Raw genomic sequence first — 230,686 nt, forward strand, 5'->3', positions numbered from 1 at the left:
TCGTTCACCACAAAGGCGTGAACCAGAATGATAAAGGCCAGCGTGATGGTGGCGAACATGCCGTAAGAGAGCGGGCGCGCCATCGCCATCATGCGGTTATCTTGCCGCGCCGCGCCCCATTGCGGGTAAATACTCAGGAGTATCGCCAGACCTAAAGCCAGACAGAGGGAAAACGTTCCTATTTCCGGCATCATGAGCGAACACTTCCTTTATCGTTACCCGCGTAGGCCGCAGCCGGGGCTTTTTTATCATCTTTCATTGCATCTTCCACTTCTGGCGGAACGTATTTCTCATCATGCTTCGCCAACACTTGCTGAGCATTGACCACGTTACCGGCTTCCATCACACCCTGCGCCACGACGCCCTGCCCTTCGCGGAACAGGTCCGGCAGGATGCCGTTGTAGGTCACGCTAATCGCGCCACGGGCGTCATAAATTTTAAAACTGACCTGCAAACTCTTGGCATCGCGCTTCACCGAGCCGGGCATCACCATGCCGCCAATGCGCAGGCGCTGGCCGACAAACGGCATCTCGTGGTTTTCACCTTTACCTTGCAGAATCTCGGTCGGCGTATAGAACAGGTCAATGTTGGATCTCAGGGCGTACATCACCAGAGAGATGCTCAGGCCAAGGCCGACCAGCACCACCAGCGCCAGCGAAAGGCGCTTTTTACGACGTGGATTCACAATAACTTCTCCCCGGACGCGTCCGGTTTCAACCGAGGTACAGCCGGCTTCGTCGCGGCTGGCGATTCATTAGTAGGGTTTCGTTTGGATTGCACAATGCGCTTTTCCCGCGCCTGACGACGGCGAACGTCAGCCAGAATTTGCCGACGCTGCACCATGGTGTGCGCCACTAAGGCAATCAGAGAAATCAGCGTGGCTGCGACAGAGAGCCAGACATAAAAGGCGTAGCCGCCCATGTCGAAGAATGCCTGCCAGCTTGAGAATGCGGCGTTCATCAGCGGCGCTCCTTATTAACGAGTTCCGCCACCCACGGGCGCAGGCGTTCCTGAATAAGAATAAGGTTACGCAGGCGCATTAGCGTCAGCGTAATAAAGAAGAACAGATAGCCGAAGATGGCCCAGCGCAGCGGGTAGCGCATACTCGGGTCGATGGTTTGCTGCATGTTGGTCGAGCCTTGATGCAGGGTGTTCCACCACTCCACCGAGTAATGAATGATGGGAATATTGACCACCCCGACCAGCACCAAAATGCCCGCAGCACGCCCCGCAAGGCGGCGATCTTCAAAGGAGTGATATAAGGCAATAGCCCCCAGATAGAGGAACAGCAGCACCAACTCGGAGGTCAGACGTGCGTCCCACACCCACCAGGTTCCCCACATAGGTTTGCCCCAGGCGGAGCCTGTGACCAGTGCAATAAAGGTGAAGACTGCACCTACGGGTGCCATGGCGGCCAGAGCTAAGTCAGACATTTTCATCTGCCACACCAGCCCGATAAAGGCTGCAATCGCCATCGCGCTGTAAATCCCCATCGACCAGATAGCCGCCGGGACGTGAATGTACATGATGCGATAGCTGTTACCCTGCTGGTAATCAGGCGGCGCGTAGCCAAAGCCCCAGACCCAGCCAATTAGCAAACAGGCTAATCCCAGAATGCCGAGCCACGGAATAAACCGGCCGCAGACCGAGTAAAGACGCTCGGGTCGCGCGAGTTGATGTAACCATTTCCACATTGTTATCGTTGCTCACTCTAAAAAGACTTTCACTGGGGCGCGTGGACCGTTATTGGCCTATTGCGCGGTAAGAGATGGAACCGGTTTCTATCCGCACTTATTTATTCGCACTGAATACCCCTTCCCTATATTGTTCCCTATAGAGAAGTGTGATGTTAGTCAAAGGTTGCGCTTTTTCTGCCAATTTGTAACTACAGGTAAATTTAGCCAAATTGATCGGAATAATATTGGCCCGAAATAATTCGAGTTCAGCAAGACTGTTCGAAATATAACCGGTCAGTGAATGCTGACTCGCAAAGCTGCCGCCGTGGCGAACGGTGCGAGTGTCGCACTTCCCGCCAGCATCGCGCCAAGAATTGCCAGATATCCGCCGAGCGGCATGCCCATAGAGGCGGCGTCGATGGCACCTGTGGCAAAAATCAGCACCGGAATATACAGCGGCAATACCAGCAAACTCAGCAGCACCCCGCCTTTGCGCAGGCCCACGGTCAGCGCCACGCCAATGGCACCAATAAAACTCAGGGTCGGCGTTCCCAGCAAAATGGTCAGCGCGACGGCTTTCCACGTGTTGAAATCCAGCGACAGCAGCAATGCAATCACCGGAGATAAAATCAATAACGGCAGCCCGGTGACCACCCAGTGAGCACATACTTTGCCTAGAACCGTTAGCGCTAGCGGGGATGGTAACAATAGTAGCTGCTCCAGCGTGCCGTCGAGGAAGTCATCACGGAACAACCTCTCCAGTGACAGTAGCGAGGCGAGCAGTGCCGCGACCCAGACGATGCCCGGCGCAATGCGCGCCAGCAGTTGTGGTTCCGGTCCCAGCCCCAGTGGAAACAGGGTGATCACGATGATGAAGAACCACAGCGGGTTGATGATTTCCGCACTTTTACGAAAAGCGATTTTCAGTTCGCGGCGCAGGACTTTAATAAACATTAGACCAACTTCCCTAATCGAGTCATAGCAGTTCTGCGTTAGTCAGGCGGAGCTTGCGCACGTCGCGGCTCACGCCCTGTAGGTCTTGGTGGGTAGTAAGCACTACCATACCGCCTCGTCCGGCGTGCATTTCGAACAGGTCGATCAGTGTCGCCACGCCCTGCTTGTCGATAGCCGTCAGAGGTTCATCAAGGATCCACAGCGGCGCACGCGTCAGCCATAGTCTCGCCAATGCAACGCGGCGCTGTTGCCCGGCGGACATCTGCGCCACGGTGAGATCTTCATAGCCCAGCAGGCCGACATTTTCTAATGCCTGATACAGAGCATCGCCATCAACTTTGCCGTCAACCGACTGATAAAATGCCAGATTTTCATATGCAGTGAGTACTGACTTTATCCCCGGCTGATGGCCGAGAAAGAGTAAATCCTGATGGAACAGGTCGCGCTGGCGGCGAGTATTCTCACCCTTCCAGCGCACTTCGCCGGAGTCCGGTGAAGAAAGCCCGGCCAAAATCCGCAGCAGGCTGGTTTTCCCGGCGCCGTTCTGGCCTTCAATTTGCACCATATCACCGGGCTCGATGGTGAAACTCAGGTCGCTAAACAGGGGGCGCTCGTCGCGCACGCAGCTCAGGTTAACGGCTTCAAACATCGGAATATCCCGTAAAATTCACAAGGGTACATCATATCATAAGCATCCTATGCGTCGCAGCCAGAGGTTGCAGTGGTTCCTGCCACTACCCGTCTGTCTTGCAGCATAACTACCATCCCTGTCCTATGCTTAAAACGGTTTTATTTTTCCGCGATGCCTCGCAAAACTTCTGGGGAAACACCATGAATCAAGCCACAAAACAGCAGAATAAAGAGAACGATGTCGATAGCGAGGAGCATGCGCAAGGCACTGAGATTGAAGTTGATGAAGAGAATCTGCCCTCGCGCGCGGCGGCGGTTCACGAGCAGATTCGGCAAGAGGGGGAGAAGGAGCTGGAGCGCGACGGATTGGCGCTGTTCTGGTCGGCGGTAGCCGCCGGGCTGTCGATTAGCGCCTCCATGATGGCCAAAGGCATTTTGCACGCCCGCCTGCCGGAGTCGCCAGAACGCTTTTTCATCGAGAATATCGGTTACACAGCGGGCTTCATTATTGTCATCATGGCTCGCCAGCAGCTGTTCACCGAGAACACCGTCACCGCCGTGCTGCCGGTGATGCATAAGCTGACGCTAAAAAACAGCGCCCTGCTGCTGCGCCTGTGGAGCTGGGTGCTCGGCGGCAATCTGATTGGCTGCGCCTGCGCCGCGCTGGCCTTCCACCTGGTGCCGTTTTTCGACGCCGATACCGACGCGGCCTTTCGCAGCATCAGCCTGGAGATCATGAAGAAAGATCCGACGGCGATGTTTGTCAGCGGCATTATTTCCGGCTGGCTGATTGCCACCATGGTGTGGATGCTGCCCTCGGCAGGCGCGGCCAAAGTGTGGGTGATCATGCTGATGACCTATCTGGTGGCCATCGCCGACCTGACGCACATTGTGGTCGGCTCGGTGGAAATCCTCTATCTGGTGTTCACCGGCGCAATCCCTTGGCACCAGTTCATCTGGCCCTTCGCCCTGCCGACCCTCGCCGGGAATATCATCGGCGGCACCTTTATCTTCGCGCTCATCAGCCATGCCCAAATCCGCAATGACATGAGCAACCAGAACAAGGCCAAGCAGCAGAAGAGAGCCAAGAACAAGCAGGAAAACCAACAGAAAGCCCAATAACTGGCGACGAAACAACCAAACGACCGCCTAACGCCTTATTATTGTGGCAAAAACGAGTATACTACGCGGGCGCTTTCCCAAGCCGCCCGTGTCTCCTTAGTTAAACGGATATAACAAGCCCCTCCTAAGGGCTAGTTACAGGTTCGATTCCTGTAGGGGACACCATTACTACTTCATTTCACAATACATTCAACGCATAAACTCAGTATAACTCCATAATATACATATATTAATTTTAAGGTTATGCATCTTTGACTGTGATTCATTTCCAATGATTTTAGAGACCTGAGATACGCGGTAAATCCCATAAGTCTTACTCTTGTCTTCCTATCTTAGGATTACTAGCTTACTGTCAATAAAATCCATTAAAAACAATCGTTAAACACCAATTTACATAAAATTGATAGAGTGCATAATTACTAAGTGATTTTTCGATTCGGCCCTATTTCTTAACCGCAGAACCGTTGGGACTGACGCAGACTAAAGCTTTGAGGTATAGATTTTAAAACCGATATGTGAAGCGGACAGGCGTAGCGTGGAAAGAGTTTGGGCGAACGAAATATTAGCTACACCAATTTATCTATATGAATTTTTTAGATTTTTTCCCAACTTTTCAACAAAAATAGAGTTTTAAGTTTCTCTCACATATATGGAATCATATGTTGAGATTCAAGAATTAAATGAGCTACTATTAAGTATGGATACATTCGAGATCATGGTATTATTATGTTTTCAGTAGAGAAAAACCAAACTGATAGTCGAGTTCTGGCGCAACTATTCACCAGCCAAGCTATAAATAAAATAGCGAGTGGTGACCTTTCGTTTCTCTATCGTGTCTTGAACGATTTTTTAACACCCCGAACTCCTAACCTTCTCGTTGCTCAGGTATTTGAACTAGCATTCAGCAAGCTATTGATTGATTATAAAACAGAATATTTTTTTAAAAATGCAATAGCTAATAAACTCTATTTGGGGCGGCATTCTGTTCGAGAAGCCACAATGCTTTCTGAGTTCAGAGTCGGCAACAATAAAGCTGATTGTGTGATTGTTAACGGCCACACTACATGCTATGAAATAAAAACTAAATTTGATAGTTTAAAAAGATTGCAAGATCAGCTTTCGGCATATATTAAAATCTTTGATAAAGTATATGTTGTTTGTGATGGTTGCCACATTAATAACGTTTTGTCTAGTGTCCCCGATGAGGTCGGTGTTTTAGAGTTTACTGTAAGGGGAGCTCTGAAAGAAATCAAGAAAGCTAAGATCAATAATCACGAAATAGATCGAGAAGTTTTAATTGGCTCGTTAAGAAAACCTGAGTATGTTTTTATGGCCGAGAGTTTAACAAATAAACCCATAACCACATCCAATATGAACACGTATTCTCTATGTCTTGACATTTTCAACCAAGCTTGCTCAGATGAACTTAGAGCATTATTTAAGCATGTGCTCAAGATGAACAGGAAGGCAGACTCTATTTTTGTTAGTAAATTACCGCCTTCACTAATTAACACAGCAATTAGCTTCAAATTATCAAAATCAAAAAAATTGGCATTCGGAGAAATACTCACTCAAGCCATTAATAAGGACATAAAATGTACTTTCCATTCATAAGAGGTAAGCAGTTTGAATTGGTAGCGATAAGAGAATTAGCTCCAAAGCTGCCTAATAATTTATTTAAACCTATAGTTGAACCGGTAAGAGAAAATCTTTTACCTTTAGTAAAAACAATAAAATCCATAAATGAATTTAATATTAAACCAATAATCATCATCAACCCTTTGCTCGGAGATTTTAAATCTAAAAATATCAATCTCTATCCAAGACTTATATCTTTAGATAACTCATTAAATTTCACTCCTTGCATTCAAATTCAAGATGGAGTCGATGACTACTCAGTGATTTTGCGGGAATTACCTAAAAATGATAAAGCTGTATTCGTTCCAGATATGGTAGAAGATGTAAATCTTGCAATTTTCTCATCATCAAATTTTAATATCGTCCCTGCAGATAGTTCCGATAGTGAAATAGAAAAAATAAATAACATTGTTCTTCTAGATGATCCTTTTCAGAAGAAAAGTAGAAATGCTGACTACAGAGACAGGTCAAAATTTTCATCGTTGCATACTAATTATAATTCTCGACCTAATACTATCGGTTTCAGTGACTATAATATAGTTGGCTCTGAATATTCTGAATCTGGAGGTCCAGCATATGTTGTAACTATCCATTTATCTTATATCGACAAAGATAACCAGCAAATGTACGTACGACATTTTTCCTCATCACCAAGCAATAGCCCCGCTAACCCCGGTGGAAAATTTGAAGAAGCATTAAATAATGCTATCCATTTTATCAATAGAAACCCTTTGGTATTCGATGATACTTTTGGTATTGAGGAATTGAGAAGACTGCACGCTACTGAACATTTTCCCGGGTTAGGTTTAGTAAAAAAAATCACAGTACAGCATCATATTGAGACTATTTGTAATTATTTAAAATAAGTGAGATAGCTTATGCCATACTGTTGCTCTGAATGTTTTCATGATAAAGAAATACTTGAGTTCATTGGTAAGGCCCATCATAGTGGAAGGTGTGGCCATTGCCGTAAAGAAGATACTTTCATCATTGAACCTAAGGAATTATCTCATTTTTTTGAACCATTTCTAGGTTTAGTAACCGAGTCTGATGATGGTCTACCCTTAAGTGAAATATTAAATGATCTATTTTATATTTTTAATAAAGATGTTAGGTCTATCCAGCGTCTGACATCAGAGATATTAGGAGAGGATTACGAAGATAAAAGATATACTTTAAAGCAGGATTTTCAGGAACACATCAGTGAGTGGGAGAATTTCAAAGAAGAACTTAAACATCAAAATAGATTTTTCCCCAAGAATACTCTTTACTCATCTTTATTTGATCCTACTATTAGCAACGCAGAGAGTGATTTATTCCAAATAATTGAACAGTTAAAAGTTGAATATGATGAAGGAGAGGATTTTTTTCGTGCCAGAATACATGAAACTCCATTATCCCAACAAGAGATGGGGATGCCACCAAAGGAAAAGGCTACAGCTGGCAGGGCAAATCCTATCGGAATATCCTATCTGTATCTAGCTAATCAAAAAAACACATGCATTGCAGAAGTTAGACCTAATAATACAAGTACAATATACATATCGAGTTTTATTTCGAATAGGAAACTATCGATTATTGACCTGACTCAACCAAGAAAAAAACTATCAGTTTGTGCATTTGATGAATCTCGTTTCATGACTATTATAGGGATAATCAAGTTACTAGAGACATTATCTAATGAACTATCAAAACCGGTTAAACCAGAAAGTTCAAGTATAGATTATATACCGACACAGTTTCTTTGCGAATTCCTCAAGAGTTTCAGTAGTTGTGATGGTATTGCTTTTGAAAGTTCGTTTGGTTTAGGGAAGAATTTTGTTTTCTTCAGTGATGAAGGATTTAGAATTGAAGAGCCGATCCCACATACTATCATTAGTATTGTCCATGATTTCAACCCTAAATAGGAGTGCACATCAAACCGTCGAGACTGATACCCCTACTAACTTATTGAGGTAACATTGATGGGTATAAATAGGGGTATAAAAAACAACATTTCAAAAAACATTTAATTTTTAATCAGTTGATTTTAAATTCGATTCCTGTAGGAGACAACATTTTTGTACTTCCTCAACATCTCCCAAACCCATTCCCCAACATAAATTGATTATAGAAATCCCAAAACTCTCTCAGATTCTGAATGTCAGATGAAAATGACTGATAATTGGCATATTGTCGTCACCACCATAAATAGTGTCTTAACTAAAATCATAAAGGAACTCCTGCCTCATGGATCCATTAACTGAACAGTTAAAAGGGTTTTTTAAATGCCCTTGGTTGCATGAATAATGATACAGATCGTTCTTCTGATTACTTTATTGAAAAATTATCTACTACCCATTCGATTGTTGAATCCCTATCTGGTTACTATCAAAGCCGCGCTCCTCAGCACCCAGTCGAATACTGGCATCCAAAACTGCAGGCTATTGATTTTAAGAACCTATTAGAAGAAGTGGACAGATGGTTTTTTGAAGCAAAAGCCATGAGCGACCTACCGGATAAAATTAAGAACCAAATAATGTCCGAGTTTGAAGATCATATTATCTCGATGACTATCAGGCCAAAATTTTATGAACTCATTTCCAGCCCGCCAATCTGGTATGGAAATCTTCATACAGAATTCATAATCGAGAGTGAATGCGGGATTTATTTGCTACATTTTAGCTGTCACGACTAAATTCTATAAACAAGCCAAAGCCTAACTCGCTACTTTAAACCCTACATTTAAAATTAAGGCCACCAACATGCCCAACCTAACCCCCTTCTCCTACGTCCTTGCCGTCCCCAACCTCACCAAAACTTCGGCTTATTTCCGGGATGCGTTAGGGTTTTACCTTGCCTGGCCGGAGGGAGGTGGCTGGCAGCTGGCGGTGCGGGGGGGAGTGCGGATAATGTTGGGGGATTGCCCGGATGCGATTGCGCCTTCGGCGTTGGGCGACCATAGTTACTTTGGTTATTGGCATGTTGATGATGCTACTGCCCTTTATGATGAATTTACCGCCTCGGGCGCGATTATTATTCAGCCTATTGCCGACACGCCACACGGCATGCGCGAATTCACTATTGCGACGCCGGACGGGCATCGGATGGCGATTGGTGAAGACTTGGGCTGATAATCTAGACACTTAGCGAGGGAAGCGCGTGTTTTACCGATTTTTAGAGATTTTGGTGTTTTTACTGTTACTGCTGTGGATTGCTCTGCTGTTTAACGTCGGCGGGATGTCGGTAAAACTCAGCGAATTCATGACCTATCTTGATTCACTTCTATGACCTTTGCGTAAGCCACAAAAAAGCCACTTACCCAGTAAGTGGCTGATTACGTTGATGACTTAAGGCCTGTCTATCTTAGTGTTTAACGCCCAGCGTATCGGCCAGCGTTCTGGCTAACTGGTTGTTATCATCGGCACCAAACTCCCAGAACATGGCCCCGGCCAACCCTTTGCTTTTGATGTATTCCCCTTTGATAGCCACCGAGCGCGGGTTTTCGTAAGAGATAGCAAACAGCGGATCGCCCTTGGCAGACTTGATCGACAACCACGGCACTTTCGCCTCATCATCCCAGTGCTGGGTGAAGCGTTTTTGCGGGTCGTTAAGCAGTTTACTGACGATGTCGTTGTACTTCACATAGGTATCTTTGGTCAGGTCATAGCCCAGCGACTTGAACAAGGCAATCTCGGTCGGGCTAAACGACGGCTGAGTAACCGGATTTTTCTGCGCGTCTGGCTTGGTCCAGTCAATGCCAGGCTCCATGGTGCGTTTTGGTACCCGCCCGTAGAAACCTATGCCGAGGTTCATCTGGCTGGCCTTCAGCCCCGCCGCGAGGTAGTTATTCACCACGAAATCTGCGCTGTATTTATCCGCCGCCGCGACGGTTGGCCACTCTTTGGAGTCATACAGGTTGGAGTTGAAGTACTGCGTGCCGTAGGCCATGTCGTAGGTCATCAGGTTGATGTAATCCAACGACGGGGCGATGGCTTTGACGTCAATCCAGCTTTTCGGGCTTTCAGCGCTGGCGGCGACGGCGATGGTCACCAGCTTCTGTTTGCCAAATCTTTCACGCAGCTCTTTCAAGATGGCGGTGAAGTTATCTTTGTCGGCAGGCGTGCTGTCCACCAGTCCCCACGCGCCGTTGACCGGATATTCCCAGTCGAGGTCGATGCCATCAAGGCCATATTTTTTTACGATCTGTTCTGCGGAATCAATGAAGATTTTGCGCGTTTCCGGGGTAGCTGCGGCCGAGGAGAAACCGCGCGCGCCCCAGCCGCCGACGGAAAGCAGCACTTTCAGGTTCGGGTTCTGTTTACGCAAAGCGGGGATTTTTGCCAGATCGGCTTCAACTTTGGGTGACAGCCAAATCTGGTGCAACTTGGCAGGGTCTTTCAGCGCGGCGTTGGTTTCGCCCGCCTCATTGTTGTAAACCAAACCAAATGAGTAGTTGAGATGGGTTATAAGGCGAACGTCGAGTTTATCGATGTCGCCCCCCGGGCCGGCAGTGACGTCACCGCCGCCGTTGAAATAGCCCACTGACATGAGAGAGTTGGCTGAGGCAACTGACGCGCACAGCAAGGGTAATACCGCGAGAAGGGGTAAAAGTTTCATAAATAAGCCTCTTTGACATTTTAAAAACAAATACCGCGACCTAAAGTGAGGTGGCGAATAAACAACCACCTAACCTTAGCATCGCTGGCCTGTCAAAGCAGATATTCATGACAGAATTGTGACCGATATTATGGACTTAATAAGTCATGGTTAGAACGTCCAGCGCACCCCGCCGGTGTAGCCCCAGCCCTTGGCACCATTGCTGTTTATCTCTTTGCGATAATCTACTTCTGCATAGAGCGACACGTCTTTTTTGAAGGTCGCCGTGCCGCACACGCTGTCTTTGCCGCCGTCGAGGCGCAGCAGAGAAGAGGAAAATTGTTCGTTATTGAGCTGTTAAATAACGATGGTTTTATTCGCTATTTCTCTTGCTTTTACTTACCATTCCTTACAAATGTGGTGAGCCCTCCTGCCAGCCCGATAGCCTGAGCTTTTTAATCGCCTTGGCCTGTCGCCGCGCGCAGTGATACCGATCCTTAGCTTGTGGAAAAAAGGTTCAAATAATGGATTTATTACGGTTTTTACTCCGTCTGCCCTTCACTTTACTTAAAGGTGTTTGCTGGCTATTGGCCAAAATTGTTTGGCTGGTGGGGCTGGTGCTGCGCCCGCTGATTGGCAATATTCAGTGGCGCTCCCCTGCATGGGTGGCGGGCGTGAAGAAAGGTTTTCTCGCCACGGAAAAGGGGGTGGATAGCCATCCAAAATCAGTCGCCGCCGGAGTTTTGCTGCTGGTGTTGCTGGCTGTCGGAGGTTTTTACGGTTATCACGCCTGGCTCAATCGCCCTCAGCCCATTGATCCTGCGCCGATGGTTTATCAACAAACCACGGTGCGCGTCGCCGGGCCGGAGCGGGTGAACTACAACGCGCAGAACCGTCCGCCGCAGGAGATCATTCTCTATTTCAGCCATGCCGCTGCGCCTATCACATTGGTGGGGAAAGCCGTCGAGCAAGGCGTAAGCCTGTCGCCAGCCGTTGCAGGCCAATGGGTATGGCGCAATGCCGCAACGCTGGTCTTCACCCCGAAAGCCGCGCTGCCTATGGGTTCGGCGTATAAAATCAAGCTCGACGCCGACAAGTTGCTGGCGCCGCAAATCAAAATTAAACAGACCGAGTACAGCGCCAACGCGCCCTCATTCGACTATCAGCTAGGTCAGGCCGAGTACTACCAAGATCCGCAGGATGCCCAGAAGCGCAGCGCGATTTTCCGCGTGCAGTTCAACGCGCCGGTGGACGTGGCGAGTTTCGAAAAACGCATCTCATTGGGTTTGATTGAAGGCAAAGGGACGCCGGAGAAAAAGCTCAACTTCTCACTGGTGTATGACGAGAAAAAGCTCAATGCCTGGGTCCACTCTGAACCGTTGAAAGCCTTAGAGCACGGCGGATCGGTGCACGTGGCCATTGATAGCGGCGTGAAGGCCAGCGTGGCCTCGCAGCCGACGGCGGGCAAGAAGGATGACTGGGTTACTGTGCCGAGCCTGTATAGCCTCAGCGTGGCCGACGTGGCCGCCACCGTGGTGAACTCCGACGACAACCAAGGCAGCCGCGCGCTGGTGGTCGCTCTCAGCGATGGCGTTAAAGACAAAGAGATCGGTGCCGCGGTCAAAGCCTGGCTGCTGCCGCAAAAGAACCCGAAATACGGCGATGATGACCAGGACGCTATCTACCCGTGGTCGATGTCCGACATCGATACTGGCATCATCAACCAATCTGCGCCGGTCAAGCTGGCGTTAAACGACGCCGAGCAGGAGTATCAGCCGCAGTTCAGCTTCACTTTTGACGCCCCGGCCCATCGCTACTTGCTGGTGGAAATCAATAACGCGCTGACCTCATTCGGCGGCTACAAGATGCCGGAGAAGCAGTATCGCGTGGTGGCGGTGCCGGACTACCCGACCTCGCTGAGTTTTATGTCGCAAGGCTCGCTGCTGTCGATGAACGGCGAGAAGCAAATCAGCGTGGCGGCTCGCAACGTGCCGGGCCTCAAGCTGGATATCAAACGGGTTATTCCAAGCCAGTTGCAGCACATCGTCTCCTTCAAAAGCAGTCAATACTCCTCGGCGGAGTTCAACCGTCTGGGCGATGAATACTTTACCGAGCACTTTGAATACACCCACGCGGTGGACAACCAGAAGCCGGGCGAAGTGAGCTATCAAGGCATCGACCTGTCGCGCTATCTGTCAGACAACCCGAACGCCCGTCGCGGCGTGTTCTTGCTGACCCTCACCCCGTGGGATCCGGCGAAAAAGGCCGAGCAGCCAGAAGAAGGCCAGCCGGAAGAAGAGTACAGCGAAGACGGCGAGAGTAGCGACGCGCAGGTGGGCGACTCCCGCTTCGTGGTGATCACCGATTTGGGCATCATCAGCAAACGCTCGCAGGACAAAACCCGCGACGTGTTTGTGCAGTCAGTGCAATCCGGCCTGCCGGTCAGCGACGCCAAGGTGTCGGTCATTGGTAAGAACGGCGTGGCACTGCTCACCCAAACCACTGACGCAGAAGGCCACGCTCGCTTCCCGGCGCTGGATGTCTACAAAAATGAGCGCCAGCCGGTAATGTTCCTGGTCGAGAAGCAGGGAGACGTCTCCTTCCTGCCGACCAGCGACTACAACGATCGCGGTTTAGACCTGTCGCGCTTTGACGTCAGCGGCGAGCAAACGCCGTCTGACCCGCGCACGCTGAGCAGCTATCTGTTCTCTGACCGTGGCGTGTATCGCCCCGGCGACACCTTCAACATTGGCCTGATCACCCGCACCGCCCAGTGGGGCAATAATCTGGCGGGGGTGCCGGTTCGTGCCGAAATCCGCGACCCGCGCGACACGCTGATGAGCACTCAGCCGCTCAAACTCACCGCCAGCGGCTTCAACGAGCTGAGCTACACCACCAGCGAAAGTTCGCCAACCGGCGAGTGGAATGTCTATCTCTACCTGATTGGCAAAAATAACGACGCCACCACCCTACTCGGCCACGTGGCGGTCAATGTCAAAGAGTTCGAGCCGGACCAGCTGAAGGTCAAACTGCAATTGACGCCGGACCGCAAACAGGGCTGGGTCAAGCCGTCGGAGCTGCAAGCCAATATTGATGTGCAAAACCTGTTTGGCACCCCGGCGCAGAACCGCCGTGTGACCTCCAAACTGACTCTGCGCCCTATGTATCCGAGCTTTGACCAATACCCGGACTACCTGTTCTACGAGAATCGTACCAACAACGACGGTTTCGACACCGAGTTGCAGGAGCAGACCACCGATCTCGAGGGTAAGGCCGCGATCCCGCTGGATCTCAAAGCCTATGCTGATGCTACCTATCAGCTACAACTGCTGTCCGAAGCTTTCACCGCCGGCAGTGGTCGCTCGGTGGCCGCCACCGCCCGCGTGCTGGTGTCGCCTTATGATTATTTAGTCGGCGTGAAGGCCGACGGCGACTTGGGTTACATCAATAAGGACGCCGAGCGCCATCTCAATCTGATTGCGATTAATCCGTCGCTGGCGAAGATTGCCCTGCCGGACCTCAGCCTGTCGCTGATTGAGCAAAAAACCGTGTCAGTGCTGACCAAGCAGGATTCGGGCGTCTATAAATATCAGTCGAAAATGCGCGAAGTGCAGCTCTCCGAGCAGCCGCTGGCGATTGCCGCCGAAGGCAGGGATTTCCGCCTGCCGACCCAGCAGCCCGGCGACTTCGTGCTGGTGGTGAAAACCGCGCAGGGTCAGGTGCTTAACCGCGTTTCTTACAGCGTGGCGGGCAATGCCAACCTCAGCCGCTCTTTGGACCGCAACGCAGAGCTAAAACTGAAACTTAATCAGGCCGAATACCAGCCGGGCGAAGAGATTGAAATCGCCATCAACGCGCCTTACACCGGCAGTGGCCTAATCACCATCGAAAAAGATAAAGTCTATAGCTGGCAGTGGTTTAAAAGCTCCACCACCAGTTCAGTACAGAAGATTCGCGTGCCAGCAGGCATGGAGGGGAATGGCTACATCAACGTGCAGTTCGTGCGCGATGTGAATTCCGATGAAATCTTTATGAGCCCGCTGAGCTACGGCGTGATGCCATTCAAAATCAGCACCAGCGCGCGCAAAGCAGGTTTACAACTCAGCACGCCTGAAGTGATTAAACCGGGAGAAAAACTGCCGATCACCGTCAACACCGACTCGCCGCAAAACGTGGTGGTGTTCGCGGTGGATGAAGGGATTTTGCAGGTCGCGCGCTACAAGCTGAAAGACCCGCTGGAGTTCTTCTTCCGCAAGCGCGAGCTGAGCGTCGACAGCGCGCAGATCCTCGACCTGATCCTGCCGGAGTTCAGCAAAATTATGTCGCTGACCTCCGCGCCGGGTGGCGACGCCGGTGAAGGGCTGGATCTGCACCTCAACCCGTTCAAACGCAAACGCGATAAGCCGGTGGCCTACTGGTCTGGCATCGTTCCGGTCAATGGTCAGGCGCGCTTTGACTACCCGGTGCCGGACTACTTTAACGGCAAAATCCGCGTGATGGCGATTTCCGTCACCCCGGACAAAATCGGCATGGCGCAGACCAGCGCCACGGTGCGCGATAACTTCATCATGACGCCAAATGTGCCTTCTATGGTGGCACCGGGCGATGAGTTTGACGTCAGCGTCGGGGTGAGCAATAACCTTGAAGGCGCGGGCGACCAGCCGGTGGATATCGCCGTTAAGCTGACCACGCCGCCACAGCTCGAGGTGGTGGGCGATGCCCAGCAGTCGCTGTCGCTGGCCGCCAAGCGCGAAGGCAATCTGACCTTCCGCCTGCGCGCCAAGGCCGAGCTGGGGGATGCGCCACTGGTCTTCGACGCTCATTACGCCGACAAGAGCAGCCGCCGCACCATCAGCACCTCCGTGCGTCCGGCGATGCCGTTCCGCACCCAGTCGGTGATGGGCCGCATGAGTGGCAAAACCCAGAGTGTCGACAATCTGCGCAGCATGTTCGATGCCTATGCCCAGCGCGAGGCGGTAGTGTCGAACTCGCCGTTGGTGCTGACCAGCGGGCTGGCGCAGTATCTGGCGGATTATCCTTATTACTGCTCTGAGCAGATTGTCAGTCGTTCGATCCCATTGGTGCTGCAAAGCAAGTACCCGCAGCTCAAGGGCAAGCTGAGTCAGGCCGAGGTGAACAGCCAGTTGAACAACATGCTGCGCACCCTGCGTTCGCGGCAGAACGACAGCGGCGCGATTGGTCTGTGGCAGGCCTCGCCGGTCGCCGATCCGTTTATCACGCCATATGTCGTGCAGTATATGCTGCTGGCAAAATCGTCCGGCTACGCCATCCCTGCCGGCATGCTGGAAGAGGCCAATAGCGCACTGCGCGAACAGGCCGCCAGCGGCTATGAGGACTTGTACCATCTGCGCCTGCGCGCCTTCGCGGTTTACTTACTGACGCTGCAAGGGGAAGTCACCACCAACGCGCTGGCATCGGTACAGGACAGTCTGCAAAAAGGTTACGCCAACAATTGGCAAACCGACCTGAGCGCGCTCTATTTGGCCTCGTCATATCGCCTGCTGAAAATGGATGACGAAGCCAATAAGCTGTTGCAGCCGAGCTGGAATGAGCTGGGCAAGGCGTACAACAGCGCATGGTGGTCGCAGAACTACTTCGACCCGCTGGTGCAGGACGCCACTCGCCTGTACCTGATCACTCGCCACTTCCCGGAAAAGGCCGCGTCGATTCCGCCGCAGGTGCTGGAGAATATGGTGAAAGCGCTGAAAGAGGAGCGTTACACCACTTACTCCTCCGCCATGAGCATTTTGGCGCTGGACAGTTACTCAAGCCAAATCGCCCAGCAGTCTAGCGTCGATGGCCTGAGCATCAGCGCCATCAGTAAAGAGAAACAGGCGCAGCCGGAGGTGATTTCAACCTTGCAAGGGCTGTTCGCCAAAGGTGATTTTAGCGCCTCGGCGCGCTCGATTGAGTTCAGCAACCAGAACGACGCACCGGCCTGGTACGTGGTGACGCAGTCGGGCTACGACGTGGCCGCGCCGCAGAAAGCCATCTCTCGCGGGCTGGAAATTACTCGCGATTACACCGACGAGCACGGCAAGCCGGTTACTCAGGTGACGTTGGGCGAAAAGATTAATGTTCATCTGAAAATCCGCGCCAATGCTAAAGAAGGCCAAAGTAATCTGGCGATTGTCGATTTGCTGCCGGGCGGCTTTGAAGTGGTGCAGCAAGCCGCGCCAGAGCCGGAAAACGAAGCCGAGAATGGCGACGGCGAGGCGCAGGCCGACAACGTTTGGCGCTCGCCAATCGCCGCCGACGGCTCAACCTGGCAGCCGGACTACAGCGACGTGCGCGATGATCGGGTGATTATCTATGGCAGCGCCAGCACCGAGGTGCAGGAGTTTGTCTATCAGATTAAATCGACCAATACCGGTAGCTTCGTCATTCCTCCCGCCTTCGGCGAAGCCATGTACGACCGCGAAGTTCAGGCGCTGTCGGTAGGTTCGGGGAATATCGTGGTGGTTCCGGCGGATGCTAAAAAGTAACGCATGACTCAGACTTTTAGCCTAAAACGTCTCCTACAAAACGGCCTTATGGCCGTTTTTTTGCTGGCTATCTTCTTCATCGGCTTTCGCATATGGCCTCACCCGCCGCTGTCGCACGGCTTGCCTTTTTCCAGCACTTACTACGACCGCAACGGCACCCTGCTGCGTATCACGCTCGCCAATGACGAGCGATATCGCACTTGGACGCCGCTGGAGCAGATTTCCCCGCGCGTGATTCAGGGCATTCAATTGCATGAAGACCGTTGGTTCTACTTTCATCCCGGCTTCAACCCTGCCAGCCTGCTGCGCGGCTTCTGGCGTAGTTATATTCTTGGCGGCAAGCAGCAAGGCGGCTCGACGCTGACCATGCAGTTGGCGCGCATGCGCTGGCATCTCAACACCCGCACGCCGTCCGGCAAGCTTTGGCAAATTGTCCGCGCGGTTCAGCTCGAACTGAGTTATTCCAAGCACGATATCCTCGAGGCTTATCTCAACTACGCGCCTTATGGACGGAACATTGAGAGTATTGGCGCGGCCAGCCTGATTTACTTCAACAAGCCGGCGGCCGATCTTAACCTGCCGGAAGCCCTGACGCTGGCGGTTTTGCCGCAGTCGCCGAGTTATCGCATTGATACCAAAACCGGCGTGCTCGGCGAGGCGCTGAATCAGGCGCGCAATCGCCTGTTTGCCCGCTGGCAGCGGCGTTATGACACTGACAGCAGCCAGAGCGCGCTGTTTCAACTGCCGCTGAGCCTGCGCCAGCCGGAGCAGATGCCTTATATCGCGCCGCACTTCATCGAGCAGATTCGCCAAGAGCATCCGCCACTGCAAGGCACCCAAAGCCGGGTTGATACCGAGCTGGACGCCGGGCTGCAAAAGCTGGTCGAGCGGCAGGTGGACGCCTTCATCACCCGCAACGCCAGCCGTGGGATCCACAACGCCGCCGCGCTGCTGGTCGATACGCGCGATATGGGCGTGCGGGCGCTGGTTGGCTCCGCCGACTACTACAATCGGGATATTCAGGGGCAGGTTAACGGCACCAATGCCAAACGCTCGCCCGGCTCGACACTCAAACCCTTTATCTACGCGCTGGGGCTGGAGCAGGGCGTGCTGCACCCGATGACCATTCTCAAAGACGTGCCCTCCTCCTTCGGTGCTTATGCGCCGGAGAACTTCGACCGACGCTTTCTCGGTCCGGTTACCGCCACCGATGCCTTAAACTTCAGCCGCAATATTCCGGCGGTGTACATCGCCTCCCAGCTCAAAAACCCGACGCTGTATCAGTTTCTGCGGCTGTCCGGCGTCGCTAATATGGCGAGTGAAAGCCACTATGGTTTGTCGTTGGTGCTCGGCGGCGGCGAAGTCACGGTGCAAGAGCTGGCGCGGCTTTACGCGCTGCTGGCTAACCGTGGGGAACTCAAACCGCTGCGGCTGCAAAAGCAGGACGCCTCCCCTGCCCCGATTCGCCTGCTGAGCAATGAAGCCAGTTTTATTACGCTGGATATGCTGCGCCAGCACCGCAGGCCGGGCGACACGCTGGCGCAAAGGCCGACCTCTCTGCCGGTATATTGGAAAACCGGCACCTCATGGGGATTTCGCGATGCGTGGACGGCGGGGATTTTCGGCCCCTACGTGCTGGTGGTCTGGGAAGGGAATTTCGACAGTAAAGGCAACGGCGCTTTCATTGGTGCAGATGCCGCCGCCCCCCTTTTCTTCAATATTATCGACAGCGTTCAAGCCAACTACCCGACCCTACGCGAGCCAAAACATCCGTGGCCGAAACAGCTAAAACGGGTGGATATCTGCCTCGCCAGCGGCGATCTGCCGACCCCTTGGTGCCAGCAGCAGCAGGGTAAAACTTGGTTTATTCCGGGCAAATCGCCAATTAAGGTCGATACCATTTACCGCCCGGTAGTGCTGGATATTCAGACCGGCGAAGTCGCCTGCCCGCCTTATGACCCGCAGCAGACGCGCACCGAAGTGTTTGAGTTCTGGCCGTCGGACTTAGCGAACGTTTTCGCACAGGCCGGTTTACCCAAACGCACGCCGCCGAACAACAGCCGCTGCAAGAGTGACACCAATACGGTCAGCGGCTCGCCGCCGCGCATCACTTCTCCACTGCGTAACACCACCTACACCCTGCGCCAGTCGCAGCAAGGCCGCGATGCGATTGTCTTCAACGCCACCACGGACGCGGATAGCAAAACGATATATTGGTTTGTGGATGATATTTATCTCGGCAGCAGCGCCAGCAAAACCGCGCTGCAGTGGCGACCGGAAAATAACGGTCAATATCGCATCCGGGCCGTCGACGATCACGGGCGCGGCGATTCAAGGCTGATAAAAATTGAGATTGTGAATTAGTTGGCGAGGAAATCGTCGGGGTTTATTCCTCCCCTTTCGGGGAGGTTTGACTGAAATCTTTTTCCGAGAGAAGTGCAGGCTGTTTACATTCTCCGGCTATTCAGTCGGACAGTCCGTTTTGTCATAAGATAAGGTCTTCTCACTCAAACCTTGGTTATAAACATAGTCAACCGTCAGACCATATTGTTGTACCATCGGCGTAGCGCAAAAGCCTTTAATAAAAATGGCTCTGTTATTTTTATCCAGCACTGAAAAATCCACCTCATTGAAATCTATATTTTCGATGCCGTGGGTATAAATAAGCTTCTTATTATTAATCTCAACACTTTTTAAAACCGTGTAATAATCCATTCTGACTGGCAGTGATAATTTAGAGATTTCAGCCTGACTCTGCGCCTCAAACGTCGCCCAAGCCTGATCGGCACTTTTGGTTAATAAGGCCCCCATTCCAAACATCACCCCAAGAGAGACTAAAACACAAACTACGGTAGCAAGAGTCATGTGTTTGCTGACAATGTTTTTAGACTTTATGTTCTGATGATGGAAGAAAGTCCCCACCACCCCGCCACAAAACATAAGAATAAACATCGTCACAATAATTGTGCTACCCGTGTTATTGGCCGATATATTTAAGGCTTTCACGAAAAGGAAAAGTAGGAGCATAGCCACCGCGCAAATACGGCTTCTACGATAAATCCCATAAGCCAAAGCAACAGCAGCAAGGGTGTAACCAATACTATAAATATTGGCTAACAACCCATGCCCTAGCCCCGACCAAAAGTAAAGCGTAAATCCCAGGTTAATAGCCGCCGACAGTATCGCCGCCCCCCAAGCATTTTTAACGAAACGATTAATGTCCTTTTCAACCTTTGCTATATCAGTCATTGTTTAGGCCTGTGATTTTTCGTGCAAGAACCTGTGAGCGCCCCATTACCAGTTACCCCATTATGCGGCGTTAACCCTGAATAAAGCACTTCACATCCTATCTATTTCCATGGTCATTTATTTTAACCTATAGTTTTAGAGCCAAACAATCCTGGGCAAACATTTTTTATATTCCAGCTATTAATTTGGCTAGGCTCAACCTTTGTTTTATAAAAATCTTCCGGGGTGACATTATTAATATTTTTAGTAGCCGATAGCTCAATCACATACCCAGAATAAATCCCATATATTTTGTTTGATTTTGGAATAAAAGTCCTATAATGGAAATAACCTGGACTCTGAACACCAATGATATAGTATTGGTCTGCTTTTATTTTGTACTGGTAAATATCCTTCCCCGTACCTTTTAAAGCAAGGTTGCGAGTGAGTAGTCGGCGTTGTTTCTGGTCAAAGCACCCCTCTTTAGTTAATTCATAGGTATAAATTGATTGATTATAGCTATCATCCATAACAAACAATATCGCAGAATCATCCCCTTGATAACTTGAATATTTTGGATAAAGTGAATTATAACCAGTGCAAGCTGATAGCACTGAGACTAGAAAAGCACATCCCATTAATTTCAAAAAACCATCCATAGCATTCTTACTGATAAACATTACAACCTCATACATTAAATTATTATTTTTTAAGGATAATATCAATTGTTATTGCAGCAAATAGAATATATAAGGAGCAATATTAAGCTACTCCTTTTAATATTCAACATTATTGATTAAAAACGGTAGCCAATACCTACGTTAAACCCATTGTTCTTAGCATCTACGATTTTACTGCCTTCATAACCCACATCAATTGCGATACTTTCTGTTGGGTTAATTTGGACACCGGCACCATATGCGAAAGCAGTTTTGCTATTATTGGAATTTTCCGTGTAAGTATGGTCAATGTGGTGGTAATTCTGGCTTAAGTCAATTTTGTTTTTAGAAACACCACCCAACGCATAAAACGATACATATTCATTAATGCGATAAGCCGGTCCAACAAGCAGAGAGTAGTATTTTACTTTTATATGATCATCATAGTTAGTATATTCATTATATTCACTATCAAATAAATTACCGCTCGTTGACATATAAGTAAATGAACCGAGAATACTTACCCGCGAGTCCCATTCATAACGATATTTAGCATTCACACCGCGAATATTCTTAAAGTCTTGCACCTTACTTTGTGCATAGCCCATACTGATGGTTTGTGAATCGGCCTTTGCGACGCTTGACACGCCGACAGAGGCTAAAACTACCAGAGATAAAATGCCATACTTCATGTGTTATCCTTAACTAAAAATATTATAAAAAAGTAATGATTCATACCCGACATGGATTAGCAACATAGATTGGTAGTTAGTCGGAATTATAAATAAAATTGCATAATTGGATATACAATCGGTGTGAATAGTACCGGATGGACTTTTTAATTAAAACACCGATTCAACTAATTAAGGCCAATTATAAGAAATAATTTAAGCATGGATAGAATTATCCTAGCCGCAAACGAACGGCTTATTATCAATTTTATATATGAATGCCATCAATTTGTGCGGTTAGCTGGATAACATGGGTATCTGCTAAGCTTGGCTTGTGGATGTTGCGCCGCGGTTGCTGCCTGAATAGCTCGCTGTACTTTCCCTACGGTACCAAAATGAGGGCAGACCGAACCCCAGCCCGCAGCTGACGATTAAAGGGAAGCGGCTGGAACAGCTGGAATTTAGTACCGGCCAGCCGGTGAGTATTACGGCTGAGAATAGCTGTTTGATTATCCGCACCGCAACGAACCAGTAAGGGAGTGCCACGGATGGAACTGACATTCAGCAAAGAGCCTTTCCCGGCGCTGACCTTAACCGGCAGCACTTTAGCCCGCCACGGTTTTACCCCGGGTACAAGGATAGCCGTCCAGCACCAACACTCAGCTTTATTTATCTCGGTGGCTTACAACAACGCTTTATAGGAGGCCGTCTTCGAAGCCAGCGAGCATAACCCCAACCTGAGCGCCGACTGGGGGCGGGATGATGGACAGCTGGTGATTGGCGGCGACTGACTGACGGCGATGGGGATCACCGAAGCACAGCATGTGGATGTCGTTACCGCGCCCAACATCATCATTATCCGGCGACGGATGGAGGGGATTTTAAGGGCTTAAAACGATAACCCCGGCCAAAAGGCCGGGGTTTGTGTACTAATTCCATTCCACATTAAAATCAGCTAACTGATTATCTAGGAACTGTCTTTTCTCGAACCAATAATCAAAAATCTCAGTCTCCTTACTACTTAAAATCAGGTAGAACCCTCCTGTTTCACCCTCTGTATCATCAACGATTTGGATTTCCCATCCAGCATATTCGCCATCATTAACGATGCCTTTCTTTAAAAGCATTTTGCTTCCTCAGTCTTTATAAGGAACATGGTTGTTCGAAATATACTTGCCTGTTGTAGGATTTTTTACACCAAAATGTACGTGTGGTACACCCGGCGCATGGGCACCACCAATTGAACCTGAGTCAATCCTAAATTCTTTTGTCCCATCAGTACTATGGTAAACACCAGATCCTGGTTTTCCGATCTCTTTATATCCCGTTCCTAAGAATTTTAAACCAGCAGCTAACGCTTCATCTGAACTTAAAGTGGTTGAACTAGTAAAGTTTTTCTTACCAGATAAGGTCTCGTTAATGACAGTATCTATCTTGCTGTTTGAATTCTCTGAAAGATAAACTACATCTTTCTTCGTGAGAGGATCGGCTCCCGGATTTACTAAGATATTCTCACCAGTATCAGGTTTTCCTTCCGTATTACCGGTATTAGTCGCTCCCTGTCCTGAAGCCTGATTATTGCCAGTATTGGTTGGCGTATCATTTGGATCTAACTGCTGATTTCCACCCGTGTTCGTCGGAGATTGCTCTGCGATCTGATCACCACCGGTATTACCCGGTGCTTTAGGCTGATTTTGCGCCGCAACTACCGCCATCAAAAGACAGCTTGGATTGGCTAAACACGCCGCATCCAGCCCTTCTTTCACTTTCTTCGTCAACGCCAGCGCGGCCGCGTCATTTGCATTGCCTTTACCGCTTTCGGCTATCGCCGCTGCGTTCAGCGTTTCCTGCGCCATCATTTGCGAGATGAAGCCAGCACCAACCATATTATTACTGATTTCGTTCTGTCCCGCCTGCGCTCCTGCCATGGCATTGGCTAAACTTTCGCCGGTCAGACCGCCTGCCAGTCCTGCCGCTGCGGTTCCCAAAGCAACCAAAGTCTGTTTTTGTTCTTCGCTCAGTTGGCTGACCGGTATATCGCCATACAGCGCATTTTTTATCGCTTCACCCATTAAGGCTGTCGTCGCAGCGCCTGCCGCACCCGCTGCGGCTGAGTTGCCCTGTACCGCTGCCAGCGCTCCGGCAACGACGGCATGGGCCATTACACGGCTGGATTCATCCGGCGCAACCTGTTTAATCACCTCCGCCAGATACGGCGCACTCCCGCCCGCAATGGCCTTCGCCATATCACCACCCGCCAGCCCCTGGATTGCCGCCGTGGCCGCCTGTAATCCTTGCTGAATAGCGCTGCCCGTCCCGTATTTCGCCATTTCGGCTTTGTAGACGTCGGTCTTGCGCAGCTCTTCAGCGCTTTTTTCGGGGTATTTCTTTTTCGCCTCGCTCAGCCCGTTCAGGTCACCCTGAGTCCGCGCGATATCACTAACCTGACTCCCTATCTCCCCAATCTTGTGCGCTTCCTGCAGGCGGCGCTGCTCTTTCTCTTTGTCGAAGATTGGCGAGAGGGTCTGGTTGGCGTGCTCGACGTCGCGGCTCAGGTCGGCGACGTTTTGCGTCTGTTTGTCCTTATCGCGGATGACAATGCTGCCATCGCTGACTGCCGATTGGGTGGTCGAGCTGTCGCTGCCTTTACCATTCACCCCCACCAGCAGGCTGTTCGCCATGTTGCCGACGAACTGGCCGCCGGTGTTGCCGCCGGTGCTCATCCCCACGCTCTGGTGCTCGACCTCATACTCCGCGCGGTTTTCAATGTCGCCAAAGCCCAGCGTGCCCGTATCGAGCCGGTTTTTGCCGGCATCGGCGGTGGAGCCAATGACCGAGCCGTTGAGCTGGGTATGCTCGCCGACGGTGATGTCGAAGCCGCCCTTGCCTGCGAAGATGCCGGTCTGCTCTTTCACCGAGTCGTAGGTGCTGTGCATTTTGTCGCGGCTGAGGTTGGCCGAGGCGCTGAACGAGCCCAGCCCGCCGCTAACGCCGCCGCTGACGTTCTGCTGCTTAGAGTCGTAGTTATCGCTGTCCTGCTCGCTGGTCAGCGTCAGGTTGCGGCCGACGTCCATCGTGACTTTGTCGCCGGTGAGCTGCGCGCCGGTCAGCGTGGTGTCGCGGCCGCTGACGATGTTCAGATTGTTACCGGCATTGAGGGTGGTCTCGGTGTGGGTCACGCCGTTGCCGCTCTCCGAGCCTTTGCCCTTATTGGCGCTGGCGTTCACCGTAAAGCCGCTGTTACTGCCGCCGAAGTTTAAGCCGACGCCCACCGAGCCGCCGTGGCTCTCATTTTTACCGTCCAGCACCGAGGTGTTGGTGGCCGAAACCAGGTTCACGTCGCGGTTGGCCATCAGGCCCATATCTTTGCCCGCCTGCAGCTGGCCGCCCTGCACGTTAATGTCGGTATCCGTGGCGCGGATGTTGAGGTTGTTCCCCGCCGTCAGGGTGCTGCCCTGACTCTGACTGTTGGTCTGGGTCTGCTCCGACTTGGACGACTGGCTGCCATAGGAGAGGTTGACGCCAAACAGGCTCTGCTGGTCCTGGCCCTGCGCCTCGCCGAGCTGCGAGGCCTGATACGCCTGCACGCCACCGAGGGCTGACTTGATGCCATCCAACGCGGCCAGACGCCCGCTGCTGGCGGTGCTGGCATCGTTGGCGCTGGACACCGCGCTGTTGATGGCGCTGCCTACCGCGCCGGACAGTGCTAGCGTCAGCCCGCTCTGTTTTTGCTCAACGGTGTGGGTCTGCACGCTCTGGTTATCCGCCGCCAGAATGTTGACCTCTTTGCCCGTCAGATTGAGGTCTTTGCCCCCCAAGACATCCGAGCCTTTTACCGTCAGGCCGTTGCCCGCGCTGAGGTTGACGTTGCCATGCGTACTGCCGACGGTGCTGCCCGCGCTGGTCTGGGTTCTGCCGTCATCGGTAATTTTGGTGCTCTGCTTGCCATAGCTCACCCCAACGCCGCCCGTGCCGGCCAGGCCGGTTTTCTTCTCTTCGCGCAGGTGCGTTTCCTGACGCGACTGGTCGGCGGCGGTGATGTTGAGGTCGTTGCCCGCCAGCAGGTTCACGTCGCGAGTACCCGCCAGTTTGCTGCCCTGCACCAGCAGGTTATTCCCCGCCTGCAGGGTGACGCTGTCGCCACTGATGTTGCTGCCCAGCGCACTCTGGTTACGCACTTCGTCGTGCGTCTCCAGCGACATGCTGGAAAGCATGCCTTTGCTGCTCTGCTTGCTGTGCTCGGTCAGATGATAGGAGTCATTACCGGCGGTCAGGTTGATGTCGTTACCCGCCACCGCCGTGATGCTGTCTTTGGCGGTCACCGACGCGGCTTTGGCATTCAGGTCATGCCCCGCGCTCAGGCCAAGGCTACCGCCGACGTTGATCTGCGTACCCACGTCTTGGTTCTGAGTCAGGTGACGATAGTTATCTTTGCCCCAGTCGCTGTTCTCAGTATGCGTCGTATTGAGAGTCGCAAGGTTGAGGTCATTGCCCGCAATGATGTTGGTCTGACTGTCCGCGCCGGTGTTGCTGATTTGCGCCGCCGTCAGGTTGATATTATTCAAGGCCTGCAGGCCAAGTTTACCTCCGTCGTTCTGCACATAGATACCCGCCGCGCGGTCGAGATATCGATTCGCGTCGTTGCCCGCGAGGGTGCTGCTGACATTAATGTCGCGCCCGGCAATCGCCACCAGACGGTCGCCACCTTGCAGGGTGCCGCCGAGGTTGTTGATGTCGGTGCGAGCATTGAGATTGACCTGATTCCCGCCGATAAAACCACCGTTGTTGAGCGTATCGGCATTAATCTGCGTCACTTCCCGGCCAAGAATTTTGCCGCTGTTGGTTAAGTCATTCTGGCTATTTAGCACTAGATTGTTGCCTGAGAGCAGCGCCCCGCTGCCATCAAGATCGCCTTTTTTCACTCGCGCATAAACCTGCGGTACCAGCACGCTTTGCACGGAGCCGTTCGGCAGCGTCACATCCTGCTTGACCAGCCACACCATATCGCTGGTCAGTAAGGCCATCTGTGCCGGAGTGAGCGCCACGCCTAGCGTCAGGTTGTACTGCTTCCCAAAAGCGATACCCGCGTCCATCAAGGCTTTGTACTGATCCGTATCGTTGTTGTATCCCGCCAGATAACGCTGGCCGGTAAGGTCGGCAATTTGCTGGCGGATCAGCCGCTGCTCGTAGAAGCCGTCACCCAAACGCTTCAACATATGATCGGGATCTTGGCCAAGGGCATTCTGCATATAGTCACTGGCGAGCCACTGCTTCTGGTTAGTGAAGCGCGGGTCAGTCTCGATCAGGTAATGGCTGGTCACGTCGCCGTGCAGCTGGAACAGGCTGTTGTCCGGCAGCGTGAGGTTCGGGCTGGTGATGCGCACCACCGTGTCCAGATTATTCTTCGGCTGGATCTCAAATATCTGCCCGGCGGGAGGGTTGATGGGCTGAAGCGTCGACCCATTTTGCACCGCGCCCGCGCTGCCCGCCTGCTGATTAAGCGTCGATGTATCCCGCCCGGCAATGGTGGTGCCGCTGCCCGTTATCTGGGTATGCTCGGCATAGACCATTGCTTTTAAATCAACAGCTTGAATGATGACATCAGGGCTGTAGTTATTGCTGTCCTTGCCTTGTGAGGTCTTGGTGCCACCAAAACGGCGTTTGGTTTTTTTCGCGTACCAGCGGGTCTGGGTTCCGACATCCGTAATGGTGCGCTCACCTGGCGTGCTGACGTTATTAGGAACGTCGATTTGTCCACCCAAGGTGCCACCAGCCATCACGCGGCTATTAATGTTATTAAGCTGGTTGCTGTAAATAGTCAGATCACCCCCGGCGATGATTTGCCCCGGATCGCTCTGTTTTACCTGTGTTTCCTTGATGGTGCGCTGGTACTGGTATTCATAAAACTCATTGCTGCGCGAGCCATCGGGCATGATCGCATCATGAACGCCGTACTTGTTTTTCCAAGATGTATCAACGTCACTCCAGTCATAGCGTTGAGTCGAACCTTTTAACACCGCCTCGTGATGTGGCGAATCCTCTGTCACCACCACTTCCGTTTCGAAGTGATCGTTGAGATTGTTTATTTCGCCGATGTTCAACACCATGTTGCCCACCGACTCCAGCGTCGAACTGTTGTTGTTGAACACTGACGCCTGACCGGTTGCCCGCCACTGGGCGTTTAGCTGCCCGCCCACGGCCACGTCGCCAGCGCTGAAAATCAGGCCATGGTCGCGGTTGTTGATGGTCTGCGCGCCGATATCCAGACGGTCGCGGGCGGCAATCGTCGCCGCGGTGCCGTTTTCCGCCAAATTATTGAGGGTGTCGGCCTGCAAGGCGATATGGTCGCCATAGATGCGCCCGCTGCCGATATTGTTCAGCGTCGCCGATTGAATATGGGTCAGGTTGCCGTCGATAAGCCCACGGTTAGTGACGTCGCCCGAGGTCAGAATATGATTCTGCGCGGCACTGATCTCCCCGGCTGCGCCATTGTTTACACTGGCGGCGTTGAGGTTGAGCGTGCCACCGGCTTTGATCAGCGCGCTGTTTTCCAGCCCCTGGCCGATATTGAAATTCAGGTCGCCGTTGGCAATCACGTCGCCTTGGTTGTTGAACCCCTGAGCCAGATTCAGCGTCATCGCCCCTTGCGACAGCAGGCTGCCGTCGCCGGTTACTGACGAGGCCGATAATTGCAGGTTTTTACCGGCAATCAGCGTGCCGCCGGTGTTGCTCAGCGCCAGCTCATTGCCAGCCAGCGTTAAGGTATCGGCGGAAGAGAGTAGGCCTTGGGCATTGTTTAGCGAGCCGGTATGGATATCCAGCAGGTCATTGGCGCGCAGCGCGCCTTGGGTGTTGTCGAGGGAGTCGCTGCTCAGGCGAACCGATTGGCCTTCAAGCCCGGTGTCCTGAGCTTTGGTATCACGGTTGGCGATCTGCGCGGCGTTTACGGTAGCCGTCGCGCCGCTGCGAATCAAACCGGCGGTATTATCCACCAGGCCGTTAAAGGCATTGATCAAGGCATTGCCCGCCGCCTGAAGTTTCCCGCCCCGGTTGTTCAGCCCGGCAATATCAAGTTGAGCATTTCTGCCTGCGGCAATATTACCCTGCGCGTTATTCAGCGCCTGCCCCTGCGTATTGATGCTGGCATCACCGCCGGTGCGGATCTGTCCGGCCTGATTAAGCAACGCGCCGGTCAATAAATTCAGGTTTTTACCGGCGCTCAGGACGCCGTTGGTGTTATCAACTGCCTGATTCCGGCTATTGAAACTTAAGTTATGGGCGGCCTGCACCAGCCCCTGCTGGTTAGTGAATTGCCCGGTCGTCAGGTTCAGTTCACCGTCGCTTGCCAGCGTGCCGTTGAGATTGTTGAAATCAGCGGAGGTCAGCCGTAAATCGCCCGTTGCTGCGATAAACCCTTGCTGGTTGTCGAGTGAACCGCTGTTGATCGACATCGGCCCACGGCTAACAATCCCGCGATTATCGCCACTATTGCGGTTACTTAAGGCTCCCCCCTGTAGCTCAAGAGCCATACCGCCGCCCGACTGCACCAGCCCACCGTCATTGTTTAGCCCGACGCTGGTCAACTGCATATCGCCAAGTGCTGCAATGTTCCCCTGCTGGTTACTCAGCGTGCCAGTGTTTAGGGTAAGCGTTTGCCCCGCGCCGAGCTGCCCTTGCTGGTTATTCAGGCTGGCGGCTTTCAGGTCGAGATTGCCATTGCCCGCAATTTGCCCAGCCTGATTATCCACGCCGTCAAATACCTTGAGCGTCATCGCGCCGCTGCCGGTCTGCAAGATTTTGCCTTCGCGGTTAGAGAGTCGATTAGCCGTCAGAGTGAATTGATCGGCAGAGGTGGTGCCGCCATCCAGCAGGACATCGCCGCCGTTAATGGTCAAATGACCGTTGGAGAGCATCTGGCCCTGCTCCCCTTGCAGACTGGCGCTTTCCAGTGACAGGTCGCCGTCGGCGGCGTGCAAGATTTTGCCGCCCTGATTGTTGATCTGCGAGGCTTTGATTTTGAGATCTTTGCCGTTGCTGGCAATGCTGCCGCCACGGTTGTTAAGGGAGCCTTGATGGGAGAGTTGCAGGGAATCACTGCCCAATTGCGTAATAGCGCCTTGCTGGTTAGAAAGGGAGCCCGCGCTGATATTTAGCTTATCACCGAGCAGCTTTCCGCCGTCGTTATTGAGCATTTTGCCACTGCGCGCGGTCAACTGCTGTTGCGCCGCAACCTGCGCGCTGCCGGTCTGCAGATCGTCCTGCCCGGCGTCCAGAGTGACGTTATTGCCGCTGGTCGAGCTATGGCGAACATCGACGCCCTGCCCGCGAGCCGTCAGATCGCCGGAGGCCAAGTTTTGCCCCTGAGCTCGTAACTGCCCCGAGGCATCGAGGGTGAGATTGCTACTTCCTGCCAGCTTACCGTCCTGGTTAACACCCGCCGCCAGCACGCTGCCCTGCTCGCTATTTAACGTCGCGCTTTTTGTTTGCAGATGGTTATTGGCGGTGATTGCGCCGCTATTGTGCAGGTCGCCCGTCGCAATCAGGTTGGCATCGGCGCCGGAACGCACCGCGCCGCTGTTTTCCATCGCGCCGTTAGCCGCAATAGTGACGCCCGCCTGGCCGCTCATCTGCCCGCTGTTTTCAATACGGCCATCGGCAGTGACCACCAGAGTGCCCGCCTGCGCGCCGATATTACCGGCGTTATGCACCCCGACGCCGTCTTCGGTGCCGAGCAGGCGAATTTTATTGGCGTACATGCCGCCGAGCTGGGCGACGTCTACCGCCATCATCGGCCGTGGTGAACCGTCCGCGGCTTTTTTATCGATTTGCTGATGATCAACATCCACCTTGTTGCGGCCTGCCGTCACCTTGAGATCTTTCGCCACTAAGTTGGCGTTAATTTTCACCGAGCGGGCGATGATGTCCGTGTAATCCTGACGGCTGCTGTCCATTCCCGCGCCCTGGATCACGATTTCGCCCCGTTCAACATCAAACCCGGTGAGCTGGCCATTGTTGAGCTGCGCCTGCCCGGTGGTCATGGTGGCGCGATTAGCATTGATGAAGCCGCAGCCGTTACAGGTGATCCCCGCCGGGTTGGCGATCACGACCTGTGCCTGATGGCCTGCGACTTCGACATAGCCGTTAAGCTGGCTCGGGTCGCGCGAGTTGACCTCATTGAGGATCACTTTCGCCTCGCCGCGCGCCAGCCAAGGGTTCCCCTGCACCATTCCGCCCTGCTGCGTCGCCACGTTATTTCGCGAGTTATTAAGGATCACCCCTTTTTGATCGACGTCGAACTGGCTGTAGGTGTTGCGGGAAACGCCCCCTTCGCTTGGAGTTTGAATATTGACCTGCGGGGTGCCGTTGGCGGTGCTGACGATATTCGGCTGCTGGTTACTCGGCGCCTGACTGTCGGCCACGATCCCCGCCTGAGCACTATTGACCAGCACCACCGATCCAAAGAGCGCCAGCATGGCGCAGGACAGGCTGCTCAAGCGACATTGGCGTATAGCCGTCTTGCTGCGGCGCACGCGGCGTCCACCCTCTCGGCCTGCCGAAGCAATTTCCGCCACCACCATTAACAGGCCACGGGCTTTATTAAAAATGATGCGATAGAGATGTTTGTTCATGGCAGAGTGTCCTTACCCTAATACGACCAGTTGAGGTTGAAGCCCAGCGAGACGGGATCCGTTGAGAAACCGTCAGGTTTGGAGAAAGGCACCGAGGCGAACAGGTCATAACCGACCCTGAAAGCTCGGCCACGCACCCCAACTGCGCCGCCCGCTAAGTGATTGCCCACCAAATATTGCGTGCCATTGCCGCCCACTTCGCCATAGTCCACCCCAAGATAAAGCTCCTGGGAAGGCAGCGGCGTCGCCCATGCCAGGTCGTTACGCACAAACCAGCCGCGATCGGCATTCAGGGTGAGTTCACCGTCGAAGCCGCGTACCGTCCAGCGGTTACCGATAGCAAATTGATCCTGAGGCGTCAGGTGAGTGTCGGTGTACTGGCGCTGATACTGCACGTTGTAGCGAAATTTCTGATTGGCGATGGCAAAAGGCACATCAAGCTGGGCGGAAACCTGGACGATTTTGCTTAGCGCCGTCGCGTAGCCGCCATACTCTTCCGGCGCAGGCGTAGCGCCAAACCATCGGGTACCGCGCTGATAGCTAATGCCCGTGTCAAGGGTGGCTTGCGAAATATAGTGACGATGTTGTAAGCCCAAGCGCCACGCCGCCGTTTGCCTGCGCTGCACTTCGATTTCAGTATCATTGACGTAGTTTCTGGACTCGCGCGCCAGCACGTCATAGGTCATCGTGGTCTTCTGGCTACCGTTGCGATGCAATATGCGGCTAACCTGAAAATCGAGATTTTTACTTTTACCGCGATACCGGTAATCGCCATTAAGCCCGGCGGTGGTCTGGTTGTATTCGTAACTGTTGGCCGTCAGGCCAAACATCCAGTAGCCGAAAGGCACTGAATAGTGCCCGGTGACGTTACCCGTGCTCTTGCCACTTTTGTGAGGCAGGCTGCTGGTACCGGAAATGTAAAACAGGTCGCTGAGTGAGAATGGGTTATCCAGCGATAAGGTCGCGGTGCCCTGATAGCGGCCGGTGCTGCGCGTGCCTGAGTCATCAAGGCCCGCAGCGACGCGCCACATTTTTTCCTGCTTCCAGCGCAGCGCAATATCACTTTCTCCTGGCTGCTCGCCGGGCACGATTTCCATGTCGGCCTGCACCGTCGGCAGGCGCTGCAGATTCTCTAAACCCTGCTCGATATCGCGTAAATCTAATAGCTGATCTTCATGGGCAGGAAATGCGCTGTAGAGCGTGACGTAATGGTCGCTGTCTGGCGTTAATTTCACCTGACGGGTCTTGCCGGGCACCACCACCAGCTGCAGCACGCCGCTTTTCAGATCCTGCGACGGAGCCAGCACTCGGGTAGTGATATACCCGTGATCCACTAACCTGTTCTGCAAAGTGCTCATCAACAGGTTGATGCCTTTCCCCCCTAAGCATTTGCCTACGGCTTGATTGCTGATGTGCTGTAGCGGCAGCCAATGCGGCAAGGCCTCGGTACCACTCAGCCGGACTTGGGAGAGGGTAAAACACGGGGTTTCCTGCGGAAAATTGATGCGGCCAAAACTGCTGGCAGGGGGAGAAAGGCGCACGTCCGGCGCATCAGGTGCCAGGCGCTGCTGCAATGCACGCTGCTGTTCCTGTTGGTGAATAAACTGCTGGTCCCCCGCCGCGCGTAAATTGCTCGGAGGCGCCATCGCCTGTTGGCTGGCCGCGTCTGTTAAAGGCTGATCGCGAAAAGGAGAAGGCCCGGTAATAGGTGCAGCATGGCTGTTGCTAATAAACAGGCTGAGAGAAATAACCAGTGACTGGCAGGCAGTATTAATAGCGGGGCGGCGCACGGAAATATCCTTATTATTATTAATCCAAAGGTCAAGCATCCTTAATCCATCGCATTATGCCAATGTAAATTTGGTTTACAATAAATTTCCTTTTCTTTACGAAGCGAAATAACCTACCTAAGTAAAATTAACAACTTATGGATTAGGATTATTCTTATAAAGCAGCCATTTGTGCTACAAACCCTTGCAGAACGGGCCATCTGGTCGGCAAAAGGCCAAAATCCAATTAGAAAAAAACAACTGTTTTCGTCACGAGTTCCTCATGGTAAATCGTCATTTATCCTTAGAGATATATAAGGTTAAATAATATTTTGCAGTGAAATCATTCGATGAATGTGTGAATGAAAAGAATTTCTGCTCTGGGCGCGCCTATTATTAGTCGGGGATTAACTATTATTTGGCACAATGATTTGCCTCTCCAGCCTTAAGCCTTGACCATCGGTTAACGTGACCGTCACCTGGGTCCAATCCCCTTTTTGCATCGCGATGCGCATCTGCCCGAGAGAGAGGGTTTTGTTCGCGGCGAGGTTGATACTGCCCTGCTGGCGGCTGGTGCTCTGCCCCTGCTCGGCGCGATGTGAGACGGCAATGGAAACCTGACAGGTGCAATTTTGGCTCAGGGTCGCCATGGGCCGGACAATATAGACATCGGCTTCAGTTTGGGTGTCGAACCACAGTTGGTTCGACATGACGGCGGCAATCAACAATAGCTGCATCGTTCCTCCTTATATAAAGCAAAACAGGGCATAGGCCCTGTTTTGCGACGAACAAACTGCATGACAATAACGTCAGGGGAATCAGTGCTGGCTAGCGTAAGCCTGATTGCCGGTACCGTACTGTTGGATATTCGCAAGACTGCCGTTGGCGTATTGATTCGACTGCGCGTAGTTACCCGTACCGTTTTGGCTGATTTGGGTAATGCTGCTGCTGGCGGCCTGCAACACGTTGGCGTTGTTCCAGTCACCGGCCTGGGAGACTTTTACCAGACTGTTGTTGCCCGTTTGGTTGCTGCCAACTTTGTTTTGTGAGCCGCGCTGGTCAATCGACGTCAGCGATTTAGAGACGCCGCTTTGGTTAGCCTGAGCACGGTTAGCCGTACCAGCCTGATAAATTTGAATTTCAGCGTTCCAGTTGGTGGTCTGGAATACTGGCAGAGAAGAGGTTGGAGGCGTTGTTGCCAATGCACTGCCACTGATCACTAACGCAGATACTGCCACAATTTTCAAAAGATTCATGATGCTACCCCATTGGTTAAAGTTGGATGATCTTCATTTGAGACAAAGTGATTAACGCTGTGTGACTCTGATCGCCATTCCTGACGAATTTTGTACGACACCGGCTGACCGGTCCGTACCACTTTGGCTAATTTGCGTCACGCTCCGGCTACCTCGCTGGAGAATAACGGCGGTATTGCCAAAATCTTTTTGTTCAATAGATGCAGAACTGCTATTTCCAAGCTGGGCAATCACGGCGGTATTTTCACTGCCGCTTTGCATAATATCGGCCGCGTTGCCATTCCCTCGCTGATTAACAATCGCATTATTATCATTGTTAAATTGCGTAATATTCGCCCTATTGCTGTTCCCATTTTGTTGGGTAATAGCCGTATTGCCATTGCCTTTTTGCAAAATAAAAGCGGCATTGCCCGAGGATGAATAGCCCCCCACTACGGCGTTATCAAACGAATTACTGTAATAGTAAATATCACTGGTGTTGGCGCTAAAGCCCAATTCACTGTGGGCGAGATCGTTCGGTTGCGCCATGATAATAAGAGGTAATGAAAGCAGCGCAACGGTAAAAATCATTTTTTTCATATTTCAGCCCTGATTGACTTTCTTCTGCATTATGAAAATGACAATCGACAAATACATCGAGAAAGCCAGAATTGTTTACTGGACGAATTGAGTATGGATAGTCGTAAAAATAAAAAACTCACTTGTAAGTCGTATTTTTAATTTAAGACTCATCAGAAAGCATGAGGAAAAGAGTAAAAAAACCCGTAATTCCATCAGTCTGGAGTTTCGAAAATATTTAATCAAGGTGCGTAACCAACCTAGAATCCGCTCAACCTAATTTGTCATACAATTTATTAAATCTGTCATTGCCTGGATCAAATACTTAGCCTGCGAAGACGAAAAATTTCTCTCTGTCTATGAGGGTTACAGGTGATATTGCGTATCCTGTCACCTTTTTTTAGAGGGTGAAGACTGCGAAGTAGCGTCAGATCACGAGGTCAAACCAGTTATGGAAATACTAAACCAAGACCAATATTTGAGATAAAGCAGAAGAAAAACTCACCTCATTAGCTTAAGTAGTACATCAAACTGCCCGCTAGGCGAATGAATTAGCAGTAGTTAGTTGCCAGTTTGAGGTAAACGTGCAGGAGGATAGGTTAAGGGCGTTTAACAGATTGGCTGCTTCTAATCACAACAGTGCGAAGTAAAATTTGCACATTTTCAGTTACATTTTGAAACACAAATAAGCCTTGATTTAGAGTGTCCAATGGATAGATTGATGATGTAGGAAAAATCCTATTTCTAATAATGACAAACTTGCGTGTGTAGTGGTTATTCAACTTTTCCGATTTATTTACTTTTTTGGTTAATACGCCACGGGCTTGCACATGCTACATCCAGCAGCAAAGCAACCTATTTAATGCCTTCATTTATAAGGCATCTGTAGGCTGTCAAAAAAATTAGGTGGGGTTTCATTATGACTAATGAAGCAATATTAAATAACAATCTTTTATTGTTAATTACTAAGCCGTCACTTCAGGCCAGTGCTTTATTGCAGCAGTTAAAACATCAGTTAAGTGTAAACACTAAACTGCATAACATTAATAAGACACTAGAAGATGATTCATTAAACCAGGCACTCATATTGTTTGACATGATGGAAGCAGACCAGCGACAGGTTGTCTTATGGCAATCCGTCATTCGTCGCTATGACGATAATGTGAAGCTTTTATTATTTAATACTCCGAGTGATTATCAGTTTAGAGAAATAGAAGCCTGGCCGCGCATTAGCGCCGTATTCTATAACTCTACCGAGGAAAATAAACTGGTTGAAGGTATTAATAACGTACTCAATGGAGAATGTTATTTCACGCAAGGTTTTGCCAGCTACCTCATTAGTCAATCAGGGCAATATCGCTATCTCGATCATAGTGAAACCGGCCTGACCCATAGGGAACAAGAGATCTTGAATAAGCTGCGCGTGGGCGCTTCGAATACTGAAATTGCCCGGCTGCTCTTTATTAGTGAGAACACGGTCAAAACGCATTTATACAATTTGTTCCGCAAGCTTTCCGTCAAAAACCGGACTCAGGCCGTCTCTTGGGCTAACGACAATTTAAAGCGCTGACATGATGAAATCCGTCATCTGTCTGCTTTTCGGCCTGACATTAGTGTTAGGCCAGACTGCCAATGCGGCAGAAATTAAAGACCCTGGCTTGGTAACTGACCACACGGTGACCTCCGTGGGTCACGACTTCTACCGCGGTTTTGCTGATCGCTGGGATATTAATTATGCCGAGACAATCACCATCAGCGAACGGCCAAGCGCCCGCTGGGGAAGCTGGATAAGCATCAAGGTTGGGCAAGACACGCTGTATCAAATATTGCTGTTTCCCAACCGCCGCAATTTTAGCAAAGAGGTCGATACCGCCGTGGCCAGTGTGCATGAAGCCCTGTCACGCCGCCAAATCGACAAAGCCTTATTGGGCACCGGTGATCTCACCGGCGATGAATTCTAGGAGCTTACCGTGAAAATATCTGTCGCGCTTTTATCGCTGTTCCTTTTCTCCTCTCTCTCATGGGCGGGAAATATGGTGCACCAGTTTGTGAATCCCAACTTTGGCGGCAACCCGAACAATGGTGCTTTTTTGCTGAATTCGGCCAATGCGCAGAACTCATACAAAGATCCCAACGGCTATAACTTCGATGCTTATAACCCGTCGGCGCTGGACAACTTCACCTCTGCCTTACAGTCGCAGCTGCTGGGAACCCTGATGGGCAATGTGAATCAGGGCAAGCCGGGGCGGATGGTGACTCAAGATTTTATTGTCGATGTGCAAAACACCGACGGTCAGCTGGTGATGAACGTCACCGATCGTAAAACAGGAAAGATTTCGACTATTCAGGTTCAGGGCATCAGTGGCTCTAATTAAAACCAAAAAATTCACCTAAACATCGCCAATCACAGCAGCGGGAAGGCCACTATGCGCAGTTTGTTTCTATTTCTGATGATTTTTGCCCTCACAGGGTGTTTGACTGCACCACCAGATCAAGCAGCAAAACCCACCTTGCTGCCGCGAGCCCAGAGCTATCAGGACCTGACTAACTTGCCACCGGCGCGCGGCAAGATTTTTGTCTCGGTTTACAACATTCAGGATGAAACGGGACAGTTTAAACCTTACCCGGCGAGTAACTTCTCCACCGCCGTGCCGCAAAGTGCCACCGCCATGCTGGTGTCGGCACTTAAGGATTCAAAATGGTTTATCCCTCTTGAACGTCAGGGGCTACAGAACCTGTTGAATGAACGCAAAATTATCCGCGCCGCGCAGGAAAACGGCAGCGTGGCAGAGAATAATGCCCGCGCCCTCTCCTCACTGGTGGCGGCGAATATTTTGATTGAAGGGTCAATCATTGGCTACGAAAGCAATGTGAAATCCGGCGGGGTTGGTGCCAGATATTTCGGTATCGGGGCCAGCACGCAGTACCAGTTAGACCAGATAGCCGTGAACCTGCGCGCCGTCGACGTCAATACCGGGGAAGTTCTGTCATCGGTAAATACCAGCAAAACCATTTTGTCTTATGAGGTGCAGGCCGGTGTCTTCCGATTTGTCGATTATCAACGATTACTGGAAGGAGAATTAGGCTACACCACCAATGAACCTGTGATGCTTTGCCTGATGTCGGCGATTGAAACCGGCGTGATTTATCTGGTGAATGACGGTATCAGCCGCAACCTGTGGCAGCTACAAAATCCGCAGGACGCCAAGGCACCGGTGCTCGAAAAGTATAAGAACCTGATTGTCCCTATTGCCTCTTAATCTGGAGAAATTGATTCACGTTATCCCAGAAAATCGGATCCCCTGTAGCGTGATGACGCCGGGTTTTGGCAGTAGTTGGCGAAAGGAAACCCAACGATTGAGGCGGGTTTCCTTTCATTTTTTTGCTCAGTATTGGTTCGAAATGTTATTCAGACTGCTGGTAATTATTGACCCGTTTTTTATCTTCCAGATTGAAATCCGGATCGAGATAAATACTCAGGCGCTGAATCAACAGCTCATGAAATTCAAATACCGCGCAGAAGTGGTGACTTCCCGCCTCGGCCGTGGGCCAGCGTTCGCCGCTTTGCATCACGCCGCGCATTTGTCCCTCAACCACCAGCGTATCGCCATCGGTGATAAAGCGAAATTTATCCTGCATGTGCTGAATTTTATCGATTTCCAACGCGAAGCATTTGCCCAGTTCGCCCAGCGATGACTTTCCCTTTGCTGTACCAAATTTTGGGAAAAACACCTCAGTGTCCTCGGTAAACAGATCCAACAGTGTCGCATCTGCCTGATCCAGCTTGCTATAAAACTGTTTCACAATCTCTATACGACTTTTTTTTAGCGCGTCCTGTGTCATTTTTCCCCTCTTATCACTCAATGAGTGAAATCTAAGACCACCTGACTAAGACTAGTGAAACGCTTCAATTTTGCTGCTTTCCCCTAAGATTTAAGATAACTCTCAGCAAATCGGCCCCTGCTGCCTTCAATTCATGGTCTACAGTTAATGAGGTATGACACTTTTATTCATTGAAGTGCGTTGGGCTGGCATGTTGCTCGCCCTCCAGACAAAAGGAACTGCTTATGTTTGATAAAGCGAAAGATAAAGCTGAAGAGCTGGTTGGCAAAGGTCAGGAACAGTTTGGTCGCGCAACGGAAGATCATGGTCTGCAAGCAGAAGGCGTAGTCCGCAAAAATCTTTCTCAGGCATCCTATGCGGTGAACGACGCCGTGGATACCGTGAAGCGCCAAACCTCAGACAACCCAGTACCGGCCCTGCTTATTGCCGCCGGTGTAGGTTTCCTGCTGGCGAAACTGACAGGCCGTAAATAATCAGCCTGTTTGCTCGATAAGCATGAGCAAGGCATGAATGTATGCCATAAAAAAACCCGGCCAATGCCGGGTTTTTTGTTGTTCTTTTGGGGCTAACTGCTGGGTTTAATGAGGCTTTCTGCCGGAATGCCAAACAACGTATGCAACTTCCAAATCATCGCCAAGGTGAGTTTTCGTTTACCATTTAGCACCTCGTAAACCCGGTTTGTACGCCCGATGGCCGGCTGTAGATCCTTGGCGGTTAGGCCAGACTGCTCCATCCTAAATTTGATTGCTTCAATAGGATCGGGCAGATCGACAGGAAAATGCTTAAGTTCATAAGCTTCAATCAAGGTGATCATCACCTCAAAGAAGTCCCCTTCAGGCGTGCCGGGCTCAGGCTCATTATCAAATAAAGGTGAGACGATTTTTAGCGCCGCGCGGTAGTCCTGCTCGTTCCGAATCGGATGAATGTCCAAGGTTTCACTCCATCTCAATAGTATTGGCATCAACGCGGTCATATTGCCTATGCGTACCCATAAACTTGATGTAAATGGCACCAAATCGATAAGCAATGGCTGCGACCAATCGATAGTCATTACCCTTGATATTAAAAACGACTCGCCGGCTTTTTAAGATACTGGCGCTGCGGAATTGCTCCTTAATATGGTTGGGGGTAGTCCATTCAGCGTTTCTGACCTCATCAATCCATGCTTTCAACGGCTGTTCAGAGTCTGGATACGCAGTCCAAAAAGTTTTTAGCGTGCTGACTGAAATTATTTTCATGCCCGCAAACTACTCCCAATATGGGACTACGATAAGCGTTTTGAGAGGATTTTGGAAGCCGCATTCCAGAAATAAAAAAGGCGCAGCATGATTGCGGCGCCTTATTCTAAAAGAAGGTTTTATTAAGCTTTAGCCGGGAGCACGCCATCCGCGCGGAACATGGCTTTAATGCCGCGCACGGCCTGGCGGATACGGTCCTGGTTTTCAATCAGGGCGAAACGCACGTGGGTATCACCGTAATCACCGAAACCAATGCCCGGCGAGACGCAAACCTTGGCGTCGGCCAGCAGGCGCTTGGCGAATTCCAACGAACCTAAGTGCTCGTAAGCCGGTGGGATTTTGGCCCAAACGTACATTGAGGCTTTCGGGTTATCGACCATCCAGCCCGCCTCGTGCAGACCGCGAACCAGCACGTTGCGGCGCTGGCGATACTGCTCGGCGATATCTTTGACGCACTGCTGATCCCCTTCCAGCGCGGCGATGGCTGCCACCTGTAGCGGGGTAAAGGTGCCGTAGTCATGATAGCTTTTGATACGCGCCAGCGCGCTGACCAGCTCTGGATTACCGACCATAAAGCCGATTCGCCAGCCCGCCATATTGTAGCTTTTCGACAGCGTGAAGAACTCGACCGCGATGTCCTTCGCGCCCGGCACCTGCATGATAGAAGGCGCTTTCCAGCCGTCATACACAATATCGGCATAGGCCAAATCATGGATAACCAGCACATTGTACTGCTTCGCCAGTGCGACCACGCGCTCGAAGAAATCCAGCTCAACGCACTGCGCCGTCGGGTTAGACGGGAAGCCGAGGATCATCATTTTTGGACGCGGAATGGTTTCGCGAATTGCGCGTTCCAGTTCAGCAAAGAAATCCACGCCGTCGGTTAATGGCACCGAGCGCACCTGCGCACCGGCAATCACCGCGCCGTAGATATGAATCGGATAACTTGGGTTTGGCACCAACACAGTATCACCGTGATCCAAGGTTGCCAGCATCAGGTGCGCCAGCCCCTCTTTCGAGCCAATGGTGACAATGGCTTCGCTTTCTGGATCGATTTCAACCTGATAGCGATCGGCATACCAGCGGGAAATCGCACGGCGCAGGCGTGGAATACCGCGTGACGTGGAGTAACCGTGGGTGTCTTCGCGCTGAGCCACCTGCACCATTTTCTCAACAATGTGCGGCGGGGTTGCGCCATCAGGGTTCCCCATACTGAAATCAATAATGTCTTCGCCGCGACGTCGCGCAGCCATTTTCAATTCAGCGGTAATGTTAAAAACATAAGGGGGAAGACGATCGATACGCGTAAAACGACGTGGAGAACTGGAGTCAGCCATAAATTCCTCAAGGATACGTGAGCGCCCGGACCGTCCGAGCGACGCTTGCCGCGATGCAGCCTTCCAAGAACATATCTCAGGCAGAAAAAACTGTCGATACCCCAGACGACCTATTTTTAACCAACGAGAGATTAACCTCGCGGATCGTCGGCAAGGATCCCCAGCAGCCAGTCGTTATGCCACACCTCGCCAATGCGGTAGCTGTCGCGCAGGCAGCCTTCGAGCTGGAATCCACACTTCTCCAGCACCCTGCGCGAGGGGAAATTGCCCTCCAGCACGTTGGCCTGCAGGCGATGAAAACCGCAGGTATCAAAAGCAAAATCCAGCACGGCTTTCAGTGATTCAACGGCATACCCTTTCCCCTGATGCTCGGGAGAAATGATAAAACCCACCTCACCCTGCTGATAAGGCCGCCAGTCGGGGAAGAAGCCGGTCAGGCCCACCGCCGCGCCGGTTTCGCGTTCGCGGATCACCAGACAGAGCCAAAAATCAGCATAGCGATCCCAGTGCCCAAGGCGCTGTTCGAAGCGATTGCGAATTTGCGCGGGCGAGTCGATATCACCAATAAAGCGCATCACCTCTGGCGTTTGGTACAGCTTCTGGAACAACCACCAGTCTTCATTTTCAATGGGTTGCATCACCAGCCGTGGAGTGGTGAGTTGCAAAGGTGTCAGAGTTTTCATCATTATTTTCCTCTGGGTAGGTACCGCGTCAGCTTACAATTGAATCATTGGTTATTCATGCGTTTTATGGCTTTAGTGCATTTCATTCCCTAAGACAATTCCCTGTTATAATGGGCCTTAGCCGAAAACAGGGAGCCTGCCGTGCCGCAAGTGTTTGAAATGTTGCTGGCGGTCTTTGACCGCGCAGCGCTGATGTTAATCTGCCTATTCTTCCTCACTCGTACCCGCCTGTTTCGCAAGCTGCTACAGAAAGAGAGCCATAACCACACGGCACTGGAACTCGCTGCCGCCACGGCGATTTTCTCGCTGTTTGCCATTTTCGGTACCCTGTCGGGGATTAATGTCGAAGGCTCGCTGATTAACGTGCGCACCATCGCCATTATGTCCGGCGGAATACTGTTTGGCCCTTGGGTGGGGATTATTACTGGCCTGATTTCCGGCTCGCACCGTTATCTCATCGACATTCACGGCGTCACCTCGCTGCCCTGTCTGATAACCAGCATCGTGGCCGGTTTTACCTCGGGCTATATCAACCTGAAAGTGAAGAAAGCTAACCATTGGAAAGTGGGGATTGCCGCCGGAATGCTGTGCGAAGCCCTGACTATGGTGCTGATTTTGCTGATGGCGAAGCCGTTTTCGCTGGGGGTGGATATCGTCATGAGCATCGCCGCGCCGCTGATCCTCGGGGCCAGCTCCATCGGCCTGATTATCCTGCTGGTGCAAAGCGTGGCCGACGAAAAAGAGGTGATTGCCGCCCGCCAGGCGCGACTCGCCTTGGACATCGCCAATAAAACCCTGCCCTATTTCCGTCACATTGAAGGGCCGAATATTAACGCCCGGTCGCTGGAAAAGATTTGCAGTATTATCCGCGAAGATATCAACGCCGACGCCGTGGCCATTACCGATACCAAAAACATCTTGGCCTACGTTGGCGTGGGCGCCGAGCAGTACAACATCGGCCACGAGATAATCAGTGATATCACCAAGGCGACGCTGGAGTCCGGTCAAATCACCATTAAAAACAATGATGAAGTGGACCGCACGCCGGAGATCCACTCGCTGATCATTATCCCTTTATGGGAGAGCGGCGTAGTAACCGGCTCGCTGAAAATCTATTACTGCCACGCCCACCGCATCACCTATTCGCTGAAAGTGATGGCGGTCGGCCTGTCGCAAATTATCTCCACCCAGATGGAAGTGTCGCGAGCAGAGCAACTGCGCGAAATGGCCAATAAAGCCGAAATGCGCGCCCTGCAAAGTAAAATCAACCCACACTTTCTGTTTAACGCGCTGAATGCTATTTCATCGTCTATCCGCGCCCGGCCTGACACTGCGCGCCAGCTAATCATCAATCTGTCGCGCTATCTGCGTTACAATCTGGAGCTGAATGACGAGCTGATTGACCTGCGTAAAGAGCTGCATCAGGTGCAGGATTACATCGCCATTGAGCAGGCGCGCTTTGGCAGCAAGCTGACGGTTATCTATGATATTGATGACGATATCTCGGTGCAGATCCCCAGCCTGTTGATTCAACCTCTGGTTGAAAACGCCATCGTCCACGGCATTCAGCCGTGCAGCGGTAAAGGGGTGGTGGTGATTGCGGTGAAGCGTCAGGGCAGTAACGTGAGAGTGTCGATTAAAGACACCGGACACGGCATAAATCAGGAAACCATTGACCGGGTGGCGAGAAATGAAATGCCCGGCAATAAAATCGGCCTGCTCAACGTGCACCATCGCGTTTCACTGCTGTATGGCCATGGGTTAACTATCCGCCGCCTTGAGCCAGGCACGGAAATTTCATTTTTGATCACCTCGGAAAATGCCAATGAAAGCCATCATCGTTGAAGACGAAGTCCTCGCACAGGAGGAGCTGAGTTATCTGATTAATGCGCATAGCGAAATCAAAATCGAAGCCAGCTTTGACGACGGACTGGACGTGCTGAAGTATCTGCAAGCCCATGAAGTGGATGCGATTTTCCTCGATATCAACATTCCGTCGCTCGACGGCGTATTGCTGGCGCAGAACATCAGCAAGTTCGCGCACAAGCCCTACATTATCTTTATCACTGCCTATAAAGAGCATGCCGCCGAGGCTTATGAAATCGAGGCATTCGACTACATTCTCAAGCCTTATCACGAGTCGCGCATTGTCACCATGCTGCAAAAGCTGGAGATGCATTTTAAACGCGACAAACAGGCGCTAACCCAGCCTGCACCCAGCAGCAACCGCGCCAGCCACAGCATCAATTTGATTAAAGATGAGCGGATTATTGTTACTGATATCAATGATATCTATTACGCCGCGGCGCAGGAGAAAGTGACACAGGTCTACACCCGCAAAGAAGAATTCACCATGCCGATGAATATCACCGAGCTGTGCAATCGCCTGCCGGAAGAGCATTTCTTCCGCTGCCATCGCTCCTACTGTGTGAATTTGTCGAAAATCCGCGAAATCGTGCCGTGGTTTAACAACACCTATATTTTGCGCTTAAGCGATTTGGACTTCGAAGTGCCGGTGAGTCGCAGCAAAGTGAAGGAATTCAGAAGTTTAATGCGGTTTTAGCGAGAGTATTCTCCCCCGCAGCCGGGGGAGAAAAGAGAGGCAAGATTACAGCGTCATGCCCATCGACTGGCGCAGATAAGCCCCCGATCCCAGCAGCCCCGGCTGATCGTGAGTGATCAGGTAGACCGGAATGTCGTGCAGGTAGTCTTTAAAACGGCCTTTATCTTCAAAGGCGGCGCGGAAACCCGAGGCCTTAAAGAACTCGAGGAAGCGCGGCACGATGCCACCGGCGATATACACGCCGCCGAAGGTACCCATGTTCAGAGCCAGATTGCCGCCAAAGCGCCCCATAATTACGCAAAATAGGGAGAGTGCGCGGCGGCAGTCGAGATTTTCATCACTTAGCGCCAGCTCGGTCACATCTTTCGGCGCGAAATTCTCCGGCACGCGGCCATCGGCTTTTACAATCGCACGGTACAAATTCACCAGCCCCGGACCAGACAGAATACGCTCCGCGGAGACGTGGCCCATCTCGGCACGCAGCTGCTCGAGGATGATGTCCTCCTCTTCGCTGTTTGGCGCGAAATCAACATGCCCGCCCTCGCCCGGCAGGCTCAGCCAGCGTTTGTCAGCGTGGATCAAGTGGGCGACGCCCAAGCCGGTGCCCGCGCCGAAAATCACCGCCGGTTTACCGTCTAACGGTTTTTTGCCGCCGAACTGCAACAGGTCTTGCTCCTGCAGCATCGGGATAGCCATGGAGACGGCGGTGAAGTCATTGATCACTTCCAGATGATCCAACTTCAGATTGGCTTTCATCTCGGCAATTGAAAATGCCCACGTGTGGTTGGTCATCGCTACCCAGTCGCCGGTGATCGGGCAGGCAATGGCGATACAGGCGTCTTTAACTTCGTGCTCTTGCTGCTCAAGGTAAACGCGCACCACGTCTTCTAAACTTGGGTAATCCAAGCCAGAAAAGGTTTTGGAAGCCGAGATCTCTCCGCTGTCGAGCGCGCACAGTGCAAGACGACAGTTAGTACCGCCGACGTCCCCCACCAAGGAGTATTTGGTCATTTTCTTCTCCGAAAAAGTAGATTCTTAATCCTGTCTGGTCTGGAGGCCGGGTAAAAACGATAAATACCGTTATTATCAATCGTTGAGGCTGGTTAAAACCCGCTTGCAGGACTATAAAAGTTTACAGAATAATTGTGGGCAAAATAGCGGTAATTGCTATAGCCTGCAACGCCCATTTGAGGCAACGCGTATTTATGCGGCGCGGCATCCAAAATAATGTCGCTAATGCCCAATTTCTTAGCCATCATTGCGATACAAAGCCTGTGCTGAAGCCTCGAGCGAGTGCAGTTCATCATAAAAGGATATGTGCATGCTGCATCCCCGTGCGAAAACGATGTTGGTCTTTACTTTGCCCGCGTTGGTCATCGGCATCTTATCCAGCCTGATTCTGGTCGCCATTATGCTGCTGGCGGGCGCGCTGCAAACCCTGCTCTGGCAGCACATTCCTTCTGCCCTGCATATTGATACCAGCTCGGCCAGTTGGACCTTATTCATGCTGACGCTAACCGGTTTGGGCGTCGGCGCGCTAATTAAGTATATGCCGGGCCACGCTGGGCCAGACCCCGCCACCGAATCGCTGATAGGCCCGCCCGTCGCGCTCAATGCCCTTCCCGGTTTGGCATTAGCCTTGATGCTGGGCCTGGCCGGAGGGGTGAGCCTCGGGCCGGAATACCCCATTACCGTGATTAACATTGCCCTCGCCGCCGCCGTGGGCCGCTTTTTGCTGCCAAAAGTCCCGACCATGGACTGGGTGATTTTAGCCGCCGCGGGCACCATCGGCGCGCTGTTCGGCACGCCTATCGCCGCCGCGCTGATTTTCTCGCAAATGCTCGGCGGAGATAAAGATATTCCGCTATGGGACCGCCTTTTTGCGCCGCTGGTCGCCGCAGGCGCGGGGGCGCTGACCACCGATCAGTTCTTCGAGCCTGATTTCTCTTTGAATATCGACCCTTATGACGCTTCGCGCCTGGTGGATGTGTTCAGCGGCTCGGTGGTGGTGCTGATTGCGATTGCGATTGGCATGGTTGCCGTCTGGCTGTTCCCGCACGTCCACCGCCTGTTCCACAGCATCAAAAATCCCATTCTTATGCTGGGGGTTGGCGGCTTTGTGTTAGGACTGCTGGCACTGATTGGCGGGGAAATCACCCTGTTTAAAGGGCTGGATGAGATGAAACAGCTGGCGGAGTCGGACCAGTTATTTGAAATTAGCTCGATGCTGGCGATAACCCTGACCAAGCTCGCCGCGCTAGTGGTGGCCGCCGCCTGTGGCTTTAGGGGCGGGCGCATCTTCCCTGCGGTGTTTGTCGGCGTTTCCCTTGGGCTGATGCTGCATCAATACGCGCCGGACGTGCCTGCTGCCGTCACCGTTTCTTGCGCCGTAATGGGCATGGTACTGGTGGTCACCCGCGACGGTTGGCTGAGCCTGTTTATGGCCGCTGCCGTGGTGCCGGGCCTGAAACTGCTGCCGCTGCTGTGCATTGTGATGCTGCCAGCCTGGCTGCTGCTGGCGGGCAAACCGCTGATGCTGGTCAGCAAATATCCGCCTGCCCGCCAAGAGAATAAAGAAGCCGAGTAAAAGATTAACGGTCAGAAAGGGCGAACTCCGCCGCCGCCAGTGCATGGATGGCGGTGGTGTCAAACACCGGCACGCCGGCATCCTGCTGGCCGACCAGCAGCGTAATTTCCGTACAACCGAGAATAATTCCCTCCGCCCCCTGCTGCTCTAGCTCGCCCATGATGCGGCGATACTCTTCGCGAGAGGCGTCGCTGATTTCTCCCAGACAAAGCTCTTCATAGATGATGCGATGCACAATATTGCGGTCAGCCTCGTTCGGGGTCAGCACCTCAATGTGATGTTTATTCTGCAGGCGGCCGCGATAGAAATCCTGCTCCATGGTGAATTTGGTGCCGAGCAGCCCAATGCGCTTCAGCCCCTGAGCTTTAATCTTTTCCGCCGTCGCGTCGGCAATATGCAGCAGCGGCAGGCCGCCAATGCGTTCGATGTCATCCGCCACTTTATGCATGGTGTTGGTACAGACCACAATCATCTCGGCCCCGGCGCGCGCCAGCGCCTGTGCGGCATCACCGAGAATTTGCCCGGCCTGCTGCCAATCCCCTTGGGCCTGAAGTTTTTCAATATCGTAGAAGTCGACGCTGTGCAGGAACAGCCGCGCGGAGTGCAATCCGCCGAGCTGTCGTTTGACGTGTTCATTGATGGTGCGGTAGTACGGCACGGTGGATTCCCAACTCATGCCGCCAATTAATCCTAAGGTTTTCATCTGCTGTCACCCTGCCGACTCGATTTTGCGTGAGGGTAAAACATAACCGAGCGCGCCCCTGCTGACAAACAGTGACGCGCCCGGCGAGCAGAAAATTACTGTTTTGCTGAACAGGCTTTCTGAGCCGACTCATCGGCCAGACGCGCAGCGCGGCGCTCGACAATGCGCTGGCGCAAGGTGTCATACAGCCAGTTGTAGAACATGGTGTATGGCAGGAAGAACAGGAAGAAGCCAATTTCCAGCATAAAGGCGTTAAGCAGTGAAATGCCCAACCAGCCTGCGGCAATCGGCAGCCCTATCAATATAAATCCGCCCTCGAAGCCCAGTGCGTGGCAGACGCGTACTTTCAGGGTTCGCGCCACGCGGCTGACTGGCCAGAGACGATCGAAAATCGAGTTGTAAACGATGTTCCACAGCATCGCCGTGGTAGAGAGCAAAATCGCCAGGGTGCCCATTTCAAACATCGACTTGTTCAACAGCCATGCTGCAATCGGCGCGGAAATCATTACCGCTAAGGCTTCAAAACCGACCGCATGCAGGATGCGCTCGCCTAAAGATTTTTTACTCGCGAGTTGAGTATTTGTTTTTAACTTTGACATAAAGACCTGCCGTTATTCCTCAATAGGGTGAGTGACTTGGGTCACAGGTCGGCATTATCATCGCTAAATAAGATAGGTTAAAGATAGTTAATATCGATAAAATAGATGGATAAACCCTTAATCGCCAACCTGGAGATTGCCATGCGTTACTCGCCAGAAGCCTTAGTCGCCTTTGTGGAAGCTGCGGATACCGGCTCTTTCTCCGCCGCCGCACGCAAACTGCGCAAAAGCCAGTCCACGGTCAGCACCGCCATCGCCAATCTTGAAGTGGATTTGGGCCTGACGCTGTTTGACCGCAACAGCCGCCAGCCGGTGTTAACGCCGCAGGGCAAGCGGGTGCTCAATCACGTTCAGGCGATTTTGGCCGCCAGCGAGCGCCTTGATGAGCTGGCTATCCGCCTCTCTACGCAGGTGGAAACCCGGCTGACCTTCGTGCTTTCAGACACTTACCAGCCGACTCACCATGAGAATCTGCTTAAACGCTTTGAGCGGCGCTATCCCGATATTGAGTTTGAATGCCTGATTGCTGAGGATCAGGATGTGATTGATCTGCTACAGGCTGGGCGGGCGCACATTGGCATGCTGGAAGTGCAGGACTCCTACCCGCCGGACATCGGCGTGGCGCGCCTGCCGGAGCAAACTGACATGGACATTTTTGTCAGTCGCGACCATCCGCTGGCTCAGCTTTCCAACATTCAGCCTGAGCAGTTGCACACTTTCCGCCAGTTAAGCCTCCAGCCCTATCGCCGCACCGAGACGCGGGCGCAGGGGCAGACTTGGTCCGCACCGAGCTATTTGATGCTGCTGGAAATGGCCGAGCAGGGCTTTGGCTGGTCGGTGCTGCCGCACTGGCTGGTGCGCCAGTTTGGGCATAACAAGCTGGTGACGCTGCCGATGCGAGGCTGGCCGAAGCTGATTTCAGTGGACGCGGTGTGGAGTAAAAACAATCAGCCCGGCCCGGCGGGAAGTTGGTTCATCGACCAGCTAATTGATCCTTTGCTGGCCGATGAACCCTGAGCAGTCAGTCGGGTTAATCCCCCGAGTTTCTCTTCGAGATAGACTTGCTGACAGCGTCCAATAGCTCGGGGATATCCATTTTCGGCACCACCACTTCCACCCAGGCCATTTGCGGTTTATCGCGCAGGGTGGACATCACCTGACTTAGCTGGTCGCGGCTTTCGACTCGCTGGCTGAGCACGTCCGGCCCGCCAAAGGCGGCGGGGAATAGGGTCCAATTCCAGCGCGCAATATCGTTGTAGCGCTGCGTCTCGCCATGGATAGCTCTTTCCACCGTATAGCCGTCATTGTTGATGAGGAAAATGTGGGTTTTTAAGCCGTAACGGATCGCCGCGCCCAGCCCTTGCAGGGTGAGCTGCGCCGAGCCGTCGCCAATAATCAGCACCACCCGACGCTCAGGCTCGGCAGTTTGCGCGCCAAAGGCGGCTGGCAGGGTAAAGCCAATCGAACCCCAAAGTGGTTGGACGATAACATCACACCCCTCGGGCAACGTGAGCGCCGCCGCGCCGAAGCTGGAGGTCCCCTGCTCCACCACCAGCAGATCGTTGGGTTGCAAGAATTCCTGCATTAATTGCCAGAAGACCTGCTGATCCAGCTCGCTGTTATCCGACGATGGCAGCGGCGTGCGGCTAAAGTCAGGCTTTTCCCACTGGTCGCGAAGTTCAGCCGTCAGCCGGTGCAGGGCTTCCACGGCTTTCACCATAGGGAGCTGATGGAACACCTGTTTACCAATGCGCGCGCTGAAAGGTTCGAGTTCGATACAACCCTCTTCAGGCAGCTTTTGGGTGAATCCGGCGGTAATGGTATCGCCAAAACGCACCCCGACATTAATGACCACCTCGGCCTGCTCCACCACCTTCTTCACCACCGGGCAGCTCGCCGCGCCGGAGTAAGTGCCGGCAAAATGCGGATTCTGCTCGTTGAACAGCCCCTTGCCCATCAACAGCGTCGAGTGTGCCAACGGAACATCATCAACCCACTGCTGAAGTGCCTGTTTGGCTTTAAAACGGTCGGCCAGAAAATCCCCCAATACCGTCACCCGGCGCTTGTCGCGCAGCAGCTCGCGGGCGGTATCAGTGAAGGCGCTAAGGGAATCTTGGGAAAAGGCGGGTTGGAGAAGAGGCTGTTTGGTGGCACGGCTGGTGACAGGGAGCTTGGCGACGTCGCTTGGTAGGAGAAGGTAGCCGGGCCGCGAGTGGTAAATCGCCTCGGCCACCACGCGGTCAATTTCCGCCAGCGCGTTTTCCGGGGTTAGCAACCCCTGCGCCACGCTGACCTGCCGCGACATCTCGGCAAAGCGAGCAAAGTTGCCATCGCCCATGGAGTGATGCAGCAATTCGCCTTTTTTCTGCGAGGAAAGCGGAGGCGCGCCGACAATATGAATCACCGGCAAGTATTCGGCATAACTTCCCGCTACCCCATTGAGCGCGCTGAGTTCTCCCACGCCGAAGGTGGTCAGCAGAGCCGCCGCCCCCTTGCGTCGCGCATAGCCGTCGGCACCATAGGCGGCATTCAATTCATTGGTACAGCCCACCCAGGTTATTTGCTGGTGGCTAATCACGTGGTCGAGGAATTGCAGGTTGTAGTCGCCTGGCACGCCAAACAGGTGGGAAATATTGCTAAGTGATAGTCGGTCGAGGAGATAGTCACCTACGGTATAAGCATTACTCATCATGATCCCCTAATATTTTTAGCTTCTATAGTTGATAACTCTAGAAAGTATTGACGCAGATCGCCGATTAGGAAACGTGCGCCAAAAATTAGGGTTGGAAATTTTGCCTTACACCCCTGCCCGATTTAAGCGCAGGTTCCGTTATTCATCACAATGACTGATAGGCCGAAGAGTCATATCCCAAGGTTGTTAACCCGCTCGCTGGAAAAATCTGTGGAAACGCATACACTAAAACGGCTTTTTATCTTTCCTACGACTAAAAATAATAAGGTTAACTCTATGGCTTATCAGGCGAAACCTACGCGATATGAACAGATGCAGTACCGACGCTGCGGCCACAGCGGGCTGAAGCTGCCCGCCATCTCCCTTGGCCTGTGGCACAACTTTGGCGACAACGCGCACTTTGATAACGCGCGCCATTTGATTCGTCACGCCTTCGATAATGGCATCACCCATTTTGATTTAGCCAACAACTACGGCCCGCCGCCCGGCTCGGCTGAAACGCACTTTGGCCGCATTTTGCAGGAAGATTTACTGCCCTATCGCGATGAGCTGATTATCTCCTCCAAGGCCGGTTACACCATGTGGGACGGCCCTTATGGCGATTGGGGCTCGAAGAAATATCTGGTCGCCAGCCTCAATCAGAGCCTAAAACGCATGGGTCTGGAGTATGTGGATATTTTCTACCACCACCGCCCGGATCCCGACACGCCATTGGAAGAAACCATGGCGGCGCTGGATCTCATCGTCCGCCAGGGGAAAGCGCTGTACGTCGGTTTGTCCAACTATCCGGCCGAGCGCGCCAAACAGGCTTTCGCCATTCTGCAACGCCTCGGCACGCCGTGCCTGATCCATCAGCCGAAATACTCGATGTTCGAACGCTGGGTAGAGGCTGATTTGCTCGACACGCTGGCGCAAAACGGGGTTGGGTCGATTGCCTTCTCCCCTCTGGCCGGTGGCGTGCTGACCGATCGCTATCTGGCGGGCATTCCGCAGGATTCGCGCGCGGCGAGCAGCAGCCAGTTCCTCACCACCGACCAACTCACCGCCGAGAAGCTGGAAAAAGTGCGTAAGCTGAATGCCATTGCCGAAGCGCGCGGCCAGAAGCTGTCGCAAATGGCGTTAGCCTGGGTGCTGCGCGGCGACAGAGTGACCTCGGTGCTGATTGGTGCCAGTAAAACCAGCCAGATTGATGATGCCATCGGCATGCTCGGCAACCGCCAGTTTAGTGAGCAGGAGCTGGCTGAAATCGAAGGGATTTTGGTGTAAACGCTTTCCTATAAGGCGAATAAAGGAGAAAACGTTAGCTTTGTGTTAAGCGGCGTAAAACAATCAAAACAGGATTGTAAGCAATAGAATAGGTGTTGCCTTCCTCTTATAACTGTTAGCAGAAATTATAAGAGAGAGGAGGCGACATGATTAAGCCTTTATTATTCGGAAGTTTATTGTTTGCCCTGCTGCCTGCCGCGGCCCCCGCCGTGCAGGCCAGCAGCTTTAGCCTGAATACCCCTGGCCTTTCAATCAATATCGGTGACCGCGACCGTCGCGGTTACTATTGGGATGGTTATGATTGGCGTGATAGCCGTTGGTGGAACAGCCACCGTGGGCGCTATTACGGCGAGCGCAGCCATCGCGGCTACTACTGGGACGGCGGACGCTGGCGAGATCGCGGCTGGTGGAACAACCATCAGTCGCGGCACCGCCCCCCTCCACATGGTCACGCCTATGGCCACGATCGCGGCCATCACGGCAATCACGGGCGTGGGCATGGCGATCACGGTGGGCATGGCGGGCATCATCACTAATTTTCTCGCGACCAACGAAAACGGGACAGTTTAGGCTGTCCCGTTTTATATCCTTTTATCTATTTCCGTTTTACTTAAGCATGCCAATCAGCAAATAGAGGTTAAGGCTGACCACCAGCAGCACGATCACTCGCCCCGCCCACTGTATCCCTTTCGAATTGACCATTTCGCCCATCAGTTCGCGGTTGCCGGTAAATGCCAGCAGAGGCAGCAGCGCCAGCGCAATGCCGAAACTCAGCAGTACCTGACTCATCACCAGAATCCGCGTGGCGTCCAGCCCCATCATGATGACAATAAAAGATGGCGCCATGGTCACCGTGCGGCGCACCCACAGCGGAATATAGAATTTCACAAAGCCCTGCATCACCACCTGCCCGGCCAAGGTTCCGACCACGGTAGAGGAGAGGCCAGCCGCAACCAGACTCAGGCCAAAGGTGATGGCCGCCGCCTGCCCCAGCAAGGGTTCTAGCGTGAGATAAGCCTGATCCAACTCGCTAATGCCCTGATGCCCGCTAAAGTGGAAAGCCGCCGCGGCGGTGGCCATCATCGCCAGATTCACAAAACCGGCGATGGTCATGGCAATGCCGACATCCAACTTGGTCGCTGAATAGCGCTGCGCCTTTGACGCGTCGCCCGCGCGCTGGGTTAAGGACGAGTGCAGGTAAATCACGTGCGGCATAATGGTCGCGCCCAGCACGCCAGCAGCCAGATACACGGCGTCGCTCGACGGTAAGTTAGGGATCAACATCCCCTTGCCCAGCGCCGCCATGCTTGGCTGAGAGAAGAACAGTTCGACGATATAGGCCGCCGCCACGAACAGCAGTAGGCCAGCAATCACCAGTTCGAGTGGCTTCTGCCCGCGTTTTTGCAGGGCGAGGATAATAAAGGTGGCGATCCCGGTCAGCACCGCGCCTTGCAGCAGTGAGACGCCGAGCAGCAATTTAAAACCAATGGCCGCGCCGATAAACTCGGCCAGATCGGTCGCCATGGCAATAATTTCAGCCTGAACCCAATAGGCCCAGACCGCGGGACGCGGGAAGCGATCGCGGATATGCTCGGCCAGATTTTTGCCAGTGGCGATACCCAGTTTGGCGGAGAGCAGTTGGATAAGCATCGCCATAATATTGGCCCACACCACCACCCACAGCAGTTGATAGCCATAGGAAGCACCGGCCTGAATATTGGTGGCGAAGTTACCCGGATCGATATAGCCAATCGCGGCGATAAACGCTGGCCCCATTAGGGAAAGCTTTAATTTGCGGGAGGCGCGGCCGGAGGATTCGGCACGGCTGTTAAACATAGTCGTATTAACCTTACTATTGTTGCGCTTACATCAATCATATCTAATTGATAATGATTATCAAGTGCATTTAGATTGATCCAGCTGATTTCTCCGATAGGCACCAGAGACTCAGGGGCGAAATAGAGACGGTCGACCATATTTAGAAAACTATTACGGCTAATAATAAAGCTAGCACAACAATTCAACTTATGACTGATTTTATTAACATCTTGATTTTTTGTGTGGTCTGTTCAGAAATGTTGCAATCAGTGTCCGCAATTTCTATATTTGCAAGCCACTTCACGTTTTAAATGTACGCGTTACATAGAATGTCCGTCGAAATATAGCCTGCCTCTAATTTGGAGCACCCATGTCCCGAATACTGCACTTTGTATTAGCGTTGGCCGTTGTCGCTGTACTGGCCTTGCTGGTAAGTCGTGATCGTAAAAATATCCGTTTACGTTTCATCGCACAGCTGTTGGTCCTTGAAGTTTTATTAGCCTATTTCTTCCTCAACTCAGAGTTTGGATTAGGTTTCGTAAAAGGCTTCTCTGATCTGTTTGAGAAATTGTTAGCCTTTGCCGCAGAAGGGACCGGCTTCGTATTTGGAGGCATGAGCGATAAAGGATTAGCGTTCTTCTTCCTGAAAGTCTTGTGCCCAATCGTGTTCATTTCTGCACTGATTGGTATTTTGCAATACATCCGTATCCTGCCAATTATTATTCGCGCGATCGGTACGGTATTGTCAAAAGTCAACGGTATGGGGAAACTGGAATCCTTCAACGCCGTTAGCTCCCTGATCCTTGGTCAGTCTGAAAACTTTATCGCGTATAAAGACATTCTGGGCAAAATGTCAGAAAAACGTATGTACACCATGGCTGCTACCGCGATGTCGACGGTTTCTATGTCAATCGTGGGTGCTTACATGACCATGCTTGAGCCGCGTTATGTGGTTGCTGCGCTGGTTCTCAACATGTTCAGTACCTTTATCGTACTGTCACTGATCAACCCATATAAAGTTGATTCAGAAGAAGACCTGCAAATCGGCAACACCCATCAGGGTCAGAGCTTCTTTGAAATGCTGGGTGAATACATCCTGGCGGGCTTCAAAGTGGCGATCATCGTTGCAGCTATGTTGATTGGCTTCATCGCTCTGATTTCCTGCTTGAACGCGCTGTTCGACGTTGTTTTCGGTATCACCTTCCAAGGCGTGCTAGGTTATGTCTTCTACCCATTCGCATGGATCATGGGCGTACCGAGCCACGAAGCGCTGCAAGTGGGCAGTATCATGGCAACCAAGCTGGTTTCTAACGAATTCGTGGCCATGCTGGACCTGCAGAAAGTCGCAGGCGAGCTCTCCCCACGCGGCGTAGGCATCCTGTCTGTGTTCCTGGTTTCTTTCGCCAACTTCTCTTCAATTGGTATCGTTGCGGGTGCAATCAAAGGCCTGAACGAGAAGCAAGGTAATGTGGTTTCACGCTTTGGCCTGAAACTGCTGTACGGCTCAACGCTGGTGAGCGTGCTGTCTGCATCTATCGCCGGTCTGGTACTGGCGTAAGCGACAAACCTGCTAAACAGTTTCTAAAGGCGCTTCGGCGCCTTTTTTTGTGTCTGCTATTTGACGAAGGAACTAGCTGGAAGAGCTGGATTGAAGTCGGGACAGGGAATGCCAAATGGCAGAAAGCAAAAAACCGGCCAGAGGCCGGTTTCTTAAATTTTGGTGGAGATAAGCGGGATCGAACCGCTGACCTCTTGCATGCCATGCAAGCGCTCTCCCAGCTGAGCTATACCCCCACACGAGGTTGTTCACGTTTTAAGTCTTCTACTCAATTCCGCTCAGAGGAATCAAGTACCAACTTACCCTGAGAAGGAAGTTGGTGGAGATAAGCGGGATCGAACCGCTGACCTCTTGCATGCCATGCAAGCGCTCTCCCAGCTGAGCTATACCCCCATTTCCGACTCGTAAAAACGAGTGAACGGGGCGCATCATATGAAACCGAGCCAACCCTGTCAACGGCTAAATCTGAATATGGAATCAAGCGCTGAAAAAGCCGCCAACCCGGCCATAACTATCAAGTTTTTCCGCCGTCCAGATACAATTTTGTAGCTAAATACGTCTAAATTGCTTCGCCCTATTTTGGCTTTATTTATCCAGCCTTATGATCTTATTAAGCATTTTATTAACATGTGTGACTCAATGATTAATGGTTTGTTAGCAGGCTATGATAATCGTCTTGTTTTCAGATAAATCTGCGTCTAGACTGCCCGCGCAATAATCATAACCAACTATCGTCGAGTCTTCTTATGTCCTTGTATTCACCAAAAGAAATTGCATCAATCGCTGTAACGGCGGGAACAAATAAAAGCCGTGCAACCGTGTTGAATTTGTTAATTTTAGGATTCCTGGCCGGTGCTTTCATCGCAACAGGTTTTCTACTGGATTTGCATGTAATAGGGACGTTGCCTGCATCCTGGGGTTCTTTCAGTAACTTGCTGGGCGCGGCTGTTTTCCCAGTGGGGATCATTTTGACGGTGCTTGCAGGCGGTGAGCTGCTAACCGGCAACATGATGACGCTGCCAATCGCCTGGTTCGCTCGTCAAATCAGCCTGTACGCCGTTTTGCGTAACTGGTTCTGGGTGACGCTGGCAAACCTGCTGGGCAGTCTGGCCGTTGCTTACTTCTTTGGTCACGTACTTGGCCTGACCGAAGGCGCGTTCTTGGCTAAAACCGTGGCTACCGCTACTGCAAAAGTTAATGCAGACTTCACTCAGGCATTTATTTCAGGCATCGGCTGTAACTGGCTGGTTTGTCTGGCTATCTGGCTGGCATTCGCCAGTAAAGAAGTTGGCGGGAAAGTGATTGGCATGTGGTTCCCGGTCATGGCGTTCGTGGCTATCGGCTTCCAGCACGTGGTTGCCAACATGTTCATCATCCCGGCGGCTATCTTTGCCGGTGCGCTGAGCTGGTCACAGTACCTGCCAAACTTCGTTGCCGTATTCTTGGGTAACGCAGTGGGCGGTGCTGGTTTCGTAGGTTTGATGTACTTCCTGGCTTACCGCCCGAATGCAGAATCTATCGCGGAACAACGTTAATTCGTTCTGATTTGCTAGTCGCATAAAAAAGCCAGTGAGGGAAACCCGCTGGCTTTTTCTTTATCTCAACGCTGACGATTACTGTTGAGCTTCGCGCTCAGCAATAAAGGCCAGAGCCTGATCGATACGCGCCAGAGTGCGGCGTTGACCAATCGCGTGAACCGTGACGTCCATACCCGGAGACATACCGGCACCCGTCACAGCAACGCGTAATGGCATACCGACTTTACCCATACCGACGCCCAGCTCATCAGCAGTACCCTGAATCGCGTTGTGAACGTTCTCGGCAGTCCAGTCAGTGATCGCAGCCAGCTTGGCACGCACGGCTTCTAATGGCTGACGAGCAACCGGGCGCAGGTGTTTTTTCGCCGCGTCAGCATCAAACTCGCTGAAATCTTCATAGAAGTAACGGCAGGATTCAGCCATCTCTTTCAGAGTCTTACAACGCTCACCCAATAATTGGACGATTTCGAACAGCTGCGGACCATTGCGCGTTTCGATACCCAGTTGCTCAACGTGCCACAGCAGGTGAGTCGCCACATAATGTGGATCCATGGTGGTGATGTAATGATGGTTCAGCCATTGCAGCTTTTCAGTGTTGAAGGCGCTGGCAGATTTGCTGACATTCTCCAGAGAGAACAGCGCTTTCATTTCATCAATGCTGAAGATCTCTTGGTCGCCGTGGGACCAGCCCAGACGCACCAAATAGTTGAGCAGCGCTTCTGGCAGGTAGCCGTCATCGCGATACTGCATTACGCCGACCGCGCCGTGGCGTTTAGAAAGCTTTTTGCCGTCGTCACCCAAAATCATGGATACGTGTGCGTAAACCGGCACTGGCGCGCCCAGCGCTTTCAGAATGTTAATCTGGCGCGGGGTGTTGTTGATATGGTCTTCGCCACGGATGACGTGAGTGATTTCCATATCCCAGTCATCCACCACCACGCAGAAGTTATAGGTTGGTGAACCATCGGTGCGGCGAATGATTAAGTCATCCAGCTCGTCATTGCTAAATTCGATCGGGCCACGGATCTGGTCATCAAAGATAACAGAACCTTCCTGCGGGTTGCGGAAACGCACCACACAAGGCTCATCGGCACTGTGATGCTCATGGCTGTCGCGGCAACGGCCGTCATAACGAGGCTTCTCATTATTTGCCATTTGCTCTTCGCGCAGGGCTTCCAGACGCTCTTTGGAGCAATAGCACTTGTATGCCGTGCCATTTTCCAACATCTGGTCAATCACCGCGTTATAACGGTCAAAGCGTTTGGTCTGGAAGTATGGACCTTCATCCCATTGCAGATTCAACCAGTTCATGCCGTCCATAATCGCGTCAATGGCAGCCTGAGTGGAGCGCTCAAGATCGGTGTCTTCTATACGCAACACAAACTCACCGCCCAAATTACGGGCAAAAAGCCAGGAGTAAAGCGCGGTACGGGCGCCACCGACGTGCAAATAGCCGGTTGGGCTCGGAGCAAAACGGGTTTTGATTTTCATCTGGAATGCAGCCTTAATAGCGCAACGCCAAAAAACGTTGCTATCAATTAACAAAAAGTGGGCGTCATTCTACCACTCTGCCCTGAATCCTCAACGCCGATAGGGAGTTCACAAGGGCTATTCACACCATGAATGCGTAAAGAATCAACTACGCGGGCGAGAAATCCGTCATCTTGTCTACTTTTCGGGCGAACGATGTTTTTTGTTTTTAAAAACCGTTGACGTAAGTTTAAGTATCCCTATAATGCGACTCCATCACGACGGGGGCGATTAGCTCAGTTGGTAGAGCATCTCCTTTACACGGAGGGGGTCGGCGGTTCGAGCCCGTCATCGCCCACCACTCATTAGAGTGACCGCGTTGTGATAAGTAAGAAGAAATGAGAAATGGGCGATTAGCTCAGTTGGTAGAGCATCTCCTTTACACGGAGGGGGTCGGCGGTTCGAGCCCGTCATCGCCCACCATTTCTCAACAAGCTTCTTCTTACATTGTGGAGTACCCAGAAGTGGGCGATTAGCTCAGTTGGTAGAGCATCTCCTTTACACGGAGGGGGTCGGCGGTTCGAGCCCGTCATCGCCCACCACTTCTGCGGGCCGTTAGCTCAGTTGGTAGAGCAGTTGACTTTTAATCAATTGGTCGCTGGTTCGAATCCAGCACGGCCCACCAATTCAGAGAAAAGCGCCTTTAGGCGCTTTTTTCGTTTCTAGACCTGCTCAAAAATTTCAATCTAAAACATCCCTCTGCCATTCCTACTTTTATCTATACTGTCCATCATTTCGATACGGTAAAAGATAATGACTGAACAACAGCGACAGCAACACATTATCCAGTGGATTGAAGAGGATGAGATGCGCATGCTGGCCCTGCGCGCGGCTAAACAGCTGGCGCTGGCTGATTGGTGTCTGGCCGCTGGCTTTGTGCGCAATATGGTGTGGGACCGGCTGCACGACTTCAGCCAAAGCACGCAGCTCAACGATATCGATGTGATTTACTTCAATTCTCAAGATACGTCGGCCGACGTCGAAAAAAAGTATGAACAGCAACTCTGCGCCATCGCGGATCTGCCTTGGTCGGTGAAGAATCAGGCGCGGATGCACCTTCTGCATGACCATGCCCCCTACTCGTCCAGCAGCGAAGCCATGAGTTATTGGGTCGAGACGGAGACGGTGATTGGCGCAAAGCTAAATGATCTGAATCAGGTGGAGCTGGTCGCGCCGGTCGGCACCGCCGAGCTGTTTGAGTTCAGCATCACGCCCAATCCGCGCCATGGGAATACCTTAGTGCTGCTTGATCGCGTGCAGAGCAAAGGCTGGCTAGCGCGCTGGCCCAAGCTGCGCCTGCAATTACCGCAATCTTAAAGATCCCCGCTGCCTTGCCGATACCTGTTAAGTACCCGCGTATGCAATAACAGGCAATAAATAAGCGAGGCAGTAATGAGTACGATCAGTACCACAACCAATATCTCTATGGGATCGGCATCTGGCGGCGGCGGTGGGCAAATTGCCCAATTGAATAAGCAGATTGATAAACTTACGCAGCAGCTGAAAAATCTGTCGAAAAAAAGCGACCAGTCTCAGGAAGAAGTGCAGAAGCAAATCGCATCAATTCGCCAACAAATCATCATGTTGCAGCAGCAGATCCAACAAATTCAGCACCAACAGGCGCAGAAAGCTGAACAACAAGCTGAGAAAGCCATGCTCGACGCTGAAAAAGCCAATCCTAAAAAAGATGACGATAAAAAGGCTGCGGGTCAGGTCGATATTTACGTCTAACCCTTTAGCTTTATAGCAAACCCCGCAGGCTGCGTTTTTTGGTCAATTGCGCCGCCTGCCATTTCACCTCTTGCCAAATGGCTTGTGCGGCGGGTGACAGCGAACGATTTTTACGCCGCACCAGCATCAAGGCGCGGTTTATTTCCGGCTCCAGCGTTCTTACCACCAGTTGGCTGCCCTGCGGCAAAGGCAGTGCCAGCGCGGGAAGCACGCTGACGCCCAGCCCGGCTTCGACCATCGGGTAGAGCGTCGCCGGATGCCCCACCTCCTGCACCACATTGGCGGCAATCCCCTGCTTCGCCAGCGCGTTGTCGATCAATATGCGGCTTCCCGACTCATAATCTTGCAGAACCAGCGGCTGCTCCCCTAGCTGCTGCCACTTCACCGCGCTTTGATGAGCGAAAGCATGGTGATGCGCCGCGCGATAAATGCGCCCATTTCCGTGAGATAAATGGCATCGCTGCGGCGTTTCAATATTTGCAAAAGAATTACATTCCTACTGCGTTATCCTTCCTCTGACCATCCACCGGAAAGTATCGGTAAAGCGTCGATAACCCTACACCGTAGATAATGGCCAACTGGTGGCGGGTGTGCCCCTTAGCCAATAGCCGCCCAATCTGCTCTCGCTCATGCGCTTTTAATGCGTTGGGCCTTCCACCTACGCGTCCCTGTGCCCTGGCTGCTGCCAGCCCGGCCAGTGTTCGTTCGACGATCAGCTCGCGTTCCATCTCCGCCAGTGCCGACATCACATGGAAAAAGAAACGCCCCATGGCCGTGCTGGTATCAATACTGTCTGTTAAAGAGCGGAAGTGGGCACCGCGTTCATGCAACTCTGATATCAGTGCGATCAGGTTCTTAACGCTGCGTCCCAGCCTGTCCAGTTTCCACACGACAAGGGTGTCTCCGCTATTAACGCACTTTAAAGCGCGTTTCAGACCGGGGCGGCTGGCAACTTTTCCGCTCATACGGTCTTCAAAAATGCGGTCACAGTTTGCGCTTGTGAGTGCATTACGTTGTAAATCGCTGTTCTGGTCGATTGTTGATACGCGGATATAACCAATGACGGCCATCAATTTTCCTCCTCTATGTCGCAGTGGGAGGATTTTTACAGATTTCGCTATGTGTAACTGCTTTTCCAAAAACCTTCATTTGGGAGAAGCGGCGAAACGGGATGTTGGCACAGGAGTGGGTCAAATCCCTGATATGAGTAGTTTTCAGTCTGGTGGTGGGTGGTTTAAGTTGCCAAGCGGATATGTTATTCAGGCTTTCGAGGCATCGTTTGATTCTAACGGGCTATATATCAATTTCCCTATACCATTTCCGAGTAGCGTTATTGCTATTGTGCCAGGCGTTTTAATGTCAACACCTGCCTCTCCATCACAACAATTTCCATCAATACAACGTGACGTCAATGACCTGACCCGATTTTTTGCTAAATACAATATTGGTGGAATGAATTCTTCATACTTTATTGTCATAGGGAAATAACCATGTATTTATTTTCGCCAAGTACCTTGGGTTTTTATCCCATCGAGATGAAAGAAGAATACCTTACCAATGGTTCATTACCATCTGATGTTATAGAGGTTTCCGATAGCGTCAGAAATGAATATAACTTTGCGCCACCTGAAGGCAAACAGCTAAGTTCCAGCCAAAATATGCCTGTCTGGATTGATATTCCTGCTCCTACTCATGACGAGCTTATTGCTGAAGCTGAACGAGAAAAGCAACAACGTATTGATGCCGCCAACGAGTTCATGAATAGCAAACAATGGCCTGGCAAAGCGGCGATCGGCAGGCTTAAGGGTGACGAACTGGCGCAATACATCTTGTGGCTGGATTATCTGGATGCACTGGAGGCAGTGGATACTTCCAGCGCACCAGATATAAAATGGCCTACACCACCGGGGGAACAGGCCAGATAACATTCTCAGGATCGGTTTTGATATCCCACGTCTTAACCTCATTTTTATAGGCCAACCACGCCGACAGTTTCGCTCTGTTGGCGTCACTGATTTCACCGAGCATTAATTCAGTGCGCCAGTCGAGCATAACAGCATCTGCATGGTTCAGTAGTTTCTGGCGTTCTTGTTCAGCAGCAGCAATCAACTCTTCACGTGTCGCCGGTGGAATATCAGCCCATGATGGAAAACCGTTTTCTCCGGTAATTCTTATTTTTCCTGGTGGAGGATTCTGGAATTCAGAAAACACAGTATCATCGACCTCCACACCATCAACAGGCCATTCTCCAGCATCTTCATAAGATTCCTTCAAAGTCAGAGGGTAAAAAGAATTACTGGCAGCGCTATATACATATTTCATTATTAAATTCCCACAGCTATCCATGAAATGTTTGTCGCTGTTCGGTTAAATACCGAGTTCGCAGCAACTAACCATGCTGAAAGATTAAAGCCTGCTTTATCGATGACCTGGCAACCTGCAATATTTGCTGCATTGGCATCCGTTCCAGCCCCTGTCACCCCATAACATTGTGTTGGGAATGGGATGGGAAAGTTAACAATGATTGCACCGCTGGCACTGGATGTCTGATAACCATACTGGATAATTTTACCAGATGGAAATTTCATCCAACCCGGACCAGCAGCAAACGAAGCCATGTCTGGTAACTGATTTGCCCCTGTGCCAACATCCCGTTTCGCCGCTTCTCCCAAATGAAGGTTTTTGACAAAGAGCGCCGGGTCAGGAATATCTGCGCCGTTCTGGTCTTTGGCCAGCTTCTCCGCCAGCTTGTTCAGCACCGTGGTCGCAAAGTTCGGATCGTTGCCGAGGGCGTCCGCCAGCTCCTTCAGCGTATCCAGTGTCTCTGGTGCTGTACCAGCAAGAGCCGCAATCGCTCTTGCCACAAACTCTGTCGTCACCAGTTTTTTACTGTTGTCGTTAGCAGCTGGCGTGGGGGCTGTCGGCGTGCCGGTGAATGTCGGGCTGGCCTTCGGCGCGTACTGGGTATGCGGGTCAGCTGCCGCGATATGTGCAGCAAGGTCTGTTCCGCCTTTTTCGACCTTCTGCTTGAGGTATGAAGTGCGGCTGGCCAGCTGTTTAGCCTGACGATTAGATATCCCGTCAGGCCCGCCCAGAACCGGGTCAGAGACCTCAATCTGGTAGACGCCTTCTTCCCACTGAGGGGTTTCGGGTAGGTTTGCCATAGTTAACTGCTCCCGTGGTTATAGCTGCCGTCATAGTTGACGGTGTCGTTGTAGCGAATAGCGACAGACTGATACTCCAGGCTCGCCAGATGGCAGCGGGCCGGAGCAAAAGCTGCCAGCGTCTGGCGTAACAGCGCCGCCTGATCGTTAGTAATGGGCTGCTGAAGGATGACGCGATAAACCGCCCATGCTTCAGCATCGCCGTGGACAAAAAGCCCGTTGTAAGTATGTTTGCCGTCGTAGCCGATCTGACCAGTGCCTTCGATCAGATCCACTTCACCGAAGCCGAAACGGCGGATGATTTCCCGGATTGACCACGGCGTCCCTTTATAGCGGTGCAGTTCGATGGCGGATTTGATAAGCGTGCGACGCACATCGTCCGATTCCGCCAGCTCCCAGCCATCGCCGAACAACGAGAACTGCTCGCCCAGCCATGGCAGCGCGGAGCTGTCGACAATATCGACCAGATAGACCATCAGTACGCTCAGGTCGATGTTGTCCAGCCGCCCGGCCAGTCTGCCCAGTGCTCTGAGGCTGATATCACCCTCAAGTGGTGGCGGGAGTTGTAGCGGCTCAGCCATCGGACACCCCGGTCATGTTGAGAATGATCGCCGTACAGTTTGCCCACTCGCTTTCAGCAACGACCTTCAGCGCGGGTGTCACCAGTTCGACCTGGTAGACCCCGGCAACGGACAGCACGCTGATAATCTGACTGGGGACAATATCGCGGCCCAGAGCTGCAGTACGGGACGCCACCCAGTTCTGTATGGCGCTGTTAGCGGCGTCTTTTATCGAGCTGGCATCCTGGTCACGGTAGATCGTGATATTGGCTTCGATGGTGTAATCCACCTGGACAGGCGTTTTAGCCCGCACGGTATCAGTGAGCGGCCTGACTTTCTCATCTGAGCAAAAACTCTCAACCAGCGTGAGGATGCTGTCGTCAGGCAGGCCGGTACTGAGCAGCGGATACAGCTCCACGGTGCCCGGAACCGGTGAGAGCACTGCAACATCGACGATATTGGGATGGGCCTGCATGGCATGAAAACGGTATGCCTTACGGCTTCCGGCATTCGTGAACGATTCCGGGGCCAGTTTGATGCGCTCGCGCAGCCTGTCGTTGTCTTCCTGCTCTGAGCCGCCAGAACTGGCCGCCAGATTGGTCACCTGCAGGTCAACGTTATCAATCTCATCGAGCAACTGACTGACCTGCGCAGGTTGCCATCCGTTGCCAGCGACGCCCGGTTCGGTACAGGTGGCCGTGGTGTTGACCAGCAGTAACCCGGCCTTCAGAACCACATCCGTATCGGTGGAAAAAATAATGCTGTCGGAGGCACTGATGCGGGTACCAGCCGGGATCAGAACATCAATGGCCAGTTCCTCCTCCACGGAGAACTGGAGTGGGATGGAGGCAGGCTGCGCGGCCAGACGGTACACACCGACCAGTTCACCGAGGTAATCAATCATTGGCTCACGGGCAAAGGCAACCAGATTCTGTTTGGCCGCTTCCTGCGCCGCCACCCTGACCAGCATTTCGCGGTATGCCCACAGGTCAATCAGCAGGCGCTCGGCCTGAGCGGGATACAGCGTTTTACCGGTTGCGGCTTCGTACTGCGCAATCATCTCAGCCGTGATTTTATCGGCGTCGCGTTCAATAAAGTCGGGTTCTGTCAGCGCCATAGCAACTCCTGAGTCCGGGTCTGTCCGTCAGAGCCTTTCCAGCTCACCCGGAGCGTAAGATGTTCGCCGTCAACGGCGGGTTTAACCGACATAAGCTGGCAGCGAGGTTCCCAGCGCCGAATGGCATCGACGGACTCGCGCACCACATGTGGGATAGCACGGTCGATAGGCCAGTCGATATAAAGGTGCAGATTGCTGCCGAACTCGGGGCGATGCGGGTCGCTGCCGCGAGGAGTTCGCAGGATGATTTGGATGGCCTGCCAGATATCATCCAGCCCCTGGACGATTTCGCCGGGGGCCTGCAGGGCCGGTTGCCAGAATACGGAGGTTGTTTTCATAGGGGCAGTATTGCCCCTGCGCGGGAACGCCGATATTAAAGGATTTTAATAAGCGATTATTAAGGTTTAGCCCATGCTAGAGCACGAACACTTTGACAATTAATTCTCCATCCTTAGAGGCTCTTTTGCCCTCAAGGTCTGTTTTAAGTCCTTCCGCATTTGTAATGAACTGGTTCGGATCATAAATGACACACCAGAGGTCTTTGCAGTCCATATGTCGCCGATAATGCTCAATATCGATAATGAGTTCGTCGCCTATTTTCTTTGCATGACTACGATCTCGGACAATTTTTGTCTCCAAAACTAATTTATGCGCAGGTAACAAAAAATCCATACGGGTGCTCGAACCAGCATAACTTGGCGTAAATTCTTCGGGACGAATGTCCTGAACCCACGGTCTGAGCAACGCATGAAGGAGGTCTTGCACATCATATTCGTTACTAAAAGATAGTGATTGGCTCCCTTTTCTCCTGTGAGTGAGGGGATGCATTGCGCGTTGTAGCCCTTTTACTAACCTTTCTAGCAAGCTCTCGACTTTTTCTGGCATCACTGGATGTTGATAAGTCGTTATTGTATCGGCGTAATCCATACTATTTGGTAGTGTTTGACCTTGGGGGAGCACGCGACCAAAGCGGTAATACCTCAGGCCATTCTCTTCAAGTACTGCTTCAATTTTTTCCCGCTTTTCCTTCCATTCCAGATATTCGGGGCTTCCTTCTTTTGGAGGAAGATCCATAAACTCCTCAATGACCCCGCCGAGTACAGACAAACTATCCGTCTCTGGATCTTGACCCGCTAGGTATAACCAGTCCTTCCATTTTGTACTATGAGAGCCTGCAGGTGGCTCTCCCGGAGCCCCTGAAGATAGAAATAATGAATCTAAAGCTGCATGAGACCCGGTGTTCGCGATGACATCGCCAACAACTTTGCATAAGGATCTTGATAACCGCATGTAAGTCCCCGTTAAATTGGTGATAGTGCAAAATCCTATCATATTAACGGGGTTTAAAATGGTGTTCGATATTTGCGTAATCAGTGGGAGTGATGGTTGGAGTTCGATCCATCTGACAGCATGCTGCCGGTTGAGTGGGCGTTCCCTTTAATCTCGACGTTGCCCTGAATTGTCGCGGCAGCACCTTCGCCGCCAGAGCCTGCCATGCCGCCTTCATAGGTCAGTTTACCTCCGACGAGAAGGTTGCCGGTGATTTCGGTCTCAGGGGCATCAATCGTGGCTTTTTGCGTTTTCACCATCACGTCAGCGTTACACTCGATAACCATGTGTTCGATCCCCCCCCGGATAGTGAGCGTGTGCGAATCGCGGTTATAGCTGAACTCAGCCCCGTCGCTAAATGTTGTACCGCGAACGTTCTTGTCGCTGAACGGCGGCTTATCGACGTCTGAATAGACTGCGCCGAGAATAACGCCATCCTCACCATTTTCGTCCAGCAGCACTTTGACCTGTTCCCCCACATCTGGGAGCCAGTAGTCTTTGTTGTTCTGGGTATTGCGCTGCAGGACGTCAAGCCAGTTGGTGCGCATATTGTCGCACTCCGGCAACCGGACGCGGGCTTTCACTCCATCAGCATCGACAGCGCTGACTGTTCCGGTCTGCAGAGTTACACCTGTCATTTTTTCTTCTCCTTTATTACCGTTGAGGTGCTGCCGTCCGGTTTGTAGACGGTCAGCGTCTGGGTCTTGCCGGTCTTGTTGCCTTTTTTCGCCTTGCCCTGAGTCACCGGCCCCCGCGCCACGTCCAGTTCCGTCACATAACCGCTATTGCGGTCAAAAGCGTGTCGGGCAGTAGTTATCAGCCATTGCCCGGATAACTGACCAAAACCCACCAGTTCAATTTTGTTGCCCGCTGTCAGCTGTGGCGTGCCCATTAACGTCAGGGAGCCGTTCTGCTGGTATTCGTTATGGCTGGCCAGCGCGGAGTCCGCCTTGATTTTTGCGCTGTCAGGGTCGCTAACGCGGCTGTTGACCTTCAGTGAGTCGGCGCTCGTGACCTTGCCACCTTTGGTCTGTTTATCGCTTTCACTGGTGCCACCATCAGCCTCGTAGACGATCAACTTTTTACTGCTGCTCTTCTGGTGTTTCACCTTTGCGGACTTGTAGACCCGGTTGATGGTGTCGCGCAGGGAAAAGCGGGCGACATCCTGCGGTTTCAGTTGCTTAACCGGCTCCTGTTCACGAAGCGTGGCCAGATGGGAGAAAATCAGCTGGTCACTGACGACCTTCACCGCATAGCCATACTCGCTGGCCAGTCGACGCAGGAAACTGACGTCCGTTTCGGCATACTGCGTCACTCGGTCAATTTTGATGGATTCAATGCTGCCAACCAGCTTCAGCTGATGCTTTTTGGCGATACGTCCGGCAATAGCGGCCAGCGTGGTGCTCTCAAAGCCGCGACTGGATTTAGTCCGTAAGGCGTTGTTAACCGATGTGGCCACGCCCCGGATAGCGACAACGGACGCGGGCGAACTCACTTCGATCTCGTCTATCGAGAACGTACCGCAGGACAGCAGTTTTTCGCCCTGATAGCCCATCTTTAGCGTCAGCGTATCACCCTTGCCCGGATACCACTTATCCAGCCACCGACCATCGGTGTCGTCCAGCTCTACCTCAATGGTGTCGGACTCGCTTTTGATGTTGTCGCTGTAGGTCACGCGGGTGACATAAGGTGCGATATCGTTAGTGATGTTCTTCTGCAGGTACCACAGGGTGAACACCGGACTCAGAACGTCGCTGATGCCGGTCAACGCTGATGCGGCCTGTGTGGTGCTGTTTACCTCAGCCATGGGGCAATATCCTCTTCTGTACTGGCATCGGTAGCCTCGATAACCGGGATCAATAGCAACAACCCGGAGGGCAGCACTGGCGTGATGGCCACGTGCGGGTTAGCGGCGATAATTCGGGGATAACCCAGCGGGTCGCCATAGTACTGCCATGCGAGAGCGTCCCAGCGCTCTCCGTCACGGGTGACATGTTCAAGAAACATCACACACTCCTCGCCAGAATTTTGGCGGCCATGGTGCTTAATCCCGGCGACATGCGGGTGAAGGTGGTGCTGGCTGAATTCAGCTGACCAGAGACGGCATCAAGCGCCGCTGCGATATTGCTGCCGTCAACGCTGCTCAGCGAAGACTGCGCCTGTTGCACATACGTGGCCGCATCACTGGTGGCTCTGGCCAGACTGACGGCATCAGGCATGGATTCGGAGAGCGCATTAAATGCCGGAACGCTTTGACCTAACGCCCCGGACACGTTGCCCAGTCCGCTCATCAGCCCCGGCACGCGGGTCAGCGCGGCGGCGGGGTTATCCTTCATTTTCTGCGCCACCCGAACGGCACTGATGGTGGTCTGGAGAACGGACTGCGCCTGTTTGGCATAATTGACACCGTCGCGGACGTACTGCGCCACCCCGGACGGTGAAGGAATGGCACCGGAGACCGCCCCGACGCCGGGAACCTGCGTGCGTATTGCAGGCGGCTGCAGCGGGTTCTTCGGGTCGCCGATATACTCCCGTAGCGATGCAGTGGCGTTAACGGCCAGCACGTTGCCGGTGCTGTCGGTCTGTTCGCTGGTCGCGGTCACGTCGGTAATGACGAACCAGCCGCGATAGTCACCATTCCCGAAGACCAGCGCCAGCGCCTGATGGGCCTTCATGGCCGTTCGCAGCCGTGCCAGCTCCACGTCGGGCACACAATAATGCTGATGGAAGACCAGGCTTATCTGGATTTCGTCCAGCTTATCGCCGACGAACTGCAGGCCGGGCTTTCCTTCGATGCGGGCATGTTCGGCATAATCGACGCCGAATGTGGCCTCAAAGCCGTCCCAGTAGGTAATCAGCTCAAACTCAATATCACCCAGTACCGCAAACATTATTCGTACCCCCGACGTTGTTTCTGAGCCAGCAGACGCTCCAGCATTTTCTCCAGCTCATGCAGGCTCATATTGAGTGCGCCGGTCAGCCCGGCAGGCGCTGCGGTCTCTTTGCCATTGAGGAAAAACTGGGGATTAAAACTGACCTGAAAACCGCCAGATGTTCCGCCACTGGCAGCAGCTGCGCCACGGCCTGAATAGCCCGCTGCCATGATTTCCGGCGACGGGATGCGGGGAACATCCGGTGTCATTTCGGTGGCCAGACGCTGACCCGCGAGTGCGGCCAGTGGTGTGGTACGCTGCAGGCCGATAGCGGCCCCCTGGCCAATATTGTCGCCAAAGCCCATAAATACGCGGCTCGGAGAGTGAATACCCAGGGTTTCTTTAAACCAGCCCGAAATGGAGTTGCCGAAGTTAACGATGGTGTCTTTCGCTGCAGACAGTTTATTACCGATACCGCTAACGAGGCCGCTAATCAGATTGGCTCCGAAGTCAGTAAAGTTTTTCGGCATATCGACGCCAAACCAACTCATCACCCCCGCAAAGGCTTTATAGAACAAGCCTAGTGGAGACCAGTTAACAATAAGTTTGCTGACCCCAATGATCCCACCGTTAAAAGCTGCTTTAACATTCCCCCACAAACCAGTAAACCAGCCTGATACGCCATTCCATGCCGACTTGATACCACTCCAGGCGTTACTGAAAGCAGATGTTACCTGCGCCCACATTCGCTTAAAGAAAGCAGAAATTGGCCCCCAGTAGCGGTAGATCAGATAAGCGGCCATGGCTACGCCAGTGATGATTAGTCCAATGGGATTCATCAGCAGCGCCCGACCTATGAAGAGAACGGCACGACCCGCGAGCATTAGTCCACGAACCAGACCACCACCGAGCACGCGGGCCAGTGTTCCGGCTCCTTTGGCGACCGTGCTGAAGCCGGTCACCAGCCAGCGGAGTTTGCCGCCTTCACCCAGCGCGAGCGATAGCCGCAGCCAGTTGGCCCGCAGGAGCACGGCGTTTTTCCAGACATTGACGAAAGGTGAAATAAGAAGATTTAGCCCAAGCTTGAGGCCGATGGTGGCCATCTTGAACGCAAGTAATGCACCGATTACCTGGATCGTACCGCTCACGAGTTGCGGATTAGCCGCGATCCATTTTCCAACACTGTTCATTATTGGGATGAACGTTTCCCCTAACTGGATCAACGCCGGGCGTAATGATTCACCGATGCTGATAGCCGAGTCGTTAAAGCCAATCTGTGTTCTGCGCCAGCGCCCTTCGAGCGTATCATTCTGTTTCGCTGCATCCTTGTCCAGGGTAGCCATTGCCGAAGGCGTATTCATTTCCTGCTTGTTAGACTGGTATTTATCCCAGCCCTGACGCATCGACAGCAGATGGTTGACTGTCTGAATATCAGTAAAGACTTCCGCCAGCCCGAAGGACTCCATCAGCTTTTGCTGGCCTTCCTGATCACCTCTTGAGCCTGCAGCTTTCCATTGCTGTACGAATGCCTTGCCTTTACCGTCGATAAATCGATTGGCAATCATCAGAGAGGCTTCATATTGAGAGAGACCCTGGGCTACATAATTTTGCATTGACCCCTGGTAATCCACGCCAGCCTTAGCGTATTTCTGCGTGGTATCTCCGCGTCCCATTGCCGCCAGCCAGTTGGACATATTGGTGACGGCTTCTTCCGCTGAGCCGCTACCTTTACCCACTTCCAGACTGGCGACGATCTGGGTTATGGCGTCTTTACCGTAAATACCACGTGCAGCGAAGGCTTTGGCCATACCGGGTAACGCTTTCGCCATATCCTTCAGCTCAAACGAACCGAGCTTGGCCCCGGTTGCCGCAATCCCAAACGCCTGCTCCAGCTCTTTGGCATCGGTAATTTTCAGCGCATCACTAAAGGCATAGGTCATTTTGGCGAGGTCAGTCATATCCGCTTTGGTGGCCGTGGCCGCTTTACCGAGCATCCCGGCAAAGGTCGCTGCCTGCTGCGGATTCATGCCATCGGCAACCAGTTGGCCAACGCCACCCAACAGAGATTCCTGGAGCTGATTGACCTGCAGGGATGCCCGACGAATGGCAGTACCGATGGCCTGTTCCTGCCTTGAATCCAGATCGCCGGTGACACTGATATCGCGTAGCTGAGATTCAAACGATGAATATTGTTTGACTGAGGCCATGACCGGTGCGCCCAGCGTTCGGGCGATACCGTAAGTCTCTGCCCCCTGACCATAGAGCGCCATACGGTTGGATTTAAGCGCATCACTGGTGGCCGATACCGCCGACAGACGGCGCTGCTGGCGTTCAATCTGCTCCATTGTGCGACTCACGCGCAGCAGATCGCTGTTGAGGCGTTGCATCCGGGAAGAACCCAGCTGACCATAGCGTTCTGTTGCACGGGTTAAAGCGTTCTGACGCTCCTGAAGGCGGCGTGACGTATCGCCGAGAGAGTCAAGGGCGCGTCGGGTACCGCTGACGGCAGAGCGAAAGCTGCTTCCGACAATGCCGCCAATGATGACGCCGACTGAAAATTCACTGGCCAAGGTGGTTATCCTCTGAAAGCAAAAAGACAGGAGGTAAATGGTGGGGAACCATAAAGAACAGCCGCGAAGTGCGGCTGCTTGGGGCTGGAGAACTACTGATTGTCGCCGTACTCGCTTTTGATTTGCTCTTCAGCCTGATCCAGCCACATTTCCAGATCGTCAGTATCGAGGGCATCAATCTCCCCCGGCTGAAACCTAAACCACCTCGCCAGTAGCCCCTGCGCCTGCATCAGCGTCTTCGTTGCTCTTGCCCAGCCCAGTGATTTGCTGAAATCGTTTCTGTAGATCCAAATAATCCGCTAAATCCATATTATCCAGGTCTTCCGGAAGCAGACCGGTGCTGCGAGAAATCAGTGGTTCATCCCAGTCATTCGGGTCTTTGTGGATTTTTTTAACCTGTTTGAGGTCTTTAACCGTCAGGCGTTTAAGGGTGAGCTGGGGGATTGATTCACCAGCCGCTGTGGTGAAAGGGTATTTCAGAATAAAGAGTTCGGCTTCAGATTTGGTTTGTGACATGTTCGTGCTCCTGTGTAAGTTCAGAGCAGTATGTCCGGTAAGGAGGGCGACAGATATTAAAGGGGATTAAGAAGAAAGGGGCCGAAGCCCCTCTTATATCAGTGAGTGCGAAACCCCTTGCAGTTGCGCAGGAACGCAATGAGTAGCGCTTTTCCTTCGGCTTTACCGATGCCAGTGAACCAGTGGTCGGGTGGCGTCCAGGCTTCAATCAAATCAGCCAGCTTACGGGCCTTTGAACGGGTACAGTCAATCGGATCATTGGTTTTGCGGATATTAAAAAGGTTTTCCACCCCCGGAATATCCAGAATGGTGAACCAGGTACCATTTCCCATGCCAATAGAACTGCAGTTCCCGCCTTTGTCCTCAATCTCGACGGTCACCGTCAGCCCCCGATATTGATGCGGTAGTCAGTCAACTGGTCAACGCCGCCGACGCGGAAGATGTTGGCCAGATAGTCCAGCTCCAGCAGTTCTTCACCGTCCAGCACCTGCTTGATGTACGTGCAGGTGAAGCTACTGGAGAACTCAGCATTCTCGTGCTGCTTGAACGTCCCCAGCGGGTTCTTCTTGAACATGATCGTCAGGAAGGTGACCAGTGGGATTTCATCAATCAGTCCCTGTGAGCTGTAGCGCTGCACGCTGGAGCGGCACTGCAGGGCCAGCGATTTATACGGGTTAGCAGCAGACAACATGGCGTCGCGATAGAAGCTGTTCCACTTGATCTCGCCTTCCATTTTGTCGAAGCCTGCCGGGAGTTCCACCTTGCCCACCATCCCCAGCGCTTTGTGCTCCTGCATGGTCATGGACACGTCAGGGAGTTTGACCTCCTCGGCCCGGCCCAGCAGGTTAGCGCCATCGAGGTAGATGTTGGCATTGGTGATGCGGTTGATTTCAATCTTTGCCATCAGCTATTCCCCTTCAGGGTTAACAGGTATTCCGAGGTGATCTCGGTCTCAAACGTCAGTCGCTCCAGCGGCGGTGGCGGCGTGTATTTGTAGCTCAGTAACAGGTGACCGGCAGCCAGTTCCGTCTTTTCGTTGCGGGCCGGATCAAACCAGCATTTAAAGCCCAGCAGCGCACCGTCGCCAATCAGCTTACGACCATAGGCGTTGACCGATTCCGTCAGCGCATCAATTAGCGCCTGGGTGATCGGCATATCGATGTACTGCTGGCTGAAATAGCGCAGGGACTCGTTGATCACATCACCTGTGCGGCGAACGTTCTCAAAGTTGCGCATATGCGTCACCGTTGGCCATGCTGCCATACGGTTGCCCCACAGACGCAGGCCGCTGCCATAGCTGCTGAAGACCGTGGTGATACCCTGTTCGTTAAGCAGGTTCACCTCGCTTTGCGGGTCGTCAATCATCGCCGACAGCTGACGCTCCACGCCGGTGATGCCCATGATTTCCTGGTTGGATGACGACCACCAGTAGCCTTTATCCAGGTCAACTTTGGCACGCAGCCCGGCAGCACGCTGGCTCAGTGGCTCCAGTCGTTCGCTGTTGGTGGCCGCGTCATAGACCTTAACGTGTGGATAACAGAGACGGACGCGATCGGAACTGGTGTTGAAGTTGATGGTGCCTTCCGGGCCACGCCCCGTCAGTGCCTGCGCAAAGGTGGTGCCAATCGGCGCATCAATATAGGTCACCGCCCCCAGCTTCTCAGCCATGGCGATAAGCTCAACAGAGACACTGTTCTGGGTGCAGAACACCGGGGCAATCAGGATTTTGGCGAAGTAGCCAAACAGGTTAAAGCTGTCGTTGAGCAGCTTCATGCCGGTACGGTTGCCCGCTGCGTTAACAGCACCGATGATATCAGCCGGGGTGACTTTGGTCGGGTCAGCATGGTTATAGCTGGCCGTCGCGGTTGCGCCCGCCGCAATGCTTTTCCCGAGGCTGGTAATCACGCCGGTCTGCGCATCAAGCGAGTAGTCTTCACCCTCGACATAGGGCTGACCATCGCTGGCCGGTTTCAGTACCAGCTGCGCGACCACTGGATTAGCCAGCCGGGCCTTGCCCGTCGCTTTATCGAACGTTACATCTTCATCGGCTACAGCGGTTTTATGCACAGCCGGATCAAGCACGTTAATCACCAGAACGGTGCCTGCGCCGTGGTCGTAGATGGCATCCAGCGCCTGCGGAATAGTGAAGCCGGTCAACTGGCTGCCAAAGACGGAAGCATCTTTCTCAGACAGGCACTGCACCAGCGTATTGACGTCACCCATCGGGGCGGTGCCAATCAGGCCAATGACGGCGGACTTCACCGTTTTAACCGGACGAGCACCATTTTCCACTTCAATGGTTTCAACACCATGCAGATAGTTAGCTGCCATGGGAGTCCTCCGTTTTCACATCGTTGTCGCCGCCGTTCCTGCGCTTTGGTAACTGAGGCGCGGGTGTGCTGGCGGGTTTGGTTTCTTCAAGCACCGGCGTCAGGTGCTTCAGCGCCACCAGAACCGTCACATACTCATGGTTCTCCGGCAGGGAGACGTTCTTCCCCGGCCAGAGCAGGATTTCGGTTCCGTCCGACAGCGTGACGCCGCTGGCCGGGCCGGAATAGCGGTATTCTTTCATCACTCGCTTTCCTCATAATTCACTTCGGTTAACAGCGGGCCGGACGGTAAGTCGCTGTCTTCGATAAAGACGCTTTCAGTGGCAAAGTCGAGGGCGTACTGCCACAGCCCCTTGACCTCACCGATAAACACCTCGCGGGTCAGCCAGATACGACGGCGGCAGTTCGGCGGGGTGTAGCCGCCGAGAATGCGGCGCACCACGTCGAGCACATCCACCGCGCCCTGTTTACCGTTGAGCTGGCGGAAGACCACCGTGACGCACAGCTGGATGGTCTGAGGCTGGATCACCGCACCGATATCATTGGGCTTGTCGAAGCGCGACCCGGCATAACTCACCAACAGCGCTCCCTTCGGATGGTTGAGGCGGTATTCCGCTGGTTTTTCCGGGAAGTATTCCACCGCAAGCGTCGGGAGTTTTTCCCTAAGGCGGGCGACAACCGCATCAATAACGGGCAGAACGTTCATCAGTATTTCTCCAGTAAGCCATCGCGCCCGCCAAAGGTGGGACGGCGTGCCCGTGCCCGGATTTCACCGGACTCAGGCACATCTTTCTGGGTCGACTGCAGCCCCAGCGTGAGTTTCCCGTCGCGAATGGCCTCCAGTTGCCGTCGTGCTTCCTTGTTATCGTCCTTGACGGTGTCAGGCAGGTCACCTTCAGGACGGCGGACGTACAGACGGTATCGGGTCAACGTGATGGCAATGTCCCGCAGAACGGTCGGCACTTCCGTCAGCGGCAGGGTATAGCGCCCACGCAGGTGGGCATCTATCAGTTCACCGGCGTAGCGGATGCAACTCTCAACCACGGTAGCATTGACCGGAGGCTGCTCATCAAAGCCAACCGACTCGTTAGTCAGCTCAATGAGCGTCCTTTCCGGTACCTGCTCAAGCAAATCCGCCAGGGTGCAGTACATGTCACACCCCGCGCAGGATGCGGATAACGTCGCCTTCTGCCAGCGCCTCATCCAGCGCAATCCCGGCAGAAATACCCGCTGGGGTGTCGCCCGATGCGGCAGTCTGGGGAACTGCGCAGGCGTTGGCATCGGACTGGACATTCTGGCCTTTTGTGACAGCCGCGCCGACTTCGACGGCGACGATACCCAGAACGTTGACCGGGGTTAAATCACCGGCAGCGGCATCAACTTCTGCCACACCGAGTGCCACAGCACCGGCCTGACAGGGGGCATTATCGGCACCGACAAAACGCTGCTGGGTTAGCGCCGCACTGGCCGTAACGGTGGTGGTCAGAATGACCTGCTGAGTGGTACCCATGACGCTCTCCTTATTTCACAATGTTGGTGACGAGATACCCAGCATCACCGCCGACCACGGCGACTTTGTAGATATCGGTATAACGGCAGTACTTCACCTTGCCGCCGACGCCGTCGTATTTGTCCGCCACCGGCATGCCCTTACGACGCAGGGTATAACCGAACGATGGTTCGTTTTCGTCGGCACTGTCGGTGCCCGGCTGGGGTTTACCGACGTAATGCAGCATCAGGTTATCGGCCCAGACATCGGTCGGGGTCTTGTCCTTATTCTGTGCGTCTTTCATTGAGGCCATGGATACCGGCTCACCGATCACCACGTCTTCCAGCTGGAAAAGGTCTTTCAAAATCTCGATGGTGATGCGTTTGCGCTCGTTGGCTCCGATCGCGGCCTGGATCGCCGGATGGAACTTCAGCAGTGACATGACGCTGGCACCCATGGTCATCAGGTTCGGGCGTAGGCCTGTTTTGTTACGTACAGCCTCGATACCGGCTTCGATGACGGTGATTGGATTACCCTTGCCATCCACCCAGCGTTCAGCGGCAGCCAGTGCTTTAACGGACGATGCTGGGTAGACGTTTTTATCCTGGGCCAGGCGGGCTGCGTACAGTTCACGCTTCAGGTTGACGCCGCTGGTGACGCGACGAATGGCTTTGGCTTCTTCGTTGAACATTGACTCCGCCTGCTCGCGATAGTCCACCGGCGCGGCCAGATCGTGCTCATTAAGAACCAGATCCAGTTTGCCGGTTTTCTCACGTACCAGGACGTTGCTGTCAGCTCCCACGGCACGCTCGGTGTCGTACTCCACAAAAGCCGATTTGCCGAAGGTCGGCACGGTCACGCCTTCCTTGTCGGTCTGGACAATCGGGAAGATGTGCTCACCGATGAACGCGGCATTTTTATAGCCGCGTGCGATGCTGGTCAGCACCGGATCAACGACGCGCTTACCCTTTAAATAATCAGACATGCTCTCTCCTTAATTACAGGCAGCGTGAGACAGCAGCGTCGTAGCTGATGCCTTCTTTTTTCGACAAATCCAGCGCTTTCTGATGCAGCGCCAGACGCTCTGGGTCGGCTTCAGCAAACTCTGCTGAAGACGTTGAAACACCGGTATCCACACGGTCTTTGGTTGCATGCTCGCTAAAGTTCAGCACCGGTGCCGAGCCATCCAGCAATGTCTTGAACGCCGTGGCAAGCGGCGTGCGGGTGTCGCCTTCGGCAAATTCCACCGGCTTATCGCCAGCAGAGACCGCATCCAGAATGGCGACAACAACGGACTTCGCTGCCGGGGCCAGTTGACCGCCGCTTACCAGTTTCTCAGCGTAGGAAACGTTGTCAGCGTGCAGCTTCTCCTGCTGACTCTTCGCATCCAGCTCGGCTCGCTGGGTGGCCTCAGCCTTCAGGCGGGTGTTTTCCGCCTGAAGGGCTTCAATTTCTTCTTTGGTCATCGTGTCGTTCTCTTGTTGAGGGTTAGGGTTTGATTCGCTGAAGTCCGGCACGGCCTGCACCGGCTCGCGGTACGCTTCTTCTCGCAGGGAATCAACCTGCCATGACGGAAGTACCTTATCGGTTTCATCCAGCCCGAACTGGCCGATCAGAAAGTCACGCAGCCGTCCCCAGAGAGAGGCATTGGTGATATCGCCCCAGTCGGCAAACTCGACGACGCCTTCTTCTGACTCGCCAAATGACACCTGCTTCAGCCCCTTAATAGAGGGAGGCTGCGCCCCCAGAAAACCGACGTGGCGAAGGTAAAGCGTGCCGGGTTTCGGGTTATTGGGTGAGTCAGGGAGATAGAACGAGGCGGAAACTTTCTTGAAACGCCCGTTGCCTACCAGCTCGGCAAACTGCGGGTCGAGCTGTTCAGGCTCGGCCAGCAGGTCAGCGCCGCTGAGTGACAGGGATTTCACCCAGCCCCACGCCGGGTCTTCCGTTTTAGGGTGACCAATAACGAGCGGCGCTTCATGGACGGACGGGTCATAGGCTTTTACGCAGGCGGCAAGATCGCTTTGCGTGAACGGCAGTTTCGTGCCGTGCATGTCGGTATGAGTACCGGCTTTAAAAATATGAATGGCTGACATTTTGCTGTCCCGCGTGATGTTGTCGGAGACAGTTTGTGGAAAAGCCGCGAAGAGCGCTTTTAATCTGCTTTAGAAAAAATAAGGGGGGATACGACAGAGAGAGGGAAGCAGGAGCGATTAAAGCCGTAAACGAGGGGGCTGTAAACCTTTATAAAGGCTCCGGGGCGGGTAACGCGGTAAATCGCCCGCCCCGGAGGGTTAAAATCAACGACGGGCCGCAGATTCAAGATGACGCACAATCGTATCAAGAATGGGAACGACCACATCAGACTGCAGCTCACCGTCCCCTGTCATCGGCAGGAACGGACGCGCCGGAAGCTCAACGGACTCATTGCGCCCCGTTTTACCACCGAACTGGTGAATCGGACCATAAACGACGTTAGTACCAACCGCTGCCTGCCTGTCGTCATGGTCTGTAGATACTGACCCCATCAGCCGTCCGGTGAGTTGCAGCGTCTGACCATCACGATCCTGCGCGGCGAGCGACGGCGTCCAGCCCGGACGGCCCTCATCCAGAAAGTTAAACTGCGTTTCCGCCAGCAGGGTTCCGGCGATTTTGCGCATCGCAGGCTCCAGGTCTGTGGCAGCTAAATCCAGCGCCCGCAGACTCCGGCGCAGGGACTCATCGTTAATGGTGATATTGACCAGATTATTGGAAGCCATCGTATCCTCTCAGTTCCCGCTGTGCCAGCGGTTGTAGCGTGCCCTGATAACGGGCAAGGTCAGGACGGTAAGCCGCACCCGGCGCATAAGACCAGCCGACGTCGGTGGCCACCTTCGTGGTACCGGTGTTGAAGGTGGCGACGTTCTGCATCTCGCCGGTTTTCTCCGACACCAGCTTCAGCTCCCAGCCCATAGCAGAACCTGAATTCACCACCTTCAAACCACGGGCGCGCACATCTGCCGCGCTCAGGGCAATCACCCCACAGCGACAGCGCCAGCCGTTCGGCGGGTAGAACGCCTGCCAGAACGGGTCATCATAACGCAGCACCAGATTGTGAAGCAGCAGATGCGCCTTGCGGGTATGGCTGTCGTTGATGCCGGTATACATCCAGTACGGCCTGTCGTCGACGTTCTCCATCTGTTCGGCCCAGCGCCCGGCGCTGTAGAGCACGGACATATTGGTGCGAAAGATGGTGTCGAGACGCCACGGGCTACCCTGCTGGATAGTCACCGGCTCACCCGTTACCGGGTCGGTGGTGTCACGCGGCCCCCACCATCCCTTACGCTGCAGCTCCGGCTCCAGCTCCTTTCTGAACCAGCGGTCTGTCTTCCCCTCGTCCAGCGCTTTCTGCAGGGCGCTTCGGATATCCTCCAGAATATCGAGGCGGGTCACTTTGGCGACGGTAAAAGCGCGGGCATGCGCATCCTGCCACATCTCCTCCCAGTCCCAGGTGATTTTATACCCTTTGGATTTCAGGTAACTGATAGCCCGCTTCGGGGGAAGCGTCATGCAGTACGCCAGCTCAGCCGTGGTCACGCTCATGCAGACGCCCCCAGAGTGTTGAGACAAACAGGATACGGGCCAGCCGCTCCTGCAGGTCATCCGCGTTCATCTGCGGGTACAGTTCGGCCAGCGAACCCAGCAGCGCCGAGGGGTTAACACCGCCTTCAACCTGCTTAAACAGCGGTGCCAGCACAGGCTCAAGCACGCCGTTTAACGAGCCGCCGTTCATCAGAATATCCAGCGCATCATCCAGATCCTGCTGAGCCTGAATATCGGCATCAATCGCCTCGGCGAACGACAGCGGCAGTATGTTGTTCTTCTGGCGTTCTGACGGCGGTGTCTCGTCAATATCACCGTCCAGCAGCTGGTACTCGCGTTTGAAGTATTGCGACGTGAAGACCACACCGGCGCGGCTGAGTTTCTCATCGCGGGTGGCCTGCGTATCGTCGACCGTTCCCTGTTCCCACATCTTCCAGACGGGGCTGGCCACATCGCCAAAGTTCAGCGAGACGGCCTGACGGATAACCTGATTCACTGCACTCACTACAATCTCGGCGTCGGCATCGCGGATATCACTGGTGACTTCCAGCCCGGCCTGCGCAGAGGCGCGGTTGCTGTTCGCCTCGGTGGTCTGGTTCTGCCCCAGCAGGGCAATAGAGATTTCACTGCGGGCGAGCGTAATCAGATTCTGGTAAATATCGCTGCTGTCGGCTTTGCCTGCGGCCTCTTTGATTTCGATAGAGGAATCATCAGGAATAGCCGCCACGGCGTCCTCGACCATCGCCTCCATGGAATCCAGCAGCAGGTCAATCTCGCCCTGAGCCGTACCGCGTGGATGCTTACCGATAACCCACGGCGAGCCAAATTTCTCGGCAAAGCGCACCCAGAACTTCATCCCGCCTTTCTTGAACGTCACAGGCCAGAAGCACATCGACAAATCAGGGAAGCCATACGGGTTGTCGTAGGTCGCATCCTGACGCGGTACCACGAATTTATTCAGTGGTACGGGTTCGCCCTCCAGCCCGGCGTCTTTAGCCCGGAATCGCAGCAGGTTGTCGTTGTCGAACTGGAACCACTCGGGTGGTTTGCCCACGATGTCGGTGATGGCCCAGGACTTAACGGAACGGCCCCACATGATTTCACAGGGCTGGTATCCGTAGAGCACGGCGTCGGTCATCTCGCCGATGATGCGGGAGATATCGAGGTCGTCGAGCATGTCATTAATAAAGCTGAATACCCGCTCCGGGGCATGACCACGCTCAAGCCCACGCTCCAGCGACTTAACCGCAGCTTTACGTCGGCGGATACAGCCACCAACCAGCGGGTCGGTACGCAGCTCGCGATAGATGCGGATATCCCGGCCCTGTGATTTGAGAATAGGATCGGGATTGGGCAGGTACATACCCAGACCGAAGAAGTCGATGGAGCGGCTGCGTGATGCAATCTGCTCCGTCAGCGTCTTGTTCGGCTCGGCAAAGCTGACAAATTCATTGGGTGAAACCCAGAGTCCACGCGGCATCAATAACCCTCCAGCATACGGGCCGACTGGCGACGACGGCGTGAGCTTGCCTTCACCGGCCCTTTGTTAATTTCACGGCTGGCAAAGTACGCCAGCGCCAGCGAGATAGCCGAGTCCCCGTGGCGCTTGCCACTGTCCGACTTCGCTTTTGACCGCTGTTCAGGCACGCGGGGAACGCCGTTAACCACCTGAACGGCCCGCAGGTCATCCAGCGTGTCTTCATCCTTCGGCAAATCAATCAGGTTGCCATCCTCCAGCGCCGCCTTAACCGGCGGCATATGCTCGCGGTACCAGCTCTCGGTAGGCATAACCTGCTTCACCCGGCTGGAGCCGTAGCGCTGCATGGCGTATTCAGCGAGGTAAGAGCCGTTACCACGGGCATCAAGTGCCGCGCCCATCAGGTTTGGCAGACCGTCCATCAGGTACCAGGTGATTTGTTCCTGCTGCTTGAACGGCACATTACGCAGCTCCATCACGAACGGTACGCGGCGTACCAGGTTCTTCTCCTGCAGCAGTGGATAGTCCACCGACAGGTCACCGCTGCGGCCAAAGTCACGCCCTAAAAATGAGCGGGCATCAGCGGGGAGCGCCTCCAGCAGCGGCTTCAGATTCTCATCCAGCCAGTCCTGTGTATCACTGAAGCGCTCAGCGTCGGGCTTCAGCTCGTAGCCCTCAGGGCAGGTCAGACGCAGCACCGGCGTATCGGGTGACATACGGGACTCAATCAGAGCGCGGGACAGCCAGGCACCGCCGCCATTGGCCGGGATACAGTCAAGCTCTTCGGATGCGCCGGTGCCGTAGAACTTGTACACCGACGCCATCCACGCCTGTTCAGCGTCCTGCGTCCATTCCTTCCCGGTTCGCAGGCAGACACGGTGAAACAAACCCTGCGCAACGGCTTCTTTGAAGGCAATTCGCTGTACGCTGCCCCCCTGACGTCCGGCACGGATATCGCCAATAAGCGTATTGAACGGGTTGTCGTCACCGTCATGGGTAGAGATAACGCGCACCTTACCGCCCCAGATAAGCATCGCCAGCGCCGCTTTCAGCAGTTCATCCAGTTGCTCATGGAACGCGGCCTCATCAATAACGATAATGCCCTGACGGCCACGCAGGTTAGACGGGCGACTGGACAGCGCGACAACGCGGAAGCCGGAGTCGGGAAACTTGATGGTGTAGGTCTTGATATGCTTATCGTCTTCGTCCTCTTCCCAGAAACCTTCTTCAATCTCGCTGGCGGCGTAGTTGAATGCCCGCGCCCACATGGCACAGGCCTGGATATACTCAACGGTCATGTCCTGGTTATAGGCAATGTAATAGACGTTCATGCCACCCGCAGGTGCCGAAGAGGCAGCGGTCAGCACGTTATCGGATGCTTCAGCCCAGGTAATACCGGTACGGCGACTCTTTTCAATCACCTTGAGCGGAGAGGTATCTGCCACCCAGCGCTGCTGGTAAGGCATCAGAACAGCGGGCACATCCAGCGCCGAGGTATCAGGCAAAACGGGAGCAAGCTGACTCATGTGGCAATCCCCAGAATTTCACGTCGCAGCGCCTGTACGGCATCAGCAGACAGGCCACCCTTGCGGGCAATCTTCTCGGCATTACCCGCCGCCAGTCGGGCGCGGTCACGGACTTCGCTCTGAAATTTCTTCAGGTTGACGGAGGCGCGGGACAGCGTGGCCACGTTTTTAGCGACCTTGGACAGCAGCGCCACGCGCTCTTTGGGGTCGACTTCGCCTTCTTCTGCTTCCTGCAGCTGGACGATACTCTCGAACAGCTCGGTCTGGATCAGGGCGATGACGGCTTCCGAACGCGCATCCTGATCGTCAGCCGCCCCCTCGGTCAGCATACGGGCCGCTTCGGTGGCCGCACGGATGGCACCATAGCGGCGCTCAATCTTCTGGCCATAGCGATGAATAGCTGATTTGCTGATGACGTAACCCTGCTCACGCAGCAGCGATTCCAGTTCGGAATAGCCGCTGAAGCCGGATTCATTCAGCGCCCGCTCAAGCCAGCGCCGCACGTTTTCCGGCAGCTTATCTATCGTGCTGCGTCTGGCCATCATTCACTCCAGTACTTTCCCGGGCGGGCAATGCCGGGGCCGCATTCAACGGTATATTCCACCAGGTCAACACCGAGGCGGGTCAGATCGGCAAACCAGTCGCCGGACGGCTTCTTCTCCAGATCAACCATCTTGCGGTCAGCCAGATAGTCCAGCTCCCGACGCAGCTCAAGATGCGTGGTGTCCGGGTAGATGGCGCGGGACACATCCAGCAGCAGCGTTTCGCTGGCGGTATACGGGCGGGTTTTGTTCAGAGCGACCAGCAGACTCCAGCGCAGGGATTCCCGGCGCACGCGGGCGATATCAACCATGGTGACCTCCTGTATGACGGTACTGTTGTACCACTTCCAGTTTGTTGTAAAGTGCGTCCAGCTTGGCCTCGATGACCGTCTGACCCCGGATATAATCCTCGCGACGGACATAGTTGAGGGGCAGTTCAGCCCGGAAGCGCATAAATTCTTTTTCCAGCTCACCCCAGTTGGAGGCGGACTGCTGCAGCGACTGCTCAAGCGAGGCGAATCGCGCCGCCTGACGCTCCTCAGCCTTGCCAAATAACCATTTGGCGATGCCGCCGACAAAACTCATAAAGGTGATGAGAAAGCCCACCACCGTCCAGAATTCAACCTGCAACGTCATTTCTGTAATCCTTCTCGTTCATCCAGCAGACCGTTTATCTGGCCTCGCCAGACGCGGCACTGTCTGGCGTTGTCGATGATGTTGGCGAGGACGTCACGCTGTGAGACGCCTGAGTTGCGTAGCCCGGCGTCAGGGGCTTCAGGAGGCCGGGGCGCTGTGCCAGCACCGGGGATAGCGGTGGTAGTGCTGCCTGTATGACCGCTGTCGACGGTTGCGTCGTCATATCCGAGGGCTGCGTTGTACTGGCGCACGAAACCGCGAGTAAACACGCACTCAATGGGATGGCTCTTACCTTTTTCATCAATCCAGCGCTGTGTGACATCATCAATTTTCTCTTTTAGTTGTTGGTTCTGGTTTTCAAGCAGCGATACCTGCTCAAGGTAATCGGCCTCTGCCTGATGGCCTGCGGCTACCTGCTCCTGATAGCGTTTTGCCCAGGCCCGCAGCGCGGTGTTCTCCATCTCCGTCTGCTCACGGCGGTAGGTATCGAACTGCGACTGCAGCTGACTGAGTGAGGCATTCCCGTCGCGCTCAGCGCTGTCGTGTCCCTCGCTGTAGCCCCAGCGGTAGAGGCCATACACTACGCCCGCAACCGCAACGGCCAGCAGCATGCCTCGCCATGGGAGTTTTTTTATCAGGCTAGTCCACACAGCTGCCGCCTCCCCAGGTGAGATAGCGCGGGGCCAGTTCGTGCAGGATGCGCTGCGGATAGTGACGGTTCTCCCGCCAGTTGGCAGCGCTGCGCCCGGCATTCACCGTGGCGACATGCTCAAACCAGCGGGTACCGTCCAGCCCGTTCTGCACGGCCAGACGCTTATCACGCTGTACCCAGCCCAGTCCGCCGTTGTATCCCGACAGCGTCATGGCCATCCGCTCACAGTTATTGGCGGCACTGACGCGCTGCCACAGCCAGCGGTCATAGCTGACCAGCGCCCGGATGGCCCATGCAGGATTAAACGGCTCGCGGCTGTTCAGCCCCGGTACCATCTGGCTGATCCAGTCGGCAGTGGCAGGCATAAACTGTGCCATCCCCTGAGCACCCACCGGCGATACGGCATCGGGTCGCCATCCACTCTCCTGATGCAGCTGCGCGGCAAAGTCTGCCACCGGCGCTGACATCCCCCATTCAAGCCGGGCATTACGGATCACATCGGCGCGGTACTGCAGGGCTGCGTGCGGAGGCTGTGCCGCTCTGGCCTGGCTGAAGAAACCACCGCACCAGAGCAGCCAGGCGATCACCAGGTTGCCAGCAAGCTGCCACCAGAAGCTATGCCTGTCGTTGCGTGGTTCACCATGCTTGATGGCGGTCACGCCCAGACCAAAGGCCAGCAGGATGATGAGTGTGATTTGAGGCCAGCTCATGGTTACAGTCCCGTCGCCACGGCCAGACAGACCGCTGCAACAATCAGCGCTCGGCGGATCAATGCGGCAGAAAAGACCAGGTGGAGACCTGTCTGTACCGGGTAACGACCAGACGCCATCAGCGTTTCATCATGCTTCAGGTACTGGCCGGGGCGGGCTTTGGGGAACAACGAACGATCGAGCCAGTAGCCGAGTACCGCGGCGAGCGTGATGAGCGACAGCTTGTAGACCACCACCGGCAGCTGCTGCGGCGATACCAGACCGATGGTACCGAGCAGCAGCACAGCGGTCAGCAGCCAGCCGCTGAGTCGGGGCTTTTTAACGGTGGGAATAATTTTCTTCAGGTTTTTCATGGTGCGTCTCCTTGTTGTGTGGGAGACAGCATCACAAATGTCGGGGGAAAGGGATTTTAAACAGCGTTAATAGTGAAGCGATGGGGCAAAACGCATGATTACTTTGAAAGAACGACAAGCCGGGTGCACCAATACCTGACTAGCCAACAAACACAGATATTTTTCTGAAGGGGAAACGTATGACTTCGGCAACGGCTAAATCAAGCTCACTCTGCCTGATGGGGATCACCTGCGATGAGTATGAAACTGCGGCAAAAATTTACACCCTCAGCGTCAATGCTGACAATCTTGCAGAGGCAATAAGAGAGATGCAAACCGCGCTTGAGCAGGTGGAGAAAACGCCACGAATGCTCCCTGAAAATAAGCTGAAAGGAATACTCATTGGACAGATAAGACTGACCATCAGCGCCAATCCAAAAAGCAGATCGGCTTGCTAACTATCTGGCCGTCATATTGCTCATTCCGTTACCCGCCTGCCTGTTGATGCCGGAAGTGGGATCAGTATCTCCCAGAATGGATCTTCACCATTTGCATAGGTAAGACTTTCACCTGACCAGTACAGATGCGCCCGACGATATATATCCAGAAGCGGACCATCGCTGTTAAGCAGTCTCATATCACCACGGTGAACAGGGTTCTGGTTCCTTACTTCATATATCGGCGCTGTCCGTATTCCATCATCACCACGCTCGTTGGCCAGCAATTCCCTGAATTGTTTAACCTCACTGATTTCCTGACAGGCAAACAGCGACTGATATCGGGACGGTTTATCAGGAAAGTCGCTACGCCGTACAAGTTCAAGGATGAGACCAATCAGTAAGGCGCTGTCCCTTTGATGGTCTTCATCGAAAAGCGCAGGGTTGTAGAGGTAGTTATGGCCGTGCTTTGACAACCCTTCTGGATACATTTGATTCAGGAAATCAGCCAGCTCTGGCTGTTTTGGGGTGTAGTGACGCAGCGGTATCTCATGGAGTGAACGCAGGCTATTAGCGGAATCAAGCGTGTAATACTTTTCCAACGGAAGGTACATCCTTATCAAATCAGCTAAATGACGTGCTCTTATGCCGCCATCCAGTAAACCGCATTAATAGCATGCGGGTATCCCTAAGCCTCATCCTGACAGTGAAAGAACGACCAGCCCGGTGCGTCAACACCGGGCTGGCCATCAACCCACAGATATGCGCTGTGAGCCAACCAGGGTTCAGTCAGTCTCGCGAGACCGGACTAGCCTGCCATATTTTCACTGACTGTAAAAGGCTTACGGATAATGAAAGAACAATCTTTGCCCATCGTTCCATGGATCGGCGGTAAACGCCGTCTGGCCAAACATATTTTGCCGCTTTTCCCAGCTCATACCTGTTATGTAGAGCCATTCAGCGGCGCAGCTGCTCTGTATTTTCTCAAGACCCCCAGCAAGACCGAAGTAATCAACGATATCAATGGGGAACTCGTGAACTTATACCGGGTAGTGAAACACCATCTGGAAGAGTTTGTCCGGCAGTTTAAATGGGCGCTGGTGAGTCGCCAGATCTACAAATGGTTGCAGGATACGCCAGAAGAAACACTGACTGATATACAGCGTGCAGCCCGGTTCTACTACCTCCAGAAGCAGGCATTTGGCGGCAAGGTTGCAGATCACACCTTTGGTACCTCCACCACCAGTGCGCCACGCTTTAACCTGCTGCGCATCGAGGAGGAGTTGTCGATGGCGCACCTACGCCTGTCGAGAACATTGATAGAACATCTGGACTGGCAACAATGCATAAAGCGCTATGACCGCCCCCATACGCTGTTTTACTGCGACCCACCATACTGGGGAACGGAAGGCTACGGCGTGGAGTTTGGGCTGGAAAACTATGACCACATGGCGGAACTGGCGCGTAGTATCAAAGGGAAGATGATTATTTCGGTGAACGATATCCCAGAAATGCGGCAGGCATTCGACGGCCTGAATATCCAGACGGTGGATATCAGTTACAACCTTAAAGTCACCGGGAAAGCCTCACGACGGAAAGAGTTAGTGATTTGTAATTTTTGACGGTTAGGCGAGCAAAGGAGGTGAAGTTTCTACACCACCTCCTTCATCTCGAAGTGAGTGCGACTAACGGGATTTTTCTTTATCGAGTTTTATGACCATATCACCACCGGGTACATCCATTCTGTCGAGACAAACGGACTGGCAGGCTGATTTAGATATTTTCACTTCATGGGCATTATTCGATATAAATAAGAAGCAGTTATTCCCAGAGGCAGCGTAATCATTCGGGATATTATTATCGTCTTTGATATGGAATTGCACTGTTGTTATTGGCCGCATGCTGTCATCAGACACCTCAAACTTATCGAAATTAACAGCATATTTGTCCAGACCTGGGCACTGTTGGCGAATAAAAGGCAGCTCGCGCTTTACAATCGGATTATCGGTCTCAACACTAAAGACAGCGTGATCTGCTGCTGAGCTTTGTACGTCAGTAGGGTCAGCATTATCTCCACACCCAGCCAGAAGAAAAATCGTTGGTAATAGAAATTTTCGTATAGTCATATTATTAGCTCTTCAATGTTCTTAATAGGAACAAATTAACCCACATTTTTTAAATTTTTAAGCTTTGAGGACAACTCCTGAAGTTGCTTTTCCATCTCAATTACACGCTGTTTTTCTTCAGCGCCTCGCATGAGATCTCGTCGAACCTCAGGGTCGAGCTGATTTAATAGCTCAAGCATTTTAAGGTCTGCTTGACTGAAGCTTTGCGTTGCTGGTTCAGCCTTTGGCACCTCACTCTCATCCTCCCCCTTGCCGGTTAGTAACCAGTCAAGGGAGATTCCCCTTTCCTCAGCAATGTTTATGCAAATTGAATAAGGCACAGAGTCTCGCTTTCTCCAGCTAGCTAAAGTCTGTCTGTTAACGTTCAGCGCCCGAGCCAGCTCACTGTCGTTATCGACATTAAACAGTGACATGAGTCGCAGAAGCACTGCATCAACGGCCTTTTTATTCATTTCAAATAAATCCCACTTGAGTTATTCATTTTGAATAAGTACACTTATTCATATTGAGTACATCATAACCCAACAGGAACACGGTGCATATGAACAAACAACAGGTTCGAGCACGACTGGTTGAACGGGGCAGCAGCCTGCGCCAGTTCGCGCTTAACGCAGGCTATGAGCCGCGAACTGTCACCCAAGCGGTAAGCCGCTGGGCTGGCAAAAATGAGCTTCCTCGTGGACGTCTGACGTATCGCATTCTGCGCGATCTGTCTGTCGTGATCGGCAAAGAAGTTACACCGGGCATCCTTCAGGAGGCCTCATGAGCAAAACAAATATTTCCAGCTCTGGCTCTCGCATCTTGCGAGTTCTTAAAGCGCTTCGCGGTCATGCCCTGAACGGTGTTTCAAACGGTGAGTTGGCCTCAGCCCTCGGAGAATCACCGGCCAATATCAACCGGGCGTTGAATACCCTTATTGAAGAAGGTCTTGCACTGAAACTCGACAACGGCCGCTTTGCACCTGGCGTCCAGCTTTTGCAAATCGCCATGGCGCACAGCAGCGAGATGGCTCGGGCACAAGATCGCATCAATGAAATTAACCAGCGCGTCATGGCTGGCAGCCGCTAAGGAGAAATTATGGGACGTACAAAATCACAATCAGTTGAATTAGTTGAAGATGCACCACTAGGCGGCGACCTTAACATCAGCCTCAATGCAATGACTGAACATCGCCTTGAAATCATGCAGCAGTTTGGTGATGGCCTGCCGTATGAACGAGATCGTATCGTACATGAGACGCGTTTTTACATGGCGCAGAGTGCGGAAGCCATGCTTGAAGCGGGTAAGAGGCTGGTTATTCTTAAAGAGAATGAACCGCATGGTGACTTTATTGAAATAGTTGAATCTCAGTTATCTCTACCAAAGCGGACTGCACAGGTAATGATGCAGGCATCACTCAAATATCTTTCCCCAAAACTTGAATCAAAAGCGCAAGCGCTTGCGCTTTTGGGAAAAACAAAACTCTTCGAGTTGATGACCGAAGATGATGACGATCTGGTCGAATTGGCTGATGGTGGCACTGTTGCCGGTATGACACTTGACGATATCGATCGCATGACCAGCCGTGAACTGAAAGCTGCATTGCGCGAAGCCCGCGAAACCAACTCAGCACAGCAGCGTGTTCTCGCTGACAAGAATGAGAAGATTGACGCGCTCTCCACCAAACTAGAGAAAAAATCCCGTATCCAGCCACCCAAGCCTGACGAAGAGGTGAAGAAACTGCGGGCTGAGGTAACAGCATTATCCACTGAAGCGGAATCAGCCATCACCGTTCGCCTTTTCAGTGCGTTTGAAACTCTGTGCGCATATTGCGCAGAAAATCAGATTGATACGCCCAAAGATTTTATGGCAGGGCTTGTTTGTGAGCTGGAATATGCCGCCCGCAGCCTTCGTTCGACCTTTGACCTTCCAGATACACCGACAGGCAACGCTGCTCCAGCCTGGCTGACTGAGCCAGAACCTGAGATTAACCGGCAGGAGGCGTAACCGATGAGCGCCGCCCTGACTGAACGACTGGTTTCTGTTGCCCGCGCGGCACGTGACGCGGGGCATGGAAAGCGCGGTGCGGTATATGACGCAGCCTGCGCTGAACTGGGCTTCTCCCGCGCCACACTACTGCGCAAGCTGAAGGAGGTATCTGTGACTGATAAACGTAAAAAACGCGTTGATGCCGGACGCAGCGCCCTGAGTCGCGAAGAAGCCGCGCTGATATCCGCCACGCTGCGCGAGGCCACCCGTAAGAACGGTAAGCGGCTGTATTCCATCGCTGATGCGGTGGAAACCCTGCGCACTAACGGCTTTATCTCCGCAGGCAGAGCGGATGAAGAAACCGGCGAGTTCTTCCCGTTGTCTGAGGACACCATCAGCCGCGCCCTGCGTAACTACGGCCTGCACCCGGAACAGCTGGACGCACCGGCACCATCCTCCGAGATGGCCAGCCTGCATCCTAACCACGTCTGGGAGATTGATGCGTCGCTTTGTACGCTTTACTACCTGAGCAACGGCCATAAGGGATTGCAGGTGATGGACAGCGCGAAGTTCTACAAGAACAAGCCTGCCAACATCGCACGTATCGCCAGTGATCGCGTGTGGAGCTATGAGATTACCGACCATACCAGCGGCTGGATTTACGTTGAGTACGTGATGGGCGCTGAGTCCGGTGAGAACCTCTGCTCCGTTCTTATCAATGCGATGCAGGAACGCGGTGGCGCGGATGTGCTGCACGGTGTGCCGAAAATACTCTACCTCGACCCCGGCTCGGCGAACACTGCCGGTATGACGAAAAACATGTGCCGCTCGCTGGGCATCAACCTGATAGCGCACAAACCGCATAACGCCCGTGCGACTGGCCAGGTGGAAAAAGCCCGCGACATTATCGAACGCAAGCTGGAGCCGGGGTTGAAATTCCAGCCGGTCAACAGCCTGGAAGAGCTGAACACACTGGCTGTGAAATGGCGCAGCCACTTTAACGCTACAGCAGTTCACAGCCGCCACCGTAAAACCCGCACAGATATCTGGCTGAAAATTACCGCCGAACAACTTCTTAAAGCACCATCTGTTGAGGTCTGTCGCGAACTTGCCGTCGCCGCGCCGGAAAGCCGTAAGGTGACGTCAAAACTGCGCGTACCGTTCAGGGGTATCGAATACGACGTCTCTGCAGTGCCAGGCGTGATGGTAGGCGAGAAACTGATGATTACCCGTAATCCATGGCGCACCGACGCCGCACAGGTTGTTCTGACTGGCGAAGACGGCCACGAGATGTTCTTCCTGGTCGATGAAGTGAAAAAGAATGAATTCGGTTTTGCCGAGAAAGCGGCTGTCTTTGGCGAAAGCCATAAGGCAGTAGCGGACACCCCGGCGCAGACAGCGGCAAAAGAGATTGAACAGCTTGTCACCGGCACAGAAAACGCCACTGATGCCGCAGCGGCGCGTAAAGCGAAAGCGCTGCCGTTCGGCGGCAGGCTTGACCCTTACAAGCATATTGACGACACCACGTTGCCGACTTATATGCCGCGCCGTGGGCAGGCTTCTGAAGTGCGTAGCCCCCGTGTTGAGCAGCGCCCTTTGACTCACGTTGAAGCCGCGAAGGTACTGCGTGAGAAGTTCACAGCAAGTGGGCACAAGTGGACGCCGGAGCACTACCGCCAGTTAGCGGCACAGTACCCGGATGGCGTACCGGAAGTTGCGCTGGATGAGGTGATGGTCACCCTGACCACTCCGGCCCGCAGCAGCGTTATCAGCATCGTTAACGGCAACTGAGGAGGAAGACATGCTGGTACTGAAGCAACAACTGAAAGAGGCCCGCATCCCGCAGGCGGTGGTGGCGAGAGCCGTTGCCGTTTCCGAGGCCACGCTGGCCCAGATTGTGAACCATAACGAGTGGCCCCGCACCAGCCCGGAGGAGGTGCGCCAGCGTCTGGCGTCTTATCTGGAAAGTCAGGGAATTGATACAGCGAAAAGTTTTGATGCTGCACAGGGCGCTGTCACGCCCCGTACAGCGGGCACTACCGATAAAACCAACCTCAGTGAGGAAGAGAACATGTTACTCAAAAAGCAGGTGTTATTTCCAGCAACTAAAAAAGCGTTTGGCCTATTCCGTGACCCGTTTGCCGATGATGCCATGCAGGGCGCGGAGGATGTGTTCACCACGCCCGATATCCGCTATGTGCGTGAAGCGCTTTACCAGACCGCCCGCCACGGTGGCTTTATGGCGGTTATCGGTGAGTCCGGTGCGGGTAAATCCACGCTGCGCCGCGACCTGATTGAACGCATCAACCGTGAGAATGCGCCAGTGGTGGTCATTGAACCCTACATCATCGCCATGGAAGACAATGACGTGAAAGGGAAGACCCTGAAGGCGGCGGCTATCGCCGAGGCCATCGTCAGCACCATCGCGCCGCTGGAGAATATCAAGCGCAGTCAGGACGCCCGTTTTCGCCAGTTGCACCGCGTACTGAAAGACAGCTGCTCAGCGGGTTTCAACCACGTACTGGTGATTGAGGAAGCCCACAGCCTACCGATCCCAACTTTAAAGCATCTCAAACGTTTCTTTGAGCTGGAGTCCGGGTTTAAACGGTTGCTGTCCATCGTGCTGATTGGCCAGCCGGAGCTGGCAGACAAACTTTCCGAACGCAACATGGAGGTACGTGAAGTCGTACAGCGCTGCGAGGTGGTTGAACTGTTGCCACTGGACAACAGCCTCGAAGAGTTTCTGGCGTTCAAGCTGCAACGCGCCGGTAAGCAGCTGGCCGACGTTATGGACGCCAGCGCGGTGGACGCCATTCGCGCCCGCCTGAGCAATCTGGGCAGCAACCGTAAAAGCATGGTCAGCCTGCTGTATCCGCTGGCCGTCAGTAACCTGGTGATAGCCGCCATGAATCTGGCTGCTGAAATCGGGGTTCCACAGGTTAACGCGGACGTCGTCAAAGGGGTGTAACAATGAAATGCATCACCGATATCAACCAGCAGCTGCACCATTTGCAGTCTGCCATCGCAGCGCTGAACGCCATGAACAGCACCGTTCAGAGCATCATGATTGTAGGCAGTAAGCCGGTCATCCGCATCGCCAGAAACGGCCACTGTGCCCGCCTGCTGGCGCAGGGGAAAGCAAGTTATATCCATGTTGGCCATGACGGTTCAGGCCGCTTTCGTCAGGGCGTCTTTGAGTTGCATGGCTGCCGGATTACCTGGTCAGAATCATTACATTAACCACAAGGTGAACAAAAATGAGCGAAATAAACAAAGACGAATATATGAAAGACCGCAAAGGCCGTCTGGTGCCGGTTGCGCAGGTGTCCGATTACGATCTGGCGATGGATTCCTTTGTCAAAGAGCAGGTCGCGGCAGCTAAGGTCAAAAGTGCTGACCTCAGCGACTTCAAGCAGCGTGCTTTTGATGAGTGCTATGCCTGGCTTGACCTCGTGGCCGAGAAGTACGGCAGAACACGTGGCGGGGTTAAGGGTAACGTAACCTTCAGCAGCTTTGACGGCAGTGAACAAATCACTATCCGTGTGCAGGAAACCCTGACTTTCGGGCCTGAGTTGCAGATTGCCAAAGACCTGATTGACGAGTGCGTTACCGAGTGGTCTGAAGGCGCGAACGCCAACCTGCGGGCCATCATTGGTGACGCCTTCCAGGTTGATAAAGAGGGCCAGCTTAATACCGGGCGTATTCTTTCCCTGCGCCGGGTCAAAATTCAGGACGAACGCTGGAACCGGGCGATGGAGGCCATATCGGAATCACTGCAGGTAGCCATGTCCAAAACCTATATTAATTTCCGGGAGAAAGACAAACACGGGAAGCTAATTAATATCCCGTTAGATATCGCTGCCATTTAATTTTAATTCAATTTTTTTTATTTCGGCGTCAGCGCCGTGGGTTTCTGCACGCCGAAAACAGCTTTAAGGAATTAAACATGTCCATCAAATGTACCAACTGCCAGAAAGGTATTACCACCATGAAGTTCAGCGAGGCCAGCGTCATTACCTCCGGTAAATACCGTGTCCCTGCGGTTCTCGTCACGCTGGTATGCCCGCACTGCAGCCAGCACTACTACACAGAAGTCCCAGCAATGGAATTCATCCCCTGCGAGGCGAAACAATGAAAGGCATGAAATTATATAACCGCTCCACTATATACGGTCTGGCCCTTAAAACCTTTGGCCCTGAAGCACAGGCGCTGAAGCTGATGGAAGAAGCCGCCGAACTGGCCGCTGCTGCCGCCCGCAACATGAACGGACTGGGCAGTGAAGTTGACCTGGCTGGCGAACTGGCCGACGTTGAAATCATGATTGAACAGTTCCGCCTCAACGGGATGGGCCTGATGATTGACTTTCATAAGCAGAAAAAGCTGGAACGCCTTGCTGAACGTCTGGGGGTGACTTATGCCACAGAATAATGAAAAGCAGCTGGAGAAATTAAAAAAACTGCTGGCGCTGGCCAAATCTGACAATCCCCATGAGGCTGCGCTGGCCCTACAACGCGCACAGAAGCTGATGCAGGCCTATAACATCACCCAGGCTGACCTCGCACTCAGTGATATTGATGAAAGCGTCAGTAACTACTGGGCTGCCGGTAGCGTTAATCCGCCGCGTTATATGCTGGGCCTGCTGGATATTATCCAGGTGGCATTTGGGGTTAAGTCTATTATTCACTCTGGTTTTAAACCCAGCGTTGGCTTTTACGGTAATAAAGACCGCGTGGAACTGGCCTCATACACATGGGAGGTACTGGCCAGACAATTAATAGCAGCACGTAAAAGCTATATCGGGCAGCAGAATAAAAGGATCAAGAACAAAACCAAAACCAGCCGTGGTGACAAATTTGCCGAAGGCTGGGTTCTGGCCGTGCGCAGCGAAGTCCATTTATTTGCTATGTCCCGCGAGGAACGGGAGCTGGCTAAACTCTGGCTTGAGCAGAAATACCCGGAATCAGGTACAACCATGGGCCGTGAGGCCGGGAAATCCCGTGACGCAGACATGTCCCGCCACCTTGGCTACAGAGAAGGCGAGAACATCAGGCTGCACCAGCCAGTCCACGGACAGGAACAGCGGAAACTGGGGGCACAATAATGGCCGAATTCATTGTATCGGGTGTGTTCTGGTATGGATTTGTGGGCTGGTGTACCGCTCAGCTGCACCTTTATATGGGCTTTTATGCGCGTTATCAGGGGGCGAAACGTTGGATTAGCTGGTCAGTTATCTGCCTGCTCTGGCCATTAACCCTGCCGCTTTTTGTCGACTTTGTTAGCCAACAGGATGCTGGGGGCGACAGCCATGACTAAACAACAGTTAATCCAACTTATTCACATTGCCCGTAATGACCTGAAGATGGATGAAGATACCTACCGCCAGATGTTGCAGGGGCTAACCGGTAGGGCTTCAACCAAAGGGATGGATTTTCCGCAGCTAACTAAAGTGCTGGAGTCCATGAAAAAGAAAGGATTCAGGGTTAAGCCTGCCGGAAACGCTAAAACCGGTATTGCGCTGGATGACCATCCACAGTCCCGCAAAATACGTGCTCTCTGGCTAGATATGGCTGCGGAAGGCTTTATCCGCGACAGTTCTGAACTCTCGCTGGCACGTTGGGTGAAACGGGAAACCGGTGTTGACGGGTTACGCTGGCTGAACTCGGAACAGGCCAGCAGTGTTATTGAGAAGCTCAAAAAGTGGCATTACCGGACAACGGGGAAACGAACATGAGCGACCATAGCCAGTTTCGCAGTAAAGGGCCTGAATTGCTGGTTGAACTTGCCCAGCATACCGCTACAACGGTGCGTGAAATCATCGAGATTGACATCGCAGTGGCTGACCAAATCGGCGAGGCAGTAGCCAACCGCATGATGCAGGTCTGGGGCGGGCAGAACGTGTATTTCCCGATGGGCATGGTCTGGAAGGTAAGCCAGCGCGACAGGGAAATCTTCCTGGAGTTCGACGGACGCAACCATCACGAGCTGGCCCGCAAGTTTGGCGTTTCGCTACAGTGGATCTACAGCGTGGTGAAACGGGTTAAAAGAGAAGAACTGGATCGGATGCAGGGTAAGCTGTTTGATGGTGAACCTGATGACGATGCCGGAACACGGGAGTAAAATCACTGTTCAGGCTGGTTCGAACTTGTTTTTTTTCGGGCCGGTCTGATTTTCACATACTGTAAGGTTATTGCACATTCCATCCAGTCTCTTCCCATGTTGACCCAGCTCATCCCATAATTATCTCACTAATTCCCTGTCATTTATCTCAAGTCTAATCAGCATGGTCTTGATGGCACAGCAATAAGAACGGCTCGTGCAAAATAATCTCGCCCTCAAGGTCTGGGCTAATCCCCGGTTCGATCACAATGCCAAAATCCACTTCGGCATTGCGCACGCTGTTCAACACCAGCCGCTGTGCCTGGTCGCGCAACAAGATGGTGATATCGGGGTAATTCTTTTGGCTACGGGCGATGCAGCTCGGCATAAGCTGGGCGGAAATAGTTTGGCTGGCGGCTATGCGCACGCGACCATTGTGCTGCGTGCCAAAGCTGCGGGTATCGAGCAGCATCGCGTGCAGCTCATCGAGCAGTGGCTCAACGCGACTTGCCAGCCGCTGGCCGGCATTGGTGAGAATCACCTCGCGCGTGGTTCTGTCCAGCAAACGCACGCCCACCTCGGCCTCCAGCTCTTTCATACTGTGGCTTATGGCAGACTGACTCAGCCCAATGGCGTCCCCTGCCCGGCTGAAACTTTGGTAGCGCGCCACGGCGACAAACACCCGCAACTGCTTGAGAGAGTAGTTCATGAATAAATTTCATCAATGCATTAAATAAATCAATTTTTTAATTGTATATCAGCGATTCAAAATAGCGGCATGGCTTTATTCCTTTTCATGCAGAGAAACTCATGCGCTTTTTACCCGACCGCTTTACTCAAACGCTGATTGGCACCGTGCTGCTGGCAACCTTCCTACCCGCCAGCGGCGTGTTTGTCGCCTTCTTCAATAACCTGACTATCTTCGCCATCGGCCTGCTGTTCTTTATGCACGGCGCGAAGCTGTCGCGCGAAGCCATCTTCGCCGGCAGTAATAACTGGCGGCTGCACCTGTGGGTGATGTGCAGCACCTTTATCATCTTCCCGGTGCTCGGGCTGCTGTTCCAGTGGTGGCACCCGATTGATGTCAGCCCGCAAATCTACAGTGGCTTTGTCTATCTGTGCATTCTGCCCGCCACCGTGCAGTCGGCGATTGCCTTTACTTCCATGGCCGGGGGCAACGTGGCGGCGGCGGTGTGTAGCGCTTCTGCATCCAGCCTGTTGGGTATTTTTGTCTCGCCGCTGCTGGTTGGTCTGTTGATGCACGTGCAGGGCACTACCGGCGACAGCTTGCAGCAGGTGTGGCACATTATGCTGCAACTGCTGGTGCCGTTTGTGGCCGGGCACCTGCTGCGCCCGCTGATTGGCGGCTTTGTCGAGCGTCACCGTAAAATGATTGGTAAGACGGACCAGACTTCCATCCTGCTGGTGGTCTACACCGCGTTTAGCGAGGCGGTAACTCAGGGGATTTGGCATCAGGTGGGGCTGGGTTCGCTGCTGTTTATCGTGGTCTTCAGCTTGGTATTGCTGGCCTTTATTCTGGTTATCAATACCTATATGGCGCGCTGGATGGGCTTTAGCAAGGCTGACGAGATAACCATCGTATTTTGTGGCTCGAAGAAGAGTCTGGCGAACGGCATTCCGATGGCGAATATTTTGTTCCCGGTCAGCGCAATTGGCATGATGGTGCTGCCGCTGATGATTTTCCATCAGGTGCAGCTAATGACCTGCGCCGTGCTGGCGAAACGCTACCAGCGTAAACAGCTGGCGAAGCAGCAGTCAGAGCCAGAAGCACAGGTTCAGGCAAGAATGAACTGAGTTGATTTAGCTTGAAACAGAAAGCAGAAGGCGCTGAAATCAGCGCCTTCTTTTATTTTACTCGTCAGTGCCGGAAAGCCCCGGCCCGCCTCGGCGCAGTGGGTTAATCAGGCTCTGCAAGCCTTCACTTTTGATCGCCAGCGTAAGCTGCATCAGCTCACCAAGCTTGCCCGCCGGGAATTCATCTTTGCGCGCAAACCACAGCAAATACTCTTCGGGTAAATCAATCAGCACGCGCCCGGCGTACTTGCCGAAGGGCATTTTCATGTTGGCGATTTCGATTAAATCTTCCTTTTCCATGGCCATTAATCACCCAGCAGGCGGATCATTTCCGCTTCGTCGATAACCTCGATGCCCAGCTCCTGCGCCTTGGCTAGTTTCGAGCCAGCCGCTTCGCCCGCAATCACTAAATCGGTCTTCTTCGACACGCTGCCAGACACTTTAGCGCCCAGCGCGGTGAGGCGATCTTTGGCTTCGTCTCGGGAGAGAATCGACAGCGAGCCGGTCAGCACCACGGTTTTCCCGGCGAACGGGCTATCAATCTCTTCGGCAATCACCACTACCGGAGCAGGCCAGTGAATGTTGATTTCCGGGCTGAGTAGCTCCTCAATCACCTGCTGGTTGTGCTCTTCGGAGAGGAAGTTGACCACGTGCTTGGCCACCACGTCGCCGACGTCCTGCACGCCTTTCAGCGATTCCACGTCGGCCGCGCGCAGTGCCTCGATAGAGCCATAGTGCGCCGCCAGATTCGCCGCCGTCGCCTCGCCCACCTCGCGAATACCCAGCGCATAGAGGAAGCGAGCCAGCGTAGTTTCTTTGGCTTTTTCCAGCGCGTTCACCACGTTTTGCGCTGATTTCGGCCCCATTCGGTCCAAACCGGTGAGCTTGCCCGCGCTCAGGCGGAACAGGTCTGCCGGGTTTTTGACATACTCTTTTTCCACCAGTTGGTCGATTATCTTGTCGCCCATGCCGTCGACGTCCAAGGCGCGGCGCGAGACGAAATGCTTCAAGGCTTCTTTACGCTGCGCCCCGCAAATCAGTCCGCCGGTACAGCGCGCCACGGCCTCGCCTTCCACGCGTTCGACGTCGGAATTACACACCGGGCAGTGGGTTGGGAAGACCACTTCGCGGGCGTTTTCAGGGCGCTCGGCCAGCACCACGCCGACGACCTGCGGGATAACGTCACCGGCGCGGCGAATGATCACCGTGTCGCCAATGCGCAGGCCCAGACGCTCGATTTCATCCGCATTGTGCAGCGTGGCGTTACTCACCATCACCCCAGCAACCTGAACCGGCTCAAGGCGCGCAACGGGGGTAATCGCCCCGGTGCGCCCGACTTGAAACTCAACATCCTTCACCAAAGTGATCTGCTCTTGGGCCGGGAATTTAAAAGCGGTGGCCCAGCGCGGCGCGCGCGCCACAAAGCCCAGAGTCTCTTGGATATCTAAGGAATCAATCTTGACCACCACGCCGTCGATATCAAAACCGAGCGTAGCGCGGTCTGCCTCTACTTGGCGATAGAAGGCCAGAACCTCATCTCGACCGGTACACAGCTGGGTGCGATCGCTAACCGGCAGGCCCCAGGCTTTGAACTGCTGCAATCGGGCGATATGGCTGCGCGGCAGCTCGCCGCCTTCCAGCAGGCCCACGCCGTAGCAGAAGAAGGTCAGCGGGCGCTTTGCCGTGATGCGCGGATCAAGCTGGCGCAAAGAACCAGCGGCGGCGTTACGCGGGTTAGCGAACACTTTCCCGCCTGTCCGGCGCGCCTCTTCATTTAAGGCTTCAAAACCGGGCTGGGGCATAAAGACTTCGCCTCGCACTTCGAGCCGGGCGGGGATATTCTCTCCCTGCAAGCGCAGAGGAATGGCGCGGATGGTGCGCACGTTGGCGGTAATGTTCTCGCCGGTGGTGCCGTCGCCGCGGGTGGCGGCCTGCACTAGCTCACCGTTTTCATACAGCAGGCTGACCGCCAGACCATCGAGCTTTAGCTCGCAGCAGAAGGTCAACGGCTCGGTGGTTTTCAGACGGTCCTGAACGCGTTTATAGAAAGCCAGATAGCTCTCTTCATCAAACACGTTATCCAGCGACAGCATCGGCACCTGATGCTTGACCTGCTCGAAAGCTGAAATGGGTGCCGCGCCGACGCGCTGAGTCGGGGAATCGGCGGTGATCAGCTGCGGATTGGCCTCTTCTAATGCGCGCAGTTCGCGCATCAGGCGGTCATATTCGGCATCGGGTATTTCAGGGGCGTCCAGCACGTGATACTGGTATTCATGATGGCGTAACTGGGTGCGTAATTGATTGATTTGATTTTCGATTGTGGCCATGAGTCACCATGAAGATAAAAAACCCCCGACAAGCGGGGGTCATTGGAAGGACTGAATATCTGGATACGCCCGGCGCTTTATTTGGCCGTCGCGTCAAGAACCTCGCGAATACGCGCTTTATAGGTTTCCAGTTTTTGTGGTGTGATCATGCGTCGCTCATCATCGAGAACCATGCCACCCACGTCGTCAGCAATACGCTGAGCCGACTGTAACAACAGTTTGAAGTTCTGATGCGCATCGCCATAGCAAGGCACCATCATGAACAGCGTGATCCCAGGAGTTGAGAAGTCGGACATGGTATCTGGGTCAAAGGAGCCAGGTTTCACCATATTCGCCAAACTAAACAGCACGGGGCCACTGCCCGCCGGGCTAACATGGCGGTGGAAAATGTTCATCGCGCCAAACTGGAAGCCAGCCTGCAATACGCTATTGAGCAACACTTCACCGCCAATTACGCCACCCTGATGTGCGGCAACATGCAGCACCAGAACGGTCTCTTTCAGCTTCTCTTTCACCGGCGCTTCTTCTGCCAAAGAGAAAGGTGAATCATTGTGCGGCTCAGCTTTGGCCGCTGGTGCAGCATCAGGATGGATCTCTTCCGGTGGAACCGGGGCCTGTGGCTTCTCGATTTCGCGCGCTGGCTGAGGTGCAGCCTCACGCTGAGGAGCGGCATGCTGCGGCGCAAAACTGGTTTCACGACGCGGAGCATCAGCAGGATCAGCCGCTGAGTAACCACTCAACAACGGATCATCCTGAGCCGCAACGGGCTGAGGAGCCGGCTGACGCGGCGCAGTAGGCTGTTGGACGGGAGGAGCCTGCGGTGGGCGCTGTGGCTGAGTGCGAACAGGAGCAACTTGCTCAGGTTCATCATACTCGCCAAAAGAAGGTTCATCCTGAGGATAGGATGGACGCACGCGCACTTCACCCACCCCGTCGACGAAATCGTCGGCCGGAGATTGCTCTCGTTCTTTTTTCACACGTTTAGTTGGACGATCGCGAAAAAGCGAAGAGCGTTCTTTACGGCTGGTCCACAAACCGTGCAATAACAACGCTATTATGGCGATCGCGCCAACAACGATTAATATCAGACGCAAATCCTGCATCATTGCTATCTCTAGGTTGTTCTAATTCATTGCCACCACGGCAAACATTCACATTTCTAACTCTATTTGCCTGAGTTGATAAGTGCAAGTCTGGACACTACTTTCTAGTAATAAACATGATTAGGGCACCTTTTTTTGTCGCTTTTTCAGCCAATACGCTGCTAGCCAGTGGAAAATCATATCGATATGATAGTTCACGTCCTTCAACTCAGAGAGAAAATTTCTTTTATGACATCTTCGCAAGGCGCTAACGCGGTAAACGGAGTTCACTATTTCAGCAAGGGGTGGTCACTGATTTCCTTGCCTGGTATTCGTCGCTTTGTGGTTTTGCCACTGTTGGTGAACATTATTCTGATGGGTGGCGCATTTTGGTGGTTATTCGCCAAATTGGGTGACTGGATCCCGGCCATGATGAGCAAGATACCAGCCTGGCTGAGCTGGCTGGATTACCTGCTTTGGCCGATAGCCGTGCTCTCCGTGCTGCTGGTGTTCAGCTACTTATTTAGTACCATCGCTAACCTGATAGCCGCGCCGTTCAGCGGCCTGCTGGCGGAACAGCTTGAAGCCCGACTGACGGGTAAGGTCCAGCCCGACACCGGTATTTGGGGAATAATGAAAGATCTGCCGCGCATCATGAAGCGCGAATGGCAGAAATTGGCTTATTACATCCCGCGCGCCATTGTGCTGCTGGTGCTCTATTTTATTCCCGGCATCGGTCAAACCTTCGCGCCCGTGCTGTGGTTCCTGTTCAGCGCGTGGATGCTCTCTATTCAATATTGCGACTACCCTTTCGATAACCACAAAGTCAGCTTCCTTGATATGCGTCGCTCGCTCGGTCGCCATAAAGTCGACAATTTACAGTTCGGCGCGCTGGTCAGCCTGTTCACCATGATCCCGGTGCTGAATCTGGTCATCCTGCCGGTCGCCGTTTGTGGCGCAACGGCAATGTGGGTCGATCGCTACCGCGATCTACACGTGGTCGACGGGCAGGACATAAGTCAAACTCGCCGCCGCTAAGCCCCCATTTTCTCAACGGCCACTGCAACCCAGTGGCCGTTTTTTCATCTTGATCCTTGTGTCGGAAACATATTTCTTAATAACATATAGATATACCAATTCCTTACTTCACTGGGAAAACCGATCGCGTATGCTTTCGTGATTCCCACTATTTTCATAGTGTTGAAACCACACACTGCGGAATTCCAACCAGTTAAAGGACGGGTTATGAGCAAGATCTATGAAGACAATTCATTAACAATCGGCCACACGCCGCTGGTTCGCCTGAACCGTATTGGCAATGGGCGTATTCTGGCTAAGGTCGAGTCACGTAACCCGAGCTTCAGCGTCAAATGTCGTATCGGCGCGAACATGATTTGGGATGCTGAAAAACGCGGCATTCTGAACAAAGATATCGAGCTGGTAGAACCCACCAGCGGCAACACCGGCATCGCGCTGGCTTACGTTGCGGCTGCTCGTGGCTATAAATTAACCCTGACCATGCCTGAAACCATGAGCGTTGAGCGCCGTAAGCTGCTTAAGGCGCTGGGGGCCAATCTGGTGCTGACCGAAGGCGCTAAGGGTATGAAAGGTGCGATTGCTAAAGCTGAAGAGATTCAGGCCAGCGATCCAAACCGCTACTTGATTCTGCAGCAGTTCAGCAACCCGGCTAACCCGGCAATTCACGAACAAACTACCGGCCCTGAGATTTGGGAAGATACCGACGGCGCGGTTGACGTGTTCATCGCAGGCGTGGGTACCGGCGGTACTATCACCGGCGTAGGTCGCTATCTGAAAGGCAAGAAAAGCAGCGTAAAACTGATTGCCGTTGAGCCAACCGACTCTCCTGTCATCACTCAGACGCTGAATGGCGAAGAAGTGAAGCCCGGCCCACACAAGATTCAGGGCATTGGCGCAGGGTTCATTCCGGGCAACCTTGATTTAGACCTAATCGACCGCGTGTCTCTGATCACCAATGACGAATCCATCAGCATGGCGCGTCGTTTGATGGAAGAAGAAGGTATTCTGGCGGGTATCTCCTCCGGCGCGGCCGTCGCCGCAGCGGTGAAACTTTCTGAAGAGCCAGAGTTCGCCGATAAGACTATCGTCGTCATCCTGCCATCTTCCGGCGAGCGCTATTTGAGTACCGCATTGTTTGCAGATTTGTTTACGGAAAAAGAATTGCAACAATAATGCCACATTATTTAAATCGATTAAAAAAGCACCCAAATGGGTGCTTTTTTGTGGCCTACATCAAAGTTTATAGCAGTCTATGATTGATTTTATCGGCAAGGTTTAGTATTTAACCCTTCAATTATTTCGATGCGCGAAATTAATCAGCTTCCTGAATGTCTGCTGCTGAATCGATTTACTGATTTGTTACAAGATGGTGAAACACGGCATAATGGGAAGTTGCTAGGAATTGGGAAGCGCCCGACATTCTTTTTGTCACAATGTGCTTATTTTCGCCTTTTCCTGTTGCATCACACCTTGCCCCTGAACCATAGTCAGGCGCGAATCTTATCAGGCTAAAGTCGGCCTATTGAGCTAGACTTTAGCTCCACAACATTACTTTAATAAGTTGGGGAAACAACAATGTTCCAGCAAGAAGTTACTATTACCGCACCTAACGGTCTGCACACCCGCCCTGCCGCACAGTTCGTGAAAGAAGCTAAAGGTTTTACTGCTGACATCACCGTGACTTCTAACGGTAAAAGCGCTAGCGCAAAGAGCCTTTTCAAACTGCAAACTCTGGGTCTGACTCAGGGCACAGTGGTAACCCTCTCTGCAGAAGGTGAAGACGAGCAGAAAGCCGTTGAACACTTGGTAAAACTGATGGCAGAGCTCGAGTAACAAGCCCGGTCTTAATAGTTTAAACCAGTCAAGAGAAAGGTAGGGTTATGATTTCAGGCATTTTAGTATCTCCCGGTATCGCTTTCGGCAAAGCGCTTCTGTTGAAAGAAGATGAGATTGTCATCAACCGGAAAAAAATCTCTCCTGAAGAAGTTGATCAGGAAGTAAAACGTTTCCTGTCAGGCCGTGCTAAAGCTTCAGCACAGTTAGAGACGATCAAGACCAAAGCAGGCGAGACCTTCGGTGAAGAGAAAGAAGCCATCTTCGAAGGCCACATTATGTTGTTGGAAGACGAAGAGCTTGAGCAGGAAATCATAGCCCTTATCAAAGATGAGCACGCTTCCGCTGACGCCGCTGCCTTTTCTGTTATTGAAGGGCAAGCCAAGGCTTTGGAAGAGCTGGATGATGAATACCTGAAAGAGCGCGCGGCTGACGTGCGTGACATCGGTAAACGCCTTCTGCGCAACATTTTGGGACTGGCGATTGTCGATCTGAGCTCCATTCAGGATGAAGTTATTCTGGTCGCGACCGATCTGACGCCATCAGAGACTGCACAGCTGAACCTGAACAAGGTGCTGGGCTTCATCACTGATCTGGGCGGCCGTACTTCCCACACCTCCATCATGGCGCGTTCTCTGGAATTACCGGCAATCGTCGGCACCAGCGATGTGACCAAGCAGGTGAAAAATGATGACTATCTGATCCTTGATGCCGTAAACAATAAAATCTACGTCAACCCGACGGCAGATATTATTGACGAGCTGAAAGCCGTTCAGAACCAGTACATCTCAGAAAAAGACGAACTGACCAAGCTGAAAGACTTGCCGGCAATTACGCTGGACGGTCATCAGGTGGAAGTTTGTGCCAATATCGGTACCGTGCGCGACGTCGCCGGTGCAGAGCGCAATGGCGCTGAAGGTGTTGGCCTGTATCGTACCGAATTCCTGTTCATGGACCGTGAAAGCCTGCCTACCGAAGAAGAGCAATTCCAGGCATATAAAGCAGTTGCTGAAGCGATGGGCTCACAGGCAGTTATCGTGCGTACCATGGACATTGGCGGTGACAAAGACCTGCCATACATGAACTTGCCGAAAGAAGAGAACCCATTCCTGGGCTGGCGCGCAATCCGCATCTGTTTGGACCGTAAAGAAATTCTTCACGACCAGCTGCGTGCCATTCTGCGTGCTTCCGCGTTCGGTAAACTGCGTATCATGTTCCCAATGATCATTTCCGTTGAGGAAGTGCGTGAACTGAAAGCAGAGCTGGACTTGCTGAAAGCGCAACTGCGCGAAGAAGGCAAAGCCTTTGATGAAAGCATTGAAGTTGGCGTGATGGTGGAAACACCAGCGGCGGCAGTGATTGCTCATCATCTGGCAAAAGAAGTCGATTTCTTCAGTATTGGTACTAACGATCTTACCCAGTATACTCTGGCAGTAGATCGCGGTAATGAGCTGATTTCTCATCTTTACAACCCAATGTCACCTTCTGTACTGGCTTTAATTAAGCAAGTCATTGACGCATCTCATGCTGCTGGCAAATGGACAGGCATGTGTGGCGAGCTAGCAGGTGACGAACGTGCTACACTTCTTCTATTGGGCATGGGTTTAGATGAGTTCAGCATGAGTGCTATCTCTATCCCGCGCATCAAGAAAATTATTCGTAATACGAACTTCGAAGATGTGAAAGCGCTGGCAGACCAGGCCCTGGCCCAACCTACGGCGCAAGAGTTAATGAACCTGGTTAACAAGTTCATTGAAGAAAAAACACTCTGCTAATTGCGCGATGCTGGAAAGCTGCCCAAATTAATGCTTAGGAGAAGATCATGGGTTTGTTCGATAAACTGAAATCACTAGTTTCTGATGATAAAAAAGAAGTTGGCACTATTGAAATCGTAGCGCCGATCTCTGGTGAAATTGTCAACATTGAAGATGTGCCAGACGTTGTTTTCGCTGAGAAAATCGTCGGCGACGGTATTGCCATCAAACCAGCTGGCAACAAAATGGTTGCACCGGTTGACGGTACTATCGGTAAAATCTTCGAAACTAACCATGCTTTCTCTATCGAATCCGACAGCGGCATTGAGCTGTTTGTCCACTTCGGTATTGATACCGTTGAACTGAAAGGCGAAGGCTTCAAACGCATCGCTGAAGAAGGTCAACGCGTTAAGAAAGGTGATTTGATTATCGAGTTTGATCTGCCTCTGCTGGAAGAGAAAGCCAAGTCTACCCTGACTCCGGTTGTTATCTCTAACATGGATGAGATCAAAGAGCTGATTAAACTGACTGGTACTGTGACCGTTGGCGAAACGCCAATCATCCGTATCAAAAAGTAAGTCTCTCAATGATGTGAAAAGGCGCTTAATCTAAGCGCCTTTTTTATTGCCTGGTATTCTTGAAAACGTGCTGATTGGCTAGATTGCCTGCCGGTTTAAATCTTCCAGTGCGGCACTTGCAGGCTGATGATCAGGCCGTGCGGCGTGGCGTTGCGCGCCTCGACTTTGCCATCGTGCGCCACCATCACTTTGCGCGTAATAGCTAAGCCAAGCCCGTAGCCTTTGCCCGATAGCGGCGACATCACACGGACAAAGGGGTCGAAGATGCTAGAGAGCTTGTCTTCCTCGACGCCCGGCCCCTGATCTTCCACTTCAATCGTCAACCAACCTTCCGACTGAATCAGCGACACCACCACTTTTTGCTCGCGGGCGGAGAAACGCAGCGCGTTGCGCACCACGTTATCAATTGCCCGTCGCATCAGCTCGGCATTGCCCTTCACCGTGTAGTCATTCTGATCAGGAGTGTCTGGCCTCAGCTCAATCTCTACGCCGGGAAGCTGTGCTTCGTAGCGCGCATCGTTGACCACCGCCTCCACCAGCCCATACAGATCAAAATACTCTTCGTGCGGCATCTGGTCGTTTTCAGTTCGTGAGAGCGCCAGCAGTTCGCCAATCATCTTATCCAGCCGCCCCGCCTCATGTTCGATACGCTGTAATGAGGTTTCGACGTTAAGGGGGTTCTGCCGCGCCAGGCCAATCGCTAGCTGTAATCGGGCCAAGGGTGAGCGTAGTTCATGGGAAACGTCGTGGAGCAGCTCCTCGCGCGCTTTAACCAGCACCTGTAGGCGTTCGGCCATGGAGTCGAAGTCCCGCGCCACGTCGGACAGCTCGTCGTGGCGTTTGCCCATTTTGGCAAACAGGCGCACCGACAGGTCCCCCTGAGCCACGCGGCCAAAGGCCTGACGCATTTGCAGCATTGGCCGAGTTAGGTTCCACGCCAGCACCGCGCTGAACAGCAGGCCGCCGAGGCCGCCTATCCATAGCAGCGGCGTCGGGATGTGTAGCATATGCTCGCGATGCTTCGGCCGGTATTCGCTCATCAGCCCTTCAACGTTATAACGCAGCCGATAGCCCTGCCCTTTCGGCCCCTGCACGAACTCGACAATCTCTTTCGGCGCGTTACCCGGCGCCAGCGACTGCAGCGTTTCGCCTTCGGCGGGCACCATCGAGGGGGTGACGGAGAAGAACTGGCGGTCATCATCCGGCCAGTCGGCCATCATGGCGTCGAGGGCGGGCATGCCGCCTGAGCGCAATGTGGAGACGGCTGAGGTGATTTGCAGCTTCACAAACCGTCGCGCGATGCCGCTTTCCGGCGGCTCGTGGTGGTTATAGAAAGCAAAAGTCACCCAGAGAACCTGAGTGATGGCGATGAAGGTGAACCAAAATCCAAACAGGATTTTCCAAAATAGCCTTCCGCGAAGGCGTTTACCTGATGCGATAGCCAATACTTCTTACCGTCTCAATAGTCAGGATATCACCGCCAGCAAGGGACGCCAGTTTCTGGCGAATGTTGCTGATATGCACATCAATGCTGCGGTCGTAGGCCTCGCGCGGACGCCCCAAGCCTTTCTCGGACAGCTCATCCTTGGACACCACGCGCTCTGGCGCGCGCAGCAACAGCTCCAGCAGATTGAATTCAGAGGCGGTCAAGTCAAACAGCGCACCACGCCACTGGCTGCTGCGCGTCGCGGGATTCAATGTCAGGTCACCATAATGGATGACGGACGAGTCAGAAGGGGCTTCCTGCTGCTCTTCAACACGACGCAGCACGGCACGCAGGCGCGCCACCAGCTCGCGCGGATAGCAGGGCTTCGGCATATAGTCGTCAGCGCCCATCTCCAGCCCGATAACGCGATCGATGTTGTCGCCTTTGGCGGTCAGCATGATGATCGGCAGACGGCTGTTTTTACGCACTTGGCGCAGCACGTCGATGCCGCTCATATCAGGCAGCATAATATCGAGGATCATCGCGGAATAATCGCCGGACATCGCGCCGTCAATGCCCGCCTTGCCGGTCAGCACCAGCGATGCGTTGAAACCTTCAGCAATCAAATATTCGCTGAGCATGGTACCCAGTTCGAGATCGTCATCGACCAATAAAATTTTCATCATCATTTCCACCTAACTGAGTTCTGGTTATTTTTATCCCTAACCCGACCACGCGCAGCCGCTTTTACTCTAATTTTACACTTGTAAGTCAAATTTGGGCTTAGAGATCGAACACCCCGGTCGAAAGATAGCGATCGCCACGGTCGCAAATGATCGCCACCACCAGGCTGCCGGGGTTGGCACGAGCAACGCGCAGAGCGCCAGCTACCGCGCCGCCGGAGCTAACGCCGCAGAAAATCCCCTCTTGGCGAGCCAGCTCGCGCATGGTGTCTTCAGCCTCTTGCTGCGCCATGTCGATGGTTTCATCCACCAGTTCTGCCTTGAAGATACCCGGCATATAAGCCTGCGGCCAGCGGCGAATGCCCGGAATGCTGCTGCCCTCTTCGGGCTGCAAACCAATGATTTTCACCTCACTGCTCTGAGTGCGCAGGAAGCGGCTGACGCCGGTAATGGTGCCGGTGGTGCCCATACTGGAAACAAAATGGGTTATGCGTCCCGCCGTTTGCTGCCAAATTTCCGGGCCGGTGGTCGTGAAATGTGCCAGCGGATTATCAGCATTATTAAACTGATCCAGCACCTTGCTCTGCCCCTGTCTCTGCATCTCCAACGCCAAGTCTCGCGCGCCTTCCATCCCCTGCGCACGGCTAATCAGCAGCAATTCTGCCCCATAGGCGCGCATAGAGGCCTGACGCTCCAGGCTCATATTTTCCGGCATTAATAGCTTGAGTTTATAACCCTTGAGCGCGGCAATCATCGCCAGGGCGATACCGGTGTTACCACTGGTGGCTTCAATCAGCGTATCGCCAGGGCGGATCTCCCCGCGCTTTTCAGCCTGCTCGATCATAAAAAGCGCGGCGCGATCTTTAACCGAGCCAGCGGGGTTATTGCCTTCCAGTTTGACCCAAATCTCACTGTCCAGATCCTGGGTCAGTCGCTGTAATTTCACCAGAGGCGTATTGCCGATGTACTGTTCGAGCGTGCTCACTGTGCTTGCCTTATCGCTATGGGTTATAAACACCATGTAAAAACGAATAAATAAGAATTAGACGATAAAAAGGGCAGCTCGCAGACCGCCCTTTTTTTAGAAATTTAACCTGAATTGGCTAAAAAGTATCAGGCACTTTTCGCCAATGCAACGGGTTGCAGTGCTTCGTCCCCGGCGTACAGGCGGCCATTCAAGCCCCCTACGTAGAACTTGTCGCCGCGCTGCGGGGTAGATTGTCCTGCAAAATCAGACAGTACCACTGACAGTGGCTCGTCGTGCCAACCTTCGGCATGGACGATTAACTGCCAGAAATGACCTCGCGGGCTGACTTCCAACACTTTCACCGGTAGCGGGCAGCGCTGGGTTGGCTGCGCGGTGATTTCCATTTCCCACGGGCGCAGGAATAGATCAACCGCGCCCTGATGCAACGGCGGGTTTTCCAGCGGCCAGTGATATGGGCCGACGTAGAGCTGGGAGCCGCGAATGTCGCCGCTGATTTTATTCACTTCGCCCATAAACTCCAGCACGAAGCGCGTTGCCGGGTCACGCCAGATTTCCGGCGGCGTGCCCACTTGTTCGATATTGCCTTGGCTCATCACCACCACGCGATCCGCGACTTCCATTGCCTCTTCCTGGTCGTGGGTGACAAACACGCTGGTGAATTTCAACTCTTCGTGCAGCTGACGCAGCCAGCGGCGCAGCTCTTTACGTACCTGAGCATCCAGCGCGCCGAAAGGCTCATCCAACAGCAAGATTTGCGGCTCGACCGCCAGAGCGCGGGCCAGCGCCACGCGCTGCTTCTGCCCGCCGGACAGCTGGGACGGATAGCGATTCGCCAAGTGGCTTAGCTGCACCATTTCCAGCAGCTGAGTGACTTTCTTTTTAATCGCTTCCGTATTCGGGCGCTCGCGGCGCGGCAGAACGGTCAGGCCAAAGGCGATGTTATCGAACACCGTCATGTGGCGGAACAGCGCGTAATGTTGGAATACAAAACCGACCTGACGGTCGCGGGCGTGAACCTGACTGACGTCTTTGCCGTGGAAGCTCAGCTTACCGGCGCTCTGGTTTTCAAGACCGGCGATAATGCGCAGCAGCGTGGTTTTGCCGGAGCCGGACGGCCCGAGCAGCGCCACCATTTGGCCGGAAGGAATATCGAGCGAGATATCGTTCAGCACCTTGGTGCGGCCGAAGTATTTGTTGATACCGTTAATTTCAATGCTCATTGCTATCCTCCCGCTCAAGACGGTCGTTGTGACGCTTCAAACGCCATTGCAGGCCGCTTTTCAGAAATAGGGTGACTATCGCCATCAGGGTCAACAGCGCGGCGGCGGTAAACGCGCCAGCGGTGTTGTAGTCCTGATGCAGTAATTCAACTTGTAATGGCAACGTGTAGGTTTCGCCGCGGATTGAACCGGAAACCACCGACACGGCGCCGAACTCACCAATGGCGCGGGCGTTGGTCAACACCACGCCGTACAGCAGCGCCCAGCGAATATTGGGTAAGGTCACGCGGCGGAACATCTGCCAACCCGATGCGCCGAGCAGCACGGCGGCTTCATCTTCATGGCTGCCCTGACTGAGCATCACCGGCACCAGCTCGCGAATAACAAACGGACAGGTGACGAAAATAGTCACCATCACCATGCCCGGCCAGGCGAACATAAATTGCAGATTATGGGCATCCAGCCACGGCCCCAGCGGGCCATTGGTGCCGTAAAACAGCAGATACAGCAGGCCAGCGACCACCGGCGACACGGCAAAAGGAATGTCGATCAGGGTCAGCAACAGCTGACGCCCTGGGAAATTAAATCGCGCCACCAGCCACGCCAGCAGCGTACCGAACACCAGATTCACCGGCACGGTGATCAGCGCCATTAACACCGTCAGCCAGATAGAGTGCAGCATGTCGGAGTCAGACAGGTTCTTCCAAACCGCCGCAATGCCGTCCGAAAACGCCAGCACGAAAATACTGATCATCGGGATGACCAGCAGCAGCAGGCAAATCAGCATGCCGGTGCCAATCAACAGCCATTTGGTCCAGTCGATTGGCCGACGCACTTCCCCTGAGTAAGCCGGAATATCAGACATTAATGACCTCCAAGACGACGGCCATAACGGCTTTGTAAAGTGTTAATCGCAAACAGCAACAACAGCGACGCCGCCAAAATCACCGAAGCAATCGCGCTGGCCGCCGGGTAGTCAAACTCCTGCAAGCGAATGAAAATCATCAGCGAGGTCACTTCCGTTTTCCACGCGATGTTACCGGCGATGAAAATCACCGCGCCGAACTCGCCAAGGCTGCGGGTGAATGACAGCGCGGTGCCCGCCATCAGCGACGGCATCACCTCTGGCAACACCACGCGGCGGAAGCTCTGCCAGCGCGAAGCACCCAAGGTTTCGGCAGCTTCTTCATACTCCGGCCCTAACTCTTCCAGCACCGGCTGCACCGTGCGCACCACAAACGGAATGCTGGTGAAGGCCATGGCGACTGCAATACCCAGCCAGGTGTAGGCCACTTTGATATCAAAATGCGCCAGCCACTGACCATAAAAGCCGTTGACCGAAAACAGCCCGGCCAGCGTCAGGCCCGCCACCGCCGTCGGCAATGCAAAGGGCAAATCCATTAAGCCGTCGAGCAAGCTCTTGCCCGGAAACTCATAGCGCGTGAGGATCCACGCCATCAGCATGCCGAAGAAGCAGTTAAAAATACTGGCCACGCCCGCCGACAGCAGAGTGACTTTATAAGCCGCAATCACCTGATCATTGGTAATGACCGACCAATACTGCGCCAGCGTCATTTGTGACAACTGCATCACCAATGCGCTCAGCGGCAATAACAGCACCAGACACACGAACAGCAAGCTGCTGCCGAGGCTGAGGGTGAATCCGGGAAGTACGCGTTTGCTCGACAACAACATTACTTGTGACCCTGCTCTAACAATTTATCCAGCTCGCCGCCGGTATCGAAATGCGTTTTCATCACCTGCGGCCAGCTGCCGAACTGATCTTCAACTTTGAATAGCTTGGTATCAGGGAACTGCCCTTTCGCCGCCGCCATGGCCGTTTTGTCATATACGCGGTAGTTGAAGCTGGTGATGATTTTCTGCGCCTGCGGGCTCCAGAGGTAATTCAGGTAATCTTTGGCCGCTTTCTCAGTGCCGTTTTTCTCGACGTTTTTGTCGACCCATGCCACCGGGAACTCCGCCAGAATGTCTACCGGCGGGACAATCACTTCATAGTTGTCGTCGCCGTATTGCTTGCGAATATTGTTCACTTCGGACTCGAAGCTGATCAGCACATCGCCCAGCCCGCGCTCGACGAAGGTGGTGGTGGCGCCACGGCCGCCGGTATCAAACACCTGAACGTTTTTCAGGAACTGGGTCATTTTCGCGCGGGTCTGTTCCTGGTTTTTACCGTCTTCCAGATTGAACGCGCCCCACGCCGCCAGATAGGTATAGCGGCCGTTGCCTGACGTTTTCGGATTCGGGAAGATCAGTTTGACGTCGGCACGGGTTAAGTCGTCCCAGCTGTGAATGTTTTTCGGGTTGCCCTTGCGCACCAAGAACGCCATGGTCGAATAGAACGGCGAACTGTTGTTAGGCAAGCGGCTTTGCCAATTGGCGGGGATCAGGTCACCGCGGTCATGCAGAATTTGTACGTCAGTCACCTGATTGTAAGTGACGACATCGGCCTTCAGGCCTTGCAGAATGGCCAAAGCCTGCTTGGAGGAGCCAGCGTGAGACTGTTTAATCTCCAGCTTGTCGCCACCGTTTTGCTCTGCCCACTGCTTTTGAAATGGCGGATTGAGCGCAGCGAACAGTTCGCGCGCCACATCATAGGAGCTATTGAGTAATTCCGTGGCAGAGGCCGCGCCGCTGGCCAGCAGCATGGCGGCAAGAGAACTCTTGAGTAATCCGCGTCTAAATCCGTTCATTTTCATGCGCCGCCTTGAGTGTATGGACATCCGACATGGCAAAACTCAGCCACTTTAGTAGTCCACAGTGTATTTATAACTCAGGGTCAGGCTGTAACGGTTTTATATACCGTTTAGTGATTTTCAAGCATGAAAAGCTATAAGCCGAAAAAGGCTGGCCTAGGTGGGCATTAACAGTAGTGAGGCGAGACGTGGCGCGCCCGACACAGGCGCGCCAAGGGGGAAAATTAGAGCGCCAGCAGGCGAGTCAGGGACGGCGCGAAATAGTAGCTTCCGGTCACCGGGCGGGTGAAGCGCAGCATGGCGTCGCGCTTGCCGTCTAAGTCACCAAACATGCTCAATAGCTGCTTCTCAATGTTCCACAGGCGCGAGCAATAAGAGATGAAATAAAGGCCGTGTTCGCCGCTGGCGGTGCCGTAAGGCAGGCTCTGGCGCAGAATTTTCAGGCCTTTGCCCTCTTCTTTCAGATCCACGCGGCTGACGTGCGAAGTGTCCGGGCGCGTTTCTGAGTCCAGCTCTTCGTCGGTCAGCTTAGTGCGGCCGATGACCTCTTCTTGCTGGCTGACGGAGAAGCGATTCCACTGGGTTAAATTGTGCTTCCAGCGCTGGACCATCACGTAGCTGCCGCCCGCGTCCTGATGCCCTTCTGGAATGATAGCGACCTGCGCACGTGCTGCGTCTTTCGGGTTTTCGGTGCCATCGACAAAGCCGCTTAAATCGCGATCTTCGATACCACGGAAGCCGTGAGTCTCTTCTTCCACCAGAATCGATTTGCCAAAGGCCGCCAGCGCCGCCTGTGCCACGGCGAAGTTCACGTCATGGCGCAAAGATTGGATATGCAGTAGCACGTCGCGCTGGGTGGCAGGAGCCAGACCTTTGCCTAGCGGCTCGAAAGGTTTTAATTCATCAGCGCCCTGGCCGCCTGAAAGATCGCGCCAGACGTCATGGCCGAAAGCCAGCACCGCGCCGAGTTTTTCTTGGGGGAATTTCTGCTGCATTTCACTTAATGCGGCAGCAAACACACGGCAACCCTGCCGCAGACTATCCAGCTCGCCTTGAACTTTCGCTTCAATGAAAATGCCGAAACGGCAATGTTCGAGCAGAATGCCACTCTGTACCTGAGTCACGTTTTTTATCCTCGTAAATTTGACGGCGGCTATCATAACCGAAGTCAATAAAAATGCCTTGCGCGGACGCAAGGCATTGCAGAGTTTTTCAGCACTAATTTTAAAGGCTTGTTTTAAAGACTTGTTGAGAGAATGGCGCTTAGTTAGCTCGCCAAACAATTTTGCTGACTTTCCAGTCTTTCAGCGCGTCATCAGACGGCATTAGCTCTTCCGGCCCGTGCCATATGCCGCTAAAGACGTAGCTGACGCGCTGGCTCTGCGGCGCTTTACACACCACGCTTTGCGCGTCGTCGCCGGTGCCTTTCACACAACTTTCGAAAGCTTTAGTGTAGAGGTCGCTAAATGGCGTTCCCACTTTGACGCCCCACTCGCTTTCCACTTTAGGGTCAGTGACATCAATGCGCTGCACGCGGCCCTTCGGCTCGCCGCTGAGGGTAATTTTGACCTCTTTGCCGTCCATCGCCTGATAGAACGCCAGCATTTTGCCGTCATTCATCGACATGCCGCTGCGCAGGCGATAGTCGCCGTCTAAGGCATCTTTAATCGCGTCTTCGGTCAGAGGAGTGCTGGCGGTGACTTTGCCCACGCCCTGATCGGTGACTTTCAGGCTGCTGCTAAACCAGTTCATCGGGTTCATGCTCGACCAGGACATGTTAGAAACCGTCGAACAGCCTGTTAATAACAGGGGTAATGCCAGTAAAAGTGGGCTGAGAGCCTTCAGCGGATGCTTCACGCTTGGCTGTTGTTTTGCCCTGTGCGACATAGTCGTCATTCGGTTCACTCCTTTCATGTCCATTTAAGTCTGCCGGGACTCCGTCTAGCCCATTCATAACAAAATGGAGTTTATCGGTCAGCGGCAGTTCGAGTGCTAATTGGCTCAAAAAGTTCAGCCACGAGGCAACAAGCTTTATGTTACCTGCTGAGATGCGTCAAAACAGGCCCGCAGGCGGCGGCTCAATAGCCAATAGGCCAGCGCGGCGGCGTCGAGCAGCGCGAGAGCCAAATCAACCAGCGACGGCGTGTCAGCCCCCTGCCACAGCCCCAACCCTTGCAGCACAAAGGTGATAAACATTCCCGCCAGCAACAGCCAGTAGCCACTTTGCCACAATCGCGGCCACAGATGGCGACGCCCACTTAACATAAAGACCAGCGCCGGAGGCAGGCCGAGTAGCATTCCGTGCCAAAAACTTTGCGTATCAGGATAGAACAGCTTGAGTAAATCCGTGCCCTGTTGGCTTGACGCCCCTGCCATCACAAACAGCAACCACGTGCGCGCCTGCAAAATCAAAATGGTCCAAAACCACAGCGGTAAACGCAGCATGCCGTGATTGTTGTAATCGTCTGGGTTCATAGCCTCAGAAATATTTCCTTCGAATTGTCGTGACTGAAAAGTAACTAACCCAGCTTAAGAAACCGTTAAGAACAGTCTGCTTTAATGTTTCTCAACGCGGCAAGACATCCAATTAAAGGATGAATTGCTACACTCACCAGACCCAGTTAATTAAGGACGACCTATTATGATGAAGAAGATCACTCTGGCAACCCTCATTGCACTTTGCACCCTTCCGGCGTTGGCTCAGCAGACTGGCGGCTTCCAAGACCCGAACGCGCCACAGGCCCAAACCCAGCCGAGCAATAAAGGTGGTTTTACGGGAAACACCACCGCGCTCAGCACGGTGAAAGATGCGCAAACCATGAACGATGACCAATGGGTTCAGCTGGAAGGCTATATCGATCAGCGCGTTGGCAGCGACAAATATATTTTCCGCGATAACAGCGGCACCATTAATGTGGATATCGACCACGACCGCTGGCAGGGACAGAACGTGTCGCCAAAAGATAAAGTGCGGATCGAAGGTGAAGTCGATAAAGACTGGAACTCAGTTGAGATTGATGTGAAATCGATCAAAATCATCAAGTAAGTTTCCGCCCCTTGTCAGCAGTTATTGCCTGTAAATAAAAAAGCCCCGAGCAGTGCATCGGGGCTTTTTATCGGCTCAATAAGCAGTGAGCTTTAATTTTCTTGGTCTTCAATCAGCCGTTTGCCGAGAGTCAGCGCATCCTGAATTTCATAATCCAGCTTTTCATACATGCTCACTACCGCGTCATTTTCGGCACGCACCATTAAATTAATTTTCGGGCAGCCTCGGGCAATTAACTTCTTTTCCAGACGATTAATTAGTGCATTAGCAATGCCTCGCCCGCGATAATCAGGATGCACGCCAAGGTAATATGCTGACCCGCGATGACCATCATAGCCGCCCATCACGGAACCCACGACTTCACCGCCAACTTCGGCGACCAGAAACAGTTCAGGACTGTGGTTCTGTTTACGCTCAATGTCCATTTCAGGATCATTCCACGGGCGCAGCAGATCGCAGCGCTCCCATAAGGTCAGCACTTCGTCGAAATCATCTTGCCGGTATATGCGAATGTCCATCACTGTTCGCCGCTGTTTGTTAAAGAGTTAATAGGTATTGGTTAATTATCGCGTGATCTGCTTGATACGCAATATCAAAATAGACAGTTACTCACATTCGCTTCTAATTTATTCATTTACGACACAAAATTCATAAAAAGTAATAGTTCTCAGATCGAACCCGCGGGAAGGATACTCTATAACATAACCATTCTGTTTGATGTTGACGGTATGCGCCATGCTTAACCCTTTAAATAAGTTTCTCCATTTCCAACCTTTACCTGCTTCTGCAACCCGCCGCCAACTGTTGCTCTCCGGCCTCGGGCTGGCTTTTGGCGTACTGGGCACTCGCTCCGCCGTTGCGGCGCAACAACAACTGCATATCACCAAAACTGCACCAGCCCCGAAACCGGCGAATGCTAAAAAACTGGTGATGATTGATCCCGGCCACGGCGGCATCGACTCCGGCGCAGTAGGCCATGAAGGCTCGGAAGAGAAACACGTGGTGCTGGAAATCGCCAACTATGTGCGCGAGATCCTTGGCTCCCATATCAACATCGAGGTGAAGCTTACCCGCGATTCCGACCACTTTATTCCGCTTTATCAGCGCGTTGAAATCGCCCACCAGCATCAGGCCGACCTGTTTGTGTCGATTCACGCCGATGGCTACACCAGCCCTAGCGCCTCGGGAGCCTCGGTGTTTGCCTTGTCCAATCGCGGTGCCAGCAGCGCGATGGCGCGCTATATGTCGAAAAAAGAGAATGACGCCGACTTAGTAGCCGGTGCCAAAGTGGCGAAGGAAGACACCAACTATCTGCAACAAGTGTTATTCGACTTAGTGCAGACCGACACCATCAAAAACAGCCTGACCCTCGGCCACCACGTGCTGGAGAGAATTCGCCCTATTCACCATCTGCACAGCCAGCAGACCGAGCAGGCGGCCTTTGCGGTACTGAAGTCGCCATCAATTCCGTCGATTCTGGTGGAAACCTCGTTTATCACCAATCACCACGAAGAGCAGTTGCTCAGCACGACGGCCTTCCGCAAAGAGATTGCTCAGGCGATTTCTCAGGGCATCGTTAATTTCTTTAGCTATTTCGACGCCACTGAACGCAAGCCGCGCTAAGGCTTCGCGCCAGTAATGCGCTCTGCCTATTGCAGCCTTCCTGCATATCAGGCGATTTTGGGTATATACTGAGGCCCATTTTTGATTCAGCGCCTATTCGGGCGCTGAATGTCTTTTAAGCCAACGTCTGTGAGTTAACTCATGAGTCAACCGATCCCCGACATCGCCCAAGTAAAAGCCTTCCTGCTCTCCCTACAGGAAACTATCTGCCAACAGTTAGCCGCCGCCGATGGCAAGGCGCAGTTTGCAGAAGATGAGTGGGTGCGCGAAGAAGGCGGTGGCGGACGCAGCCGCGTATTAACCCAAGGCGCGGTTTTTGAACAAGCGGGCGTCAACTTCTCCCACGTGCATGGCGCCACCTTACCGGCCTCAGCCACGGCGCATCGACCCGAGTTAGCAGGGCGCAGCTTTCAGGCCATGGGCGTCTCTTTAGTGATCCACCCACTCAGCCCTTACATTCCTACCAGCCATGCCAACGTGCGTTTCTTTATCGCGGAAAAGCCGGGTGAAGCACCGGTTTGGTGGTTTGGCGGCGGCTTCGACCTGACGCCTTTCTACGGTTTTGAAGAAGATGCTCGTCATTGGCATTTAACCGCGCAGCAGCTTTGCCAGCCCTTCGGCGGCGACGTCTATCCGAAATATAAAAAGTGGTGTGACGACTACTTCTTTATCAAGCACCGCAAGGAGGCCCGAGGTATCGGCGGCCTGTTCTTCGATGACTTGAACACCCCTGATTTCAACCACTGCTTTGCCTTCATGCAGGCGGTGGGGAATGGCTTTAACGAGGCCTATCTGCCTATCGTTGAGAAGCGCAAATCCATGGCGTGGGGCGAGCGCGAGCGCCAGTTCCAGCTCTACCGCCGTGGCCGTTACGTCGAATTCAATCTGGTTTGGGATCGCGGCACGCTATTCGGCCTGCAAACCGGCGGCAGAACGGAATCTATCTTGATGTCTATGCCCCCTCTGGTGCGTTGGGAATATAACTTCCAGCCAGAAACCGACAGCCCGGAAGCCGCGCTGTACCGCGACTTCCTGCCGGTTCGCGACTGGCTGGCCGACAAGGAGTCCAATTAATGCAAATTTGGGTCGATGCCGACGCCTGCCCGAACGTCATCAAAGAGGTGCTGTTTCGCGCCGCCGAACGTACCGGCATGATGGTGACGCTGGTCGCCAACCAGATTATCCGCACCCCGCCGTCGAAGTTTATCCGCACCCTGCGCGTTGAGGCGGGCTTCGACGTGGCGGATAACGAAATCGTCAAACGCACCGAGCCGGGGGATTTGGTCATCACGGCTGATATCCCGCTGGCTGCCGAAGTAATCGAAAAAGGCGGCGTGGCGCTTAACCCGCGCGGCGAGCGCTACACCACTGAAACCATCAAAGAGCGTTTGAACATGCGCGATTTCATGGACACCATGCGCGCCAGCGGCGTGCAGACCGGCGGGCCACCGGCACTCAACCAGCGTGACCGCCAACAGTTCGCCAATGAGCTGGATAAGTGGCTGCAACAAGCCAAAAAATAATCCGGCCATAATAAAAACAATGTCTTAATTTTTATCCACTTACCTGTATGAAGGTCCCCCTACAAAGAGAAGATAATAATGGCTAAAAAAATCATTCTTGATTGCGACCCGGGGCATGACGATGCAATCGCCATGCTTTTAGCACACGGCAACCCTGAGATTGAACTGCTCGCCGTCACCACCGTTGTCGGCAACCAGACGCTGGAGAAAGTCACTCGTAACGCGTTGGCGGTAGCTCGGGTGGCGAACATCACCGGCGTACCCTTCGCCGCAGGGGCCACTCGCCCACTGGTGCGTCAGGTTGAGGTGGCAGAGGAAATCCACGGTGACTCTGGACTTGATGGCCCTGTGCTGCCAGAACCCGCCATTAAGATTGAGCCGATCCACGCCATTGATCTGATCATCGACCTTGTCATGTCCCATCCGCCAAAAACCATTACTTTGGTACCAACAGGCGGATTAACCAATATCGCCTTAGCCGTGCGCAAAGAGCCGCGCATTGCTGAGCGCGTTAAAGAAGTGGTGCTGATGGGCGGCGGTTACCACGAGGGTAACTGGAGCGCGGTGGCGGAGTTTAATATCAAAATCGACCCCGAAGCCGCGCATATCGTTTTTAACGAAAAGTGGCCACTGACCATGGTCGGGCTTGACCTCACCCATCAGGCACTGGCAACCCCGGAGGTTTACAACCGCATTGCTGCCGTAGGCACTCGCCCGGCCAAATTCGTGACCGAACTGCTCGATTTCTTCAGCCAGAGTTACAAAGACCGTCAGGGTTTCGACGCGCCGCCGGTTCATGATCCATGCGCCGTGGCTTATGTCATCGACCCGAAAGTGATGACGGTGCGCAAAGCGCCGGTTGATATCGAGCTTACCGGCACCCTCACGCTGGGCATGACCGTGGCTGACTTCCGCTCTCCTCCTCCACCTGACTGCCATACACAGGTGGCGGTTAAATTGGACAACCAGCGTTTCTGGGACTTGATTGTCGATGCCCTTGAGCGCATTGGTGAAGTTGAGTTTTAAGCGTCGGCACAACCTAAGCGTTAAACAGAGGCGCTGACTCAGCGCCTCGTCTCCCCTCTTCTTTTATCTCTTTTCAGCTTACCCAGCTCCATCACAGCGGCTCGGTTTGTGCCTCCACTACGGCTAAAGCCACCATATTGACGATGCGCCGCACCGAGGCAATTGGGGTGAGAATATGCACTGGTTTAGAAACACCCATTAGCACCGGCCCCACGGTTACACCTTCCGAGCTAGAGACGCGCAGCAAGTTATAGCTGATACGCGCTGCTTCCATGTTGGGCATAATGAGGATATTCGCCGCGCCTTTTAACGGGCTGTCCGGCATGATGTCCTGACGAATGCTCTCCACCAAGGCAGCATCGCCATGCATTTCGCCATCAATTTCCAGCTCAGGCGCCCGCTGGTTAATTAACGCCAGCGTTTTGCGCATCTTCACCGCCGACGCGCCATCCGAGGTGCCGAAACTTGAGTGAGAAAGCAGTGCAACTTTAGGTTCGATACCAAAACGCCGCACGGTTTCCGCCGCCATCAGGGTGATTTCGGCAAGCTGCTCAGGGGTTGGATCGTCATTGACATAGGTGTCGGCAATAAAGGTGTTGCCGCTCGGCAGCAGCAGCGCGTTCATCGCCCCGGCTACGCTCGCCCCTTCGCGGAAACCAAATACCTTCTCCACCACGTCATAATGCTCGTGATAGGTGCCAATGGTGCCGCAAATCATCGCGTCGGCTTCGCCGCGCAGCAGCATGATAGCGGCGATCAGGGTTGGATTGCCGATCACTTCGCGACGCGCCTGCTCCTGAGACACACCGCGACGCTTCATCAACTGGTAGTACTCGCTCCAGTATTCGTTGAAACGCGGGTCGGACTCATTGTTTACGACATCGAAATCCTTGCCTGCCTCAATTTGCAATCCGAGCTTTTTAAGCCGCATGTCGATGACGCTTGGCCGGCCAACCAGAATGGGTTTCGCCAGCCCCAGCGTTACCAGTTCTTGAGTCGCATGCAGCACGCGCTCCTCCTCCCCCTCTGCCATCACCACGCGTTTAGCGTCGGTTTTGGCTTGGGAGAAAATCGGCTTCATAAACAGGTTGGTTTTGTAGACGAACTCAGAGAGTTTCTCGACATAGGCGTCGAAATCCTCAATCGGCCGGGTCGCCACGCCGGACTCCATCGCCGCTTTCGCCACAGCGGGAGCGATTTTGACAATCAGGCGCGGATCGAAGGGCTTAGGAATGATGTAATCCGGGCCAAAAGAGAGCTCTTCTTCGCCGTAGGCCGAGGCCACAACGTCGCTCTGCTCGGCCATCGCCAGATCGGCAATGGCATGGACACAGGCCAGTTTCATCTCTTCATTTATGGTGGTTGCGCCGACGTCCAGCGCGCCACGGAAGATAAACGGGAAGCACAGCACGTTATTGACCTGATTAGGGAAATCAGAGCGACCGGTACAGATAATGGCATCAGGGCGCACGGCCTTGGCCAGCGGCGGCAGGATCTCCGGCTCGGGGTTCGCCAAAGCTAAAATCAGCGGATCTTTACTCATGGTTTTGACCATATCCTGCGTCAACACGCCGGGGCCAGAACAACCGAGGAAAATGTCTGCATTAGGGATAGCATCGGCCAGCGTGCGCTGCCCGTTGTCATCTATCGCATAGGCGGCTTTGGTTTCCGCCATGTTCTCTTCGCGGCCTTTGTAGATAACCCCGCGCGAATCACAGGCGGTGATGTTATGGCGCTTCAGGCCCAGTGCGACCAACAGGTTCAGGCAGGCAATAGCTGAGGCACCGGCCCCTGATACCACCAGACGGACATCAGAAATGTTTTTACCCACTACTCGCAGACCGTTGAGCACGGCGGCGGTACAGATAATGGCGGTGCCGTGCTGGTCATCATGGAACACAGGAATTTTCATGCGTTCACGCAGCTTTTGCTCAATGTAAAAGCATTCCGGCGCTTTGATATCTTCCAGATTGATGCCGCCAAAGGTCGGCTCCAGGGCGGCGATCACGTCTATCAGTTTGTCCGGATCTAACTCGTCGACTTCGATATCAAACACATCAATGCCGGCGAATTTCTTAAACAATACGCCTTTACCTTCCATCACCGGTTTGCCCGCCAGTGCCCCGATGTTACCCAACCCAAGCACCGCCGTGCCGTTTGAAATCACGGCAACCAAATTGCCTCTCGCAGTATATTTGTAGGCTGCCAGCGGGTCTTTTTGAATTTCAAGGCAAGGAGCCGCCACGCCCGGAGAGTAAGCCAGCGCTAAATCACGCTGAGTGGCGAGGGGTTTGGTCGGAGAAACCTGAATCTTTCCCGGTACAGGAAACTCATGAAAATCGAGCGCACTTTGTTTCAGCTGTTCATCCATCGTCGGGGCCTCTTTTCTTGTTGTAGGTGAGGTAGTTATTCGTCGTTTTTGTAGGGTCATCTGTAGAGATCTGGAAGGCTTTGAGTTCGGCCTTTCACGAAATCTAGTATAGGTAACTTGCCACGACAAACTATGAAGCACGACCAAAATCGAGCCGTTACATCGCTTACTTTTCGTTCACGGAAGACATCTCGCAAAAATGAACTACGCTTAAAGTTCCCCCTTGCGCAACTCAGGTTGAACGTTCAGCCTTGCGTTAGCTTTTGTGTTTTCCATTGCTCTGGCCCATCACAACAATCAGAAAAAGCACATTCAAATTGTTAACAAATTGATGCAGGGTATGAGCCCCACGTAAAAAGTTGCGCCACGAGTTGCGCAACGGCGCGCAAGATTTTTGATAACAATGCTTGCAAGACGAAAAGCATTTAAAGGAGTAGAGATGAACCAGTTAGACGCACTGAAAAAATTGACCACGGTGGTCGCCGACAGTGGCGACATTGAATCTATCCGTCATTTCGAACCGCAGGATGCCACCACCAACCCATCCTTAATCCTCAAAGCCGCCGATTTACCGCAGTATCAAGGGCTTATCAAAGACGCGCTGGATTACGCTCGCAAAAAAGGTGGCAGCAAAGAGACTCAAATCGTCAATGCCAGCGACAGGCTCGCCGTTAACATCGGGTTAGAAATCCTGAAAAGCGTACCGGGTCGCATTTCGACAGAGGTCGATGCTCGCCTCTCTTTCGACCGTGAACAGTGTCTGGCCAAAGCGCGTAAGCTGATTGCGATGTATGAAGAGAAAGGCGTTGATAAATCACGCATTCTCATAAAGCTGGCGTCAACTTGGGAAGGCATCAAAGCCGCCGAAGAGTTAGAACGCGAAGGTATCAACTGTAACCTGACTCTGTTGTTCTCCTTCGCTCAGGCCCGCGCTTGTGCCGAAGCTGGCGTATACCTGATCTCCCCATTCGTCGGCCGTATCTATGATTGGTATAAAGCCAAAGAGCCAAATGCGACCTATGATGTCGAAAAAGATCCGGGTGTGAAATCCGTCCGTGATATCTACGAATACTACAAATCCCATAAATATCAGACCGTGATCATGGGGGCCAGCTTCCGCAAAGTGGAACAAATTCTGGCCCTGGCCGGTTGTGACCGCCTGACTATCTCCCCGAATTTGTTAGAAGAGCTGAAAGCCAGCACCGCGCCGGTAGAACGCAAACTTGAACCTTCAACGAAAGGTTCCCCTCAGCCTGAGCCACTGACTGAGAGCGAGTTCCGCTGGTTGCACAATCAGGATCCAATGGCGGTTGAAAAACTGTCCGAAGGTATCCGTACTTTCGCCGTTGACCAGCAGAAGCTGGAAGACATGCTGGCCGCTGAACTTTAATTAACTGGAGTCGAATAATGCCTTCTCGTAAAGAGCTTGCGAACGCTATCCGCGCATTGAGTATGGACGCCGTACAGAAAGCCAATTCTGGTCACCCGGGCGCCCCGATGGGCATGGCAGATATTGCCGAAGTCCTATGGCGTGACTATATGAATCATAACCCGACCAACCCAAACTGGGCCGATCGCGACCGTTTTGTACTGTCTAACGGCCACGGCTCAATGCTGATTTACAGCCTGCTGCATCTTACTGGCTACGACCTGCCAATCAGCGAATTGGCTAACTTCCGCCAACTGCACTCCAAAACGCCGGGCCACCCAGAATATGGCTACACGCCGGGCGTGGAAACCACCACCGGCCCGCTGGGTCAGGGCATTGCCAACGCCGTAGGTTTTGCGATTGCCGAGCGCACGTTGGCGGCGCAGTTCAACAAGCCGGGTCACGACATCGTTGACCACCACACCTACGCCTTCTTGGGCGACGGCTGCATGATGGAAGGTATCTCGCACGAAGCCTCATCACTGGCCGGTACCATGAAGCTCGGCAAACTAACCGCGTTTTATGATGACAACGGCATTTCCATTGACGGTCACGTCGAAGGCTGGTTTACCGATGACACCGCTAAGCGTTTTGAAGCCTACGGCTGGCACGTGATCCGCGGTGTTGACGGCCATGACTCCGAAGCCATCAAGAAAGCCATTGATGAAGCTCACAAAGTCACCGACAAGCCCTCACTGCTGCTCTGTAAAACCGTGATTGCCTTCGGCTCGCCGAACAAAGCCGGGACTCACGAGGCGCACGGCGCGGCTCTGGGTAACGATGAAGTGGCGGCAACACGTAAAAACATCGGCTGGACCCACGCGCCGTTTGAGATCCCACAGGATATTTATGCCGGTTGGGACGCGAAAGAAGCCGGTAAAGCCAAAGAAGCCGCGTGGAACGCCAAGTTTGACGCCTACGCCCAAGCGCATCCTGAATTGGCAAAAGAGTTTAAACGCCGCGTGCAAGGCGAACTGCCAGCCAATTGGGCCACTGAGTCGCAGAAATTTATCGAAGAGTTGCAGGCCAAACCTGCCAACATCGCCAGCCGTAAGGCCTCACAGAACACGCTGGAAGCTTTCGGCAAAGTGCTGCCAGAGTTCCTCGGCGGCTCCGCTGACCTCGCGCCAAGCAACCTGACCATGTGGTCTGGCTCGAAATCGCTGGGCGATGACCTTGCCGGTAATTACATTCACTACGGCGTGCGCGAATTCGGTATGACCGCCATCAGTAACGGTATCGCGCTGCACGGTGGCTTCCTGCCGTACTCTGCCACCTTCCTGATGTTCGTTGAATACGCCCGTAACGCGGTGCGTATGGCGGCATTGATGAAGATCCGCAATATCTTCGTCTATACCCATGACTCCATCGGTCTGGGCGAAGATGGCCCAACCCACCAGCCGGTCGAGCAAATGGCCAGCCTGCGCGTTACGCCAAACATGAGCACCTGGCGTCCGGCGGATCAGGTGGAGTCTGCCGTAGCCTGGAAATATGCCATTGAGCGCAACGATGGCCCGGCGGCGCTGATTTTCTCTCGCCAAAACCTGACCCAGCAGCCGCGTACCAAGGAGCAAGTCGCCAATATTGCTCGTGGTGGCTATGTGCTGAAAGACAGTGAAGGTACGCCGGACATTATCCTGATCGCCACGGGTTCAGAAGTGGGCATCACCGTGGAAGCGGCTGATAAGCTGGCAGCATCTGGCACTAAAGTACGCGTGGTTTCTATGCCATCGACCGACGCCTTCGACAAACAGGACGCGGCTTACCGTGAATCCGTGCTGCCAAAAGCCGTCACCGCGCGCGTCGCGATAGAAGCTGGGATTGCCGACTACTGGTACAAATACGTCGGGCTAAACGGCGCGGTAGTGGGCATGCACAGCTTCGGCGAGTCTGCTCCGGCTGACCTGCTGTTCAAAGAGTTCGGCTTTACCGTGGATAACGTGGTGGCTCAGGCTCAGTCATTACTCAAGTAATGAGCTAAACAGCCAAAAGCAAAAGGCATCCCGAGGGATGCCTTTTTTGTCTGCGGAGAAACGTTAACCCGTTGGCAGTCAGCGTTTTTGCGTCACCCACAATACCGGCCACTCGCCGCCACTGCTGTAACCATCACAGCTTGGCTCGGAGGAGAACGAGGTCAGCTGGAAAGCTTTACCGTCGAAAACCCAGCGAGAAGCTACGCCGCAATCGCCAATGCCTCGGCCTTTGTCAAAGGTAGACAGCTCGCCGGTTTTGGGGTCAAAGTCGGCGTTGATAAGCTCCGGCGACTCCTCTTCATCCCCCAGTTTGAACGGCATATTGAGAGCCAAATCTTCCGTTTTATAAGGAGCCTGACGCGACACGCTAAAACCAAGGACAAACAGGTTATAGGCCCCCATATCGCAGTTGACCGTCATCAGCGCCTTATCATTACTCAAGGCAAAAAGGTGGACTTCCCGCTCGGACGGCTCAAGGCTGCAATCGTTGTTATCAATAGTGGCGGCGGCATTCTGGGTAATGGCCGAGATTTCGGTGTCAGTTAAAGGATGAGGTTCACTAAAGCGCGGCTGCAAAGGGGCCGCTGGTGCTGGCGGAACCGTGTTGGCTGGTTTATTACCTCGGTTTGCCCAGGCCGTTTTCGTGCCGACGCGTCCCTGCTGGGCGTCAATTGCCAGCAGCGCGGCCTTCAAGCCTTTCAAAGAGATAGCAGGTTTAACGGCCTGCTGTGGATCCAGCTTGCCGGTTAACTGAATGGTATTGCCTTCGCGGATCGCGGCGATAAACTCATTTACCACCAGACGATTGCTGGTCGTCAGGCTGTTTTTACTGACATCCCATTCGCGGTGATTAAAGGGTAAAGTTCTGCCATCAAGCTGTAAACGATTGGCGATAGGCTGCTCGCTGCCTAAATCATCGCCACTGCGCTGGTAATCAATTTTAATCGCGGCCCGCCCTTCTGGTCCGGCATCGCGAGAAATATTGAGAATCAGTTCCTGCCCGTCCTGCGAATTTCTGGCGGAACAGTGGTTGAGGTTGTCGCAACTGAGCTGCCAGTCGTTGTAGATAGTTTGTAGAGGATCGGCAAAAGCGCTAGAGGCGAAGAGGCCTGCCAGCACAAAAAGGGGAGCGGTTATCCAGTTGGCGTTCATCACTTTCTGCTCTTTTTTGAATTCATCGACCTGATAATAGCTTAAGAGGATGCCGAGCCATTAAAATTAATTTTGCGACAAAACTTTCACTGTCTCATCAGACTGATATTCTGTAGCGCGGTTGTCTGGGGCCGAAAAATAGATAAAAAAGATGCAAAAAGCATCATCGTCTTTTCAGGAGAAACGGATGAAGTTTTGGATAGTTTGGGTGGCGCTTTTCTCGATGTCGGCCTTTGCTGAAGAACCTCTTTCAGTATTCACCGGCACGTTAGGTAAGGCCAACATAGTCGTCGAGTTAGACCTGAATAAGCCGCAAGAGGTAACCGGGCGCTATTTCTATCAGAAATATCGGCTGGACCTGCCTTTGAGCGGCACGCTGAAAAATAATGAGTTGAGCCTGACTGAAGGCGCTGACGATTTTGATGATACTCCACACCCTTCCCTCACTTTGGAGCATGATCCACAGGGCAACTGGCAAGGTACCTGGACCGATCCGAAAGGCAAATCGCTGCCTGTAAGCTTCAAGCCCGCAGCCCTGCCAGATAAGAGTGATGACAGCTATCCGGGTTCTCTGCTGCACAGTGACCCTTATGAGTATTTGCGCCTTTCTGGCATCAATCTAGTGGAGGGCAAGCAGCAGGATTTCATGGGATTCACCCTGCAGTGGTGGAGCGAGCCGCAGTCAAATATCAGCCTGTTCGAAGTGGTTTCTGGCTACCCGCAAAAGCAGATGGAAGCCATCAATACCCGGCTTCGCGCCCGCCTGTGGCAAGAAGTGATCAGTTGGCACGCCTGCATGCTGGGCGCCACGCGCTTTGGCGAGGGTGATTATAGCCAGACGGTGACGCCGACCTATATGTCAGCAGACGTGGTAAGCGTTAGTCTGTTTACCAACTATGACTGTGGCGGCGCGCACCCTGATTTCGGCGAGTCCCCCATTAACCTCAATGCGAAAACCGCCGAGCCGCTGACGTTGGAAGACGTGCTGTGGGTAGGTGAAGGTAAACCTTTCCACTATAGCGAAGCAGAAGACCGCGCCGCGCCGGGTGCCAGCGACGTGGACTTCGACACCTTTTCGGCCTATCGCGAGAAAAAATTTGCACCTTGGTTGGTAAAAGAGATGGCCCTTGCTCATCCCACAGAGATGGTTAAGCCCACCGAGGATAGCGATGATGATTGCGACTATTCGGATGCACAGGTTTGGCATTTCCCTGCGTGGTATTTGACAGCTAAGGGGATCTATTTTGGTCCATCCTTTGCCCGCGTGATGCGTTCTTGCGAAGGACCAGACTGGTCGATATTGCCGTGGAGCGCCATTGATGGCCATACAGGTAACGTGAAGCTGCACTTGCCGCAGTAGCTTTGCTACTTTCAGACCTCACGCTGACCACGCAAAGGGCTTTTCTCAGCCTTTTGCGTGGTGATTCAGCGGATAAGATTACGCCATCCAACCCTGCGTCTGGGCATATTGCAGCAGCATAATGGTTTTGCCGTCCTTGATGCGCCCGTCTTTGATCATCTCCAGCGCCTGAGTAAAGGGCAGCTCTACCACTTCAATATCTTCATCGTCCACGCCGCCGCCGGAATAGGCGCGCTGCGAGTCATCATATTCGGCGGCAAAGAAGTGTACGACTTCCGTCACGCTGCCCGGCGACATGTAGGCTTCGAACAGCTTTTGCACCGGCCCCACCACATAGCCCGTCTCTTCAATCGCCTCTTTGCGCACGCAATCTTCCGGCGAGTCGTCGTCCAGCAGGCCTGCGCAGGTTTCCAGCAACATGCCCGTGGCATTGCCATTGACGTAAGTCGGCATGCGAAATTGGTTAATTAGCAGGACGGTTTTTTTGTGGCGATTGTAGAGCAGAATGGTGGCCCCGTTGCCCCGGTCATAAACTTCACGAACCTGAGGTTGGCGCTCACCGTTGTTCTTAATGAGGTCGTAGGTGTATTTGTGTAAAACGTACCAGTTATCAGAAAGTAACTGCTTTTGCACATTTTCAATCTTTGATGACATACCGCGTCCCCGCCCAATAAAAGTCAGTGAGAGAAGCCAGCCATCATAGGCGTCTTAGGGAGGGGATGACAAAGGAAATATATGCCGCGCACTGGCGTTTATCCTCTGGCGATGGCTTCGAGCAGCAGATCCGGGTGACGGTCAATCCACGCGGCATCAATCGGCCCCCACTCTTTTATCTGGTAATAGCCGTCGTTATTTCTGATCCCCTGCTGTACAAATTCGAGTTCGATGCCCATGCCCGGCAGTGCTTTCAAAACATCCTGTAATGTCCGGCGCGGCCAGCCGGTATGCGCCATTAATTTGGGTACGTTTAGGCGTGGTTCATTTTTCAACAACCAACAGAGATATAATCGGCGAGCAAAGACTGAATTCAATTCCATGAATAACTCCTGATCTGCTTCGTTTTTTGTTTGCATTCACGTTTAACGGCACTTTATTCTGACTATCTCCAGCGCGCATTCGTCCGAATCGCAAATAGTGCACATCTTGTTTCTGTCATCAAATAGTAGTCTGAACGTAGGAAAATTACCGGTTTGATAATGTGTCAGGGCTATTATTTTTTACATTATCTCCTTTATTTCTCCACGTTTTCTTAGCGAGTTGCGGGTAAAGTGCTTACACGTCGCATTGCGGCATCCTTATTGGGAATGGATAATAATTTCGATGCACAGCATCGACGCGCTGGGATCTTTAGCGCTGCACTATTTGTCAGAATATAACTTCACCCCAGGTGACCGACATTCTGTTTATTTGCTGATGTTCTTCACGCTGTTCTGGTGATAATGAGGTTTTTGACGCATGGCCAACTTTTTTATCGATCGCCCAATTTTTGCTTGGGTTTTAGCGATCATTATCTCTTTATCCGGCGCACTGGCCATTCACTCTTTACCCATTGAGCAATATCCAGACTTAGCACCGCCAAACGTGCGTATTACCGCGACCTATCCGGGCGCGTCAGCACAAACATTAGAAAATACCGTTACGCAGATTATCGAGCAGAACATGACCGGGTTGGACAACCTGATGTACATGTCGTCGCAAAGTAGCAGCAACGGTAAATCGCAAATCACCCTCAGTTTCGTTGCCGGTACGGACCCCAACGAGGCTTTGCAGCAGGTGCAAAACCAGCTGCAACAGGCCCTGAAGCGCTTGCCGCAGGATGTGCAAACGCAAGGGGTTACCGTCTCTAAAACCGGTGATACCAACCTGATGACCGTGGCTTTCGTCTCCACCGACGGCAGCATGGATAAACAGGATATCGCCGACTACGTGGCGTCCAACATTCAGGACCCGCTGAGCCGTATTGATGGCGTGGGCAGCATCACCGCCTACGGTTCACAGTACGCCATGCGTATCTGGCTCAACCCGAATAAACTCAATAACTATTCACTGACCACCACCGACGTGGTGAATGCGATCAAAGCGCAGAACAGCCAAGTGGCGGTAGGCCAGCTCGGCGGCGCGCCGTCGGTTGATTTCCAGGCGCTGAACGCCACGGTCAACGCCCAGTCACAGCTGCAAACGCCGCAGCAGTTCCGCGACATCACGCTGCGAGTCAATGCAGACGGCTCGCAGGTGAAGCTCGGCGATGTTTCCACCATCGGTTTAGGCGCGGAAGATTACAGCATTCTGAGCCGCTATAACGGTCAGGCGGCTTCCGGTATGGGTGTTCAGCTGGCCTCCGGTGCCAACGAACTGCAAACCGACACGCTGGTTCGCGCCCGCCTTACTGAGCTGGAAAAGTACTTCCCGCACGGCCTCGAAACCCGCATCGCCTATGAAACCACGCCGTTCGTTAAAGCCGCGATCACCGACGTGGTGAAAACGCTGTTCGAAGCGATCGTGCTGGTATTCTTAGTCATGTATCTGTTTTTGCAGAACTTCCGCGCTACGCTTATCCCAACCATCGCCGTGCCGGTGGTACTGCTAGGCACCTTCGTGGTGCTGCATCAGTTTGGATACACCATCAACACCCTCACCATGTTCGCCATGGTGCTGGCCATCGGCCTATTGGTGGATGACGCCATCGTGGTGGTGGAAAACGTCGAGCGCGTGATGAGCGAGGAGGGGCTAAGCCCCAGAGAAGCCACGCGAAAATCCATGGGTCAGATTCAAAGTGCGCTGGTTGGCATCACCATGGTGCTGTCAGCGGTGTTTATCCCGATGGCCTTCTTTGGCGGCACCACCGGCGCGATTTACCGCCAGTTTTCCATCACCATTGTCGCCGCCATGGTGCTGTCGGTGTTTGTTGCGCTGACCCTCACCCCTGCCCTGTGTTCTACCATCCTGAAACCTATTGCCAAAGGGCATCATCATGGCAAAACCGGCTTCTTCGGCTGGTTCAACCGGATGTTCGATCGCAACGCCAATCGCTATGAAAATGGCGTCGGCAGCGTACTGAAACACAGCGTGCGCTTCATGCTGGGCTACCTGCTGATTGTCGGCCTGCTGGCGTTCCTGTTCGTCAAATTGCCAACCTCCTTCCTGCCGCAGGAAGACCAAGGGGTATTCACCATTCAGGTCCAGCTGCCGCCCGGTTCGACCCTGCAACAGACGCAGAAAGTGGTGGAGAAAATTGAGCACTACCTGCTGACCAAAGAGACTAAAGACGTGGTGTCGGTGTTCGCAACCTTGGGCGCAGGCCCCGGCGGTAACGGGCAGAACGTCGCCCGTATGTTCGTGCGTTTAACCGACTGGGATGACCGAACTGCCAGTGGCAACTCGGCGCAGGACATCATCGAGCGCGCCACCAAAGAGTTCCGCCACATTAAAGAAGCCCGCGTTATTGCCAGCGCCCCGCCGTCAATCAACGGCTTAGGCACCTCGGCAGGCTTCGATATGGAATTGCAGGATCACGCCGGCTTAGGCCACGACGCATTAATGAATGCGCGCGACCAGCTATTGGATATGACCAGCAAAGACCCAAGCCTGAGCCGCGTGCGTCACAACGGTTTGGATGACAGCCCTCAGCTGCAAATCGAAATTGACCAAGCCAAAGCACAGGCGCTGGGCGTGGCGATTGCCGATATCAACAGCACGCTGAGCACCGCGTGGGGCTCGACCTACGTCAATGACTTCGTGGATCGCGGTCGCGTGAAGAAGGTTTACGTGCAGGCCGACGCGCCTTATCGCATGCTGCCGGACGACGTGAATAAATGGTATGTGCGCAACAGCAGCGGCGGCATGGTGCCGTTCTCCGCCTTTGCCACTTCCCATTGGGAAACCGGCTCGCCGCGTCTCGAACGCTATAACGGCTATTCCGCAGTAGAAATTGTGGGTGAAGCGGCGCAGGGCGTCAGCAGCGGCGCGGCTATGGACACCATGGAGAAACTGGTCGCCAAACTGCCAAGCGGCTTTGGCCTTGAGTGGACCGGCCTTTCTTATCAGGAGCGTCTGTCAGGGGCACAGGCCCCGGCGCTGTATGCCATTTCACTATTGGTAGTCTTCCTGTGTCTGGCGGCGCTGTATGAAAGCTGGTCCATTCCGTTCTCGGTGATGCTGGTTGTGCCACTGGGCGTAATTGGTGCGGTGATTGCCACCTGGCTACGCGGGTTGGAAAACGACGTCTATTTCCAGGTGGGGATGTTGACCATCATCGGGCTGTCGGCGAAGAACGCCATTCTGATTGTCGAATTTGCCAACGACCTGAACCTCAAAGGCAAGGCGCTGTTGGAAGCGACGCTTGAAGCCTCCCGCATGCGTTTGCGCCCGATTCTGATGACCTCGCTGGCCTTCGTCTTCGGCGTGCTGCCAATGGCGACCAGCCAAGGCGCAGGCTCTGCCAGCCAGCACGCGGTGGGCACCGGCGTAATTGGCGGGATGATTTCAGCCACCGTGCTGGCTATCTTCTTCGTGCCTCTGTTCTTTATGCTAGTGCGCCGCCGCTTCCCGGCGAAGCCAACCGTCGCGCCGCTGATTGGCGATATTGTTGAAGCCGCGCCAGAGCCTCATTCCGGCCCGCATGGCGATCCGCATAAATAACCACGGTGAAAATACCCCATAGAAAAAGGCGCTAATCAAATTAGCGCCTTTTTATTTAGAGTACTCTAATAGATGTTTTCTAATTAGGTACTAATTCTGGTCCCGTTGGTGCTTTTAATTTAAAGCATTTAAAACGTTAAGAAGGACTTCATTACACTCTTATTTTTTACTTTATCTTATCTCAGACTGGCGATTAACCGCGCAGCATGGCGTCGATAAAGTCTTTCCAGTTAACTAACTCTTGCTCGACCATGGTACTCCCCTTGAATTGACGAAAGGGATTATACGGCCAAAAATTAACCTCACAAATTCTAAATAACGATATTTTAATCAGGATCACAGTAGTAAAACCGGTAATCAAACTAATCATACGCTTAGCAATACGGCTAAAAATCCCTCAGTTATTTGCCCTTCGCGTGCCGAAAGGTTATTTTATTTGGCTTAAGTCGCTGACAAGCATGTCGCAACTGTTCAATATCCAACAAAAAGAACCCATAAGGTCAGAGTAATGCTGCAAACTATTAAGAATTTAAGCGCTCAGGGGCGCTATGAGGATGCACTGCAAAACGCACTGGGGTTGCTCGCCTCTTTGCCACAAAACCCGCAACTGCTTTATACCGTGGCGTCGCTTTATGACTGTCTTGGACTCGAGCAGCAGGCCATTCCGTTTTATCAGGCCGCCATTAATCACCAGCTGAGTGGTCAGGATTTACGCGACGCCTACCTCGGTTTAGGCAGCACTTACCGCGCTTTGGGCCGCTATCACGAGTCTCTGGAAACGTTTGACATCGGGCTGAAGAAGTTTCCGAACGCCAGCGAAATCAGGATGTTCCGCGCCATGACCTTATATAATCTCGGCCATGCCAAAGAGGCCGTGGCGCAATTATTAATGCTGCTGATCAGCAGTAATTCCAGCGAAGAGATTATTCGCTATAAGAAAGCCATCACCTTTTATAGTGATGACTTGGATCGAATCGAATAATAGTCACTGTAAATATTCATTAATATTTTTAATAATTCTTACACTCTTTGAATTTAATCTTTCAGTCCGTGCCTCAGGTAGATCCCTAAGGGATTTTCACGCATTATGTGCCTCATCTTATTACATCAGCCCGAGGCTGGTTGACAGGCACTTTCAGCTAATAACAGGTAACGTTTTCCCATGGCAGAAACATCCTCAAAGACTCCTTTCATCCTCTACGGTATTAAAAATTGCGACACCGTTAAAAAAGCGCGTCGCTGGTTAGAAGATAACGGCAGCGATTATCGCTTTCATGATTATCGCGTAGACGGGCTTGATGCCGAGCTGTTACAGCAGTTGATTGACAAACAGAGTTGGGAAGCGCTGCTCAATATCAAGGGAACCACCTGGCGCAAGCTGGATGAAGCCACCCGCGCCGCCTGTGACAATCAGGATGCCGCCAAAGCCTTGATGCTGGAGCATCCTGCCATGATTAAGCGCCCATTTTTATTGGCCGCCAGCGGCGAATCGCTGCTTGGCTTCAAGCCAGAAAGCTATCAGCAATTTATCGAACAGGTGAAATAACATGAGCTGCCCCGTTCTCGATTTAGCACAACAGTTAATTCGCCGCCCCTCTCTCAGCCCGGACGACGCAGGCTGTCAGGAGATTATGATTGCGCGCCTGAAAGCCATTGGCTTCAAAATTGAAGCGATGAACTTTGGCGATACGCTGAATTTCTGGGCCACCCGTGGCGAAGGTAAAACCTTAGCCTTCGCGGGCCACACCGACGTGGTGCCGACCGGCGACCCAAGCCTGTGGGTCACAGGCCCATTTGAGCCAGCCCTGCGCGACGGCATGCTCTATGGCCGCGGCGCGGCAGATATGAAAGGCTCGCTGGCCGCCATGGTGGTTGCCGCCGAGCGTTTCGTCGCCAGCAATCCGAACCACAAAGGTCGTCTGGCCTTTCTGATCACCTCCGACGAAGAGGCCAGCGCGGTCAATGGCACGGTAAAAGTGGTTAATGCGCTGATGGAGCGCCGCGAGCGTTTAGATTTCTGTCTGGTGGGCGAACCGTCCAGCACCACCCGCGTAGGCGATATTGTCAAAAATGGCCGTCGCGGCTCCATGACCGCCAACCTGCACGTTCACGGCGTACAGGGCCACGTGGCTTACCCGCATCTGGCAGATAACCCAGTGCACCGCGCCATGCCCGCGCTGAATGAACTGGTCGCCACCGAGTGGGATCAGGGCAATGAATTCTTCCCGCCGACCAGCATGCAGATCGCCAATATCAATGCCGGAACCGGCAGCAACAACGTCATCCCCGGCGAGCTGTACGTGCAGTTCAACTTCCGCTTTAGCACCGAACTGACCGACGCCATCATCAAGCAGCGCGTGGCAGAGCTGCTCGACCGGCACAATCTGCAATACACGCTAAACTGGGTGGTTTCCGGCCAGCCGTTCCTCACTTCCCGTGGCGAATTGGTTGACGCGGTAGTGAACGCGGTTCGCCATTACAGCGAAATCACCCCAGAGCTGCAAACCACCGGCGGCACGTCCGACGGGCGTTTCATCGCGCTGATGGGGGCGCAGGTGGTTGAGCTGGGTCCGGTGAACGCCACCATCCATAAAATCAATGAATGTGTCCATGCCGCCGACCTGCAACTGTTGAGCCGCATGTACCAGCGGATCATGGAGCAACTGGTCGCATGATAGATAATCTGATGTTGACCGGCCGATCGGCGGCCCACCTTGCGCCCATCAGTGAGGGTCCACATCGGCTACAGCCCGAGGCCGTAGAAGCTTTCACCCGCATGCAAGACGCGGCTCGTCTGGCTGGTTTTAACTTGCAACCGGCGAGCACCTTTCGTGATTTTGAGCGGCAATTAGCGATTTGGAATGGCAAATTTCGCGGCGAGCGCCCAGTATTAGATAAGGAGAGCCGCCCGGTTGAGGTGGCTTCGCTGAGTGATGCAGAGCGCTGCGAGCTGATTTTACGCTGGTCTGCCCTGCCGGGTGCCAGCCGCCATCACTGGGGCAGTGATCTGGATATTTACGATCCCGACCTACTGCCAGAAGGGAGCAAGCTGCAGCTGGAACCGTGGGAGTATGAGACGGGCGGCTATTTCGCCGACCTGAATCAGTGGCTTTCAGAGAATATGGCGAGCTTTGGTTTTTATCGCCCTTATGATATCGACCGTGGCGGCGTCGCCGTCGAACCCTGGCATTTGAGTTATCGACCTTTGGCAGCGCAGTGTGAAGCACGGCTGACGCCAGAGGTGCTGATTGAAGCATGGCGAGGACAAGAGGTTGCGGGCTGTGACTGGGTGACGCATCATCTGGCAACGATTTTCCCGCGTTTTATCGCAATACCAAAACAATAAGGAGTCAGCCATGGAGTGGATTAAAGATTACTGGTGGATTATTTTGATCATACTGGCGGGCATTATCATCAGCGGGATCAAAGAGTTAAACCGCGTAGATGTGAAAAAATACCTCAATGATAAACGTTAAATCCCACCGCATCGTTATAACAATCCCCAGTGGGACTAAGAAGACGATGGGCCGAATAAAAAGTAGTTTTTTTATTTGAATCTGGTTTTGCCCCCTCTCCTTAGAAAGGAGAGGGCCCAAAACAATCACCTAACCTCGCAAATACCCCAGCGCCAGCGCGATCATCTCTTCATCCAGCCCGTGCGCCATGTGCGGCAGCAAATCTAAGGTCGCGTCACATCCCAGAGTCTGCAAACGCTCAAAGGCGGTTTTCGACTGATACGGATTGATGATCGGGTCCTGCTCGCCGTGAATCAAATGCACTCGGGTCTCCGCCGCAATCGGCTGCTCGGGTAAATTGGCGAAACGCCCGCTGTAAGCAATGATTTGCCCCGCCAATCCCTGCTCAACTTTTGTGGATTCCAGCGCCATAATGGTGCCCTGCGAGAAACCGATAATCACCGTGTCTTGCGCCGCCACGCCGCTGCTGGCCTGCCATTCACGCACGGTGCGAACAAACAGCGGCAGCGCCTCGTCAATGCGCGACTGGCGGTTTTTCTCGGTCACGCCTTGCACGGAGAACCACTGGAACCCCCGGCCAAAATCACAGGCATCCGGGCTACCCACGCTGACCACCTGCGCCTGAGGGAAAGCCTTGGCGAAGAACTTCCCCACCTCGCCCATCGACACCGGGTTATCCCCTACGCCGTGAAACAGCAAGATCAGTTTGTTCGCGGTACCTTCCGGCTGTTGGACAATCACATTTTGACTCGCCATGACCTTTTCCTTTCAATCCTCATTACTGCGCACAGCGGCGCGTTTCTCCCGCCACTATACCTAGGTTCACAACCGGGTAAATTGGGTTTTGTTGAACGAGTCGTTCCATTTATCGCAATGAAATCAGGCTATTTATCGCCGTCATCTTGGGTCTGGGCGAAGCTGCGCCACGTCTCGCAGCGCACGGCGTCGAGCTGCGTTAGCGCCTGCGCTGCCTCTTGCCGCCAGCATTGAAGTAGGGCTTTGCGACCACTGAGCCTGAGTCGTTCCACGCACTCGGCGACGGATAACTTATCTTGCAGATGAGCCCGTAGCGCGGCCAGCGGCAGTTCACTTGCCAGCAGCAGTCGCTGCAAGGCGGCATAGCTGCTTTCCACGGCGCGATGAGCGAAAGCAAAACCGGCCAGTTCGCGCCAGTCAGTTTCATTGAGGGCCTGATTCTGGTCCTGTTCCACATGCAGATCGAGGGCGATAAGCTGCTGCAACCAAGGCCAGTCGCGCGCCAGCTGTTGTTCGGCCTGTTCGACCATGCGCCGGCCCGCGTCACTGATTGGCAGTGCGGCCATGGTGGCGTAGCAGCCGCTGCTGGCTTCCAACTGGCTTCCCACGCGCAACAGGCGATAACCGGCCTGCTGCCACAAAGCACTGAGCTCGGCGGTATAGCCGAAGCTGACGGACAGAAAATCCAACCCCTCGTTGGCGGCCATCTCAGCCTGTTGCGCCAATAAAGCCCGCGCAATGCCCTGACGCCGCACATCTGGCTGCACGGCAATGCGGCTAACCCGGCGGGAGCGCAACACCGCGGCGTCAATCTGCCCGCCGTGGGCGGCCAGTGATTGCGCCACCAAATTGCCGCGCGGGCGGCGTCTGCCTGCCCACACCTCATGGGCCAGCGCTGGAGCAAGCCCGCCCTCTTCCACCAGCCAGATGGCTCCAGCGACGCGGTCACCCGCCATAGCGGCGGCAAACGACTGACCGGGGGCGTCCATCAGGCGACGCAAATCCAGGGGTGAAGTGCGATAGTGCGCGCTGGTCAGCAAGCCGTAGAAATCGGCCAGCAGGCCCGGCTCGGCTAGCCACGCCCCGCGCTGAATGGTTGTTAGCTGAAGTGATTGCTCACTGGGGAGCACTTCCAGTGGCACTTCGGCGGGCGCATCGTTGAACAGCAAAAGCTGATTAAGGAAAGGCTCCAGCGGGTCCGCTTTCGACCAGCGGATCGGCGCGTCGAGGCGTAAATCATGCCACTGCGGCAGGGAGGCGCAGAACTTGAGAATAAAACCGCGCCCGGTTCCCTCATAGCCTTGAACCGTGGTGGTGAGCAAAACGCGGGGGAAAGCGGCAATTAGCCGTGAAAGCTGCGGCGCAGGAATGGCCGCCGCTTCGTCAATCAGCAGCCAGTCAACATTCTCCACCGGATGCTGCTCGAGCTGCTCCAACAAAGCATCTGGCGACCAGAAACGCACCCTGCCCGCACTCTCCTCGGCCAGCCTGTCTGCGGCAGATTTGGCCGGAGCCGTGACCCAGCACTCGCCGGGCCAGTCGGCGACTAACATCCCGGCCAGCGTCGACTTCCCGCGACCGCGCGGCGCCGTCAGCACATAAATACCGCTCTGCGCCGCGTTTAATTGCTGCAAAATCTGCTGCTGCTCCGGCGTCGGCTGGCCGTCCGGCGGCGCCCAGTCGGCGGCCATTGGCAAAGCGGTAAGCTGGCAAGGCTGATGCTGGCGGTGCAGCGTGCAAGCCACGTCCTGCAAAATCAAAGACTGGAAACGCTGGATAAAGTTCGGCGTGGCGATGGGCCGGGGCTGCTCGCTCCAGCGCAGGCTGTCAGTGTCCGGCTTTTCAGCCCACAGCTGCCACTCAGGCACTAAGAGCAGCAGCCAGCTTCCCGCCTGCAAAGTCCCGGCAAAGGCGGCCAGCGCTTCTACGTTCAGCCCCAGCCGGGCGTCAAACACGCCGTGGAGCCTCTCCTGCCCAAGCAGGGTATGCGCAGCAGAAAACGGCAGGGGTTCAGCAACCCATAGAGGCGGAATATCTGACATCCACGGCCAGTCGCCGGGCTGGCCTTCAATAAAGTCGGCGGCCTGCTCGGCGCACCAGCCGGCTTCTCCGCTGATCACCAGCAGATGGCGAATACCCTGCCGCTGTATTTGCTGCTGCAAGGTGATTTTCTGCGGCCATGGCGACGTCACGTCAGGTCTTCCCGACCATCAGTGAGAGCAGCCCGGCGGCAATCAGCGGCCCCACCGGCACGCCTTTAAAGAAGGCGACGCCAAGCACAGTTCCCACTAACAGCCCTGCAACCAGATGAGGCTGCGAGCCCATCAGCGTCAGGCCCCGGCCCCCCAGCCATGACACCAATACGCCGACCAAAATCGCCAGAATGGACTTCCAGTGCATAAAGGAGTGAACCACCGTGCTGGCACTGATTTTCCCACTGGCGATAGGCGCCATCACCCCGATGGTCAGCACGATAATGCCGATGGTTAAGCCATAGCGCTCAATCCAGGGGAAAAATTGGTTCAGCGGCGTGATGCGCACGGTAAGCAGGAAGAACATCGCAATAGTGACCGAGCTGTTATTGCTGATGATGCCTAAACCCGCGAACACCAGCAGAATGAGCAAGGTTGGATCCAGAAAGGCCATAACGATTCCAGCGGTTCAAAAGAAGAAAGAGAGGCTCGAAAGCCTCTCAGAGTCGGACGTCAATTATTGAACAGTTTTGCCATGCAAACCAGCGATTCAGCCTTGAAATATCAGGCGATTAGCGGCTGGCAAAGGTGTTGCACTGGTTAGGATCGCCACTGTCGAAACCGCGTTTGAACCAGGTATAGCGCTGCTGCGACGTGCCGTGGGTAAAGCTGTCTGGCACCACGCGGCCCTGACTCTGCTGTTGTAGACGGTCATCGCCAATCGCCTGCGCGGCGTCCAGCGCCTCTTTCAGATCGCCCTCTTCCAGCATGTTTTGTTGCTGCACGCTGTGGCCCCAGACGCCGGCGAAGCAGTCGGCCTGTAGCTCCATTTTCACTGAAAGCTGATTCACCGTGGTTTGCGACGCGCCCTGCTGCATCTGGCGAACTTTGCGCTCGATGCCCATCAGGTGCTGCACGTGGTGTCCCACCTCGTGCGCCACCACGTAGGCCTGAGCAAAGTCTCCGCCCGCGCCGAGCTTGTTTTTCAATTCTTGATAGAAGGACAGATCGATATAAACCGTGCTGTCTGCCGGGCAGTAGAATGGCCCCATGACCGACTGGCCGGTGCCGCAGCCGGTACGGGTTTGGCCGCGATACATCACCAGTTTAGGGTCGACATAGGTTTGGCCCTGACGCTGGAAAATCTCTTTCCAGGTATCTTCAGTGGAAGCCAGCACCACTGAGGTGAACTTAGCCTGTTCATCATCTTTCGGGCTGATGGACTGAGACTGGGTTTGCTGCACCCCGCCGGACTGGCCGCCGTCAATTAACGGAGTGAGATCCACGCCGTAATAACCCGCCACCAGCACCACAATAATAATCACTATGCCGCTTTTACCGCGGATTGGCAGGCGCATGCCGCCGCCCAAACCGGGTCCCGAACTCTGCCCGCGCCTGTCTTCCACATTGTCGCTCTCGCGACGCCCTTGCCAACGCATAGTCCACCTCCCAGCTGTTTTTTTAAGACTAGATAATGAGTGCGGGAAATACCATTTCCCCAAGCGGGCAATTTTACGGGAGTTATTCCAGAAATGAATGGAATTTGAGATAGGTTTAGTGGAATTGAGATAAGTCAGGGGCCAAAAGAAAAACGGGTAGCCCAGATAGGCCACCCGTTTGCTGCGCATTCAGGCTAGATTGCATCAAACGCCACCGCGTAAACGATTGCGTCGCTAGCCTGAAAAAATCGTTGCCGATCAGTCCAGTTTCACACCAATACGGTGAGCCACTTCTTCATAGGCTTCAATCAGGCCGCCGAGACTCTGGCGATAGCGATCTTTGTCCATCTTGTTCAGCGTTTGCTTGTCCCACAGGCGGCTACCGTCTGGAGAGAACTCGTCACCGAGAACCACTTCGCCTTTGAACAGACCGAACTCTAATTTGAAGTCGACCAGAATCAGGCCCGCGTCGTCGAACAGCTTGCTCAGCACGTCGTTAGCTTTGTAGCTCAGCTCTTTCATGCGCGCTAAGTTCTCTTCGTTAACCCAACCGAAGGTTTTGCAGTAAGACTCGTTGACCATTGGGTCATGCATTGCATCGTTTTTCAGGAATAAATCGAACAGCGGTGGGTTCAATTCCAGACCTTCTTCAATGCCCAGACGTTTTACCAGCGACCCAGCAGCGCGGTTACGGATAACGCATTCAACCGGAACCATATCCAGCTTCTTCACCAGCACTTCGGTATCCGACAGCAGACGTTCCATTTGGGTAGGAATGCCAGCTTCTTCCAACTTGCTCATGATGAAATGGTTAAATTTGTTGTTAACCATGCCTTTACGGTCGAACTGCTCAATACGCTCGCCATCGAGTGCTGATGTATCATTACGGAACTCCAAAACCAGCAGGTCTGGGTTTTCGGTGGTATAGACGGTTTTCGCCTTTCCGCGATACAACTCAGCTAACTTTTGCATCTTTACTTACTCCAGTAGTAAACAATTAATGGTGATTCTTTAAAAATAACCGATGAAAAGAGGGATGTAAAAAGGGGCCGAAGCCCCTTTTAGTTCATTCTTACTTCGCCGCGCTGCTCTGGTTAAACGCAGCCTGCATGACCGCAACCATCGCATCGTTCTGCGACTGGCTGAGTGCATGTCCTTTAGGATCAAGGAACTGCAAGCTACTACGGTTATCAAGGTCGCCGACCTGAATTTTGTAGTCGCCGGAAGCAAGGCCCGGGTCTTTGGCACCCAGAGTGTCCCACGCGTCGTCATTCAACGGTTTGTAAGTCACAGAAAGCGTACCCTGCGGGCGGCTGCTGTCGGTCACTTTCATGCCAGCTTTCGCCAAGGCATTCGGCAAGCGATCCCAAACCACGCCGTAGCTTGAACGCACGATCAACACGGCCAGGCCGGTATCATCTGCGCCGCTCTGGACGTCAATCTCGCCCACTTTACGGTTTTCGAGACGCGCCTGCTCGTCCTGTTGGACTTTATCGAGGCTAGCCGTAATGGAGTTCAGCATCTGGCTGTTGTAACGCTGGATCTCAGCCGGTGAGGTCACCGCCTTGTCCTGCTGTTTCAATTCAAGCGTTTTGGCAATCAGCGCCAGCTGGTAGCCCTGCTGCTGCACGGTGATTTGGTAACGGCCCTGATATTGGAAATCTTCATCAGCACGGTTCCAATCAACCATATCCGTGGTCAGCGTCTGGTTAGCATCGTCACGGTTAGCAATTTTGAAATTGTTTTGCTGAACGGCTTTCACCACGTTGTTCCACAGGTCGCGGTTTTGCGGGGTGTTTTCCAGCAATACCGTGCCGCTGTCGCCGCTGAACTGAGTGCGGGAACCATTGAGCAGAGCCAGTGGTTGCTGCGGTGGACGGATATCCAATTGCTTACCGACGTTGCCTTTCAGCGAGCCGGAAGGAATTTCGTAAGTGCCGTTTTGCAGTGGCAAAATCATCCCTGCTGGCGTTTTTAATTCGCTGACAGGTGGGGCATCCAGATAAGCTTCATCGCCGCTTACCTGACGCTTGTAGCGCTGATCGCTGGAACATGCCGCCAGCAACATAATGAGGGACACGCCCACCACTTTCGCTACCATCGACTTTTGCAATCTGGTCTTTTGAACTAATGAACAGGCCATCAAATCTCCCTAAGAGTTACAGCAAACCGGCGCTTTTAAGAGCTTTTTCCACTACCGGACGGGCAGCATCTGTTAACGGCGTCATAGGCAGACGCAGAGTATCGGTTGCCATCAACCCCAGTGCCTTACAGGCCCATTTCACTGGAATTGGGTTTGCTTCTACAAACAAATCCTGATGCAACGGCATCAAGCGCTGATTTAAACGGCGCGCTTCGGCAAAATTGCCCTGCGCCGCCAGCTCACAAAGTTGCGCCATTTCGCGCGCTGCCACGTTGGCAGTGACCGAAATAACCCCTTTGCCGCCAAGTTGCATGAAGTCCAGCCCGCTGGCGTCATCGCCGCTCAGTAAGATGAAGTCTTCATCATCAACCAGCACTTGGATCTGGCTAACACGACTTAAGTTCCCTGTCGCTTCTTTCAAAGCAACAATATTCTTAATTTTTGCTAAACGCGCCACGGTGGCTGGCAGCATGTCGCAGCCAGTACGCGAAGGCACGTTGTAGAGAATTTGCGGCAGCGCCGTGTGTTCAGCAATGGCTTTAAAGTGCTGGAACAGGCCTTCCTGCGTTGGGCGGTTGTAATAAGGTGTCACGGTGAGACAGCCTACTACGCCAGTGCCTTCGAAACGTTGGGTGAGAGAAATCGCTTCCGCGGTCGAATTAGCTCCCGTCCCCGCGATAACCGGAATGCGCCCGTCAGCCAACTCAAGCGTCTGCATGACCACGTCGCCGTGCTCATCATGCGTTAAGGTGGCTGATTCACCGGTTGTGCCTACGGAAACGATCGCCGCAGTACCACTGGACACATGATAATCAATCAGTTTTTTTAAACTCGCGCGATCGACAACACCTTTGTCGTCCATCGGCGTAACCAGTGCAACAATACTTCCCGTAAACATTGACCTTCCCCTCCACAAACAGGTCATCCATGGTACTTTTGACACCACTGCAAAAGCAAGCAATCAACGTGTTGTAAGCGCTTGTCCGGCGGTTTTTTTTATGTTTACCTTGGGAATACTCCCAAGCATGACAGGAAGAGCAATTTTGCCGCAGCAACAACAACACTATCTTGTTATCACCGCACTGGGTGCCGACCGTCCGGGTATTGTCAACACCATTACCCGTCAGGTCAGCAGTTGCGGTTGCAACATTGAAGACAGCCGTCTGGCAATGCTCGGTGACGAGTTCACGTTTATCATGTTCCTCTCAGGTAGCTGGAACGCCATCACGCTCATTGAGTCCACGCTGCCGCAAAAAGGCGCAGAGCTTGAGTTACTGATTGTGATGAAACGCACCAGCGCCCATGACCGGCCACCCATGCCTGCCACCGTTTGGGTGAAAGTCGACGTAAAAGACTCCCCGCACCTGATTGAGCGATTCACCGATTTATTCGATACTCATCAAATGAACATTGCTGAGCTGGCGTCTAAAACCCGCCCTGCGGACAGTGAAAATCCGGCGCAGTTGTCTATACAGATAACCGCCCACAGCCCAGCTAACACTGACGCCACAATAATTGAACAAGCCTTTCATCAGCTATGTACAGAACTGAAAGCGCAAGGCAGTATTAACGTCGTGAGCAACACTCAGCATGATGACAATTGACGGAGATTTGTAATGAACCCACTGAAAGCCGGTGATCCTGCGCCGCAATTTAGTTTGCCTGACCAAGACGGCGAACAAATTAACCTGGCCGACTTCCAGGGACAGAAGGTCCTGGTTTATTTCTACCCTAAGGCCATGACCCCAGGTTGTACCGTTCAGGCCTGTGGCCTGCGTGACAACATGGATCAGTTGAAAAAGGCCGGAGTAGAAGTGCTGGGGATCAGCACTGATAAACCAGAAAAACTGTCGAAATTTGCTGAAAAAGAGCTGCTGAACTTCACGCTGCTGTCAGATGAAGATCATCAGGTCTGTCAGGCATTTGGCATCTGGGGCGAGAAGACCTTTATGGGCAAAACCTATGACGGTATCCATCGCATCAGTTTCCTGCTGGATGGCAATGGCAAGGTTGAGAAAGTATTCGACAACTTCAAAACCAGCGATCACCACGACATCGTTTTGGCCTACATCAACGGCCAATAAGCGTTGTACTGATACTGATTTATAAAAAAAAGCGCAGACGCGCTTTTTTTATGTCTTCAATCAGCCGATTTACAGCTTAGGTAGTTTCGTTAAGCAGTTCGTCAGGCCAGACGTGCACCACGGCTTTCACCAGCGTGGCGAGCGGGATAGCGAAGAACACCCCCCAGAAGCCCCACAGCCCGCCAAAAATCACTACTGACAGGATGATCACCAGAGGGTGCAAGTTCACGGCTTCAGAGAACAGCAGCGGCACAATCACGTTGCCATCCAGCCCCTGCACCACCAGATAGGCGACAAACAGCGTCCAGAAGTCAGCCCCCATCCCCCACTGGAATAGCGCCACCACCACTACCGGAATAGTCACCAGCATCGCGCCGATATAAGGAATGAGCACTGACAGCCCCACCAGCACGGACAGCAGCAGCGAATAACGCATCCCCATGACGAAGAACACCAGATAGGTCGCCACGCCGACGATAATCATCTCCAGGACTTTGCCACGAATATAGTTGGTGATTTGCTGGTTCATCTCCTGCCACACCTGCCCGGCTAAACCACTGTCACGCGGCAACACCCGGCGCACCGCGCACAGCATCTGCTCTTTATCTTTGAGCAAGAAGAACACCATCATCGGCACTAAAATCAGGTAGATAGCCAGCGTCAGCAGCCCGACCAGCGACGCCAGAGAGAACTTCACCAGATTATCACCCACGCCGGAGAGCTTACTGCGCAGGTTTTCAGCCATCATGTCGATGATCCCGGCATCTACCAGCGCGGGGTAGCGTTTCGGCAAGGTGGCGGCGAAATCATAGAAACGGTTGAGCATATTCGGCAGGTCGGCCATCAAATTAATGCCCTGCTGCCAAGTGACGGGCGCGATAACAAACACCCCCAGCATCACAATACCGGCGAAAATCAGCAGCACCACGCTGGTCGCCAGCGTTCTGGAGAGCCCGAAATGCTGCAAACGCACCACCGGCCATTCCAGCAGGTAGGCCAGGACAATTGCCACCAGCAGAGGGGCGAGGATGCCGTGTAAGAAGTAGAGAATGCAAAAACCGGCGACCAAAATGGCCAGCAAAGCAATGGCTTGAGGATCGGTGAAACGTCGGCGGTACCATTGTAATAACATCTCAAGCATAGGATATCGCTCCTGTTAGATCCTGATGTGACAAGCCCGTACACTCATGGTCAGCTCCCGGCCTGCAACTAACTTTTAGTTGAATGTGTTGTCACAGTGAGTGCAGGGGGAGACACTGCAAATATTCCAGAAATCGCTATTGTTAAGTATCAGATAAATAGCCAAGAATATGTCACTACCGGAGTGTACCGGAGTGCGTTCATGGAAGGATAACTCTTAAAGCGGTTTATGTCAGAGTGTTGATGAATTCATTAGGAATGATTTAATTATGGCGATGCGGTTTAAAAAAACGCTCACAGCCCTATTAGTGGGAAGCTTAACGGTCGGCAGCCTGACGCCGGCACTGGCCGATGACAGCAGCTATTGGACCACGCCGATTGCGTCCTCCAATCCGAATAAACCGTCGATTACTGACCAGCTTCCCGACATGGGCACCACGGCTGGCGGCACCCTGAGTATCAATCAGGAGCTGCAAATGGGCGATTTTTATGTCCGCCAGATGCGCGCCAGTACCCCGCTGATTAATGACCCGCTGCTCAACCGTTACATTAACGAGCTGGGGCAGCGGCTGGTGGCCAGCGCCTACTCGGTGCGCACGCCGTTCCACTTCTATATCGTCAATAATGATGAATTAAATGCCTTTGCCTTCTTTGGCGGCAACGTGGTGCTGCACTCTGCCCTGTTCCGCTATACGGATAATGAAAGCCAGCTGGCCTCGGTGATGGCGCACGAAATCTCCCACGTGACCCAGCGCCATCTGGCCCGCGCGATGGAAGATCAGCGCAAAAACGCCCCGCTCACCTGGGTCGGCGCCCTCGGCTCTATCTTGTTGGCGATGGCCAGCCCGCAGGCCGGTATGGCCGCCCTGACCGGCACCTTGGCTGGAACCCAGCAGGGCATGATCAGCTTTACGCAGGGTAACGAGCAGGAAGCCGACCGTATCGGCATTCAGGTTCTGCAACGTGCAGGCTTCGACCCGCAGGCGATGCCCGCGTTCTTACAAAAGCTGGCGGACCTGTCGAGCTACTCCAGCAAGCCGCCGGAAATGCTGCTGACCCACCCCTTGCCGGACAGCCGTCTGGCCGACATCCGCAACCGCGCTAACCAGATGCCGCACCTTAACGTTCAGTCTTCGCAGAGCTATTTATTGGCTAAAGTGCGTATGCTCGGCATGTACGGCACGGAAAGAAATCCGCTGACCGATGAATATTTAACTCAACTGAGCAACGGCAATATCCGCGACCAGATGGCGGCGAAATATGGTCAGGCACTGCAGTTCTACAAAGCGAAAAAATACGATCAGGCGCGCAGTATTTTGGAATCTTTGCTGGAGAAAAACCCGGGCAATGACTGGTTCCTCGACTTAGCCACTGACGTCGATGTCGAGCAGAAACACGCGCCACAGGCCATTGCGCGGCTGGAAAAGGCCAATGCGGAAACCAGTAAAAACCCGGTGTTGCTGCTCAACTTAGCCAATGCTTATCTCGAAGGCGGCCAGCCTGCAAACGCAAGTCGCATCCTCAACCGCTATACTTTCAATTACCCGAATGATCCAAATGGTTGGGATTTACTGTCACAAGCCAGTGGTGCGCAGGGCTTACGCGCTCAGGAATTGGCGGCCAGAGCAGAGAGCATGGCGCTAATGGGCCAGCTTGATCAGGCCATCGAACTTCTGAGTAACGCCAGTGCATTGCAGAAGCTGGGCAGTCTTGAACAGTCGCGCTATGACGCCCGTATTGACCAGTTGCGCCAGCTACAGAAGCGCTTCCGCCAATATCAAAAGGGCTGATTGGACGCTGAGCAATAAACAGAGAGGGAGAACCTTATGCAACATGATGTCGCGATTTATCACAATCCGCGCTGTAGTAAGAGTCGAGAAACGCTGAAGTTACTCGAAGATAAAGGCATTAAGCCGGACGTGATTTTATATCTCGAAACCCCGCCGTCGGTAGATACGCTGAAAGAGCTGGTGAAGAAGCTGGGATTTGATTCTGCGCGCGATTTAATGCGTAAAGGGGAAGAGATTTATAAAGAGGAGAATCTGGCCGATCCGGCGCTGAATGAGCAGCAGCTGCTGCAAGCCTTGGCCGATCATCCACGTTTGATTGAGCGCCCGATCGTGCTGTCGAAAGGCAAAGCGCGGCTGGGACGCCCGCCTGAGCAGGTGCTGGAGATCCTGTAAATCGGCGAACCGAATTACAGGTTAAGAATATCTTTCACAAAGGGGATCGTGAGTTTGCGCTGTGCCGTGATGGAAGCTCTGTCGAGCTGATCAAGCGTCATAAACAGCGTGCGCATCTCGCGATCCAACCTCTTCAGCAGGAAGCGACCGACGTCCTCCGGCAGTTCAAACCCACGCAGTTTCGAGCGCAATTGCAGCGCCTGCAGCTTCTCTTCGTCAGACAGCGGCTGCAACTTGTAGATTTGCCCCCAATCCAAACGCGAAGCGAGATCAGGCAAGCTGAGATTAAGCTGGCGCGGCGGGCGATCCCCGGTAATAAACAGTCGGGTGCGGCCGGTTTCCAGAATACGGTTATACAGATGGAACACGGCGGCTTCCCACTCGTCATCCCCCGCAATCCCTTCAATATTGTCGATACAAACCAGCGCCAAATGTTCCATGCCATCAAGCACTTCCGGCACGAAATAGGCGCGTTTATCCAAAGGCACATAGCCTACCGCTTCGCCACGCTGGGAGAGTTCAGCACAGGCTGCGTGCAGCAAATGGCTGCGGCCACCGCCCTCGCGCGACCAGAAATAGATGTAAGTGCCGTGCTCTTGATGCAGCGCCGTTTGAATGGCAGAAAGCAGAGAGGGGTTCTCCCCCGGATAAAAACTGGCAAAGGTTTCATCATCAGGAAGATAAAGTGGCAGGGAAAGCTGTGCCGGCGTATTCAGAAGCACCTCAACCAATACGGCTTATAAACCGCAAATGTTGTTATCAACAAAAAGTCGTATCTCATGGTTATTTTTCGGGTTGTTGCCGCCATAAACAGAAAGCGGGCAACGGCAGAATTCTAGCATAGGATCCTGCCGGAGTTGAACTCTGCCCCGCACAACCGCTTGCTAACCGAGCTAATCGCCGGGTGGAGGATCCCGCAACCGGCGATTAGCGGGAAGATTTACGCCGCGCGATCCTCGCGTTCATCTTCGATATCAATGATCTCTTCTTCGCCGCGCACCAGTTCAATCACTTTGAACAGCAGGCTGAGGAAGATACCGACGATGGTCGCCAGCGCCATGCCTTTCAGCTCCGCAGCGCCAATGTGGATCTTCGCGCCGCTGACGCCGATGATCAGAATGACCGCGGTGAGGATCAGGTTCTGCGCTTTGTTGTAATCCACTTTGGACTCAATCAGCACGCGGATACCCGAGGCACCAATCACGCCGTACAGCAGTAGAGAAACGCCGCCCATCACTGGAACCGGCACGGCCTGAATCGCCGCCGCCAGCTTGCCGATGCAGGACAACATAATCGCCAGAATCGCCGCGCCGCCGATAACCCAGGTGCTGTAGACCTTGGTGATCGCCATTACGCCGATGTTTTCGCCATAGGTGGTATTTGGCGTAGAACCAAAAAAGCCCGACAGCACGGTGGATAACCCATTTGCCAGCATCGAGCGATGCAGGCCCGGGTCGCGCAGCAGATCCTTTTTGACAATATTCGCCGTCACCACCAGGTGCCCGACGTGCTCGGCAATCACCACCAGCGCGGCGGGTAGAATAGTCAGGATCGCCACCCACTCAAAGCGCGGGGTGTAGAAGGTTGGCAGCGCGAACCAGTGGGCAGATTCAATGGTAGACACATCCACCACGCCCATAAAGAATGACAGCGCATAGCCCACCAGCACGCCAATCAGAATCGGGATAATCGCCAGGAAGCCGCGGAACAGCACCGAGCCGAGCACCGTCACGGCCAGCGTTACCATGGAAATGGTAATGGTGGTGGAATCAGCCGACGCGCCCTCGGCAGGCAGCAATCCGGCCATGTTGGCGGCAACCCCCGCCAGCTCTAACCCGATGACGGCAACGATTGCGCCCATCGCCGCAGGGGGGAACATGACGTTTATCCAGCCAATCCCGGCCTTTTTCACAATCAGCGCGACTAAGCAGAACAGCAGGCCGCAGACGATAAACCCACCCAGCGCCGCCTCATAGCCCATCGGTAATAACAGCAGGACCGGCGAAATAAAGGCAAAGCTGGAGCCGAGATAAGCGGGAATTTTGCCCTTACAGACAAACAGATACAGCAAAGTGCCGATGCCGTTGAACAGCAGCACCGTGGCCGGATTAATTTTAAACAGGATCGGCACCAGCACCGTGGCACCGAACATAGCGAACAGATGCTGGAAACTTAGGGGAATGGTCTGCAACAGCGGCGGGCGCTCACTTACCCCAATGACGCGACGTGTCATGAATAGATCCTCTCAAAGAGTTGGCGATTATAGGTGTCATGTTTCAGCCGTGGCGGCCTGATAAAAAGGTAAGACCCTGATAAAAAATCAAAAAAAAGCCGACTTCTCAGTCGGCTGCTTTGTAACGAATGCTTATTTAGTACCAAATATCTTGTCGCCCGCATCGCCGAGGCCCGGCACGATGTAACCATGCTCATTTAACCCCTGGTCAATGGAGGCGGTGTACAGCTCAATGTCCGGGTGCGCTTTCTCTAACGCGGCAATCCCTTCTGGAGCAGCAACCAGTACCAGCACTTTAATGCTCTGGCAGCCGGCTTTTTTCAGCAAGTCGATCGTGGCAATCATCGAGCCGCCGGTCGCCAGCATTGGGTCAACCACCAGCGCCAGACGCTCTTCAATATTAGAAACCAGCTTCTGGAAATAAGGCACAGGTTGCATAGTTTGTTCGTCACGGTAGACGCCCACCACGCTGATACGCGCGCTTGGAACGTGCTCCAGTACGCCTTCCATCATGCCCAGGCCGGCACGCAGAATTGGCACTACAGTGATTTTCTTACCTTTGATCTGATCGATTTCTACCGGGCCGCACCAGCCTTCGATAGTCACTTTCTCAGTTTCTAAATCAGAAGTTGCTTCATAGGTCAGCAGACTCCCCACCTCAGAAGCCAGTTCGCGAAAACGTTTCGTGCTGATGTCATTCTCACGCATCAGGCCCAGCTTATGTCGCACCAGCGGGTGTTTCACCTCAACGATCTTCATTTTTATTTCTCCTAAGGTGGTTGTGCTGCAAAAAAAAATCGCGAGATTATAACGCCTTTTTTTTTGAACGCCACTGCCAATAGCCTGATCGCGGTCAATAGAATGTCGATCAACAGTATAGACAGCAGAATGACTCTCAACCTCACAAGCCCCTCGCAAACGTTTGCCTTGGCTGTTAGAATTGCCGCGTTTTATTTTACCAACCGCCTTGGGGATTACGCAGTGACCGACAAGACCTCTCTCAGCTATAAAGACGCAGGTGTGGATATCGATGCAGGTAACGCATTAGTAGACCGCATCAAAGGTGTAGTAAAACAGACTCGTCGTCCGGAAGTGATGGGCGGATTGGGTGGTTTTGGTGCCCTGTGCGCGCTGCCGCAAAAATATCGTGAACCTGTGCTGGTTTCGGGTACCGACGGCGTTGGCACCAAGCTGCGTCTGGCAATGGACTTGAAACGCCACGACACTATCGGCATTGATTTAGTCGCCATGTGCGTTAACGATTTGATTGTTCAGGGTGCTGAACCCCTGTTCTTCCTCGATTATTACGCCACCGGTAAGTTGGACGTCGACACCGCCGCCAGCGTGATCACCGGGATTGCCGAAGGCTGTAAGCAGTCTGGTTGTGCATTAGTCGGCGGCGAAACCGCTGAGATGCCGGGCATGTATCACGGCGAAGATTACGACGTGGCAGGCTTCTGCGTGGGCGTGGTAGAAAAGTCAGAAATCATCGATGGCAGCAAAGTGGCTGACGGCGATGCAGTGATTGCTCTGGCAGCCAGCGGCCCGCACTCCAACGGCTACTCGCTGGTGCGCAAAATCCTCGAAGTGAGCAAAACCAATCCAGAAACCACGGATTTGGCCGGTAAGTCTCTGGCAGATCATCTGCTGGCACCGACCAAAATCTATGTGAAATCGATTCTGAAATTGATTGAGCAAGTTGAAGTTCACGGCATCGTGCATCTCACCGGTGGCGGCTTCTGGGAAAATATCCCACGCGTGCTGCCGGATAACACCCAAGTGGTGATTGACGAAGCAAGCTGGCAGTGGCCGGACGTGTTCAACTGGCTGCAAACTGCCGGTAACGTCAGCCGCCACGAAATGTACCGCACCTTCAACTGTGGTGTGGGTATGTTGGTTGCTCTGCCTGCTGAGCTGGCCGATGAAGCCGTGGCCTTACTGAATGATAATGGCGAAAAAGCGTGGAAAATTGGTAGCGTAAAAGCCTCTAATTCCGAAGAACGCGTTATCATCAAGTAAATTCGACTACAGACAGGTGTTGAGATGAAAAGGATCGTGGTGTTGGTATCAGGCGAAGGGAGTAACCTCCAGGCGCTGATTGATGCCTGCCAGCAAGGACGTATTTACGCGACGCTCAGCGCCGTCTTCAGTAATAAAGCCTCGGCATTCGGGCTGGAACGGGCGCAGTCGGCCGGTATTCCCGCTCATGCATTAGATGTAAAATCCTTTGCCGACCGCGCGGCGTTTGACGTCGCGCTGGCCGATGCCATCGAGGCTTACAATCCCGACTTGATCGTGCTTGCGGGCTACATGCGCATTCTCACGGCTGAGTTCGTTCAGCGTTTCGCTGGCCGCATGCTCAATATTCACCCTTCCCTGCTGCCAAAATATCCCGGCCTGCACACTCATCGTCAAGCAATTGAAAATCAAGATGAAGTTCACGGCACTTCCGTCCACTTCGTGACTGAACAACTCGACGGCGGTCCGGTTATTCTGCAAGCCAAGGTGCCGGTTTTCAGTGATGACAGCGAAGATGAGCTGGTTGAACGCGTGCAGACGCAGGAACACAGCATCTATCCGCTGGTGGTAAGTTGGTTTGTCGATGGTCGTTTAGCGCTAAAAGATGGCGTGGCCTACCTCGACGGTAATCCGCTACCAGAGCAGGGTTACGCCGCAGATTAAACTGCCCGCAGGCGATGATTTCACTATAAACCGGCCACGTGCCGGTTTTTTGTTTTATATCTGTTTACGTTCGTTTACATATTGACCGCTATAATGACTGCGTGAGTGCACGTTTAAAGTCGTTTGTGTGCTCACCTTTTCTTAAAACAGGACTGTTTAAAGAGCCTAGTTTCTAAAAAGTATCCGAATAAACGACATTTCGGGAAATTTTATGTTTAGCAAGACCCACGTCAGATTACGTCCACTGGAAAAAGACGATTTGGCGTTCGTTCACCGTCTCGATAACAACGCAAGCATCATGCGTTACTGGTTCGAAGAGCCTTATGAAGCTTTTGTCGAACTGACCGACCTCTACAACAAACATATTCATGACCAAAGCGAACGCCGTTTTATCATTGAATATGAAAGCGGGCCTGTTGGTCTGGTGGAGTTAGTCGAGATTAATCACATACACCGTCGTGCTGAGTTTCAAATCATTATCGACCCCGCTCATCAAGGCAAAGGGTTTGCCGGTGATGCCGTCAAGTTAGCGATGGACTATGCGTTTTCCGTTCTTAACCTCTACAAGCTGTATTTAATCGTCGATAAAGAGAACAAAAAGGCGATTCATATCTACAACAAGTTGGGCTTTGAAGTAGAAGGCGAACTGAAACAGGAATTCTTCGTTAACGGGGAATACCGCAGCGCCATCCGTATGTGTATTTTCCAACCGCAATTCTTGGCGAAGTACAAAACCAAGCCGGCGGAATCCAAACGCGTTGATCCTATCGGCGCAGGCGTGGTTTAACCGCCCTATTAGCGGTGAACAAGCTGCTTTTCTAAAGCGTATCTTCATGAGATATCTTGTTCACCGCTAAGCTTTTTCCTCTCTCGTTGCGCCATTTAATGCTCACTTTCCACCCTCTGATTTAACCTCCGCTTTGTATTGGACTTTCCTGTCAATCTTTCGCAATATTGGTAGTAGACACTAGGCCCCTCTCTCTCAATATTTTCCATTAGAGATATGTCGAACATCCACAGGATGTGAGCTGGAAATAGCGAGATTTTCCCTGGTGATTCATCGTGATAACGCTGAATGTTGGGCCATAAAGAATGGAGTTAAAATGGGTCAGGAAAAGCTTTATATAGAAAAAGAACTGAGCTGGCTGTCCTTCAATGAACGTGTTTTGCAGGAAGCGGCAGACAAAAGCAATCCTCTGATCGAACGCATGCGTTTTCTGGGCATCTACTCCAACAATCTGGACGAATTCTATAAAGTTCGTTTTGCCGATTTAAAACGCCGAATTTTAATCAGCGAAGAACAAGGTTTTATCGGCGCGTCTCGCCATTTGCTGAAAAAGATTCAGGCCAAGGTTCTGCGCATAGACCAAGAGTTTGACAGTCTTTACAACGACCTGCTGCTAGAGATGGCGCGCAACCAGATTTTCTTGATCAACGAACGCCAGGTGTCTGAAAATCAGCAAAATTGGCTGCGTCAGTATTTCAAACAGCATCTGCGCCAGTTCATCACGCCTATTCTGATCAATCACGACACCAATCTGGTTCAGTTCCTCAAAGACGATTACACCTATCTGGCAGTCGAAATTATTCGCGGTGAAGAGATCCACTACGCGCTGCTGGAAATTCCATCAGACAAAGTGCCGCGCTTCGTTAACTTGCCGCCGGAAACGCCGCGCCGCCGCAAGCCGATGATCTTGCTGGATAACATCCTGCGCTACTGCCTTGATGACATCTTTAAAGGCTTCTTTGATTACGACCAGCTCAACGCCTATTCGATGAAAATGACCCGTGACGCCGAGTACGACTTGGTGACGGAGATGGAATCGAGCCTGCTGGAATTAATGTCTTCGAGCCTGAAACAGCGCCTGACCGCCGAGCCGGTGCGCTTTGTTTATCAGCGCGATATGCCCGATGACATGGTCGAGCTGCTGCGCGGTAAACTGGGGATCTCTAACTATGATTCCGTCATTCCCGGCGGCCGCTACCACAATTTTAAAGACTTCATCGGCTTCCCAAATGTCGGCAAAGCCAACCTGGTCAACCGCCCGCTGCCGAGACTGCGCCATCTGTTCTTCGATAAATTCCGCAACGGCTTTGAAGCGATTCGCCAACAAGACGTGTTGCTTTACTACCCGTACTATACCTTTGAGCACGTGCTGGAGCTGCTGCGTCAGGCCTCTTTCGACCCCAACGTGCTGTCAATCAAGATCAATATTTACCGCGTAGCCAAAGACTCGCGCATTATCGAATCGATGATCCACGCGGCGCATAACGGCAAAAAAGTCACGGTGGTGGTGGAGCTACAGGCGCGCTTTGACGAAGAAGCCAACATCCACTGGGCCAAGCGCCTGACGGAAGCTGGGGTGCACGTTATCTTCTCCGCGCCGGGCCTGAAAATTCACGCCAAACTATTTCTTATCTCACGCCGGGAAGGCGATGAAATCGTCCGCTATGCTCATATTGGGACCGGCAACTTTAACGAGAAAACGGCCCGTCTTTATACCGACTATTCTTTGCTGACGGCGGACAGCCGCATCACCAATGAAGTGCGCCGGGTGTTTAACTTTATTGAGAATCCATACCGGCCGGTGACTTTCGAGCACCTGATGGTATCGCCACAAAACTCCCGCGATATGCTGTATAAGCTGATCGATCAGGAGATTGCCAACGTGCAGGCTGGCGGTAACGGCGGGATCACGCTGAAAATCAACAACCTGGTGGATAAGGGCCTGATTGATCGCCTCTACGCCGCTTCCAACGTTGGAGTGAAAATCCGCCTGTTGATCCGCGGCATGTGCTCGCTGGTACCGGAACTGCCGGGCGTCAGTGAAAACATTCAGGTGACCAGTATTGTTGACCGTTATCTCGAGCACGACCGGGTGTATGTGTTTGAAAATAATGGCGACACCAAAGTGTTCCTGTCCTCTGCGGACTGGATGACGCGCAACATCGACTACCGTATTGAAGTGGCCGTCGCCCTGCTGGATCCGACGCTAAAACAGCGCGTGCTCGACATCCTCGACCTGCTGTTCAGCGACACGGTGAAAGCCAGATATATTGATAAAGATCTCAGTAATCGTTATGTTCCACGCGGAAATCGTCGTAAGGTGCGCGCGCAGCTGGCTATCTACGACTACCTCAAAGCCTTCGAGCTTGAACATAATAAACAGCAACACGATTAGGCCTGACACTTTGGAGCACCACATATTATGCCCCTGAACAACACCATAAACGCCAAACCGCAAGAGATTGCGGCTATCGACCTCGGGTCAAACAGCTTCCATATGGTGATAGCGCGCGTCGTGAATGGCGCGCTACAGGTGTTGGGCCGCCTGAAGCAGCGTGTGCATCTGGCTGACGGTCTGGACAGCAACAACGTATTGAGCGAAGAAGCTATCCAGCGCGGTCTTGACTGTCTGGCGCTGTTTGCCGAACGTTTACAAGGCTTTCCCGAACAGAACGTGACCATTGTCGGCACCCACTCGCTACGTCAGGCGGTGAATGCTGAAGAGTTCCTCCAGCGCGCCGCCGAGGTTATCCCCTATCCGATTGAAATCATTTCCGGGCAGGAGGAGGCGCGCCTGATTTTCATGGGCGTCGAGCACACTCAGCCCGAAAAAGGCCGCAAGCTGGTGATTGATATCGGCGGCGGGTCGACGGAGTTGGTGATCGGCGAAGATTTCGAGCCACTGCTGGCAGAGAGCCGCCGCATGGGCTGCGTCAGCTTTGGGCAATATTTCTTCCCCGACGGCGAAATCAGCCGCGCTAACTTTAAACGCGCCCAGCTGGCCGCCGCGCAAAAGCTGGAAACCATGGCCTGGCAGTATCGTCTGCAAGGCTGGCAGTACGCGCTAGGCGCGTCGGGCACCATTAAAGCCACTTATGAAGTGCTGGTGGAAATGGGCGAAAAAGACGGCCTTATTACCCCTGAACGCCTGAAAATGCTCACTGAAGAAGTGATGAATTACAAAAACTTCTCCTCGCTGAGCCTGCCGGGCCTGTCCGAAGATCGTCAGTCGGTATTTGTGCCGGGTCTGGCTATCTTGTGCGGCGTGTTCGATGCGTTGGCAATCAAAGAGTTACGACTGTCGGACGGCGCGCTGCGCGAAGGCGTACTGTATGAGATGGAAGGTCGCTTCCGCCATCAGGATATCCGCACTCGCACCGCAAAAAGCCTGGCCGAGCACTACAACATTGACCGCGAGCAGGCGCGCCGCGTGCTGGAAACCACCGAATTACTCTATGCCCAGTGGCTGGCGCAAAACTCAAAACTGGTGCAGCCACAGCTCGAATCTCTGCTGAAATTCGCTGCCATGCTGCATGAAGTGGGGTTAAGCATTAACCACAGCGGCATGCATCGCCATTCGGCCTATATCTTGCAGAATACCAACCTTCCGGGCTTCAATCAGGAGCAGCAAACCCTACTGGCTACGCTGGTGCGTTTCCACCGTAAAGGGGTGAAACTGGAAGAGCTGCCACGCCTTAACCTGTTCAAGAAAAAGCATTACCTGCCGCTGGTGCAGCTTTTGCGCCTCGGCGCACTGCTGAACAATCAGCGTCAATCCACCACCACGCCAGAGACGCTGCGACTGCTTACGGATGATAATCATTGGACGTTGCGCTTCCCCGCCGGTTATTTGGCGCAGAACAACCTGGTGCAGTTGGATTTTGAACGGGAACAGAGTTACTGGGACGACGTGACGGGCTGGAAGCTGATTCTGGAAGAAGAGGACGGCGAGCAGGAAGATCCTGCTAAATAACCCGCCAGCCTTTGGTTAGACGCGATCCTGCCCTTTCACAAGGAGAGGATCGCGGTAACGCTTTTAGTTTATTGCCGAGTTTATCGGCTCCTGAACCAGCTGGCTGAGTGGCTCAGGCATTCCAATCAAATATCCCTGCATATAGTCCACGCCCTGCGCCCGCAGTGCTTCGCGCTGCTGTTCGGTTTCCACAAACTCAGCGACTATCGCCAAGTGTTTCATCCGCGCAACCTGACAAATTGACTGTACGATGTAGGCATCCAGTGGGTCCGTCATCATGTTGCGCACGAAGCTGCCGTCAATCTTCAGGATGTCCGCCTGAATAAACTTCAAGCGATCATAACTGGCATAACCCGTGCCGAAATCATCAATCGCAATACGGCAGCCGTAGTGGCGTAAATCGCGCATGGAAAAATCAGCATATTTCACATTATGCAGCAGGTGAGATTCCGTCACTTCCAGCACGATTTGGAACGGCTCGACCTGATACTGCGCCATCAACGCCTTGAATTGGCTACTAAAAGAGGGGCGACAGAAGGTCGACGGCGAGAAGTTCACCGCGAAGCGCACGCTCGGCAGCTTCTCACGGTTATCGTTGATAAACATGAGGGTGTGCTTCAGCACCCAGATATCCAACTGGTAGGCCAGACCAAATTCATGCACCACCGGCAGGAATTTTTCCGGCGTCATCAACCCGCCCTCGTCATCCTGCATGCGCAGCAGGATCTCATGGTAGCTGTCGCCGCGAATACCGGCGATAGGCTGCGCCATCAGCACGAAGCGATCTTCATCCAGCGCGCGCTGGATTTTATGCAGCATCGCCACTTTGGATTTGATCTCTTTCTGCACCTGACTGTGGTCGCTTTTGTTGGACTCCGGCTTGCCGGTGGTCAGCGACACCTCGGCAATACCGCTCAACTCCCCCAGCAGCATGTGCAGATGCTCAACCGGCGGGAAGACGGTGCAGTAGGACAAACCGATATTCGGATGCAGCGGCAAGCCGTTCCAAATCAGGCGAAAATCATCGACGTATTGCTGCAAGCGGTCCAATTTCTCCAGCGTTTCATCACAGTTGAGACGCAACACCAAATCGTACCCCGGCAGGTGATACACCCTCTCCCCTTCCTGCAAGAAAGGCCGCAGGCCAGTGGCCAGTTGCTGTTTGAACTGAATGCGTAACTGCATGCCGTAGTTGCGGCTGAGCACGTCCATTTCCGACACGCGAACAAAGCAGAGTAAAGAGCGCGGATAGCGCGATAAGTCACGATTGAAGGCCCGCAGGTTCGGCAAACCAAAAACCGGGTCCAGCAGGGCGGCCTGTCGGGTCTTTTTCATCAGCTGGCGTTGCATTGACGAGATAGAGGCCATCAGCAGCAGGCAGAGGGTAAACACCAGCATCAGGGCAGAAACAAATACCAGATTATGGACAAAGTCCTTCTCGTTGATGAAGCCGCGATAATTGCTAAACAGCACAATCAGCGCCCCCGTCCAGACGAGCGTAATAAAGTGATAGCCGTAGCGCATCGCACCAAACAGCAGCACCGGCAGCAGCAGGGTTAAGGTGTAATCGCTGAGCAGAATTTTGGCAATCGGCTCACTGATCCCCTCCATGCTCAGCAAAATCACCATCACGCTCAGCAACGCAAACCACAGTACAATCTCGACAGACTTCACGCCCGGCGAGCGCTGATTAAGCATGATTTGGCGCAGCACGCGCAGATAGCGAGGTTTACGCAAAACGCGAAACGTCAGGTACCACAGATGCCCACTCAGCAAGATACCCAGCATCATCGCCTGAAGATTGATCAGGGTCCGCAGCGTCATAAATTCACGGGTCACCATGCCCAGATAGCCCGGCAGCAGTCCCAACTCCACTACGATTTGCAAAATAAAGATGTAGAGGCAGGAGAGGAAAATCACCAGCCAGAAGACGCGCGGGAGCGGCAGACGCAGTAACCCAAAGGTCGCAGACCAGCGTTTACCGGCATGCCAGCGATAACCGGCCCAAGAAACGCTCAGGCAGAACAGATAGATAAGCGTCAGTAGCGATGCCATTTCGGCGCCGATACGCAGGTCATAGCGGATGAACATGCCTATCGCGATACCCGGCAAGGCGCGCCAATCAAAGACCATCATTAGCGCTACACACACCGCCAGCGGCATGTACATCAAATAAGTACGACCTTCCGGCAAGAAGATAATGGGCGAGAAGTAAGACGAGATATTGATAAACACCAGTGCGCACAGCAGTGGCAGGCCCCACCAGTGGCGGCTGTATTCACGCCAAGATAAAAATTTACTCATAGGATATGCCATGTTTTTCCGCAGGCGATCCACGCAGGTCGCGTGCTGGAATCATTGAGAGGCCAGATGAACGGTCAACAACGCCAAAGAAACAACGGGTTTAAGGAAACGTCAAAAGACTGGCCACAAAAAGCGGTAAAAACAGATTTCGCAGCATCACTAAAATAAAACCAGATTCTAAGTTGGCTCATATTAAACTATTTGATGGGGATCAATAAACCTAGACTTTGCTAATTAGCGTAAAAATCGCCTCAAATGCATTCACTCAAGAGTGAAAAAATACCCTATAAATTTCATACACGTATGATTCTCTGCCGGATATTTTTATTCACAATTCAATCCAGCGCCCAGAGTGCGAGATTATTCTGAATATCCTGACGGAACACTCCTACACAATGAGACTTTTCTGGCTGGGTTAGGCGTTGTGCTATATATTGATTATGCGAATGAGTCTGTTTTAAATCATTATTTCACCCTGATGGAGCTACGGTTTAATAAGCTGAAATTACTATGTCTAAAAAAGCCAACATCAAGATGACTAAGATCGTATTAGCGATCAGCTTTATTATTTTATTCGGCCGCTTGGTCTACTCCGCCGTCGGGGCCTGGTCACATCATCAAACTCAAAAACAGACTCAGGTAGAACAATCGACGACACCGACACCCTGATATTTTAGTTTTGGAATTCAAAGGATAAGGACGCAGCATGTCTGCCAATAAGCATCGCTATCACGTACAAAAGCTGGCGGAAACACGTACCCGCATCCTCAACCTGCTGCTTGACAGCGACGACCTTGCCGACAGCATTCTCGGCGAATCCAAAGATATCGACCCCGCCACGCAGTCCCTGCTAATGGACCAGACTGCCGAGCTCAGCAATCTGATTGACGGGCTGCATCCGGCTGACCTTGCCGATATTTTAGAAGCCTTGCCGGAGCGCGAACGTCTGGCGCTGTGGCGTTTAGTCGATCCCGCAGATCGCGGTAAAGCCTTAGTAGAAGTCTCAGAAACCGTCTGGGACAGTCTGATTGAGGAAATGAGCGACAAAGACCTGCTGAAAACCATGTCGCTGCTGGACGTGGATGATCAGGTTTATCTGGCGGAATATCTGCCACGTGACCTGATGGGCCGCGTGCTGACCTCGCTGGATCCGCGCCAGCGCGAAAAAGTGCGCGAAGTGGTTAAGTTCGGCAAGGATACCGTCGGGCGAATCATGGATTTCGAGCTGCTGTCCGTGCGCGCGGATGTCACGCTGGGCACTGTGCAGCGCTATTTGCGCTACCGTAAAGACATTCCCGAAGCCAGTGACAAGCTGTTCGTCACTGACCGAAACAACATGCTACTTGGCGAGCTGCCGCTCACCACCATTTTGCTTAACTCGCCGCATCGCCAGGTTTTCCAGGTGATGAACGATGACCCAACCTGCTTCGAACCCGAAGACAAAGCCGAAGACGCGGCCAGTGCCTTCGAACGTTATGACTTAATCACCGCGCCCGTCATCGACAAAAAGGGCAAACTGATGGGTCGCCTGACGGTCGAGGAAATTGTCGATTTCGTTAATAACGATACCGACACCAATCTGCGCCGCATGGGGGGCTTAAGCCCGGAAGAGGACGTGTTCTCGCCTGTAGGCAAGGCAGTGAAAAACCGCTGGGCGTGGCTGGCCATTAATCTTTGTACCGCGTTTGTCGCGTCGCGGGTGATCGGCCTGTTTGAAGGTACGATTTCGCAACTGGTGGCGCTGGCGGCATTAATGCCGATTGTTGCCGGTATTGGCGGTAATACGGGTAATCAGACAATCACGATGATTGTGCGTGCTCTGGCGCTGCATCAGGTGCAGCTCGGCAATCTTAAATTCCTGATATTCAGGGAGTTGGGCGTCGCACTGATCAACGGTCTGGTGTGGGGTGGCCTGATGGGCATCATTACCTGGCTGCTGTATGGCGACTGGGAGATGGGCGCGGTCATGACATTGGCGATGGTGCTCAATCTATTAGTTGCCGCCAGCATGGGGGTGATTATTCCATTGACCATGGTAAGGCTTGGCCGCGACCCGGCGGTGGGCGCCAGCGTGATGATCACCGCTATCACCGATACGGGCGGTTTCTTCATCTTCCTTGGATTGGCAACAATTTTCCTGCTTTAACTCCCCCTTTGCTGCGCCTTATTCTCAAGGCGCAGCAAAGGTTTTACTCTTCGTTTTCCCTGATAAGGCCATAGCTGACTCCTTCAGCTCATTAAACCCATAAAAACCTGATCTTCTTCTCACTCAAGGTTCGTTATCAATTCATTACTGTTGTAGAATTCAGCAAGCTTATCGTTCGTGGCCGGACGGGTTTAAGAAAGGGTTTTGCCGTGGAAAAGAACATATCCCGTCTGGATTCACAGTCACCCATCAGTTGGAAAATCCTGTTGGTTCTGGCCGTGAGCATCTGCCTGCTGGCACTCGCCTGCATGAAGGTCATCCAGCAATCCTCCAGTCTGGCGTCGGTATGGTTGCCGACGGCACTGCTCATCCCGGTTTTATTCCACCATCGCTACCGCGACTGGTTTCCGCTGTTTTGCGCCGCGGGCTTGGGCATCGCCGCCTCCCACTTTTTGGCGTACTCGTGGTCTACGAGCTACCTGCCCTACCTATTTATTAACTTGTTAGAGGCGGGCACCTGCGCGCTGCTGCTGCGACGCTTTCTGCCCACCAAGGACCCGCTCTCTGGTCTGGCGAATTGGGCAAAATTCCTGCTGGTGGCCGTGGTGTTCAGTCCGCTGCTCAGCGCCATTATCATGACGATCTTTGTCCAGCACACCCTTGCGCCACAGGCGTCAGAGCAAAGGTTCGCGACCTGGTTTATGTCCGAGGCGGTCGCCATTTTGGCACTCACTCCGCTGGGTTTGATTTACCAGAGAGGCTATCTACAGCAACTTTTCCACAACTCAGGCCGCCTGCTTGAGCTGATGGCGACCCTAATTATCAACATGGTGGCGGCTTTTCTGGCGCTAAAATGGCTGCCTTACCCCTTTGCCTTTATCACCATTCCTCTGCTGTGGGCGGCGATACGCTTGCCGCGCGTTGAGGCATTTTTCATTTTCCTCAGCCTGACCCTGATGATTGCGCTGCTGCAAACCACCGGCATTATCGACATCGTTCCGCACATTACCGTGGTGCCGCCGGGCCTGCTTTTCACGCCGCTGCTGCTGATTCTGCTACCCGCCAATGCCATGGCGATGGCGATGCACGCCCTGCGCGTCGAGAAGTCACACATTACTCAGAGCGAAAACCGTTTTCGCAATGCGATGGAATATTCCGCCATCGGCATGGCGCTGGTGTCGCCACAGGGCAAATGGCTACAGGTGAATAAAGCCCTGTGCAATCTGCTGGGTTATGAGGCGGACTACCTGAAAACGCTGACATTTCAGGAAATTACTTACGCCGAGGACCTGAGCAAAGACCTGACGCTACTCCAGCAACTGCTCGACGGCGAGATTCAGAACTACCAGATGGAAAAACGCTATCTACGCCGTGATGGCGAGATTGTTTGGGCACTGCTGGCGGTTTCACTGGTGCGCGATGATGAGCAAAATCCGGTCTATCTCATCGCTCAGATTGAAGATATCAATGAGCTAAAACACACCGAAATCACCAATAACCGGCTGAGCGAAGCTCTGCACGAAGAGAAAGAGCTACTGCACATCACGCTGAATGCCATCAATGATGCCGTGATCTCCACCGATCAGCAGATGAACATCACCTTTATGAATCCGGTGGCGGAGAAGATGACCGGCTGGAGTCAGCAGAAGGCGCAGGGCAAGCCGGTCAGCGATGTGGTGCACTTGACCATTGGGCCAGACGGCGAGCTGATTAACGACCTAATGGCCATGTACAGCAGCCAGTATCTGCACTCCTCCCTCGAGCAATCGCTGATTTTGCACGGCTATCACACCGGGCAGTTCGACGTGCAGCTGGCGATTTCGCCAATGCGTAAACTAAATGCCGAGCCAATCGGCTTAGTCTTGGTGCTACAGGACGTAAGTAAATCGCGTGAGCTGATGCGCCAACTCAGCTACAGCGCCTCCCACGATTTGCTTACCGATTTAGCCAATCGCGGCAGCTTTGAAGATAGCCTGAAAGAAGCGCTAAAACTGACTGCCGAGCAGCAGCAACATCACAGTCTGGCCTTTATCGATCTCGACCATTTCAAGGCGGTCAATGACACCGCCGGGCACGCGGCGGGAGACGAGTTGCTGCGCCAATTAAGCCATCTCATGCAGGATCATATTCGCAATAGCGACCGGCTGGCTCGCCTCGGCGGCGATGAGTTTGCCCTATTGCTGTTAGACTGTCAGCACGAGCAGGGTTTGCAAGTGGTAAAGTCATTAGTCAATAAAATCAATGAATTCCAATTCATGTGGGAAAATCAAATTTACCGCATTGGCGCCAGCGCGGGCATTACGCGCATCACGGACGCTTCCCTCAGCAGCAGCGAATACATGGCCCAAGCCGATGTTGCCTGCTACACCGCCAAAAATCGCGGCCGGGGGCAGGTATTTGCCTATGAAGAGCAGCAAAAACGCTTATTGGCCTCCCACGCAGTGCTGTTCCGCCCCGAGGATATTCGCCGCGTGCTGAATGAAAATCAGCTGTCGCTCAACTGCCGCGCCGCGTCACCACCGAAAACGCCGCTTTCCGTCTGCTTCTATCAACTTTCGCTGCAATTCGTGCAGCCGGTGAATGGCATTCAGCACGCCGAATTGCTGTTGGAAGCCGCACGATTTTACGACATGATGCCCGAAATCGACCTGTGGATGCTGCGTCAGGTCCTCGAGGTTCATGCTAAGGGTATCAATAATAAGGGAATTTGCGTGGCTATCCCGCTCGCCACGGAAAGCCTGCTGCAAGAGAGTTTGCGGCAAGAGTTAAATCGCCTGCTGGATAACACCCTGATGCCGATGGGCTCGGTGAATCTGATGATTGAACCCGATGTGTTGCTCAAATATGAGCATCTGCGGCGGTACGTTGCCGAACTGAGGCAGCGTGGTTGTAAAATCGTACTGCGCAACGTTGGAAAAAATCTGAATGAATTTAATGCCTTGCCGGAAGGCAGTGTGGATTACGTGCAAATCGACCCGACCTTTATGAGCCAACTACACTATAACCAGATGGATGAAGTGCTGGTGACGATTCTCCATGGCAACACTCATCGGCTGGCGGCGCAGACGCTGGCTGGCCCGGCAGATTTAAACGAAACCTTGGAAAAGCTGACCAGCATTGGCATTGATTTGGTGGAAGGCGATACCATCGCGCCGCTGACGTCGCTCAATACGCTGCTCAACACCGGCTATTTTGGCATTCATTAAGCAGGCAGTTTACGTCTGCGGCTCATCGTCGGGTAGAAAGTCATTATTGGCCCACAGATGCAAGGTGGCGTAAGTGCGCCACGGCTGCCAACGCTGGGCGTAGCGGGCGATTTTGCCCGGCGTCGTGTCAGGAAAACGCTGCTTGATCAGGTAGTCGCTGCCGAGAAAAACGTCCGGCGCTGACCAGGCCCGCATGGCGATATAGCTGGCGGTCCAGCCGCCAATCCCCGGCATCGCCAGCAGCTGTTTCACGCCCTGTTGCACATCCGGCATGTTATCCAACGGCAGGCTGCCCTCCGCCACCGCCCGCGCCACGCCAATCAAACAGGCCGCCCGTTTGGCCTGCACGCCAATACCGCGCAGGTCATCCACGCTCAGTTGAGCAATGCGTTCCGGCGTCGGGAACAGGTGGGTTAATCCGGCAAAAGGCGTGTCGATGGCTTCGCCCCAGTTCTGCGTCAGCCGCGTCGCCAGCGTCGCCGCCATTTTGACACTCACCAGCTGGCCGAGGATCGCCCGCACCGTGAGTTCAAACCGATTGATACACCCCGGCAGCCGCAGCCCAACGTTGTTTTGCGCCAACTCCCCTAGCCCGGCGGCAATCAGGTGCGGATCTGCGTCTAAATCCAGCAGCAGGCTAACCTGCCGCTCAACGCGCTCTGCCACAGGTTCAAGCGACGGCGAGAGGCTCAGCTCCACGCAATTTCTTTCCAGCAATGGCCGTAAACGCAGCCACCCCGCAATAGTGCCGGTTTCAGACTGCACTAGCAGCGTGCGCTGGTAGAAGCCATCCAGCATCTGTTCAACGCCCGTTAAGGCGCGAGCGCCAAGGAAGGAGGTCATCCAGTCCCAGTCGTAAGGCGGCGTATAAGGGAGGTAGCGGGGTTTAGTCACGGGGCGGGCCTATTTATTTTTGGAAATTAAAGGTAACAGGAAATGGGGGCGTTGCCACGCTGACTGGCTTTTTAAATTCAAATTCAACTTCAACTTCAAGGTCGTGGGCGTCGGCCCACACCGACCAAGGGAGGCGTAAACGCGCCTCCCTTGGAACCCTGCGTTTTTATTGTTGTGTGATCGAGGCTGCGCAGGGTTGGGATGGACATGTTTCAGCGGCCAAGATGATCGTCGCGAAGTGCCGCCGCTTAGGCGGTTCCCTCGCTGCGGGATTACAACCCGCGTAAAGAGACACGCGGTTTTCCACCTCTTGCTCGGCGTCACTTCTGAACGCGACCTACTGGCATTTATGTCGTACCGTTTCAGTGGGGTTTGTCTTGCTCCCTCCCCTATTTAGGGGAGGGTTGGGAGGGGGTATTGCAAAAAAACTCAGTGGCTTAGGGTGTATTTCGGCTGGGTTTGCTCCTTCTCCTCTCAGAGGAGAAGGCTGGGATGAGTAGTGGTTTAATTCAACGCTCAATGCAACCAACCCCACACACCACCTAGCCTCCCCTCCTGAAAGAGGAGGGATCAAAACCAACCCCACACTTAAATTTGAAATTAAAACCAAAACCACATAAAGTCCCCCCCCTTCTTTGGCATGGGGAACCGTGATGTTTATTGGATTTGACTACGGCACAGCGAATTGCTCGGTAGCAGTGATGCGCGGCAATGACGCCCACTTATTGGCGTTGGAAAACAACGATCCTTATTTACCCTCCATGCTCTGTGCGCCTACGCGTGAAGCGGTCAGCGAATGGCTGAACCGTCATGGGCAGGTTCCGACGGGCAGCGATGAGAATTTAGCTCTGCTGCGCCGCAGTATCAGTTTTAACCGGGAAGAAGATATTCCGGTCAATGCCAACAGCGTTAACTTCGGTTTGCACGCGCTTTCTACTTATATGGAAGACCCGGAAGAAGTCTATTTCGTGCGCTCGCCGAAATCCTTCTTGGGCGCTAATGGCTTGAAACCGCAACAAATTGCCCTGTTCGAAGACTTGGTCTGCGCCATGATGTTCCACATCAAGCGTCAGGCTGAATCTGCTTTGCAGCAGAGTATCGAGCAGACGGTGATTGGTCGCCCGATCAACTTCCAGGGGATGGGTGGCGAAGAGGCGAACCGTCAGGCGCAGGGCATTTTGCAACGCGCTGCCGAACGCGCGGGCTTCCGCGATATCGCTTTCCAGTTCGAACCTGTTGCGGCGGGGCTGGATTTTGAAGCCACGCTGACGGAAGAGAAAACCGTGCTGGTGGTGGATATCGGCGGCGGTACCACTGACTGCTCGGTACTGCTGATGGGCCCACAGTGGCGTGATAAAGCCGAGCGCCAGCAAAGCCTGCTGGGGCACAGCGGCTGCCGCGTTGGTGGTAACGACCTCGACATCATGACCGCCTTCAAGCAGTTGACTCCGCAACTGGGCATGGGCACTGAAATGACCAAGGGGATCGCCATTCCCGCGCTGCCTTATTGGAACGCCGTGGCGACCAATGACGTGCCGGCGCAGGCCGATTTCTACAGCGTCGCCAATGGCCGCATGCTGCGCGATTTGATTCGCGACGCCGCGCAGCCTGACCAAGTGAAGCGCCTGCTGAAAGTCCACCAGCAGCGCCTGAGCTACCGTCTGGTTCGTGCCGCAGAGGAGAGCAAAATTGCGCTGTCGGAGCGTGAAAGCGTGATCGCCGGACTGGAGTTTATCGAAGCCGGTCTGGCGGAAAGCATCAGCCAGCAGCAGTTGAGCGAGGCCATCGCCCAGCCGCTGGAGCGTATTCAGGAGCAGGTTAATCTGGCGCTTTCCACCAGCGACATTAAGCCTGATGTGATCTACCTGACCGGCGGCAGCGCCCGTTCGCCGCTGCTGCGCGCCGCGTTACAGGCACAGCTGCCGGGCATCCCACTGGTCGGTGGCAACGACTTTGGCTCGGTCACCGCCGGTTTGGCGCGCTGGGCACAAACGCTGTTCCGCTAAGATTTAGCCGCAATAAAAAACCGCCCGAGGGCGGTTTTTTTGTTTCTCGCTGGCTGACTTATTCCCAGCGGCTGCCTTCATTGATCAACGCAATATCGGCATCATCGAGTTTCAAGGTGGCGGCCGTTGCCAGCTCGTCTAGCTGCTCGAGGGAGGTCGCGCTGACAATTGGCGAGGTGATGCTCGGGCGGGCGATTTGCCACGCCAGCGCCACCTGCCCCGGCTTGACGCCGTGTTTCTCCGCCACGCTGTCGAGTGCTGCCAGCACCTTCAGTCCGCGCTCATTCAGGTAGCGCTCAACCACCGACTCGCCGCGCTTACTTTTGCTGGCATCTGCCTTGGTGCGGTACTTCCCGGTCAGGAAGCCAGCGGCAAGGCCATAGAAGTTGATCACGCCCAGGCCGTTGTCCGTCACCACCTTCTCTAACGCTTCTTCGTAGACTTTGCGGTCATAAGGGTTGTAGAGCGGTTGCAGGGTTTCATAGCGCGCCAAGCCGTTCTCTTTACTCACCTTTAAGGCTTCTGCCAGGCGCGGCGCGCTGTAGTTCGAAGCACCAATGGCGCGCACCTTGCCCTCTTTAATCAAGGCGTCGAAGGCCGCCATCGACTCGGCTAATGGCGTGTCGGCGTCGTCATCGTGCGATTGGTAGAGGTCAATATGGTCGGTTTGCAGGCGCTTCAAAGAAGCTTCAACAGCCTGTTTAATGTAGCGCGGCGATAAGCCCACTTTGCCCTCGCCCATCGGCTTGCCGACCTTGGTCGCCAAAATAATCTGGTCGCGCTTGCCGTTTTTTTTCAGCCATTTGCCGATAATAGTTTCTGATTCGCCGCCGCTGTGGCCTTCAACCCAGCTGGAATAGACATCGGCGGTATCAATAAAATTAAGCTTATGGTCAATTAAGGCGTCGAGAAGGCTAAAAGATGTGGATTCGTCCGCCGTCCAGCCAAATACGTTGCCACCAAAAGTGAGCACCGGCACCTGAATTCCTGAACGACCTAATTCTCTTTTACTCATAACGTTTCCTTTTTCTGACGTGAATAATGCTTCGCTTATTAACTATTTTAAGGTGAACAATAACAGTAGCATTGGTTCAAAAAAAGTCAGGCAGGATAAGGCCTTATTTACACAAATTATGAAAATCTCTCCTTATTTCCTCCATTTTTCACTGCCTCCTGCTGGCTACAATATCACCCCTAAAAGAACCGAAAAACGCCCGTAGATCGGCGGAAATCATTGCTACCCTTTAATTAATAAGATTTATCTACCAAGGGAAGACCCATACTGTGCGAAAAAGCCCTCTGAGACTGTTTATTACTTTGCTGGTATTGGTCATTGCCGCGCTGGCGGTATGGTATTTCTATGTCGATAAATCTTCAGCGTCGGGCAACAATACGCCGGGCGCAACCCAGCAGAAACGCGCCTCAGGCTCCGGCGGGGGTCGCCGCAATATGCCGATGCCGCCGGTGCAGGCCGCGCTGGCGGTGAAAAAATCGGTACCGCAATATCTCAGTGGGCTAGGCACGGTAACGGCGTCCAACACCGTGACGGTACGCAGCCGGGTGGACGGCCAGCTGATGGCGCTGCACTTTACCGAAGGGCAGCAGGTGAAAGCCGGTGACCTGCTAGCGGAAATCGACCCGCGACCGTTTCAGGTTCAACTGACGCAGGCACAGGGCCAGCTCGACAAAGATCAGGCCACGCTGGACAACGCCCGCCGCGATTTGGCCCGTTATCAGCAACTGGTGAAAACCAATCTGGTTTCGCGCCAAGAGCTGGACACCCAGCAGTCGCTGGTTCGCCAGAGCGAAGGCGCGGTAGCCGTGGACAAAGGCGCGGTGGACAGCGCCAAGCTGCAACTGACCTACAGCAAAATCACTTCGCCAATCAATGGCCGCGTCGGGCTTAAACAGGTGGATATCGGCAATATTATCTCCAGCGGCGATACCACCGGCATTGTTATTCTCACCCAAACCCAGCCGATTGACGCCGTTTTCACTCTGCCGGAAGCCAACATCAGCACCATTGTTGAGGCGCAGCGCGCAGGTCACCCCCTGGTGGTGGAAGCTTGGGACAGAACCAATCAGCACCTCTTAACTCAGGGCCAGCTGCTGACGCTGGATAACCAAATCGACCCGACCACCGGCACAATCAAGCTGAAAGCGCGGTTCGACAATCAGGATAACGCGCTGTTTCCTAACCAATTCGTCAACGCGCGGTTGAAAATCGGCACCCTGCAAAACGCCGTAGTGGTGCCGACCGCCGCCGTGCAGATGGGCAACGAAGGCCACTTCGTCTGGGTGGTGGACAATGAGAAGAAAGTCAGCAAACACATTGTTACCACCGGCACACAAGACAGCCAACAAACCGTGATAACCGGCGGACTGAGTGCCGGAGAAAACGTGGTCACTGACGGCATTGACCGTCTGACGGAAGGCGCGACCGTGGAAGTGATTGCGCCGCAAACCGCCGCGCAGGCCGCCGAGGCGGAGAAAAACGCTGAGAAACACGCGGGCAAACACCATCGCCAGAGGTCTTCTTCCTAATGCAGGTGATGCCAGACAGACCACAGGGCGGCCCTTCCCGCCTGTTTATCCTCCGCCCGGTCGCCACCACGCTGCTGATGATCGCCATTTTGTTGGCGGGCATTATTGGCTATCGCGCCCTCCCGGTCGCCGCGCTGCCGGAGGTGGATTACCCGACCATTCAGGTGGTGACGCTCTATCCCGGCGCCAGCCCCGACGTCACTACGTCCGCCATTACCGCCCCGCTGGAGCGCCAGTTTGGGCAGATGTCCGGCCTGAAACAGATGCAGTCGCAAAGCTCCGGCGGCGCGTCGGTTATCACCTTGCAGTTTGGCCTCGACCTGTCGCTGGACGTCGCCGAGCAGGAAGTGCAGGCAGCCATCAACTCTGCCACCAACCTACTGCCGACCGACCTGCCGAACCCGCCGGTTTATAGCAAAGTTAACCCGGCTGACCCGCCAATCATGACGCTGGCGGTGACCTCTAGCGCGATGGCAATGACGGAGGTAGAAGACTTGGTGGAAACCCGCGTGCTGCAAAAGCTGGCGCAGGTCAGCGGCGTCGGCCGGGTGAGTATTTCCGGCGGTCAGCGCCCGGCGGTGCGCGTCAAACTCAATGCGCCCGCCATGGCGGCACTGGGTTTAACCAGCGAAGAGGTGCGCACGGCGATTGCGGCAGCCAACGTCAATTCGGCCAAAGGCAGCTTCGACGGGCCGGAGCGCTCGGTGACGCTATCAGCCAATGATCAGATGAAAAGCGCCGCCGACTACCGCGCGCTGGTGGTCAGCTACCAAAACGGCGCGCCGGTCAGATTGCAGGACATCGCGGAGATTGAACAAGGGGCGCAAAACGACAAACTGGCGGCCTGGGCCGATAAAAAGCCCGCCATCGTGCTCAATATTCAGCGCCAGCCGGGGGCCAACGTGATCACCACGGCGGACAGCATTCGCAACATCCTGCCGATTCTGCAAGAGAACTTGCCGAAATCGGTCAAGGTCGAGCTGGTGACTGACCGCACCGTGACCATTCGCCACTCGGTGAGCGACGTGCAGTTCGAACTGCTGCTCTCCGTCGCGCTGGTGGTGATGGTGATGTACCTGTTTTTGCGCAATATGGCGGCGACGCTTATCCCCAGCGTGGCCGTGCCGCTGTCGCTGATTGGCACCTTTGCCGCAATGTATTTCCTCGGTTTTTCAGTCAATAACCTGACTCTAATGGCCCTGACCATCGCCACCGGTTTCGTGGTGGATGACGCCATCGTGGTGATCGAAAACATTTCGCGCTACATCGAAAAGGGCGAAACGCCGCTCAATGCCGCGCTGAAGGGGGCCGGAGAAATCGGCTTCACCATCATCTCCCTGACCTTCTCGCTGATTGCGGTGCTGATCCCGCTGCTGTTTATGGGCGATATCGTCGGACGGCTGTTCCGCGAGTTCGCCGTCACGCTGGCGATAGCCATTCTGATCTCCGCCGTGGTGTCGTTGACCCTAACGCCGATGATGTGCGCCCGCATGCTCAGCCACGAATCGCTGCGCAAACAGAACCGTTTCTCCCGCGCTTCCGAACGCATGTTTGACCGGGTGATTGCTACTTACGGTCGCGGGCTGACCGTGGTGCTACGCCACCAGTGGCTGACGCTCGGAGTGGCGCTGGGCACGCTGGCGCTCACCGCCCTGCTCTATTTACTCATCCCCAAGGGGTTCTTCCCGGTGCAGGATAATGGCCTGATTCAAGGCACGCTGGTCGCGCCGCAGTCGGTTTCCTTTAGCAATATGGCAGAGCGCCAGCAGCAGGTGGCGGCGATTTTGCTACAAGACCCGGATGTCGAAAGCCTGACCTCGTTTATCGGCGTGGACGGCGCCAACCCGACGCTGAATACCGGCCGTTTGCAGATAGCTTTGAAGCCGTTGAGCGATCGCAGCGATCGCGTTGATACCATTATTCCGCGCCTGCGCGACGAGGTCGCCAAGGTGCCGGGTGTCGATCTTTATCTCCAGCCGGTGCAGGATTTGACCATCGACACGCAGGTCGCCCGCACGCAGTACCAGTTCACCTTGCAAACCCTGACCACGGATTCGCTCGGCCGCTGGGTGCCGCAACTGTTGGAGCAATTACGCACCCTGCCGCAGCTTCAGGATGTCAGCAGCGACTGGCAGGATCAGGGGCTAGAAGCCTATATCAAGGTGGATCGCGACAGCGCCAGCCGGTTGGGCATCAGCCTGACCGACGTCGATAACGCGCTGTATAACGCCTTCGGCCAGCGGTTGATTTCCACTATTTATACCCAAGCCAACCAGTACCGCGTGGTGCTGGTGCACGACACGGCGCAAACGCCGGGCTTTAGCGCGTTGCAGGATATTCGCCTCAATGGCAGCAACGGCAACAGCATTCCGCTCAGCGCCATCGCTCAGTTCGAGCAGCGAAAAACCGCGCTTTCGGTCAATCACCTCGACCAGTTCCTGTCGGCCAGCGTGTCGTTTAACGTCGCGCCGGGTTACTCACTCGGCGAGGCGGTTGAGGCGATTAAACACACCCAGCAAAATCTGGCGATGCCTGCGGATATCAGCGTGCAGTTCCAGGGGGCGACGCTGGCGTTTGAAGCCGCACTCGGCAGCACGCTGTGGCTGATTTTGGCGGCAGTAGTGGCGATGTACATCGTGCTCGGGGTGCTTTATGAGAGCTTTATTCACCCCGTCACCATCCTTTCGACTCTGCCGACGGCGGGGGTCGGGGCGCTGCTGGCCCTGATGCTGGCGGGCAGCGAGTTGGACGTGATTGCCATCATCGGCATTATTTTGCTGATTGGTATCGTGAAGAAGAACGCCATCATGATGATCGACTTCGCACTGGCCGCCGAGCGCGATCAGGGCATGACACCGTACGAGGCCATTTACCAAGCCTGCCTGCTGCGCTTTAGGCCGATTTTGATGACCACGCTGGCGGCGCTGCTCGGCGCGCTGCCGCTGATGCTCAGCACCGGCGTGGGTGCCGAACTGCGCCGCCCGCTGGGGATCTGCATGGTCGGCGGGCTGATTGTCAGTCAGGTGCTGACCCTGTTCACCACGCCGGTGATTTACCTGCTGTTTGATAAACTGGCGCGCCGCGTTCGCCCTCGCACCAGCCACCCACGGACTGACGGATGAAGGTTTTCGCGCTGTTCATCCACCGGCCAGTGGCCACCACCCTGCTGACGCTGGCTATCCTGCTGGCGGGCATTTTGGGCTTCCGCCTGCTGCCGGTCGCGCCGCTGCCGCAGGTGGATTACCCGGTGATTTCGGTCACCGCGTCACTGCCGGGGGCTGACCCGGAAACCATGGCCGCCTCGGTAGCCACGCCGCTGGAGAGCACCTTGGGCACCATTGCCGGGGTGAATGAAATGACCTCCACCAGCACGCTCGGCAGCACCCGCATCACTCTCGAATTCGACTTTGACCGCGACATCAACGGCGCGGCGCGCGACGTGCAGGCAGCGATCAATGCCGCGCAGAGCCTGCTGCCTTCCGGCATGCCGAGCCGCCCGACCTATCGCAAAGCCAACCCGTCCGATGCGCCCATCATGATCATCACCCTGACCTCCGACACCTTCAGTCAGGGCCAGCTTTACGACTACGCCTCCACCCAGTTGGCGCAGACCATTTCGCAGATGGACGGCGTGGGCGACGTCACGGTCGGCGGCAGTTCTTTACCGGCGGTGAGGGTCGACCTCAACCCGGAAGCCCTGTTCAATCAGGGCGTCTCCCTTGACGCCGTGCGTCAAACCATCGCCGCCGCCAACGTGCGCAAGCCGCAGGGCGCGCTGGAAGATGGCAACTCGCACTGGCAAATCCGCACCAACGACGCGCTAAAAACCGCCAAAGAGTACGCGCCGCTGGTGATCCACGTCAGCAATGGCAACACCGTGCGCCTGAGCGACGTCGCCACTGTCACCGATGGCGTGCAGGATCAGCGCAATGCCGGGCAAACCAGTCTGGCCGACGGCAGCGTGCGCCCGGCGATTTTGCTGGTGATCCGCCGCAGCGCCGACGCCAATATCATCGCCACCATTGATAGGATCCGCGCCGAGCTTCCCGCCCTGCGCGAATCCATGCCCGCCTCTATCGACATGCAGGTGGCGCAGGATCGCTCGCCCACCATTCGCGCCTCGCTGGAAGAGGTCGAAACCTCGCTGACCATCGCCGTCGGACTGGTGATTCTGGTGGTGTTCCTGTTCCTACGCTCGGGCCGCGCCACCTTGATCCCCGCCGTGGCGGTGCCGGTTTCACTCATCGGCACCTTCGCTGCCATGTATCTGTGCGGATTTAGCCTCAATAACCTGTCGCTGATGGCGCTAACCATCGCCACCGGCTTTGTGGTGGATGACGCTATCGTGGTGCTGGAGAATATTTCGCGCCATATCGAAGCGGGAATGAAACCGATGAACGCCGCCCTGCAAGGGGTGAAGGAAGTGGGCTTTACTGTGCTGTCGATGAGCGTGTCGCTGGTGGCGGTGTTTATCCCGCTGCTGTTGATGAGTGGCTTGCCGGGGCGCCTGTTCCGCGAATTTGCCGTGACGCTTTCTGTGGCTATCGGCATATCGCTGGTCGTCTCACTGACCTTAACGCCGATGATGTGCGCTTGGACGCTACGCGCCTCCTCCCTGCCAAAACAGCCGAAGAAACGCGGGCTGACTAGCCTGTTGCTGCGCATGCAGCAGGGCTACGGGCGCTCGCTGAACTGGGTGCTCAACCACGCCCGCTGGGTAGGCGTGGTGCTGCTGGCGACCATCGCGCTCAACGTTTGGCTCTATATCTCGATTCCCAAAACCTTCTTCCCCGAGCAGGATACCGGGCGGCTGATGGGCTTTATTCAGGCCGACCAGAGCATTTCGTTTCAGGCGATGCGCGGCAAAATGTCGGACTTTATTCGCATCGTCAGTCAGGACAAAGATGTCGCCAACGTCACCGGCTATACCGGCGGGTCGCGCACTAACAGCGGTATGATGTTTATTTCGCTCAAGCCGCTGTCCGAGCGTAAAAGCAATGCCCAAGAGGTGATTGCCCGCATTCGCGTGGCCGCCGCCCAAGAGCCGGGCGCGGGGCTGTACCTGTCGGCGGTGCAGGACGTGCGAGTCGGTGGGCGGCAGGGCAACGCCAGTTACCAATACACGCTGCTGTCGGACAATTTGCAGGATTTACGCCAGTGGGTGCCGAAAGTCACCGACGCGCTGACCAATCTGCCGGAGCTGGCTGACGTCAGTTCCGACCAGCAGGATAAAGGTGCAGAGATGCAGCTGACCTATGACCGCGCCACCATGGCCCGGCTGGGGATCTCCATTTCGGCCGCCAACGCTCTGCTCAATAACGCCTTCGGCCAGCGGCAGATTTCCACCATCTACCAGCCGCTCAATCAGTACAAAGTGGTGATGGAAGTCGCACCCCAGTACACCCAGGATGTCAGTTCGCTGAGCAAAATGTTTATTATCAACAGCGAGGGGAAATCGATCCCGCTGTCTGATTTTGCCAAGTGGCAGCCCGCCAGCGCGCCGTTGCAGGTCAATCATCAGGGGATGTCGGCGGCGGGGACGGTGTCGTTTAACCTACCGGAGGGTGGCAGTTTGTCCGACGCCTCGGCGGCCATTGAGCGCACCATGACCCAGCTCGGCGTGCCTGCGACCATTCACGGCCAGTTCGCCGGGACGGCGCAAGTGTTTCAGGAAACGCTGCGTTCCCAGCTATTGCTGATTATCGCCGCCATTGCGACGGTGTATATTGTGTTGGGCATATTATATGAGAGTTACATTCACCCGCTGACTATATTGTCTACCCTGCCGTCAGCCGGAGTGGGTGCGCTGCTGGCGCTGGAGCTGTTTGGCGCGCCCTTTAGTCTGATAGCTTTGATTGGCATTATGTTATTGATTGGTATCGTGAAAAAAAACGCGATTATGATGGTGGATTTCGCGCTCGATGCACAAAGGCGGGGCCAACTCACCGCCCGCGAAGCTATCTTTCAGGCCTGCCTGCTGCGTTTTAGGCCAATCATGATGACTACGCTGGCGGCGCTGTTTGGCGCGCTGCCGCTGGTTCTCACCTCGGGCGATGGTGCAGAACTCCGCCAGCCACTCGGTATCACCATTGTCGGCGGTCTGGCGATGAGCCAGCTACTGACGCTTTACACCACGCCGGTGGTTTACCTGTTCTTTGACCGATTGCGCAGCCGCTTTAGTCCTAACTCAACAACAACCAAAATTGCGCCATTGGCGGATACGGATTTATGACTTCACCGACAGAGATAACAGAAACACCCCCACCCGCACCTTTGCCGCCCTCGGTTCGCTGGCAGCTGTGGATTGTCGCCTTCGGCTTCTTTATGCAGGCGCTCGACACCACCATCGTCAATACCGCCCTGCCGTCGATGGCGGTAAGTCTGGGTGAAAACCCGCTGCATATGCACAGCGTGGTGGTGGCCTACGTGCTGACCGTAGCGGTGATGCTGCCCGCCAGCGGCTGGCTGGCCGACCGTATCGGCGTCAAATGGGTGTTCTTCTCGGCGATTGTTTTATTTACGCTCGGCTCGCTGCTCTGCGCGCAGTCCTCCAGCTTACAGGAGCTGGTGATGTCCCGCGTGGTGCAAGGCGTGGGGGGCGCGATGATGGTGCCGGTCGGGCGGCTGACGGTGCTGAAAATCGTGCCGCGCAGTGAATATATGGCGGCGATGACCATGGTGACGCTGCCCGGACAGGTCGGCCCGCTACTTGGCCCGGCGCTCGGCGGCTTTTTGGTGGAGTACGCCAGCTGGCACTGGATCTTCCTGATTAACCTGCCAGTGGGCATCGCCGGTTGTATCGCCACCATCATGATTATCCCCAATTACCAGATGCAGACCCGGCGCTTCGACATCAGCGGCTTTGTGATGCTGGCGATTGGCATGGCGACGCTAACGCTGGCGCTGGACGGCAGTCGCGGGCTGGGGCTGTCGGGCTGGCAACTGGCGCTGCTGGTGACGGTCGGTTTGGCTTCGCTCGGCATCTATTGGCTGCACGCGCGCGGTAACCTCTCCGCCCTGTTCTCTCTGCGCCTGTTCCACACCGCCACCTTTAAAATTGGCCTGATTGGCAGCTTTTTTGGCCGCATCGGCAGCGGCATGCTGCCCTTTATGACGCCGGTCTTTTTACAGCTCGGCCTCGGCTTCACGCCTTTCCACGCCGGTCTGATGATGGTGCCGATGGTGCTCGGCAGCATGGGCATGAAGCGCGTGGTGGTGCGGCTGGTGAACAAACTGGGGTATCGCCGGGCGCTGGTCACCGCTACGCTGCTGCTGGCCTTGATAACCCTGATCTTCCCACTGATTGCCATTTACGGCGCGTTCTGGATGATCCCTATCGTGCTGTTCTTCCAAGGGATGGTGAACTCACTGCGCTTTTCGTCGATGAACACGCTGACGCTGAAAGACCTGCCGCCGCGCCTTGCCAGCAGCGGCAACAGCCTGCTATCGATGATTATGCAGCTGTCAATGAGCGTCGGGGTGAGCGTCGCCGGTATCTTCCTCGGCCTGTTCGCCCATCAGCAGGTGCAGGCGGGCAGCGAGAATATGCACACCGCCTTCCTTTATTGCTATTTATGCATGGCCTTGGTTATCGCCATTCCGGCGTGGATTTTCTCCCGCGTGCCGAACGATGACCGAAAAAATGCCCTGATTGACCGTCGCCGCGCGCAAGCAGGCTCACCCGATCCGATGAGAAAATCATGAGACCAGGAATCACCGCCAAGCTGTTTATGGCCATCTTCTTCACCTGCGGCTTGGTGTTAATCACCATGAACTGGGGCGTGAGGATGAGCTTCGAACGTGGATTCATCGACTATATCCGCCAGAGCAATGAGCAGCGCGTCGAGCTGTTGGCTGACACCCTGCAAGACCAGTACAAGCAGCACGGCAACTGGGAGTTTTTGCAAAAAAACGACAAGCTGATCTACCAGATTATGCGTTCGTTTGAGCAGAGTAACGGCAGCAGCCTGCCGCCTCAGGGCTGGCGCACCAAGTTCTGGATCCTCGACAGCCATGACCAGCGCATTGGCGGCTCCGACTACCCGATCCCGCCGGACATGCGCGGCCCGCGCCGCGTGATGGTGGTGAACGGCGTGACTATCGGCACCGTGCTGTCGACCCCCGCCGAACGCCTGACGCGCAATGCCGACATCAACTTTGATCGCCAGCAGAATCGCACCAGTTGGATCATCGTCGGTTTCACCGCCCTGCTGGCAGCGGCGGTCACTTGGCTGCTGTCACGCGGCATGTTGGCGCCGGTAAAACGTTTAGTGAAGGGTACGCACCAGCTGGCAGCGGGCAATTTCAGCACCCGCGTTAAAGTGGACAGCCAGGATGAGCTGGGCAAGCTGGCGCAGGACTTCAATCAGCTGGCGACCACCCTCGAGAAGAATGAGCAGATGCGCCGGGCCTTTATGGCCGATATCTCCCACGAGCTGCGCACTCCGCTGGCGGTGCTGCGCGGCGAGCTGGAGGCGATGCAGGACGGCGTGCGCAAGATGTCGCTCGACTCACTCGGCTCGCTCCAGTCCGAGGTGTCGATTCTGACCAAGCTGGTGGATGATCTGCATCAGCTGTCGCTATCAGACGCGGGAGCGCTGGCCTATCGCAAAGAAGAGATCGACATTGTTCATCTGATCCAACTTGCCGAGGCCGGTTTCCGTGACCGTTTCCAGCAAAAGCAGTTGACCCTGACTACCCAACTGCCGGAAAAAGTGCTGCTGTTCGGCGATCCGCAGCGCCTTTCCCAACTGTTCAATAATTTGCTGGAAAACAGCCTGCGCTATACTGATCCCGGTGGCGGTCTGGAAATCATCGCCAGCAAAAAAGACAAATCGCTGCATATTTGCTTTCAGGACAGCGCGCCGGGCATCAGCGACGAGCAGCTTCAGCGCATCTTCGAGCGATTTTACCGTACCGAAGGTTCACGCAACCGCGCCAGCGGCGGCTCCGGCCTCGGACTGGCGATTTGCCAGAACATTGTCGAAGCCCACGGCGGGCGGATTAGCGCTAGCCATTCACCTTCCGGCGGCGTCTGTATGACGATTTGCCTGCCGCTTTCGATCCCACACGGACAGAGAAACTGAATGAACGACTCCACACTCTCCGCCAACGCGCCGTTGAAAATTTTGATTGTTGAAGATGAGCCAAAGCTAGGACAGCTGCTGGTGGACTACCTCGAAGCCGCAGGTTACGCCACTCAGTGGTTGTCCAACGGTAGCGACGTGGTGCCGCTGGTGAAAGCCAACCCACCGGCGATGATCCTGCTGGATTTAATGCTGCCTGGCATCAGTGGCCTGAGTATCTGCCGCGACATTCGCCAGTTCTCCGACATTCCTATCATGATGGTGACGGCGAAAACCGAAGAGATCGATCGCCTGCTGGGGCTGGAGATCGGCGCGGATGACTACATCTGCAAGCCTTACAGCCCGCGTGAAGTCGTGGCGCGGGTCAAAGTTATTTTGCGCCGCTGCGTGCGCCCGGTGGAGGGCGTCAGCGAAGATTTCGGCCTGCATATTGACGAAGCCTGCTTCCAGGCCAGCTATCAGGGCCACGAGTTGGATCTCACTCCAGCAGAATTCCGCCTGCTGAAAACCCTGTCGGTCAAACCGGGTTACGTCTTCACCCGCGAAGTGCTGTTGAATAATTTATACGATGACTACCGCGTGGTAACCGACAGAACTATCGACAGCCATATCAAGAACCTGCGCCGCAAGCTGGAGTCCATCGACGGCGATAAAGCCTTTATTCGCGCGGTTTACGGCGTGGGATATCGCTGGGAAGCCGAACCCTGCCAGATCATTTGAGTGCCGCTACCGGCGGCTGATAAATGTAAAGAACCTGAGAGTCTGTTAAACAGATCACAGTTTTGGTTATAAAAACATCCGGCGGCGGAGTGCTGCCTGTGAAAAATCAGCCATTAACTACACTTATCTCTGGATGAAATCACTCACTGGAGAAACTTTTATGGCTACCGGTCACTACGAACTCAAGAAAGCCAAGAATGGACAGTTCCACTTTAATTTAAAGGCGAGCAATGGCGAGACTATTCTCACCAGCGAAATGTACGCCAGTAAAGCCTCTGCTGAGAATGGCATTGCCTCAGTGCAGTCTAACTCCCCGGATGAGAAGCAGTACGAAGTGAAACCGGCAAAAGACGGTCAGCACTATTTTGTCCTCAAGGCGAAAAATCATCAGATTATCGGCGTCAGCGAAATGTACACCGCCGAAGCCTCGGCCCGTAAAGGCATTGCCTCGGTGACGAAAAACGGCCCAACCACGGATATCCGTGATTTGACCGCTTAGGTTCACCAGAAAATGGGGCGACTTGGAAAGGCAAATCATCCTTTACAACGACTATTTAATGGTCAAATCAGTCTCTGTGATATAAACATTAAATACCCACCTCAGTGGCACTTAAGTGATACCCCAATTGATAAATGACCAAATTTCAGGTTTTACATTGGGGTATCCATAAGTGTCACATGGGAAATTTACCCATTATTGAATAATAATGAATACTCCCTAAAATACTTACTACCTTAGAAATATCATTTAACACCTCATTGAAGTCCGAGACTGTAAAGCCCACTTCCTTTCCGCTATAAGCGGAAGTTCCTCTTCCTACGCCCTTCCACCGCTTACCCATCCCATTGAAATAAAACAACATATTTAATGGCACGGGACTTGCTTAATCATTATTTATTACTGAATTGTGAACAATGAAGTCCTGAGTTACGGCTATTGCTAATAGCGGTAATTCCGACTGATCCATTTTGAAAGCATATAACAGGCATTGCGGAACAAATGAATACAGCTGACGCAGAAAAGATGAGTGTAATTACCGTAACAAAACCCTTCATGCCACCTTTAGATAAATATCTAGAGTATTTGAAAGATATATGGGCGTCCAAAAACCTCACCAATGGAGGCCCGTTTCACCAAAAACTGGAAACGGCTCTGGCTGAGTATCTAGGCGTGCCTTATGTTTGCTTATTTAACAATGCAACATTAGCACTTATTGTAGCAATGCAGGCGCTAAGAATTCAGGGGGAAGTGATCACGACACCCTACTCATTTGTCGCCACGGCACACAGTGTCATCTGGAATCATCTTACGCCGGTATTTGTTGATATCGATAAAAACAGTTGCTGCATGGACCCCCATAAAATTGAGCAGGCTATTACACCTAAAACCAGTTTAATCATGCCAGTCCATGTTTATGGCCGTAGCTGTAACACCACGTTAATTGGCGAAATTGCCAATAATTATGGTTTGCGCTGTATTTATGACGCTGCTCACGCCTTTGGGGTTACAGATGAAGGCGGTTCAATTTTAAGGCATGGCGATCTTTCTGTACTGAGTTTTCATGCAACTAAAGTGTTCAATACATTCGAGGGCGGTGCAATCGTTTGTAACGACATTAATATGAAAAAGCGCATTGATTATTTAAAGAATTTTGGTTTCGCTAATGAAACTAAAATTGTCGCATCAGGTATTAATGGAAAGATGAATGAACTTCAGGCGGCGTTTGGCTTACTGCAGTTGGATTATATTGATGAGGCGATTTCCAAACGTAAATCCATTGATAGCTTATATCGCGAGCTTTTAAATGGAGTTTCAGGGATCAGGAATCCTGAACCATGGGATTCTGCGACCCATAATTACAGTTATTTCCCTATTTTTGTTAGCACTGAATATCCTCTGACGCGAGACGCATTATACGACAAACTGAAAGAGGCGGGAGTGCACACAAGACGCTATTTTTATCCATTAATATCGAATTTGCCGATGTATAGTGATTGCTCGGGTGCCACAGCAAGAAATTTGCCGATTGCCAACGCAGTGGCAGATGAAGTTCTTTGCTTGCCCATCTATCCTGATTTAACCCATGATGATGTTGTGATGATCAGCGAGTTGGTGAAATCATCTGCTTGCGTTAGCCATCATACCCCCTCTTCAGAACGGGTTTTTTAAAAAGTTAAACGACTACACGATCAACAGGAATTGCATAAAGCACTAATTCAAAGGACAACTCTGGATGATGGGCTCGTAAATAAAACCTGTAGTTTGGTGAAAGAGATTTAATAAATTGCGGGATCGTAACCAGATCCTCTGGCTTATGGTAGACGCTGATTGCCAGAACAGGTTGATACGATTTAATGGTATCAGCGGCACCATGCAGGGCTTTGAGTTCAGAACCTTCGACATCCATCTTGATGAAAGTAGCTGCATTGCCCTGTAAAGTCGCATCAATGCTACCCACGATAATAGAATTTCCTGTGCTGGCATCACTATTAATATGTGAAGAGAGCTCTTTTCCTGAATGGAAGTACAGAACAGACTCTTTATCCCAAACACCTTTATTAATACACTCGCAAAAATCCATTAAGCGTGTATTTTCTACTAGCTGAGAAAAACTTTTATCATCAGGCTCAAAGGCGATAATACGCTGGGGTAACATTCTATTCTGTCGGGTAATTTCAGCCATAAAGGCTTCAATACTGTCACCATTGTAGGCTCCGCAGTCGATGAAAATCTCATTATCCTTTAATTGAACCACGTCCTGAGGAAAATAATGTTGCGCTTCATAAACGGTATGACAGTAGCTGCGTTCTGCACAGATACGCTGATTGATGAATGCTACCATTGTCGCCCGGGATTTATCATCCGATAATTCATTATACAGAGTGCTCAAGGGCTGTGCATGGGCCAAGCAAAAATCGGCCGTATAGTATTTTTTGGTATTCACACCAATAAAGGCGGGGTCGAATACCAGTATCTCCTTCGCAGTTTCCTTTAATAATTTAAGCATCTCATCATCAACTATTTGGAGTGCGATGATATAGTTATAGTGTGCTGACCCTTCTATTAGCTCCTCAACAGAAATAACAGGGGCATGATGAAATGAAAAATCTGGCGTAATGTATTTCTCATTTAACCCGACCAAATCAATATCAGTATGCTGACGCTGTAAAAAATCCCACGTCATTTCCCCAAGGCAGCCTGCGCCAATCAAGACCAGAGGCTTGCCATTTTTTTTCATTCTTTCAACTGTGTCGATAAAGTAATTGTTTCTTTCTGTAATCAAATCAAGAAAATTCATGACGTGCCTTTTTCATTCAATGCATAATGGAAAATCAGACATCTACTTTACTATTATGAGTAGCGCTGCGTTGAGCCTGAGTTAAAAAATGTAACCCTCTTATTGCCGCATCAGCACCAATAGTGAATGGTGTTTTCTCATTATTAAGACTTGCCGCGATATCTGCATAATAGTTGGCAAATGCTTCAATAAAACCGGCAGGATGCCCAGCCTTGAATCGGCAATAACGCGATTCTGATGCGACTAAATTATTTGCGGCTGTTCTGTCAATGAGTATATTTTCACCATACACATTATTGAATCGCAAAATTTCCGGATCCATTTGCAGCCATTCAGCACTTCCTTTTTCGCCAAACACGCGAATTTTCAATCCATTTCGGTAACCTAACGCTGCTTTACCAAACCAGTAGTTACACACCATGTCATCCTCATAGCGTGAAACAATATTCACAGTATCAACCACGCCCGGGACCAGAGCAAAATGGCTGTTTACGGCATAAACATCCTTTGCATTCTTATTGGTCAGAAAATCGACTAACTGATGGAGGTGGACACCCAGGTCAAGGTAAACCGTAGGAATATCAGCATCTTCACAGCGCCATGGCTGCGGAGAGGGAGCGTTTCCTTCAATACTCATTCGGGCAAAACCCTCCTGCGGCATCTCAACCATCACTTGCTGAATTTTCCCCAGCTCGCCTGTCTGAATACGCTGACGCAGCTCGCGCACCATCGGATAGCCGGTATAATTGAAAGTTACATATAGCCTTCCATCCAAATTTCCGAGGTTTTTTTGAATATCCAAAGCACCCTGAACATTGCTGACCAGTGCTTTTTCACAAATAACAGTTAAGCCATATTCAAGGCATGCCATCACGATTTCACGATGCGTGGGAGTTGGCGTCAGAATAACCACCGCATCTAACTTCTTATGTTCCGTTTCGAGAAATGCGTGGGCATCGCGATAAACGCGGTCAGTGTTAATCCCCCAATCCAGAGCCGTCTGTGTATTAATTTCGCTATTACGGCTGAAACAGCCTGCAACTAATTTAAAATGGCCATCCATTTGACAGGCGATTTTATGTGCCTCTCCAATAGCGGAGTTTTTGCCCCCACCAATGAAACCTAAAGCCAAAGGTTTTTTCATTTCACATTCCTTACTGCTCGTTAATTTGTATATAGTTTTTTAATTCAGGGGTTATCGTTTTAAGTGCTGAAAAATTATCAAGCTCGGCAAATATGACCCCAGCCCGATCATGGGGTGCCGGATTCACACTCTCTCCTGGTAATTTTAACGGCACTGTTTCAATGACCCTTCCATCGAGCTTGCTAAAGTCGAAAGAAGTAAATTGCTGAGTCTGTGAGAGTGAAACAGTGTGGCGCACAATCGCCCTGCATGGCGTGGGCCGTTGCAATTCAAAGGCACTTTTTAAACCAAGAAATGGCTGAGAAAAATAGTGGGAATAGGGAATCCCCGTCGAAAGTTCAATTAGGCGAGAATAGAGATCCCCCGGAGAACGACGCGTTAATTCAATCAACCAAAAACATGTTTCATTGGCGATAAACTGGGTATGTAATAAACCATCGGTTAGCTGTAGTTCTCTGACCAGAGTTTGCATACATTCGTGCACATTTTTACGCATGCTTTCCGATAATGTGACGCTAATACAACTACTGTTAACCTGCCACGGATAAACCGTGCAGTACTCGTCGACAAAAAATTCACAAGCGATATTTCCATCGCGAATAAAAGCAGAATGGCTATATAATTGCCCTTCGCAGAAAGTCTCGATGACTATCTGGCCCGATGCAGAAACTTCACGGGCGGTTTTAACTGCCGCATCTAATTCTGCCAGATTATTTATCTTTATAATGCCAAGCCCGCTATATGCATCTACCGGTTTTACCAATAGCGGCAATGGCAATCTTTTAGCATCCTCAAGGTTATAAACCGCCTGTGGTATCGGATAACCCTGTTTTTTGGCCCAACGGCGAAATGCATCTTTCATAAAGATGATTTCGCTCACCTCTGACGTATCAAAGCCGGCTAACCCCAATTGCTGGGCAACCCAGGCTCCCGTTAAATAAGAAATATCGGTGACGCCGGGTAGCAAAGCATTAATGCTATGCTGTTGAGCAATATCCAGCACGGTTTCGCGACTAGCGTAGTTTTCGATGATGCTACGATCCGCAAATTGATGGCCCGGATCATGTTCTTTACCACTACACACCGTCACAAAAAAACCTTGTTCTTTTGCTATCTCAATAAATGGCACTGCGGAAAATCCCGCATCCAGAATAAGCACTTCTTTTTTTTGAGTCATAACCTATTCCCAACAATATCTATGTCGATGTGGGTAATACTAAATATTGCCGCATCCGATTTAATTACTGGCATATTATTTATGTTCCCTCTGGACTTGAGACGATTGTAAGCGTCGTCTCAACTCTTCCGCATGGGACAGCTTTGCGCGTTCGTCTTTAATAAAGTTTTCTTTTAGCCGGTATAAATCCGGTAGTACTGCAAGCCGGTCGTCGCAATATTTAATGGAGAGTGAAAGATGTTTCTCAGCATCATTATAATTTTTATCGTCAACGCACGCATTGCACTTCAAAAAGTGCAGAAGCGCATCCTTGGGTCTTTCAATTAACAAGCTATCAATCGCATTTTGATCAAGTGACGGGTTTTGCATGCAACGCTTCCAGCGAATATTCATGGCTGTAGGCCATGCATCTTCATCCATCCAGCAATCAAGAATCATCATTCTATTTTTATACATCAATGTTTCTTTATCCGCTCGATACCAGGTATTACTGCCATGACGGCAATAACAGGCAACAGTGCGTTTATCAGCTATAAATGGACCTTTCTTTGCCAGTTTGAGAAAAACATCCCAGTCTACCTGCATCAGACCTTTAGCAGGCTTTTCGATTTCGACAAAGGCAGATTTACGAATTAATGTTCCAATAAAAAGGATATGATTTCCATAGGTCAACAGTGGCTCAAAAAGATCGCCAGACAGGAATTTATCTTTATAATTACCCTTATATTCATGTCGACTTCCATCTTCATTCATAACCTCTATGCCGCCATAGCACAGCACTGCGGATTCATTACCCTCCATGATGGCGACTTGCATCGCAATTTTATCCGGATAAATGAAGTCATCAGAATCAACAACAGCAATATATTTACCATGAGATCCCAAAATGGCCTCAATCCCAGAATTTTCATCCTGAGATGCGCTATTGCTAAAATAGTTTTCTTTCCTGTTAATAAATTTCAAATCATGCTTACGTTGGTATTCCTTGATAATCTCTTGGGAGCCATCTGTAGATGCATCATCCACCACGATAACTTCAAGGTTTTTATAAGTTTGCGAAAATACGCTATCTAATGCTCTTACAATATATTTAGCATGATTGTAGCTAGTTACAATAACACTCACGAGTGGCGACACAACCGCTCCTCCTTTACAAATGACTGTTGTTAAAGCAATATCTATGCCAATTTTAAAAGCCTCGCATAATCATTTAGTTAGAAAAAGAAAGTGATCATTACACTCTCTTTCCGGAAGAGGCGTTTCTCTTACGGAAGAAAACTTTCCGGGCAAGCCTGTAATTTACGCAAAATTGATCTAGCCCCAGTAAACCTCAAATACCCACACTGATCGGCTGCTTTTTGCATTTTCAGAGGCTACAATTTCGACCTTTCGTCGCCCCGCTCTGGGACGGCCCTGACTTGATATCAGACTGAGATTGCTTATGTTTACTCCGGAATTACTCTCTCCGGCCGGTTCGCTGAAGAACATGCGCTACGCCTTTGCCTATGGTGCAGATGCGGTTTACGCCGGTCAGCCGCGCTACAGCCTGCGGGTGCGCAATAACGAATTTAACCACCAGAATCTGGCTATCGGCATTAACGAAGCCCACGCGCTGGGTAAAAAATTCTACGTGGTGGTTAACATCGCGCCTCACAACGCCAAGCTGAAAACCTTCCTGCGCGACTTACAGCCGGTGATCGACATGGGCCCGGACGCGCTGATCATGTCCGACCCCGGCCTGATTATGATGGTGCGCGAAGCCTTCCCGCAGATGGACATTCACTTGTCGGTGCAGGCCAATGCGGTGAACTGGGCGACGGTAAAATTCTGGAAACAGATGGGCCTGACGCGGGTTATTTTGTCCCGCGAGCTGTCACTGGAAGAGATTGCCGAGATCCGTGCACAGGTGCCGGATATGGAAATAGAAATCTTCGTCCACGGCGCGCTCTGTATGGCTTATTCCGGCCGCTGCCTGTTGTCTGGCTACATTAATAAGCGCGACCCTAATCAGGGAACTTGCACCAACGCCTGCCGCTGGGAATACAAAGTGCAGGAAGGCAAAGAGGATGATCTCGGAAATATTGTGCACCAGTACGAGCCGATTCCGGTAAAACAAGTGGCTGCGGCTGAAAAGGTCGAGCCTACACTCGGCGTCGGCCAGCCGACGGATAAAGTGTATATGCTGGAAGAGGCGATGCGTCCGGGCGAATATATGAGCGCCTTTGAGGATGAGCATGGCACTTATATCATGAACTCCAAAGACCTGCGCGCCATTCAGCACGTCGAAACCCTGACCCAAATGGGCGTGCATTCGCTTAAAATCGAAGGTCGCACTAAATCCTTCTACTACTGCGCCCGCACCGCGCAGGTCTATCGCCGCGCAATTGATGATGCCGCCGCGGGCAAGCCTTTCGACCCAAGCCTGCTGACCACGCTGGAAGGCCTGGCGCACCGTGGCTATACCGAGGGCTTCCTGCGCCGCCACACCCATGACGCGCAGCAGAACTATGAATATGGTCACTCGGTGAGCGATCGCCAGCAGTTTGTCGGCGAGTTTACCGGCAATCGCATTGACGGCTGGGCGGAAATTGACGTGAAAAACAAGTTCAGCGTCGGTGACAGCGTCGAGATGATGACGCCAAAGGGAAATGTGCAGTTCACCCTCGAAGCCATGCGCAACAAAAAAGGCCAGCCGGTGGATGTCGCACCGGGAAATGGTCATATTGTTTACGTCTCACTGCCGGAAGACATCAATTTAGAATTCGCTATTTTGTTGCGCAATCTGGTAGAGACTGACACGCGTAACCCACACGCTAAACCCTGACCTTAATAATTAGCGCTAATTACGCCACTAACCGTGGCGTTTTTTTATTGGAATGAAATAAAACAAAAACAATAAAAAATCTAAAAATAAGAATCCGGTCACATTCAGCAACAGAGGCTTTAGATACTATCCTCTTCGCAATTTAGACGAATGAAAAATAAGTTATCCAACGATACTAAGAACCACCTCCTTGGCCGGCTCAATCTCCCTTGAGCTGGCTTTTCTTTTTTACAGAAGCTTATTATTGGTGGCACTCATTCTATTAACAGAATAGGTTAATAGAATTAATAACTCCGATAATTAAATAGCAATTCATTCATGCGTTCAATTAACGCTCACCAATATTAATCTTCCCACTTAATTATTTCGCAGGAAATATCCCTAAGATTTGCCTTTTGAATACCTGATTATTCCGATAGCCGTGGCGGTTGTTTGTCATCTATCCTTAGAGGCAGAGTCTGAACCTTGTTACGGACAGGAGACATTAATGAAGGAAAGCATAAAAGAAACGACCGGGGCGCTTCTGATAATAAATGGAAAAGGGGCAGGCAATGAGATGTTACGCGAAGCCATTTACGCCCTGCGCAGCGAAGGCGTTGCCCTTGCAGTCCGTGTCACCTGGGAACACGGCGACGCCGCACGCTATGTGCATGAAGCCATTGATTTAGGTTGTGAAACGGTGATTGCCGGTGGCGGCGACGGCACCATCAATGAAGTTGCCACCGCGCTTGCCAAATTGCCAGAGGGTCAGCGTCCGGCGCTAGGCTTGCTGCCGCTGGGCACCGCCAATGATTTCGCCACCAGCTGCGGTATCCCGCCAGAGTTCGATCAGGCGCTGCGCCTGGCGATTAAAGGCCGTGCGGTGGATATCGATCTGGCGCGTGTTAACGGCGATCGCTACTTCATCAATATGGCTACCGGCGGTTTTGGCACGCGGATCACCACCGAGACGCCTGAAAAGCTGAAATCAGCACTGGGCGGCGTCTCTTACTTTATTCATGGCCTGCTGCGCATGGACACCCTTAAAGCCGACAGCTGCGAAATTACCGGGCCGGATTTTTCATGGGCTGGCGATGCGCTGGTGATTGGCATTGGTAATGGGCGTCAGGCCGGCGGCGGGCAGCAGATTTGCCCCGACGCTCTGATCAATGACGGCCTGCTGCAACTGCGTTTGCTCACCTCAGAAGAGCTGCTGCCGTCGTTTATTCGTAGCCTGGTCAGCAATGAAGAGAATAAAAACGTTATTTCTATCTCTCTGCCTTGGCTGGAAATCAAAGCCCCCCATGACATGACCTTTAATCTGGACGGCGAGCCGCTCACCGGCACCGAATTCCACATTGAGATTCTGCCTAACGCCATTCAGTGCCGCCTACCGCCGCACTGTGCGCTGCTGGGCTAACACCGTCCTTCCAGACTTTCGCTAGCAAACCCTCTGCCTTCTCCTTACATGGGAGAAGGCCATCTCTATCTTCCCTCCTCCTAAGATCTTTGTGATCCCCACCAGCAAAATCCAATATGGATACTTGTATGGTAGTCAGCATAAAGCGTATTTTTCACTCAATGTACTTATCTCTTCCTACTTGGAAAAAGGTCTGATTGATGAAAATTGTTAACGCTGAAGTATTTGTCACTTGCCCGGGCCGTAACTTCGTCACCCTGAAAATCACCACCGACGGCGGCCTGACGGGGATTGGCGACGCCACGCTCAACGGGCGCGAGCTGCCGGTGGCCTCTTATTTGCAAGATCACGTCTGCCCGCAGCTGATTGGCCGCGACGCACATCAGATTGAGGATATCTGGCAGTTCTTCTACAAAGGCGCTTATTGGCGTCGTGGCCCGGTGACCATGTCAGCCATTTCGGCGGTGGACATGGCGCTGTGGGACATCAAAGCCAAAGCCGCCAATATGCCGCTGTATCAACTGCTGGGCGGGGCTTCGCGCACCGGCGTGATGGTTTACTGCCACACCACCGGCCACTCCATTGATGAAGTGCTGGACGACTACGCCAAACATAAAGAGCTTGGTTTCAAGGCTATCCGTGCGCAGTGCGGCGTGCCGGGGATGAAAACCACTTACGGCATGGCGAAAGGCAAAGGTCTGGCGTACGAGCCAGCCACCAAAGGCGTTTGGCCGGAAGAGCAGCTGTGGAATACCGAAAAGTATCTCGACTTCACGCCAAAACTTTTCGAGGCGGTGCGCAACAAATTCGGTTTCAACGAGCACCTGCTGCACGACATGCACCATCGCCTGACCCCTATCGAAGCCGCGCGCTTTGGTAAAAGCATCGAAGAGTATCGCCTGTTCTGGATGGAGGATCCGACGCCAGCTGAGAACCAAGAGTGCTTCCGCCTGATCCGCCAGCACACCGTCACGCCAATTGCGGTAGGCGAAGTGTTCAACAGCATCTGGGATTGCAAACAGCTGATTGAAGAGCAGCTGATCGACTATATCCGCACCACGCTGACCCACGCGGGCGGCATCACCGGCATGCGCCGCATTGCCGATTTTGCCTCGCTGTATCAGGTGCGCACCGGCTCGCACGGACCTTCTGACCTATCGCCAATTTGCATGGCCGCCGCCCTGCACTTCGACCTGTGGGTGCCTAACTTTGGCGTGCAGGAGTACATGGGTTATTCCGAGCAAATGCTGGAAGTCTTCCCACATAGCTGGACCTTCGACGACGGCTATATGCATCCGGGCGAAAAACCGGGGCTGGGCATTGAGTTTGACGAGAAGCTGGCCGCGAAATATCCGTATGAACCGGCACACCTGCCGGTGGCCCGTCTGGATGACGGTACTTTGTGGAACTGGTAAGGAAATCATCATGAAAAGCGTTGTTATCCAACAGCCTGGCCAACTGGTCATTACAGAGAAACCCTTGCCGCAGCCCGCGGCGGGCGAGGTACGGGTGAAAGTCGCCTATGCCGGAATTTGTGGCTCAGACGTGCACATTTATCACGGGCACAACCCTTTTGCTAAATACCCGCGCGTCATCGGCCATGAGTTTTTCGGCCATATTGACGCCGTGGGAGAAGGCGTGGAAAGCAGCCGTGTCGGCCAGCGCGTGGTGGTTGACCCAGTGGTGAGCTGCGGCCATTGCTACCCCTGCTCTATCGGCAGGCCGAACGTTTGCAGCACGTTGCAGGTTATAGGCGTTCACCGCGACGGCGGTTTTAGCGATGCGGCCTGCGTTCCGGCCAGTAATGCCTATGTGGTGCCGGACAGCATTCCAGATAAGTTAGCCAGCATGGTGGAACCCTTCACCATCGCCGCCAACATCACCGCCTTCCTCAAGCCACAGCCGCAGGACACCGCGCTGATTTACGGCGCGGGGCCGATGGGCCTGACGGTGATCCAAGTGCTGAAAGGGGTTTATGGCGTGAAACAGGTGATCGTCGCCGATCGCATTGATGAACGCCTGACCATGGCGCGGGAAAGCGGCGCGGACTGGACCATCAACAACCATCACCAGTCGGTAGCTGACGCGCTGGCAGCAGAAGGCGTGAAACCGACGCTTATCGTGGATGCCGCCTGCCATCCGGCTATTTTGCAAGAAGCGATCCTGCTGGCCTCGCCGGCGGCGCGCATCGGCATGATGGGCTTCTCCGGCGAAGCCAGCCCGTTAACCCAACAGAGTATTACCAGCAAAGAAATTTCTCTGTTTTCCTCGCGCCTCAACAGCCATCGCTTCCCGCAGGTGATTGAATGGATGGCGGAAGGGAAAATCAGCCCGCAGAAGTTGGTGACGCACTGGATGCCCGCCAGCGACGTTGAAGCGGCCATGACCCTGTTCGAGAAGGACCAGCGCGCCTGTTGCAAGGTTTTGCTGCGGTTCCCGATGGAAAGCGCGCATGGTTAAAGCAGAAACCTGAAGTCCTGGAAGGGTGAGTTTTCATCCTTCTTTTTTAAGTCGTCAACACCCTACAGAACGCAACACTAATTAAAAAAACACAATACTCAGTGGAGCACCTATGTTTAAAAACCTACGCTGGATCATCGTCTTCCTGCTGTTCTTGGTCTACATGATCAACTACCTCGACCGCGTCGCGCTGTCGATAACTGTGCCGATGATTGAAAAAGAGCTGACCATCAACCCTGAGCAATTCGGGATGATCTTCGGCAGTTTCTTCTTCGGCTATGCCATCTTTAACTTCATCGGCGGGCTGGCGGTTGATAAGTTCGGCCCGACGCTGGTGCTGGGTATCGCCGTCGGCCTGTGGTCAATCTTCTGCGGCATGACGGCTATCGCCACCGGCTTCTACTCCATGCTTATCCTGCGCGTGCTGTTCGGGATGGCGGAAGGGCCCATCTGCGCGTCGGCCAATAAGATGATTAACGGCTGGTTCCCGAAGAAACAGGCGGCCACCGCCATGGGGCTGCTTAGTGCCGGTTCGCCCCTTGGCGGCGCGGTGGCGGGTCCGATCGTCGGCTATCTGGCGATCTCCTTTGGCTGGCGTCCGGCGTTTATGGTGATTGCCGCGATTGGTATCGTCTGGATGCTGGTCTGGTTCTTTGTCGTGGCGGACAACCCGCTGAAAAGTAAGCGCATTTCACCAGATGAGCTGCGTCTCATCGACCAGATGAAAAATGAAAATCTGACCCAAGAAGAGGACTTAGCGCAGGCCGCACACGGCTTGGGCTACTACCTGCGTCAACCAATCATCTTGGTCACCGCTTTCGCCTTCTTCAGCTACAACTACATTCTGTTCTTCTTCCTCAGCTGGTTCCCGGCTTATCTGGTCCAGGCCCACGGCTTGAATATCAAAGAGATGAGCCTGACCACGGTGATCCCATGGATTGTCGGCTTCGTCGGCTTGGCGCTGGGCGGCATCATTTCCGATAAGATTTTCAACATTACCGGACGCCTGTTGCTGTCGCGCAAAATCATTCTGGTGGTCAGCCTGTTAGCCGCGGCGGTTTGCGTGGCGCTGGCAGGGGTAGTGACCAGCGTGGTGCCGGCAGTGGTGTTGATGTCGATTTCTATCTTCTTCCTCTACACCACCGGCGCTATCTATTGGGCGATCATTCAGGACGTGGTGCATAAGTCACGCGTCGGCGGCACCAGCGGATTTATCCATCTGATTGGTAGCGTCTCGGGCATCATCGGCCCGGTAGTGACGGGGTATATCGTGCAAAACACCGGACGCTTCGACAGCGCCTTTATGCTGGCTGGCGGCGTTGCCGCGCTGGGCGCGATTCTGGTGTTCTTCGTCATTAAACCGCCTAAACACCTGCCACTCAGCGGCGTAACTCAGGAGTAATTCTCTCCTCCCCGCAGACCTTTTGCGGGGAGTTATTCCCTTGGTAAGCCTGCTTTTTATCAACCGGAGCCCTGCCTATGTCTCAGGTTTCAACAGCACGTACAGCCGCAAACGCCCATACCCCACAAGAAGAACGCGCACTGTTAAGACGCGTCGCGGGAGCATCGGCGATTGGCACGGCGGCAGAATATTATGACTTCTTCGCCTACGGCACCGCCGCCGTTCTGTTCTTCGGACAGCTATTTTTCCCCAGCTCAGATCCGCTGGTCAGCACCCTCGCCGCCTTTGCGACCTACGCTGTCGGCTTTCTCGCTCGTCCGTTAGGGGGAATTGTCTTTGGGCACATTGGCGATAAAGTTGGGCGCAAAAAGGCTTTAGTGATCACCATTCTTATCGTCGGTCTGGGGACATTCTGTATTGGGATTCTACCGACCTACGAGAAGATTGGCTTCTGGGCGCCAGCACTGCTTATCTTCATTCGCGTGCTGCAAGGATTTGGCGTGGGGGGTGAACAGGCCGGGGCAGTGCTGATGACGGCGGAATATTCCCGCCCCGAGCGGCGCGGCTTCTTCGCCAGTTGGGTGCAGATTGGCGCGCCATTAGGCTTTTTGCTGCCTTCGGCGCTGTTTGCACTGCTCACCTCTACCCTTAGTCCAAGCCAGATGCTCGATTGGGGCTGGCGCATTCCCTTCCTGCTCAGTCTACTTCTGGTGATAGTCGGGCTGTTTATTCGCCTACGCATTGATGAATCGCCGGTGTTCGCTGAAATCCGCAAAACCAAGGCGGTGGAGTCGCGTCCGGTAGTCGAAGTGATCAAACTCTATCCGGGCATCATTGCCAAAGGGGTCTGCGCCAAGCTGATTGAAGCCTGCGCCTTTGCCATGTTCACGGTGATTATTTTAGCCTTCGGCAAAGCTAACCATCTGAGTGAAAGCATCTTGCTGCAAACCATGATTGTGGCGGTGATCCTCGAGATATTCGCCATTCCAATAATGGGGCACCTGTCCGACAAAATCGGCCGAAAACCAGTCTATATGGCGGGCGCGCTGCTGCTGGTGGTTGGCATTATTCCCTTCTTCCTGGTGCTCAAACATGACAGCTTCTGGATGACGCAAATCGCCATGATTTTGGCGCTGACCTTCGGCCACAGCATGTGTTACGCACCGCAAGCCTCTTATTTCCCAGAGCTTTTCCCAACGCGAATTCGTTGTAGCGGCATCGCGCTTATCTGGCAAATAGGCTCGCTGATCGGCAGCGGCGTGCTGGGCTTGATCGCCGTGAAAATTTTGCAGGTCACCGGCGGTGATTACCACGGGCTGGCGATTTACATGATGGTGCTCGGCGTAGTGTCTATCATCGGGCTGGCCCTGCTCCCGGAAACCGCCCCGCGCAAGTTAAAAGGCGAATATCACAACTGGGGAGGTTAAACACGTTCAGCGCCTTCGCAGTCAGAAGGCGCTGTCTATACTCTTACTGACGGTTCACTGTCATCCGTGTCTTAACTCGCGTTGGAAATAATCGGTTTGGCTTATTAAAGCGATAGTCGCCCCAGTTGGAACCATTGTTGTTGTTATAACTACTTAGCTGAGGGCAAAACAACGGGGTGATAATCCTCGGTGGCGCCCCATAAGCTTGGCTGGTTTCCAGCATTGACTGTTCCAAGGGGAAATAATGACTTTACTACGCACAATCAAGCACGCTGCCCTACTCTCTTCCGCGTTGGCATTCGCCGGTGTGGCCCATGGCGCAACGATTCAAACTGTTCAAATGAATGAAGTCTTTGCCGATGGCACTTCTAAACCCGCCGGAACCATCACGGTCGAAGCAACCCAGTACGGCGTGCTGTTTACGCCTAACCTGAAGGGCCTGCCGCCGGGCATCCACGGCTTCCACGTCCACACCAATCCGGACTGCGGCCCGGCTAAGCAAGACGGCAAAATGGTGGCCGGTCTGGCCGCCGGTGGGCATTTCGACCCGGCCCATACTGGCAAGCATGAAGGCCCGTGGGGCAACGGCCACTTGGGCGACCTGCCCGCGCTGTATGTCGGCATGGACGGCACCGCGACTTACCCGGTCATGGCTCCACGCCTGAAAATCTCTGACGTTAATGGCCACTCGCTGATGATCCACGCAGGCGGCGACAACCATTCTGACCATCCGGCCATGCTCGGCGGTGGCGGTGCGCGCATGGTGTGTGGTGTGACTAAATGGTAAGTATCACGCGTCCACGTTTAGCATTAGCCACGTTAGCCCTGCTGTCAGTCGGCGCATGGGCGGGTAACAGCGATACCGTGGCGGGCAGCTGGAAAATGGCCTCTTGGGAGAAGTTACAGACCCAGCTCTATGCGCGCGGGGTGCAGATTTATCGCTGCGCCGCCAACGACGACAACCAGACCGGCAAGTGGGTGTTTCAGGCACCAGAGGCCGATCTGTTTAGCGATAAAGCCATGACGGATTTAGTCGCCAAACACTTCGACGGCCCGCAGTGGCAGGCGCTGGACGGCAGTCAGGTGAGCGGCAAAGTCCGCGCCACCAAGGCCGCGCCCGATGCCAATGATATTCCGTGGTTGATTCTGTCCGGCTCGTCGCACCAGCTGCCGGGCATCTTCGCGCACGTCTCGACTATTCAGCGCGTTGACACCCACGGCGGTACCCCCGGCAAAGCGATTTGCGCCAAGGCGCAGTACGGCGCGACCCTCAAAGTGCCTTATACCGCGACCTATCGCTTCTTCACATCCTAAACAAATGTTAAACAGAAACGGGCTGAGTGACTCAGTCCGTTTCATTACGAAGGTTTAAGCTTGTTCCCCTTCTTTTCGCCGCTTACACTCACTCAAAAATCGATCATTTCCGGATTATTCCGAGTCGGTCGCCACAATAAGAAAAATCGTTATCCTCATGCAAACAACCATAAGATTAATGCTCGCCGACGATCACGTTCTGATGCGCGAAGGGCTAAAACAGATTTTTAATCTGGATAAACAACTGACCGTGGTCGCGGAAGCGGGCAACGGCGAAGAGGTTTTAGCCGCGCTGGCGCAGACTGAATGCGACATTTTGCTGCTCGATCTCTCCATGCCCGGCATCAGCGGGACAGAGATGGTGCGCAAAATTGCCAAAGATTGGCCGAGCCTGCCGGTGCTGGTCCTGAGCATGTATAACGAGCCGCAGGTGGCGATGACCGTGCTTAACAGCGGCGCGCAGGGCTTTATCACCAAGGATCAGGACCCGCAAACCCTGCTCAACGCCATTCATCGCGTCAGCCAGCATCAGCGCTATATCGATCCCAGTCTGGCAGAGGCGATCATTTTCTCCAACGGCGACACCAGCGAGCAATATCGCTACGCCACTCTTTCCCAGCGTGAGAAGCAGATCCTCTCCATGCTGACGCGCGGCGACAGCATTAACGCCATCGCCGACGCGTTGAAAATCAGCAATAAAACGGTGAGTACGCACAAGGCGCGGATGGTGGAAAAGATGCAGTTCAGCAGTAATGCCGAAATGATCCGTTTCGGCATTAAACATAACCTTTCTTAATATGATGCTGGTAATTCACCCGTGATGCGCACGTGAGTTCCCTGCTGCGGCTGGCTACAAAACTGTAATTCCCAGCCCAGCATGGTGCAGCGCTCGCGCATGCCCAGCAGGCCAAAAGCGGTAGAAGGCACGCTGTTGACGTCAAAGCCCTGGCCATTGTCGCGCACGTCAATAGCCAGCGAACTCCCGGTCTGAACCACTTTGATATGCACACGGCTGGCCTGCGCGTGGCGATATACATTGGTCAGCGACTCCTGCACCACGCGGAAAATCGCCGTGGTGTGCTCGTCGGAAAGCGCAATGTCATCCTCGCTCACCTCCAGCGTACAGCAGCAGTCGCGGTGATATTTATTCGACTCATCGCGCAGCCATCTTAGCGCCGGGATAAGGCCCATGTTGAGTACCGCCGGACGCAGAATGGTCGACAGGTCGCGCACAACGCGAATGGTACCGTCGACAAAATCCTTCAGCGCCTGCATCTGCTCGCTGCACTCACGCCCTTCGGCATGCATCAGCGAGATTACCACCCGCAGCGTACTCAGCCGCTGGCCCAGCTCGTCATGAATTTCGCGGGCGATGTGCTTGCGCTCGTTCTCCACGCTGACCTGAATTTGCTGGGTCATCTGGCGCAGCTGCTCGTGGGTGCGTTTCAGCAGTTGGTCATCTTTGAACTGGCGAGTAATGTCCTGGCCGGTGATCAGCACTGATTTCAGCACGTGGCGATCGCTAAATTCCGGGATGAAGCGCAGCTGAAGAATCGACTCCTCTTCGCCATCGAGCTTGCGTAACACGTTCTCGAACAGCTTGCCGGTCTGCACTACGGAGCGCACCGACAGGGCGATTTGTTGGAACAACAGGCTGTTTTCCAACACGTTTTGTAATGTCTGCCCCACCAGCGGGCCGTCGACATAGTCCAGCCAGCGCTGGGCCGCCTCATTGGCGTACAGACAGCGCAGATGAGTATCCACGCGCAGCATAACGTCGGGCACGTTTTTCAACATGCCGCGCAGGCTGTTTTCGCGTTCGTAGTAAAAGCGGTGTAAATCGTTGCGGTGGCGCGTGTCGCAAATCACTATGGTCGCGTGCTGGCGCTGTTGGTAGATAAATCGGCTGGTGCAGACTTCAGCGGGAATAATGCCCTGCGTCTGGGTGGCATAAAAAACGTTAAATTTGTCGCCGTAGCTGGTGGTTTCCACTTGCCACAGCAGGGCCAAAATATTCTGTTCCTGATGTCCATGCAGGAAAGAGAGTATGTCTTTGCCATACAGCGTCTGGGCGGTTTCGCCCATTAGCTTCATCGCATGTCGGTTGGCGTAGGCGATCCGATTATTGTCATCAATGATGTAAACCGATTCGCGCAAATTCTCGAAAGCCGCGTCGGTCAGATTGGTAGCGGCAGATAACTCTTCATGCTGCGGTTGGTTGTCTAGCATTGCCGGTTGATCCTGTGGCGCATTAACATCACCCTGCGTTCACAGAACAGGGCAACGTTATTGGCGACCAATTTTCATATTTTTCATGTGAAATTAGAAAGCGATATCCGGATCAAGCTCGTTTCGCAGTGACTGACGCAGGCGCGACAGCCGGGAACGGACGGTGCCAATCGGGATTGCCATTTCGAGCGCTACTTCCTGATAGCTAATATCACCGTCGACGATCAGCTGTAACATTTGCTGGGATTCTTCGGGTAGGTGCGCCACAACGCTGAGCACTTTGGTTAAGGCGCGGTGTCCGGCGGTGAGGTCATCTGGCTTGTCGTGGCAAGGCAGCTGGCTCAGCAGTTCATCGCTCAACTCATCGTGCAGGAAACTGGTGGCCCGCGATTTATAATAATTGCGCACCAGATTCAGCGCAATGCCGAAAACCCACGTCTCAGGGCGAGAAGCGCCCGAATACTTATGCTTATTTTTCAACACTTCCAGCCACGTAGACTGCACTAAATCTTCCACATCAGCATAGTTCGCCACGCGTTTTCGAATGAAGTTAATCAGGCGCTTTTCCTGCTGGCTCATCACGCTCTCCCAACGAACGGCCGGAACCGGCAGTGGGAAAGGCTGATCCACGTAGTGCATTTCATAATCTAATAATGCTGACATTTGAGAACTCCTTATAAGGGGTGGAGTTACTCCTATAGCAAGCGCCGTGCCAGCATAAAAAACCACTTTAACCCATTGATTTATATAAATCACAAAGACGTATTAGGACCATTCTGAGTCTGAAGCGACACAGCTTTTTTGGCCACTTGTGCAACTTTTGACACAAATCCATTCCGGCTTTAAAAATTTCAATTCCTACGGAACCGCGCCGCATTACGCACCACACAACTGCATTGACCTGTAGAGGTGTTTATGCGAATTCATCCCCCCCTTCCGAAAGTACATCACCAGATTCAGCCGACGGCCGATGAGCTGAATGACATTGATGGTGGCGATAGCGACGACAGCGGTAAGAGCATCACCACTCTGCGCAAGGTGAAATCACCGGCGGTGGAATTTGCCGAAGCCATGGAGAAAGGCGGGACCCAGCTGGCGGAGTCGATCGAAAGCCGTTCGAAGATTGACGAACAGCGCGCGGCGAATAACCGCCCGACGGGACGGCTGCGGGTGGCTATCGACAAAATCGAGCGCCTGACCGAGCTGTATCAGCTGCTGGACAACCAACCCTCTTCCACCCAAAGCAGGCAGCAAGGAGCGATTGACGCCCTGACCTCACGCAGCGGCGGCGCCACGCCGGAAGAGTATGTGTCTGCCGCCGACGGCGACCCGGCGGTGGCGGATACGCTGCTGCGCATGTCATTGGAGAAGGCGCAGAAGAGTCAGGACAGTGCGGCGATTGAAAGTATTCAGCAGGCGCTGGCCAGCCTTGGCAGCAAGTTCGGCGAGCAGATTGCCGCTGGCGTAAACACCGCCGCCGCTATTTCTCTATTTACTACCCAGCCTGAGCAGAAACAGGCGATGCGCCAAATCTATTACAACTCGGTGATTGGTCAGCAATCCTCGGGGTCGATTTTCGACGCCCTGCTCGATAAGTTCGGCAAAGAGGGGTTTATGCCCGCCCTGCGCACCTTGCAACGCGCGCTAGCCGACGACATTGCCGCGCTGGCTCCGTCGATGACGCCGGTGGCGCTGCGCAAAGTGCTGAGCGGCCTGAATGACACGCGCTCCATTACCCACACCATGGCGGCGGTCGATACCCTGTTGCAGCGCATGAACAGCAAATATCCGCACATCTCTCTCGACGGCTCGCAGCTGACCCGCCGCCTGCTCAACCTGACCCAGAACGGCTTCTACGCACGCGACCTGACCAATCTTGGGCAGGAAGTGGCTGGCTCGCAGCCGCAGCATCAGTCGGTGTTTTTCAACCAGCTTTTGCCGCTGTTACAACAGCTGCCGGCCACCCTGTGGCGCGACGATAAGAACCGTGGCAGCGCGCTGACTATGCTGCGCTCGCTGATTGGTGAGTACGTCACTTGGGAACAGAAAATGGCCCGACAAACTAAAACATCCACCGGCGGCTAATGCCCGTTCGTTACCCATTTTGAGCATGGAGATGGCCTGAGGCTGTAGATGAATACCCTATTTAACCTGTTAAATAAAATTGCCATCAGCGCGATGCAGCGCTCAGAAATCGTCGGGGCGGCTATCGCACTGGCGATCGTGTTCATGCTGATTATTCCGCTGCCTCTGCCTCTGATTGACGTGCTGATTGCCGTCAACATTAGCCTGTCCTCGCTGCTTATCGTGCTGGCGATGTACCTGCCAAAGCCGCTGGCCTTCTCGACCTTCCCGGCGGTGCTGCTGCTGACCACTATGTTTCGCATGGCGTTGTCGATTTCCACCACTCGCCAAATCTTGCTGCAACAGAACGCCGGGCACATTGTGCAGGCGTTCGGCGACTTCGTGGTGGGCGGCAACCTGGCCGTGGGTCTGGTGGTGTTCTTGATTCTGACCGTGGTCAACTTTCTGGTTATCACCAAGGGGTCTGAGCGCGTGGCGGAAGTGGCGGCGCGTTTCACCCTCGACGCCATGCCGGGCAAGCAGATGTCCATCGACAGCGATCTGCGCGCCGGCATGATCAACGTGCAGCAGGCGAAAAAGCGCCGTGAAGATTTAGCCAAGGAGAGCCAGCTGTTCGGTGCCATGGACGGTGCGATGAAGTTCGTTAAAGGCGACGCCATCTCCGGCTTAGTTATCCTGTTCATCAACATGATCGGCGGCTTCTGTATCGGCGTCTTACAGCTGGATATGGCGGCGGGCGACGCGATGCACACTTACTCGATCCTGACCATCGGTGACGGCCTGATTGCCCAGATCCCCGCCCTGCTGATCTCGCTGACCGCCGGGATGATCATCACCCGCGTGTCGGGCAACGATGAGATTCAGGACAATAACATTGGTCGCGAGATCACCGAGCAGCTCACCAGTCAGCCGAAAGCCTGGATCATCTCCTCGTTCGGCATGCTGTGCTTCGCCCTGCTGCCGGGGATGCCGACGGTTATCTTTATTATTCTGGCCGCCATCACCTGTACCACCGGCTCCTTCCAGCTGTGGAGCGCGCGCAAGAAGGCCTCGCAGGTGGTGCATGAAGGGGGCGACGCCGTCGCACCTGACATGAACGGCAGCGAAGATCTGCGCTCCTTCAATCCGTCTCGCTTCTTCCTGCTCAGCTTCCCGGCAGCGCTCAATGGCGACCCGATGGTGGAGCAAATCACGGAAGAGATCCGCCGCATGCGTAACCGCATTGTCTATCGCTACGGCTTTACTCTGCCGCCGTTCAATGTGGAATTCACCACCGCCATGCCTGACGACGAGTTTCGTTTCAGCGTGTATGAAATCCCACAGGTGATCGCCAGCCTTAGCCGCGATCGCTACGCCGTGGATTCGCGCTGGCTGACCGAAGAGCAGCGCAATGAAGCCAGTGGCCGCACGCCGGGCAACGAGCGCCGCAACGAAGGCCAATTCCTGTGGCTCAGTGACAACGACAGTCTGCTGCAACAGAAAGAGATCCCGGTGTGGAGCGCCTCCCAGCTGCTGCTCACCCGCATGGAGCAGGCGCTGTTCGCCAACAGCCCGCGCTTCCTCGGCTTGCAGGAAACCCGCGCCATTCTGGGCTGGCTGGAGAGCGAGCAGTCTGAGCTGGCGCAGGAGTTCCAGCGCATCTTCCCTCTGCCGCGCCTGACCGCCGTGTTGCAGCGTCTGGTGGCGGAACGCATCCCACTGCGCGCGGTGCGCAGCATTACCGAATCGCTGATTGAGCACGGCCAGCACGAGCGCGACGTCAACCTGCTGGTCGATCAGGTGCGCATCGACATGAAAGAGCACATTTGCCACCAGTATGCCGGTGACGACGGCATGCCGGTCTGGCTGTTGACGCCGGAAACCGAAGAAGTGCTGCGCGACAGCCTGCGTCAGACCCAGAGCGATACCTTCTTCGCACTGGATCAACAGCAGCACTCCCAATTACTAGAACGCCTAAGAGAGATCTTCTCACCCTTTGATTCGTTATCCGGCGTGTTGTTAACGGCGCAAGACTTACGCAGCCCGCTACGCATGTTGATTCAGGATGAATTCAACCATGTACCTGTCCTGTCGTTTGCCGAGCTGCAGTTCAATCTGCCGGTGAACGTGCTGGGTCGTATTGAGCTGAATACTTCACTCGAATCCTTCAACGCATAAGGACGTCATCATGTATGAGCTCAGAGTCTTAAATGGTCTTCATGAAGGTGCCGCACTCCCCCTCAGCGGCAACCTGTGGTGGATAGGCAACGCGGTCGAGAGCGACCTGCAACTTTGTGACAATGGCATCAAGGCGCGCCACTGTCAGCTCATGCGTCAAGACGACCCCTCGGGTCAGCCCGCTCAGTGGCAGATTCAGGCCGAAGACGGCGTGGTGTGCAATCGCGAAGGCGAGCGCCAGACCATGCCGTTCACTATCGTGCCGGGAGAGATTTTCACCCTCAGCGGCGTGTGGATCTGTCTGGAAGCCGCCGAAGCCGCGTGGGCCAGCGGCCCGGCCATCACCCAGCCTGCGGCGCAGTCCGTGGCCCAGCCCGAGCTGGCATTTCAGGCTGCCAGCAACGATGGCCGTATTGCGCCAACTCCGGCGAAAAAATCGCTGATCAAACGCCTGCTGCCGCCTTGGGCGCAGATCACCGCCGTGTCACTGATGCTGCTGTTCGCCATCACCGTGACCAGCTGGATTTTACAGCCGGGCATGGCGGAACAAAGCACCGACACCACCGCGCAAATCAGCAAGCCGCGCCTCGACGATCAGGCCGCCATGCGCGCCGTGGTGGATCACATGCTGCGTGAGCGCCAGCTGAACAATCAGGTGAAAATCGATACTTCGCAAAAAGGCATTATCCTGCGCGGCTCGCTGGCTAAAGAACAGTTACCCATTGTCCAAAGAATGGTCGACAACGTGGAGAACAACTATCAGTTGGGCGTGCCGTTGATTAACGACACCGAGGCGCGCGCCACCACCCTGCCATTCCGCATTACGCAAATCACCGACGGCAGCAAGGCCAATATCGTCACTGACGACGGCCAGCGCTTGTTCGTGGGCGACGAGCACGACGGCTTCCGCTTAGTGCGCATCAGCGCGAGCGAAGTGCAGTTTAGCGGGCAGGACAACAGCGACATCACGGTGAACTGGTAATGAACGCCTCCGACGCACTGGACAGCTGGTATCAGCAACGCTCGCAGGCGCTGGGTGCCGTTTCGGCGGTGACCGCCAGCGGCAAAATCACCGGCATCAACGGCATTTTGCTGGAGAGCAGTTTGCCGCAGGCGCGCATTGGCGACCTCTGCCGCGTTAGCCGCAGCGGCGACGAAGAGATGATGGCGGAAGTGGTGGGCTTCAACCCGCACCACACCCTGCTTTCGGCGCTCGGTCCGCTGGACGGCGTGGCGCAAGGGGCCAGGGTGGTGCCGCTGTTCCAGCCGCACAGCATCGCGGTGTCCGAAGCGCTGCTCGGCAGCGTGCTCGACGGATTTGGCCGCGCCATTGATGAAGAGAGCATTTCAGCTTTTGCCTTATCCAGCGAACACCCTAATGCCACGCCGGTGCTGGGCGACGCCCCCTCCCCGACCGACCGCCCGCGCATCGACACCGCGCTGACCACCGGCATTCGCGCCATTGACGGCCTGTTGACCATCGGCGTGGGCCAGCGCGTCGGCGTGTTCGCCGGTGCAGGTTGCGGCAAAACGACCCTGCTGGCCGAGCTGGCGCGTAATACGCCGTGCGACGCGATTGTTTTCGGGCTGATTGGCGAGCGTGGCCGCGAGCTGCGCGAATTCCTCGACCACGAGCTGGACGCCGAGTTGCGCAGCCGCACCGTGCTGGTCTGCTCCACCTCGGACCGCAGCAGCATGGAACGCGCCCGCGCGGCCTTTACCGCCACCTCGATTGCCGAAGCCTTTCGCGACAGCGGCAAAAGCGTGCTGTTAATCATCGACTCCCTGACCCGTTTCGCCCGCGCCCAGCGTGAAATCGGTCTGGCGCTGGGTGAACCACCGGGGCGCGGCGGCCTGCCTCCGTCGGTTTACACCCTGCTGCCCGGCCTGCTGGAGCGCGCGGGGAAAACCTCTAAAGGCTCGATTACCGCGCTCTATTCCGTGCTTATCGAGCAGGACTCGATGAATGACCCAGTGGCGGACGAAGTGCGCTCGCTGATTGACGGTCACATCGTGCTGGCCCGCCGTCTGGCCGAGCGCGGCCACTATCCGGCGATTGATGTGTTAGCCAGCCTGAGCCGCACCATGTCCAGCGTGGTGGAAAAATCCCAGATGCAGGACGCCTCGCTGGTGCGCCAGCTGATGTCCTCCTATCAACAGGTCGAAATGCTGATCCGCCTCGGGGAATACCAGCCCGGCAACGACGCCATGGTGGACGCCGCCGTGGTAGCGCAGGACGCCATCAATGCCTATTTGCGTCAGGCGGGCCGCTCGCCGACCGCCTTCGAAGATGTTCGTTACGCCCTTGCTGAGGTAAGCCGCTATGCGCCGACACATTGATGCTGAAACCCCGCCAGAGCCCGATCTGCAAGCCGAAGAGCTGCACCGCATTCTCAAAGTGCTGTTGCCGATCCGCAAACAGCGCCTGAGCCGCAGCGAGCGCCTGCAACGCGCCGAGGCCGCCAAGCTGGTGGCCTGCGACCACGCGCTGAGCGCCGGTGAGGTGAAACTCACCGAGCATCGCGAGCACTACAGCACCGCCAGCGAGCTGGTGGATGCCCAGCACGTCGGCCAAACCGAGGCCTTAAACAAGCTGCGTAAGGCCCTGAATGATGAGCAGTCGCGCCGCCTCGCGGTATTACAGCAACAGCACCAACTGGTGCAGTTAGACGCCGACCGCCAACAGCAGCAGCGTCAGAATGAAAATGCCCAGCGCGACGTCACCCTGCGCCAGCGCGAAGTGGAAAAAGTGGAGTATCTGCTCCAGCAACATCAGGGAAATCACTCATGATGCATCGCCCTCTGCTTCACCCATTGGCCTCGACAGCCCGCCCGCCGCAGCACCATAACAGCGACGCGCAGGCCGAGGCTCAGGCGAGAAACCGCCCGGACCCAACGCCGAATGACAACAAGCCGAAAGCACCCGCGCAGCCCAAAAACCTGCCGTTTACTCCAGCATCAAGCCAGCAGAGCAGCCGCCCTTCTACGCCGTCACGCGGCGCGGACAAACAGCGGCTGAACCGCGATAAAGACGATTTCACCAGCCTGCTCTCCGGCGACGACCAGCCGCTGGCCCCAATGCTGCCAGTGATGCTGACTGACAATAACGCCGGGCAAAGCTTCCAGCCGATGTTGTCGGAAACCAGTGAAACCGCGCCATCTGCTCCGCCTCCGGCCTGCTGGCAGATTGTCGAACCGGCGCTGACGGAGGGTATCGACAAGCAGCCCGCCTTCCCGGCGACCTTCAGCCTGCTGCTACCGCAGCTGGGGGAGGTCACCGCGCAGGTGAACCAAAACACCAGCGGCGAGCTGGATATCGCGCTGGCCTTCTCACGCGGCAGTTTTGAGGCGGTGCGCGGCGCACAGGAGAACTGCGGACGTTCGCTGTCGCAGCGTCTGGGGCAGCGAGTGCGCTTGCGCTTCAACCTGCAAGACGGCCGCCCGCAGGATAAATGGGCATGAGTTCACTCATTTTTAGACAGCAAAGCCGCGCCGAGGCCGATGCCCGCCGCTGGATAGGTAAGGGCCAGACACTGACCTTCTTTCATGACAATCAGCCCGGCGAGCTGAGTCTTCGCCTGAGCGAAAACGGCGCCAGCGATGCCCATTGGCAGCGTTTTAGCTGTGCGGCGGGCACGCTGGCATTTAGCGATTTCGCCCCGCTGTTCTCCCTGCTCAGCGAATGCCCGGCGATGAGCGGCGACAGCGATGACGACGGCGAATGGTACTGGGGGCTGTTCAATCAGAGCCTGTTTAGTGAGGTGGCGTCGCTGTTTGGCAGCCTGCGCCCGCTGGACTCGGCGCAGAGCAGCCCGGACGCGCTCTGTTTGCAGATTCAGGTCAGCTTTACCGGTCAGCAGGCCCGCAGCCAACTGCGATTGTCGGCAGAAAGCCTTAACCAGCTGGCGGCCACGCCCGGCTGGCAGCCACAAGGCGCGGCGCTGATTGAAGCCCTGCCGCTCAACTTACCTCTGGTGGTGGCGACCTTCTCGCTGCCGCTGGAGGAGATAACCCAATTACAGTCAGGCGATGTTCTGCGTGCGCCCTCTTCACACTTCAGCGTTGAAGGCCACGGCGTGATTAACATCGGACAATTGGCACTGCACGGAGCGTTACAACCTTCGCCCGACTCCCCGCACAGCGCCTACTTTTCACTTTACGATATCAAGGAGTTACCCATGAGCTACCCGAATGACCCACTGCTGCCTGAAGATGAAGATAATCCGTATCCCCACGTGGATGAGACAGATTCCGGGTATTACGCACAAAGCGAAATGCACGACGACATCGGCAGTGAGAGTCAGCTCAACGTAGCACTCAACGCTCTGCCGCTGGAGTTAAGCATTCGCTGTGGGCAGCTCAAACTGACGTTGGGCGAATTGCAGCAGCTGGACGTCGGCTCGACGGTGGTGGTGGATAACGTCACGCCGGGCGCGGCCATGCTGTGCCACGGCAGTTTCCCGATTGCCAAAGGGGAGTTGGTTAACGTCGATGGACGCCTTGGATTGCAATTGACCAGTATCATCAATAACCAGCCTGTTGGCGCCGAGAAAGGTGTGTAATGACCACCGACCTGAATGCCTTTAACCCGCTGGCGCTGGCGCTGCTGCTTGGCGCGCTCTCTTTAATGCCGCTGGCGTTAATGATAACCACCAGCTTTTTAAAGATTTCCATTGTATTGATGCTGACGCGAAACGCCCTCGGCGTGCAGCAGATCCCGCCAAACATGGCGCTCTACAGCATCGCGCTGGCCGCCACCTTGTTCGTGATGGCTCCGGTGTTTAACGGCATGCACCAGCGGTTTACCGACCGGCCGATAGACACCACGTCGTCTGAAAAGCTGGAAAGTACTTTAGCCAATGGCATTCAGCCCCTGACCGTCTTTATGCAGCACAACACGGACGCCGATATCGAGACGCACTTGCAGGAGAATACCCAGCGCATGTGGCCGAAGGATATGGCGGATTCGGCGGTGAAAGATCGCAGTAACCTGATGCTGCTGATCCCGGCTTTTGTGCTGTCCGAGCTGCAAAGCGGTTTTAAAATCGGCTTCCTGATCTTCATCCCCTTCGTGGTTGTCGACCTGATTGTCTCCAACGTGCTGCTGGCGCTGGGGATGCAAATGGTGTCGCCAATGACCATCTCGTTACCGCTAAAAATTCTGTTATTTGTGATGGCCAACGGCTGGACGCGCCTGCTAGACGGGCTGTTCTACAGCTATTTGTGACGCTTTTGAGGGTGAGGAAGTATGGATATTATCTACATGTTTAAGCAGGCGATGGTACTGGTGGTGATGCTCTCCGCGCCGCCGTTGGCCGTGGCGGTGATCATCGGGATCATCATCTCGCTGTTGCAGGCGGTGATGCAGTTGCAGGACCAGACGCTGCCTTTCGCCATTAAGCTGGTGGCCGTAGGGGCCACCCTTGCCCTGACCGGGCGCTGGATTGGCGTTCAGCTACTGGATCTCACCCAGTCCGCCTTCGCCATGATGGCGACAGTGAACGCGCCGTAAGATGTTAAGTACGCTGATGCACGGCCTGTTCAGCCATATTTTGGCGCTGGGCTTTGGCATAGCCCGGATTTTCCCCTGCCTGCTGATTGTACCGGCCTTCTCCTTTTTCACCCTAAAAGGCATGGTGCGCAGCGCGATCATTGTTTCGCTGTCGCTGTTTCTGGTTCCGGCGCTGCAACCCGCGGTATCGGCGCTGTCGGAAGATCCTTACGTGCTGCTGGGTATCGCCATGAAAGAGGTGGTGATCGGCATGTTCCTCGGCATCCTGCTCTCCCTGCCCTTTTGGATCTTCGAATCCGTCGGCGCACTGTTTGATAACCAGCGCGGGGCGATGTCCGGCGGCCAGCTCAACCCGTCGCTCGGCCCCGACGTCACCATCATCGGCCATATGCTGCAACAGTGGTTCATCATGCTGATGATGCTCAGTTTCGGCCTGTCGCTGATGACTCAGGTGATCTGGGATAGCTACCGGCTCTGGCCGCTGGAGTCCTGGCTGCCGAGCTTCACCGCACAGGGCTTCAGCTACTTCCTCGACCTGCTGGCCGACATGTTCACCCACATCGTGCTGTTCGCCGCTCCGCTGGTTTTGGTGCTGATGCTGCTCGACTTCTGCGTCGGCGTGCTGAGCATTTACAGCCCGCAGCTGCAGGCCACGGTGCTGACCGTGCCGCTGAAAAGCATCGTCGGCATTCTGTTTTTCCTGATGTATTTGCCGACGCTGGAATACCTCGCCAACCACCAGCTCTCGACATTCCATGACCTGATTGCCCATCTGGCGCTGGTCTTCCCGAAGGGAGGTCCTCTTTAGTGGCCGAAAAAACGGAGAAAGCTTCCCCCCAGAAACTTCAGGAAGCACGACGCAAGGGGCAAGTCAGTCAGAGTCAGGACATCCCCAAGCTGCTGATTATGCTTGGCGTGACCGAAACCGTGTTCGCCATGGTGGATGAGAGTCTGGAGAAGCTACAGGCGCTGATCATGCTGCCGCTGCAACGCCTCGATCAGCCGTTCGACGCGGCGCTCAATGATATTGTCGGCAGCGCCCTGCTGCTGGTGGCGGTGTTTTTCATGATGACGCTGGGGGTGGCGGTGCTGCTGCGCATCGTCGGCGGCTGGGCGCAGTTCGGCCCGCTGTTCGCCACCGAGGCGTTGCAGCTCAAGCTGGACGCGCTCAACCCTATGGGCAAGTTCAAGCAGATGTTTTCTGGCCGCCAGTTCGTGCAGCTGCTGGTGAGTATTTTGAAAGCCGTGGTGATGGCCTTTGTGTTCTACAAGTTGATCACCCCAAAACTGGGGGAGATTGCCGAGCTGTCGACCACCTCGCTGGAGGGCTTTATCCACGCCGCCGTCGAGATCCTCGAGAAGCTCACTCGCACCATTTTTGGCGTACTGCTGGCCTTTGGCGTGGCGGACTACGGGCTGCAAAAATACTTCTTCCTCAAGCAGAACCGCATGAGTATGGAAGACCTGAAAAACGAGTACAAACAGAACGAAGGCGACCCGCACACCAAGGGCCACCGCAAACAGCTGGCGCAGGAGTTAGCCAACGAAGCGCCGAAAAAACGCGTCGCGCCGGCCGATGTGGAAAACGCCGACGTGCTGCTGATCAACCCTACCCACTTCGCCGTCGGCCTCTACTATCGCCCGGACGAAACGCCGCTGCCGAAGCTGGTGTTTAAGACCGAAGATGAGGAAGTGCGCGAAGTGATCAAAATGGCGCACGACGCCAAAATCCCGGTCATTCGCTATATCTGGCTGACCCGCACCCTCTACCGCACCACCCGCGAAGGGGCTTACATCCCGCGCGAAACCCTCAAAGCCGTGGCACAAATCTACCGCCTGCTGCGCGAGTTGGAAGAGCAGGTTAGCGACCAGATAATTGAATACGAAGAGTGAAATCACGAACGAAAATGCCCAATAAAAAAGGCGACCTATGAGAGTCGCCAAAGAGGGTAATGCTGGTAAAACTTCTTATTATCAACTATTAACGACGTCCTTGTCGTTCGGCACAACGAGAGGTACTAAGGTTTTAAACCAGTTGATTCATGGCCGCTTTGTTGATGTTACCGGCGGTCATTGCAGCGTCCATCCCGACCGAAGAACCACCAACGCCGCGCAGTTGCAGGTTCGGGTTGCCCATGTCGCCTTCCATCACGCTTTTCATCATGCCTTTGGCCTGCTGGAATTTTTTCACTGAGTCATCGCTCAGCATACCGCCGTTGCTCAGGGCATCTTCCCAGCTGCCGTTATGCTTGTTACCGCCCACCAGCCCAGGCAGTTTACCGGCGTCCGGCTTGCCAAAGATGTCTGGGTATTGGTCCATGAATTTACCCATTTCTTTGGCGGTTTCTTTCGAGCCACCTTCGATTTTATTCATGCCCGGGAAAGGGCCACTTTTGGCGGTCATATCGTCAATTTGTTGCAGACCGGCTTTGTTAGACATCGCGCTGCCCATCTGGTTACCCAGCTGCTGGAAGTTGCCCGGACCTTGCATAGAAGCCGGGCTAAACTGGGACTGCTGTGGCGGCATCGCCAGGCCCGGGCCGCCGAAGCCGCCAGGCCCGCCGGTAGCGCCCATGCCGCCACCCTGTGATGGGTTGCTCAGGCCATTTTGCATCCCCTGACTAAACGCGCCAGCGTTAGCCTGACCCGCTTGGCCTGACTGGCCGTTAAACGGCGAATTCTGCGGCGTGATGCCCAAATCTTGCATGACTTCTGCCAGCAATTGTTGCAGCGAGCTGCCGCCTTGTTGACCGCCAACCGGTGAGCCGCCGCCAAAACCGCCGCCCTGACCTCCACCGAAACCGCCCTGATTACCAAAGCCGCCCTGGTTGCCCTGTGCGCCCTGCGCACCATGCTGGCCGCCGAACAGCGCGTTAGTAATGGCAGCAGCCAGTTGAGACATAAAGTCACCGCCGCCCGAGTTCAGCGGGCTGAAGCTTTGCGTTGGCGCGGAGTTTCCAGATAACGGAACGGTAAAGGTCAGGGCACCGCCAATAGCATTATTCATTTTGTCGCCTCTCACTATCGTGGATATGTAGGAAAATGGGCATCTGCTAAAGATGTCCGGACTCGCTAACAATGTGCAGAAGTCTGATGATTAAGTGACAAAATCGGCTCGTGGGTTCCCCAATTCGGCAGGGAAATGCGCTTTATTTATGCGATAAACGGCAAAAGAAAAGTGAGAAATGATAAGAGATAAAAACTAGAAAAATCAGAAAACTGCGCCGTGTGCAATAAACTGCACACGGCGCGTAGAGTTAACGACCGACCGGGATTTGAGAATAATCCTGAACGCCGCTGCGGATATCCGACGGCCACCAGATAGTCAGACTGTGCGGGTTAGACAACGGACGGCAGGCCGCCTTGTCACAGCCGTTGTCATTGGAGGCCGCGCAGGCGCTGAGCAACAGGCTGGCTACCGCGAGTAATGCTAAACGAATCTTCATTGCAGCTCCTTAACGGGTGGTGCTCAGCAGAGAGGTACGGGTACGGCGAGCCGTGCCGCGCGACTCATACGCCACATAGATTTCAGCCGACTGGCCCGGTGCCAGCGACGCACTTGGCCAGACCGACACCGCCAGCACGTCCTGACCACGGCAGCTTGCTTCGTCGAAACGCAGCGGGGCCAGCGAGGTGTTGCGCACGAGTCCGACGGTGATCTGCACGTTTTTGTTGCTAAACCACTGGCTGTGCGAGGTGTCGTAAGCGATGCCACGCAGCGGGTCACACAGGGTGTTGATCCCCACGCCCTCGCCGCCCGGATTAAAGCCCGCCGGAATATCGCTCTCGGCCAAATCGCGCATGGCGGATTCGACGTCATTCTTGATCGAGCCATATTTCTGGCGGCGCTGTACTTCTTCCAGCGAGCCATTCAGCTGTGAGCGGAACTCGTCGCCGATGTAGCGCGACGGGTCCACCTGATCCCCCACCAAGTGCGGCGTGATGATAAACAGGCGTTCGCGCTGCGAGGTTTCATGGCGCGTCGACGTGAACAATTTACCAATCAGCGGAATGCTGCCGAGGATGGGGATCTTATGCTCTTCGTCGCCGGTTTCCCGCGAGTGGAAACCGCCCATGACCAGCGAGTTTTTCTCCTGCACCTGCGCCTGCGTACTCACCACCGCGCGGCTGTCGCCGGTGGCCTGGCCGTCATCCCCCTTGTCCAGCTTGCCGTCTTCAACGTCAACAATCAGCTCAACCGTCGATTTGCCGCCGTTATCGATGGCGCGCGGGATCACCTGCAGGCTGGTACCCGCGGTCACTGGCGTGACGTTGGCCACGCGCTCGCCGACCGTGGAGATAAAGGCGGTCTGGCTGAAGTCGATCACCGCAGGCTGGTTTTCCAGCGTCAGCACCGACGGGTTCGCCACGATTGAGGCGTTGCCGTTGCCCTCCAGCGCCTGCACCTGGGCGAAGAAGCGCTGATAGTCGGTGACGAACAGCGTGCTGCTGCCGTCGAGCAAGGTTGAACCAGCGGTGATGTTGCCGAAGCTACCGCCGAGGTTGGCGGAGAGCGCCGACATGGCGTGGCGGTCGACGTCAACGATCAGCGCATCAATCTCAATCAGCTTTTGCGGCACGTCAATTTGCGAAATCAGCGCCTGATACTGCTCGCGTTTTTTCGGATCATCGCGCACCAGCAGGGCGTTGTTACGCACGTCGGCGGAAACCAGCGGGTTCAGGCCGCTTTTGCCATCGTCAAAATCATCGTTGGAGCCGCGCGGATCGCCGCTCTGGATCAGGCTGGAGAGAATGCTGTCCGCCTGCTGCTGCGACAGCTGGCTCAGGCCGTCTTGCCCGTTACCGCTGGCCTTCACGCCCTGCGCGCTTTTATTGTTTTTCTTCCCCAACAGCTCGTTGAGGATGGTCGCCACCCCCGGCACGGTGAGGGTTTTGTCGCGATAGTGAATTTCGCGGTCAGAGACCGAGGCGTATTTCAGCGGAAAGCTCATCATCTCTTTGCCGGTTTTGTAATCTTTCTCCTGCTCGCTGAACTGGCTGACCAGCGCCACGTACTCCGGCGGGCCGGTAACCAGAATCACGCCGTCGTCGGGTAGTTCGCCGTAGCCAAATTTCGGCTCAAGCAGGCCGATACCGTCGAGGGCATCTTTTAAATCCGGGGCAGCTTCCGAGGAGACGCGAATACGCTTGGAGATCTGCTCAGACTGCGGGCTGATATAGAGCATGTCGTTGTAGACAAACCACTGGAACTGGTACTCGAGTCCGAGGCGGTCGAGGAAGGTCGCGGCGCTGTCGGCGCGCAGGCGGCCACTGACCGTGGCTTCTGGCACATTGCCCAGTTTCAGGGTGACGCCGTGGCTGCTGGCGAAGTCGGCCAGCACGGTGCGCAGCGGCGTGTTTTGTGCCGAATAGGCGTAGGCGCCGCTGCTCCAGCCGTCCGGGGCGCGGGCCGAGGCGCTAAAAGAGAGGCTGCCCAGGCTTAAAGCCAAAGTGGCGGCCATCAGGGTATGAGTCAGTGTGGTTGAAAAGGTCTTCATAGCGATTTTCCCCTCTGAGGGAGAATGTCTCTCTTCAATAAAGGACCCAATCCGTTCGAAGAGATAAAGAGAGTCGTTGTGCGCATCGTTGCCCTGATTTCCGTCGAGTCTTAATGAGTGGATAAAAGCAAAAAACGGCTCTGAAGCTACCCAGATTCAGCCAGCCACGAGCCGTTGCAGACATTAGTTAATTGAATCGATGATGCCTTTGCTCAGATCGTGCGTGAGCGTACTCAACTGACCAGACGCCCAGTTAGCGGTGGATTCGCGCAGCATGGCTTGCTTGAATTCAACGATATCGGAGAAGTCCGGCGCCCCGCCCATCGAGTCACGGGCTAAGTCATAGACATTGGAATTGCTGGTTATCAGTGCCGAATCGAGACGGCGCTGTACCTTATCGAAACTGCTCATACTCACCTCCTGCTTTGACTAAAGGTGATAATGAGTAGCGGTGGACGTGAATTGGTTCCAAAAAAGCGGCGGGTTTTCATCAATGCTTTTATTTAATCAGTGAAGATTGGGCTATTTAAACTGATGAATGAGGCGTTCTAGGCCGAAGCGCGCAGCAACTGCGTTTTCAGAGCCTGCCAGCCAATGCGCAATTCACCACTGGCGGTTTCTAACAGCAGCTGGTCAGCCTCAAGGGATTCATCAAACTGCCGCTCCCACGTGAGATGCGGGCGCGCTTCAAGCCATTGAGTAATATGCTCTTTATTGGCCGGATGGCACCACAGGGTAGCCTGCTGGCCGCGCGGCTGGGCCTGCAATAGCTGGCGCAGTAAGGCATTCATCTGCTGCGCCGGGCCGGTGTCTTCCAGCAGGCGCGTCATCACCTGATTGAGCAACTCGCTGGCTCGCCCGACGATCATCGCTTCCTGCTCGATTTGCTGCTCCTGCCAGCCAGCGAACAGGGTTTCCGCCCGGCTCAAAAACTCGGCTTGGCTATTGGCGAGCAGGTCGGCAACCCGCTGCTCTGCGTCGTAGCGCGCCTGGTCAATCAGCTGCTGGGCCTGAATTTCGGCCTGTTGCACAATCTGCTCGGCCTGCCGCCGGGCCTCTGCCATCAGCGAAAGACCTTGCTGATGCTGGTGCAACATGGCCTGCGGTAGCCGAATGCTGTCTGCTGGCTGTGCCTCCGCCAGCAGTTCGAGGGTTTTAAGCTGCCACATCTTGCGTCTCCTGCGCCGGACCGGATGCCAAGGCTACCGGCAGTGAAGCCCGCCACAGCGCGGCTTCCCACAGCGGCAGCAGCTTGTTTGCCGCCAGTTCCGCGCCCTGCTCGGCTTCACAGGCAATAATCCACGGCTGGGGAAAGAGAAAACGCACCCGCTGCCAGCAACCTATCGGCAATACGTGGCGCAACAGCAACAGGATGGTTACTTGCCAAGGCGACGTAAGGTTTTCCGGCAGCCACAGGCCGGGGCGCAGCGCGCGGGAGATGCGCTTGCTCCACAGCCGGGCTTCTTCAGGCAATAACGGGTCGTTGGGTTCGGGGGAGTAGATTCCGCAAATTTCAGCCGTCAGGCGCAGCACGAGGTTTTGCTGCTGCGCCGTCAGCGCCAGCAGCTTGAGCGTCAAAGTGTGAGGGGCAGACGGCAGGCGGGCTTCAATGCCCAACTGGCGGGCAATCAGCTGCGGATCGATAGACTGCAACCGCGCGATTAAAGACTCAGGCTGCTGGAAGAAAGCCAGCCCCTGCCAGCTCTCCTCCGCCTGCTGCCAATAACCCTCGGTCCACCAGTGCAACCAGGCTTGTGCGTCATTCATCGGTTATTGCCCCTGAATATCATGCGTTTTCTGGGGTGACGTCAGCGCCCTTTTTGGCTGACATGCGCCGCTGAATTTTCGGTTTCACCACCAGCGCGATGGCGATTAACGCCAGTATCACCAGCAGAGCCAGAAACAGCATTTTCACCGTGCCGTACTGGTTCATGGTCAGCTGGAAAGGCCCGAGGTTGACCATTTCGATATGATCTTTGTAGACCTCTGCCGGAACAAACACGATAGACAGCGCGCTGTTATCTTTGCCCGCCAGCCCCGGAATACTGGTAGAAACCAGACGGCGAATTTGCGGCTCGATGCTGTCCGGGTCGAGGTCCGGCTGGTACTTAATGAAGACCGATGCGGAGGCCGGTTGGATCGGCTCGCCCGGCGCGACGCGCTCTGGCAGCACCACGTTAACCCGCGCCACCACTACGCCATCAATCTGCGCCAGCGTGGACTCCACTTCCTGCGATAAGGCGAATATGTAGCGCGCTCTCTCTTCAAGCGGGCTGGAAATAATGCCGCTTTTCTGGAATACCTCACCCAGATTGGTGCGCGCTTTGTGCGGCAAACCGGCCGCGTTGAGGATCTGCACCGAACGCTCAATAGTGTCTTGGTCCACCAGCACGGTCACGCCGGTTTTATCTATCTGCTTATCGGCAGAGATTTTGTAGCGGGACAGCTCGGCGATAATGTCGTTGGCGTCGTTTTCGGTCAGACCGGTATTGAGAACCACCCTTTGCTCGCAGCCAGCTAAGGCCAAAACAATCAGCAGGGTGGAGAAGATCTTCAGCGCGATGTTAACCATGGTCATTATTGCAAGTTGGTCAGTTTATCCAGGCCCTGTACGGACTTAGAGACGATTTTGGCGTTCATCAGGTTTTCTAAATCGTACTTCGACAGGTCGCCGCCCACTTTGTTGAGCGCCATCGGGTCGGTAGAACCGGCAGCCTTGGTTAACTCATTGCTGATGTGGCGACTGTCCATATTGATCTGTTTGAACATGCCGGAGACGTGGTTCAGCAGACCATTAGAATCATTGCCGTCGACATCGCTGCTCTGGCCAATTTCTGAGGCAAAGAAGCTGGCATCGGCGGGGGTCATTGCACTTCCTTCACTGCCCGACAGGTCAGGTGCCGCCAGCGGCTGGATAACAGGGGGTTGATTGATTTTCATAATGTCACTCCGCGACTGCACAGGAAGGGAATACAGGGAACCAGCATCGGTTCCCTGTTAACACTTAGAACGAAATTTTGTTCTGTTGGATAGCACTGATGAAAGTGGTCGCAGAACCTTGCACACCAGCGATCTGTGCGTTCTGACGGTCACGTTCCATTTTGGTCAGGGTGTCTGCAACAGACTGCCCTTGGATTGCATCGGAACCAGCTTGCAGAGCTTGGCTTGAAGCACTACCAGCGGCGCTTGACGCCAAACCACCAAGAATATTTAACGGGCCCATAGTGTTACTCCTCTCAAGGTGAATAGAGTGAATGAGTGTTCATTCACTAGTTGAGTAGTAATTGGCGGCGATGGGTTCCATCATGGGGTAATTATTTTCACGGATTTTAGCGGATTAGGAATCCGCCTAGAAAAACTAATTAATCCAAACTATTCAAAGATTTAATGCGCTGATACAGCGTGCGGCGCGGGATACCCAGCTCATTGGCCGCGCTGACAATTTTGTTCTGATGGCGCATCAGGCAATCTTCAATCAGGCAGTGTTCAATGCGGCGCATGCGCTCTTTCAGGCGGAAAGATCCGCTGTCGATACGCATGGCATTACCCAGAGGTGGCATGCCCAGCACAAAGCGTTCGGCGGCCCCTTTTAGCTCACGAATATTGCCCGGCCAGTCGTGCATGATCAGCGATTCACTAAGATTGGCGGTGATAGAGGGTAGCGCGCAATTTAAACGCAACGCCGCCTCCTGCGCGAAACGGGCAAACATTGGGATAATATATTTAATGCGGGAACGCAGCGCGGGCAGCGTGATTTTGATGGTAGTCAGTCGGAAATAGAGATCCTGACGAAACTGCTTCTGCTCAACCAGGCTGGCCAGCGGCTTTTGCGAAGCCACCACGATACGCAGATCCAGAGGAATTTGTTGCGTGCTGCCCAGTCGGCTGACGCTGCGCGATTCCAGCACGCGCAGTAACTTGGCTTGCAGGCTCAGCGGCATACTGTCGATTTCATCGAGGAATAAAATCCCGTCGTTGGCACTTTCGATATAGCCCGCGCGGGCGTGGGTCGCGCCGGTGTAGGCTCCGGCCATAACGCCGAACAGTTCGCTCTCGGCCAGAGATTCGGGGATCGCCGCGCAGTTAATCGGCACGAAAGCCCCCTTGCAGCCGGAACGCTCATACAGGCGGCGGGCGAAAGTGTCTTTACCTGTGCCAGTTTCCCCCTCGAGGGTGAGGTCAACTTTCAGCGGCGCTAAGGTCTGGAGCATGGAATCAAAGTCGCTATGAATATCCCACTCTTCACGCACTTCTCGCTGTTCAGGAATATCCTCATCCAGGGACTCTTCATAAACGTGGTGGTTTATTTTAGCCGGCTTTGTCGAGTTCGGAAGATTGTCTCTCATACTTTCCTCGCATCCATTTCTATCAAGAAAATAATAATGTTGTGATTATTAAAATAAAATAATGACTCAGGAATGAATTAGCGCCCGGTAGGCATATTAAAAGTTAAACATGCAGGAACGATGCATATTTAGTTTCTCTGACAGCGTTAATCTGCAGATAAATTATCACTAGAAATAAGACTGGCAATCAGGAAAACGGAATGAAGATTGTAGGGAAATCCTTACAAGGTTCAAATCATTAACAAAGATATTACTCAATACGGTTTTACCTATCACAACATTCAAAAACCACCCCATATAGGTCATCATTTGCCTATTTCGGGAAATGATACCTTTCGCTCAAACAAGGGGTTAGCGCGGATCGCCAGCAAAATGGTCAATTAAAGAGCATCAAAAAAGCGTTATACAATCAATGGGATGCTGGGCACGTTCCCAGTTTAATTTATTTTCAATCTTTGAATATATTTCCCCTAATGGACCGTGCCAGCCATTGAAAAAACCGATTAAAACTCGCTGAATCTTGCATAAAAATAGTGCGTCAGATCTCACTTCTTAACGAAATCTTAATATAACGCTCACCAGAATCGGCAAAAAAATCGCGCTTTGACATACTTCTTACAATTAGACATATTCCAGCCGACGCGAAACCCATAAGATTTGAGATTATTCTTACCACTTAACTGGGAATTTTATTAGAAAACTAAGCCAAATTAGGTTTCAGAAAAGTTATATCTTCAAAATAATAACCATAAAAAAATCCGATAATGAATTTCTTTCATTATCGGATGAAGTTTATTAAATCAATTCAAATGACATAATCCGCTATTTAGGCCGGTAATTGGCCTTGGCCTGATTCAATAATTTTAGCAAAGCTTAAAACATTATCGACATAAGGCGCGGCACCGGTTCCGGTTTTCGAAATATCCGACAGGTTGGATAAATTCACGTCATCCGGGCCAGAGTTATAAGCACGCAGACCTGCGCCAATATTTCCGCCAAAGGCATTGGTCTGCTGTTTAAGATAGAGCGCCCCGGCCATAATATTGTTCTGCGCGCTGTTCGGGTCACCCGAAAGCAGGCCCGGGTTCTCTTTGGCCATCTCATTGTAGGTGTCTGGGTTGACCTGCATCAGCCCGGCGTCGGTTTTGCCATTTCCGCCGTTGGTGGAAGCCGCAGACAAGTTACCGCGAGATTCCGCCCAAATCTGACCGGCAATCACGCTGGCTGGCATTCCCGTGGCTTGCGCCGCGTTGTTGATGGATTGACGGTAAGGCTCTAGCTGCGGCGGCAGGTGTAAGTTACCCGAACCACTGAGGCCAGCCATGCCAGAAGTTGCACCGGCCCCGCCCGCGCCGCTGGCTCCACTCGCCCCGCTAGCACCATTCGCTGCACCCGCCCCCGCGCCCGGTTGGGCTAACAGATTGTTGCCAACAGATGGGCCACCGCCGCCGCCGTCACCCAACGACGGTGCCGCTGAACCACCACCACCGCCCGAAGAGGCCGACGGCGTGCTGTTCTGCTGGTCTGAATTGTCGCCGCCGCCCAGCATTTTCAACAGTTCTGACAGCAGTTGGCGGATCATATTCATCAGCTCGGCCATCTGGCCGCCGCCCGCGCCCGCCGCGCCATCCTGTCCTTGCATCGACTGCAATGGGTTAGTCGGAGCATTGTTTTGCGTTGGGCCATTAACGCCGGAGACTGATGGCGAACCGAAATCTACCGGCGTGATACCCGGTGCGGCGCTAAAGGTGACCGTTAACGGCATAGAAAGCGCGCCGGCCCCTGAATTATTATTGTTCACCGCACCACTATTGTTACCGACCCCGCCGGACGGACCGAGATCCGCCGGGGGAATGTACTGAGGGGTAAACCCCGAACCGTTAACATTCATCATTCTTCCTCAATCCTCATAATAAGTGATGCTTTTGCTCTCACACGGCGCTGCCACAGACCACCCGTTTGAGCAACCCTGTTATGGATGAATCAAAAGACAGGAAGCCACGCTCATGGCGCTTCTACCCTGTCATTTGTGTGCGTCCTGTCGCGGGTTAGTTCCGAGCCATCACACTTTTTGCAAAAAACGCTATGCCGTGGAACCGCCGCCCGGCAACGACCACATAAAAGCATTCGAATTTCAGCCTTTATCATGGAGCGCGGCGATGAAGCGACATTTGCTGGCCATCACTCTCTGTCTCTCCGCCAGCAGTCAGGCAAATTGCTTTAAGGACGCCGGAAAAGCCTTCGGCATCCCTCCCGCCCTGCTGCTGTCGATTGCCATTAAAGAGTCACACCTCAATCCGTCGGCGGTGAACAGCGCCAATCGCAACCACACGGAAGATGTCTGCATGATGCAGGTGAACAGCACGCACTTCGCCCATTTGGCAAGCCTTGGGGTGTCGCGCACTAAGCTGTTGAATGAACCTTGTACCTGCGTGAATACCGGGGCGTGGGTGTTGTACGGCATGTTCCAGCAGTACGGAAAATCCTGGAACACGGTAGGGATGTATAACGCCGGAGCCGCGCCATCACGCCAACCGCAGCGCGATCGCTACGCCAGTGATGTACGGCGTATTTACCAGCGCCTGCTGCACAGCGTCAGTCAGGATACCCTGCTGACGCTGGAGCAAATGCCGTCAGGCCGGGAGAGCCGTCGGGAGGGTGTGGACGAATTCGCGAATAAATGACTGCACTTCGCTGGCCTGCTGAATAAAGCCATCAAGCAGGCCGGAGAAGTTGCGGTTATCCAACGAGGAGAGCGGCTGCTGAGTACACAGACGCAGGTTCTGCTCCTCCAGCGCCAGCCAGCAGCCACGCATGGCGTCCATCTCAAAGTTCAAGGTTAAAATACTGTGTAGCAAGGCGGCAGAGCTGTTTGGCTCCAGCACCATCACCTGACAATGCAACACCACGGCGTCGCTGCCCGGCGGTAACTCAATGATCGCAGCTTCTTGTTTCTGCGGGGTGAACAGTGCGCAAACGCCGTTTTCCAGTTTCAGCGATGTATTCAATCGACGGCCATAGTGGCTCAATAAATTCTGCAAATATGCGCTTTCGTTCATCTTATTTTCCTGTGATTAACATTTCAGTTATTCATTTGCTGGCCCGCCGCGATGCGGGCCGCGTCCCTAACCCTGACTCTTACCCTTTAATAACAAAACCCTGTTTCTGCGTAGCTGAAAGCGCCTGATGTATCTCTTCATTTGGACGGGTGATTTTCCCTTCCAGGGTGAATCCTGTTGGGTCGAGTTGGTCCTCCGCGTAGCTAAAGTTGATTTTGCCGAGGTTGACGCTCATCGCTACCGAGGCGCTGTTAGAGCCGGCAATCAAGAAGGCCGGGGTAGCGAAGCCGTCACCTTTGCTTTGCGAACGGGTAAAGCCAATCGACTTAATGCGCAGGTTGTCGCTGTTACTCAGCACGGCCACAATTTCTTGCGGGGTGATGCCGCCCACCTGCCATTCACCGGCCATTTTGTCTTTCTGCGACTCGTTCAGCTCCAGCGTCACCACGGCTTCGGTGCTGCTGTTTTGCTGCAACTCGCGCACCATCTGTTTCAGACGCGGGTCGTCATCCATCATCTTGGCAATACGGTCGGCGTTACTGTCCGATGGCCGGGTGCTGACCATGTGGAACAGGTTGTGGAAGAAGCTGTTGCTGTCGAGCTTGCTCAGGTTGCTGTAAGTGGAACGGTACTCGGCGGTGCCGATCTCCTTGCCTTTGCGCTCGGCCAGGATTTGCTGACGATTGCTCTGCGCCAGCTGCAAGATGGCGTCGCGCTGGGCGTTGCCGCGCAGCGTAGTGCCCGGCTCGAACGGCGTATTGAGCTGAGTTTTAAAGTGGCCCACCAGCAGTTTCAGCTTCTCTGCGGGCAGCTTGCCCTCATCCTCTTTCAACTCTTCAAGCAGCTTGTTGGTGGCCGGATCGGTGAACTGATCCCCCAAGGTTTTGATCAGCTTGTCGATATGCACGTCGGCCAGCGGCTGGACGTCTTTCAGCTGAAGGTTGATGTTCTGACGCGTGCGGTTATCCACCGAGGCCTGAATGCTGGCCCCTGCCCCGACAAACAGCGGCAAGTGAGTTTCATCACCGGTTTTCTGGTTTACGCCCACCGGGATGGCGATGTTGGCCCCGGCGTTAAATTGGTTAAAGGCGCGCAGGCGGTTGTCACTCTGCGACTGCTGGTCGCTGGCCTCGCGGCGAGTGGTGCTGCGCTCGCGCGTGCCGTTGAGCAGGTTAGCCCCGGCGTAAACCCCGCCACCAAAGCGGGCGCTGGTTGACGAGTTCTTCTCATGATCGTTGGTGATTGGCAGGCCGACGCTGGCGACGGCGGCGGCGTTGATATCCATACTGATACGCATGGTGTTGCCGTTCTTCACGCTGTGATCCATCCCTTTATCCATCAGCGCCTGCGGGTCAAGGTTTCCCTCGGTCAGCGCGTCCAGAAACTCCGGCAGCTCGGCTTCGCTGAGGCTAAAGCTGATGCCGTTTTGCATCTGCCGCTGCAACATGGCCGAGACGGTTCCGCCAAGGCGGAAGCCCGGGGAGAGGGTGCGTTCGCTGTCCAGCGCGGTTTTGTGCTCGTGAAGATAATCAGTCAGCATGTTGTACCCCGCCGCGCCGAATACCGTGCCCGAGCCGCCGCCGTTGCGGCCAAAGCTGACGTTGATGCCCGTCTCGCCCCGCGAGAAGTTCAGGCTGTAGCTGCGATCCACGTTGACCCGCACGCCGGGGCTGGCAAAGCCTTGCGAGCCGGGGATCATGGTGCCGGTCCCCGACGCGCCATAGGCCCGGTTGAAAGTAATGTCTTCGCCACTCTCCAGCGACAAAATCGTCTCCTTCATGCGGCTGTTCAGTTCGGCTTTATCGCTGGCGCTCATCACGTTGCGGCTGGTGACGTGCACCCCGTGGTCCTCTTTAGAGAACGCCTTGGTCATCGACTTGATGGCGTCATAGTTGGCTTCCAGACCGCGGTTGTTGACGAAGCCCATGGAAGTGGCTTTTTTGATCGGGTTTTCACCCCAGGTCATGTCGCGCAGCTCGTTGAATTTCGACCGCAGGGTTTGCATCGCCGCCTCTTTCTCCGGCCCCTTTTTGGTCATCGCCTGCTGCATTTCGGTCAGCAGGTTATGCATGTCGGCCTGAGTCAGCGAGGTAAGGATCAGCTGCGATTTCACCAGCCCCACGTCGTCGTGGGTGTCGCGCTGCTTGCCAAAAGGCACCTCCGGTTTCTGATGGTTAAGCACCACCTTCTTGCTTTCCATCAGTGACAGAATGCTGTTCGCCGGGCTGTTTTCGCTCGACGGGTAATAATGCATCATGCGATTGAGGCTTTCGGTCAGTTCACCGTCGCGGGTACTGGCCGGGTTGAAGCGCCCGCTGCCGCTGTTCTTGGTTTTACCTTCGCCGAGAACTAACTGGTTGTTGCTGTCCACCACGCCATAGTGCTGGCCCAGCAGATTGGCGTGGTGGCTGGAGACGTCGGTCAAATCTTGGTTGAAGCGAATCAAAGCGCGTTTCAAATCTTCGTTGCCGGTCCAGTCCATGCTGTCGATGCGCGAACTGATTGGCGGGCGTGGTGCTTTAATCCCCTCTTTTGAAGTGGCGGGATCGGCGGCGCGCAGGCGATTGAGCAACTCACCCTGCTCCTGATAGACCGGGCGCAGCCCTTCGCGACCGGCATATCCGTGCTGGAGAAAATATCCGGCGTTTTTCACCGGGCGCGGCGTTTCCATCGTCGGTTTGAACAAGAAGGCGCGCACCCGCGATTTAAACGGCGTTTGCACCCGCAGGCCGTCTTGCCCAGTGGAACCGGCAATGTTGACCTCGCGCTTCACCGTGATGTGGGTGCCCGGCAGATGGGTGTCCTTGGTTGCTACTTCGAGGCGCTGGAAGACCTCTTCCGCCACGCGTTTTTCAGGGCGCTCGTCTAAGTCCACCAGCCCCTTTTTCCATTCGCCTTCATGCAAGGTAGCCTGATCGCCCTCTTCATTGCTGAGCAATAAGTTGTCCGCGCCGCGCTGGGTCAGAGAGGTGTACTTCGGCCCCTCGCGCGGTACTTCCATAATCTCAGGTTCGGGGGTGCCCGCAGGCGTTGCAGGCAATTTCGGTTCGGTGGCCGGGACGTTTTCGCGCGCCAGCCCGGTCGTCTGGCCCTTCTGCCACGAGGTCGCGGGCAGGCTGAACAAGGCCCCCTCTTCGCTAAGCAGGTACATTTGCTGGTTTTTGCCCAGCGCCATATCGACGATTTTCCCCGCCTTGCCGCCGTCGTTGAGTCCCGCGATGGCGGTTTTCAGCGCGTCGGCTTTGAGGGTTTGGGTACTGACCTTTTCGCGGCGATTCTCTTTGTTAATCTGCTGGTATTGCACGTCACCGTCGCCACTCAGCGCCACAAAGCGCCCTTCTGATAACGCATCAATCGCCACGGTTTTCTGTTTTTTGTCCAAGCCGCCCGCTGGCAGGTCGGCCTTGACGCTGTTCTTCACCCGGCCCAACGAGAATAAGCTGCTGTCGTGGCGGATTTCATCACTCGACAGGTTGACCTTGAGACGGCGCAGCTCGCCTTCATTGAGGATCCACGGCTGGCCGTCCTGCCCGCGCCGCAGCTGCTCGGCGGACTCCTTCGACGCCACCCAGCTTTGGGTGGCGCGGTCGAGGTAATGCACCTTGCCGTCGTGCAGCGCCAGTTGTCCGAGCGGGCCGAAATCCATGATGCTCTTAGCTTCGGGTTCCGGGCGCGGCAATCCTTTCTGGTTATCCAGCACCATGCTGTCGCTGAGACACCAGCTCGACGCCACGTTGTTGCCATTAAGCGTGACGGCGTGCTGCTGGTTCTGCATATCTTTTAACTTGGCGTGCAGCTGCTGCTGGTCGTCGGTGAACAAGGATTCCACCCGCACGCCCTGCCCAAACTGCATCGTCAGGTTCTGGTTGAGCACGTCAGGCACCGGCTCAAAGGTCATGGTCTGTCCGCCGTTGGTCGGAAGCTTCGCCTGATAAAGCTCACCAATGTTGTCCGTGGCGTAGAGCATGTTGTTGTGCAGCGCCAGCGCGCTCGGGGCAAAGCCTGCCGGAGCAATCGTCATTTTCTGCGCGGCGGCCATCGGCGCATTCAGCTGCGGGTAGAAACTCAGTTGCTGCTCGTGGCTGGTTTCATCGGCAGTGAGGATCACGGCGTGGCCGCTGGCGTCCATCGCCACCTGCGAGATTTTCCCCGGTGCCTGTAGCGACTTACCGGTGGTCAGATCCAGCAGCTTTTTGTCGTCGGCAACGGCATAAAGATGGCCATTGCCCTGCTGGCTGAGCTTGGACATCTTTCCGTCGAAGGCGTCGTGCACTTGCCATTCGCCGCTGGCGGCGTCGTGGCGATAAATCTTTTTCTCATGCAGCCGCAGGGACTCTTCCCCCTTGGCGGTCCGATGGCTAAATATCCCGGTCAGTTCACTTTGAATGGCGGCATCAGGCAGTTTGGCTCTGGAGGCGGGTCGCCCGCCGGGCGTGAGGATCTCGGCGTGCTGGCTGTTGGCACTCAAGCGAACCTGATGATTTTCAGTCGAAGTGGATTGCAATACCGGCATCCGCCCGGTGCGGGTTTCTATCGGCTTCTCATAGGTTTTGCTATTCACCATGCCGACCAAATTCAGCGGCGACTGCTGCAAAGAGATCAGCCGACCGCGCGTATCCAGCAGCACTTGCTGACCATCGCTAGCATCATGACCCTGATATTTATGTTCGGAACGCCCTAGCGTGACATTGAGCAGCCGGTCAAAAGGCGGGTTGCCGTCCGGCACGCTAAAGTGGGCCTGCCCCTTGCCATTGAGCGCCACGTTGACCTTCGGCGACGGCGCGTTGTCCACGGCACTCAGCTCGGCCTGGGTTTTCGCTCCCCAGCCGTCGCTGCCGGGCACCCCCAGCGCGGTGCTAAGTTCGGAAAGCTCAGGCAGGCGTGGCGGAGCGAGATCCTGAATGCCCGCACCAACGGGTTCATGCTTTGAACGCAAAAAACGTCCAAACACGCCGCCGCGAGACAGCTTCCCCTGACAGCTTTGTTGCTTAATATCGTTACGCGGCGTAGCGCTGTGAGCTAAGGTGCCGCCCCCCGTCTGGCGTGGCCTGGAGGGTTGCTGGGCGAGATGGCTAGCAGAGGTTGTCCCCTGTTGCTGGCGGGCAATATCTGCATTGCTGATCATGTGACTCGGTTTAAGCAGTGCGGAAAAATTAAGTGCCATAGTGATAATCCTTATGCAACTACGGGGGAAGTATTAATTTATCTACACAATATGTGTGGCGGGGAGGGAGTTGGTTCCAGAAAAAACCAAGCCCCTGGTCGCATTCGGGCGAAAAGGGGCAGGATAACAGCACTAAACTTGATGATTTTTAACGATAAATCTTCAATTATTAATTTTTAAAAATTATGCCTTTGGCGAATCATTAACTCATGAGCAGCAGGGACCAATTTCTTGGCTTTCGGACTGCCCGACGGCTGGCGCAGGCGTTCACTGACCTGCATGGCGTGGGATAAAAAGCGGTTGAGCATGGCGGTCAGCTCAATGCCCTGCCAGTTCTCAATCTGCAATTCGACCCACAGCACGATAAATTTGTCGGCGGTGGCGCTGTGATGAAACGCCGGCAGCTCCTGATTGAAGCCGTTCATCTCCAGCAGCTTCCACCCCAGCTCGCCATCGTCCTCGCTCATCGGCTTACCCAGCCGCGTTGCCATCAGCAAGCGCCCGCTTTTGGCCCCTGAGAGGTGCAGTTGCAAATGCTCAAAGGCTATCTCATAGTTCCACGCCGGTCCCAGCGAAGAGGGGTCAGCCCCCAGCCCTTCAAACAGTGGTTGAAGATGATAGTAAAAATCCTCCTGTTCCATTTCGACTCTTCCTTATAGGTTGCTTAGATTATCGAGAGCGCTCGGGAAGGCGCTGCCATGCTCTTGCTCCAGCGCGTTCATCATTTCTAATAAGGTATCCGCCGCGTCGGTGTCCGAGGGCGCGCGCCGCGCCGCGCTGGACGCGCCAAACACCACCGACTGCGCGGCACCGCTCGACCCAAAAATTGACGGGCCAGGGCCGAGAGTTGGGCTTGGCAGCGCAGAGGGCTGGCTGTACTCGCTGTCAGAATCCGAGTCATAGCCAAAGGCTGGCGCATCGTTGCTCTTCTTGGTCATCAACCCTTTGGTGGAGGAGGCGTCGTCGGCCTCGTCTTCCGAGTCACTCGGCAGATGGCCGTAATCGCTTTCAGAGTCGCTAACGCTTTCCGTGGGAGCGGCGGCAGCCTTGGCTGGGTCACCCGGAATGGCACCCTGCATGCGCGGCGGCACTATGGCATTCACGTCAGTCGGGTTAGCGACAAACACGCGCGGCACCAGCACCTGCGGGCGGAACAGGCCGTTGATTAAGGTGTTCACATCTTCCTTTTCCAGCATATCCTGGCGCACACCCGGCGACAGCGAACGGCAGCGGTCGATGATCGACAGCGCCATACCACGCTTCATATCACTGCCTTTGAACACACTGTTTTTGGCATCAAAATCGAATTTTCGCTCGTGCTTATTCAGGTCGAAAATTTCATTATTTTTGGCATTCGGCGGCAACTCATTGAGGGTCGCGAAGCGTTTGCTCGGGTCTGGCAGTTGTCCTTCCAGCACGTCGAGCAGGTGCAGCGTGCCGTGCTGCTGGACATTCGGCGAATCGAAGTCGAAGCGCACCACGTCTTTACCAAAGCGGCTGGACTTCTTCTGCAGCTCTTCGCCCGATTCCAACGCAAAGAACACGTTGTCGTCGTTGGCGAGATCGGCGATATCCGCCGCCGAGGAGTTTTCACGCGGGAACTCCACGCCGTCGCGGATCAACTTTTGGCGTGACGAAAGCGAGATCTTGCCGGTGGCCGGATCGCTAATTTTATCCAGCGAGTTGGTGGCGTGGGTAATGCGCAGCGGCGACTCGAGCATTTTCTTCAAAAATGCCTGTTCGAAAGGTGCCAGCGGCTGGTTCATCAGCGGCCCCTGCAACCTGACATGCAGGTTTTTGAGATTCTCGCGGGAGAGTTTATCGACCGAACTGTTGCTCGGCACCCCGCGCCAGTGGGTGCCTCGGGCCAACATCTCTTTGTTGATTTTCTGCCCCATATTGCGGCGCATGGCGTAAGTCACCATCTTCGCCGCCTCATCTTCGGTGTAGTTCCTCACCGGGCGCTCGCGGGTGGAGACGCTTTTCAGCGCACCGGCCTGATGCG

General features: G+C 54.0%; 220 protein-coding genes, 7 tRNA genes and 5 pseudogenes (2 of these 232 only partly in view). 109 read left to right on the forward strand and 123 right to left on the reverse strand.

Features of this window, described 5'->3' with window-relative positions:
* The 6 genes from V2154_RS14325 to ccmA form a co-directional block, all read right to left on the reverse strand.
* Positions 1-194 carry the start of a heme lyase CcmF/NrfE family subunit gene (locus V2154_RS14325; protein WP_353502817.1) on the reverse strand. The gene continues 1,780 nt to the left of window position 1, outside the view, so only the first 194 of its 1,974 coding nucleotides appear in the window; the start codon lies at positions 192-194; the stop codon falls past the left edge of the window.
* Positions 191-685 (reverse strand): cytochrome c maturation protein CcmE, encoded by a 495-nt coding sequence (gene ccmE, locus V2154_RS14330; protein WP_034791908.1) that lies wholly within the window; start codon positions 683-685, stop codon positions 191-193. The genes V2154_RS14325 and ccmE overlap by 4 nt, the downstream gene beginning before the upstream one ends.
* Positions 682-960 (reverse strand): heme exporter protein CcmD, encoded by a 279-nt coding sequence (ccmD, locus tag V2154_RS14335; RefSeq protein ID WP_034791911.1) that lies wholly within the window; start codon positions 958-960, stop codon positions 682-684. The genes ccmE and ccmD overlap by 4 nt, the downstream gene beginning before the upstream one ends.
* Positions 960-1,694: a heme ABC transporter permease gene (locus tag V2154_RS14340; protein ID WP_353502818.1), complete on the reverse strand. Its 735-nt coding sequence runs from the start codon at positions 1,692-1,694 to the stop codon at positions 960-962. The genes ccmD and V2154_RS14340 overlap by 1 nt, the downstream gene beginning before the upstream one ends.
* Positions 1,695-1,970: 276 nt before the next feature.
* Positions 1,971-2,630, reverse strand: a complete 660-nt coding sequence (gene ccmB / locus V2154_RS14345) for a heme exporter protein CcmB (RefSeq protein WP_353502819.1) — start codon at positions 2,628-2,630, stop codon at positions 1,971-1,973.
* A 22-nt stretch (positions 2,631-2,652) separates the two neighbouring features.
* Complete coding sequence (gene ccmA, locus V2154_RS14350) at positions 2,653-3,279, reverse strand: cytochrome c biogenesis heme-transporting ATPase CcmA (protein WP_353502820.1); 627 nt, start codon at positions 3,277-3,279, stop codon at positions 2,653-2,655.
* A 182-nt stretch (positions 3,280-3,461) separates the two neighbouring features.
* On the opposite strand from ccmA, the gene V2154_RS14355 reads away from it, so the two are divergent.
* The 8 genes from V2154_RS14355 (at position 3,462) to V2154_RS14390 (ending at position 9,290) form a co-directional block, all read left to right on the forward strand.
* On the forward strand, positions 3,462-4,382 hold the full coding sequence (locus tag V2154_RS14355; RefSeq protein ID WP_353502821.1) for a formate/nitrite transporter family protein: 921 nt from the start codon (positions 3,462-3,464) through the stop codon (positions 4,380-4,382).
* Between the two features lie 90 nt (positions 4,383-4,472).
* Positions 4,473-4,547, forward strand: a tRNA-Arg gene (locus tag V2154_RS14360).
* Positions 4,548-5,108: 561 nt separating this feature from the next.
* Positions 5,109-5,996 (forward strand): sce7726 family protein, encoded by an 888-nt coding sequence (locus V2154_RS14365; protein ID WP_353502822.1) that lies wholly within the window; start codon positions 5,109-5,111, stop codon positions 5,994-5,996.
* Complete coding sequence (locus V2154_RS14370) at positions 5,978-6,886, forward strand: sce7725 family protein (RefSeq protein ID WP_353502823.1); 909 nt, start codon at positions 5,978-5,980, stop codon at positions 6,884-6,886. Before V2154_RS14365 ends, V2154_RS14370 begins: the two co-directional genes overlap by 19 nt.
* A gap of 12 nt (positions 6,887-6,898) precedes the next feature.
* Positions 6,899-7,927, forward strand: a complete 1,029-nt coding sequence (locus V2154_RS14375; RefSeq protein ID WP_353502824.1) for an RES family NAD+ phosphorylase — start codon at positions 6,899-6,901, stop codon at positions 7,925-7,927.
* A 374-nt stretch (positions 7,928-8,301) separates the two neighbouring features.
* Entirely contained in the window at positions 8,302-8,697 is a 396-nt protein-coding gene (locus tag V2154_RS14380) for a hypothetical protein (protein WP_353502825.1), read from the forward strand.
* A 67-nt stretch (positions 8,698-8,764) separates the two neighbouring features.
* Complete coding sequence (locus tag V2154_RS14385) at positions 8,765-9,133, forward strand: VOC family protein (RefSeq protein WP_353502826.1); 369 nt, start codon at positions 8,765-8,767, stop codon at positions 9,131-9,133.
* Between the two features lie 28 nt (positions 9,134-9,161).
* Positions 9,162-9,290 (forward strand): hypothetical protein, encoded by a 129-nt coding sequence (locus V2154_RS14390; RefSeq protein WP_353502827.1) that lies wholly within the window; start codon positions 9,162-9,164, stop codon positions 9,288-9,290.
* A 75-nt stretch (positions 9,291-9,365) separates the two neighbouring features.
* Here V2154_RS14390 and chiD read toward each other — a convergent pair whose 3' ends face one another.
* Positions 9,366-10,619 carry a chitinase ChiD gene (gene chiD / locus V2154_RS14395; protein ID WP_353502828.1) on the reverse strand — a complete coding sequence of 418 codons (1,254 nt, stop codon included), beginning with the start codon at positions 10,617-10,619 and terminating at the stop codon, positions 9,366-9,368.
* Between the two features lie 150 nt (positions 10,620-10,769).
* Positions 10,770-10,895: a hypothetical protein gene (locus tag V2154_RS14400; protein WP_353502829.1), complete on the reverse strand. Its 126-nt coding sequence runs from the start codon at positions 10,893-10,895 to the stop codon at positions 10,770-10,772.
* A gap of 227 nt (positions 10,896-11,122) precedes the next feature.
* Between V2154_RS14400 and V2154_RS14405 the strand changes: the two genes are divergently transcribed.
* Entirely contained in the window at positions 11,123-17,104 is a 5,982-nt protein-coding gene (locus V2154_RS14405) for an alpha-2-macroglobulin family protein (protein WP_353502830.1), read from the forward strand.
* Between the two features lie 3 nt (positions 17,105-17,107).
* Positions 17,108-19,468 (forward strand): penicillin-binding protein 1C, encoded by a 2,361-nt coding sequence (gene pbpC / locus V2154_RS14410; RefSeq protein ID WP_353502831.1) that lies wholly within the window; start codon positions 17,108-17,110, stop codon positions 19,466-19,468.
* A gap of 96 nt (positions 19,469-19,564) precedes the next feature.
* On the opposite strand, the gene V2154_RS14415 is transcribed toward pbpC, so the two are convergent.
* The 3 genes from V2154_RS14415 to V2154_RS14425 all read right to left on the reverse strand — a co-directional run bounded on the left by V2154_RS14415 (position 19,565) and on the right by V2154_RS14425 (position 21,683).
* Positions 19,565-20,353 (reverse strand): hypothetical protein, encoded by a 789-nt coding sequence (locus V2154_RS14415; RefSeq protein WP_353502832.1) that lies wholly within the window; start codon positions 20,351-20,353, stop codon positions 19,565-19,567.
* A 122-nt stretch (positions 20,354-20,475) separates the two neighbouring features.
* Entirely contained in the window at positions 20,476-21,012 is a 537-nt protein-coding gene (locus V2154_RS14420) for a hypothetical protein (RefSeq protein ID WP_353502833.1), read from the reverse strand.
* A 116-nt stretch (positions 21,013-21,128) separates the two neighbouring features.
* Positions 21,129-21,683 (reverse strand): Ail/Lom family outer membrane beta-barrel protein, encoded by a 555-nt coding sequence (locus tag V2154_RS14425; RefSeq protein ID WP_353502834.1) that lies wholly within the window; start codon positions 21,681-21,683, stop codon positions 21,129-21,131.
* A gap of 382 nt (positions 21,684-22,065) precedes the next feature.
* On the opposite strand from V2154_RS14425, the pseudogene V2154_RS14430 reads away from it, so the two are divergent.
* Both V2154_RS14430 and V2154_RS14435 read left to right on the forward strand, forming a co-directional pair.
* Positions 22,066-22,197, forward strand: a pseudogene (locus tag V2154_RS14430) (SymE family type I addiction module toxin); the annotation flags it as partial.
* 13 nt (positions 22,198-22,210) lie between these two features.
* Positions 22,211-22,363: a hypothetical protein gene (locus tag V2154_RS14435; RefSeq protein WP_353502835.1), complete on the forward strand. Its 153-nt coding sequence runs from the start codon at positions 22,211-22,213 to the stop codon at positions 22,361-22,363.
* Between the two features lie 228 nt (positions 22,364-22,591).
* On the opposite strand, the gene V2154_RS14440 is transcribed toward V2154_RS14435, so the two are convergent.
* The 6 genes from V2154_RS14440 to V2154_RS14465 all read right to left on the reverse strand — a co-directional run bounded on the left by V2154_RS14440 (position 22,592) and on the right by V2154_RS14465 (position 34,895).
* Positions 22,592-22,789: a hypothetical protein gene (locus V2154_RS14440; protein WP_261442157.1), complete on the reverse strand. Its 198-nt coding sequence runs from the start codon at positions 22,787-22,789 to the stop codon at positions 22,592-22,594.
* 9 nt (positions 22,790-22,798) lie between these two features.
* Positions 22,799-31,291, reverse strand: coding sequence for a hemagglutinin repeat-containing protein (locus V2154_RS14445; RefSeq protein WP_353502836.1), 8,493 nt, complete (start codon positions 31,289-31,291; stop codon positions 22,799-22,801).
* A gap of 17 nt (positions 31,292-31,308) precedes the next feature.
* A complete protein-coding gene (locus V2154_RS14450; RefSeq protein WP_353504001.1) occupies positions 31,309-32,937 on the reverse strand; it encodes a ShlB/FhaC/HecB family hemolysin secretion/activation protein in 1,629 nt (542 codons plus the stop codon).
* Between the two features lie 530 nt (positions 32,938-33,467).
* Positions 33,468-33,797 (reverse strand): curli assembly chaperone CsgC, encoded by a 330-nt coding sequence (gene csgC, locus V2154_RS14455; protein WP_353502837.1) that lies wholly within the window; start codon positions 33,795-33,797, stop codon positions 33,468-33,470.
* An 81-nt stretch (positions 33,798-33,878) separates the two neighbouring features.
* Positions 33,879-34,316 carry a curlin gene (locus V2154_RS14460; protein WP_353502838.1) on the reverse strand — a complete coding sequence of 146 codons (438 nt, stop codon included), beginning with the start codon at positions 34,314-34,316 and terminating at the stop codon, positions 33,879-33,881.
* A 51-nt stretch (positions 34,317-34,367) separates the two neighbouring features.
* Positions 34,368-34,895, reverse strand: coding sequence for a curlin (locus tag V2154_RS14465; protein WP_353502839.1), 528 nt, complete (start codon positions 34,893-34,895; stop codon positions 34,368-34,370).
* An 898-nt stretch (positions 34,896-35,793) separates the two neighbouring features.
* Between V2154_RS14465 and csgD the strand changes: the two genes are divergently transcribed.
* From csgD to csgG, 4 genes are read left to right on the forward strand one after another with little or no spacing between them, the layout of a single operon-like run.
* Positions 35,794-36,444 (forward strand): biofilm master transcriptional regulator CsgD, encoded by a 651-nt coding sequence (gene csgD, locus V2154_RS14470; RefSeq protein ID WP_353502840.1) that lies wholly within the window; start codon positions 35,794-35,796, stop codon positions 36,442-36,444.
* A 4-nt stretch (positions 36,445-36,448) separates the two neighbouring features.
* Positions 36,449-36,835, forward strand: coding sequence for a curli production assembly/transport protein CsgE (gene csgE, locus V2154_RS14475; protein ID WP_353504002.1), 387 nt, complete (start codon positions 36,449-36,451; stop codon positions 36,833-36,835).
* A gap of 9 nt (positions 36,836-36,844) precedes the next feature.
* On the forward strand, positions 36,845-37,249 hold the full coding sequence (csgF, locus tag V2154_RS14480; protein ID WP_353502841.1) for a curli production assembly/transport protein CsgF: 405 nt from the start codon (positions 36,845-36,847) through the stop codon (positions 37,247-37,249).
* A gap of 51 nt (positions 37,250-37,300) precedes the next feature.
* Complete coding sequence (gene csgG, locus V2154_RS14485) at positions 37,301-38,134, forward strand: curli production assembly/transport protein CsgG (protein WP_353502842.1); 834 nt, start codon at positions 37,301-37,303, stop codon at positions 38,132-38,134.
* Between the two features lie 145 nt (positions 38,135-38,279).
* On the opposite strand, the gene V2154_RS14490 is transcribed toward csgG, so the two are convergent.
* Positions 38,280-38,717 (reverse strand): nuclear transport factor 2 family protein, encoded by a 438-nt coding sequence (locus V2154_RS14490; protein ID WP_353502843.1) that lies wholly within the window; start codon positions 38,715-38,717, stop codon positions 38,280-38,282.
* Between the two features lie 224 nt (positions 38,718-38,941).
* Between V2154_RS14490 and V2154_RS14495 the strand changes: the two genes are divergently transcribed.
* Positions 38,942-39,190: a CsbD family protein gene (locus tag V2154_RS14495; RefSeq protein WP_353502844.1), complete on the forward strand. Its 249-nt coding sequence runs from the start codon at positions 38,942-38,944 to the stop codon at positions 39,188-39,190.
* 92 nt (positions 39,191-39,282) lie between these two features.
* Here the strand turns inward: V2154_RS14495 and V2154_RS14500 are convergent, their stop codons facing one another.
* The 4 genes from V2154_RS14500 to V2154_RS14515 form a co-directional block, all read right to left on the reverse strand.
* Positions 39,283-39,648, reverse strand: a complete 366-nt coding sequence (locus V2154_RS14500) for a helix-turn-helix domain-containing protein (protein ID WP_353502845.1) — start codon at positions 39,646-39,648, stop codon at positions 39,283-39,285.
* Between the two features lie 4 nt (positions 39,649-39,652).
* The gene (locus V2154_RS14505) at positions 39,653-39,955 is read right to left on the reverse strand and encodes a type II toxin-antitoxin system HigB family toxin (RefSeq protein WP_353502846.1); all 303 of its coding nucleotides are present in this window, start codon (positions 39,953-39,955) and stop codon (positions 39,653-39,655) included.
* A gap of 122 nt (positions 39,956-40,077) precedes the next feature.
* Complete coding sequence (gene alaC / locus V2154_RS14510) at positions 40,078-41,292, reverse strand: alanine transaminase (RefSeq protein ID WP_353502847.1); 1,215 nt, start codon at positions 41,290-41,292, stop codon at positions 40,078-40,080.
* Positions 41,293-41,423: 131 nt separating this feature from the next.
* Positions 41,424-41,978, reverse strand: a complete 555-nt coding sequence (locus tag V2154_RS14515; RefSeq protein ID WP_353502848.1) for a GNAT family N-acetyltransferase — start codon at positions 41,976-41,978, stop codon at positions 41,424-41,426.
* A 138-nt stretch (positions 41,979-42,116) separates the two neighbouring features.
* Between V2154_RS14515 and V2154_RS14520 the strand changes: the two genes are divergently transcribed.
* Entirely contained in the window at positions 42,117-43,820 is a 1,704-nt protein-coding gene (locus V2154_RS14520; protein WP_353502849.1) for a LytS/YhcK type 5TM receptor domain-containing protein, read from the forward strand.
* A complete protein-coding gene (locus V2154_RS14525; protein ID WP_353502850.1) occupies positions 43,801-44,538 on the forward strand; it encodes a LytR/AlgR family response regulator transcription factor in 738 nt (245 codons plus the stop codon). The genes V2154_RS14520 and V2154_RS14525 overlap by 20 nt, the downstream gene beginning before the upstream one ends.
* Before the next feature lie 45 nt (positions 44,539-44,583).
* Here V2154_RS14525 and glk read toward each other — a convergent pair whose 3' ends face one another.
* On the reverse strand, positions 44,584-45,549 hold the full coding sequence (gene glk, locus V2154_RS14530; protein ID WP_353502851.1) for a glucokinase: 966 nt from the start codon (positions 45,547-45,549) through the stop codon (positions 44,584-44,586).
* 92 nt (positions 45,550-45,641) lie between these two features.
* Positions 45,642-45,797 (reverse strand): hypothetical protein, encoded by a 156-nt coding sequence (locus tag V2154_RS14535; protein WP_353502852.1) that lies wholly within the window; start codon positions 45,795-45,797, stop codon positions 45,642-45,644.
* A 62-nt stretch (positions 45,798-45,859) separates the two neighbouring features.
* On the opposite strand from V2154_RS14535, the gene V2154_RS14540 reads away from it, so the two are divergent.
* Entirely contained in the window at positions 45,860-47,125 is a 1,266-nt protein-coding gene (locus V2154_RS14540; protein WP_353502853.1) for an ion channel protein, read from the forward strand.
* 4 nt (positions 47,126-47,129) lie between these two features.
* On the opposite strand, the gene V2154_RS14545 is transcribed toward V2154_RS14540, so the two are convergent.
* Positions 47,130-47,828, reverse strand: coding sequence for an aspartate/glutamate racemase family protein (locus tag V2154_RS14545; RefSeq protein WP_353502854.1), 699 nt, complete (start codon positions 47,826-47,828; stop codon positions 47,130-47,132).
* 95 nt (positions 47,829-47,923) lie between these two features.
* Positions 47,924-48,427 carry a multidrug/biocide efflux PACE transporter gene (locus tag V2154_RS14550; RefSeq protein WP_353502855.1) on the reverse strand — a complete coding sequence of 168 codons (504 nt, stop codon included), beginning with the start codon at positions 48,425-48,427 and terminating at the stop codon, positions 47,924-47,926.
* A 141-nt stretch (positions 48,428-48,568) separates the two neighbouring features.
* Here V2154_RS14550 and V2154_RS14555 point away from each other — a divergent pair, with 141 nt between their 5' ends.
* On the forward strand, positions 48,569-49,444 hold the full coding sequence (locus tag V2154_RS14555; protein ID WP_034791975.1) for a LysR family transcriptional regulator: 876 nt from the start codon (positions 48,569-48,571) through the stop codon (positions 49,442-49,444).
* 13 nt (positions 49,445-49,457) lie between these two features.
* Here the strand turns inward: V2154_RS14555 and V2154_RS14560 are convergent, their stop codons facing one another.
* Positions 49,458-51,116, reverse strand: coding sequence for an alpha-keto acid decarboxylase family protein (locus V2154_RS14560; protein ID WP_353504003.1), 1,659 nt, complete (start codon positions 51,114-51,116; stop codon positions 49,458-49,460).
* Between the two features lie 279 nt (positions 51,117-51,395).
* On the opposite strand from V2154_RS14560, the gene mgrA reads away from it, so the two are divergent.
* Positions 51,396-52,385, forward strand: coding sequence for an L-glyceraldehyde 3-phosphate reductase (gene mgrA, locus V2154_RS14565; protein ID WP_100937319.1), 990 nt, complete (start codon positions 51,396-51,398; stop codon positions 52,383-52,385).
* Between the two features lie 146 nt (positions 52,386-52,531).
* Entirely contained in the window at positions 52,532-52,921 is a 390-nt protein-coding gene (locus V2154_RS14570) for a DUF2502 domain-containing protein (RefSeq protein ID WP_353502856.1), read from the forward strand.
* Positions 52,922-52,991: 70 nt separating this feature from the next.
* Here V2154_RS14570 and V2154_RS14575 read toward each other — a convergent pair.
* Positions 52,992-54,230 (reverse strand): annotated as a pseudogene (locus V2154_RS14575) (Nramp family divalent metal transporter); the annotation flags it as partial.
* A 343-nt stretch (positions 54,231-54,573) separates the two neighbouring features.
* Between V2154_RS14575 and V2154_RS14580 the strand changes: the two are divergent.
* A complete protein-coding gene (locus tag V2154_RS14580) occupies positions 54,574-55,761 on the forward strand; it encodes a NupC/NupG family nucleoside CNT transporter (protein ID WP_353502857.1) in 1,188 nt (395 codons plus the stop codon).
* A gap of 160 nt (positions 55,762-55,921) precedes the next feature.
* Here the strand turns inward: V2154_RS14580 and V2154_RS14585 are convergent.
* Both V2154_RS14585 and V2154_RS14590 read right to left on the reverse strand, forming a co-directional pair.
* Positions 55,922-55,997 (reverse strand) — tRNA-Ala (locus tag V2154_RS14585).
* A gap of 81 nt (positions 55,998-56,078) precedes the next feature.
* A tRNA-Ala gene (locus V2154_RS14590) sits at positions 56,079-56,154 on the reverse strand.
* 353 nt (positions 56,155-56,507) lie between these two features.
* Here V2154_RS14590 and V2154_RS14595 point away from each other — a divergent pair.
* Entirely contained in the window at positions 56,508-57,296 is a 789-nt protein-coding gene (locus tag V2154_RS14595) for a formate/nitrite transporter family protein (RefSeq protein ID WP_353502858.1), read from the forward strand.
* Between the two features lie 78 nt (positions 57,297-57,374).
* Here V2154_RS14595 and gltX read toward each other — a convergent pair whose 3' ends face one another.
* The gene (gene gltX, locus V2154_RS14600) at positions 57,375-58,790 is read right to left on the reverse strand and encodes a glutamate--tRNA ligase (protein WP_353502859.1); all 1,416 of its coding nucleotides are present in this window, start codon (positions 58,788-58,790) and stop codon (positions 57,375-57,377) included.
* A 264-nt stretch (positions 58,791-59,054) separates the two neighbouring features.
* Between gltX and V2154_RS14605 the strand changes: the two genes are divergently transcribed.
* The 6 genes from V2154_RS14605 (at position 59,055) to V2154_RS14630 (ending at position 60,560) form a co-directional block, all read left to right on the forward strand.
* Positions 59,055-59,130 (forward strand) — tRNA-Val (locus V2154_RS14605).
* 46 nt (positions 59,131-59,176) lie between these two features.
* Positions 59,177-59,252: transfer RNA gene (locus V2154_RS14610), tRNA-Val, on the forward strand.
* A gap of 43 nt (positions 59,253-59,295) precedes the next feature.
* A tRNA-Val gene (locus V2154_RS14615) sits at positions 59,296-59,371 on the forward strand.
* Between the two features lie 7 nt (positions 59,372-59,378).
* A tRNA-Lys gene (locus tag V2154_RS14620) sits at positions 59,379-59,454 on the forward strand.
* 128 nt (positions 59,455-59,582) lie between these two features.
* On the forward strand, positions 59,583-60,146 hold the full coding sequence (locus tag V2154_RS14625) for a nucleotidyltransferase family protein (RefSeq protein ID WP_353502860.1): 564 nt from the start codon (positions 59,583-59,585) through the stop codon (positions 60,144-60,146).
* Positions 60,147-60,221: 75 nt separating this feature from the next.
* Positions 60,222-60,560, forward strand: a complete 339-nt coding sequence (locus V2154_RS14630; RefSeq protein WP_353502861.1) for a FlxA-like family protein — start codon at positions 60,222-60,224, stop codon at positions 60,558-60,560.
* A 10-nt stretch (positions 60,561-60,570) separates the two neighbouring features.
* Here the strand turns inward: V2154_RS14630 and V2154_RS14635 are convergent.
* Positions 60,571-60,960 (reverse strand): annotated as a pseudogene (locus V2154_RS14635) (LysR substrate-binding domain-containing protein); the annotation flags it as partial.
* Between the two features lie 88 nt (positions 60,961-61,048).
* Positions 61,049-61,630 (reverse strand): recombinase family protein, encoded by a 582-nt coding sequence (locus V2154_RS14640; protein WP_181241314.1) that lies wholly within the window; start codon positions 61,628-61,630, stop codon positions 61,049-61,051.
* Here V2154_RS14640 and V2154_RS14645 point away from each other — a divergent pair.
* Entirely contained in the window at positions 61,620-62,048 is a 429-nt protein-coding gene (locus V2154_RS14645; protein WP_353502862.1) for a gp53-like domain-containing protein, read from the forward strand. The two genes, V2154_RS14640 and V2154_RS14645, sit on opposite strands and share 11 nt — an antisense overlap.
* On the forward strand, positions 62,045-62,485 hold the full coding sequence (locus V2154_RS14650; protein ID WP_437342036.1) for a tail fiber assembly protein: 441 nt from the start codon (positions 62,045-62,047) through the stop codon (positions 62,483-62,485). Before V2154_RS14645 ends, V2154_RS14650 begins: the two co-directional genes overlap by 4 nt.
* On the opposite strand, the gene V2154_RS14655 is transcribed toward V2154_RS14650, so the two are convergent.
* From V2154_RS14655 to V2154_RS14810, 31 genes are all read right to left on the reverse strand, one after another.
* The gene (locus tag V2154_RS14655) at positions 62,457-62,882 is read right to left on the reverse strand and encodes a tail fiber assembly protein (protein ID WP_353502863.1); all 426 of its coding nucleotides are present in this window, start codon (positions 62,880-62,882) and stop codon (positions 62,457-62,459) included. The genes V2154_RS14650 and V2154_RS14655 overlap by 29 nt on opposite strands.
* 2 nt (positions 62,883-62,884) lie before the next feature.
* Complete coding sequence (locus tag V2154_RS14660) at positions 62,885-63,724, reverse strand: gp53-like domain-containing protein (protein ID WP_353502864.1); 840 nt, start codon at positions 63,722-63,724, stop codon at positions 62,885-62,887.
* A gap of 2 nt (positions 63,725-63,726) precedes the next feature.
* Positions 63,727-64,305 carry a phage tail protein I gene (locus V2154_RS14665; protein WP_112778235.1) on the reverse strand — a complete coding sequence of 193 codons (579 nt, stop codon included), beginning with the start codon at positions 64,303-64,305 and terminating at the stop codon, positions 63,727-63,729.
* The gene (locus V2154_RS14670) at positions 64,298-65,401 is read right to left on the reverse strand and encodes a baseplate assembly protein (protein ID WP_215758271.1); all 1,104 of its coding nucleotides are present in this window, start codon (positions 65,399-65,401) and stop codon (positions 64,298-64,300) included. The genes V2154_RS14665 and V2154_RS14670 overlap by 8 nt, the downstream gene beginning before the upstream one ends.
* Positions 65,392-65,739: a GPW/gp25 family protein gene (locus tag V2154_RS14675; RefSeq protein WP_063617137.1), complete on the reverse strand. Its 348-nt coding sequence runs from the start codon at positions 65,737-65,739 to the stop codon at positions 65,392-65,394. Before V2154_RS14675 ends, V2154_RS14670 begins: the two co-directional genes overlap by 10 nt.
* 76 nt (positions 65,740-65,815) lie before the next feature.
* Positions 65,816-66,691: a PD-(D/E)XK nuclease domain-containing protein gene (locus V2154_RS14680; protein WP_181241310.1), complete on the reverse strand. Its 876-nt coding sequence runs from the start codon at positions 66,689-66,691 to the stop codon at positions 65,816-65,818.
* Between the two features lie 80 nt (positions 66,692-66,771).
* Positions 66,772-67,368: a phage baseplate assembly protein V gene (locus V2154_RS14685; protein ID WP_215758273.1), complete on the reverse strand. Its 597-nt coding sequence runs from the start codon at positions 67,366-67,368 to the stop codon at positions 66,772-66,774.
* The gene (locus V2154_RS14690; RefSeq protein ID WP_215758274.1) at positions 67,365-68,537 is read right to left on the reverse strand and encodes a phage late control D family protein; all 1,173 of its coding nucleotides are present in this window, start codon (positions 68,535-68,537) and stop codon (positions 67,365-67,367) included. The genes V2154_RS14685 and V2154_RS14690 overlap by 4 nt, the downstream gene beginning before the upstream one ends.
* Complete coding sequence (locus tag V2154_RS14695; protein WP_168216494.1) at positions 68,525-68,737, reverse strand: tail protein X; 213 nt, start codon at positions 68,735-68,737, stop codon at positions 68,525-68,527. Before V2154_RS14695 ends, V2154_RS14690 begins: the two co-directional genes overlap by 13 nt.
* Positions 68,737-69,621, reverse strand: a complete 885-nt coding sequence (locus tag V2154_RS14700; RefSeq protein ID WP_215758275.1) for a phage tail protein — start codon at positions 69,619-69,621, stop codon at positions 68,737-68,739. The genes V2154_RS14695 and V2154_RS14700 overlap by 1 nt, the downstream gene beginning before the upstream one ends.
* Entirely contained in the window at positions 69,621-72,173 is a 2,553-nt protein-coding gene (locus tag V2154_RS14705; RefSeq protein WP_215758277.1) for a phage tail tape measure protein, read from the reverse strand. The genes V2154_RS14700 and V2154_RS14705 overlap by 1 nt, the downstream gene beginning before the upstream one ends.
* Positions 72,174-72,368: 195 nt before the next feature.
* Positions 72,369-72,689: a phage tail assembly protein gene (locus tag V2154_RS14715; RefSeq protein WP_215758278.1), complete on the reverse strand. Its 321-nt coding sequence runs from the start codon at positions 72,687-72,689 to the stop codon at positions 72,369-72,371.
* A 98-nt stretch (positions 72,690-72,787) separates the two neighbouring features.
* A complete protein-coding gene (locus V2154_RS14720; protein ID WP_112778229.1) occupies positions 72,788-73,069 on the reverse strand; it encodes a hypothetical protein in 282 nt (93 codons plus the stop codon).
* Between the two features lie 2 nt (positions 73,070-73,071).
* Complete coding sequence (locus tag V2154_RS14725) at positions 73,072-73,596, reverse strand: phage major tail tube protein (RefSeq protein WP_164079462.1); 525 nt, start codon at positions 73,594-73,596, stop codon at positions 73,072-73,074.
* Complete coding sequence (locus V2154_RS14730; RefSeq protein WP_215758279.1) at positions 73,593-75,020, reverse strand: phage tail sheath subtilisin-like domain-containing protein; 1,428 nt, start codon at positions 75,018-75,020, stop codon at positions 73,593-73,595. The genes V2154_RS14725 and V2154_RS14730 overlap by 4 nt, the downstream gene beginning before the upstream one ends.
* The gene (locus V2154_RS14735) at positions 75,010-75,261 is read right to left on the reverse strand and encodes a hypothetical protein (RefSeq protein WP_187394306.1); all 252 of its coding nucleotides are present in this window, start codon (positions 75,259-75,261) and stop codon (positions 75,010-75,012) included. Before V2154_RS14735 ends, V2154_RS14730 begins: the two co-directional genes overlap by 11 nt.
* Positions 75,261-75,725, reverse strand: coding sequence for a Gp37 family protein (locus V2154_RS14740; protein ID WP_112778227.1), 465 nt, complete (start codon positions 75,723-75,725; stop codon positions 75,261-75,263). The genes V2154_RS14735 and V2154_RS14740 overlap by 1 nt, the downstream gene beginning before the upstream one ends.
* Positions 75,725-76,171, reverse strand: coding sequence for a gp436 family protein (locus tag V2154_RS14745; protein WP_006122443.1), 447 nt, complete (start codon positions 76,169-76,171; stop codon positions 75,725-75,727). Before V2154_RS14745 ends, V2154_RS14740 begins: the two co-directional genes overlap by 1 nt.
* Before the next feature lies 1 nt (position 76,172).
* Positions 76,173-76,529 carry a DUF2190 family protein gene (locus V2154_RS14750; protein WP_032636394.1) on the reverse strand — a complete coding sequence of 119 codons (357 nt, stop codon included), beginning with the start codon at positions 76,527-76,529 and terminating at the stop codon, positions 76,173-76,175.
* A gap of 10 nt (positions 76,530-76,539) precedes the next feature.
* Positions 76,540-77,493 (reverse strand): hypothetical protein, encoded by a 954-nt coding sequence (locus tag V2154_RS14755; RefSeq protein ID WP_032636393.1) that lies wholly within the window; start codon positions 77,491-77,493, stop codon positions 76,540-76,542.
* 13 nt (positions 77,494-77,506) lie between these two features.
* The gene (locus V2154_RS14760) at positions 77,507-78,604 is read right to left on the reverse strand and encodes a peptidase (RefSeq protein WP_215758280.1); all 1,098 of its coding nucleotides are present in this window, start codon (positions 78,602-78,604) and stop codon (positions 77,507-77,509) included.
* A 204-nt stretch (positions 78,605-78,808) separates the two neighbouring features.
* Complete coding sequence (locus tag V2154_RS14765) at positions 78,809-79,267, reverse strand: phage virion morphogenesis protein (protein WP_215758281.1); 459 nt, start codon at positions 79,265-79,267, stop codon at positions 78,809-78,811.
* Positions 79,254-80,090 (reverse strand): phage head morphogenesis protein, encoded by an 837-nt coding sequence (locus V2154_RS14770; RefSeq protein WP_215758283.1) that lies wholly within the window; start codon positions 80,088-80,090, stop codon positions 79,254-79,256. Before V2154_RS14770 ends, V2154_RS14765 begins: the two co-directional genes overlap by 14 nt.
* Positions 80,071-81,570 (reverse strand): DUF935 domain-containing protein, encoded by a 1,500-nt coding sequence (locus V2154_RS14775; RefSeq protein WP_181241299.1) that lies wholly within the window; start codon positions 81,568-81,570, stop codon positions 80,071-80,073. The genes V2154_RS14770 and V2154_RS14775 overlap by 20 nt, the downstream gene beginning before the upstream one ends.
* Positions 81,570-83,093: a hypothetical protein gene (locus tag V2154_RS14780; protein WP_063924543.1), complete on the reverse strand. Its 1,524-nt coding sequence runs from the start codon at positions 83,091-83,093 to the stop codon at positions 81,570-81,572. The genes V2154_RS14775 and V2154_RS14780 overlap by 1 nt, the downstream gene beginning before the upstream one ends.
* Positions 83,090-83,635 carry a DUF3486 family protein gene (locus tag V2154_RS14785; RefSeq protein WP_032636387.1) on the reverse strand — a complete coding sequence of 182 codons (546 nt, stop codon included), beginning with the start codon at positions 83,633-83,635 and terminating at the stop codon, positions 83,090-83,092. Before V2154_RS14785 ends, V2154_RS14780 begins: the two co-directional genes overlap by 4 nt.
* Entirely contained in the window at positions 83,635-83,946 is a 312-nt protein-coding gene (locus V2154_RS14790) for a hypothetical protein (RefSeq protein ID WP_215758284.1), read from the reverse strand. Before V2154_RS14790 ends, V2154_RS14785 begins: the two co-directional genes overlap by 1 nt.
* Positions 83,939-84,271, reverse strand: coding sequence for a hypothetical protein (locus tag V2154_RS14795; protein ID WP_032636385.1), 333 nt, complete (start codon positions 84,269-84,271; stop codon positions 83,939-83,941). Before V2154_RS14795 ends, V2154_RS14790 begins: the two co-directional genes overlap by 8 nt.
* Positions 84,268-84,882: a hypothetical protein gene (locus V2154_RS14800; RefSeq protein ID WP_247752888.1), complete on the reverse strand. Its 615-nt coding sequence runs from the start codon at positions 84,880-84,882 to the stop codon at positions 84,268-84,270. Before V2154_RS14800 ends, V2154_RS14795 begins: the two co-directional genes overlap by 4 nt.
* Before the next feature lie 28 nt (positions 84,883-84,910).
* A complete protein-coding gene (locus V2154_RS14805) occupies positions 84,911-85,633 on the reverse strand; it encodes a transglycosylase SLT domain-containing protein (protein ID WP_063924541.1) in 723 nt (240 codons plus the stop codon).
* A 2-nt stretch (positions 85,634-85,635) separates the two neighbouring features.
* Entirely contained in the window at positions 85,636-85,986 is a 351-nt protein-coding gene (locus V2154_RS14810; protein WP_032636382.1) for a putative holin, read from the reverse strand.
* Positions 85,987-86,165: 179 nt separating this feature from the next.
* On the opposite strand from V2154_RS14810, the gene V2154_RS14815 reads away from it, so the two are divergent.
* On the forward strand, positions 86,166-86,423 hold the full coding sequence (locus V2154_RS14815; protein ID WP_112778218.1) for a hypothetical protein: 258 nt from the start codon (positions 86,166-86,168) through the stop codon (positions 86,421-86,423).
* A gap of 20 nt (positions 86,424-86,443) precedes the next feature.
* On the opposite strand, the gene V2154_RS14820 is transcribed toward V2154_RS14815, so the two are convergent.
* Entirely contained in the window at positions 86,444-87,004 is a 561-nt protein-coding gene (locus V2154_RS14820) for a DUF2441 domain-containing protein (protein WP_181241297.1), read from the reverse strand.
* Positions 87,005-87,253: 249 nt separating this feature from the next.
* Here V2154_RS14820 and V2154_RS14825 point away from each other — a divergent pair, with 249 nt between their 5' ends.
* Complete coding sequence (locus tag V2154_RS14825) at positions 87,254-88,024, forward strand: DNA adenine methylase (RefSeq protein WP_063862482.1); 771 nt, start codon at positions 87,254-87,256, stop codon at positions 88,022-88,024.
* 63 nt (positions 88,025-88,087) lie between these two features.
* Here the strand turns inward: V2154_RS14825 and V2154_RS14830 are convergent, their stop codons facing one another.
* On the reverse strand, positions 88,088-88,528 hold the full coding sequence (locus V2154_RS14830; protein ID WP_242462318.1) for a hypothetical protein: 441 nt from the start codon (positions 88,526-88,528) through the stop codon (positions 88,088-88,090).
* Positions 88,529-88,563: 35 nt separating this feature from the next.
* Entirely contained in the window at positions 88,564-88,980 is a 417-nt protein-coding gene (locus V2154_RS14835; protein WP_181241296.1) for a helix-turn-helix transcriptional regulator, read from the reverse strand.
* Between the two features lie 89 nt (positions 88,981-89,069).
* Here V2154_RS14835 and V2154_RS14840 point away from each other — a divergent pair, with 89 nt between their 5' ends.
* From V2154_RS14840 to V2154_RS14900, 13 genes are all read left to right on the forward strand, one after another.
* Positions 89,070-89,294, forward strand: a complete 225-nt coding sequence (locus V2154_RS14840; RefSeq protein ID WP_032636378.1) for a helix-turn-helix domain-containing protein — start codon at positions 89,070-89,072, stop codon at positions 89,292-89,294.
* Positions 89,291-89,596: a helix-turn-helix domain-containing protein gene (locus V2154_RS14845; RefSeq protein ID WP_032636376.1), complete on the forward strand. Its 306-nt coding sequence runs from the start codon at positions 89,291-89,293 to the stop codon at positions 89,594-89,596. Before V2154_RS14840 ends, V2154_RS14845 begins: the two co-directional genes overlap by 4 nt.
* A gap of 9 nt (positions 89,597-89,605) precedes the next feature.
* Positions 89,606-90,514, forward strand: coding sequence for a DUF3102 domain-containing protein (locus V2154_RS14850; RefSeq protein ID WP_181241295.1), 909 nt, complete (start codon positions 89,606-89,608; stop codon positions 90,512-90,514).
* Between the two features lie 3 nt (positions 90,515-90,517).
* Positions 90,518-92,287: a DDE-type integrase/transposase/recombinase gene (locus tag V2154_RS14855; RefSeq protein ID WP_261287259.1), complete on the forward strand. Its 1,770-nt coding sequence runs from the start codon at positions 90,518-90,520 to the stop codon at positions 92,285-92,287.
* 10 nt (positions 92,288-92,297) lie between these two features.
* Positions 92,298-93,464 carry an ExeA family protein gene (locus V2154_RS14860; RefSeq protein WP_063616858.1) on the forward strand — a complete coding sequence of 389 codons (1,167 nt, stop codon included), beginning with the start codon at positions 92,298-92,300 and terminating at the stop codon, positions 93,462-93,464.
* A 2-nt stretch (positions 93,465-93,466) separates the two neighbouring features.
* Complete coding sequence (locus V2154_RS14865) at positions 93,467-93,736, forward strand: HI_1482 family protein (protein WP_063616857.1); 270 nt, start codon at positions 93,467-93,469, stop codon at positions 93,734-93,736.
* Between the two features lie 17 nt (positions 93,737-93,753).
* Complete coding sequence (locus tag V2154_RS14870; protein ID WP_032636370.1) at positions 93,754-94,365, forward strand: DUF3164 family protein; 612 nt, start codon at positions 93,754-93,756, stop codon at positions 94,363-94,365.
* 77 nt (positions 94,366-94,442) lie between these two features.
* Positions 94,443-94,631 (forward strand): hypothetical protein, encoded by a 189-nt coding sequence (locus tag V2154_RS14875; RefSeq protein ID WP_105322816.1) that lies wholly within the window; start codon positions 94,443-94,445, stop codon positions 94,629-94,631.
* Positions 94,628-94,924 carry a nucleoside triphosphate pyrophosphohydrolase family protein gene (locus V2154_RS14880; RefSeq protein ID WP_215757827.1) on the forward strand — a complete coding sequence of 99 codons (297 nt, stop codon included), beginning with the start codon at positions 94,628-94,630 and terminating at the stop codon, positions 94,922-94,924. Before V2154_RS14875 ends, V2154_RS14880 begins: the two co-directional genes overlap by 4 nt.
* A complete protein-coding gene (locus tag V2154_RS14885) occupies positions 94,911-95,597 on the forward strand; it encodes a DUF2786 domain-containing protein (protein WP_063945678.1) in 687 nt (228 codons plus the stop codon). Before V2154_RS14880 ends, V2154_RS14885 begins: the two co-directional genes overlap by 14 nt.
* Positions 95,597-95,809, forward strand: a complete 213-nt coding sequence (locus tag V2154_RS14890) for a hypothetical protein (protein WP_267957280.1) — start codon at positions 95,597-95,599, stop codon at positions 95,807-95,809. The genes V2154_RS14885 and V2154_RS14890 overlap by 1 nt, the downstream gene beginning before the upstream one ends.
* On the forward strand, positions 95,802-96,227 hold the full coding sequence (locus tag V2154_RS14895; protein ID WP_215757826.1) for a gp16 family protein: 426 nt from the start codon (positions 95,802-95,804) through the stop codon (positions 96,225-96,227). Before V2154_RS14890 ends, V2154_RS14895 begins: the two co-directional genes overlap by 8 nt.
* Positions 96,224-96,613, forward strand: coding sequence for a Mor transcription activator family protein (locus V2154_RS14900; protein WP_032636363.1), 390 nt, complete (start codon positions 96,224-96,226; stop codon positions 96,611-96,613). Before V2154_RS14895 ends, V2154_RS14900 begins: the two co-directional genes overlap by 4 nt.
* A gap of 163 nt (positions 96,614-96,776) precedes the next feature.
* Here V2154_RS14900 and V2154_RS14905 read toward each other — a convergent pair.
* A pseudogene (locus V2154_RS14905) lies at positions 96,777-97,301 on the reverse strand (LysR family transcriptional regulator); the annotation flags it as partial.
* 101 nt (positions 97,302-97,402) lie between these two features.
* On the opposite strand from V2154_RS14905, the gene V2154_RS14910 reads away from it, so the two are divergent.
* Positions 97,403-98,407: a bile acid:sodium symporter family protein gene (locus tag V2154_RS14910; protein ID WP_353502865.1), complete on the forward strand. Its 1,005-nt coding sequence runs from the start codon at positions 97,403-97,405 to the stop codon at positions 98,405-98,407.
* A gap of 57 nt (positions 98,408-98,464) precedes the next feature.
* Here V2154_RS14910 and V2154_RS14915 read toward each other — a convergent pair whose 3' ends face one another.
* The 3 genes from V2154_RS14915 to zipA all read right to left on the reverse strand — a co-directional run bounded on the left by V2154_RS14915 (position 98,465) and on the right by zipA (position 101,840).
* The gene (locus V2154_RS14915) at positions 98,465-98,707 is read right to left on the reverse strand and encodes a DUF3820 family protein (RefSeq protein WP_034792015.1); all 243 of its coding nucleotides are present in this window, start codon (positions 98,705-98,707) and stop codon (positions 98,465-98,467) included.
* 5 nt (positions 98,708-98,712) lie between these two features.
* On the reverse strand, positions 98,713-100,734 hold the full coding sequence (gene ligA / locus V2154_RS14920; protein ID WP_353502866.1) for an NAD-dependent DNA ligase LigA: 2,022 nt from the start codon (positions 100,732-100,734) through the stop codon (positions 98,713-98,715).
* 77 nt (positions 100,735-100,811) lie between these two features.
* Positions 100,812-101,840 (reverse strand): cell division protein ZipA, encoded by a 1,029-nt coding sequence (zipA, locus tag V2154_RS14925; protein ID WP_353502867.1) that lies wholly within the window; start codon positions 101,838-101,840, stop codon positions 100,812-100,814.
* 225 nt (positions 101,841-102,065) lie between these two features.
* On the opposite strand from zipA, the gene cysZ reads away from it, so the two are divergent.
* The 5 genes from cysZ to crr all read left to right on the forward strand — a co-directional run bounded on the left by cysZ (position 102,066) and on the right by crr (position 107,019).
* Positions 102,066-102,854, forward strand: coding sequence for a sulfate transporter CysZ (cysZ, locus tag V2154_RS14930; RefSeq protein ID WP_353502868.1), 789 nt, complete (start codon positions 102,066-102,068; stop codon positions 102,852-102,854).
* 207 nt (positions 102,855-103,061) lie between these two features.
* Entirely contained in the window at positions 103,062-104,027 is a 966-nt protein-coding gene (gene cysK, locus V2154_RS14935; protein ID WP_353502869.1) for a cysteine synthase A, read from the forward strand.
* A gap of 402 nt (positions 104,028-104,429) precedes the next feature.
* Positions 104,430-104,687 (forward strand): phosphocarrier protein Hpr, encoded by a 258-nt coding sequence (gene ptsH, locus V2154_RS14940; RefSeq protein WP_353502870.1) that lies wholly within the window; start codon positions 104,430-104,432, stop codon positions 104,685-104,687.
* A gap of 47 nt (positions 104,688-104,734) precedes the next feature.
* Positions 104,735-106,462, forward strand: coding sequence for a phosphoenolpyruvate-protein phosphotransferase PtsI (gene ptsI, locus V2154_RS14945; RefSeq protein ID WP_353502871.1), 1,728 nt, complete (start codon positions 104,735-104,737; stop codon positions 106,460-106,462).
* Positions 106,463-106,509: 47 nt separating this feature from the next.
* A complete protein-coding gene (gene crr / locus V2154_RS14950) occupies positions 106,510-107,019 on the forward strand; it encodes a PTS glucose transporter subunit IIA (RefSeq protein ID WP_353502872.1) in 510 nt (169 codons plus the stop codon).
* A 95-nt stretch (positions 107,020-107,114) separates the two neighbouring features.
* On the opposite strand, the gene V2154_RS14955 is transcribed toward crr, so the two are convergent.
* The 11 genes from V2154_RS14955 to V2154_RS15005 all read right to left on the reverse strand — a co-directional run bounded on the left by V2154_RS14955 (position 107,115) and on the right by V2154_RS15005 (position 116,525).
* Complete coding sequence (locus tag V2154_RS14955; RefSeq protein WP_353502873.1) at positions 107,115-108,464, reverse strand: HAMP domain-containing sensor histidine kinase; 1,350 nt, start codon at positions 108,462-108,464, stop codon at positions 107,115-107,117.
* Positions 108,445-109,128 carry a response regulator transcription factor gene (locus tag V2154_RS14960; protein WP_353504004.1) on the reverse strand — a complete coding sequence of 228 codons (684 nt, stop codon included), beginning with the start codon at positions 109,126-109,128 and terminating at the stop codon, positions 108,445-108,447. Before V2154_RS14960 ends, V2154_RS14955 begins: the two co-directional genes overlap by 20 nt.
* Before the next feature lie 100 nt (positions 109,129-109,228).
* A complete protein-coding gene (cysM, locus tag V2154_RS14965; RefSeq protein ID WP_353502874.1) occupies positions 109,229-110,113 on the reverse strand; it encodes a cysteine synthase CysM in 885 nt (294 codons plus the stop codon).
* Between the two features lie 128 nt (positions 110,114-110,241).
* On the reverse strand, positions 110,242-111,336 hold the full coding sequence (cysA, locus tag V2154_RS14970) for a sulfate/thiosulfate ABC transporter ATP-binding protein CysA (protein WP_034792038.1): 1,095 nt from the start codon (positions 111,334-111,336) through the stop codon (positions 110,242-110,244).
* Positions 111,326-112,201 (reverse strand): sulfate/thiosulfate ABC transporter permease CysW, encoded by an 876-nt coding sequence (cysW, locus tag V2154_RS14975; protein WP_353502875.1) that lies wholly within the window; start codon positions 112,199-112,201, stop codon positions 111,326-111,328. The genes cysA and cysW overlap by 11 nt, the downstream gene beginning before the upstream one ends.
* A complete protein-coding gene (gene cysT / locus V2154_RS14980; protein WP_034792042.1) occupies positions 112,201-113,031 on the reverse strand; it encodes a sulfate/thiosulfate ABC transporter permease CysT in 831 nt (276 codons plus the stop codon). The genes cysW and cysT overlap by 1 nt, the downstream gene beginning before the upstream one ends.
* Entirely contained in the window at positions 113,031-114,047 is a 1,017-nt protein-coding gene (locus V2154_RS14985) for a sulfate ABC transporter substrate-binding protein (protein WP_353502876.1), read from the reverse strand. Before V2154_RS14985 ends, cysT begins: the two co-directional genes overlap by 1 nt.
* 227 nt (positions 114,048-114,274) lie before the next feature.
* The gene (locus tag V2154_RS14990) at positions 114,275-115,174 is read right to left on the reverse strand and encodes a Dyp-type peroxidase (protein WP_353502877.1); all 900 of its coding nucleotides are present in this window, start codon (positions 115,172-115,174) and stop codon (positions 114,275-114,277) included.
* Between the two features lie 139 nt (positions 115,175-115,313).
* Positions 115,314-115,937: an RpoE-regulated lipoprotein gene (locus V2154_RS14995; protein WP_353504005.1), complete on the reverse strand. Its 624-nt coding sequence runs from the start codon at positions 115,935-115,937 to the stop codon at positions 115,314-115,316.
* Complete coding sequence (locus V2154_RS15000) at positions 115,828-116,055, reverse strand: hypothetical protein (RefSeq protein WP_353504054.1); 228 nt, start codon at positions 116,053-116,055, stop codon at positions 115,828-115,830. The genes V2154_RS14995 and V2154_RS15000 overlap by 110 nt, the downstream gene beginning before the upstream one ends.
* Before the next feature lie 26 nt (positions 116,056-116,081).
* Positions 116,082-116,525 carry a DUF2919 domain-containing protein gene (locus V2154_RS15005; protein WP_353502878.1) on the reverse strand — a complete coding sequence of 148 codons (444 nt, stop codon included), beginning with the start codon at positions 116,523-116,525 and terminating at the stop codon, positions 116,082-116,084.
* Between the two features lie 169 nt (positions 116,526-116,694).
* On the opposite strand from V2154_RS15005, the gene V2154_RS15010 reads away from it, so the two are divergent.
* Positions 116,695-117,096, forward strand: coding sequence for a YgiW/YdeI family stress tolerance OB fold protein (locus V2154_RS15010; protein ID WP_353504006.1), 402 nt, complete (start codon positions 116,695-116,697; stop codon positions 117,094-117,096).
* A 92-nt stretch (positions 117,097-117,188) separates the two neighbouring features.
* Here the strand turns inward: V2154_RS15010 and V2154_RS15015 are convergent, their stop codons facing one another.
* Positions 117,189-117,614, reverse strand: a complete 426-nt coding sequence (locus V2154_RS15015) for a GNAT family acetyltransferase (RefSeq protein WP_353502879.1) — start codon at positions 117,612-117,614, stop codon at positions 117,189-117,191.
* Positions 117,615-117,831: 217 nt separating this feature from the next.
* Here V2154_RS15015 and amiA point away from each other — a divergent pair, with 217 nt between their 5' ends.
* The 4 genes from amiA to uriH all read left to right on the forward strand — a co-directional run bounded on the left by amiA (position 117,832) and on the right by uriH (position 121,268).
* Complete coding sequence (amiA, locus tag V2154_RS15020; RefSeq protein ID WP_353502880.1) at positions 117,832-118,719, forward strand: N-acetylmuramoyl-L-alanine amidase AmiA; 888 nt, start codon at positions 117,832-117,834, stop codon at positions 118,717-118,719.
* Positions 118,720-118,860: 141 nt separating this feature from the next.
* Complete coding sequence (gene hemF / locus V2154_RS15025) at positions 118,861-119,793, forward strand: oxygen-dependent coproporphyrinogen oxidase (protein ID WP_353502881.1); 933 nt, start codon at positions 118,861-118,863, stop codon at positions 119,791-119,793.
* Positions 119,793-120,242 carry a YaiI/YqxD family protein gene (locus V2154_RS15030; RefSeq protein ID WP_034792058.1) on the forward strand — a complete coding sequence of 150 codons (450 nt, stop codon included), beginning with the start codon at positions 119,793-119,795 and terminating at the stop codon, positions 120,240-120,242. Before hemF ends, V2154_RS15030 begins: the two co-directional genes overlap by 1 nt.
* Positions 120,243-120,320: 78 nt before the next feature.
* Positions 120,321-121,268: a uridine-preferring nucleoside hydrolase UriH gene (gene uriH / locus V2154_RS15035; protein ID WP_353502882.1), complete on the forward strand. Its 948-nt coding sequence runs from the start codon at positions 120,321-120,323 to the stop codon at positions 121,266-121,268.
* 91 nt (positions 121,269-121,359) lie between these two features.
* Here the strand turns inward: uriH and maeB are convergent, their stop codons facing one another.
* Positions 121,360-123,639, reverse strand: coding sequence for an NADP-dependent oxaloacetate-decarboxylating malate dehydrogenase (maeB, locus tag V2154_RS15040; RefSeq protein WP_353502883.1), 2,280 nt, complete (start codon positions 123,637-123,639; stop codon positions 121,360-121,362).
* Positions 123,640-124,078: 439 nt separating this feature from the next.
* Here maeB and tal point away from each other — a divergent pair, with 439 nt between their 5' ends.
* Complete coding sequence (tal, locus tag V2154_RS15045) at positions 124,079-125,029, forward strand: transaldolase (protein ID WP_353502884.1); 951 nt, start codon at positions 124,079-124,081, stop codon at positions 125,027-125,029.
* A 17-nt stretch (positions 125,030-125,046) separates the two neighbouring features.
* Positions 125,047-127,041, forward strand: a complete 1,995-nt coding sequence (gene tkt, locus V2154_RS15050) for a transketolase (protein ID WP_353502885.1) — start codon at positions 125,047-125,049, stop codon at positions 127,039-127,041.
* 78 nt (positions 127,042-127,119) lie between these two features.
* On the opposite strand, the gene V2154_RS15055 is transcribed toward tkt, so the two are convergent.
* A complete protein-coding gene (locus V2154_RS15055; protein WP_353504007.1) occupies positions 127,120-128,193 on the reverse strand; it encodes a DUF1176 domain-containing protein in 1,074 nt (357 codons plus the stop codon).
* Positions 128,194-128,380: 187 nt separating this feature from the next.
* Here V2154_RS15055 and V2154_RS15060 point away from each other — a divergent pair, with 187 nt between their 5' ends.
* A complete protein-coding gene (locus V2154_RS15060) occupies positions 128,381-129,553 on the forward strand; it encodes a hypothetical protein (RefSeq protein WP_353502886.1) in 1,173 nt (390 codons plus the stop codon).
* Positions 129,554-129,631: 78 nt separating this feature from the next.
* Here V2154_RS15060 and nudK read toward each other — a convergent pair whose 3' ends face one another.
* Together nudK and V2154_RS15070 are read right to left on the reverse strand one after the other, a co-directional pair.
* Positions 129,632-130,207: a GDP-mannose pyrophosphatase NudK gene (nudK, locus tag V2154_RS15065; RefSeq protein ID WP_353502887.1), complete on the reverse strand. Its 576-nt coding sequence runs from the start codon at positions 130,205-130,207 to the stop codon at positions 129,632-129,634.
* A 98-nt stretch (positions 130,208-130,305) separates the two neighbouring features.
* Positions 130,306-130,590 carry a winged helix-turn-helix domain-containing protein gene (locus tag V2154_RS15070; protein WP_353502888.1) on the reverse strand — a complete coding sequence of 95 codons (285 nt, stop codon included), beginning with the start codon at positions 130,588-130,590 and terminating at the stop codon, positions 130,306-130,308.
* Positions 130,591-131,008: 418 nt separating this feature from the next.
* Between V2154_RS15070 and acrD the strand changes: the two genes are divergently transcribed.
* Positions 131,009-134,191 (forward strand): multidrug efflux RND transporter permease AcrD, encoded by a 3,183-nt coding sequence (gene acrD, locus V2154_RS15075; protein ID WP_353502889.1) that lies wholly within the window; start codon positions 131,009-131,011, stop codon positions 134,189-134,191.
* A 193-nt stretch (positions 134,192-134,384) separates the two neighbouring features.
* On the opposite strand, the gene ypfM is transcribed toward acrD, so the two are convergent.
* Positions 134,385-134,561, reverse strand: a complete 177-nt coding sequence (gene ypfM / locus V2154_RS15080; RefSeq protein WP_353502890.1) for a protein YpfM — start codon at positions 134,559-134,561, stop codon at positions 134,385-134,387.
* A gap of 138 nt (positions 134,562-134,699) precedes the next feature.
* Between ypfM and V2154_RS15085 the strand changes: the two genes are divergently transcribed.
* From V2154_RS15085 to V2154_RS15105, 5 genes and pseudogenes are all read left to right on the forward strand, one after another.
* Positions 134,700-135,173, forward strand: a complete 474-nt coding sequence (locus tag V2154_RS15085) for a tetratricopeptide repeat protein (protein WP_353502891.1) — start codon at positions 134,700-134,702, stop codon at positions 135,171-135,173.
* Between the two features lie 180 nt (positions 135,174-135,353).
* Positions 135,354-135,737: an ArsC family reductase gene (locus tag V2154_RS15090; RefSeq protein WP_353502892.1), complete on the forward strand. Its 384-nt coding sequence runs from the start codon at positions 135,354-135,356 to the stop codon at positions 135,735-135,737.
* Position 135,738: 1 nt separating this feature from the next.
* Positions 135,739-136,866, forward strand: a complete 1,128-nt coding sequence (dapE, locus tag V2154_RS15095; RefSeq protein WP_353502893.1) for a succinyl-diaminopimelate desuccinylase — start codon at positions 135,739-135,741, stop codon at positions 136,864-136,866.
* The gene (locus V2154_RS15100) at positions 136,863-137,537 is read left to right on the forward strand and encodes a M15 family metallopeptidase (RefSeq protein ID WP_353502894.1); all 675 of its coding nucleotides are present in this window, start codon (positions 136,863-136,865) and stop codon (positions 137,535-137,537) included. The genes dapE and V2154_RS15100 overlap by 4 nt, the downstream gene beginning before the upstream one ends.
* A 10-nt stretch (positions 137,538-137,547) precedes the next feature.
* A pseudogene (locus tag V2154_RS15105) lies at positions 137,548-137,706 on the forward strand (YpfN family protein).
* A 90-nt stretch (positions 137,707-137,796) separates the two neighbouring features.
* On the opposite strand, the gene ypfH reads toward V2154_RS15105, so the two are convergent.
* The 7 genes from ypfH to dapA all read right to left on the reverse strand — a co-directional run bounded on the left by ypfH (position 137,797) and on the right by dapA (position 145,095).
* Positions 137,797-138,423, reverse strand: a complete 627-nt coding sequence (gene ypfH / locus V2154_RS15110) for an esterase (protein WP_353502895.1) — start codon at positions 138,421-138,423, stop codon at positions 137,797-137,799.
* A gap of 128 nt (positions 138,424-138,551) precedes the next feature.
* Entirely contained in the window at positions 138,552-140,615 is a 2,064-nt protein-coding gene (locus tag V2154_RS15115) for a tRNA(Met) cytidine acetyltransferase TmcA (protein ID WP_353502896.1), read from the reverse strand.
* 1 nt (position 140,616) lies between these two features.
* Positions 140,617-141,069, reverse strand: a complete 453-nt coding sequence (locus V2154_RS15120; RefSeq protein WP_034792096.1) for a DUF441 domain-containing protein — start codon at positions 141,067-141,069, stop codon at positions 140,617-140,619.
* Between the two features lie 118 nt (positions 141,070-141,187).
* Positions 141,188-142,054 (reverse strand): KPN_02809 family neutral zinc metallopeptidase, encoded by an 867-nt coding sequence (gene ypfJ, locus V2154_RS15125; RefSeq protein ID WP_353502897.1) that lies wholly within the window; start codon positions 142,052-142,054, stop codon positions 141,188-141,190.
* A 258-nt stretch (positions 142,055-142,312) separates the two neighbouring features.
* Entirely contained in the window at positions 142,313-143,026 is a 714-nt protein-coding gene (purC, locus tag V2154_RS15130) for a phosphoribosylaminoimidazolesuccinocarboxamide synthase (RefSeq protein ID WP_100937345.1), read from the reverse strand.
* A gap of 100 nt (positions 143,027-143,126) precedes the next feature.
* Complete coding sequence (gene bamC, locus V2154_RS15135; protein ID WP_353502898.1) at positions 143,127-144,197, reverse strand: outer membrane protein assembly factor BamC; 1,071 nt, start codon at positions 144,195-144,197, stop codon at positions 143,127-143,129.
* Positions 144,198-144,213: 16 nt separating this feature from the next.
* Positions 144,214-145,095 carry a 4-hydroxy-tetrahydrodipicolinate synthase gene (gene dapA, locus V2154_RS15140; RefSeq protein ID WP_034792103.1) on the reverse strand — a complete coding sequence of 294 codons (882 nt, stop codon included), beginning with the start codon at positions 145,093-145,095 and terminating at the stop codon, positions 144,214-144,216.
* Positions 145,096-145,222: 127 nt separating this feature from the next.
* Between dapA and V2154_RS15145 the strand changes: the two genes are divergently transcribed.
* Both V2154_RS15145 and bcp read left to right on the forward strand, forming a co-directional pair.
* Complete coding sequence (locus tag V2154_RS15145; RefSeq protein WP_353502899.1) at positions 145,223-145,801, forward strand: glycine cleavage system transcriptional repressor; 579 nt, start codon at positions 145,223-145,225, stop codon at positions 145,799-145,801.
* A 12-nt stretch (positions 145,802-145,813) separates the two neighbouring features.
* A complete protein-coding gene (gene bcp, locus V2154_RS15150; RefSeq protein WP_034792107.1) occupies positions 145,814-146,281 on the forward strand; it encodes a thioredoxin-dependent thiol peroxidase in 468 nt (155 codons plus the stop codon).
* Positions 146,282-146,357: 76 nt separating this feature from the next.
* On the opposite strand, the gene V2154_RS15155 is transcribed toward bcp, so the two are convergent.
* Positions 146,358-147,422, reverse strand: coding sequence for an AI-2E family transporter (locus V2154_RS15155; protein ID WP_353502900.1), 1,065 nt, complete (start codon positions 147,420-147,422; stop codon positions 146,358-146,360).
* Positions 147,423-147,690: 268 nt separating this feature from the next.
* On the opposite strand from V2154_RS15155, the gene bepA reads away from it, so the two are divergent.
* Together bepA and arsC are read left to right on the forward strand one after the other, a co-directional pair.
* Entirely contained in the window at positions 147,691-149,211 is a 1,521-nt protein-coding gene (gene bepA / locus V2154_RS15160; protein WP_353502901.1) for a beta-barrel assembly-enhancing protease, read from the forward strand.
* A gap of 36 nt (positions 149,212-149,247) precedes the next feature.
* A complete protein-coding gene (gene arsC, locus V2154_RS15165) occupies positions 149,248-149,604 on the forward strand; it encodes an arsenate reductase (glutaredoxin) (RefSeq protein ID WP_034792112.1) in 357 nt (118 codons plus the stop codon).
* Between the two features lie 14 nt (positions 149,605-149,618).
* Here the strand turns inward: arsC and hda are convergent, their stop codons facing one another.
* The 3 genes from hda to upp form a co-directional block, all read right to left on the reverse strand.
* Positions 149,619-150,326: a DnaA inactivator Hda gene (hda, locus tag V2154_RS15170; protein WP_185689525.1), complete on the reverse strand. Its 708-nt coding sequence runs from the start codon at positions 150,324-150,326 to the stop codon at positions 149,619-149,621.
* Positions 150,327-150,544: 218 nt separating this feature from the next.
* Positions 150,545-151,837 (reverse strand): uracil permease, encoded by a 1,293-nt coding sequence (gene uraA, locus V2154_RS15175; RefSeq protein ID WP_353502902.1) that lies wholly within the window; start codon positions 151,835-151,837, stop codon positions 150,545-150,547.
* 132 nt (positions 151,838-151,969) lie between these two features.
* Entirely contained in the window at positions 151,970-152,596 is a 627-nt protein-coding gene (gene upp, locus V2154_RS15180; protein WP_353502903.1) for a uracil phosphoribosyltransferase, read from the reverse strand.
* Positions 152,597-152,818: 222 nt separating this feature from the next.
* On the opposite strand from upp, the gene purM reads away from it, so the two are divergent.
* From purM to ppx, 5 genes are all read left to right on the forward strand, one after another.
* Positions 152,819-153,856 carry a phosphoribosylformylglycinamidine cyclo-ligase gene (purM, locus tag V2154_RS15185; RefSeq protein WP_185689523.1) on the forward strand — a complete coding sequence of 346 codons (1,038 nt, stop codon included), beginning with the start codon at positions 152,819-152,821 and terminating at the stop codon, positions 153,854-153,856.
* Positions 153,857-153,880: 24 nt separating this feature from the next.
* Complete coding sequence (gene purN / locus V2154_RS15190; RefSeq protein ID WP_353502904.1) at positions 153,881-154,519, forward strand: phosphoribosylglycinamide formyltransferase; 639 nt, start codon at positions 153,881-153,883, stop codon at positions 154,517-154,519.
* Positions 154,520-154,730: 211 nt separating this feature from the next.
* Complete coding sequence (gene speG / locus V2154_RS15195; RefSeq protein WP_353502905.1) at positions 154,731-155,306, forward strand: spermidine N1-acetyltransferase; 576 nt, start codon at positions 154,731-154,733, stop codon at positions 155,304-155,306.
* Positions 155,307-155,622: 316 nt separating this feature from the next.
* A complete protein-coding gene (gene ppk1, locus V2154_RS15200; protein WP_353502906.1) occupies positions 155,623-157,701 on the forward strand; it encodes a polyphosphate kinase 1 in 2,079 nt (692 codons plus the stop codon).
* Between the two features lie 27 nt (positions 157,702-157,728).
* Positions 157,729-159,279: an exopolyphosphatase gene (ppx, locus tag V2154_RS15205; RefSeq protein WP_353502907.1), complete on the forward strand. Its 1,551-nt coding sequence runs from the start codon at positions 157,729-157,731 to the stop codon at positions 159,277-159,279.
* 63 nt (positions 159,280-159,342) lie between these two features.
* Here ppx and V2154_RS15210 read toward each other — a convergent pair whose 3' ends face one another.
* Positions 159,343-161,583 (reverse strand): sensor domain-containing phosphodiesterase, encoded by a 2,241-nt coding sequence (locus tag V2154_RS15210; RefSeq protein ID WP_353502908.1) that lies wholly within the window; start codon positions 161,581-161,583, stop codon positions 159,343-159,345.
* A gap of 706 nt (positions 161,584-162,289) precedes the next feature.
* Between V2154_RS15210 and mgtE the strand changes: the two genes are divergently transcribed.
* Together mgtE and V2154_RS15225 are read left to right on the forward strand one after the other, a co-directional pair.
* Positions 162,290-163,729: a magnesium transporter gene (gene mgtE / locus V2154_RS15220; RefSeq protein ID WP_353502910.1), complete on the forward strand. Its 1,440-nt coding sequence runs from the start codon at positions 162,290-162,292 to the stop codon at positions 163,727-163,729.
* A 209-nt stretch (positions 163,730-163,938) separates the two neighbouring features.
* Positions 163,939-166,935 (forward strand): PAS domain S-box protein, encoded by a 2,997-nt coding sequence (locus V2154_RS15225; protein ID WP_353502911.1) that lies wholly within the window; start codon positions 163,939-163,941, stop codon positions 166,933-166,935.
* Positions 166,936-166,944: 9 nt separating this feature from the next.
* On the opposite strand, the gene alkA is transcribed toward V2154_RS15225, so the two are convergent.
* On the reverse strand, positions 166,945-167,829 hold the full coding sequence (alkA, locus tag V2154_RS15230; protein ID WP_353502912.1) for a DNA-3-methyladenine glycosylase 2: 885 nt from the start codon (positions 167,827-167,829) through the stop codon (positions 166,945-166,947).
* A gap of 653 nt (positions 167,830-168,482) precedes the next feature.
* On the opposite strand from alkA, the gene yegD reads away from it, so the two are divergent.
* Positions 168,483-169,835 (forward strand): molecular chaperone, encoded by a 1,353-nt coding sequence (gene yegD / locus V2154_RS15235; RefSeq protein ID WP_353502913.1) that lies wholly within the window; start codon positions 168,483-168,485, stop codon positions 169,833-169,835.
* 58 nt (positions 169,836-169,893) lie between these two features.
* Here the strand turns inward: yegD and V2154_RS15240 are convergent, their stop codons facing one another.
* On the reverse strand, positions 169,894-170,850 hold the full coding sequence (locus tag V2154_RS15240; protein ID WP_353502914.1) for an aldo/keto reductase: 957 nt from the start codon (positions 170,848-170,850) through the stop codon (positions 169,894-169,896).
* A 269-nt stretch (positions 170,851-171,119) separates the two neighbouring features.
* Between V2154_RS15240 and V2154_RS15245 the strand changes: the two genes are divergently transcribed.
* The 8 genes from V2154_RS15245 (at position 171,120) to V2154_RS15280 (ending at position 184,355) form a co-directional block, all read left to right on the forward strand.
* Positions 171,120-172,379 (forward strand): MdtA/MuxA family multidrug efflux RND transporter periplasmic adaptor subunit, encoded by a 1,260-nt coding sequence (locus V2154_RS15245; protein ID WP_353502915.1) that lies wholly within the window; start codon positions 171,120-171,122, stop codon positions 172,377-172,379.
* A complete protein-coding gene (locus V2154_RS15250; RefSeq protein ID WP_353502916.1) occupies positions 172,379-175,501 on the forward strand; it encodes an MdtB/MuxB family multidrug efflux RND transporter permease subunit in 3,123 nt (1,040 codons plus the stop codon). The genes V2154_RS15245 and V2154_RS15250 overlap by 1 nt, the downstream gene beginning before the upstream one ends.
* Entirely contained in the window at positions 175,498-178,611 is a 3,114-nt protein-coding gene (gene mdtC / locus V2154_RS15255) for a multidrug efflux RND transporter permease subunit MdtC (RefSeq protein WP_353502917.1), read from the forward strand. Before V2154_RS15250 ends, mdtC begins: the two co-directional genes overlap by 4 nt.
* On the forward strand, positions 178,608-180,083 hold the full coding sequence (mdtD, locus tag V2154_RS15260; RefSeq protein WP_353502918.1) for a multidrug transporter subunit MdtD: 1,476 nt from the start codon (positions 178,608-178,610) through the stop codon (positions 180,081-180,083). The genes mdtC and mdtD overlap by 4 nt, the downstream gene beginning before the upstream one ends.
* Positions 180,080-181,465, forward strand: a complete 1,386-nt coding sequence (baeS, locus tag V2154_RS15265; RefSeq protein ID WP_353502919.1) for an envelope stress sensor histidine kinase BaeS — start codon at positions 180,080-180,082, stop codon at positions 181,463-181,465. Before mdtD ends, baeS begins: the two co-directional genes overlap by 4 nt.
* Complete coding sequence (gene baeR, locus V2154_RS15270; protein ID WP_034792146.1) at positions 181,466-182,185, forward strand: envelope stress response regulator BaeR; 720 nt, start codon at positions 181,466-181,468, stop codon at positions 182,183-182,185.
* A 160-nt stretch (positions 182,186-182,345) separates the two neighbouring features.
* On the forward strand, positions 182,346-182,684 hold the full coding sequence (locus V2154_RS15275) for a YegP family protein (protein ID WP_353502920.1): 339 nt from the start codon (positions 182,346-182,348) through the stop codon (positions 182,682-182,684).
* Positions 182,685-183,209: 525 nt separating this feature from the next.
* Positions 183,210-184,355: a DegT/DnrJ/EryC1/StrS family aminotransferase gene (locus V2154_RS15280; RefSeq protein WP_353504008.1), complete on the forward strand. Its 1,146-nt coding sequence runs from the start codon at positions 183,210-183,212 to the stop codon at positions 184,353-184,355.
* A 4-nt stretch (positions 184,356-184,359) separates the two neighbouring features.
* On the opposite strand, the gene V2154_RS15285 is transcribed toward V2154_RS15280, so the two are convergent.
* The 4 genes from V2154_RS15285 to V2154_RS15300 all read right to left on the reverse strand — a co-directional run bounded on the left by V2154_RS15285 (position 184,360) and on the right by V2154_RS15300 (position 188,942).
* Complete coding sequence (locus V2154_RS15285) at positions 184,360-185,484, reverse strand: FkbM family methyltransferase (protein WP_353502921.1); 1,125 nt, start codon at positions 185,482-185,484, stop codon at positions 184,360-184,362.
* 34 nt (positions 185,485-185,518) lie between these two features.
* Positions 185,519-186,628, reverse strand: a complete 1,110-nt coding sequence (locus V2154_RS15290) for a Gfo/Idh/MocA family protein (protein ID WP_353502922.1) — start codon at positions 186,626-186,628, stop codon at positions 185,519-185,521.
* 10 nt (positions 186,629-186,638) lie between these two features.
* Positions 186,639-187,805, reverse strand: a complete 1,167-nt coding sequence (locus V2154_RS15295) for an ATP-grasp domain-containing protein (protein ID WP_353502923.1) — start codon at positions 187,803-187,805, stop codon at positions 186,639-186,641.
* A 75-nt stretch (positions 187,806-187,880) separates the two neighbouring features.
* Positions 187,881-188,942: a glycosyltransferase family 2 protein gene (locus V2154_RS15300; protein WP_353502924.1), complete on the reverse strand. Its 1,062-nt coding sequence runs from the start codon at positions 188,940-188,942 to the stop codon at positions 187,881-187,883.
* A 304-nt stretch (positions 188,943-189,246) separates the two neighbouring features.
* Here V2154_RS15300 and trhP point away from each other — a divergent pair, with 304 nt between their 5' ends.
* From trhP to V2154_RS15345, 9 genes are all read left to right on the forward strand, one after another.
* Positions 189,247-190,629 carry a prephenate-dependent tRNA uridine(34) hydroxylase TrhP gene (trhP, locus tag V2154_RS15305; protein WP_353502925.1) on the forward strand — a complete coding sequence of 461 codons (1,383 nt, stop codon included), beginning with the start codon at positions 189,247-189,249 and terminating at the stop codon, positions 190,627-190,629.
* Between the two features lie 487 nt (positions 190,630-191,116).
* Positions 191,117-192,028 (forward strand): lipid kinase YegS, encoded by a 912-nt coding sequence (gene yegS, locus V2154_RS15310; RefSeq protein WP_353502926.1) that lies wholly within the window; start codon positions 191,117-191,119, stop codon positions 192,026-192,028.
* 200 nt (positions 192,029-192,228) lie between these two features.
* The gene (manD, locus tag V2154_RS15315; RefSeq protein ID WP_353502927.1) at positions 192,229-193,443 is read left to right on the forward strand and encodes a D-mannonate dehydratase ManD; all 1,215 of its coding nucleotides are present in this window, start codon (positions 192,229-192,231) and stop codon (positions 193,441-193,443) included.
* Positions 193,444-193,453: 10 nt separating this feature from the next.
* Positions 193,454-194,488, forward strand: a complete 1,035-nt coding sequence (locus tag V2154_RS15320; protein ID WP_353502928.1) for a Zn-dependent oxidoreductase — start codon at positions 193,454-193,456, stop codon at positions 194,486-194,488.
* A gap of 112 nt (positions 194,489-194,600) precedes the next feature.
* Positions 194,601-195,890: an MFS transporter gene (locus V2154_RS15325; protein ID WP_353502929.1), complete on the forward strand. Its 1,290-nt coding sequence runs from the start codon at positions 194,601-194,603 to the stop codon at positions 195,888-195,890.
* Positions 195,891-195,967: 77 nt separating this feature from the next.
* Positions 195,968-197,317, forward strand: a complete 1,350-nt coding sequence (locus tag V2154_RS15330) for an MFS transporter (RefSeq protein ID WP_353502930.1) — start codon at positions 195,968-195,970, stop codon at positions 197,315-197,317.
* Between the two features lie 262 nt (positions 197,318-197,579).
* A complete protein-coding gene (gene sodC / locus V2154_RS15335; protein ID WP_437342037.1) occupies positions 197,580-198,104 on the forward strand; it encodes a superoxide dismutase [Cu-Zn] SodC in 525 nt (174 codons plus the stop codon).
* Positions 198,098-198,631 carry a DUF3455 domain-containing protein gene (locus tag V2154_RS15340; RefSeq protein ID WP_353502932.1) on the forward strand — a complete coding sequence of 178 codons (534 nt, stop codon included), beginning with the start codon at positions 198,098-198,100 and terminating at the stop codon, positions 198,629-198,631. Before sodC ends, V2154_RS15340 begins: the two co-directional genes overlap by 7 nt.
* A 157-nt stretch (positions 198,632-198,788) precedes the next feature.
* Entirely contained in the window at positions 198,789-199,427 is a 639-nt protein-coding gene (locus tag V2154_RS15345) for a response regulator (RefSeq protein WP_353502933.1), read from the forward strand.
* Here V2154_RS15345 and V2154_RS15350 read toward each other — a convergent pair.
* A complete protein-coding gene (locus V2154_RS15350) occupies positions 199,424-200,860 on the reverse strand; it encodes a PAS domain-containing sensor histidine kinase (RefSeq protein WP_353502934.1) in 1,437 nt (478 codons plus the stop codon). The two genes, V2154_RS15345 and V2154_RS15350, sit on opposite strands and share 4 nt — an antisense overlap.
* Before the next feature lie 93 nt (positions 200,861-200,953).
* Positions 200,954-201,523, reverse strand: coding sequence for an RNA polymerase sigma factor (locus V2154_RS15355; RefSeq protein ID WP_353502935.1), 570 nt, complete (start codon positions 201,521-201,523; stop codon positions 200,954-200,956).
* 252 nt (positions 201,524-201,775) lie between these two features.
* Between V2154_RS15355 and sctW the strand changes: the two genes are divergently transcribed.
* The 11 genes from sctW to sctU are packed head-to-tail and all read left to right on the forward strand — an operon-like array spanning position 201,776 to position 212,507.
* Complete coding sequence (sctW, locus tag V2154_RS15360) at positions 201,776-202,945, forward strand: type III secretion system gatekeeper subunit SctW (RefSeq protein ID WP_353502936.1); 1,170 nt, start codon at positions 201,776-201,778, stop codon at positions 202,943-202,945.
* Between the two features lie 48 nt (positions 202,946-202,993).
* On the forward strand, positions 202,994-205,102 hold the full coding sequence (sctV, locus tag V2154_RS15365; protein WP_353502937.1) for a type III secretion system export apparatus subunit SctV: 2,109 nt from the start codon (positions 202,994-202,996) through the stop codon (positions 205,100-205,102).
* Between the two features lie 10 nt (positions 205,103-205,112).
* On the forward strand, positions 205,113-206,084 hold the full coding sequence (locus V2154_RS15370; protein WP_353502938.1) for an FHA domain-containing protein: 972 nt from the start codon (positions 205,113-205,115) through the stop codon (positions 206,082-206,084).
* Positions 206,078-207,442, forward strand: a complete 1,365-nt coding sequence (locus V2154_RS15375) for a FliI/YscN family ATPase (protein ID WP_353504009.1) — start codon at positions 206,078-206,080, stop codon at positions 207,440-207,442. The genes V2154_RS15370 and V2154_RS15375 overlap by 7 nt, the downstream gene beginning before the upstream one ends.
* Complete coding sequence (locus V2154_RS15380; protein WP_353502939.1) at positions 207,426-207,893, forward strand: type III secretion protein; 468 nt, start codon at positions 207,426-207,428, stop codon at positions 207,891-207,893. The genes V2154_RS15375 and V2154_RS15380 overlap by 17 nt, the downstream gene beginning before the upstream one ends.
* Entirely contained in the window at positions 207,890-208,564 is a 675-nt protein-coding gene (locus V2154_RS15385; protein WP_353502940.1) for a type III secretion system HrpP C-terminal domain-containing protein, read from the forward strand. Before V2154_RS15380 ends, V2154_RS15385 begins: the two co-directional genes overlap by 4 nt.
* On the forward strand, positions 208,561-209,664 hold the full coding sequence (locus V2154_RS15390) for a FliM/FliN family flagellar motor switch protein (protein ID WP_353502941.1): 1,104 nt from the start codon (positions 208,561-208,563) through the stop codon (positions 209,662-209,664). The genes V2154_RS15385 and V2154_RS15390 overlap by 4 nt, the downstream gene beginning before the upstream one ends.
* Positions 209,664-210,329 carry a type III secretion system export apparatus subunit SctR gene (gene sctR, locus V2154_RS15395; protein WP_353502942.1) on the forward strand — a complete coding sequence of 222 codons (666 nt, stop codon included), beginning with the start codon at positions 209,664-209,666 and terminating at the stop codon, positions 210,327-210,329. Before V2154_RS15390 ends, sctR begins: the two co-directional genes overlap by 1 nt.
* A 21-nt stretch (positions 210,330-210,350) precedes the next feature.
* Entirely contained in the window at positions 210,351-210,614 is a 264-nt protein-coding gene (gene sctS / locus V2154_RS15400; protein ID WP_034792172.1) for a type III secretion system export apparatus subunit SctS, read from the forward strand.
* A 1-nt stretch (position 210,615) separates the two neighbouring features.
* A complete protein-coding gene (gene sctT / locus V2154_RS15405; RefSeq protein WP_353502943.1) occupies positions 210,616-211,422 on the forward strand; it encodes a type III secretion system export apparatus subunit SctT in 807 nt (268 codons plus the stop codon).
* Entirely contained in the window at positions 211,422-212,507 is a 1,086-nt protein-coding gene (gene sctU / locus V2154_RS15410) for a type III secretion system export apparatus subunit SctU (RefSeq protein ID WP_353502944.1), read from the forward strand. The genes sctT and sctU overlap by 1 nt, the downstream gene beginning before the upstream one ends.
* Positions 212,508-212,640: 133 nt before the next feature.
* Here sctU and V2154_RS15415 read toward each other — a convergent pair whose 3' ends face one another.
* The 11 genes from V2154_RS15415 to V2154_RS15465 form a co-directional block, all read right to left on the reverse strand.
* Positions 212,641-213,621 (reverse strand): hypothetical protein, encoded by a 981-nt coding sequence (locus V2154_RS15415; protein WP_353502945.1) that lies wholly within the window; start codon positions 213,619-213,621, stop codon positions 212,641-212,643.
* Positions 213,622-213,871: 250 nt separating this feature from the next.
* Positions 213,872-214,060 (reverse strand): HrpT family type III secretion system protein, encoded by a 189-nt coding sequence (hrpT, locus tag V2154_RS15420; RefSeq protein WP_185689494.1) that lies wholly within the window; start codon positions 214,058-214,060, stop codon positions 213,872-213,874.
* A gap of 9 nt (positions 214,061-214,069) precedes the next feature.
* Entirely contained in the window at positions 214,070-216,112 is a 2,043-nt protein-coding gene (sctC, locus tag V2154_RS15425; RefSeq protein ID WP_353502946.1) for a type III secretion system outer membrane ring subunit SctC, read from the reverse strand.
* A 183-nt stretch (positions 216,113-216,295) separates the two neighbouring features.
* Positions 216,296-216,523: a type III secretion protein HrpF gene (locus tag V2154_RS15430; protein ID WP_353502947.1), complete on the reverse strand. Its 228-nt coding sequence runs from the start codon at positions 216,521-216,523 to the stop codon at positions 216,296-216,298.
* A gap of 137 nt (positions 216,524-216,660) precedes the next feature.
* Positions 216,661-217,281, reverse strand: coding sequence for a type III secretion system stator protein SctL (gene sctL, locus V2154_RS15435; RefSeq protein ID WP_353502948.1), 621 nt, complete (start codon positions 217,279-217,281; stop codon positions 216,661-216,663).
* Positions 217,268-217,879, reverse strand: a complete 612-nt coding sequence (locus tag V2154_RS15440; protein WP_353502949.1) for a hypothetical protein — start codon at positions 217,877-217,879, stop codon at positions 217,268-217,270. Before V2154_RS15440 ends, sctL begins: the two co-directional genes overlap by 14 nt.
* A 19-nt stretch (positions 217,880-217,898) precedes the next feature.
* Positions 217,899-218,684, reverse strand: a complete 786-nt coding sequence (gene sctJ / locus V2154_RS15445; protein WP_353502950.1) for a type III secretion system inner membrane ring lipoprotein SctJ — start codon at positions 218,682-218,684, stop codon at positions 217,899-217,901.
* Positions 218,685-218,689: 5 nt separating this feature from the next.
* The gene (locus V2154_RS15450; RefSeq protein ID WP_353502951.1) at positions 218,690-219,052 is read right to left on the reverse strand and encodes an EscF/YscF/HrpA family type III secretion system needle major subunit; all 363 of its coding nucleotides are present in this window, start codon (positions 219,050-219,052) and stop codon (positions 218,690-218,692) included.
* 64 nt (positions 219,053-219,116) lie between these two features.
* The gene (locus tag V2154_RS15455; protein ID WP_185689488.1) at positions 219,117-219,335 is read right to left on the reverse strand and encodes a hypothetical protein; all 219 of its coding nucleotides are present in this window, start codon (positions 219,333-219,335) and stop codon (positions 219,117-219,119) included.
* 139 nt (positions 219,336-219,474) lie between these two features.
* Positions 219,475-220,323, reverse strand: coding sequence for a sigma 54-interacting transcriptional regulator (locus V2154_RS15460; RefSeq protein WP_496350371.1), 849 nt, complete (start codon positions 220,321-220,323; stop codon positions 219,475-219,477).
* A 961-nt stretch (positions 220,324-221,284) separates the two neighbouring features.
* Positions 221,285-222,352: a lytic transglycosylase domain-containing protein gene (locus V2154_RS15465; RefSeq protein ID WP_353502953.1), complete on the reverse strand. Its 1,068-nt coding sequence runs from the start codon at positions 222,350-222,352 to the stop codon at positions 221,285-221,287.
* A 265-nt stretch (positions 222,353-222,617) separates the two neighbouring features.
* Between V2154_RS15465 and V2154_RS15470 the strand changes: the two genes are divergently transcribed.
* On the forward strand, positions 222,618-223,142 hold the full coding sequence (locus tag V2154_RS15470; protein ID WP_353502954.1) for a lytic transglycosylase domain-containing protein: 525 nt from the start codon (positions 222,618-222,620) through the stop codon (positions 223,140-223,142).
* Here V2154_RS15470 and V2154_RS15475 read toward each other — a convergent pair.
* The 4 genes from V2154_RS15475 to V2154_RS15490 form a co-directional block, all read right to left on the reverse strand.
* On the reverse strand, positions 223,092-223,517 hold the full coding sequence (locus tag V2154_RS15475; protein WP_353502955.1) for a type III secretion system chaperone: 426 nt from the start codon (positions 223,515-223,517) through the stop codon (positions 223,092-223,094). The genes V2154_RS15470 and V2154_RS15475 overlap by 51 nt on opposite strands.
* Positions 223,518-223,596: 79 nt before the next feature.
* On the reverse strand, positions 223,597-228,681 hold the full coding sequence (locus V2154_RS15480; protein WP_353502956.1) for an AvrE-family type 3 secretion system effector: 5,085 nt from the start codon (positions 228,679-228,681) through the stop codon (positions 223,597-223,599).
* A gap of 176 nt (positions 228,682-228,857) precedes the next feature.
* On the reverse strand, positions 228,858-229,322 hold the full coding sequence (locus V2154_RS15485) for a CesT family type III secretion system chaperone (protein WP_353502957.1): 465 nt from the start codon (positions 229,320-229,322) through the stop codon (positions 228,858-228,860).
* Between the two features lie 12 nt (positions 229,323-229,334).
* Positions 229,335-230,686, reverse strand: the 3' portion of a protein-coding gene (locus V2154_RS15490) for a hypothetical protein (protein ID WP_353502958.1). The gene runs 208 nt beyond the window's last position; the window shows 1,352 of its 1,560 coding nt (coding positions 209-1,560); its start codon lies beyond the right edge, outside the window; the stop codon is at positions 229,335-229,337.

This window comes from Ewingella sp. CoE-038-23 (assembly GCF_040419245.1).
GTDB classification, from domain to species: domain Bacteria; phylum Pseudomonadota; class Gammaproteobacteria; order Enterobacterales; family Enterobacteriaceae; genus Ewingella; species Ewingella allii.

Bases quoted from the DNA above. Each gene is read 5' to 3' on its own strand.
- V2154_RS14595 (WP_353502858.1), top strand. From the start codon at position 56,508: ATGTCCTTGTATTCACCAAAAGAAATTGCATCAATCGCTGTAACGGCG.
- V2154_RS15450 (WP_353502951.1), bottom strand. From the start codon at position 219,052: ATGAAAATCAATCAACCCCCTGTTATCCAGCCGCTGGCGGCACCTGAC.
- V2154_RS15340 (WP_353502932.1), top strand. From the start codon at position 198,098: ATGGTAAGTATCACGCGTCCACGTTTAGCATTAGCCACGTTAGCCCTG.
- V2154_RS15385 (WP_353502940.1), top strand. From the start codon at position 207,890: ATGATGCATCGCCCTCTGCTTCACCCATTGGCCTCGACAGCCCGCCCG.
- V2154_RS14420 (WP_353502833.1), bottom strand. From the start codon at position 21,012: ATGTTTATCAGTAAGAATGCTATGGATGGTTTTTTGAAATTAATGGGA.
- sctL (WP_353502948.1), bottom strand. From the start codon at position 217,281: ATGTGGCAGCTTAAAACCCTCGAACTGCTGGCGGAGGCACAGCCAGCA.
- sctV (WP_353502937.1), top strand. From the start codon at position 202,994: ATGAATACCCTATTTAACCTGTTAAATAAAATTGCCATCAGCGCGATG.
- V2154_RS14780 (WP_063924543.1), bottom strand. From the start codon at position 83,093: ATGAGTCAGCTTGCTCCCGTTTTGCCTGATACCTCGGCGCTGGATGTG.
- trhP (WP_353502925.1), top strand. From the start codon at position 189,247: ATGTTTACTCCGGAATTACTCTCTCCGGCCGGTTCGCTGAAGAACATG.
- V2154_RS15090 (WP_353502892.1), top strand. From the start codon at position 135,354: ATGGCAGAAACATCCTCAAAGACTCCTTTCATCCTCTACGGTATTAAA.
- V2154_RS14505 (WP_353502846.1), bottom strand. From the start codon at position 39,955: ATGAAAATAATTTCAGTCAGCACGCTAAAAACTTTTTGGACTGCGTAT.
- V2154_RS14750 (WP_032636394.1), bottom strand. From the start codon at position 76,529: ATGGGTACCACTCAGCAGGTCATTCTGACCACCACCGTTACGGCCAGT.
- V2154_RS14440 (WP_261442157.1), bottom strand. From the start codon at position 22,789: ATGCTTTTAAAGAAAGGCATCGTTAATGATGGCGAATATGCTGGATGG.
- V2154_RS15390 (WP_353502941.1), top strand. From the start codon at position 208,561: ATGAGTTCACTCATTTTTAGACAGCAAAGCCGCGCCGAGGCCGATGCC.
- V2154_RS15100 (WP_353502894.1), top strand. From the start codon at position 136,863: ATGATAGATAATCTGATGTTGACCGGCCGATCGGCGGCCCACCTTGCG.
- V2154_RS15120 (WP_034792096.1), bottom strand. From the start codon at position 141,069: ATGGCCTTTCTGGATCCAACCTTGCTCATTCTGCTGGTGTTCGCGGGT.
- V2154_RS14540 (WP_353502853.1), top strand. From the start codon at position 45,860: ATGCTGCATCCCCGTGCGAAAACGATGTTGGTCTTTACTTTGCCCGCG.
- V2154_RS15070 (WP_353502888.1), bottom strand. From the start codon at position 130,590: ATGGAATTGAATTCAGTCTTTGCTCGCCGATTATATCTCTGTTGGTTG.
- V2154_RS14995 (WP_353504005.1), bottom strand. From the start codon at position 115,937: ATGTCGCACAGGGCAAAACAACAGCCAAGCGTGAAGCATCCGCTGAAG.
- V2154_RS14435 (WP_353502835.1), top strand. From the start codon at position 22,211: ATGGAACTGACATTCAGCAAAGAGCCTTTCCCGGCGCTGACCTTAACC.
- V2154_RS15015 (WP_353502879.1), bottom strand. From the start codon at position 117,614: ATGGACATTCGCATATACCGGCAAGATGATTTCGACGAAGTGCTGACC.
- mdtD (WP_353502918.1), top strand. From the start codon at position 178,608: ATGACTTCACCGACAGAGATAACAGAAACACCCCCACCCGCACCTTTG.
- V2154_RS14915 (WP_034792015.1), bottom strand. From the start codon at position 98,707: ATGGAAAAGGAAGATTTAATCGAAATCGCCAACATGAAAATGCCCTTC.
- V2154_RS14960 (WP_353504004.1), bottom strand. From the start codon at position 109,128: ATGAAAATTTTATTGGTCGATGACGATCTCGAACTGGGTACCATGCTC.
- sctS (WP_034792172.1), top strand. From the start codon at position 210,351: ATGGATATTATCTACATGTTTAAGCAGGCGATGGTACTGGTGGTGATG.
- zipA (WP_353502867.1), bottom strand. From the start codon at position 101,840: ATGATGCAGGATTTGCGTCTGATATTAATCGTTGTTGGCGCGATCGCC.
- V2154_RS14825 (WP_063862482.1), top strand. From the start codon at position 87,254: ATGAAAGAACAATCTTTGCCCATCGTTCCATGGATCGGCGGTAAACGC.
- V2154_RS14370 (WP_353502823.1), top strand. From the start codon at position 5,978: ATGTACTTTCCATTCATAAGAGGTAAGCAGTTTGAATTGGTAGCGATA.
- V2154_RS14735 (WP_187394306.1), bottom strand. From the start codon at position 75,261: ATGAAAGAATACCGCTATTCCGGCCCGGCCAGCGGCGTCACGCTGTCG.
- V2154_RS14760 (WP_215758280.1), bottom strand. From the start codon at position 78,604: ATGTCAGCCATTCATATTTTTAAAGCCGGTACTCATACCGACATGCAC.
- ptsH (WP_353502870.1), top strand. From the start codon at position 104,430: ATGTTCCAGCAAGAAGTTACTATTACCGCACCTAACGGTCTGCACACC.
- V2154_RS14670 (WP_215758271.1), bottom strand. From the start codon at position 65,401: ATGGCGCTGACAGAACCCGACTTTATTGAACGCGACGCCGATAAAATC.
- V2154_RS14570 (WP_353502856.1), top strand. From the start codon at position 52,532: ATGATTAAGCCTTTATTATTCGGAAGTTTATTGTTTGCCCTGCTGCCT.
- V2154_RS14690 (WP_215758274.1), bottom strand. From the start codon at position 68,537: ATGGCTGAGGTAAACAGCACCACACAGGCCGCATCAGCGTTGACCGGC.
- cysZ (WP_353502868.1), top strand. From the start codon at position 102,066: ATGACATCTTCGCAAGGCGCTAACGCGGTAAACGGAGTTCACTATTTC.
- csgG (WP_353502842.1), top strand. From the start codon at position 37,301: ATGCGCAGTTTGTTTCTATTTCTGATGATTTTTGCCCTCACAGGGTGT.
- ypfJ (WP_353502897.1), bottom strand. From the start codon at position 142,054: ATGCGTTGGCAAGGGCGTCGCGAGAGCGACAATGTGGAAGACAGGCGC.
- V2154_RS14515 (WP_353502848.1), bottom strand. From the start codon at position 41,978: ATGATGAAAACTCTGACACCTTTGCAACTCACCACTCCACGGCTGGTG.
- crr (WP_353502872.1), top strand. From the start codon at position 106,510: ATGGGTTTGTTCGATAAACTGAAATCACTAGTTTCTGATGATAAAAAA.
- hemF (WP_353502881.1), top strand. From the start codon at position 118,861: ATGAGTCAACCGATCCCCGACATCGCCCAAGTAAAAGCCTTCCTGCTC.
- V2154_RS14860 (WP_063616858.1), top strand. From the start codon at position 92,298: ATGCTGGTACTGAAGCAACAACTGAAAGAGGCCCGCATCCCGCAGGCG.
- ptsI (WP_353502871.1), top strand. From the start codon at position 104,735: ATGATTTCAGGCATTTTAGTATCTCCCGGTATCGCTTTCGGCAAAGCG.
- bamC (WP_353502898.1), bottom strand. From the start codon at position 144,197: ATGGCCTGTTCATTAGTTCAAAAGACCAGATTGCAAAAGTCGATGGTA.
- V2154_RS14545 (WP_353502854.1), bottom strand. From the start codon at position 47,828: ATGAAAACCTTAGGATTAATTGGCGGCATGAGTTGGGAATCCACCGTG.
- manD (WP_353502927.1), top strand. From the start codon at position 192,229: ATGAAAATTGTTAACGCTGAAGTATTTGTCACTTGCCCGGGCCGTAAC.
- V2154_RS14890 (WP_267957280.1), top strand. From the start codon at position 95,597: ATGGCCGAATTCATTGTATCGGGTGTGTTCTGGTATGGATTTGTGGGC.
- sctJ (WP_353502950.1), bottom strand. From the start codon at position 218,684: ATGGTTAACATCGCGCTGAAGATCTTCTCCACCCTGCTGATTGTTTTG.
- V2154_RS15380 (WP_353502939.1), top strand. From the start codon at position 207,426: ATGCGCCGACACATTGATGCTGAAACCCCGCCAGAGCCCGATCTGCAA.
- V2154_RS14340 (WP_353502818.1), bottom strand. From the start codon at position 1,694: ATGTGGAAATGGTTACATCAACTCGCGCGACCCGAGCGTCTTTACTCG.
- V2154_RS14770 (WP_215758283.1), bottom strand. From the start codon at position 80,090: ATGAGCGTGACCACGGCTGAGCTGGCGTACTGCATGACGCTTCCCCCG.
- sctT (WP_353502943.1), top strand. From the start codon at position 210,616: ATGTTAAGTACGCTGATGCACGGCCTGTTCAGCCATATTTTGGCGCTG.
- nudK (WP_353502887.1), bottom strand. From the start codon at position 130,207: ATGTCATCAAAGATTGAAAATGTGCAAAAGCAGTTACTTTCTGATAAC.
- baeS (WP_353502919.1), top strand. From the start codon at position 180,080: ATGAGACCAGGAATCACCGCCAAGCTGTTTATGGCCATCTTCTTCACC.
- V2154_RS14560 (WP_353504003.1), bottom strand. From the start codon at position 51,116: ATGAGTAATGCTTATACCGTAGGTGACTATCTCCTCGACCGACTATCA.
- V2154_RS15290 (WP_353502922.1), bottom strand. From the start codon at position 186,628: ATGAAAAAACCTTTGGCTTTAGGTTTCATTGGTGGGGGCAAAAACTCC.
- V2154_RS15295 (WP_353502923.1), bottom strand. From the start codon at position 187,805: ATGACTCAAAAAAAAGAAGTGCTTATTCTGGATGCGGGATTTTCCGCA.
- V2154_RS14700 (WP_215758275.1), bottom strand. From the start codon at position 69,621: ATGTTTGCGGTACTGGGTGATATTGAGTTTGAGCTGATTACCTACTGG.
- V2154_RS15465 (WP_353502953.1), bottom strand. From the start codon at position 222,352: ATGATGAATGTTAACGGTTCGGGGTTTACCCCTCAGTACATTCCCCCG.
- V2154_RS14580 (WP_353502857.1), top strand. From the start codon at position 54,574: ATGTCCCGAATACTGCACTTTGTATTAGCGTTGGCCGTTGTCGCTGTA.
- purC (WP_100937345.1), bottom strand. From the start codon at position 143,026: ATGCAAAAGTTAGCTGAGTTGTATCGCGGAAAGGCGAAAACCGTCTAT.
- V2154_RS14775 (WP_181241299.1), bottom strand. From the start codon at position 81,570: ATGCCGCGTGGACTCTGGGTTTCACCCAATGAATTTGTCAGCTTTGCC.
- V2154_RS14625 (WP_353502860.1), top strand. From the start codon at position 59,583: ATGACTGAACAACAGCGACAGCAACACATTATCCAGTGGATTGAAGAG.
- V2154_RS14365 (WP_353502822.1), top strand. From the start codon at position 5,109: ATGTTTTCAGTAGAGAAAAACCAAACTGATAGTCGAGTTCTGGCGCAA.
- V2154_RS14900 (WP_032636363.1), top strand. From the start codon at position 96,224: ATGAGCGACCATAGCCAGTTTCGCAGTAAAGGGCCTGAATTGCTGGTT.
- V2154_RS15350 (WP_353502934.1), bottom strand. From the start codon at position 200,860: ATGCTAGACAACCAACCGCAGCATGAAGAGTTATCTGCCGCTACCAAT.
- V2154_RS14525 (WP_353502850.1), top strand. From the start codon at position 43,801: ATGAAAGCCATCATCGTTGAAGACGAAGTCCTCGCACAGGAGGAGCTG.
- V2154_RS14495 (WP_353502844.1), top strand. From the start codon at position 38,942: ATGTTTGATAAAGCGAAAGATAAAGCTGAAGAGCTGGTTGGCAAAGGT.
- V2154_RS15280 (WP_353504008.1), top strand. From the start codon at position 183,210: ATGAGTGTAATTACCGTAACAAAACCCTTCATGCCACCTTTAGATAAA.
- V2154_RS14685 (WP_215758273.1), bottom strand. From the start codon at position 67,368: ATGACAGGTGTAACTCTGCAGACCGGAACAGTCAGCGCTGTCGATGCT.
- uriH (WP_353502882.1), top strand. From the start codon at position 120,321: ATGGCTAAAAAAATCATTCTTGATTGCGACCCGGGGCATGACGATGCA.
- ppx (WP_353502907.1), top strand. From the start codon at position 157,729: ATGCCCCTGAACAACACCATAAACGCCAAACCGCAAGAGATTGCGGCT.
- V2154_RS14880 (WP_215757827.1), top strand. From the start codon at position 94,628: ATGAAAGGCATGAAATTATATAACCGCTCCACTATATACGGTCTGGCC.
- V2154_RS14835 (WP_181241296.1), bottom strand. From the start codon at position 88,980: ATGAATAAAAAGGCCGTTGATGCAGTGCTTCTGCGACTCATGTCACTG.
- csgC (WP_353502837.1), bottom strand. From the start codon at position 33,797: ATGCAGCTATTGTTGATTGCCGCCGTCATGTCGAACCAACTGTGGTTC.
- V2154_RS14355 (WP_353502821.1), top strand. From the start codon at position 3,462: ATGAATCAAGCCACAAAACAGCAGAATAAAGAGAACGATGTCGATAGC.
- ccmB (WP_353502819.1), bottom strand. From the start codon at position 2,630: ATGTTTATTAAAGTCCTGCGCCGCGAACTGAAAATCGCTTTTCGTAAA.
- ppk1 (WP_353502906.1), top strand. From the start codon at position 155,623: ATGGGTCAGGAAAAGCTTTATATAGAAAAAGAACTGAGCTGGCTGTCC.
- mdtC (WP_353502917.1), top strand. From the start codon at position 175,498: ATGAAGGTTTTCGCGCTGTTCATCCACCGGCCAGTGGCCACCACCCTG.
- V2154_RS14885 (WP_063945678.1), top strand. From the start codon at position 94,911: ATGCCACAGAATAATGAAAAGCAGCTGGAGAAATTAAAAAAACTGCTG.
- cysW (WP_353502875.1), bottom strand. From the start codon at position 112,201: ATGTCTGATATTCCGGCTTACTCAGGGGAAGTGCGTCGGCCAATCGAC.
- cysK (WP_353502869.1), top strand. From the start codon at position 103,062: ATGAGCAAGATCTATGAAGACAATTCATTAACAATCGGCCACACGCCG.
- V2154_RS14405 (WP_353502830.1), top strand. From the start codon at position 11,123: ATGGATTTATTACGGTTTTTACTCCGTCTGCCCTTCACTTTACTTAAA.
- baeR (WP_034792146.1), top strand. From the start codon at position 181,466: ATGAACGACTCCACACTCTCCGCCAACGCGCCGTTGAAAATTTTGATT.
- V2154_RS15145 (WP_353502899.1), top strand. From the start codon at position 145,223: ATGACAGGAAGAGCAATTTTGCCGCAGCAACAACAACACTATCTTGTT.
- V2154_RS15460 (WP_496350371.1), bottom strand. From the start codon at position 220,323: ATGCTCCAGACCTTAGCGCCGCTGAAAGTTGACCTCACCCTCGAGGGG.
- V2154_RS14855 (WP_261287259.1), top strand. From the start codon at position 90,518: ATGAGCGCCGCCCTGACTGAACGACTGGTTTCTGTTGCCCGCGCGGCA.
- V2154_RS15330 (WP_353502930.1), top strand. From the start codon at position 195,968: ATGTCTCAGGTTTCAACAGCACGTACAGCCGCAAACGCCCATACCCCA.
- upp (WP_353502903.1), bottom strand. From the start codon at position 152,596: ATGAAGATCGTTGAGGTGAAACACCCGCTGGTGCGACATAAGCTGGGC.
- V2154_RS14755 (WP_032636393.1), bottom strand. From the start codon at position 77,493: ATGTCTGATTATTTAAAGGGTAAGCGCGTCGTTGATCCGGTGCTGACC.
- V2154_RS14445 (WP_353502836.1), bottom strand. From the start codon at position 31,291: ATGAACAAACATCTCTATCGCATCATTTTTAATAAAGCCCGTGGCCTG.
- cysT (WP_034792042.1), bottom strand. From the start codon at position 113,031: ATGTTGTTGTCGAGCAAACGCGTACTTCCCGGATTCACCCTCAGCCTC.
- ccmA (WP_353502820.1), bottom strand. From the start codon at position 3,279: ATGTTTGAAGCCGTTAACCTGAGCTGCGTGCGCGACGAGCGCCCCCTG.
- V2154_RS14375 (WP_353502824.1), top strand. From the start codon at position 6,899: ATGCCATACTGTTGCTCTGAATGTTTTCATGATAAAGAAATACTTGAG.
- chiD (WP_353502828.1), bottom strand. From the start codon at position 10,619: ATGAAACTTTTACCCCTTCTCGCGGTATTACCCTTGCTGTGCGCGTCA.
- V2154_RS14870 (WP_032636370.1), top strand. From the start codon at position 93,754: ATGAGCGAAATAAACAAAGACGAATATATGAAAGACCGCAAAGGCCGT.
- speG (WP_353502905.1), top strand. From the start codon at position 154,731: ATGTTTAGCAAGACCCACGTCAGATTACGTCCACTGGAAAAAGACGAT.
- V2154_RS14425 (WP_353502834.1), bottom strand. From the start codon at position 21,683: ATGAAGTATGGCATTTTATCTCTGGTAGTTTTAGCCTCTGTCGGCGTG.
- V2154_RS14765 (WP_215758281.1), bottom strand. From the start codon at position 79,267: ATGGCTTCCAATAATCTGGTCAATATCACCATTAACGATGAGTCCCTG.
- V2154_RS14715 (WP_215758278.1), bottom strand. From the start codon at position 72,689: ATGTCACAAACCAAATCTGAAGCCGAACTCTTTATTCTGAAATACCCT.
- V2154_RS15155 (WP_353502900.1), bottom strand. From the start codon at position 147,422: ATGCTTGAGATGTTATTACAATGGTACCGCCGACGTTTCACCGATCCT.
- V2154_RS14840 (WP_032636378.1), top strand. From the start codon at position 89,070: ATGAACAAACAACAGGTTCGAGCACGACTGGTTGAACGGGGCAGCAGC.
- V2154_RS14415 (WP_353502832.1), bottom strand. From the start codon at position 20,353: ATGACTGATATAGCAAAGGTTGAAAAGGACATTAATCGTTTCGTTAAA.
- maeB (WP_353502883.1), bottom strand. From the start codon at position 123,639: ATGGATGAACAGCTGAAACAAAGTGCGCTCGATTTTCATGAGTTTCCT.
- V2154_RS14830 (WP_242462318.1), bottom strand. From the start codon at position 88,528: ATGACTATACGAAAATTTCTATTACCAACGATTTTTCTTCTGGCTGGG.
- V2154_RS14550 (WP_353502855.1), bottom strand. From the start codon at position 48,427: ATGTCAAAGTTAAAAACAAATACTCAACTCGCGAGTAAAAAATCTTTA.
- V2154_RS14640 (WP_181241314.1), bottom strand. From the start codon at position 61,630: ATGGCCGTCATTGGTTATATCCGCGTATCAACAATCGACCAGAACAGC.
- V2154_RS15210 (WP_353502908.1), bottom strand. From the start codon at position 161,583: ATGAGTAAATTTTTATCTTGGCGTGAATACAGCCGCCACTGGTGGGGC.
- V2154_RS15355 (WP_353502935.1), bottom strand. From the start codon at position 201,523: ATGTCAGCATTATTAGATTATGAAATGCACTACGTGGATCAGCCTTTC.
- V2154_RS15240 (WP_353502914.1), bottom strand. From the start codon at position 170,850: ATGAGTAAAAGAGAATTAGGTCGTTCAGGAATTCAGGTGCCGGTGCTC.
- V2154_RS15085 (WP_353502891.1), top strand. From the start codon at position 134,700: ATGCTGCAAACTATTAAGAATTTAAGCGCTCAGGGGCGCTATGAGGAT.
- mgrA (WP_100937319.1), top strand. From the start codon at position 51,396: ATGGCTTATCAGGCGAAACCTACGCGATATGAACAGATGCAGTACCGA.
- ccmD (WP_034791911.1), bottom strand. From the start codon at position 960: ATGAACGCCGCATTCTCAAGCTGGCAGGCATTCTTCGACATGGGCGGC.
- V2154_RS14810 (WP_032636382.1), bottom strand. From the start codon at position 85,986: ATGAAAAACCTGAAGAAAATTATTCCCACCGTTAAAAAGCCCCGACTC.
- yegS (WP_353502926.1), top strand. From the start codon at position 191,117: ATGAAGGAAAGCATAAAAGAAACGACCGGGGCGCTTCTGATAATAAAT.
- tal (WP_353502884.1), top strand. From the start codon at position 124,079: ATGAACCAGTTAGACGCACTGAAAAAATTGACCACGGTGGTCGCCGAC.
- V2154_RS14385 (WP_353502826.1), top strand. From the start codon at position 8,765: ATGCCCAACCTAACCCCCTTCTCCTACGTCCTTGCCGTCCCCAACCTC.
- V2154_RS14660 (WP_353502864.1), bottom strand. From the start codon at position 63,724: ATGGCAAACCTACCCGAAACCCCTCAGTGGGAAGAAGGCGTCTACCAG.
- dapE (WP_353502893.1), top strand. From the start codon at position 135,739: ATGAGCTGCCCCGTTCTCGATTTAGCACAACAGTTAATTCGCCGCCCC.
- V2154_RS15005 (WP_353502878.1), bottom strand. From the start codon at position 116,525: ATGAACCCAGACGATTACAACAATCACGGCATGCTGCGTTTACCGCTG.
- V2154_RS15275 (WP_353502920.1), top strand. From the start codon at position 182,346: ATGGCTACCGGTCACTACGAACTCAAGAAAGCCAAGAATGGACAGTTC.
- V2154_RS14680 (WP_181241310.1), bottom strand. From the start codon at position 66,691: ATGCGGTTATCAAGATCCTTATGCAAAGTTGTTGGCGATGTCATCGCG.
- V2154_RS14895 (WP_215757826.1), top strand. From the start codon at position 95,802: ATGACTAAACAACAGTTAATCCAACTTATTCACATTGCCCGTAATGAC.
- V2154_RS15430 (WP_353502947.1), bottom strand. From the start codon at position 216,523: ATGAGCAGTTTCGATAAGGTACAGCGCCGTCTCGATTCGGCACTGATA.
- V2154_RS15415 (WP_353502945.1), bottom strand. From the start codon at position 213,621: ATGAATAATGCTATTGGCGGTGCCCTGACCTTTACCGTTCCGTTATCT.
- uraA (WP_353502902.1), bottom strand. From the start codon at position 151,837: ATGACACGTCGCGTCATTGGGGTAAGTGAGCGCCCGCCGCTGTTGCAG.
- csgD (WP_353502840.1), top strand. From the start codon at position 35,794: ATGACTAATGAAGCAATATTAAATAACAATCTTTTATTGTTAATTACT.
- V2154_RS15030 (WP_034792058.1), top strand. From the start codon at position 119,793: ATGCAAATTTGGGTCGATGCCGACGCCTGCCCGAACGTCATCAAAGAG.
- V2154_RS15320 (WP_353502928.1), top strand. From the start codon at position 193,454: ATGAAAAGCGTTGTTATCCAACAGCCTGGCCAACTGGTCATTACAGAG.
- V2154_RS14850 (WP_181241295.1), top strand. From the start codon at position 89,606: ATGGGACGTACAAAATCACAATCAGTTGAATTAGTTGAAGATGCACCA.
- V2154_RS15285 (WP_353502921.1), bottom strand. From the start codon at position 185,484: ATGAATTTTCTTGATTTGATTACAGAAAGAAACAATTACTTTATCGAC.
- V2154_RS14800 (WP_247752888.1), bottom strand. From the start codon at position 84,882: ATGCTGCTGGCCGTTGCGGTTGCGGGCGTAGTGTATGGCCTCTACCGC.
- V2154_RS14815 (WP_112778218.1), top strand. From the start codon at position 86,166: ATGACTTCGGCAACGGCTAAATCAAGCTCACTCTGCCTGATGGGGATC.
- sctR (WP_353502942.1), top strand. From the start codon at position 209,664: ATGACCACCGACCTGAATGCCTTTAACCCGCTGGCGCTGGCGCTGCTG.
- V2154_RS15325 (WP_353502929.1), top strand. From the start codon at position 194,601: ATGTTTAAAAACCTACGCTGGATCATCGTCTTCCTGCTGTTCTTGGTC.
- V2154_RS14630 (WP_353502861.1), top strand. From the start codon at position 60,222: ATGAGTACGATCAGTACCACAACCAATATCTCTATGGGATCGGCATCT.
- V2154_RS14730 (WP_215758279.1), bottom strand. From the start codon at position 75,020: ATGGCAGCTAACTATCTGCATGGTGTTGAAACCATTGAAGTGGAAAAT.
- V2154_RS15055 (WP_353504007.1), bottom strand. From the start codon at position 128,193: ATGAACGCCAACTGGATAACCGCTCCCCTTTTTGTGCTGGCAGGCCTC.
- V2154_RS15010 (WP_353504006.1), top strand. From the start codon at position 116,695: ATGAAGAAGATCACTCTGGCAACCCTCATTGCACTTTGCACCCTTCCG.
- cysA (WP_034792038.1), bottom strand. From the start codon at position 111,336: ATGAGCATTGAAATTAACGGTATCAACAAATACTTCGGCCGCACCAAG.
- tkt (WP_353502885.1), top strand. From the start codon at position 125,047: ATGCCTTCTCGTAAAGAGCTTGCGAACGCTATCCGCGCATTGAGTATG.
- V2154_RS14845 (WP_032636376.1), top strand. From the start codon at position 89,291: ATGAGCAAAACAAATATTTCCAGCTCTGGCTCTCGCATCTTGCGAGTT.
- V2154_RS15060 (WP_353502886.1), top strand. From the start codon at position 128,381: ATGAAGTTTTGGATAGTTTGGGTGGCGCTTTTCTCGATGTCGGCCTTT.
- csgE (WP_353504002.1), top strand. From the start codon at position 36,449: ATGAAATCCGTCATCTGTCTGCTTTTCGGCCTGACATTAGTGTTAGGC.
- V2154_RS14695 (WP_168216494.1), bottom strand. From the start codon at position 68,737: ATGTTTCTTGAACATGTCACCCGTGACGGAGAGCGCTGGGACGCTCTC.
- V2154_RS14465 (WP_353502839.1), bottom strand. From the start codon at position 34,895: ATGAAAAAAATGATTTTTACCGTTGCGCTGCTTTCATTACCTCTTATT.
- arsC (WP_034792112.1), top strand. From the start codon at position 149,248: ATGCAACATGATGTCGCGATTTATCACAATCCGCGCTGTAGTAAGAGT.
- V2154_RS14665 (WP_112778235.1), bottom strand. From the start codon at position 64,305: ATGGCTGAGCCGCTACAACTCCCGCCACCACTTGAGGGTGATATCAGC.
- amiA (WP_353502880.1), top strand. From the start codon at position 117,832: ATGCTTAACCCTTTAAATAAGTTTCTCCATTTCCAACCTTTACCTGCT.
- ypfM (WP_353502890.1), bottom strand. From the start codon at position 134,561: ATGATTAGTTTGATTACCGGTTTTACTACTGTGATCCTGATTAAAATA.
- V2154_RS15250 (WP_353502916.1), top strand. From the start codon at position 172,379: ATGCAGGTGATGCCAGACAGACCACAGGGCGGCCCTTCCCGCCTGTTT.
- V2154_RS14740 (WP_112778227.1), bottom strand. From the start codon at position 75,725: ATGAACGTTCTGCCCGTTATTGATGCGGTTGTCGCCCGCCTTAGGGAA.
- V2154_RS14535 (WP_353502852.1), bottom strand. From the start codon at position 45,797: ATGATGGCTAAGAAATTGGGCATTAGCGACATTATTTTGGATGCCGCG.
- gltX (WP_353502859.1), bottom strand. From the start codon at position 58,790: ATGAAAATCAAAACCCGTTTTGCTCCGAGCCCAACCGGCTATTTGCAC.
- bepA (WP_353502901.1), top strand. From the start codon at position 147,691: ATGGCGATGCGGTTTAAAAAAACGCTCACAGCCCTATTAGTGGGAAGC.
- V2154_RS15455 (WP_185689488.1), bottom strand. From the start codon at position 219,335: ATGGGCCCGTTAAATATTCTTGGTGGTTTGGCGTCAAGCGCCGCTGGT.
- pbpC (WP_353502831.1), top strand. From the start codon at position 17,108: ATGACTCAGACTTTTAGCCTAAAACGTCTCCTACAAAACGGCCTTATG.
- V2154_RS14875 (WP_105322816.1), top strand. From the start codon at position 94,443: ATGTCCATCAAATGTACCAACTGCCAGAAAGGTATTACCACCATGAAG.
- V2154_RS14655 (WP_353502863.1), bottom strand. From the start codon at position 62,882: ATGAAATATGTATATAGCGCTGCCAGTAATTCTTTTTACCCTCTGACT.
- ligA (WP_353502866.1), bottom strand. From the start codon at position 100,734: ATGGCCACAATCGAAAATCAAATCAATCAATTACGCACCCAGTTACGC.
- V2154_RS14790 (WP_215758284.1), bottom strand. From the start codon at position 83,946: ATGGTTGATATCGCCCGCGTGCGCCGGGAATCCCTGCGCTGGAGTCTG.
- V2154_RS14805 (WP_063924541.1), bottom strand. From the start codon at position 85,633: ATGAGCTGGCCTCAAATCACACTCATCATCCTGCTGGCCTTTGGTCTG.
- V2154_RS14645 (WP_353502862.1), top strand. From the start codon at position 61,620: ATGACGGCCATCAATTTTCCTCCTCTATGTCGCAGTGGGAGGATTTTT.
- V2154_RS15485 (WP_353502957.1), bottom strand. From the start codon at position 229,322: ATGGAACAGGAGGATTTTTACTATCATCTTCAACCACTGTTTGAAGGG.
- bcp (WP_034792107.1), top strand. From the start codon at position 145,814: ATGAACCCACTGAAAGCCGGTGATCCTGCGCCGCAATTTAGTTTGCCT.
- hrpT (WP_185689494.1), bottom strand. From the start codon at position 214,060: ATGAAGATTCGTTTAGCATTACTCGCGGTAGCCAGCCTGTTGCTCAGC.
- V2154_RS14745 (WP_006122443.1), bottom strand. From the start codon at position 76,171: ATGTACTGCACCCTGGCGGATTTGCTTGAGCAGGTACCGGAAAGGACG.
- sctW (WP_353502936.1), top strand. From the start codon at position 201,776: ATGCGAATTCATCCCCCCCTTCCGAAAGTACATCACCAGATTCAGCCG.
- V2154_RS15370 (WP_353502938.1), top strand. From the start codon at position 205,113: ATGTATGAGCTCAGAGTCTTAAATGGTCTTCATGAAGGTGCCGCACTC.
- V2154_RS15470 (WP_353502954.1), top strand. From the start codon at position 222,618: ATGAAGCGACATTTGCTGGCCATCACTCTCTGTCTCTCCGCCAGCAGT.
- V2154_RS14910 (WP_353502865.1), top strand. From the start codon at position 97,403: ATGCGCTTTTTACCCGACCGCTTTACTCAAACGCTGATTGGCACCGTG.
- sctC (WP_353502946.1), bottom strand. From the start codon at position 216,112: ATGAAGACCTTTTCAACCACACTGACTCATACCCTGATGGCCGCCACT.
- V2154_RS14490 (WP_353502843.1), bottom strand. From the start codon at position 38,717: ATGACACAGGACGCGCTAAAAAAAAGTCGTATAGAGATTGTGAAACAG.
- V2154_RS15480 (WP_353502956.1), bottom strand. From the start codon at position 228,681: ATGGCACTTAATTTTTCCGCACTGCTTAAACCGAGTCACATGATCAGC.
- purN (WP_353502904.1), top strand. From the start codon at position 153,881: ATGAAAAGGATCGTGGTGTTGGTATCAGGCGAAGGGAGTAACCTCCAG.
- V2154_RS15440 (WP_353502949.1), bottom strand. From the start codon at position 217,879: ATGAATGACGCACAAGCCTGGTTGCACTGGTGGACCGAGGGTTATTGG.
- V2154_RS14795 (WP_032636385.1), bottom strand. From the start codon at position 84,271: ATGACGTTGCAGGTTGAATTCTGGACGGTGGTGGGCTTTCTCATCACC.
- alaC (WP_353502847.1), bottom strand. From the start codon at position 41,292: ATGGCTGACTCCAGTTCTCCACGTCGTTTTACGCGTATCGATCGTCTT.
- ypfH (WP_353502895.1), bottom strand. From the start codon at position 138,423: ATGGCGAGTCAAAATGTGATTGTCCAACAGCCGGAAGGTACCGCGAAC.
- V2154_RS14675 (WP_063617137.1), bottom strand. From the start codon at position 65,739: ATGAAAACAACCTCCGTATTCTGGCAACCGGCCCTGCAGGCCCCCGGC.
- V2154_RS14555 (WP_034791975.1), top strand. From the start codon at position 48,569: ATGCGTTACTCGCCAGAAGCCTTAGTCGCCTTTGTGGAAGCTGCGGAT.
- acrD (WP_353502889.1), top strand. From the start codon at position 131,009: ATGGCCAACTTTTTTATCGATCGCCCAATTTTTGCTTGGGTTTTAGCG.
- V2154_RS14380 (WP_353502825.1), top strand. From the start codon at position 8,302: ATGAATAATGATACAGATCGTTCTTCTGATTACTTTATTGAAAAATTA.
- V2154_RS15475 (WP_353502955.1), bottom strand. From the start codon at position 223,517: ATGAACGAAAGCGCATATTTGCAGAATTTATTGAGCCACTATGGCCGT.
- mgtE (WP_353502910.1), top strand. From the start codon at position 162,290: ATGTCTGCCAATAAGCATCGCTATCACGTACAAAAGCTGGCGGAAACA.
- dapA (WP_034792103.1), bottom strand. From the start codon at position 145,095: ATGTTTACGGGAAGTATTGTTGCACTGGTTACGCCGATGGACGACAAA.
- V2154_RS14460 (WP_353502838.1), bottom strand. From the start codon at position 34,316: ATGAATCTTTTGAAAATTGTGGCAGTATCTGCGTTAGTGATCAGTGGC.
- V2154_RS14985 (WP_353502876.1), bottom strand. From the start codon at position 114,047: ATGAACGGATTTAGACGCGGATTACTCAAGAGTTCTCTTGCCGCCATG.
- yegD (WP_353502913.1), top strand. From the start codon at position 168,483: ATGTTTATTGGATTTGACTACGGCACAGCGAATTGCTCGGTAGCAGTG.
- glk (WP_353502851.1), bottom strand. From the start codon at position 45,549: ATGACCAAATACTCCTTGGTGGGGGACGTCGGCGGTACTAACTGTCGT.
- V2154_RS15345 (WP_353502933.1), top strand. From the start codon at position 198,789: ATGCAAACAACCATAAGATTAATGCTCGCCGACGATCACGTTCTGATG.
- V2154_RS14865 (WP_063616857.1), top strand. From the start codon at position 93,467: ATGAAATGCATCACCGATATCAACCAGCAGCTGCACCATTTGCAGTCT.
- V2154_RS14785 (WP_032636387.1), bottom strand. From the start codon at position 83,635: ATGGCCAGACGCAGCACGATAGATAAGCTGCCGGAAAACGTGCGGCGC.
- V2154_RS14450 (WP_353504001.1), bottom strand. From the start codon at position 32,937: ATGGCGCCTCCGAGCAATTTACGCGCGGCGGGGGACCAGCAGTTTATT.